The organism is Pseudomonas nitroreducens TX1, assembly GCF_000313755.1.
Taxonomy (GTDB): domain Bacteria; phylum Pseudomonadota; class Gammaproteobacteria; order Pseudomonadales; family Pseudomonadaceae; genus Pseudomonas; species Pseudomonas nitroreducens_A.
Genome location: NZ_AMZB01000138.1, coordinates 1 through 223,806 on the forward strand (window position 1 = coordinate 1; position 223,806 = coordinate 223,806).

Annotated in this window: 215 protein-coding genes, 1 tRNA gene, 1 pseudogene and 1 riboswitch (1 of these 218 only partly in view); of the genes and pseudogenes, 93 read left to right on the forward strand and 124 right to left on the reverse strand. The window is 64.1% G+C overall.

Annotated features, from left to right (window positions below):
* Window positions 1–46: 46 nt before the first annotated feature.
* The 6 genes from C167_RS34030 to C167_RS0130605 all read right to left on the reverse strand — a co-directional run bounded on the left by C167_RS34030 (window position 47) and on the right by C167_RS0130605 (window position 16,324).
* The gene (locus C167_RS34030; protein ID WP_081596746.1) at window positions 47–736 is read right to left on the reverse strand and encodes an REP-associated tyrosine transposase; all 690 of its coding nucleotides are present in this window, start codon (window positions 734–736) and stop codon (window positions 47–49) included.
* A gap of 1,167 nt (window positions 737–1,903) precedes the next feature.
* Window positions 1,904–2,326 (reverse strand): hypothetical protein, encoded by a 423-nt coding sequence (locus C167_RS34150; RefSeq protein ID WP_200860188.1) that lies wholly within the window; start codon window positions 2,324–2,326, stop codon window positions 1,904–1,906.
* Window positions 2,327–2,331: 5 nt separating this feature from the next.
* Window positions 2,332–13,686, reverse strand: a complete 11,355-nt coding sequence (locus tag C167_RS33145) for a hemagglutinin repeat-containing protein (RefSeq protein ID WP_017522118.1) — start codon at window positions 13,684–13,686, stop codon at window positions 2,332–2,334.
* A gap of 56 nt (window positions 13,687–13,742) precedes the next feature.
* The gene (locus C167_RS0130595; protein WP_017522119.1) at window positions 13,743–15,443 is read right to left on the reverse strand and encodes a ShlB/FhaC/HecB family hemolysin secretion/activation protein; all 1,701 of its coding nucleotides are present in this window, start codon (window positions 15,441–15,443) and stop codon (window positions 13,743–13,745) included.
* 245 nt (window positions 15,444–15,688) lie between these two features.
* Entirely contained in the window at window positions 15,689–15,895 is a 207-nt protein-coding gene (locus C167_RS0130600; RefSeq protein ID WP_017522120.1) for a SlyX family protein, read from the reverse strand.
* A 3-nt stretch (window positions 15,896–15,898) separates the two neighbouring features.
* Complete coding sequence (locus C167_RS0130605) at window positions 15,899–16,324, reverse strand: HIT family protein (protein ID WP_017522121.1); 426 nt, start codon at window positions 16,322–16,324, stop codon at window positions 15,899–15,901.
* A 716-nt stretch (window positions 16,325–17,040) separates the two neighbouring features.
* On the opposite strand from C167_RS0130605, the gene C167_RS0130610 reads away from it, so the two are divergent.
* A complete protein-coding gene (locus C167_RS0130610) occupies window positions 17,041–18,363 on the forward strand; it encodes an OprD family porin (protein ID WP_017522122.1) in 1,323 nt (440 codons plus the stop codon).
* Window positions 18,364–18,448: 85 nt separating this feature from the next.
* Here the strand turns inward: C167_RS0130610 and C167_RS0130615 are convergent, their stop codons facing one another.
* Window positions 18,449–18,856, reverse strand: a complete 408-nt coding sequence (locus C167_RS0130615; protein ID WP_026079381.1) for a PaaI family thioesterase — start codon at window positions 18,854–18,856, stop codon at window positions 18,449–18,451.
* Between the two features lie 111 nt (window positions 18,857–18,967).
* Between C167_RS0130615 and C167_RS0130620 the strand changes: the two genes are divergently transcribed.
* Both C167_RS0130620 and C167_RS0130625 read left to right on the forward strand, forming a co-directional pair.
* Window positions 18,968–20,683, forward strand: coding sequence for a proline--tRNA ligase (locus C167_RS0130620; RefSeq protein ID WP_017522124.1), 1,716 nt, complete (start codon window positions 18,968–18,970; stop codon window positions 20,681–20,683).
* 8 nt (window positions 20,684–20,691) lie between these two features.
* Window positions 20,692–21,648, forward strand: a complete 957-nt coding sequence (locus tag C167_RS0130625; protein WP_017522125.1) for a hypothetical protein — start codon at window positions 20,692–20,694, stop codon at window positions 21,646–21,648.
* 3 nt (window positions 21,649–21,651) lie between these two features.
* Here C167_RS0130625 and C167_RS0130630 read toward each other — a convergent pair whose 3' ends face one another.
* Both C167_RS0130630 and C167_RS0130635 read right to left on the reverse strand, forming a co-directional pair.
* Entirely contained in the window at window positions 21,652–21,927 is a 276-nt protein-coding gene (locus C167_RS0130630) for an acylphosphatase (protein WP_017522126.1), read from the reverse strand.
* On the reverse strand, window positions 21,927–22,397 hold the full coding sequence (locus C167_RS0130635) for a TlpA disulfide reductase family protein (RefSeq protein ID WP_026079382.1): 471 nt from the start codon (window positions 22,395–22,397) through the stop codon (window positions 21,927–21,929). Before C167_RS0130635 ends, C167_RS0130630 begins: the two co-directional genes overlap by 1 nt.
* A 30-nt stretch (window positions 22,398–22,427) precedes the next feature.
* On the opposite strand from C167_RS0130635, the gene C167_RS0130640 reads away from it, so the two are divergent.
* Together C167_RS0130640 and C167_RS0130645 are read left to right on the forward strand one after the other, a co-directional pair.
* Window positions 22,428–23,837: a PilZ domain-containing protein gene (locus C167_RS0130640; RefSeq protein ID WP_017522128.1), complete on the forward strand. Its 1,410-nt coding sequence runs from the start codon at window positions 22,428–22,430 to the stop codon at window positions 23,835–23,837.
* A gap of 184 nt (window positions 23,838–24,021) precedes the next feature.
* Window positions 24,022–24,417: a hypothetical protein gene (locus tag C167_RS0130645; protein ID WP_017522129.1), complete on the forward strand. Its 396-nt coding sequence runs from the start codon at window positions 24,022–24,024 to the stop codon at window positions 24,415–24,417.
* Window positions 24,418–24,421: 4 nt separating this feature from the next.
* Here C167_RS0130645 and C167_RS34040 read toward each other — a convergent pair whose 3' ends face one another.
* Both C167_RS34040 and C167_RS0130650 read right to left on the reverse strand, forming a co-directional pair.
* Entirely contained in the window at window positions 24,422–24,616 is a 195-nt protein-coding gene (locus C167_RS34040) for a hypothetical protein (RefSeq protein WP_017522130.1), read from the reverse strand.
* 167 nt (window positions 24,617–24,783) lie between these two features.
* Entirely contained in the window at window positions 24,784–26,013 is a 1,230-nt protein-coding gene (locus tag C167_RS0130650; RefSeq protein ID WP_017522131.1) for a YihY family inner membrane protein, read from the reverse strand.
* Window positions 26,014–26,138: 125 nt separating this feature from the next.
* On the opposite strand from C167_RS0130650, the gene arsC reads away from it, so the two are divergent.
* The 3 genes from arsC to C167_RS0130665 are packed head-to-tail and all read left to right on the forward strand — an operon-like array spanning window position 26,139 to window position 27,535.
* Window positions 26,139–26,492, forward strand: coding sequence for an arsenate reductase (glutaredoxin) (gene arsC, locus C167_RS0130655; protein WP_017522132.1), 354 nt, complete (start codon window positions 26,139–26,141; stop codon window positions 26,490–26,492).
* Window positions 26,489–27,085 (forward strand): NAD(P)H:quinone oxidoreductase, encoded by a 597-nt coding sequence (wrbA, locus tag C167_RS0130660; protein ID WP_017522133.1) that lies wholly within the window; start codon window positions 26,489–26,491, stop codon window positions 27,083–27,085. Before arsC ends, wrbA begins: the two co-directional genes overlap by 4 nt.
* A complete protein-coding gene (locus C167_RS0130665) occupies window positions 27,086–27,535 on the forward strand; it encodes a DUF2069 domain-containing protein (RefSeq protein ID WP_017522134.1) in 450 nt (149 codons plus the stop codon).
* A 32-nt stretch (window positions 27,536–27,567) separates the two neighbouring features.
* Here C167_RS0130665 and hda read toward each other — a convergent pair whose 3' ends face one another.
* Window positions 27,568–28,272 (reverse strand): DnaA regulatory inactivator Hda, encoded by a 705-nt coding sequence (gene hda, locus C167_RS0130670; protein WP_026079383.1) that lies wholly within the window; start codon window positions 28,270–28,272, stop codon window positions 27,568–27,570.
* A gap of 145 nt (window positions 28,273–28,417) precedes the next feature.
* Window positions 28,418–29,458, reverse strand: a complete 1,041-nt coding sequence (locus tag C167_RS0130675) for a DUF2066 domain-containing protein (protein ID WP_017522136.1) — start codon at window positions 29,456–29,458, stop codon at window positions 28,418–28,420.
* Between the two features lie 212 nt (window positions 29,459–29,670).
* Here C167_RS0130675 and purM point away from each other — a divergent pair, with 212 nt between their 5' ends.
* From purM to C167_RS0130690, 3 genes are read left to right on the forward strand one after another with little or no spacing between them, the layout of a single operon-like run.
* The gene (purM, locus tag C167_RS0130680; protein ID WP_017522137.1) at window positions 29,671–30,732 is read left to right on the forward strand and encodes a phosphoribosylformylglycinamidine cyclo-ligase; all 1,062 of its coding nucleotides are present in this window, start codon (window positions 29,671–29,673) and stop codon (window positions 30,730–30,732) included.
* Window positions 30,732–31,382 carry a phosphoribosylglycinamide formyltransferase gene (gene purN / locus C167_RS0130685; protein WP_017522138.1) on the forward strand — a complete coding sequence of 217 codons (651 nt, stop codon included), beginning with the start codon at window positions 30,732–30,734 and terminating at the stop codon, window positions 31,380–31,382. Before purM ends, purN begins: the two co-directional genes overlap by 1 nt.
* Window positions 31,383–31,392: 10 nt before the next feature.
* On the forward strand, window positions 31,393–32,109 hold the full coding sequence (locus C167_RS0130690; RefSeq protein ID WP_017522139.1) for a DUF3108 domain-containing protein: 717 nt from the start codon (window positions 31,393–31,395) through the stop codon (window positions 32,107–32,109).
* Between the two features lie 203 nt (window positions 32,110–32,312).
* Here C167_RS0130690 and C167_RS0130695 read toward each other — a convergent pair whose 3' ends face one another.
* The 5 genes from C167_RS0130695 to C167_RS0130715 form a co-directional block, all read right to left on the reverse strand.
* Window positions 32,313–33,248 carry a DUF2167 domain-containing protein gene (locus tag C167_RS0130695; protein ID WP_017522140.1) on the reverse strand — a complete coding sequence of 312 codons (936 nt, stop codon included), beginning with the start codon at window positions 33,246–33,248 and terminating at the stop codon, window positions 32,313–32,315.
* Between the two features lie 173 nt (window positions 33,249–33,421).
* The gene (locus C167_RS0130700; RefSeq protein ID WP_017522141.1) at window positions 33,422–33,973 is read right to left on the reverse strand and encodes a glutathione peroxidase; all 552 of its coding nucleotides are present in this window, start codon (window positions 33,971–33,973) and stop codon (window positions 33,422–33,424) included.
* 48 nt (window positions 33,974–34,021) lie between these two features.
* On the reverse strand, window positions 34,022–34,144 hold the full coding sequence (locus C167_RS35340) for a hypothetical protein (RefSeq protein WP_268744107.1): 123 nt from the start codon (window positions 34,142–34,144) through the stop codon (window positions 34,022–34,024).
* Entirely contained in the window at window positions 34,141–35,334 is a 1,194-nt protein-coding gene (locus tag C167_RS0130710; protein ID WP_026079384.1) for an MFS transporter, read from the reverse strand. Before C167_RS0130710 ends, C167_RS35340 begins: the two co-directional genes overlap by 4 nt.
* A 74-nt stretch (window positions 35,335–35,408) precedes the next feature.
* Window positions 35,409–35,825: a MarR family winged helix-turn-helix transcriptional regulator gene (locus C167_RS0130715; RefSeq protein ID WP_017522144.1), complete on the reverse strand. Its 417-nt coding sequence runs from the start codon at window positions 35,823–35,825 to the stop codon at window positions 35,409–35,411.
* A 174-nt stretch (window positions 35,826–35,999) separates the two neighbouring features.
* Between C167_RS0130715 and C167_RS0130720 the strand changes: the two genes are divergently transcribed.
* Window positions 36,000–37,820: an acyl-CoA dehydrogenase C-terminal domain-containing protein gene (locus C167_RS0130720; RefSeq protein ID WP_017522145.1), complete on the forward strand. Its 1,821-nt coding sequence runs from the start codon at window positions 36,000–36,002 to the stop codon at window positions 37,818–37,820.
* 485 nt (window positions 37,821–38,305) lie between these two features.
* On the opposite strand, the gene C167_RS0130725 is transcribed toward C167_RS0130720, so the two are convergent.
* The 10 genes from C167_RS0130725 to cobO all read right to left on the reverse strand — a co-directional run bounded on the left by C167_RS0130725 (window position 38,306) and on the right by cobO (window position 47,331).
* Window positions 38,306–39,028, reverse strand: coding sequence for an adenosylcobinamide-GDP ribazoletransferase (locus C167_RS0130725; protein ID WP_026079385.1), 723 nt, complete (start codon window positions 39,026–39,028; stop codon window positions 38,306–38,308).
* A gap of 86 nt (window positions 39,029–39,114) precedes the next feature.
* A complete protein-coding gene (gene cobC, locus C167_RS0130730; protein WP_017522147.1) occupies window positions 39,115–39,702 on the reverse strand; it encodes an alpha-ribazole phosphatase family protein in 588 nt (195 codons plus the stop codon).
* Window positions 39,699–40,754, reverse strand: coding sequence for a nicotinate-nucleotide--dimethylbenzimidazole phosphoribosyltransferase (gene cobT, locus C167_RS0130735; RefSeq protein ID WP_017522148.1), 1,056 nt, complete (start codon window positions 40,752–40,754; stop codon window positions 39,699–39,701). Before cobT ends, cobC begins: the two co-directional genes overlap by 4 nt.
* Window positions 40,751–41,272 carry a bifunctional adenosylcobinamide kinase/adenosylcobinamide-phosphate guanylyltransferase gene (gene cobU, locus C167_RS0130740; RefSeq protein ID WP_017522149.1) on the reverse strand — a complete coding sequence of 174 codons (522 nt, stop codon included), beginning with the start codon at window positions 41,270–41,272 and terminating at the stop codon, window positions 40,751–40,753. The genes cobT and cobU overlap by 4 nt, the downstream gene beginning before the upstream one ends.
* Before the next feature lie 57 nt (window positions 41,273–41,329).
* Entirely contained in the window at window positions 41,330–42,778 is a 1,449-nt protein-coding gene (locus C167_RS0130745; RefSeq protein ID WP_037006426.1) for a cobyric acid synthase, read from the reverse strand.
* Window positions 42,779–42,807: 29 nt separating this feature from the next.
* Window positions 42,808–43,809, reverse strand: a complete 1,002-nt coding sequence (cobD, locus tag C167_RS0130750; protein WP_017522151.1) for a threonine-phosphate decarboxylase CobD — start codon at window positions 43,807–43,809, stop codon at window positions 42,808–42,810.
* Window positions 43,809–44,738, reverse strand: a complete 930-nt coding sequence (gene cbiB, locus C167_RS0130755; protein ID WP_017522152.1) for an adenosylcobinamide-phosphate synthase CbiB — start codon at window positions 44,736–44,738, stop codon at window positions 43,809–43,811. The genes cobD and cbiB overlap by 1 nt, the downstream gene beginning before the upstream one ends.
* The gene (gene bluB / locus C167_RS0130760) at window positions 44,735–45,385 is read right to left on the reverse strand and encodes a 5,6-dimethylbenzimidazole synthase (protein ID WP_017522153.1); all 651 of its coding nucleotides are present in this window, start codon (window positions 45,383–45,385) and stop codon (window positions 44,735–44,737) included. Before bluB ends, cbiB begins: the two co-directional genes overlap by 4 nt.
* Window positions 45,386–45,398: 13 nt before the next feature.
* Entirely contained in the window at window positions 45,399–46,691 is a 1,293-nt protein-coding gene (locus C167_RS0130765) for a cobyrinate a,c-diamide synthase (RefSeq protein ID WP_017522154.1), read from the reverse strand.
* 28 nt (window positions 46,692–46,719) lie between these two features.
* The gene (gene cobO, locus C167_RS0130770) at window positions 46,720–47,331 is read right to left on the reverse strand and encodes a cob(I)yrinic acid a,c-diamide adenosyltransferase (RefSeq protein ID WP_017522155.1); all 612 of its coding nucleotides are present in this window, start codon (window positions 47,329–47,331) and stop codon (window positions 46,720–46,722) included.
* A gap of 266 nt (window positions 47,332–47,597) precedes the next feature.
* Window positions 47,598–47,822, reverse strand: a riboswitch (cobalamin riboswitch).
* Window positions 47,823–47,952: 130 nt separating this feature from the next.
* Between cobO and C167_RS0130775 the strand changes: the two genes are divergently transcribed.
* From C167_RS0130775 to C167_RS0130795, 5 genes are all read left to right on the forward strand, one after another.
* The gene (locus tag C167_RS0130775) at window positions 47,953–49,098 is read left to right on the forward strand and encodes an ABC transporter permease (RefSeq protein ID WP_017522156.1); all 1,146 of its coding nucleotides are present in this window, start codon (window positions 47,953–47,955) and stop codon (window positions 49,096–49,098) included.
* Window positions 49,095–49,880: an ABC transporter ATP-binding protein gene (locus tag C167_RS0130780; RefSeq protein ID WP_017522157.1), complete on the forward strand. Its 786-nt coding sequence runs from the start codon at window positions 49,095–49,097 to the stop codon at window positions 49,878–49,880. Before C167_RS0130775 ends, C167_RS0130780 begins: the two co-directional genes overlap by 4 nt.
* The gene (locus C167_RS0130785) at window positions 49,881–50,819 is read left to right on the forward strand and encodes an MlaD family protein (RefSeq protein ID WP_017522158.1); all 939 of its coding nucleotides are present in this window, start codon (window positions 49,881–49,883) and stop codon (window positions 50,817–50,819) included. It begins immediately after the preceding gene.
* Complete coding sequence (locus C167_RS0130790) at window positions 50,816–51,448, forward strand: ABC-type transport auxiliary lipoprotein family protein (RefSeq protein WP_017522159.1); 633 nt, start codon at window positions 50,816–50,818, stop codon at window positions 51,446–51,448. Before C167_RS0130785 ends, C167_RS0130790 begins: the two co-directional genes overlap by 4 nt.
* Window positions 51,449–51,546: 98 nt before the next feature.
* A complete protein-coding gene (locus C167_RS0130795) occupies window positions 51,547–53,193 on the forward strand; it encodes a hypothetical protein (RefSeq protein ID WP_017522160.1) in 1,647 nt (548 codons plus the stop codon).
* 45 nt (window positions 53,194–53,238) lie between these two features.
* Here C167_RS0130795 and C167_RS0130800 read toward each other — a convergent pair whose 3' ends face one another.
* From C167_RS0130800 to C167_RS0130810, 3 genes are all read right to left on the reverse strand, one after another.
* A complete protein-coding gene (locus tag C167_RS0130800; RefSeq protein ID WP_017522161.1) occupies window positions 53,239–53,490 on the reverse strand; it encodes a hypothetical protein in 252 nt (83 codons plus the stop codon).
* Between the two features lie 199 nt (window positions 53,491–53,689).
* Window positions 53,690–53,893, reverse strand: a complete 204-nt coding sequence (locus tag C167_RS0130805) for a hypothetical protein (protein WP_017522162.1) — start codon at window positions 53,891–53,893, stop codon at window positions 53,690–53,692.
* A gap of 97 nt (window positions 53,894–53,990) precedes the next feature.
* A complete protein-coding gene (locus C167_RS0130810) occupies window positions 53,991–54,425 on the reverse strand; it encodes a hypothetical protein (protein ID WP_100227328.1) in 435 nt (144 codons plus the stop codon).
* Window positions 54,426–54,679: 254 nt separating this feature from the next.
* On the opposite strand from C167_RS0130810, the gene C167_RS0130815 reads away from it, so the two are divergent.
* The 5 genes from C167_RS0130815 (at window position 54,680) to C167_RS0130835 (ending at window position 58,858) form a co-directional block, all read left to right on the forward strand.
* Complete coding sequence (locus C167_RS0130815) at window positions 54,680–55,690, forward strand: D-cysteine desulfhydrase (RefSeq protein ID WP_017522164.1); 1,011 nt, start codon at window positions 54,680–54,682, stop codon at window positions 55,688–55,690.
* Window positions 55,691–55,800: 110 nt separating this feature from the next.
* On the forward strand, window positions 55,801–56,601 hold the full coding sequence (gene tcyJ, locus C167_RS0130820) for a cystine ABC transporter substrate-binding protein (RefSeq protein ID WP_017522165.1): 801 nt from the start codon (window positions 55,801–55,803) through the stop codon (window positions 56,599–56,601).
* Complete coding sequence (gene tcyL / locus C167_RS0130825; RefSeq protein WP_026079388.1) at window positions 56,601–57,272, forward strand: cystine ABC transporter permease; 672 nt, start codon at window positions 56,601–56,603, stop codon at window positions 57,270–57,272. The genes tcyJ and tcyL overlap by 1 nt, the downstream gene beginning before the upstream one ends.
* Window positions 57,269–58,036 (forward strand): L-cystine ABC transporter ATP-binding protein TcyN, encoded by a 768-nt coding sequence (gene tcyN, locus C167_RS0130830; protein ID WP_017522167.1) that lies wholly within the window; start codon window positions 57,269–57,271, stop codon window positions 58,034–58,036. Before tcyL ends, tcyN begins: the two co-directional genes overlap by 4 nt.
* A 126-nt stretch (window positions 58,037–58,162) precedes the next feature.
* The gene (locus tag C167_RS0130835) at window positions 58,163–58,858 is read left to right on the forward strand and encodes a pirin family protein (RefSeq protein ID WP_017522168.1); all 696 of its coding nucleotides are present in this window, start codon (window positions 58,163–58,165) and stop codon (window positions 58,856–58,858) included.
* A gap of 64 nt (window positions 58,859–58,922) precedes the next feature.
* Here the strand turns inward: C167_RS0130835 and C167_RS0130840 are convergent, their stop codons facing one another.
* The 6 genes from C167_RS0130840 to ttcA form a co-directional block, all read right to left on the reverse strand.
* Window positions 58,923–59,585 carry an O-methyltransferase gene (locus C167_RS0130840; protein ID WP_017522169.1) on the reverse strand — a complete coding sequence of 221 codons (663 nt, stop codon included), beginning with the start codon at window positions 59,583–59,585 and terminating at the stop codon, window positions 58,923–58,925.
* 15 nt (window positions 59,586–59,600) lie between these two features.
* Complete coding sequence (locus C167_RS0130845; protein ID WP_017522170.1) at window positions 59,601–60,131, reverse strand: C40 family peptidase; 531 nt, start codon at window positions 60,129–60,131, stop codon at window positions 59,601–59,603.
* An 80-nt stretch (window positions 60,132–60,211) separates the two neighbouring features.
* Window positions 60,212–60,838, reverse strand: a complete 627-nt coding sequence (locus tag C167_RS0130850; RefSeq protein ID WP_416774577.1) for a C40 family peptidase — start codon at window positions 60,836–60,838, stop codon at window positions 60,212–60,214.
* A gap of 69 nt (window positions 60,839–60,907) precedes the next feature.
* On the reverse strand, window positions 60,908–61,672 hold the full coding sequence (locus C167_RS0130855; RefSeq protein WP_017522172.1) for an NAD-dependent protein deacylase: 765 nt from the start codon (window positions 61,670–61,672) through the stop codon (window positions 60,908–60,910).
* A gap of 29 nt (window positions 61,673–61,701) precedes the next feature.
* Entirely contained in the window at window positions 61,702–62,373 is a 672-nt protein-coding gene (locus tag C167_RS0130860) for a DNA-3-methyladenine glycosylase I (RefSeq protein WP_017522173.1), read from the reverse strand.
* Window positions 62,374–62,392: 19 nt separating this feature from the next.
* Complete coding sequence (gene ttcA, locus C167_RS0130865; RefSeq protein ID WP_017522174.1) at window positions 62,393–63,220, reverse strand: tRNA 2-thiocytidine(32) synthetase TtcA; 828 nt, start codon at window positions 63,218–63,220, stop codon at window positions 62,393–62,395.
* Window positions 63,221–63,321: 101 nt separating this feature from the next.
* Here ttcA and C167_RS0130870 point away from each other — a divergent pair, with 101 nt between their 5' ends.
* The 3 genes from C167_RS0130870 to C167_RS0130880 all read left to right on the forward strand — a co-directional run bounded on the left by C167_RS0130870 (window position 63,322) and on the right by C167_RS0130880 (window position 65,338).
* Window positions 63,322–63,918, forward strand: a complete 597-nt coding sequence (locus tag C167_RS0130870; protein ID WP_017522175.1) for a DNA-J related domain-containing protein — start codon at window positions 63,322–63,324, stop codon at window positions 63,916–63,918.
* A 160-nt stretch (window positions 63,919–64,078) separates the two neighbouring features.
* Window positions 64,079–64,675 (forward strand): Yip1 family protein, encoded by a 597-nt coding sequence (locus C167_RS0130875; RefSeq protein WP_017522176.1) that lies wholly within the window; start codon window positions 64,079–64,081, stop codon window positions 64,673–64,675.
* A 165-nt stretch (window positions 64,676–64,840) separates the two neighbouring features.
* Window positions 64,841–65,338 (forward strand): SprT family zinc-dependent metalloprotease, encoded by a 498-nt coding sequence (locus C167_RS0130880; RefSeq protein WP_017522177.1) that lies wholly within the window; start codon window positions 64,841–64,843, stop codon window positions 65,336–65,338.
* Between the two features lie 6 nt (window positions 65,339–65,344).
* On the opposite strand, the gene C167_RS0130885 is transcribed toward C167_RS0130880, so the two are convergent.
* Window positions 65,345–66,526: a CaiB/BaiF CoA transferase family protein gene (locus C167_RS0130885; protein ID WP_017522178.1), complete on the reverse strand. Its 1,182-nt coding sequence runs from the start codon at window positions 66,524–66,526 to the stop codon at window positions 65,345–65,347.
* 42 nt (window positions 66,527–66,568) lie between these two features.
* Window positions 66,569–67,708, reverse strand: a complete 1,140-nt coding sequence (locus C167_RS0130890) for an acyl-CoA dehydrogenase family protein (RefSeq protein WP_017522179.1) — start codon at window positions 67,706–67,708, stop codon at window positions 66,569–66,571.
* A gap of 145 nt (window positions 67,709–67,853) precedes the next feature.
* Between C167_RS0130890 and C167_RS0130895 the strand changes: the two genes are divergently transcribed.
* Window positions 67,854–68,318, forward strand: coding sequence for a GNAT family N-acetyltransferase (locus C167_RS0130895; protein WP_017522180.1), 465 nt, complete (start codon window positions 67,854–67,856; stop codon window positions 68,316–68,318).
* A 180-nt stretch (window positions 68,319–68,498) separates the two neighbouring features.
* Here C167_RS0130895 and C167_RS0130900 read toward each other — a convergent pair whose 3' ends face one another.
* Window positions 68,499–69,815 carry an OprO/OprP family phosphate-selective porin gene (locus C167_RS0130900; RefSeq protein ID WP_017522181.1) on the reverse strand — a complete coding sequence of 439 codons (1,317 nt, stop codon included), beginning with the start codon at window positions 69,813–69,815 and terminating at the stop codon, window positions 68,499–68,501.
* Window positions 69,816–70,113: 298 nt separating this feature from the next.
* Here C167_RS0130900 and C167_RS0130905 point away from each other — a divergent pair, with 298 nt between their 5' ends.
* A complete protein-coding gene (locus C167_RS0130905) occupies window positions 70,114–71,049 on the forward strand; it encodes a DedA family protein/thiosulfate sulfurtransferase GlpE (protein ID WP_017522182.1) in 936 nt (311 codons plus the stop codon).
* 278 nt (window positions 71,050–71,327) lie between these two features.
* Here the strand turns inward: C167_RS0130905 and C167_RS0130910 are convergent, their stop codons facing one another.
* The 3 genes from C167_RS0130910 to C167_RS0130920 are packed head-to-tail and all read right to left on the reverse strand — an operon-like array spanning window position 71,328 to window position 73,293.
* Entirely contained in the window at window positions 71,328–71,567 is a 240-nt protein-coding gene (locus tag C167_RS0130910; protein WP_017522183.1) for a zf-HC2 domain-containing protein, read from the reverse strand.
* On the reverse strand, window positions 71,561–72,172 hold the full coding sequence (locus C167_RS0130915; protein ID WP_026079389.1) for an RNA polymerase sigma factor: 612 nt from the start codon (window positions 72,170–72,172) through the stop codon (window positions 71,561–71,563). Before C167_RS0130915 ends, C167_RS0130910 begins: the two co-directional genes overlap by 7 nt.
* On the reverse strand, window positions 72,172–73,293 hold the full coding sequence (locus C167_RS0130920; protein ID WP_026079390.1) for a beta-ketoacyl-ACP synthase III: 1,122 nt from the start codon (window positions 73,291–73,293) through the stop codon (window positions 72,172–72,174). The genes C167_RS0130915 and C167_RS0130920 overlap by 1 nt, the downstream gene beginning before the upstream one ends.
* 424 nt (window positions 73,294–73,717) lie before the next feature.
* Between C167_RS0130920 and C167_RS0130925 the strand changes: the two genes are divergently transcribed.
* Entirely contained in the window at window positions 73,718–74,230 is a 513-nt protein-coding gene (locus C167_RS0130925) for an ankyrin repeat domain-containing protein (RefSeq protein WP_017522186.1), read from the forward strand.
* Between the two features lies 1 nt (window position 74,231).
* Here the strand turns inward: C167_RS0130925 and C167_RS0130930 are convergent, their stop codons facing one another.
* Window positions 74,232–75,134: a LysR family transcriptional regulator gene (locus tag C167_RS0130930; RefSeq protein ID WP_017522187.1), complete on the reverse strand. Its 903-nt coding sequence runs from the start codon at window positions 75,132–75,134 to the stop codon at window positions 74,232–74,234.
* A 104-nt stretch (window positions 75,135–75,238) separates the two neighbouring features.
* Here C167_RS0130930 and C167_RS0130935 point away from each other — a divergent pair, with 104 nt between their 5' ends.
* Both C167_RS0130935 and C167_RS0130940 read left to right on the forward strand, forming a co-directional pair.
* Window positions 75,239–76,423 carry an MFS transporter gene (locus tag C167_RS0130935; RefSeq protein ID WP_017522188.1) on the forward strand — a complete coding sequence of 395 codons (1,185 nt, stop codon included), beginning with the start codon at window positions 75,239–75,241 and terminating at the stop codon, window positions 76,421–76,423.
* Window positions 76,424–76,510: 87 nt separating this feature from the next.
* A complete protein-coding gene (locus C167_RS0130940; RefSeq protein WP_017522189.1) occupies window positions 76,511–77,554 on the forward strand; it encodes an acyltransferase family protein in 1,044 nt (347 codons plus the stop codon).
* Here C167_RS0130940 and C167_RS0130945 read toward each other — a convergent pair.
* A complete protein-coding gene (locus C167_RS0130945) occupies window positions 77,536–78,600 on the reverse strand; it encodes a GGDEF domain-containing protein (RefSeq protein ID WP_017522190.1) in 1,065 nt (354 codons plus the stop codon). The two genes, C167_RS0130940 and C167_RS0130945, sit on opposite strands and share 19 nt — an antisense overlap.
* Before the next feature lie 174 nt (window positions 78,601–78,774).
* On the opposite strand from C167_RS0130945, the gene C167_RS0130950 reads away from it, so the two are divergent.
* Window positions 78,775–79,194: a hypothetical protein gene (locus tag C167_RS0130950; RefSeq protein ID WP_017522191.1), complete on the forward strand. Its 420-nt coding sequence runs from the start codon at window positions 78,775–78,777 to the stop codon at window positions 79,192–79,194.
* A 19-nt stretch (window positions 79,195–79,213) separates the two neighbouring features.
* On the opposite strand, the gene C167_RS0130955 is transcribed toward C167_RS0130950, so the two are convergent.
* Complete coding sequence (locus C167_RS0130955; RefSeq protein WP_017522192.1) at window positions 79,214–79,651, reverse strand: HIT family protein; 438 nt, start codon at window positions 79,649–79,651, stop codon at window positions 79,214–79,216.
* A gap of 153 nt (window positions 79,652–79,804) precedes the next feature.
* Here C167_RS0130955 and C167_RS0130960 point away from each other — a divergent pair, with 153 nt between their 5' ends.
* Window positions 79,805–80,509, forward strand: coding sequence for a glutathione binding-like protein (locus C167_RS0130960; protein WP_017522193.1), 705 nt, complete (start codon window positions 79,805–79,807; stop codon window positions 80,507–80,509).
* 105 nt (window positions 80,510–80,614) lie between these two features.
* Here C167_RS0130960 and hrpA read toward each other — a convergent pair whose 3' ends face one another.
* From hrpA to fadD1, 4 genes and pseudogenes are all read right to left on the reverse strand, one after another.
* On the reverse strand, window positions 80,615–84,634 hold the full coding sequence (gene hrpA, locus C167_RS0130965; protein WP_026079392.1) for an ATP-dependent RNA helicase HrpA: 4,020 nt from the start codon (window positions 84,632–84,634) through the stop codon (window positions 80,615–80,617).
* Window positions 84,635–84,797: 163 nt separating this feature from the next.
* The gene (locus C167_RS35545; RefSeq protein ID WP_410477994.1) at window positions 84,798–85,553 is read right to left on the reverse strand and encodes a methyl-accepting chemotaxis protein; all 756 of its coding nucleotides are present in this window, start codon (window positions 85,551–85,553) and stop codon (window positions 84,798–84,800) included.
* Between the two features lie 102 nt (window positions 85,554–85,655).
* Window positions 85,656–86,528, reverse strand: a pseudogene (locus C167_RS35550) (cache domain-containing protein); the annotation flags it as partial.
* A gap of 39 nt (window positions 86,529–86,567) precedes the next feature.
* Window positions 86,568–88,253, reverse strand: a complete 1,686-nt coding sequence (gene fadD1 / locus C167_RS0130975; protein ID WP_017522196.1) for a long-chain-fatty-acid--CoA ligase FadD1 — start codon at window positions 88,251–88,253, stop codon at window positions 86,568–86,570.
* 445 nt (window positions 88,254–88,698) lie between these two features.
* On the opposite strand from fadD1, the gene C167_RS0130980 reads away from it, so the two are divergent.
* Window positions 88,699–88,935 (forward strand): YdcH family protein, encoded by a 237-nt coding sequence (locus C167_RS0130980; protein WP_017522197.1) that lies wholly within the window; start codon window positions 88,699–88,701, stop codon window positions 88,933–88,935.
* Between the two features lie 76 nt (window positions 88,936–89,011).
* Here C167_RS0130980 and fadD2 read toward each other — a convergent pair whose 3' ends face one another.
* Complete coding sequence (gene fadD2, locus C167_RS0130985; RefSeq protein WP_017522198.1) at window positions 89,012–90,700, reverse strand: long-chain-fatty-acid--CoA ligase FadD2; 1,689 nt, start codon at window positions 90,698–90,700, stop codon at window positions 89,012–89,014.
* Between the two features lie 306 nt (window positions 90,701–91,006).
* Here fadD2 and C167_RS0130990 point away from each other — a divergent pair, with 306 nt between their 5' ends.
* From C167_RS0130990 to C167_RS0131000, 3 genes are all read left to right on the forward strand, one after another.
* Window positions 91,007–91,960, forward strand: coding sequence for an alpha/beta hydrolase (locus C167_RS0130990; protein WP_017522199.1), 954 nt, complete (start codon window positions 91,007–91,009; stop codon window positions 91,958–91,960).
* On the forward strand, window positions 91,957–92,427 hold the full coding sequence (locus C167_RS0130995; RefSeq protein ID WP_017522200.1) for a MaoC family dehydratase: 471 nt from the start codon (window positions 91,957–91,959) through the stop codon (window positions 92,425–92,427). The genes C167_RS0130990 and C167_RS0130995 overlap by 4 nt, the downstream gene beginning before the upstream one ends.
* Before the next feature lie 142 nt (window positions 92,428–92,569).
* Complete coding sequence (locus C167_RS0131000) at window positions 92,570–93,745, forward strand: MFS transporter (RefSeq protein WP_017522201.1); 1,176 nt, start codon at window positions 92,570–92,572, stop codon at window positions 93,743–93,745.
* On the opposite strand, the gene C167_RS0131005 is transcribed toward C167_RS0131000, so the two are convergent.
* From C167_RS0131005 to C167_RS0131035, 7 genes are all read right to left on the reverse strand, one after another.
* Window positions 93,729–94,583, reverse strand: a complete 855-nt coding sequence (locus C167_RS0131005) for an HlyD family secretion protein (RefSeq protein ID WP_017522202.1) — start codon at window positions 94,581–94,583, stop codon at window positions 93,729–93,731. The genes C167_RS0131000 and C167_RS0131005 overlap by 17 nt on opposite strands.
* 13 nt (window positions 94,584–94,596) lie before the next feature.
* A complete protein-coding gene (locus C167_RS0131010) occupies window positions 94,597–94,806 on the reverse strand; it encodes a DUF1656 domain-containing protein (RefSeq protein ID WP_017522203.1) in 210 nt (69 codons plus the stop codon).
* Window positions 94,793–96,781 carry an FUSC family protein gene (locus tag C167_RS0131015; protein ID WP_017522204.1) on the reverse strand — a complete coding sequence of 663 codons (1,989 nt, stop codon included), beginning with the start codon at window positions 96,779–96,781 and terminating at the stop codon, window positions 94,793–94,795. The genes C167_RS0131010 and C167_RS0131015 overlap by 14 nt, the downstream gene beginning before the upstream one ends.
* A 183-nt stretch (window positions 96,782–96,964) precedes the next feature.
* Window positions 96,965–97,075, reverse strand: a complete 111-nt coding sequence (ccoM, locus tag C167_RS35395; RefSeq protein WP_017522205.1) for a cytochrome c oxidase subunit CcoM — start codon at window positions 97,073–97,075, stop codon at window positions 96,965–96,967.
* 202 nt (window positions 97,076–97,277) lie between these two features.
* A complete protein-coding gene (locus C167_RS34935) occupies window positions 97,278–97,439 on the reverse strand; it encodes a hypothetical protein (protein ID WP_017522206.1) in 162 nt (53 codons plus the stop codon).
* On the reverse strand, window positions 97,436–98,035 hold the full coding sequence (locus tag C167_RS0131030) for an alpha-ketoglutarate-dependent dioxygenase AlkB family protein (RefSeq protein ID WP_017522207.1): 600 nt from the start codon (window positions 98,033–98,035) through the stop codon (window positions 97,436–97,438). Before C167_RS0131030 ends, C167_RS34935 begins: the two co-directional genes overlap by 4 nt.
* A gap of 45 nt (window positions 98,036–98,080) precedes the next feature.
* Window positions 98,081–98,386 carry a hypothetical protein gene (locus C167_RS0131035; protein ID WP_017522208.1) on the reverse strand — a complete coding sequence of 102 codons (306 nt, stop codon included), beginning with the start codon at window positions 98,384–98,386 and terminating at the stop codon, window positions 98,081–98,083.
* A 219-nt stretch (window positions 98,387–98,605) separates the two neighbouring features.
* On the opposite strand from C167_RS0131035, the gene rapA reads away from it, so the two are divergent.
* Together rapA and C167_RS0131045 are read left to right on the forward strand one after the other, a co-directional pair.
* Window positions 98,606–101,458 (forward strand): RNA polymerase-associated protein RapA, encoded by a 2,853-nt coding sequence (rapA, locus tag C167_RS0131040; protein ID WP_200860189.1) that lies wholly within the window; start codon window positions 98,606–98,608, stop codon window positions 101,456–101,458.
* Between the two features lie 618 nt (window positions 101,459–102,076).
* Window positions 102,077–102,529: a universal stress protein gene (locus C167_RS0131045; protein WP_017522210.1), complete on the forward strand. Its 453-nt coding sequence runs from the start codon at window positions 102,077–102,079 to the stop codon at window positions 102,527–102,529.
* A 68-nt stretch (window positions 102,530–102,597) separates the two neighbouring features.
* On the opposite strand, the gene C167_RS0131050 is transcribed toward C167_RS0131045, so the two are convergent.
* Window positions 102,598–104,256 (reverse strand): phosphoethanolamine transferase, encoded by a 1,659-nt coding sequence (locus C167_RS0131050; protein ID WP_017522211.1) that lies wholly within the window; start codon window positions 104,254–104,256, stop codon window positions 102,598–102,600.
* A gap of 295 nt (window positions 104,257–104,551) precedes the next feature.
* On the opposite strand from C167_RS0131050, the gene C167_RS0131055 reads away from it, so the two are divergent.
* The gene (locus C167_RS0131055) at window positions 104,552–106,714 is read left to right on the forward strand and encodes a putative bifunctional diguanylate cyclase/phosphodiesterase (RefSeq protein ID WP_017522212.1); all 2,163 of its coding nucleotides are present in this window, start codon (window positions 104,552–104,554) and stop codon (window positions 106,712–106,714) included.
* Between the two features lie 16 nt (window positions 106,715–106,730).
* On the opposite strand, the gene C167_RS0131060 is transcribed toward C167_RS0131055, so the two are convergent.
* Window positions 106,731–107,522 (reverse strand): hydroxypyruvate isomerase family protein, encoded by a 792-nt coding sequence (locus tag C167_RS0131060; RefSeq protein WP_017522213.1) that lies wholly within the window; start codon window positions 107,520–107,522, stop codon window positions 106,731–106,733.
* Entirely contained in the window at window positions 107,519–108,418 is a 900-nt protein-coding gene (locus C167_RS0131065; RefSeq protein WP_026079394.1) for an NAD(P)-dependent oxidoreductase, read from the reverse strand. The genes C167_RS0131060 and C167_RS0131065 overlap by 4 nt, the downstream gene beginning before the upstream one ends.
* Window positions 108,419–108,584: 166 nt before the next feature.
* On the opposite strand from C167_RS0131065, the gene C167_RS0131070 reads away from it, so the two are divergent.
* From C167_RS0131070 to phnE, 4 genes are read left to right on the forward strand one after another with little or no spacing between them, the layout of a single operon-like run.
* Complete coding sequence (locus C167_RS0131070; protein WP_017522215.1) at window positions 108,585–109,442, forward strand: putative selenate ABC transporter substrate-binding protein; 858 nt, start codon at window positions 108,585–108,587, stop codon at window positions 109,440–109,442.
* On the forward strand, window positions 109,439–110,245 hold the full coding sequence (locus C167_RS0131075; RefSeq protein ID WP_017522216.1) for a phosphonate ABC transporter ATP-binding protein: 807 nt from the start codon (window positions 109,439–109,441) through the stop codon (window positions 110,243–110,245). The genes C167_RS0131070 and C167_RS0131075 overlap by 4 nt, the downstream gene beginning before the upstream one ends.
* Window positions 110,239–111,081 carry a PhnE/PtxC family ABC transporter permease gene (locus tag C167_RS0131080; RefSeq protein ID WP_017522217.1) on the forward strand — a complete coding sequence of 281 codons (843 nt, stop codon included), beginning with the start codon at window positions 110,239–110,241 and terminating at the stop codon, window positions 111,079–111,081. Before C167_RS0131075 ends, C167_RS0131080 begins: the two co-directional genes overlap by 7 nt.
* A complete protein-coding gene (gene phnE, locus C167_RS0131085) occupies window positions 111,078–111,848 on the forward strand; it encodes a phosphonate ABC transporter, permease protein PhnE (protein ID WP_017522218.1) in 771 nt (256 codons plus the stop codon). The genes C167_RS0131080 and phnE overlap by 4 nt, the downstream gene beginning before the upstream one ends.
* 89 nt (window positions 111,849–111,937) lie before the next feature.
* Here the strand turns inward: phnE and C167_RS0131090 are convergent, their stop codons facing one another.
* Together C167_RS0131090 and C167_RS0131095 are read right to left on the reverse strand one after the other, a co-directional pair.
* Window positions 111,938–112,303 (reverse strand): DUF5064 family protein, encoded by a 366-nt coding sequence (locus C167_RS0131090; RefSeq protein ID WP_017522219.1) that lies wholly within the window; start codon window positions 112,301–112,303, stop codon window positions 111,938–111,940.
* A 66-nt stretch (window positions 112,304–112,369) separates the two neighbouring features.
* Entirely contained in the window at window positions 112,370–112,687 is a 318-nt protein-coding gene (locus C167_RS0131095) for a DUF2288 domain-containing protein (protein WP_017522220.1), read from the reverse strand.
* A gap of 308 nt (window positions 112,688–112,995) precedes the next feature.
* Between C167_RS0131095 and C167_RS0131100 the strand changes: the two genes are divergently transcribed.
* The 5 genes from C167_RS0131100 (at window position 112,996) to C167_RS0131120 (ending at window position 117,879) form a co-directional block, all read left to right on the forward strand.
* Window positions 112,996–114,117, forward strand: a complete 1,122-nt coding sequence (locus C167_RS0131100) for a branched-chain amino acid ABC transporter substrate-binding protein (RefSeq protein ID WP_017522221.1) — start codon at window positions 112,996–112,998, stop codon at window positions 114,115–114,117.
* 116 nt (window positions 114,118–114,233) lie between these two features.
* Window positions 114,234–115,157 carry a high-affinity branched-chain amino acid ABC transporter permease LivH gene (gene livH, locus C167_RS0131105; protein WP_017522222.1) on the forward strand — a complete coding sequence of 308 codons (924 nt, stop codon included), beginning with the start codon at window positions 114,234–114,236 and terminating at the stop codon, window positions 115,155–115,157.
* Window positions 115,154–116,410, forward strand: coding sequence for a high-affinity branched-chain amino acid ABC transporter permease LivM (locus C167_RS0131110; protein ID WP_017522223.1), 1,257 nt, complete (start codon window positions 115,154–115,156; stop codon window positions 116,408–116,410). The genes livH and C167_RS0131110 overlap by 4 nt, the downstream gene beginning before the upstream one ends.
* Window positions 116,407–117,174, forward strand: coding sequence for a high-affinity branched-chain amino acid ABC transporter ATP-binding protein LivG (gene livG / locus C167_RS0131115; protein ID WP_017522224.1), 768 nt, complete (start codon window positions 116,407–116,409; stop codon window positions 117,172–117,174). The genes C167_RS0131110 and livG overlap by 4 nt, the downstream gene beginning before the upstream one ends.
* A 3-nt stretch (window positions 117,175–117,177) precedes the next feature.
* On the forward strand, window positions 117,178–117,879 hold the full coding sequence (locus C167_RS0131120; RefSeq protein ID WP_017522225.1) for an ABC transporter ATP-binding protein: 702 nt from the start codon (window positions 117,178–117,180) through the stop codon (window positions 117,877–117,879).
* 103 nt (window positions 117,880–117,982) lie between these two features.
* Here C167_RS0131120 and C167_RS0131125 read toward each other — a convergent pair whose 3' ends face one another.
* The 5 genes from C167_RS0131125 to xerD all read right to left on the reverse strand — a co-directional run bounded on the left by C167_RS0131125 (window position 117,983) and on the right by xerD (window position 123,246).
* The gene (locus C167_RS0131125; protein WP_017522226.1) at window positions 117,983–118,264 is read right to left on the reverse strand and encodes a DUF3509 domain-containing protein; all 282 of its coding nucleotides are present in this window, start codon (window positions 118,262–118,264) and stop codon (window positions 117,983–117,985) included.
* 168 nt (window positions 118,265–118,432) lie between these two features.
* Window positions 118,433–119,842, reverse strand: coding sequence for a threonine synthase (thrC, locus tag C167_RS0131130; RefSeq protein ID WP_017522227.1), 1,410 nt, complete (start codon window positions 119,840–119,842; stop codon window positions 118,433–118,435).
* A 51-nt stretch (window positions 119,843–119,893) separates the two neighbouring features.
* Window positions 119,894–121,198 (reverse strand): homoserine dehydrogenase, encoded by a 1,305-nt coding sequence (locus C167_RS0131135; RefSeq protein WP_026079395.1) that lies wholly within the window; start codon window positions 121,196–121,198, stop codon window positions 119,894–119,896.
* 173 nt (window positions 121,199–121,371) lie between these two features.
* Window positions 121,372–122,100 (reverse strand): thioredoxin fold domain-containing protein, encoded by a 729-nt coding sequence (locus C167_RS0131140; protein WP_017522229.1) that lies wholly within the window; start codon window positions 122,098–122,100, stop codon window positions 121,372–121,374.
* Between the two features lie 249 nt (window positions 122,101–122,349).
* Window positions 122,350–123,246: a site-specific tyrosine recombinase XerD gene (gene xerD / locus C167_RS0131145; protein WP_017522230.1), complete on the reverse strand. Its 897-nt coding sequence runs from the start codon at window positions 123,244–123,246 to the stop codon at window positions 122,350–122,352.
* A gap of 88 nt (window positions 123,247–123,334) precedes the next feature.
* Here xerD and C167_RS0131150 point away from each other — a divergent pair, with 88 nt between their 5' ends.
* A complete protein-coding gene (locus C167_RS0131150) occupies window positions 123,335–125,179 on the forward strand; it encodes a cation:proton antiporter (RefSeq protein ID WP_017522231.1) in 1,845 nt (614 codons plus the stop codon).
* A 98-nt stretch (window positions 125,180–125,277) separates the two neighbouring features.
* Window positions 125,278–125,955, forward strand: coding sequence for a hypothetical protein (locus C167_RS0131155; protein ID WP_017522232.1), 678 nt, complete (start codon window positions 125,278–125,280; stop codon window positions 125,953–125,955).
* A gap of 136 nt (window positions 125,956–126,091) precedes the next feature.
* Here the strand turns inward: C167_RS0131155 and C167_RS0131160 are convergent, their stop codons facing one another.
* The 6 genes from C167_RS0131160 to ffh form a co-directional block, all read right to left on the reverse strand.
* On the reverse strand, window positions 126,092–126,505 hold the full coding sequence (locus tag C167_RS0131160) for an acyl-CoA thioesterase (protein ID WP_026079396.1): 414 nt from the start codon (window positions 126,503–126,505) through the stop codon (window positions 126,092–126,094).
* Window positions 126,506–126,647: 142 nt separating this feature from the next.
* Window positions 126,648–126,998 carry a 50S ribosomal protein L19 gene (rplS, locus tag C167_RS0131165; protein ID WP_017522234.1) on the reverse strand — a complete coding sequence of 117 codons (351 nt, stop codon included), beginning with the start codon at window positions 126,996–126,998 and terminating at the stop codon, window positions 126,648–126,650.
* 43 nt (window positions 126,999–127,041) lie between these two features.
* Entirely contained in the window at window positions 127,042–127,785 is a 744-nt protein-coding gene (gene trmD, locus C167_RS0131170) for a tRNA (guanosine(37)-N1)-methyltransferase TrmD (protein ID WP_026079397.1), read from the reverse strand.
* A 3-nt stretch (window positions 127,786–127,788) separates the two neighbouring features.
* A complete protein-coding gene (gene rimM / locus C167_RS0131175) occupies window positions 127,789–128,325 on the reverse strand; it encodes a ribosome maturation factor RimM (RefSeq protein WP_026079398.1) in 537 nt (178 codons plus the stop codon).
* Between the two features lie 5 nt (window positions 128,326–128,330).
* On the reverse strand, window positions 128,331–128,579 hold the full coding sequence (gene rpsP, locus C167_RS0131180; protein ID WP_017522237.1) for a 30S ribosomal protein S16: 249 nt from the start codon (window positions 128,577–128,579) through the stop codon (window positions 128,331–128,333).
* A 144-nt stretch (window positions 128,580–128,723) separates the two neighbouring features.
* A complete protein-coding gene (ffh, locus tag C167_RS0131185; protein ID WP_017522238.1) occupies window positions 128,724–130,097 on the reverse strand; it encodes a signal recognition particle protein in 1,374 nt (457 codons plus the stop codon).
* A 221-nt stretch (window positions 130,098–130,318) separates the two neighbouring features.
* Between ffh and C167_RS0131190 the strand changes: the two genes are divergently transcribed.
* The 3 genes from C167_RS0131190 (at window position 130,319) to C167_RS0131200 (ending at window position 134,057) form a co-directional block, all read left to right on the forward strand.
* Window positions 130,319–131,119, forward strand: coding sequence for a cytochrome C assembly family protein (locus C167_RS0131190; RefSeq protein WP_017522239.1), 801 nt, complete (start codon window positions 130,319–130,321; stop codon window positions 131,117–131,119).
* A 42-nt stretch (window positions 131,120–131,161) separates the two neighbouring features.
* Entirely contained in the window at window positions 131,162–132,457 is a 1,296-nt protein-coding gene (locus tag C167_RS0131195; RefSeq protein WP_017522240.1) for an HlyC/CorC family transporter, read from the forward strand.
* A gap of 286 nt (window positions 132,458–132,743) precedes the next feature.
* Window positions 132,744–134,057: an MFS transporter gene (locus tag C167_RS0131200; RefSeq protein ID WP_017522241.1), complete on the forward strand. Its 1,314-nt coding sequence runs from the start codon at window positions 132,744–132,746 to the stop codon at window positions 134,055–134,057.
* Window positions 134,058–134,156: 99 nt separating this feature from the next.
* Here C167_RS0131200 and C167_RS0131205 read toward each other — a convergent pair whose 3' ends face one another.
* The 5 genes from C167_RS0131205 to C167_RS0131225 are packed head-to-tail and all read right to left on the reverse strand — an operon-like array spanning window position 134,157 to window position 137,455.
* Window positions 134,157–134,885, reverse strand: coding sequence for an SGNH/GDSL hydrolase family protein (locus C167_RS0131205; protein WP_026079399.1), 729 nt, complete (start codon window positions 134,883–134,885; stop codon window positions 134,157–134,159).
* On the reverse strand, window positions 134,882–136,063 hold the full coding sequence (purT, locus tag C167_RS0131210; RefSeq protein ID WP_017522243.1) for a formate-dependent phosphoribosylglycinamide formyltransferase: 1,182 nt from the start codon (window positions 136,061–136,063) through the stop codon (window positions 134,882–134,884). The genes C167_RS0131205 and purT overlap by 4 nt, the downstream gene beginning before the upstream one ends.
* 45 nt (window positions 136,064–136,108) lie before the next feature.
* Window positions 136,109–136,297, reverse strand: a complete 189-nt coding sequence (locus C167_RS0131215; protein WP_017522244.1) for a DUF1289 domain-containing protein — start codon at window positions 136,295–136,297, stop codon at window positions 136,109–136,111.
* Window positions 136,290–136,817 (reverse strand): gamma carbonic anhydrase family protein, encoded by a 528-nt coding sequence (locus tag C167_RS0131220; RefSeq protein WP_017522245.1) that lies wholly within the window; start codon window positions 136,815–136,817, stop codon window positions 136,290–136,292. The genes C167_RS0131215 and C167_RS0131220 overlap by 8 nt, the downstream gene beginning before the upstream one ends.
* A 41-nt stretch (window positions 136,818–136,858) precedes the next feature.
* Window positions 136,859–137,455, reverse strand: coding sequence for a CoA pyrophosphatase (locus tag C167_RS0131225; protein WP_017522246.1), 597 nt, complete (start codon window positions 137,453–137,455; stop codon window positions 136,859–136,861).
* 135 nt (window positions 137,456–137,590) lie between these two features.
* On the opposite strand from C167_RS0131225, the gene C167_RS0131230 reads away from it, so the two are divergent.
* The 7 genes from C167_RS0131230 (at window position 137,591) to nagE (ending at window position 146,144) form a co-directional block, all read left to right on the forward strand.
* On the forward strand, window positions 137,591–138,142 hold the full coding sequence (locus tag C167_RS0131230; protein WP_017522247.1) for an NUDIX hydrolase: 552 nt from the start codon (window positions 137,591–137,593) through the stop codon (window positions 138,140–138,142).
* Between the two features lie 53 nt (window positions 138,143–138,195).
* Entirely contained in the window at window positions 138,196–138,696 is a 501-nt protein-coding gene (locus tag C167_RS0131235) for a L,D-transpeptidase family protein (protein ID WP_017522248.1), read from the forward strand.
* A gap of 248 nt (window positions 138,697–138,944) precedes the next feature.
* The gene (locus tag C167_RS0131240) at window positions 138,945–139,706 is read left to right on the forward strand and encodes a GntR family transcriptional regulator (protein WP_017522249.1); all 762 of its coding nucleotides are present in this window, start codon (window positions 138,945–138,947) and stop codon (window positions 139,704–139,706) included.
* Window positions 139,707–139,722: 16 nt separating this feature from the next.
* Window positions 139,723–140,829 (forward strand): N-acetylglucosamine-6-phosphate deacetylase, encoded by a 1,107-nt coding sequence (gene nagA, locus C167_RS0131245; protein ID WP_017522250.1) that lies wholly within the window; start codon window positions 139,723–139,725, stop codon window positions 140,827–140,829.
* On the forward strand, window positions 140,810–141,832 hold the full coding sequence (locus tag C167_RS0131250) for an SIS domain-containing protein (protein WP_017522251.1): 1,023 nt from the start codon (window positions 140,810–140,812) through the stop codon (window positions 141,830–141,832). The genes nagA and C167_RS0131250 overlap by 20 nt, the downstream gene beginning before the upstream one ends.
* Before the next feature lie 11 nt (window positions 141,833–141,843).
* On the forward strand, window positions 141,844–144,357 hold the full coding sequence (gene ptsP / locus C167_RS0131255) for a phosphoenolpyruvate--protein phosphotransferase (protein ID WP_017522252.1): 2,514 nt from the start codon (window positions 141,844–141,846) through the stop codon (window positions 144,355–144,357).
* Between the two features lie 131 nt (window positions 144,358–144,488).
* Window positions 144,489–146,144 (forward strand): N-acetylglucosamine-specific PTS transporter subunit IIBC, encoded by a 1,656-nt coding sequence (nagE, locus tag C167_RS0131260; RefSeq protein ID WP_235154371.1) that lies wholly within the window; start codon window positions 144,489–144,491, stop codon window positions 146,142–146,144.
* A gap of 43 nt (window positions 146,145–146,187) precedes the next feature.
* Here nagE and C167_RS0131265 read toward each other — a convergent pair whose 3' ends face one another.
* From C167_RS0131265 to purL, 3 genes are all read right to left on the reverse strand, one after another.
* Window positions 146,188–146,505: a YqfO family protein gene (locus C167_RS0131265; protein WP_017522254.1), complete on the reverse strand. Its 318-nt coding sequence runs from the start codon at window positions 146,503–146,505 to the stop codon at window positions 146,188–146,190.
* 183 nt (window positions 146,506–146,688) lie between these two features.
* Window positions 146,689–147,090 (reverse strand): CDGSH iron-sulfur domain-containing protein, encoded by a 402-nt coding sequence (locus C167_RS35400; protein WP_327138564.1) that lies wholly within the window; start codon window positions 147,088–147,090, stop codon window positions 146,689–146,691.
* Entirely contained in the window at window positions 147,030–150,926 is a 3,897-nt protein-coding gene (purL, locus tag C167_RS0131270; protein WP_017522255.1) for a phosphoribosylformylglycinamidine synthase, read from the reverse strand. The genes C167_RS35400 and purL overlap by 61 nt, the downstream gene beginning before the upstream one ends.
* Window positions 150,927–151,216: 290 nt before the next feature.
* On the opposite strand from purL, the gene mltF reads away from it, so the two are divergent.
* Complete coding sequence (gene mltF, locus C167_RS0131275) at window positions 151,217–152,692, forward strand: membrane-bound lytic murein transglycosylase MltF (RefSeq protein ID WP_017522256.1); 1,476 nt, start codon at window positions 151,217–151,219, stop codon at window positions 152,690–152,692.
* Window positions 152,693–153,164: 472 nt separating this feature from the next.
* Here the strand turns inward: mltF and tadA are convergent, their stop codons facing one another.
* From tadA to guaB, 5 genes are all read right to left on the reverse strand, one after another.
* The gene (gene tadA, locus C167_RS0131280) at window positions 153,165–153,683 is read right to left on the reverse strand and encodes a tRNA adenosine(34) deaminase TadA (protein WP_017522257.1); all 519 of its coding nucleotides are present in this window, start codon (window positions 153,681–153,683) and stop codon (window positions 153,165–153,167) included.
* On the reverse strand, window positions 153,671–155,074 hold the full coding sequence (locus C167_RS0131285) for a multicopper oxidase family protein (RefSeq protein ID WP_017522258.1): 1,404 nt from the start codon (window positions 155,072–155,074) through the stop codon (window positions 153,671–153,673). The genes tadA and C167_RS0131285 overlap by 13 nt, the downstream gene beginning before the upstream one ends.
* Window positions 155,075–155,277: 203 nt before the next feature.
* On the reverse strand, window positions 155,278–155,928 hold the full coding sequence (locus C167_RS0131290; protein ID WP_017522259.1) for a sulfotransferase: 651 nt from the start codon (window positions 155,926–155,928) through the stop codon (window positions 155,278–155,280).
* Window positions 155,929–156,232: 304 nt separating this feature from the next.
* Window positions 156,233–157,810, reverse strand: a complete 1,578-nt coding sequence (gene guaA, locus C167_RS0131295) for a glutamine-hydrolyzing GMP synthase (protein WP_017522260.1) — start codon at window positions 157,808–157,810, stop codon at window positions 156,233–156,235.
* A 211-nt stretch (window positions 157,811–158,021) separates the two neighbouring features.
* Complete coding sequence (gene guaB / locus C167_RS0131300) at window positions 158,022–159,491, reverse strand: IMP dehydrogenase (protein ID WP_017522261.1); 1,470 nt, start codon at window positions 159,489–159,491, stop codon at window positions 158,022–158,024.
* Between the two features lie 148 nt (window positions 159,492–159,639).
* On the opposite strand from guaB, the gene xseA reads away from it, so the two are divergent.
* From xseA to C167_RS0131320, 4 genes are all read left to right on the forward strand, one after another.
* Window positions 159,640–161,019, forward strand: a complete 1,380-nt coding sequence (xseA, locus tag C167_RS0131305) for an exodeoxyribonuclease VII large subunit (protein ID WP_017522262.1) — start codon at window positions 159,640–159,642, stop codon at window positions 161,017–161,019.
* Between the two features lie 6 nt (window positions 161,020–161,025).
* On the forward strand, window positions 161,026–161,781 hold the full coding sequence (locus tag C167_RS0131310; RefSeq protein ID WP_017522263.1) for a M15 family metallopeptidase: 756 nt from the start codon (window positions 161,026–161,028) through the stop codon (window positions 161,779–161,781).
* Between the two features lie 348 nt (window positions 161,782–162,129).
* The gene (locus tag C167_RS0131315; RefSeq protein ID WP_017522264.1) at window positions 162,130–162,966 is read left to right on the forward strand and encodes a M23 family metallopeptidase; all 837 of its coding nucleotides are present in this window, start codon (window positions 162,130–162,132) and stop codon (window positions 162,964–162,966) included.
* A 53-nt stretch (window positions 162,967–163,019) separates the two neighbouring features.
* Window positions 163,020–163,355, forward strand: coding sequence for a DUF2809 domain-containing protein (locus tag C167_RS0131320; protein ID WP_235154368.1), 336 nt, complete (start codon window positions 163,020–163,022; stop codon window positions 163,353–163,355).
* Here C167_RS0131320 and C167_RS0131325 read toward each other — a convergent pair.
* The 5 genes from C167_RS0131325 to C167_RS0131345 form a co-directional block, all read right to left on the reverse strand.
* Complete coding sequence (locus tag C167_RS0131325) at window positions 163,336–163,878, reverse strand: GNAT family N-acetyltransferase (protein WP_017522266.1); 543 nt, start codon at window positions 163,876–163,878, stop codon at window positions 163,336–163,338. The genes C167_RS0131320 and C167_RS0131325 overlap by 20 nt on opposite strands.
* Window positions 163,878–164,366, reverse strand: coding sequence for a copper chaperone PCu(A)C (locus tag C167_RS0131330; protein ID WP_017522267.1), 489 nt, complete (start codon window positions 164,364–164,366; stop codon window positions 163,878–163,880). Before C167_RS0131330 ends, C167_RS0131325 begins: the two co-directional genes overlap by 1 nt.
* A 128-nt stretch (window positions 164,367–164,494) precedes the next feature.
* Window positions 164,495–165,865 carry a PepSY-associated TM helix domain-containing protein gene (locus C167_RS0131335; protein ID WP_017522268.1) on the reverse strand — a complete coding sequence of 457 codons (1,371 nt, stop codon included), beginning with the start codon at window positions 165,863–165,865 and terminating at the stop codon, window positions 164,495–164,497.
* 320 nt (window positions 165,866–166,185) lie between these two features.
* Entirely contained in the window at window positions 166,186–168,297 is a 2,112-nt protein-coding gene (locus tag C167_RS0131340; RefSeq protein ID WP_026079404.1) for a TonB-dependent copper receptor, read from the reverse strand.
* A gap of 106 nt (window positions 168,298–168,403) precedes the next feature.
* A complete protein-coding gene (locus C167_RS0131345) occupies window positions 168,404–168,874 on the reverse strand; it encodes a DUF2946 domain-containing protein (RefSeq protein ID WP_017522270.1) in 471 nt (156 codons plus the stop codon).
* A gap of 398 nt (window positions 168,875–169,272) precedes the next feature.
* Between C167_RS0131345 and leuA the strand changes: the two genes are divergently transcribed.
* The 4 genes from leuA (at window position 169,273) to C167_RS0131365 (ending at window position 174,450) form a co-directional block, all read left to right on the forward strand.
* Window positions 169,273–170,943, forward strand: a complete 1,671-nt coding sequence (gene leuA, locus C167_RS0131350; RefSeq protein WP_017522271.1) for a 2-isopropylmalate synthase — start codon at window positions 169,273–169,275, stop codon at window positions 170,941–170,943.
* Between the two features lie 71 nt (window positions 170,944–171,014).
* Window positions 171,015–171,488: a hypothetical protein gene (locus tag C167_RS33150; protein WP_017522272.1), complete on the forward strand. Its 474-nt coding sequence runs from the start codon at window positions 171,015–171,017 to the stop codon at window positions 171,486–171,488.
* A gap of 273 nt (window positions 171,489–171,761) precedes the next feature.
* Window positions 171,762–173,132: a spinster family MFS transporter gene (locus C167_RS0131360; RefSeq protein ID WP_017522273.1), complete on the forward strand. Its 1,371-nt coding sequence runs from the start codon at window positions 171,762–171,764 to the stop codon at window positions 173,130–173,132.
* A gap of 79 nt (window positions 173,133–173,211) precedes the next feature.
* Window positions 173,212–174,450 (forward strand): OprD family porin, encoded by a 1,239-nt coding sequence (locus C167_RS0131365; protein ID WP_017522274.1) that lies wholly within the window; start codon window positions 173,212–173,214, stop codon window positions 174,448–174,450.
* Between the two features lie 34 nt (window positions 174,451–174,484).
* Here C167_RS0131365 and C167_RS0131370 read toward each other — a convergent pair whose 3' ends face one another.
* Window positions 174,485–174,817: a DUF5629 family protein gene (locus tag C167_RS0131370; protein WP_026079405.1), complete on the reverse strand. Its 333-nt coding sequence runs from the start codon at window positions 174,815–174,817 to the stop codon at window positions 174,485–174,487.
* 132 nt (window positions 174,818–174,949) lie between these two features.
* Between C167_RS0131370 and C167_RS0131375 the strand changes: the two genes are divergently transcribed.
* The gene (locus C167_RS0131375) at window positions 174,950–175,903 is read left to right on the forward strand and encodes an aldo/keto reductase (protein ID WP_017522276.1); all 954 of its coding nucleotides are present in this window, start codon (window positions 174,950–174,952) and stop codon (window positions 175,901–175,903) included.
* 136 nt (window positions 175,904–176,039) lie between these two features.
* Here the strand turns inward: C167_RS0131375 and C167_RS0131380 are convergent, their stop codons facing one another.
* From C167_RS0131380 to trmJ, 21 genes are all read right to left on the reverse strand, one after another.
* Complete coding sequence (locus C167_RS0131380) at window positions 176,040–176,834, reverse strand: amidohydrolase (RefSeq protein ID WP_017522277.1); 795 nt, start codon at window positions 176,832–176,834, stop codon at window positions 176,040–176,042.
* Window positions 176,822–177,970 (reverse strand): pyridoxal phosphate-dependent aminotransferase, encoded by a 1,149-nt coding sequence (locus tag C167_RS0131385; RefSeq protein WP_017522278.1) that lies wholly within the window; start codon window positions 177,968–177,970, stop codon window positions 176,822–176,824. Before C167_RS0131385 ends, C167_RS0131380 begins: the two co-directional genes overlap by 13 nt.
* A gap of 81 nt (window positions 177,971–178,051) precedes the next feature.
* Complete coding sequence (gene der / locus C167_RS0131390) at window positions 178,052–179,539, reverse strand: ribosome biogenesis GTPase Der (RefSeq protein WP_017522279.1); 1,488 nt, start codon at window positions 179,537–179,539, stop codon at window positions 178,052–178,054.
* Between the two features lie 85 nt (window positions 179,540–179,624).
* Window positions 179,625–180,767 (reverse strand): outer membrane protein assembly factor BamB, encoded by a 1,143-nt coding sequence (gene bamB, locus C167_RS0131395; RefSeq protein WP_017522280.1) that lies wholly within the window; start codon window positions 180,765–180,767, stop codon window positions 179,625–179,627.
* Between the two features lies 1 nt (window position 180,768).
* Complete coding sequence (locus C167_RS0131400; protein WP_017522281.1) at window positions 180,769–181,413, reverse strand: YfgM family protein; 645 nt, start codon at window positions 181,411–181,413, stop codon at window positions 180,769–180,771.
* A 23-nt stretch (window positions 181,414–181,436) separates the two neighbouring features.
* Window positions 181,437–182,726: a histidine--tRNA ligase gene (gene hisS, locus C167_RS0131405; protein WP_017522282.1), complete on the reverse strand. Its 1,290-nt coding sequence runs from the start codon at window positions 182,724–182,726 to the stop codon at window positions 181,437–181,439.
* A gap of 18 nt (window positions 182,727–182,744) precedes the next feature.
* A complete protein-coding gene (gene ispG, locus C167_RS0131410; RefSeq protein WP_017522283.1) occupies window positions 182,745–183,857 on the reverse strand; it encodes a flavodoxin-dependent (E)-4-hydroxy-3-methylbut-2-enyl-diphosphate synthase in 1,113 nt (370 codons plus the stop codon).
* A 1-nt stretch (window position 183,858) separates the two neighbouring features.
* Window positions 183,859–184,890 carry a helix-turn-helix domain-containing protein gene (locus C167_RS0131415; RefSeq protein WP_026079406.1) on the reverse strand — a complete coding sequence of 344 codons (1,032 nt, stop codon included), beginning with the start codon at window positions 184,888–184,890 and terminating at the stop codon, window positions 183,859–183,861.
* Window positions 184,887–185,645 (reverse strand): type IV pilus biogenesis/stability protein PilW, encoded by a 759-nt coding sequence (pilW, locus tag C167_RS0131420; RefSeq protein WP_017522285.1) that lies wholly within the window; start codon window positions 185,643–185,645, stop codon window positions 184,887–184,889. The genes C167_RS0131415 and pilW overlap by 4 nt, the downstream gene beginning before the upstream one ends.
* Window positions 185,646–185,660: 15 nt before the next feature.
* Window positions 185,661–186,809 carry a 23S rRNA (adenine(2503)-C(2))-methyltransferase RlmN gene (gene rlmN / locus C167_RS0131425; protein ID WP_017522286.1) on the reverse strand — a complete coding sequence of 383 codons (1,149 nt, stop codon included), beginning with the start codon at window positions 186,807–186,809 and terminating at the stop codon, window positions 185,661–185,663.
* A 27-nt stretch (window positions 186,810–186,836) separates the two neighbouring features.
* Entirely contained in the window at window positions 186,837–187,268 is a 432-nt protein-coding gene (ndk, locus tag C167_RS0131430; RefSeq protein WP_017522287.1) for a nucleoside-diphosphate kinase, read from the reverse strand.
* Between the two features lie 250 nt (window positions 187,269–187,518).
* Window positions 187,519–187,719, reverse strand: a complete 201-nt coding sequence (gene iscX / locus C167_RS0131435) for a Fe-S cluster assembly protein IscX (RefSeq protein WP_017522288.1) — start codon at window positions 187,717–187,719, stop codon at window positions 187,519–187,521.
* Window positions 187,720–187,733: 14 nt separating this feature from the next.
* The gene (fdx, locus tag C167_RS0131440; protein ID WP_017522289.1) at window positions 187,734–188,072 is read right to left on the reverse strand and encodes an ISC system 2Fe-2S type ferredoxin; all 339 of its coding nucleotides are present in this window, start codon (window positions 188,070–188,072) and stop codon (window positions 187,734–187,736) included.
* Window positions 188,073–188,078: 6 nt separating this feature from the next.
* Window positions 188,079–189,938, reverse strand: a complete 1,860-nt coding sequence (gene hscA / locus C167_RS0131445; RefSeq protein WP_017522290.1) for a Fe-S protein assembly chaperone HscA — start codon at window positions 189,936–189,938, stop codon at window positions 188,079–188,081.
* 45 nt (window positions 189,939–189,983) lie between these two features.
* Complete coding sequence (gene hscB / locus C167_RS0131450; RefSeq protein ID WP_017522291.1) at window positions 189,984–190,505, reverse strand: co-chaperone HscB; 522 nt, start codon at window positions 190,503–190,505, stop codon at window positions 189,984–189,986.
* An 8-nt stretch (window positions 190,506–190,513) separates the two neighbouring features.
* Entirely contained in the window at window positions 190,514–190,837 is a 324-nt protein-coding gene (gene iscA / locus C167_RS0131455) for an iron-sulfur cluster assembly protein IscA (RefSeq protein WP_017522292.1), read from the reverse strand.
* 26 nt (window positions 190,838–190,863) lie between these two features.
* A complete protein-coding gene (iscU, locus tag C167_RS0131460) occupies window positions 190,864–191,250 on the reverse strand; it encodes a Fe-S cluster assembly scaffold IscU (protein WP_015478505.1) in 387 nt (128 codons plus the stop codon).
* A 27-nt stretch (window positions 191,251–191,277) separates the two neighbouring features.
* Window positions 191,278–192,492: an IscS subfamily cysteine desulfurase gene (locus tag C167_RS0131465; protein ID WP_017522293.1), complete on the reverse strand. Its 1,215-nt coding sequence runs from the start codon at window positions 192,490–192,492 to the stop codon at window positions 191,278–191,280.
* Window positions 192,493–192,520: 28 nt separating this feature from the next.
* Window positions 192,521–193,015, reverse strand: a complete 495-nt coding sequence (iscR, locus tag C167_RS0131470; RefSeq protein WP_017522294.1) for a Fe-S cluster assembly transcriptional regulator IscR — start codon at window positions 193,013–193,015, stop codon at window positions 192,521–192,523.
* 140 nt (window positions 193,016–193,155) lie between these two features.
* Window positions 193,156–193,935 (reverse strand): serine O-acetyltransferase, encoded by a 780-nt coding sequence (gene cysE, locus C167_RS0131475; RefSeq protein ID WP_017522295.1) that lies wholly within the window; start codon window positions 193,933–193,935, stop codon window positions 193,156–193,158.
* Entirely contained in the window at window positions 193,928–194,707 is a 780-nt protein-coding gene (gene trmJ, locus C167_RS0131480) for a tRNA (cytosine(32)/uridine(32)-2'-O)-methyltransferase TrmJ (protein WP_017522296.1), read from the reverse strand. The genes cysE and trmJ overlap by 8 nt, the downstream gene beginning before the upstream one ends.
* Before the next feature lie 146 nt (window positions 194,708–194,853).
* Between trmJ and suhB the strand changes: the two genes are divergently transcribed.
* Window positions 194,854–195,669: an inositol-phosphate phosphatase gene (gene suhB / locus C167_RS0131485; protein ID WP_017522297.1), complete on the forward strand. Its 816-nt coding sequence runs from the start codon at window positions 194,854–194,856 to the stop codon at window positions 195,667–195,669.
* 127 nt (window positions 195,670–195,796) lie between these two features.
* Here suhB and C167_RS0131490 read toward each other — a convergent pair whose 3' ends face one another.
* From C167_RS0131490 to queA, 6 genes are all read right to left on the reverse strand, one after another.
* Window positions 195,797–196,333: a glycine zipper 2TM domain-containing protein gene (locus C167_RS0131490; protein ID WP_017522298.1), complete on the reverse strand. Its 537-nt coding sequence runs from the start codon at window positions 196,331–196,333 to the stop codon at window positions 195,797–195,799.
* A 159-nt stretch (window positions 196,334–196,492) separates the two neighbouring features.
* A complete protein-coding gene (gene secF, locus C167_RS0131495; RefSeq protein ID WP_017522299.1) occupies window positions 196,493–197,410 on the reverse strand; it encodes a protein translocase subunit SecF in 918 nt (305 codons plus the stop codon).
* A gap of 10 nt (window positions 197,411–197,420) precedes the next feature.
* Entirely contained in the window at window positions 197,421–199,283 is a 1,863-nt protein-coding gene (secD, locus tag C167_RS0131500; RefSeq protein WP_017522300.1) for a protein translocase subunit SecD, read from the reverse strand.
* Between the two features lie 64 nt (window positions 199,284–199,347).
* Entirely contained in the window at window positions 199,348–199,689 is a 342-nt protein-coding gene (gene yajC, locus C167_RS0131505) for a preprotein translocase subunit YajC (RefSeq protein WP_017522301.1), read from the reverse strand.
* A gap of 39 nt (window positions 199,690–199,728) precedes the next feature.
* Entirely contained in the window at window positions 199,729–200,847 is a 1,119-nt protein-coding gene (tgt, locus tag C167_RS0131510) for a tRNA guanosine(34) transglycosylase Tgt (RefSeq protein WP_085988886.1), read from the reverse strand.
* A 12-nt stretch (window positions 200,848–200,859) separates the two neighbouring features.
* Window positions 200,860–201,903, reverse strand: a complete 1,044-nt coding sequence (gene queA, locus C167_RS0131515) for a tRNA preQ1(34) S-adenosylmethionine ribosyltransferase-isomerase QueA (RefSeq protein WP_017522303.1) — start codon at window positions 201,901–201,903, stop codon at window positions 200,860–200,862.
* 106 nt (window positions 201,904–202,009) lie between these two features.
* Here queA and C167_RS0131520 point away from each other — a divergent pair.
* From C167_RS0131520 to C167_RS0131580, 14 genes are all read left to right on the forward strand, one after another.
* Window positions 202,010–202,095, forward strand: a tRNA-Leu gene (locus C167_RS0131520).
* 163 nt (window positions 202,096–202,258) lie between these two features.
* Window positions 202,259–202,708: an Arm DNA-binding domain-containing protein gene (locus C167_RS0131525; protein ID WP_026079407.1), complete on the forward strand. Its 450-nt coding sequence runs from the start codon at window positions 202,259–202,261 to the stop codon at window positions 202,706–202,708.
* Window positions 202,695–203,897 (forward strand): tyrosine-type recombinase/integrase, encoded by a 1,203-nt coding sequence (locus C167_RS33155; protein ID WP_037006421.1) that lies wholly within the window; start codon window positions 202,695–202,697, stop codon window positions 203,895–203,897. Before C167_RS0131525 ends, C167_RS33155 begins: the two co-directional genes overlap by 14 nt.
* A complete protein-coding gene (locus C167_RS0131535; protein WP_017522306.1) occupies window positions 203,894–204,592 on the forward strand; it encodes a hypothetical protein in 699 nt (232 codons plus the stop codon). The genes C167_RS33155 and C167_RS0131535 overlap by 4 nt, the downstream gene beginning before the upstream one ends.
* A gap of 137 nt (window positions 204,593–204,729) precedes the next feature.
* Entirely contained in the window at window positions 204,730–204,966 is a 237-nt protein-coding gene (locus C167_RS0131540) for a helix-turn-helix transcriptional regulator (protein WP_017522307.1), read from the forward strand.
* Entirely contained in the window at window positions 204,967–205,230 is a 264-nt protein-coding gene (locus C167_RS33160; RefSeq protein ID WP_017522308.1) for a helix-turn-helix domain-containing protein, read from the forward strand.
* A complete protein-coding gene (locus tag C167_RS0131550) occupies window positions 205,227–205,967 on the forward strand; it encodes a KilA-N domain-containing protein (protein ID WP_017522309.1) in 741 nt (246 codons plus the stop codon). The genes C167_RS33160 and C167_RS0131550 overlap by 4 nt, the downstream gene beginning before the upstream one ends.
* A 287-nt stretch (window positions 205,968–206,254) precedes the next feature.
* Window positions 206,255–206,419: a hypothetical protein gene (locus tag C167_RS34940; RefSeq protein ID WP_200860190.1), complete on the forward strand. Its 165-nt coding sequence runs from the start codon at window positions 206,255–206,257 to the stop codon at window positions 206,417–206,419.
* Window positions 206,406–206,720 (forward strand): hypothetical protein, encoded by a 315-nt coding sequence (locus tag C167_RS33165; protein ID WP_017522310.1) that lies wholly within the window; start codon window positions 206,406–206,408, stop codon window positions 206,718–206,720. Before C167_RS34940 ends, C167_RS33165 begins: the two co-directional genes overlap by 14 nt.
* Window positions 206,717–207,028: a hypothetical protein gene (locus C167_RS0131560; protein ID WP_017522311.1), complete on the forward strand. Its 312-nt coding sequence runs from the start codon at window positions 206,717–206,719 to the stop codon at window positions 207,026–207,028. The genes C167_RS33165 and C167_RS0131560 overlap by 4 nt, the downstream gene beginning before the upstream one ends.
* A 4-nt stretch (window positions 207,029–207,032) precedes the next feature.
* On the forward strand, window positions 207,033–207,956 hold the full coding sequence (locus C167_RS0131565) for a toprim domain-containing protein (protein ID WP_017522312.1): 924 nt from the start codon (window positions 207,033–207,035) through the stop codon (window positions 207,954–207,956).
* Complete coding sequence (locus C167_RS0131570; RefSeq protein ID WP_017522313.1) at window positions 207,953–209,497, forward strand: DUF3631 domain-containing protein; 1,545 nt, start codon at window positions 207,953–207,955, stop codon at window positions 209,495–209,497. The genes C167_RS0131565 and C167_RS0131570 overlap by 4 nt, the downstream gene beginning before the upstream one ends.
* Window positions 209,497–209,790 carry a hypothetical protein gene (locus tag C167_RS0131575; protein WP_017522314.1) on the forward strand — a complete coding sequence of 98 codons (294 nt, stop codon included), beginning with the start codon at window positions 209,497–209,499 and terminating at the stop codon, window positions 209,788–209,790. Before C167_RS0131570 ends, C167_RS0131575 begins: the two co-directional genes overlap by 1 nt.
* On the forward strand, window positions 209,747–210,742 hold the full coding sequence (locus tag C167_RS0131580; protein WP_157791890.1) for a hypothetical protein: 996 nt from the start codon (window positions 209,747–209,749) through the stop codon (window positions 210,740–210,742). The genes C167_RS0131575 and C167_RS0131580 overlap by 44 nt, the downstream gene beginning before the upstream one ends.
* Before the next feature lie 54 nt (window positions 210,743–210,796).
* Here C167_RS0131580 and C167_RS0131585 read toward each other — a convergent pair whose 3' ends face one another.
* Complete coding sequence (locus tag C167_RS0131585) at window positions 210,797–211,312, reverse strand: hypothetical protein (RefSeq protein ID WP_017522316.1); 516 nt, start codon at window positions 211,310–211,312, stop codon at window positions 210,797–210,799.
* Between the two features lie 546 nt (window positions 211,313–211,858).
* Here C167_RS0131585 and C167_RS34735 point away from each other — a divergent pair.
* From C167_RS34735 to C167_RS34745, 4 genes are all read left to right on the forward strand, one after another.
* Complete coding sequence (locus C167_RS34735) at window positions 211,859–212,287, forward strand: hypothetical protein (protein ID WP_157791891.1); 429 nt, start codon at window positions 211,859–211,861, stop codon at window positions 212,285–212,287.
* A gap of 308 nt (window positions 212,288–212,595) precedes the next feature.
* Complete coding sequence (locus C167_RS34740) at window positions 212,596–213,366, forward strand: hypothetical protein (protein ID WP_157791892.1); 771 nt, start codon at window positions 212,596–212,598, stop codon at window positions 213,364–213,366.
* 46 nt (window positions 213,367–213,412) lie between these two features.
* Window positions 213,413–214,387: a lysozyme inhibitor LprI family protein gene (locus tag C167_RS0131595; protein WP_017522318.1), complete on the forward strand. Its 975-nt coding sequence runs from the start codon at window positions 213,413–213,415 to the stop codon at window positions 214,385–214,387.
* Between the two features lie 36 nt (window positions 214,388–214,423).
* The gene (locus C167_RS34745; protein ID WP_157791894.1) at window positions 214,424–214,915 is read left to right on the forward strand and encodes a hypothetical protein; all 492 of its coding nucleotides are present in this window, start codon (window positions 214,424–214,426) and stop codon (window positions 214,913–214,915) included.
* Window positions 214,916–215,832: 917 nt separating this feature from the next.
* On the opposite strand, the gene C167_RS0131600 is transcribed toward C167_RS34745, so the two are convergent.
* Window positions 215,833–216,753: a LysR family transcriptional regulator gene (locus tag C167_RS0131600; RefSeq protein ID WP_017522319.1), complete on the reverse strand. Its 921-nt coding sequence runs from the start codon at window positions 216,751–216,753 to the stop codon at window positions 215,833–215,835.
* A 117-nt stretch (window positions 216,754–216,870) separates the two neighbouring features.
* Here C167_RS0131600 and C167_RS0131605 point away from each other — a divergent pair, with 117 nt between their 5' ends.
* From C167_RS0131605 to C167_RS0131620, 4 genes are all read left to right on the forward strand, one after another.
* Complete coding sequence (locus tag C167_RS0131605) at window positions 216,871–217,785, forward strand: alpha/beta hydrolase (RefSeq protein ID WP_017522320.1); 915 nt, start codon at window positions 216,871–216,873, stop codon at window positions 217,783–217,785.
* A 27-nt stretch (window positions 217,786–217,812) separates the two neighbouring features.
* Window positions 217,813–218,742 carry an alpha/beta hydrolase gene (locus C167_RS0131610; protein WP_017522321.1) on the forward strand — a complete coding sequence of 310 codons (930 nt, stop codon included), beginning with the start codon at window positions 217,813–217,815 and terminating at the stop codon, window positions 218,740–218,742.
* Between the two features lie 30 nt (window positions 218,743–218,772).
* Complete coding sequence (locus C167_RS0131615; RefSeq protein WP_026079411.1) at window positions 218,773–219,411, forward strand: SDR family oxidoreductase; 639 nt, start codon at window positions 218,773–218,775, stop codon at window positions 219,409–219,411.
* 364 nt (window positions 219,412–219,775) lie between these two features.
* Complete coding sequence (locus C167_RS0131620; RefSeq protein WP_017522323.1) at window positions 219,776–220,492, forward strand: hypothetical protein; 717 nt, start codon at window positions 219,776–219,778, stop codon at window positions 220,490–220,492.
* 206 nt (window positions 220,493–220,698) lie between these two features.
* Here the strand turns inward: C167_RS0131620 and C167_RS0131625 are convergent, their stop codons facing one another.
* On the reverse strand, window positions 220,699–221,199 hold the full coding sequence (locus C167_RS0131625; protein ID WP_017522324.1) for a GspH/FimT family pseudopilin: 501 nt from the start codon (window positions 221,197–221,199) through the stop codon (window positions 220,699–220,701).
* 11 nt (window positions 221,200–221,210) lie between these two features.
* Window positions 221,211–223,806: the 3' portion of a pilus assembly protein gene (locus tag C167_RS0131630; RefSeq protein WP_017522325.1), read on the reverse strand. The gene runs 458 nt beyond the window's last position; the window shows 2,596 of its 3,054 coding nt (coding positions 459–3,054); the start codon falls outside the window, past its right edge; its stop codon occupies window positions 221,211–221,213.

Consider the following 223,806-nt stretch of genomic DNA (forward strand, 5'->3'; position numbering starts at 1 on the left):
GACACGGACCAAAAAGGGACCCAAAAAGGGGACAGATTTATTTTACCTACTCTAATTTGGATGGTCTCCCTTGACCACGCAGTTCGATCCGGACGCCGGAAATTCTCTCCACCTCATCAACAAAGCGAGAATTACCAGTCAACTGGCCCCTCTGCAGCGCATCGCGAATGAGTTGATTTTCTTCATCACTACCAAGCTGACCAAGAAAAGCACGATAGCGGTCATGGCGCTCATCTTCAGACTCGGCAAGCGCTTCATAGCATGGATCGCTATCGATCCACATGCAGGAGTCCCCAACGTGCTGGGTATAGCTGGACCATGGATACTCTGCAGCACGCCGAACCAACCTAGCGCGCACAGGGTTCAGTTCTATATAGCGACTGCATGCCAACAAATACGCGTCCGACTGAACCAGGCTGGACTTGAAGCGACTTTCCCATAACGTCCCACTACGGTGCTCTAAGCGATTTCTGTAACGCGTCATCCGTGCTGAGAGCGTTTTCATCAACTGACTCAAACCGGTAACTGACTCATCCGGTGCAAGAAGCAGATGCACATGGTCGGTCATCAGGCAGTACGCATAAACCTTAACGCCAAACGCATCCTTCAACTCACGGAGGTCAGCGAGATAGCGCTCGTAGTCCTCGCTCTCAACGAACACCACCTGTCGGTTATGGCCCCGTTGAACGACATGGTGTGGGTAGTTAGGCAATATGACACGACCAACCCTAGGCATCGCTCTCTCCATGAGTATTTGGTTTTGGAGAAAGGCTGCCACCTCTAAAGGTACCTAGTCACCTTCACGTCAGCCGAGATTAGAGTAGGAAAAATAAATCTGTCCCCTTTTCGCGCGTACACTTGGGACGGGACACAGACCGCAAACTAACCACGCCTCTCAAGATGCAATAAAAATGAAACACCTGTAGCTCCGACCACCCCCAACCAAGCCCCAACCTTAATTAAGTATAAAAAACTATTAAACGTATATTGAAAAACCAGCCCATCCTTATACTCAACCAAATTCACAAACTGAATCAAGAATATAATCAAACAAGATGCAGCAAAGAACACACAAAATAGACACATCCAAAGAGATATCCTTTTCACAGCTATTTACCTTTACTAATCTCTTGAAGAACAGCAGTATTTGAAGCCTCGGACGCTCCCGCCCCAATCATTCCACCAACCGCACCTGGAATGGAGCTCATAGGTGTTTCCTTTAGCAAATAGGAGCCTGGATAACTGAACAACTCAGAATACTTCAGAGCATTCACACTATTGCCAGAGAGACCGAACACACTATTAACATAGCTCTTTTCCATATTCCCCACCACGACAAGAGAAAAAGGGGACAGATTTATTTTCCGTACTCTAAAATTAACTCCGCGCCTAGTTTTAGAGTAGAAAAGTAAATCTGCCCACTTTTTCGCTGCTCTTTTCGGCCGCTTTTCGGCCTCAGTTCATGTGCAAGATCAAATTATCTCTTTCACATACGACTGAAATACACCACCCCCTTCATCCAAATGGAGACGATTACAGCTTGGACAGCGATAAACAGCAACAGCACCAGAACCTATTGCATCATAAAACTCTGCTTCACCTATACCGCCGACAGACAAGAGACCACCAAGATCATCTATAATCTTCTCCGAGACCAAACTAAACTCACAGTCGGATGTCCCAGCCGAGAGATTAATAACATACCCGCACACACAAGAGAATTTTGGCATATCACCATCCACTTAGGGGCGATCAAATCGAATCAAATCACAGGGAAAAGGGGACGGGAAAAGGGGACAGATTTATTTTCCGTACTCTAAACCTAAGCCCGCGCCTATTTTTAGAGTAGAAAAATAAATCTATCCCCTTTTCGCATTAAATAAATTTATCCCCCTTTCGTACTTTACACTAAATTATCAGGGGAAATAATATCTACAGGATCCAACTTGAAGCATGGAAGAACGCCAATTAAATCTTCAGAAACAAACTTCAATTCGACCGCCGGCACTGCAATTAACTTATAACCACCATCTTCACTAGCATCATAACTATACAGCCCACGCCGAGCCATTTCGACAAAGGGAGAAATATAGCGAACTCGACTACGATCATTAGCAAAATTCGGCAAATTATCTTCCACAACAGACCATTCCGAAGAATACTCTAGCGAACTAAAATATTCAAAAGCCAGCTCATAGTTCTCTACAGATTCCCGGATAACAGCAGGCAAGTACGCTTTGCCGGCAGTTGCAAAATGAGCAACCACTCCATTAGAGAGAACGCCAAACCAATCCAGATCAGTAGTTTCTACTAACTCTTCATCCATTCTCATCATTCATGACCAAATATATTTTCACAATTCTCACATCTAGGGACAACCTCCCCAGTGCGCGGCCTAATCGCGGGTGTAAACTTTATATCCTTAACTCGCAGCGTTGGGTTGCTCAGCAATAGCTCATTAGCAGCACGAAACTCCGCACATCGACCAAGCGTATTTCCGCATGAAGTTTTTACCCCTAGCCCGCCAAGAGAATCAGCATACTCTTTTAACTCGGGAGCAATATTTTCCGGCACTACACCACTAGATGAAGTCACCACTCTACCTGTCATTGGATCAACAGCTGCAACAACTGTAGCAGGTTTATACTTCCCACCAGAGAAAGAGTCTATATAGCTATCAAGCTGCTTAGTAGCGTTGGAAAGTAGATCTCCACCGCTCTCACTAATCATGACCCATGAATAATCGCTCACCTGAATGGGCGAAGTGGTGCTTGTCGGCCCCTGCTGGTGGATGCCACTTCCTCCAGTAGTGGCTGGCGTATCCACCTTCCCATCCGCCCCATACCCCCCACTCCCAGGCTTCCAGAGCGTTGGATCCTCAGCCGGCGTGGTCAACGGCAAGTTGTCCTGCTGCGCGATCGGTGTGCCGTACAACCCCGATGCCAGCTTCGGATCGATGATCGCGATCATTGCGGCCACGGCGGCCATGGTCACGGCATTCGGTGGCACTTGATTGCCCGAGCCGGAGGTCCACGTCGGCACACCCGTGGTGGGATCGAGACCGTCCCCGCCGGAGGCATCCCCGGATTGTTGTTTCCCCTGGCTGCCGAGGATTCCGGCGACGGTCAGAAGTACGCCCGTAACGCTCGGTCTACCCGTCGTTGAAGCATTCTGTACCAGCAAATCCAGCTTCTGCTGGGAGTCCAGAATCTGCAGGATTTTCTCGGCGCCCTTGGGATCACGCTTGGCGACTTCTGCCAGGGCGTCGGCGACAACCTGGCCCGCTTCAGAGTTGGCGTCATCCTTGAGTTGGTACTGGAAGAGCTTGCGTGCTGCGGCGCTGCGCTCCTCCGCCGAGCCATTGGCCAGGTCCCGGCGGGCCATGGCCTGCGGGATTCCCAGCGTTTCACCTACCTTGGTTACCGAGTTGGTGCTGACGTACAGCTCTTCACCCTTGTGCTCATCCTTGAGCACTTCCTGAGCCTTGTCCGTATCGCGGTTGAGGCCTGCAAGATCCTGCCCCGGATTGTCACGCACGACGATCTCGCCGGCCCCCACCGTGGCACGGTTGACCTGTTCGGCATTGCGGATGTCGTAGCTGCCGGCGATGAACTTGTTGGGCACCTGGGCCTGGTCGTTGGTGGTCTTGCCGTCCTTCTCGTTTTCCTTGCTGTTGTAGGCCATGCCCGAGGTAATATCGGTGCTCTTGTAGCGGTCCTTGTCATAAAGGTCGCTATGACCAAACGTGCCGGTGTTGAGCAGCAGGTCGCCGGTATTGCTGGCGACGACCGCACCGTCCAGCTGGGTGTGGCCTTCGGTGTAGATGTCGACGCTATCGCGGCCCTGGATTCGGGTCTGCTCGCCGACCCAATTGCGTTTTCCGTCGGTCTTGCTGACGGAGATCGCGCCGCTCCCGCCGCCAAAACCACCGGAGCCACTGTGGCTCTGGCCGTTGCCTTCGATACGGTCCTGGTCGCGTACGGAGGCGACGGTGAGATCGCGGCCGACGTCGATCTTCACGCCGCCACCCTCCACCGTGGCGCCGGCAATCAGGGTGTCGCGGCCACTGCGCAGATCGATATCACCACCGGCGTTGAGGTGGGCGTTGTTCTGCCGTGAGCCGTTCTGTTCCTGGTTGTTCCAGGCCACCGAGCCGGCGCCGTAGATGCCGCTGTTGGAGGTGTTGGTACCGGAGTTGTTCGAGCCGATATTGCTGGAGCCCTGCTGGCTGGCAACGTTGTAGTTGCCGATGCCGATGCCCACCGAGCCGCTGACGCTATCGCTGCGGTCCTTGCTGCGGTAGTTGCTCTGGCTGCTCTGGATGCTCAGGTCACGCCCTGCATCGAGCACGATATTGCGGCCGGCGTCGGCCTGGGTGCCTTGCAGGGTGATGTCGCGGCCGGCCTGGGCAATGATGTCGCGGCCGGCATTGAGGGTGGAGTTGCGCGCATCGTACTGCTGTGCCTCGCGATTGCTCTGCTCCTGGCTGGCGCCGATGTAGATGCTGGCGGAAGCGCCGGCATCGCTGGTGCCGTCGATGGTTTTCAGCACGCTGGAAACCTTTCCGAAGATGGTTTCGCCGTCCCCGAGATGGCCGAAGTTCTGGATGCCGGTACTGATGCTCTGGCTGCCCTGCACGCCGATGCTGGCGCGCTGGTGTCGCTTGACCCGCTCCTGTTCGCTGGTGTCCTGCCCGGCATCGGAGACGATGTCGCGGCCGGCGACGAGGCGGATGTCGCGACCGGCATCGAGATCGCTGCCCTGCTGGCGAATGTCTCGACCGGCACGGATATCAAGGTCTTCCCCGGCGCGGACCTGGCTGCCCGCCGCTGCGGTGTCGACCTGCTTGCCGTGCTCGGCGCTCCAGTCGATCCCCAGGTAGGCGACGCCAGTGTTTTCCTCGGCTTTCCAGCCCAGGCCAGTCTGGCGTTTCTTGTCCCAGTCCTTGGCACTGGAGGTGCTTTGGCCGGGCAGGATGTTGACGTCACGGTCGGCCTGCATGCCCACCGTACGCTCGGCGGCGATGTTGCTACCGACGACGTTGATGTCGCGCGCGGAGGTCATGCGCACATCCCGCCCGGCGGCGATTTCGCTCGGCGCGTTGACGGTCTGCTCGCTGGTGTTGCCAGCCTTGCTCGCGGTGTTGATGGACACCATGTTGCCGGAGTTGCTGAAACCCCACTTGCTGCGCTGCTTCTCGGCATAGGAAGAGCTGCTATCCGTACCGGCAACGATGTTGATGTCGCCTGTGGCATCGAGTTTGCCGGCATGCAGTTCCACGTCGCGGCCCGCACCGATGCGGCTGGCATTGACGTCGACATTGCGTCCCGCCACGAGGACGGTGTCGTTGCCACCCTGGAGGATCGAGCCGACCTGTTCGGTGGAGGCGCTATTGCGCACCTCTTTCATCTTGGAGACGCCGAAGGCGCTGGACTTGCTCTTGCCGCTGGCGCTGGCCTGGTCCTGCTCAGTGGCCAGAATGGAGATATCCCGCGTGGCGCCGAGCATCAGGTCGTTACCTGCCTGGAGCTGGCTACCGGCAACCACCACATCACGACCGCCGTTCAGGCGAATGCCACCGTCTTCGGACTTGCTGATGTTGACGGTGAGGTCCTTACCGGCCTGAACCACCGAGTCCACATTGGCCTCGGCATAGCCCTCGGAAGTCTTGGTCTTGCTCTTGCCGAACGACCCTTCCTTTTTCTTGTACAGGTAGGCGTACTGCTCGTTCTGCGCGGCGACGATGGCGACATCGCGCTCGGCATCCAGGGCCACGTTTCCGCCGCCCTTGACCTGGCTGCCGATGACGCCCAGGTCCTGCCCCGCATACAGGGAAACATCGCCGCCGGCGGTGAGGACGGTGGATTGCTGCTCGACCAGATCGTTCTTGCTCTTGGTCTTGCGCGTGTTGCTATAGCTGTGGCTCTCATCCGCCGCCGAGGCGAGGGTGACGTCGCGGCCGGCGCTCAGGGCTGCGTCGCGCGCGGCGTCGAGGCGGCTGGCGACGGCGTTGAGGTCGCGCCCGGCGCTGATGTCGAGGTCGCGCCCGGCGCTGGCTTCGGCGCCCAGCTGGGTGGTGGTTTCGCCGTAGTAGCGGCGGCCGTTGAGCTGGCCGTTGGTGACTTCCACCGAGGCGATGTTGACGTCGCGGTCGGCGCCGATGAACAGGTCGCCACGGCTCTGCAGCACGCCACCGAGGTTGCTGACGTCGCGGCCGGCGCTGATGTCGAGGCTGTTGGCGGCCTCGATGCGGGCGGCGCTGTCGGCGAAGCTGGTGGTCCAGGTGCGGTTGGCACTCTGGGCGCTGTCGATGCGGGTGACGCTGCGTTCGTTGATCACATCGCCGGTGAGCGCGGTGAGGCTGACGTCGCGCCCAGCGACGATGCCGCCGGCGGCGTTGCGGAGGCTGTCGTCGGCGAGCAGATCGAGGCGGTTGCCGGCCTGGATCAGGCCGCTGTTGCTCAGGTTGCCTGCACTGGCGCTGAGGTTGTTGCTGGCGCGCAGGGTGCCGGCGTTGTTGAGGTTGCCGCCGCTGATGAGGCTGACGTCCTGGCCCTGAATCAATGCGCCGGTGGGGCCGAGGCGGTTTTCCGCCTGGGCGAGGTAGAGCACCGGGACGAGGACCTTCTCGCCGTTCACTTCGGCTGCCTCAAGCCAGACGATGTCCTGGGTCAGGGCCGCGACCTGTTCAGCGGAGAGGCCGACGCCGACGGAGAGCTGCAGGCTGTCCTTGTAGGCGATGGCGTTGTCCATCAGGTAGCGGAACAGGGCTTCGTCGCTGGCCATGCCGTCGATGAAGCGCTGGCCGGTGCGGGCGGCCACGGCCTGCTGGATCAGGCGCTGCTCGTAGAGGCCGTCGCCGAGGCGCTTCTGCGATTTGTCCGGGTCGTAGCCGAGCTGGCCGAGCAGATAGTCGGAGCTGAGAAAGCTCTTCAGGCTGGTCAGCTCGGGGTTGGTTTCGATCAGGTACTTGTGGCTGTTGCTCGGCGTGGCGCTGCTGGGCAGGCCCTGCACACGCGGGATGTCGAAGCCGGACTGGGCGTTGGCGGCGGTCGCGCCACCGCTCACGGCCACATTGTCTGCACCGCTGGTACTGCCGCCCTGTGCCTGTTCGCGCTGGGCGGTCCCGAGGTTCTGGCCATTGAAGCCAAGCTCGCCGACGCCCTGCACACTGCCGGCAGAGCCCCCGCTACCTTCTTGGCCGCTCAGGCGGAACAGGCCGTTGCTGCCAGTGGGCAGGCTGAAGCCCGGCAGGGTGATGGGGTTGACCTGCTGCTGGGCGAGGTCGGGCGGCAGTTGCGAGTTGATCGGCACCACGGTGGCGACCGGGCTGGCGCCGATGGCGGTGTCGCCGGTCTTCTGGCCCGGATTGACGAAGGTGTAATTGTTGCGGATGACGCTGTTGTTGATCTCGTTGCTGGCGGTGATGCTGACGTTGCCGGCGGCCTGGATGATGCCGGCGTAGCTCTGGTCACCATTGTTCAGTTCGGTGACGGTACGGTACTGGGTGAGTTCCTGTTCGGTGCGGGCGATGAAATGGCTCATCGCGGCGGCGAGGCCAGCCGGGTCGTTGACGTAGTTGGGGCTGTCGATCCAGTACTGGTCGGTAAAGGCGTTGGCCTCGCTGGTCCAGCTGCCCATGCTGTTGGTGCGCTGGGATTTGAAGACGCGGAAAGTCTCGGTCTCACCGGTGACAACGCCTTCATTGCTCAGGCTGGCGACGTTGGCATAGAGGTTCTGCCCGGCGCTGATGACGCTGCTGGCGTTGTTGATCGAGTCGCCCAGCAGGTTGAGGTTGCCGCCGGCGCTGATGGAAGAAGCAGCGCTGGCCTGGAGTACTTCGAGCTTGTCGCGCTCGGTGATCTCCCAGACGCCGTTACGCTTGCCGGAACAGTCGGCGATGCTGTCGTTGAGGTACTTGTAGCAGTTCACCTCGACGATCTGCGCGGTGTACTTGCCGGCGTTATTGACCACCAGCACCACGCGCTCGTTGTTCAGCGCGCCGACGTTCAGGCGCATGTCGCCCTGGCTTTCGATAGTGGCGGAAAGGTTGTCCAGGCTGGCGGCGCGGCCACCGTTGTCATCACCGGCGAAGTCGAGGCTGCCGAGGCTGTAGATGTTGGCGTAGCGGTTGGTGAGGTTCTGCGCGTGCAGTTGCATATCGCCGCCGCTGAAGATCAGCGCGCCGTTCTGCTCGCCGTCATTGCGCAGGTTCCAGGCGCTGAGGTGCACGTCGCCGGCGCCGCCCAGGGTGCCGTAGTTGTCGAGGGTGCCGGCACTGGCGGTGAGGTTGTCGCCAGCGGTGATGCGGCCACGGTTGCTCAGGGTATTGGCGTTCAGGGTGACGCCCTGGCCGCCGGCAAGGCTGCCGCTCAGGTCGATGAGGTTGGCGCCAAGATTGAAGCTGCCGACGCTGCTGGTGCGGCCCGCCCCGCTGTAGGTCCCGCCGAGCTGGACGTCGAGGGCGCCATCGCTGGCGATCAGGCCGCTGTTGGTCCAGTTGCCGCCACGGCCGATGAGGCTCTGCGCGGCCAGCAGTTGGCCGTTGGCGCCCTGGTTGAGCTGGCCGATGTCCAGGTCCAGGCTGCGTGCCTGGATGATGGCGTTGTTGGTCCAGTTGTCGGCCTGGTAGGTCAGGCTGCCGTTGGAGGTGAAGTTGCCGCCGGCCTGGCCAGCCTGGGCGAGATCGACACCGAAAGTACCGGTGCCGACGTGCAGCACATTGCCGCCGCCGTTCTGCAGCGCGCCGGTCTGCAGGATCAGGTCCTGGGTAGCGCTTTCGATACGGCCGAGGTTGTTGTTGAGCAGGCCGCCGCTGGTGATCTTCATCTGCGTCGGGCTGGCCGCGAGCAGTAGGCTGCCGGGCGTCTGGCCGAGCGCACGGATGGCGCCCACCACGTTGTTGATGTTGGCCGCGCCGAGGGTCAGGTTGCCGCTGCTTTCGATCAGGCCGAACTGGTTGTTCAGTGCGCCAGTGAGGCTCGCGTCGAGGTTGCCGGCGCCGATCCTGCCGCCCTGGCCGAGGGCGGCGCCGTCGTTGAGCAACTGGTTGCCGCGCAGGTAGAGCAAGCCGCCGGCATACAGGCCGCCGCCCTGGTTGTTCAGGTCGGTGGTGTTGATGCGGTTGTCGCCGCTGACGGCCGAGAGGTGGCCGGCGCGGTTGTCGATGCCGCCACTAGCGGTGAGGTCGAGGCCGTTGGCCTGGGTGGTGCCGGCGTTGTTGCTGAAGGTACTGGTGACCAGCGTGAGGTCGCCGTTGGCGGCGTTGAGGACACCGCCGCTGCTGTTATCGAGGCTGGCGCTGCCCAGGTCGAGCAGGCCGTTCTGGCTGATGATATGGCCGCCCTGGTTGGCGAGGGCGCCGATGGCCTTGAGGGTGGTGTCGCCCTGGCCTTGCAGGGTGCCGGCGGTGTTGTCGATACGGCTGGCGCTGACGTTGAGCTGGCCGGTCTTGGCGAAGATGAGGCCGTCCTGGCTGTTGAGCAGTTCGCCGGTGAGGGTCAGGGTCAGGTCGGTCTGCGCGGCCACGGTGCCGCTGGCGCTGTTGTCGAAGCTGCCGGCGAGGACTTTGAGCAGGCCCTGGCTGGCGAGCTGGCCGCCGTGGTTCTGCAGGCTGCCGAGGGTCAGGTTGAGCGGGCCGCCGCTGGCGATCTTCGAGCCGGCGCCGTTGTTGAGCAGCGCGCCGAGCAGGCCGAGACGCAGGGCGCCCTGGCTGACCAGGCTGCCGCCGCTGTTGTCGAGGCTGCTGGCGTCATAGTCGATGCTGGCGGCGCTGATCTGCCCGCCACGGTTATCCACAGCCTTGGCGTTACCGGTCAGGCTGCCCTGGGTGCTGAGCAGGCCGGCGCCGCTGTTGTCCAGGTCGCCGCTGAGGGTCAGGCCGAGGTCGCCCTGGGTGGAGACGATGCCGCCGGCGTTATTCAGACTGCCGGCGCCAAGGCTGAGCTTGCCTTTGCTGACCAGCGCTCCCTCGTTGTGGTTGTCGAGGGCGCCGCTGAGCGTCAGGGTCAGCGCGCCGTCGCGGCTGGACAGTGTGCCGCCGCTGCTGTTGTCCAGGCTGGCGGCATTGACCACCAGGCCCTGCCAGCCGGAGAGCAGGCCCTGGTTGGCGTTGCGCAGGGTGCTGGCGTTCAGGTTGAGTTGGCCGGCGCTGATGATCCGCCCGCTGTCGCCGTTGTCGAGGGTGCCGCTGGCGGTCAGGGTGAAGCCCTGGCTGGCGGAGATTTCCCCGCCGCGGTTGTCGAGGCTGCCCAGGCCGTTGATTGCCAGGAGGCCACCTGCGCTGAGCAGGCCGCCACGGTTGTCGAAGTCGCCGCGCTGGGCGCCGTTGCCCAGATCGAGCGTGACCTTGCCTTCGCCGATCAGTGCCGCCTGCTGCTGGATGAGCTGGGCAACGATCAGGTGCAGGCCGCCCTTGGCGGAGATTTCCCCGCCGCCGGTGGATGCCAGCTTGCCGCCGCGCAAGGTCAGCGCGCCCTGGCTAGTGATCAGGCCACCGGGTTTGCCGGTAGCGCTGGCGCCGTTGAGGACGTCGCCAGCGCCTAGGTCGAGACCTTGCGCCCCGCTGATCACGCCGTCGCGGTTGTCGAGGTTGGCAGTGCTGCCGTCCAGGCGACCCTGGGCAAGCAGGCGGCCCTCGCGGTTGTCGGTAGTGCCGGTGGCCAGCAGCAGGTTGCCACCGGCGGAAAGCAGGCCGCTCTGGTTGTTCAGGCTGGCGCTGCCGACATCCAGTTTGCCGCCGGCGACCAGCGCGCCGTCGCCGTGGTTGTCCAGCGACCCTTGGCTGCGCACGAGCAGGTCGGCACGGCTGGCGAGAGTGCCGCCCTGGCTGTTGTCGAGGCTGGCGGTGTTGACGGTGAGGCCGTTGTTGCCGGACAGCACGCCAGCGCTGTTGTTGTTCAGCGCGGCGGTGGTGAGGGTCAGGCGATCAGAGGAGAGGATCTTGCCGCCCTGGTTGAGCAGCGTACCGGTGGTGAGTGCGAAGGCGCGGTCGCTGGAGATTTCCCCGCCCCGGTTGTCGAGGCTGGCGACGTTGCGCAGGACCAGTTGCCCCGGGCTGCCGAGCAGGCCGCCAGCGTTGTTCAGGGCCCCACCTTGCAAGTCGAGGTCAATGCCGCCCTGGCCGATCAACTGGCCTGCGCCGTGCTGATCGAGGCCACTGACACGACCGTCGATGACGCCGCGCGCGGACAGGCTGCCGCCTTGGCTGTTGTCCAGTTGGGCGGTGGCGAGATGGATCGCGGCATCGGTGACGATGCGGCCTTTCTGGCTGTTATCCAGCTTGGCGCCTTGCAGGCTGATGTCGCCCGCCGCGCTGATGACGCCGCCGGCGTTGTTCAGGTCGGCGCCGCCCAGATCGATGGCGGCGTCGCTGAGCAGCTTGCCGCCCTGGTTGTTCAGGGCCCCGGCTAGGCGCGAGAACAGTTGGCCGGTACTGGAGACGGTGCCGGCGCGGTTGTCGAGGCTGCCGGCGTTGAGGGTCAGGCTGCCCTGGCTGAGCAGCGCGCCATTGCCGCTGTTGTCGAGCGCGCCAGACAATTGCAGCCAGAGGTTCTTCTGGCTGCTGAGCAGGCCGCCCTGGCTGTTGTCCAGACTCTGCCCGCTGACGGTCAGGCTGTCGCGGCCGGCAAGAGTGCCGGCGCGGTTGGCGAGGCGCTGCACCTGCAGGTTGAGGCCGGCGTCGCCGATGATCTTGCCGGCCGCATTGTCGAGGCTCGCGGCCTGCACATCGACCTTGGCGCGGCTGGAGATTTCACCGCCCTGGTTGAGCAGGTCGCCGCCCTTGAGGGTCACGCCGTTGTTAGCGGCGATCAGGCCGCCACCACCGTTGTCGAGCTGGCCGGCGTCGAGATTCAGCGCGCCCTGGGCCAGCAGTTCGCCGCCCTGCTGGCTGAAACTGCCGACCTTGGCCTGCAAGTCGCCCTTGGCGCTCACGCTGCCTTGAGTGTTGTTCACCTGGCTGGCGCTCAGGCGCAGCGACGTGCCGCTGTCGAGGGTACCGCCCTGGCTGTTGTCCAACTGGCCGACGTCGAGCTTCAGCTCGCCCAGGCTGCTGATCACGCCCAGCGCGCTGTTGTTCAGGCTGGCACCGGTGAGGCTCACGGCGCTGTCGCCGACCACCAGCCCGCCACGGTTGTCGAGGTTGCCGGCCTGTACGCCGAGCGCGCCTTTGGCCGAGAGCAGGCCGTCTGCCTGGTTGTCGAGCGTCTGCTGAACGCGGGCCTGCAAGGTGCCGTTGCTGACCAGGGTACCCTTGCCGCTGTTGTCCAGGCTGTCGAGGGTGAAGTCCAGCGACTGCTCGGCGGAGAACAGGCCGAGGCGGTTGTCCAGCGCGCCGCCGCTGACCTGCAAGCGACTGGCGACGGCCTGGCCGTTGCGGTTGTCCAGGCGCGCAGCATTGAGGCTCAGCTGATCGCCCGCCAGCAGGCGACCCTGGCGGTTGTCCAGGGTGGCTGCGGTGATTCGGGTATCAGCGCCCTTGAGTGCGCCGCCCTGGTTGTCCAGAGTGCCGCTGGCGTTGACTTGCAGATTACGGCTGGCGACCACGCTGCCGCTGTTGCGCAGGGTCTGCGCGGTGATCGCCACGTCGCCTTGCGCGTTGCGGCTGTTATCCGGATTGACCCCGGCTTCGACGATGCCGCTGTTGCTGACTTGCGCGGCACTGAGCGTTACGCGTTGGCCGGCGCCCAGGCTCCGGCTGTTGCTCAGTTGGCCATTGGCGTTCAGTTCAGCGACGCCGGCCGCATAGGTCGGGCCGTTGAGCGCGATGTCGCTGGCCTTGGCGCGCAAGCTGCCAGCGGCGCTGGTCTGCGCCAGGGTCAACTGGCCATTGGCGTCGATCTGGATGTCACCGGCGCTGGCGGCCATGTTGCCCGCCAGCTTCACGCCCACACCCTGCTCGGTGCCCACCAGGCGGATGGCGCCGGCGTACATGCCGCCCAGCGCGGAACTGTCGATGGCCAGTTGCGGTTTGGCGCTGCCATCGTCGGCCTTGGCGGTGGCAGCGAGGGTTTCGGCGTCCACCTGGTTGCGCCCGGTTACCACCGCGAGTTGCCTGGCGTAAAGGTCGGCGTTGAGCTTGGCGCTGCGGGTGATCAGTTCGAACTGGTCGAGGTTGCTGGCGTTGAGGCCGGCGCCTTCGATGGCGATCTCGCCGCCGTCGACGTCATAGCCGCGCAGGCGCTCGCCGTCCATCAGCGGCTTGCCGGTGGTCAGCGTGGCGCGCGGAGTATTGATGAACCCGCAGCCATTGCAGGTGATGCCATGTGGATTACTGACAATCACATGGGCGGACTGGCCGGCGACTTCGGTGTAGCCGCGCAGCTGCGAGGCGTTGGCGCCGGTGACTTCGTTGAGGATCTTGCTGGCCGCGCCGCCCTTGAGGTTCGGGTTGCCGACGATGATTCCGCCCAACTGGGTGGACTGGGTCTTGCCCGTGGCGTTGTTGAGAATCAGGCCGTTCTGCCCGACGTTATAGTCGGTGAATCGATTGTGCGAGAGCCCCGCGCCATTGGGTGTGGCGATGTTCACCACCGGTACGCCGTTGCCCGCTGCGCCCAGGTGCGTGTTGCCGCCTGCCGCCGCATCTACTGCCAGCTCGGCCGCTGCCGCGACGATGGGGTTGAGGATCAGGAGGCCGGCGAGAACGCTGGCAATGGCCTGGTACAACGGGTGGCGTACATCCATGTGGGAATCTCCCAAGTGCCGGCAAGTGCCAGCTACTAGCTAAAGAGCAAAGCGGTTCAGAAGAAGAGGTCGACGCGGAAATAAACCGGGTGCTCGCGCCGCTCGATGATGTCGGGGCGCTCCAGCGAGCGCGCCAGGGTCACGGAAGCAGCGGCGAACTGCCCACGCGCGCTGAACTCCACGCCGTGGCCGCTCATGCGCCCGCTGACACCGGTGTTGTAGTGGTCGTGGCGAATGGCGCCGAAGTCATAGGCATACGCCACGCCATACTCCTGCACCCAGGGCAGCAGCGGCTCCCAGGTCACGGCGCGACGCCAGCGCAGCTGGTTGCGCCAGTAGTAGCCGGAATCGCCGGAGAGGGTCTGGTCCTTGAAGCCACGGATCGAGCTCAGGCCACCCAGGCTGATGCGCTGGGGGCTGTAGAGGGCGTCTTCGCTACGCTGGCCGGTGGCGAGGCTTTCGAAGCTGAAGGCCTCGTCCCACAGCTTGAACGGCTGCAGGTAGCTCAGGGTCAGGCTGTATTTGTTGTAGCGGGCGGTCGGGCTGCCGTGGGGAGCGTCGTGGTCATCGCTCTGCGCGCCAAAGGCGCCGATGCCGCGTTGCCAGCCGATATCGGCGTTGACGAAAGCGCTGCCGATGCGTCGACCATGGTTGAAGCCCAGGCTGAATTCGCTGAGATGCGTGCTGGAGACGTCGAGCAGGGTGTCGTCGATGTAGTTGCGGGTGCGCTGGTGGCTGAGACCGAAGTTCACGCCGGTCTTGCTCACATCATCACGAAGCAGCACGCGCTGGGCGCCCAGTTGGTGGGTCTCGTTGTCGCCGTCGTACTTGAAGGCAAAACCAGCGTCTTCGTTGCGGGTGCGGTAGTAGTTGCGGCTGTAGCCGTAGTTGAAGGTCCACCAGCCGTACGGAACGCTGTACCACAGGCTCTGGTTGTCGGAGTGCTTCCAGTGGTCGCTGACCACGTCCTCGCCGTAGCGCAGGCCGAACTGGTCGGCCAGGCCCAGCGGGCTGTCCCAGTCCAGGCCGACGCCGGCCTGCTGTTCGCCGGAGCTGGCGTCGCCGTTGTTGTCGCGGCTGGCGGAGACGCGCCAGGGCTTGCTGCGCTCGCCCTTGAGCTGTACGCGGCTGCCGCCGACTTCCTGGCCCGGCACCAGCTCCATCTGGGCCTGGCGCGAAGGCAGGCGGTTGAGTTGGTCGACCAGTTGCTCGACCTCGCGCAGGTTCAGGACGTCGCCGGTAACGCCGGGAAAGGTCATCGCCAGCTCGCGATCACTGGCCAGCTCCGACTGGTCGAAACCTTCGAAGCGACCTTCGACCACGATGACCTTCAGCTCGCCGCTGGACAGATCCTGCTGTGGCAGGTAGGCACGGGTGGTGACGAATCCGCGATTCAGATAGTGATCGGTGATGCCCTTGAGCAGCTCGTTGAGCTGATTCACTCCCAGGCATTTATCGCGATAGGGCGCCAGCAGCCTTTCGCGGGCACGCGCATCGAGATGCTCGGCGCCTTCCAGGACGATGCTGCGGATAGTGAAGCAACGGGTGTCCGGCGCCGTAGTCGGGCGCTCCTCGCTGGGCGCCTTGCCGGGGAGTTGCTGGAGCTCCTCCAGGCGCTTCTGCTGCTCGCGCAGGAGCTGTTCCTGGCGCTGGCGCTGGAGGTCGTTGTCACCCGGTGTGGGCAGTGGTGCGGCAAAGCTTGCCGAGGCAAAGCAGAATGCCAGGAGGGGCATCCAGCCACGGTTGAGCACATGCATCCTTACGATCCCTGTCATCTGGCCGAGCGGCCAGTCCATCCCAAAAGACGGATTGGATCATATTTGATACATGATGCCTCTAGGCCATTATCCCGACGAGATGTAGGCTATTTCCCAATCCATGAGAGACGCAGCGCACAAACGACGCTTACTTGTACGCCCGATTGCCCCCTCCAGATACCAACGCCAGCCGACGACTGGGAACCGAGTTGCGTCTGGAGAGCGGCGTGAAAGCAAGGCAAGACTCAGTAATGCGGCGGCGGAGTGTCATCTTCGGCGATGCCAACCTGCCCCTGCAGATCCTCCAGACGCTTGAGCAACGCCTGCATCTGCATGCGCAGGCGCTCGATCACGCGCTCCTGCTCGTAGACCACATCGCTGAGGGTCTGCAGCGCATCATCCTGGAAGGCCAATCGGCTTTCCAGATCGGTCACCCGGTTTTCCAGATCCATCGCTCACTCCTGGCTGAAGCGAAAACCATCGCCCAGCGCCATGCGCAGCTTTTCACGCACCCGCGCCAGCTCTTCCTCTTTATAAGGAACGGCGGGATGTTTGCCCCAGACCGGCCCCGGCCAGGCGATATCGTCCTTTTTGCGCACGATCACATGCACGTGCAACTGACTGACGACGTTGCCGAGATTGGCCACGTTCATCTTGTCCGCATCGAAAGTGTCCTTGAGCACTTCAGCCAGTTGAGTCGCTTCACGCCACAACTGCTGCTGATCGGTGGAATCCAGCTGGAAGATTTCGCTGACGTCTTCGCGACGCGGAACCAGGATGAACCACGGATACTGCGAGTCGTTCATCAATAGCAGACTGCTCAGCGGGAAATCACCCACCGCGACGGTGTCCTGCTGGAGGCGGGAATCCAGGGCGAACATAAGACCTCTCCTGTTCGACGAGCCTTGTTTAAGCCTAGCTCCTTGGAGGAGCCGAAGGGCGCGAAGAATACTAGAGAGCCCCTCCAGCGAACATGCCCGACCGACGCATCGTGCCGGTGCACACCCATTGCAACGCTGCACCGGCATCGCGCATGACGCGAATTGATATATCCCGACAACAGGCGCGTGCAGGAATCTGCACGGCAATCACGGCGATTGGCGGCGAAAAATCGTTTAAACAGCCACAACTACGGGATGCCAGAAAACGACATGGGTGCTCGCGGATGTTGCAAATCCCCAACGGAAGCCGTGAAATGCGTCAACACGTCGCAAGACGAACACTGTGAAGGCAGCTTCGAGCATTTGTGCACGTTTGTTGCTAGAGGCAAGGACAGCGCACCGACGGCCATCCCAATTGGAGAAATGGACGCGGAGGCGGGAGATCATAAGAAGTGGTCAATGGAATAGAGAACCACAAGGACTGAAGCATCACTGAAGCAATCAGGGGGCAATCTCTTTTTGCAACATGAGAACTGCTTGAATGCGACATGCGTCATGCAGCTTTGCGACAGTCCCGTAAAGAATTTGTGTGTTCATTTGGGCAACTATCGCCAACTGAACACGCGTGCTATAAGTTAGCGCCGACAAAAAAAGAAAGAGCCGTCACAGCGGCATGAGTGATGGCGAATAATTTCAAAACCAAAGGAGCAATCACAATGAAAGTGATGAAGTGGAGCGCCATCGCCCTGGCGGTATCTGCAGGCAGCACGCAACTGGCAATGGCCGAGCCCTTCGTAGGCAATCAGGCTGATGCAAAAGGCTTTGTCGAAGACAGCAGCCTGAACTTCCTGGTTCGCAACTACTACTTCAATCGCAACAAGAAAGACGGCGCCACCGATGCCCGTGACTGGACCCAAGGTTTCTGGGCCAATTACAACTCCGGCTTCACCCAGGGCACCGTGGGCTTCGGCGTTGACGCCTTCGGCTACCTGGGCCTGAAACTCGATGGCGGCAGCGGCTACGGCGGCACCGGCAACCTGCCGGTCCACGATGACGGCGACAAGGCTGACGACTTCGGCAAAGCCGGCGCAGCGGTCAAAATCCGTATCTCCAAGACCGAGCTGAAATTCGGCGACATGCAGCCCACCGCGCCGGTGTTCGCTGTAGGCGGCACCCGCCTGCTGCCGCAAACCGCCAGCGGCTTCAGCCTGATGAGCAGCGAAATCGACGGCCTGGATCTGGAAGGCGGTCACTTCTACTCCGGTACCGGTCAGGACACCACCAACCGCGACGGTGAGATCTGGTCCCAGTACGGTGGCGTTACCGCCAACAGTGCCGACTTCCTGGGTGGCAAGTACGCCATCAACGATCAGTTCTCCGCTTCGCTGTACGGCGCCAAGGTCGAAGACCTGTGGGACCAGTACTACGTGAACCTGAACTACACCCTGCCGATCGCTGACAATCAGTCCCTCGGCCTGGACTTCAACTACTACAACACCCGCGACGAAGGTTCCGCCAAACTCGGCGACATCAGCAACAACACCTTCTCGCTGGCCGCCGCTTACACCATCAGCGCGCATACCCTGACCCTGGCCTTCCAGAAAGTGAACGGCAACACTCCGTTCGACTACATCGGTATCGGCGACAACAACGCCGGCGGCGACTCGATCTTCCTCGCCAACTCCGTTCAGTATTCCGACTTCAACGGCCCGGGTGAAAAATCCCTGCAAGGCCGCTACGACCTGAACATGGCCGAGTACGGTGTTCCGGGCCTGACCTTCATGGGCCGCTACATCTACGGTAAGGACATCGACGGCGACAAGATCGATCCGAACAGCCCCTACGCCAACTACGGCTACGGTCCGGACGGCAAACACCGCGAGACCAACCTGGAAGCCAAATACGTCATCCAGAGCGGCCCGGCGAAAGACCTGTCCTTCCGTGCTCGTCAGGCCTGGCACCGCGCCAACGCCGACCAGGCTGAAGGCAACATCGATGAGTTCCGTCTGATCATCGACTACCCGCTGTCCGTTCTGTAATCCAGAGCGAACCGCAGGTAACGAAAAAGCCCGGCTTCCGCCGGGCTTTTTTATTGCAACTTACCTACAACTTCGAACGTATCTGTTACATCGGCAATACATAGGTGCCGGTTACATGGGCAACCAACTCCTGCGGATTGCTGACCGAATAGACAGCTACTTCGCAAACAACCTGCCGACGCCCCAGCTTCAATATCTTCGCTTCCGCCAACAGGTCTTCGGGCTTTGGCTTGCTGAGAAAGTTGATATTGAGATTGGAAGTAACGGCCATCTCGACGTTATCCAACTGCGCCAGGATCACCGCATACATCGCCGCATCCGCCAGGGCCATGATGGTCGGCCCGGACATCGTTCCACCGGGCCGCACCAGCTTTCCGTGAAAGGGAATGCGCGCAAAGGCGCTGCGCCCTTCCAGGGCATCGATGCGGAAGTCCATCTCGTCCGCCATCGGTAATCCCGTGCGGATGAACGCCTGTACCTGGGCTGCATTCAAACGACTCACGCCACTCCTCCGTCTCCGTCTGCCGCGCCCTGTACGCAGCCAGACCTGCACCGTACAATGCCCAGCCTATATCCCCCTTCGCAACCGACAAAACGGCCAAAGATGCGTACCAGTCAGTACCTGCTGTCCACCCTGAAAGAAACCCCTTCCGATGCGGTCGTCATCAGCCATCAGCTGATGCTGCGCGCCGGCATGATCCGCAAGCTGGCATCCGGTCTCTACACCTGGCTGCCAATGGGTCTGCGGGTACTGCGCAAGGTGGAGACCATCGTTCGCGAAGAAATGAATGCCGCCGGCGCGCTGGAAGTGCTGATGCCCGCCATCCAGCCCGCCGAACTGTGGCAGGAATCCGGCCGCTGGCAGCAGTACGGCCCAGAGTTGCTGCGCCTGAAGGATCGCCATGACCGCGACTTCTGCGTCGGCCCGACCCACGAGGAAGTGATCACCGACCTCGCGCGCAACGAGCTGAACAGCTACAAGCAGTTGCCGATCAACATGTACCAGATCCAGACCAAGTTCCGTGACGAGATTCGTCCGCGCTTCGGCCTGATGCGCGGGCGCGAATTCATCATGAAGGATGCCTATTCCTTCCATACCACCCAGGAATCCCTGCAGGCGACCTACGACGTCATGTACGGCGCGTACAGCAGGATCTTCACCCGCCTGGGCCTGGATTTCCGCGCCGTGCAGGCGGACAACGGCTCCATCGGCGGTAGCGGTTCCCACGAGTTCCACGTGCTGGCAGGCTCCGGCGAAGACGACATCGTCTTCGGCGAATCCACCGACTACGCCGCCAACATCGAGAAAGCCGAGGCCCTGCCCCGCGAGACCGCTCGCGGCGCCGCCACTGAAGAGCTGCGCCTGGTCGACACCCCCGAGACCAAGACCATCGCCGCCCTGGTGGAAAAATTCGGCCTGCCGATCGAGAAGACCATCAAGACCCTGGTGGTGCACGCTGCCGAAGAAGGCAAGCTGATCGCCCTGATCGTCCGCGGCGACCACGAACTCAACGAGATCAAGGCCGGCAACCACCCACTGGTGGCCAGCCCCCTGCAGATGGCCAGCGAAGCGGACATCAAGGCCGCCATCGGCGCCGCACCCGGCTCCCTCGGCCCGCTGAACCTGCCGCTGCCCTGCATCATCGACCGTTCCGTTGCGCTGATGAGCGACTTCGCCGCGGGCGCCAACGTCGACGACAAGCACTACTTCGGCGTGAACTGGGAACGCGACCTGCCGGTACCGGAAGTCGCCGACCTGCGCAACGTCGTCGAAGGCGACCCGAGCCCGGACGGCAAGGGCACCCTGGTCATACGTCGCGGCATCGAAGTCGGCCACATCTTCCAACTCGGCACCAAGTATAGCGAAGCCATGAAGCTTTCCGTACTGGGCGAGAGCGGCAAGCCGGTCACCCTGATCATGGGCTGCTACGGCATCGGCGTATCCCGCGTGGTTGCCGCCGCCATCGAGCAGAACTACGACGACCGCGGCATCCTCTGGCCGGACGCCCTGGCGCCCTTCCAGATCGCCATCGTGCCGATGAAGTACGAGAACGAAGCCGTGCGCGCCGCCACCGACAAGCTGTACGCGGACCTCAGCGCCGCCGGCTTCGAAGTGCTGCTGGACGACCGCGACAAGAAGACCAGCCCCGGCGTGAAATTCGCCGACATGGAGCTGATCGGCATCCCGCACCGCATCGTGGTCAGCGAGCGCGGCCTGGACGAAGGCACCCTGGAATACAAGGGCCGCCGTGACGCCGAGTCGCAACCGGTTGCCCTCTCCGACCTGCAAGCCTTCATCACGGCCAAGATCCGCAACTGAGCAGAGCGATGTCCACCCGAAGTACCACTAGCCTCGCGGCTGCCGCCCTGTGCGGCAGCCTTCTGCTGAGCGGCTGCGCCAACCAGCTGCCGCAACGCAGCGAGCATGAAGAGCGAGTCGAACGCAAACTGCTCGACCACAGCCTGCAGATCGACGTAGGCACGCCGGGCACCCTGGAACTGCCGCAGCGCCGGATCCGCGTGCAGGAACAGAAGACGTTCGAAGTCACCGAGTTCGAAGTCACTCGCCGCTACGACCGTTACACGCCGTACCAGGGCTGGCGCAAGGTGTACGAGATGCCGCTGGGCGTGGTCGCCTTCGTCGGGGGTATCGGCGCCAATGTGGTCAACGTGTTCGCCCTGGGCAACCTGCCCGAGAGCGTCACCCGCGGCTGGATCCGCTATGGCATAGACGGCATGAACCCGTTCATGAACGTCCAGTCCAACGGCCGCGCCGAGCAGAACCTGGCGGCAATCGACGAGAAGCAGCGCGACAAGCGCACCGAGTACTCCAGCCTGCCCTGGTCGGAGCGCCCGGTCACCGTCACCGCCGGCAAGAACTCCCAGGAACTGCTGACCGACCGCCACGGCGTATTGCGCCTGAACCTGCTGGAAGGTCCCTTCAGCGACGACGAGGTCAGCCGAATCGGCCGCTTGCAGTTCAGCGTTCAGGACCCTGCGGACGATACGCGCGCGGATGCCAGCCTGCTGGTCAGCCGCACGCTTCGCGGCAAGCTGCGGGAAGCCCACGCGCTGATCTACGACGACCTGGAAGGTGATGATGTGCACCACTGGGTACACCGGGTGAAACGCCTTTCCGACCTTGGTCTGGAGGAGGAAGCGAGCGAACTGGAGCAGAGCCTGATCGAGCTGACCCGCAACGATCCGGAACTGCAGAAGGAGTTCCTCCGCAGCCTGATGACCGACGCCGGTCGCCTGGCAGCAGATCCCGGCGCCAGTAACTGACGCCTAGCGGCGAACGATAAAGCCGGTGATACCCTGGGGTGTCATCGGCTGCAGCTCTACCGCCGCCACCTTGGCCTTCACCGGGCCGCGCGCCAGCCATTTCTCCAGCTCGCGCAGCGCCTCTTCCTCACCTTCGATCAACAACTCGACGCGCCCGTCAGCGACATTTCGCACCCAACCGTCGATATCCAGGCGCTCGGCCTGTTCCTGGGTGCTCTGGCGGAAACAGACGCCCTGCACCTTGCCGCTGATATAGCCGTGCAGACAGATCCTGGCCATCACTGCTTCTCCTCGCGCAACGCGCTCAGGCGCGCCTGCAGGCCGGCGGCGGTCTGCTCGCCGAGCAACTGCTCACGCATCTTGCCGTCAGGGTCAATGATATAGGTGACAGGCAGTGCTTCGCTGCGCGGCAGGCTGTAGCGCGGTGCAGGGTCGTCGGCCAGCACGGTGTACTGCACGCCCAGCGCCTGGGATGCCTTTGCCAGCTCGGCATCGCGCAGCCCATCGAAGTTCACACCCAGCACCCGGAAGCCCTTCGACCTGCCCTCCTCGGCCAGATGATTCAGTTCGGGAATTTCCTTGCGGCAAGGCGCGCACCACTCAGCCCAGTAATTAATGACTAGCCACTGGCCATCTACGCTTGCAGCGGGTACTTTCTGTCCATGCTGATCGGTGCCATAGTCCGCCGAGCAGCCGGCCAGGATCAGGCCGGCCATCAAGCCCATCACAATACGGAGCCGCATTCCCATGCCTTCAATCCTCGTGTATGCGGGGTGGTCATGATGCTCGATGCCCTGCGCCTGGAGGTGCCGGACATCCTCGAAGAAGATGCCGAGGCAATGAGCAATCTGGCGGTCAGGCTCCAGGAATCGCGGCAGCAGCCCCTGCAGGAAGGACTGCAGAAAGCGCTGGGCACGCTGTTCCGCCTCAACCGATGCGCGCTGACCTTACTGGAAAGACAACGCGCCCTGCAAAGCCTCAGCGAAGAATACCGGCATTACGAACGGCTGATACGCCAGGAGCGCACGCCGCCCGCCCTCTTCGTGCACTTCTGCGGCGAACTGGCCGCCGGCTTCAAGCGCCTGCTCCTGCAGATTCTGCATGGCCGCAAGCCGTCGCGGCCACACATGGCCTGGTGCCTGTACATGGCCCAGCATTTCCTCGCCCAGGCGCTGCTGCGCCACTATCAGCAGTACCAGCAGCCGCCCGGCAACCTCTGGCGCGACAGCCACTTGCTGTACTGGATCGGCGAGCATCAGGAGTGCCTGGACGAACCGGTCGCCGCCGCTTTCGATCCGGTGCCGGCCGGCACCTTGCGCGGGTTGTACCAGCAGATCCTGCTGCTGGCCCTGAGCAATCCGTTCCACCTCACCGATGGCGAGGCGCCTCAGCTATTCAGCGCCCTGGCGCCACTGGCCGCGCTGGGCCGGCTTCAGCCCTGGGACGATGAAGAACAGGAAGGCTTCGTGGTCGACCTGGGCTCCGACCAACCCTGTCTGGCCGCCGAGCAGGCCGTCGATGCGCCCGCCGAGCAATTACGTCGCCTGGAACTGGGCGCGCTGCTGATCGCCCTGCATGATCCCGCGCCGCTGCGCCGCCTGGAGCAAGGCGCGCTGCTGGAGCGCATCCGCCACCACTGGCTCGGGCACCAGGCGCGCCGCCACGAGCGCGCCGAGCAGACAGGCACCTGTCGAGTGGTTGTAGGCCTTCCGGCGATCCAGCAGCACCTGCTGGACAGCTCGGCCATCCCGTGCCGTGAAGCCGCCTTGATGGACGTCAGCGCCGGCGGCGCGCGAATCCTCTGTAGCGGCCAGCAGGCAGGGCAGCTCCCGGTCGGCCAACTGCTGCTGATACCCGGCAACGGCGGCACACCCACCCTGGCCGTGGTGCGTTGGCGCCATCTCAACAGCGAAGGACTGCACCTCGGCCTGCGCTACCTCAAAGGACTTCCCCGCCCGGTCTGGCTGCGCCGTACACCCGACGCGCAGCGCCATCCCGGCGTCCTGCAGAGCACGCCGGAGCCGGGCAACGGCTGGTATCACGGGCTCTGGGTGCCCCACGGCAACTTCGTCGAAGGCGAGAACCTCTGGCTGCAACTGGCCAGCTTCGACAACCAGACCATCCTGCCGCTGCCCGCCGCCAACCTCAGCACGCCACTGGTAGCCCGCCACCCACTGCGCCTGGCCTGATTGTCGATTTTGGGAGAAATGTCACAGGCAAGATCGGCAGTAAGCCCGGAATGCCCGGAAGCCTCATCCCTATAATTCGAACGTTCGTCCTGACTCCTGGACGACTCTCGCTCGCCGATCATTCAGCGGCCTTCAGAATGCGACTGGCGCCATGTACGCCAGCCTCCATCGACAGGACAGCCCGATGCAGCCTACAGACCAGCTTGTCAGCAAGGTTCCCAGCCATATTGTCGCCGGCGCACGGCCAGCCAATGCGGCCAGCGGGGGACGACTGGCCGACTTCAATGTCGCGGTCTGGCTACATCTGCCCGGCGTGGCGGAACTGCCGGTGACGCTGCTGCTCAGCTACCGAGATGGTGAGCGCAGCCGGGAAGTGGTGGTCGATCATGGCACGGTCAACAAGCAGAGCCGCATCCTGCTCTCGGGCGTGGCGCGCCTGGCGTTTACCCAGCGGATCGAGGATGCGCAGATCAAGCTGCGCGCAGCCATCCCGCTGTCGCGCGTCATCGCCGAAGAAGTCTTCATGCAGGCGGTGGAACAGCAGGCCGGCGCAACGCGCCCGGTGGCCACCAGCCTCTGACGATTCAGCCCAGCTGACGCACCGGTGCCTCGTCCGCCGGTTCAGCCGCAGCGGGTTCGGCGATGTCCTGTGGAACAGTAGGAAGGAGCGATTCAGGCCAGCTGCTGAATTGCAGACCAGTGATTCTATTCAACCGCTCCAGGGCGCTCGACAGATCGCGCTGATGCAGGTGCACTACGTTGTTCTGGTCTTTTTTCATGGATTCGCTGGCCTTGGAGGAACTTCTTCAGGACATCTGTGTCCGTCCGCTTCATAGCCAGACCATAGCCAGAACTGTGCCAATTCCGATACAGCGAGAAATGGCGCATTTCTGAGGCGGATTGCGGGGCCGAAAGAATCAGAATCGCCGCAAACTGACGTTTTGCGTCACTCGGAATGTGACGGCTTCAACCATTTCGCCAGGCTGTCACCGAAAAGCGCCTGCCGATCCGCCTGGTAGCGCGCCAGGGTTTCCCGCAGTTCCGGATACCAGGGCTCGTCCAGCTCCGCTGGCAAGGCCTCGAGGCATGGCAATGGCCAGGGGCTGCGATTGAGCAGATGGTGCAGGCTGTAGCTGCCGAGGTCGCGACAGAGCACCCAGGCGGCAGTGGTAGAACCGGCGCGGCAGACCAGTTGCTCCCCCTCGAGGAAATCCAGCACCTCTTCCCATTCATCCTCCGGCAGCAGCCAGCCGGCGCGGTGCAGATGCACCAGGCGCGTCGGCAGGCCGTGGCGCTGGCGGTCGAAGAACACCCGCAGCACGCCCAGGATCACCAACAGCCGCGGCAGGGCGCGACGCCGCCAGAGACGGGTCGAGGACAGGTTGCAGACCAACTCTGCGCCGAACAGCACGATCAGCCACGACAGCCAGATCCACAGCAGGAACAGCGGCACTGTGGCGAAAGCGCCGTAAATCAGTTTGTAGCCGGGGAAGAAACTCACGTAGAAGCCGAACAGCGACTTGGCCGCCTCGAACAGGATCGAGGTGAAGACACCGCCAGCCAGTGCATGCAGGAACGGCACCCGCGCGTTGGGCACCGCCGCATAGATCAAGGTGAAGGCCGCCACGCTGGCCAGCAATGGCATGAACTTGAGCAGCATCGCCGCCCCCGGCAGCGCATGGGGGCCGGAGAGCAGCGACAGCGAAGTGATGTAGGTGGACACGGCAAAACCGGTGCCCAGCAGCAGCGGCCCGAGGCTGAGAATCGCCCAGTACAGCAGGAAGCGGGTCACGCCCCGGCGCGGCTGGCGCACGCGCCAGATGGCATTGAAGGCTTTCTCGATGGTTACCAGCATGGTGAAGGCGGTGACCGCCAGGAAAGCCACGCCCAGCCAGGTCAGGTGGCGCGCCTGTACGGTGAAGTTACGCAGATAGGCCTCGACCGCCTCGCCAGTGGACGGCACGAAGTTGCGGAACACGAACAGCTGGATGCGCTCGCCCATGCCTTCGAACGCCGGCACGGCCGAGAGCATGGCGAAGGTCACGGTCATCATCGGGACGACCGCGAACAGGGTGGTGTAGGTCAGGGCCGCAGCGCTGTTGGGCGCTTTGTCGGCGAGGAAGCGCTGGACCAGATAGCGGCCGAATTCGACCAGGCCCTGCAAGCGTTCGTGCATGAAATATCCTTTGGCTGCACTGAAAAAACCGTACTCCTGGATCGCGGCGAACGACAGCGGTTCAGTCCAGTCCGAGGAGGCGGTTAGAATAGCCGCCACTTCATCGGCCTTGCGAGTCCCGGCACATGAGCCAGATTTCAATTTTTCACAATCCGCGCTGCTCCAAATCCCGCGGCGCCCTCGAACTGCTCGAAGCGCGCGGCATCCAGCCGGAAATCATTCGCTACCTGGAAACCCCGCCCAGCAGCGCCGAACTCAAGGCACTGCTCGTCAAGCTGGGCATCAGCGCGCGCCAGTTGCTGCGCACCGGCGAGGACGAATACAAGGAACTGAACCTGGCCAACCCGGCGCTGGGCGACGACCAACTGATCGAGGCAATGGCCAGCCATCCCAAGCTGATCGAGCGGCCGATCCTCATCGTCGGCGACAAGGCGGTCATCGGCCGCCCGCCGGAGAAAGTGCTGGAGATCCTGCCTTGAGCGCTCCCTACATACTGGTCCTGTACTACAGCCGCCACGGCGCCACCGCCGAAATGGCGCGGCAGATCGCCCGTGGCGTCGAGCAGGGCGGCCTGGAAGCTCGCGTGCGCACGGTGCCGGCGGTTTCCACCGAGTGCGAAGCCGTCGCACCGGACATCCCACCGGAGGGCGCGCTCTATGCCACCCTGGATGACCTGAAGGACTGCTCGGGCCTCGTCCTCGGCAGCCCGACCCGCTTCGGCAACATGGCCGCACCGCTCAAGTACTTCCTCGACGGCACCAGCAGCCTGTGGCTGACCGGCGGCCTGGTGGGCAAGCCGGCGGCGGTGTTCACCTCGACCGCCAGCCTGCACGGCGGCCAGGAGACCACCCAGCTGTCGATGATGCTGCCGCTGCTGCACCACGGCATGCTCATCACCGGCATCCCCTACAGTGAGCCCGCCCTGCTGGAGACCCGCGGTGGCGGCACGCCCTACGGCGCCAGCCACTTCGCCACGGCCGACGGCAAGCGCAGCCTGGACGAACACGAAATCACCCTGTGCCGCGCGCTGGGCAAGCGCCTGGCCGAAGTCGCCCGCAAACTGGAGAGCTGAATGGCCCGCAAGAACAAACCGCTGCCGCCCATGGAATGGCTAGAACCCCGGCTGGCGGCCAGCCGCGCGGTCGCCCTCGGCAGCTTCATCGGGCTGATCCTGCTCATCGCCATCTGGGATGTGCTGTTCGCCGACGCCCACGGTGGCGCGCGCTGGGTACCGTGGGTCTTTCTGGGCTTCAAGCTGCTGCCGCTGCTGGTGGTCGCGCCGGGTATCCTGATTGGCAGCGCGCGCGGCCATGCCTGGGCGTGCTACGTGATCAACCTGTACTTCATCCTCGGCGTGCTCAACGCCTTCGATCCCAACCACGCCATCTTCGGCTGGGCGGAGATCATCCTCAGCGTGTCGCTGTTCTGCTCGGCACTGATGTACACGCGCTGGCGTTTCCAGTACGACCGCAAGCGGGCTGGCGAAGGTCGGGACCCGCAGCAGGAAGCGACGAACGCCTGATTGGGAAACCAGGAATCAAGGGGACTGCGGGCCTACCAGCCCATGGTTTCCTTGAGGAACGGAATGGTCAGCTTGCGCTGTGCCTGCAGCGAGGCCTTGTCCAACTCGTCCAGCAGGTCGAAGAGGAACTGCATGCTACGCGCACCGCGGGTGAGGATGAAGCGCCCCACTTCGTCGGTCAGGTGCAGGCCACGGCGCGAAGCGCGCAGCTGAAGGGCGCGCAGCTTCTCGTCGTCGGTCAGCGGGTGGAGCTGGAAGATCAGCGAGAGGGTCAGGCGGGATTTCAGGTCCGGTAGCTTGACCGGCAGCTCGCGCGGTGACACCGAGGCCGACAGCAGCAGCTTGCGGCCGGAGTCGCGCAGGCGGTTGAACAGGTGGAACAGCGCCTCTTCCCACTCACGCTTGCCAGCCAGCGCATCGATCTCGTCCAGGCAGACCAGCTCGCGCTGCTCGAGGTTGTCGAAGATCTCCGGCCCATAGGCTACGAGGTCCGCCATCGGCAGATAGACGGACGGCTCACCCAGTTGCTCGGAACGAATGCAGGCCGCTTGCAGCAGGTGGCTGCGGCCTACGCCCTCGGCACCCCAGAGATAGATCAGGCTTTCCGTCCACCCGGCCTCGGGCTCGCACAGACGCTCGACGTAGCCGAGCGCCGCGGCGTTGGCACCGGGGTAGTAGTTGGCGAACGTTGCGTCATCACGCAGGCGTACGCTTAGGGGAAGCTGCATAGGAGTCATGCGGGGCCGGGCGTTTGGTCAATCGCTTGGGGTGGGCCTTGATGACTGAAAGTTTATCCAAATCAGAAGGATAACGCAGCTACCACGTGCGACTCAGAGCCGCCGGCGCCTGGAAGCGGGACGTTGCCCGCACCCGGGCTGTTTGTTACCAGTGGAAGCGCAGGGTGTTCTGTGCCGGCACGGCCGCGTTCGGCACCGCTTGACCATTGGCGTCGACCACGGGCTGCGGGGGCTCGGCCGGGGCCTCCTGCAGGCGCGCCAGGGCCAGTTGCGCGCGCAGTTGCTCGGCGCTGGCGGTCACGCGGTAGACGAGCGTGTTCCCCTGGACCTCCACCAGCTTGGCACCCATCGGCTCCAGCAGGCGGGAGACTTCGGCGTAGCGCGCCAGATCGGCGCCCTCGATCTGCAGGACCTGAGCCGACGCCGTGCCGGCCGCCCCGACGAAACGCTGCGACAGGCGCTGGGATACGCCCAGCATCACCGCATCGGCCAGCGCGTCCGGCGTATCACCCTGGGCCTGGCCCTGTTCACGGCTGTCCCCCATCCACACGCGCCAGGTGGCGGTCCACTTGCCATCGGCTTCCTTGGCATCCACCGCCAGCAGGGCATCTGCGCCGTAGCGCTCGGACGCGGATTTCAACGCGTCGGGCTGGGCGGCGTTGAGGTTCTCGGCGGTGCCGATCTGCTGCTCGCTCAGATCAGCCATCGGCAGGCGCAGCGGCAGGCCGCGACGCTGGGCGGCGCGATTCAGCGGGGCGGAGGCTTCCTGGCTGTCGCCCACCAGGCTGCTGCCGTTGGCACTTTCGTTCAACCACCAGGCCAGCACGCTCGGGCGGCTGGCGCCCCAGACCGGCAGGCCGGCCTGGCGCAGGGCGTTGTCCGTAGCGGTCGGATCGAAGTCCACCACCAGCGCCATGGGCGGGCCGTTCTCGAAGCCGTACTGGCTGATCAGCTGCTGCGGGTCCTTGAAGTAACCGGCCAGCGCCGGGCTCTGCGCGGCACTGGGGTTGCCGGTCAGGCGCAGCACCAGGGTCTGCAGGGCACGGGTCAGGCCGGCATTGCGCTCGTCCGGCTGCTGGGAGGCGACCGGTTCGTGCACCTGGTACAGGTTGCCCAGCGTTTCAGCGAAGGATGGCAGGCTGAACAGCGACAGGCAGAGGATCAACAGGCGGGCGGTCAGGCGCATGGCGGGCTCTCGCGGCGAAAACGAAGATGCCAGCGTGCTATGAGCTGGCAATGAAGGCCTATACCTTAAACAGCCGTCCGGCCAGCGGCAACAGCGCGAGATGGCCGCTGCCGGGCAAGCCTGATAAAATCCCGCGCCTCCCGCGCAGGCCGGTAAGCGCAAACGGCGCGCCCGGCGGCAAGACGAATCATCCCTTCTATAGGCCTGGATTTATGAGCAACAAGCAACCCTCGTTGAGCTACAAGGACGCCGGTGTGGACATCGACGCCGGCGAAGCCCTGGTCGAACGCATCAAAGGCGTGGCCAAGCGCACCGCGCGTCCGGAAGTCATGGGCGGCCTGGGTGGCTTTGGCGCTCTGTGCGAAATCCCGGCCGGCTACAAGCAACCCGTTCTGGTCTCCGGCACCGATGGCGTGGGCACCAAGCTGCGCCTGGCGCTGAACCTGAACAAGCACGACAGCATCGGCCAGGACCTGGTCGCGATGTGCGTGAACGACCTGGTCGTGTGCGGCGCCGAGCCGCTGTTCTTCCTGGACTACTACGCCACCGGCAAGCTCAACGTCGACGTGGCCGCCACCGTAGTCACCGGCATCGGCGCCGGTTGCGAGCTGGCGGGTTGTTCCCTGGTCGGTGGCGAGACCGCAGAGATGCCGGGCATGTACGAAGGCGAAGACTACGACCTGGCCGGCTTCTGCGTCGGCGTCGTGGAAAAATCGGACATCATCGACGGCTCGAAAGTGGTCGCCGGCGACGCCCTGATCGCCCTGCCCTCCTCCGGCCCGCACTCCAACGGTTACTCGTTGATCCGCAAGATCATCGAAGTCTCCGGCGCCGACATCGAGTCCACCCAGCTGGATGGCAAGCCCCTGGCCGATCTGCTGATGGCCCCGACCCGTATCTATGTCAAGCCGCTGCTGCAGCTGATCAAACAGACCGGCGCGGTCAAGGCCATGGCCCACATCACCGGCGGCGGTCTGCTGGACAACATCCCGCGCGTGCTGCCGGACAACGCCCAGGCCGTGGTTGACGTAGCCAGCTGGCAGCGTCCGGCGGTCTTCGACTGGCTGCAGGAAAAAGGCAACGTCGACGAGACCGAGATGCACCGCGTGCTGAACTGCGGCGTGGGCATGGTCATCTGCGTTGCCCAGGACCAGGTCGAGGCATCTCTCAAGGCCCTGCGTGACGCCGGCGAGCAGCCGTGGGTCATCGGCCGCATCGACGCTTGCGCCGCCGACGCCGAGCGCGTGGTCCTGAACAACCTGAAAGGCCACTGATGTCCACACCTTGCAATGTCGTGGTGCTGATTTCCGGCTCCGGCAGCAACCTGCAAGCCCTGATCGACAGTCTCGCCGGCGCTGACACGCCGGCAGTGATCCGCGCGGTGATCTCCAACCGCGCGGATGCCTACGGCCTTGAGCGTGCGCGCAAGGCCGGCATCGAGACGCGCTTCCTCGACCACAAGTCCTACGCCGACCGCGAAAGCTTCGATGCCGCACTGGTCCAGGCCATCGACGGCTTCGATGCCGACCTGGTGCTGCTCGCCGGCTTCATGCGCATCCTGAGCGCGGACTTCGTGCGTCACTACCAGGGTCGCCTGCTGAACATCCATCCGTCCCTGCTGCCCAAATACAAGGGCCTGCACACCCACCAGCGTGCGCTGGAGGCCGGCGACGCCGAGCATGGCTGTAGCGTGCACTTCGTCACCGAGGAACTTGACGGCGGTCCTCTGGTCGTACAGGCGGCAATCCCGGTAGAGTCTGGCGACACGCCGGAAACGCTGGCGCAGCGCGTTCACGTGCAGGAACATGTGATCTATCCGCTGGCCATGCGCTGGTTCGCCGAAGGCCGAGTAAGGCTGAGTGAACATGGCGCCACGCTGGATGGGCAGCTTCTGCCCGCCTCCGGCCATTTGTACCGAACCTAGGAGATTCGCGATGCGTAGAGCCCTGCTGTTCCTGATGGCTGTACTGGCCCTGCCGGCCCAGGCTTTCGAGCTGAAGCCATTCGAGGCCAGCTATACCGCCGACTGGAAACAGATGCCGATCAGCGGGACCGCCTCCCGCAGCCTCAAGCAAGGCGACGGCGGCCGCTGGGAACTGGATTTCAAGGCCTCCATGCTGCTCGCCAGCCTGACTGAAAGCAGCACCTTCAAGGTCGAGAACGACACCTACCTGCCGCTGACCTATCGTTGGGCCCGCGAAGGCCTGGGCAAGAACAAGCAGACCGAGCTCGATTTCGATTGGGCGGAAAAGCAGGTGCTGGGCAGCGACCGTGGCGACCAGGTGCGCCAGCCGCTGAACAAGGGCCAGCTGGACAAGTCCACCTACCAGCTTGCGCTGCAGCATGACGTGGCCGTCGGCAAGAAGGCGATGAGCTACCAGGTGATCGAGGGTACCGATACCGATACCTACGACTTCCGCGTGCTGGGCGAGGAGAAGGTCCGCACCCAGGCCGGCCTGATCACCGCGATCAAGGTGGAGCGCGTGCGCGACCCCACCAAGAGCAACCGCAAGACCATCCTCTGGTTTGCCAAGGATTGGGACTTCATCCTTGTGCGCCTGTACCAGCAGGAGTCCGACGGCAAGGAATACCAGATCATGCTCAAGGAAGGCACCGTGGGCGGCAAGACCGTCCAGGGCGAGAAAGGCTGATCCTTCAGCGAAAAGAAAAGCCGGGCAATTGCCCGGCTTTTTCATGCCCGCGCCCCTGGCCGTACCTCTGTAGAAGCGAGCTTGCTCGCGAACCGCCCGATACCGCAGCGCCAGGTGAGGGTCGCGAGCAAGCTCGCTCCTACCCAAAGCAAAAAGCCGGGCAACGCCCGGCTTTTCCTTGCCTGGAGAACAAGGGCGGCGGATCAGCCTTCGCTCGACGGCTTGCGCTTGAAGCGGCGGGCAATCCAGCCGATGGCCAGGGCCGGGACGATCCACAGCTTCTTCAGCAGCACCAGCAGGGTCGCGAACAGCCCGACCTTGGCGGCGACCTTGCCGGCGATCAGCGCGCCCAGGCCATAAGCGGCAACCTTGTCGACGCTGGGGTTGAAGTCGACATAACGGTTGCCCGGGTTGAACTCGGTCATCGCCAGCACCTTGCCGACGTTCTTCTCGATCTCCGGCAGCTGCTCCATGCCGGCAACGAAGTTCAGCACCAGCACACCTTTGCGGCCCAGCGCACGGATGTTGTAGTTCAGCGTGTGCTCCTTGGCGTCGCCGAACTGCAGTTCCTTCGCCCAGTACAGCTTCTTTTCCGCCGCGTCATAGCGCGGCGGCGCGGCCCAGCCGATCAGCTGGATCGACTCGAAGCCCTGCTGCTCACGCTGCGGATTGGCTTCCTTGAGGTCGTCCTGCATGTCCTTGAGCATTTCCGCGTAGTCGATCTTTGCCGCGTCCTCGTCCGAGACGTAGCCGCTCTCCTCATACTGCACGGTCACGGCCCAGGACTCGGCATCGAACGGCGAGACGCCGGCCGGCATCAGCATGCCCAGCGGCGGATCGGAGGGTGGATTGCCCCAGGCTTCCAATACGCGCTCGGCATCCTTGCCGTCGAGGAAGACGAAGTTCTCCGGCAGATCGAAGGTCGCGAGGTTATCGCCGACCACCACCTTGCCTTTCTGGAAGTGCAGGCTGGCGACGAAGGTCTCGGGCGACATCTCCTCGTCCGACTCGGCGGCGGGAGCGGGAGCAGCGGCGGCTGCGGGGCTTTCGCTCTGGTTGTCGGTAGCGGGTGCGGCGAACGCCGGGGCGGCGATGGCCTGTGCGAGCAAGGCAGCCAGGAAGAGGGCTTTGCCATCCATAGGGTGAATCTCCTGAATCGTATCCATGACATCAGCGGCCAATTGCCATGCCGCCGGGCGCGAATTGTCGCATTCCCTGGCTAAACCTGTAACAGGAAATTTCATCTGCGCCTGCGCTGGCGCACAAAAAAAAGCCGGGCACCGGCCCGGCTTCATCGTGATTCCCCCGAACCTCAGGGTTGGCTGGCGATGGCCTTTTCGATGGCGGCCTGCAGCTCGGGGTCGTCCGGCTTGGTCAAGCTGGAAAACTCCGCCACCACCTTGCCCTGCCGGTCCACCACGTATTTGAAGAAGTTCCAACGTGGCACTTGGTCGGCCTGTTGGGCGAGGTCCTTGAACAGCGGGATCGCCTCGTCGCCGCTGACGTGCTGCACCGAGGTCATGTTGAAGGTCACGCCGTAGTTGCCGTAGCAGATCTTCGCGGTTTCGGCGGAATCGGCATCCTCCTGCTTGAAGTCATCGGAGGGTACGCCGAGCACTTCCAGGCCCTGTCCCTTGTACTTCTGGTAGACAGCCTCGAGGCCCTTGAACTGCGGAGTGAAGCCGCAATGGCTGGCGGTATTCACCACCAGCAAGGGCTTGCCGGCATAGAGCTCGCAAAGATCAAGCACATCCTTGGAGCGCAACTTGGGCAATTCACCCTGGGTCTTGAGCAGCGCCGGGCAGTCGGCGGCCTGCGCGGCCAGGGGCAACAACAGAGACAGGACGAGCAGAGATAGGCGCATGGCAGTGATCCTCAAGCTATCCCGCCACGCTACCTCGCGCGCCATGCATCAGCAACTGCCCATGCCCAGCTGCATCAACGCAAGACCGCCGCGCTGCCAGCCCCACCACGCAATACCCGCCACCGCCAGGCCAAGTCCCAGCGCCAGAGCGATCACCATTGGGCGCTTCACGCCGCCCCCAGCGCGGTACGCTCGACCGGGCGCTCGCGCACCGGCCAGTTGAGCAGACCGGCCAGCAGGCTGAGGAGGATGGAAACCTGCCAGACCAGGTCGTAGTTGCCGGTGTGGTCATACACGTAGCCGCCCAGCCAGCCGCCGAGGAAGGCGCCGATCTGGTGAAACAGGAAGGTGATGCCCCCGAGCATCGACAGGTTGCGCACGCCGAACAGGGTCGCGACTGTGCCGTTGGTGAGCGGCACGGTGGATAGCCACAGCAGGCCCATGGCGATGCCGAAGGCGTAAGCCGTCCAGACGCTCAGCGGCGCCCAGATGAAGGCGACGATCACCACCGCGCGCAACAGGTACAGGCCGGTGAGCAGCCTGGGCTTGCTCATCCGCCCGCCCAGCCAGCCGGCAATGTAGGTGCCAAAGACATTGAACAGACCTACCAGCGCCAGCACCGTGGTGCCGACGGTGGCGGGCAGGTGGCGGTCCACCAGGTAGGCCGGCAGGTGCACACCGATGAATACGACCTGGAAGCCACAGACGAAAAAGCCCAGGGACAGCAGCCAGAAGCCGGAATGCCCGGCCGCCTCGCGCAGCGCCTCGCCCAAGGTTTGCTCGTGGCCCTGCATCGGCAGGGGCTTGTCCTTCATCAGCACCGCCAGCGGCACGATGAAGGCCACCAGCAGACCCAGCGCCAGCAGCGCAGCGGACCAGCCCAGCCAGCCGATCAGTCCCAGGGTGCCCGGCAGCATGGCGAACTGGCCGAAGGAACCCGCTGCCGCCGAGATGCCCATGGCCATGCTGCGGCGCTCCAGCGGTACCGCACGCCCCACCGCACCGAGAATCACCGAGAACGAGGTGCCCGAAAGGCCAATGCCGATCAGCAGGCCGGCGCTCATGGACAGGCTGAAGGCCGAGTCGGAATAGCCCATCAGCACCAGCCCGACGGCATAGAGAATGCCGCCCACCAGTACGGTGCGCATCGCGCCGAAGCGGTCGGCGACGGCCCCGGTGAACGGCTGGGCGACACCCCAGATCAGGTTCTGCAGGGCGATGGCGAAGGCGAAGGTCTCACGCCCCCAGCCGAATTCGGCGCTCATCGGCGCAAGGAACAGGCCGAAGCCATGGCGGATGCCCAGGGACAGGGCGAGTATCAGGGCGCCGGATACCAGTATCCAGAACCCCGTGCGCGACAGCTTCGACATCGATTGCTCCTAAACGGGTATATACCCGCTTTTGTTCGTTCTTCCAAATGGCATGCAGGCCGCCGCTAGCTCTCCAGCGCGGCCAGTTCATCCAGCAAGGCTTCCAGCTGACGGCGCTTTTCATCGCCCAGATGCGACGCCACACCCAACTGCGCCGCGTCCCAGGCATCACGACCCCGCACGATGCGCTCGAGCCCGGCCGGGGTCAGGACCACGATCCGGTTGCGCTGATCTTCACCCTCTTCCAGCTTCACCAGGCCATCGGCCTCCAGCGGCTTGAGATTGCGCCCCAGCGTGCTGCGGTCCAGGCCCATGGCCTCGGCCAGCTCGGAGATGCTCGGCTGCTCCAGCCGCGACAGGTGCCGCAGCAGGGAAAACTGCGCAGTGGTCAACCCGACGCCTTTCAGGGCATCGTCATAGACGCGGGTCACGGCGCGGGCCGAGCGGCGCAGTTTGGTGCAGAGGCATTGGGTGGTCAGCATGGATGCATGTATATACCCGCATCTGCGAAGCGGTCAATGGCCGACGCGCCCCATTGTCCCATCTGCCAATGCGTGGCGTTGGCGCAGCCAAGGGCACCGCGCGGAGCCAGCCGTATAACTGCGGCCATCCAGCCCCGCGCTTTCGACGGGGCGCATCACGGTCCGAGGTCCCCGATGCCCGTCTACAAAGCTCCGCTGCGCGACACCCGCTTCCTGCTCAATGAAGTCTTCGACTTCCCTACCCACTACCAGAATCTGGTGAATGGCGGCGAAGCCACGCCGGACATGGTCGACGCCATCCTCGGCGAATGCGCCAGGCTTTGTGAGGAAGTGATCGCCCCGCTCTACCACAGCGGCGACGAGGAAGGCTGTCACCTGGAGAATGGCGAAGTGCGCACGCCCAAGGGTTTCAAGCAAGCCTACGACGCCTATGTCGCCGGTGGCTGGCAGGGCCTGTCGCATCCTGTGGAATACGGCGGCCAGGGTCTGCCGATGAGCCTGGGCGCGCTCAAGCAGGAGATGATGGGCACCGCCAACTGGCCGTTCTCGATGTACCCGGGCCTGTCGCTGGGCGCGATGAACACCGTGATGCAGCACGGTACCGAGGAGCAGAAACGCACCTACCTCACCCCGCTCACCGAAGGCCGCTGGGGCGGCACCATGTGCCTGACCGAGCCGCAATGCGGCACCGACCTGGGCCAGGTGAAGACCCGCGCGGAAACGAACGCCGATGGCAGCTATGCGATCACCGGCACCAAGATCTTCATCTCCTCCGGCGAGCACGACCTCACCGAGAACATCGTGCACATCGTCCTCGCCCGCCTGCCGGATGCACCGAAAGGCACGCGCGGTATTTCGCTGTTCATCGTGCCGAAATTCCTTCCAAGTGAAGCCGGCGCACTCGGCCCGCGCAACGGCGTGACCTGTGGCGCGCTGGAAAAGAAGATGGGCATCAAGGCGTCGGCCACCTGCGTGATGAACTTCGACGGCGCCACCGGCTACCTCATCGGCGAGCCGAACAAGGGCCTGGAGTGCATGTTCACCTTCATGAACAGCGCGCGCATCGGCACCGCCATCCAGGGCGTGGCCACCGCCGAGCTGGCCTACCAGGGCGCGCTGGCCTACGCCCGCGAGCGCCGCTCCATGCGCGCCCTCTCCGGCACCAAGGAACCGGGCGAGATCGCCGACAGCCTGATGCACCATGGCGACGTGCGCCGCATGCTGCTGACCCAGAAGGCCGTGGCCGAAGGCGGCCGCGCGCTGATCTACCTGGCCACCCAGTATGCCGACAAGATGATCCAGGGCCTGCTGACCCACTCCAACGCCGAGTACGACCGCTGGGACGACAAGCTCGGCTTCCTCACTCCTATCCTCAAGGGCTGCCTGACCGAACTGGGCCTGGAGAGCGCCAACCTGGGCATGCAGGTATTCGGCGGCCACGGCTACATCAAGGAACACGGCATGGAGCAGATCGTCCGCGACGCGCGGATCGCCACGCTCTACGAAGGCACCACCGGCATCCAGGCGCTGGACCTGCTCGGCCGCAAGGTGCTGCTGATGACCCAGGGCAAGGCCGTGCGCGACTTCACCCGGCAGGTGGCGAAGTTCGCCGTCGACCTGCTCAAGCAGGAGCCGGCCATGCGCGGCCGCGCGCTCACGCTGCTCAAGCTCTGCGCGCAGTGGAACCTGCTGACGCTGCGCATCGCCCTCACCGCCCGCAAGCAACGCGACCTGGTGAGCACCGCCAGCCACGATTACCTGATGTTCTCCGGCTACGCCGCGCTGGCGTATTCCTGGGCGCTGCAGGAAGCCGCCGCGCGCAAGCGCCTGCGCCAGGGCGGCAGCGAGTCGAGCGACTTCTACAAGGCGAAGATCGCCACCAGCGACTTCTACTTCGCTCGCCTGCTGCCACGCGCCAAGGGGCATGCGGCGGCGATGGCGAAGCCCGTGCGGTCGATCATGGGGTTGAAGACGGAGCATTTCGCGTTTGATTAACCTAGGCGCCAAGCCCTCGCTCGCACCTGCCTGACCTCCGGCGCGAGCTCCAGCCCTCTCCCCCGCCCTCTCCCTGAAGGGAGAGGGAGCCGCCCGTGCCGGCTGAAACGGCGGCATCAACCGGCACCATGCCGTCCCCTTTTCCTGAAGGGAGAGGGAGCCGCCCGTGCCGGCTGAAACGGCGGCATCAACCGGCACCACACAGTCCCCTCTCCCTGAACGGAGAGGGAGCTGCCCGTGTCGGCTGAAACCGCGGCATCAACCGGCACCGTGCCGTTCCCTTTTCCTGAAGGGAGAGGGAGCCGCCCGTGCCGGCTGAAATCGCGGCCTCAACCGGCACCGTGCCGTCTCCTTTTCCTGAAGGGAGAGGGAGCCGCCCGTGCCGGCTGAAACGGCGGCATCATCCGGCACCATACAGTCCCCTCTCCCTTCAGGGAGAGGGTTAGGGAGAGGGGCTCCCCAACCAGGAATTTCCGAAGAGGAGTTCAGAGCGCCAACGCCACCAGCACCGCGCACTCGATCATCTCCAGCATCGCCCCGGCGGTATCCCCGGTGGTGCCGCCCAGGCGGGCGATGAAGCGGCTGCGCAGCCAGACGAACAATGCCAACGCGACTGCCAGCGCCAGCAGGCCGGAAAGGCCCACCAGCACCATCAGCGCCGCGTTGGCCGCCAGCACCCACGGCATTGCGCCACGCGGGAGATGGTCGGCCAGCGCCTGGCCCAGACCGCCCTTGCGCGCATAGTCGGTGGTGAAGAACAGCAGCGGCAGCGCGCAGCGCCCCAGCCAGGGCGCCAGCAGCAGACCCCAGTGCTGGTGATTGCCCAGGACGGCGGTGATCGCCGCGAATTTGAGGAGCAGCAGCAGTACCAGCGCGACCACCGCCGCCGGGCCGCAGCGCGGGTCCTTCATGATCGCCAGGGTACGTTCGCGATCCCCCAGGCCGCCGATCCAGGCGTCCGCGGTATCGGCCAGGCCATCGAGGTGCAGCGCGCCGGTGAAGGCGACCCACACCAGCAGGATCAGCGCCGCTTGCAACAACAGATGTACGCCACCGAGCAACCCGCCCATGGTGAACAGCACCGCACCGATCAGCAGGCCCACCAGCGGGTAGTACAAGGTGGCGCGGCCAAACTGCTCCGGCGTCGGCATGTGCCCCAGGCGCACCGGCAGGCGGGTGAGGAACTGCAGTGCCACCAACGGCAGCAGCCAGTCGCTGAGTTGGACGGCGTGCGCATCCGCTCCGCTCTGCTCGGCGGGCTCGGCTGCCTCTTGCTCGCGGTCCGGGTGTGTCATCAGTTGCTTGCCTTGTGGATGCGCCAGCCGTCGCCGTCGCGGGTCACGTCCAGCGCCATGCATTCGCCATGGGCCACCACCACTTCCAGCAGGCGCTTTGCCGGCAGGCCACTGGCCAGCGCGCCGAGCAGGCGCATCACGCCACCGTGGGTGACCACCAGCACGGACGATCCGGCATGGGCCTGGTAGAGACGTTCCAGCGCTGCGAAGACACGGGACTCAAAGTCGCCCATGGCCTCGCCACCGGGTGGCGCAAAGGCGTAAGGATCGTTCCAGAAGCGCTCCAGCGCCACGGCGTCCGTCTCCATCAGCTTAGCTGGCGAAAGGCCTTCCCACTGCCCGAAATCCAGCTCCTGCAGGCCCGGTTCGAAGCCCAGCGGCAAGCCATGGCGCGCCGCCAACTCCTCGGCGAACGCCGCGCAGCGCTGCAACGGCGAGCTGACCAGCGCCGACCAGCGGCATTCATTGCCCAGTGCATCACGCATCTGCGCCCAGCCGGTTTCGGTCAGCGCATCGTCCAGCCGCCCGCGAAAGCCACCACCGAGCTCGGTCTCGCCGTGACGCAGCAACTCCAGGCGCAATGTCATGCCGGGCGGTCCGACACCGCTGCCTCGGCGAAGGTCGCCATACCACTGTGCAACCGGCACGCCTGGCGCAGCAACGGCACGGCCAGCGCTGCGCCGCTGCCCTCGCCCAGGCGCAGCCCAAGGTCCAGCAAGGGCTCGGCGTTCAGCGCAGCCAGCACACGGATGTGCCCCGGCTCGGCGCCTGCGTGGGCGAACAGCAGCCAGTCACGGCAGCCGGGGTTCAGGTGCGTGGCGCACAGCGCGGCAGTGGTGCAGATGAAACCGTCCACCAGCACCGGGATGCCCTTCTGCGCGCAGGCGAGATAGGCGCCCACCAGCGCGGCGATCTCGAACCCCCCGAGACGGCACAGCGCCTCGAAGGGCTCGTCGCAATGGGCGCGGTGCAGCGCCAGCGCGCGATCGATGACCTCGACCTTGCGTGCGACGCCCTGCGCATCCAATCCAGTGCCGGGGCCGACCAGCGCCTGCGCCGGCTCATCCAGCAGCGCACAGGCCAGCGCCGCCGCCGAGCTGGTATTGCCGATTCCCATCTCGCCGCCGATGAACAGCTCCGCGCCGGCCTGCTGGGCGCGTCGCACGGCTTCACGGCCGGCTTCCAGTGCGATCAGGCACTGCGCGGCGGTCATCGCCGGCTCCTGGGTGAAGTTCGCGGTGCCGGCGCCGACCATCACATGCAGCACACCCGTCAGCGGCTCAAGCGGCGTGGCGGTGCCCAGGTCGATCACCTCCAGGCGCGCATCGAGGTCGCGGGCCAGCACGCTGATGGCCGCACCGCCGCGCACGAAGTTGCGCAGCATCTCCACGGTCACCGCCTGCGGATAGGCCGACACGCCCTCGGCGACCACCCCGTGGTCACCGGCGAACAGGGCGATCCAGATGTGCTCCAGAGCCGGCCGCTCGCGCCCCTGCAGGCCGGCGAGGCGGATGGTTTCCTCTTCCAGCCGGCCCAGCGCGCCGCGCGGCTTGGTCAGCTGGTCCTGGCGCGCGGCGGCCTTGTCCTGCGCCACGCGGTCGATCGGCTGGGTCGATTGCAGCCACCATTGCAGACTCATAACGCTTCCCCCTTCAACACCATGGGCAGGCCGGCGACGGTGAACACCACGCGCTCGCTGACCTCGGCCAGGGACTGGTGCAGCCAGCCGGCCTCGTCGACATATCGGCGGCTGAGCTCGCCCATCGGCACCACGCCCAGCCCGGTTTCGTTGCTGACCAGAATGATTCGTCCGGGCAGTTGCGGCAGCGTTTCCAGCAGTGCGTCGATCTCGCCGCGCAGGCGCCAGCCATCTTCGTGGATCAGCAGGTTGGTGACCCACAGGGTCAGGCAGTCCACCAGCACGCACTGCTCTGGCGCCGCCAGGCGTTCCAGCACGTCGGCCAGGGCCAGCGGTTCTTCCACCAGGCCCCAGTGTTCGGGGCGGCGCTCGCGGTGCTGGAGGATGCGCGTGGACATCTCGCCGTCGCCGGCCTGGGCCGTGGCGACGTAGGTGACCTGCAGGCCACTTTCCCGCGCCAGGCGCTCGGCCAGGCGGCTCTTGCCCGAACGGGCACCGCCGAGGATCAGTTCAAGCATGGTGTCTCCCTGAAAATCGGGTCCTACAAAAAAGCCAGGTGCAGCAGGATGGAGGGGTCATGCACCCTGCAGCCCGCACAATGCTCTCAGTTTTTCGATATCCAGATGCGCCTCGACCTGATCGGCCAGGCGCTCGATGTCACGTTCGCGCAGGGCGTGGTAGTCGATGCTCTGCACCTCACCCAGCCCGGCCCAGCGCAGCAGTGCCGAACTGGATGCGGCGGACTCGAACAGCCCGTGCAGGTAGGTGCCCATCACCTGCCCGTCGGCACTCAACGCGCCGTCGCTGCGACCATCGCTCAGGCGCACGGCGGGGTTCGCCAGCGCCGGGCCTGTAGTGACGCCGGCATGAATCTCGTAACCACTCACCGGGGCGCGTTCCAGCGCCAACTGGCCGCTGACATTGCGCAGCTGCTTCTCGGGTTCCAGCACGGTAGTCAGATCCAGCAGGCCCAGACCGTCGCTCTCCCCCGCCGCGCCTTCCAGGCCATGCGGATCGGCCAGAGTCCGGCCGAGCATCTGCAAGCCGCCGCAGATTCCCAGCAGCTTGCCGCCGTAGCGCAGGTGTCGGCGGACTGCTTCCTCCCAGCCCTGGGCGCGGAGGAAGGCCAGGTCCGGCCGCACGCTCTTGGAGCCGGGCAGGATGATCAGGTCCGCCGGCGGGATCGGCTGGCCAGGGCCGACGAAGGTCAGCTCCACCTGCGGGTGCAGGCGCAGAGGATCGAAGTCGGTGTGGTTGCTGATGCGCGGCAGCACCGGCACCACCACGCGCAGGCGCTCGCCGGTCTTTGCGGCCTGGCGGGTGTCGATGGCGTCCTCGGCTTCCAGGTGGAAATCCATCAGGTACGGCAGCACGCCGAGCACTGGAACGCCGGTGCGTTCTTCCAGCCAGTCGAGGCCGTTCTGCAGCAATGCGATGTCGCCGCGGAAACGGTTGATGACGAAGCCCTTCACCCGCGCCCGCTCGCTCTCGCTGAGCAACTCCAGGGTGCCGACCAGGTGAGCGAATACGCCACCGCGGTCGATGTCGGCGATCAGGATGACCGGGCAGTCCACCGCCTCTGCAAAACCCATGTTGGCGATGTCGTTGGCGCGCAGGTTGATCTCCGCCGGCGATCCTGCGCCTTCCACCATCACCACCGGGTACTGCGCGCTCAGGCGCTGATGGGAGTCGAGCACCGCCTGCATCGCCACGCGCTTGTAGTCGTGGTAGGCCACGGCGTTCATGCTGGTCACCGCGCGGCCATGGATGATTACCTGGGCGCCGGTATCGCTGTTGGGTTTGAGCAGCACCGGGTTCATGTCGGTGTGCGGCGCCAGGTGGCAGGCCTGCGCCTGCACTGCCTGGGCGCGGCCGATCTCGCCTCCGTCAGCCGTCACCGCACTGTTGAGCGCCATGTTCTGCGGCTTGAACGGCGCCACGGCCACGCCCTGCCGGCGCAGCCAGCGGCACAGTGCGGTTACCAGCGTGCTCTTGCCCGCGTCGGATGTGGTGCCTTGAACCATCAGGGTCGCGCCAGGCGCGCGGGGCGATGTCACCGCAGGTTCTCCATCTGGTTGAAGGTGCGCAGGCCATGCTCCAGGCGCTCCCAGCCCTTCTCATCCGGGGGCAGGCCGAAGCGCAGGCTGGCCGGCGTCTCGAACAGACGCACGAGGACGCCCTGGCGCGCCAGGTGATCGCGCAGCGCGTGGGAGCGCATCGACACCACCCACTGGAACAGCGGCGTGCCGCCCTGCGGGGCGAAGCCGTGTGCCCCGAGCAGCCCGGCCAGATGCCGGCTGGCCTCATGCAGATCGCGCCGCCGCTGGATGTGTTCCTGGAACTCGCCCAGCACCGCCTGCGCAACCCAGCGCGTCGGGCCGCTCACCGACCAGGGGCCGAGCAGTTTCGCCAGGCTCTCCAGCAGGCGCGGTTCGGCGAAGGCGAAGCCCAGGCGAGCACCGGCCAGGCCAAAGAACTTGCCGAAGGAGCGCAGCACGATCAGCCCAGGACGGCTGGCACAACTGGGCGCCAGGCTGTGCTCGGGCGTGCAGTCCATGAAGGCTTCGTCCACCACCAGCCAGCCGCCGCGTTCCTGCAGGCGCGCATGCCACTCCAGCAGCACGCCGGCCTCGATGCGCCGGCCGGTGGGGTTGTTCGGGTTGACCACCACCAGCACGTCGAAGCGTTCCAGGTGATGGGGGACTTCCTGGTCGCTGACCTCGCGCAGGATGTGCCCGGCGGCACGCCAGGACTCGGCGTGCTCGGCGTAACAGGGCGAGACGACGCCGACCTTGCCCGGCCGGCGCAGCCGCGGCAGCAACTGGATCGCCGCCTGGCTGCCGGGCAGCGGCAGCAGCTTTTCGGCGCTGTAGTAGCGACGAGCGGCGGCCTCCAGGCCGTCGCCCTCTTCGGGCAGGCGCATCCATGAAGCCGCCGGCACGCTGGGCAAAGCCCAGGGCCAGGGCGAAATACCGGTGGACAGGTCCAGCCATTCGGCGAGGGGAATGCCGTACTGCTGCGCCGCTTTGCGCAACCGGCCGCCATGTTCGAGCATCAGAGCACTCCCAGGATGAGGATGACCGCCAGCCAGAGCAGCACGCCCTGGCGCACCAGGGCCAGCGCGCGCCAGATGTCCGTGGCGGTCGGCGCCGGGCCCTGCCCCAGCTGGGGGCGTTCGTGGAGTTCGCCGTGGTAGCGGGCGGAGCCGCCGAGCGACACGCCCAGCGCTCCCGCGCCGGCCGCCATCACCGGGCCGGCGTTGGGGCTGTCCCACTGCGGCGCCTGTGTGCGCCAGCAGCGCAGGGCGAGACGGGTCTGGCCGAGCAGCGCATAGGTAAACGCCACCAGGCGCGCCGGAATGTAATTGAGCGCATCGTCGATCTTCGCCGCGGCCCAGCCAAAGCGTTCGAAGCGGGCGTTGCGGTAGCCCCACATGGCGTCGAGGGTGTTGCTCAGGCGATAGAGCACCACGCCCGGCGCGCCGGCCACGGCGAACCAGAACAGCGCGGCATACACCGCATCGCTGCCGTTCTCCAGCACCGACTCGGTGGCGGCGCGGGCTACGGCAGTGTCGTCCAGCTCAGCGGTATCGCGGCTGACCATGTAGCCCACGCGCAGGCGCGCTTCGTTGAGGTCGCCACTACGCAGCGCCAGCACCACCGGATCGGCGTGCTCGCCCAGGCTGCGCAGACCCAGGGCGGCGTACAGCGCGAGCGCCTGGACGATCCAGCCGACGTAAGGCAGCAGGCTTAGCAACAGCGCGATGAGGGTCAGCGGAATAACCGCGATGATCCATGCAGTGACGCCATGGCTGCGCCAGCCGAGGCCAGGGGTGTCGCTTCCGGCATCGGCGCGGGAGCGATTGAACCTTCGCTCCAGCCGGTCCGCCAACCGCCCGAACGCCACCAGCGGATGCCAGCGCTTCGGCTCGCCCAGCAGGGCATCCAGCGCCACGCCGAGGACGCTCAGCAAGGCCAGGCTCATGCCTTCTCTCCCCAGCGGTTTTCGAACACCAGCTCGTCCAGCGAGCGCGGCTGGCGCCAGCCTTCCAGGGCCAGCATCGGCGCGGGATAGAACTCGCTGACCGGCCCCAAGCAGATCACCGCCACGGCCTCGGCGCCAGCTGGCAATCCGAGCAGCTCGCCCAGCGCGGCCGGATCAAACAGCGAGACCCAGCCCATCCCCAGACCTTCCGCGCGGGAAGCCAGCCAGAGGTTCTGGATGGCACAGGAGAGCGAGGCCAGGTCCATGTTCGGCAGCGTGCGACGGCCGAAGACATGCGCCTCGCGGCCCTCCATCAGCGCGGCCACCAGCACTTCGGCGCAGTCGAGCACACCCTCGACCTTCAGCCGCATGAACTCGTCGGAACGCTCGCCCAGCGCCTGGGCGGTGCGCACACGCTCTTCCTCCACCAGCGCATGGATCGATTCACGCAGCTCCCGCGAAGTGACGCGGATAAACCGCCACGGCTGCATCAGGCCGACGCTGGGCGCCTGGTGGGCCGCTTCAAGCAAGCGTGCGAGCAGGTCGGGCACCACCGTGCCGCCGCTGAAGTGGCGCATGTCGCGGCGCTCGGCGATGGCACGGTAGAGCGCGGCGCGCTCCTCAAGGCTGTAGGCGTGCTCGGTCATGGTCTGACGCTCTTCATGGTCTGAGCAGGGCAACTGCGGCGGCCGGGTCGGACGGCAGGTAGAAGTGGATGTAGGAGGCGGTGAGCCGGCCGCGGCGGAACACCGCTTCGGCCACCGGCTTGTCGTTGGGGCAGACGCCACGGGCGAGCGGCTCCTCGCTGCTGTCCAGCAACGAGTGGTGGAAGGTGTGCCCTCGCAGCGTCCCCTCGGGCAGCGTCACGGCTTGCAGCGCCAATGCAGCGAGGCGTTTCTGCATGCGTGCCTCGCCCGGCAGAAGACCAAGCAGCGGCGCGCGTTCGCCGGCTACGTCGGTCAGCGCGTCGAGCAGATAGAGCATGCCGCCGCACTCGGCGAGGATCGGCTTGCCCATCTCGTGGTGCGCGTGGATGGCCTGGGCCATCGCGCGGTTCCCGGCCAGCGCCCGCAGGTGCAGCTCCGGGTAGCCGCCGGGCAGGTAGAGGCTGTCCACCTCCGGCAGCGCCTGGTCGCGCAGCGGCGAGAAGAACACCAGTTCGGCACCCAGTTCGCTCAGCAGGTCTAGGTTGGCCTGATAGAGGAAGGCGAAGGCATTGTCCCGCGCCACACCGATGCGCACCCCATCGAGGCCGGAGGGCTGGCTGCGTGACTCGGGCGCGGCAAAGCTCACCGGCGCCGGCAGCTCGGTACTCGCGCTGGCCGCCAGGGCATCGGCGGCGGCGTCCAGGCGGGTGTCGAGGTCGGCCAGTTCGTCGGCCTGCACCAGGCCAAGGTGGCGGCTGGGCAACTCCACGTCGGTATCGCGCGGCAGCGCGCCATACCAGCGAATCCATTCCGGCAGGCTGTCGCGCACCAGGTCGCGATGGCGCTGGCTGCCGATGCGGTTGGCGAGCACGCCGGAGAATGGCAGGTCGTTCTGGTAGGTCGCCATGCCGACCGCCATCGCACCGAAAGTCTGCGCCATGGACTGGCCGTTGATCACTGCCATCACCGGCACATCGAAGCGCCGCGCCAGGTCGGCCGCCGAGGGCGAGCCGTCGAACAGGCCCATCACACCCTCGATGAGGATCAGGTCGGCCTCGCCGGCCGCCTCCCAGAGCAGGCGGCGGCTCTCCCGCTCGCCGACCATCCACAGGTCCAGCTGGTAGACCGGCGCAGCACTGGCGCGAGCGAGGATCATCGGGTCGAGGAAATCCGGTCCGCACTTGAACACCCGCACCTTGCGCCCGAGGCGCGTGTGCAGGCGCGCCAGGGCGGCGGTCACGGTGGTCTTGCCCTGGCCCGAAGCGGGCGCGGCGATCAGCAATGCGGGGCATTGGCGCGAGGTCATCGGGCGCGCTCCGCCACAACGGGATGCATCAGTACTCCACCCCTTTCTGCGCCTTGATGCCGGCCTTGAAGGCATGCTTCACCAGGCCCATCTCGGTCACGGTATCTGCAGCCTCGACCATGGCCGGCTGCACCCCGCGGCCGGTCGCGACCACGTGCTGCATGGGCGGGCGCGCAGCAATATCAGCGAGCACGGTGTCCAGCTCCAGGTAGCCGTGCTTGAGGGCGATGTTCACTTCGTCCAGCACCACCAGGCCCACTTCCGGGTCGGCCAGCAACTGGCGCGCGACTTCCCACGCTGCCTGCGCCTTGGCGATATCGCGCTGGCGGTCCTGGGTTTCCCAGGTAAAACCTTCGCCCATCACGTGGAAGCTGACTTCCTCGGGAAAGCGGCGGAAGAACGCTTCCTCGCCGGTGGTGGCGGCGCCCTTGATGAACTGCACCACGCCCACCTTCATGCCGTGGCCCAATGCGCGGGCGGCCATGCCGAAGGCCGAGCTGCTCTTGCCCTTGCCGTTGCCGCTGTTGACCAGGAACACACCGCGCTCGCCCTGGGCCTGGGCGATCTTCTCGTCGATCACCTCTTTCTTGCGCTGCATGCGCGAGCGATGGCGCTCGTCCTTTTCCGGGGATTCAGTCATGAAAGGGAGCTCCAGATAGGCATTGCGCAGGCGTCAGGCCGCCGGCCGGGTAGCAGCGCACGAGAAATGGAATGGGCAGACGAGCCAGCAGCTCGCGCGGGCGCAGGCGGCAGAGGTCGCCCAGCACGAGGGCTGTCGACCTGGGGAACAGGGAATTCAACTGAAGGATTCTCCGCCGCTCTCACCCGCGCGGCACTGACCAGTCGGGGCAGGCGGAGGACGGCAACGCGCGGCGCAGGCGGCCGGCGTCGGCAGCGCCTCCCGCGATGCCATGCGATGCGACAGGCCGGTCTCCGGGCTTGCGAGTGGAAGCGCGTGGCGTTTCCGAAGAACCGCGCCTTCCCATGCTGGAGCACAGTGGCGGATTGCGGTTCGAAGCTCGCTTACCGTTGCGGGGGCAGCGCCGGAATGGTCGATTGCGCATCGATGCCACCGGCTTCCCTGTTTCACTCGCGGCTCGCACCGAGAGCACCTGAAGCAGGCGCGCAGCTTAGTGGCTGGCGGCCTGGGGCGTCAATTGAAGCGGATGTCTCCAGGCGGGTCACAGCTCCGGGCAGCCGCTCTAAAAGGCGACACACATGTCCAATCATGGCAGTGTGTAACTCCGCTAGAATGCGAACCATGACGATGACCGCCCAGCCCGGCCAGCTTCAACTCGACCCCTCCGCCAACCCACCACTGATGCACGTCAGCGGTGACTGGACGCTCGCGCATTTCTCCGCGCTGGAAGCCCAAATTGCCGCCCAGCGCCACGCAGAGTGCCCCGCCGAGCTGGATTTTGCCGGTCTCGGCGCGCTGGACACCGCTGGCGCCGCGCTGCTTGCCGAGATCATCGGCGGCGCGCGCATGAGCCAGCTGGAGCAGATCGCCCGCAACCTTCCCGCCGAACGCCAGGCATTGCTGCGCGCCGTCGGCAGCGCCATCACCCAGTGCCGCCTGGACGAAAAGGCGCCGGAGCCGGGCAACGCGCTGGTCGATGTGCTGGAACGCATCGGCATCGCCACCCTGACCTTCCGCGAACACCTGGTCGGCGTGCTCGGCTTCATCGGCCTGACCCTGCAGACGCTGCTCAGAAACCTGCTACGCCCGCGTCGCTGGCGCCTCACCTCGCTGGCCGCGCATATGGAGGAAACCGGGCTGGACGCCGTGCCCATCGTTGCCCTGCTGACCTTCATGGTCGGCGCGGTGGTGGCCTTCCTCGGCGCCACGGTGCTGCAGAAATTTGGCGCACAGATCTACACCGTCGACCTGGTGGGCTTCTCCTTCCTGCGCGAATTCGGCGTACTGCTCACTGCGATCCTGCTCGCCGGCCGCACGGCCAGCGCCTTCACCGCGCAGATCGGCTCGATGAAGGCCAACCAGGAGATCGACGCCATCCAGGCGCTGGGCCTGGACCCGGTGGAGCTGCTGGTGCTGCCACGGGTGCTGGCCCTGCTGCTGACCCTGCCGATGCTGACCTTCCTGGCGATGATCTCCGGCATCTTCGGCGGCGGCGTGGTCTGCGCCCTGAGCCTGGATATCTCACCGCGCATGTTCCTCTACATGCTGCAGAACGACATTGCCGTGCAGCATTTCCTGGTGGGCATCGTCAAAGCCCCGGTGTTTGCCTTCATCATTGCCGTGATCGGCTGCCTGGAAGGCTTCCGGGTCAGCGGCAGCGCGCAGTCGGTGGGCGAGCACACGACCTCCAGCGTGGTCCAGTCGATCTTCGTGGTGATCCTGCTGGATGCGGTCTTCGCGCTGTTCTTCATGGAGATGGGCTGGTGAGCGAACCGATCATCGTCGTCCGTGACCTGGCCAATCGCTTTGGCAGCCACGCCGTGCACGAGCACCTGGATCTCGACGTGATGAAGGGCGAGATCCTCGGCGTGGTCGGCGGCTCGGGCACCGGCAAGTCGGTGCTGCTGCGCAGCATCATCGGCCTGCGCCAACCCAGCGAAGGCAGCGTGCATGTGTTCGGGCAGAACCTGCCGGCGCTGCCGCCGCTGGAGCGCTCGAAGCTGGAACGGCGCTTCGGCGTGCTGTTCCAGAACGGCGCGCTGTTCTCCTCCCTGACCGTGAGCGAGAACATCTGCCTGCCACTGATCGAGCATGCCGGGCTGTCCCGCGCCGACGCGCAATTCATGGCCAAGGTGAAGATTTCCCTCGCCGGCCTGCCGCCGGATGCCGGCGGCAAATACCCGGCCGAGCTCTCCGGCGGCATGGTCAAGCGCGCCGCCCTGGCCCGCGCCCTGGCGCTGGACCCGGACATCCTGTTCCTCGACGAGCCCACCGCCGGCCTCGACCCGATAGGCGCGGCGGCTTTTGACCAACTCATCCTGACCCTGCGCGACGCCTTTGGCCTCACCGTGTTCCTGGTTACCCACGACCTGGACACCCTCTACACCATCTGCGACCGCGTCGCCGTACTCTCGCAGAAGCGTGTGCTGGTGGTGGGGCCGCTGGACCAGGTCGCCCAGACCGACGACGCCTGGGTGCAGGACTACTTCCACGGCCCCCGCGGCCGTGCCGCGCTGCAGGCCACCGAACACCTGCGGGAGGAAAGCTGAATGGAAACCCGTGCCCATCATGTGCTGATCGGTCTGTTCACCCTGGTCGTGTCGATCGGCGCGCTGCTCTTCGCCCTGTGGCTGGCACAGTCGAGCAACGACCAGAAGTACAAGATCTACGACGTGATCTTCAACGAGGCAGTGACCGGCCTGTCCGAAGGCGGCACCGTGCAGTACAGCGGCATCCGCGTGGGCGACGTGACGTCCCTGCGCCTGGACCCGAACGACCCGCGCAAGGTCCGCGCACGCATCCGCGTGTACGACAGCACGCCGATCCGCGAAGACACGCGCGCCAAGCTGGCCCTCACCGGCGTCACCGGCCAGGCCATCATCCAGCTTTCCAGCGCCGCCCAGGACAGCCCGCCGCTGGCCAGCAAGGACGGCGAAGTGCCGGTGATCAAGACCATCCCCTCGCCCTTCGCCAAGCTGCTGGCCAACGGCGAGGACATCGCGACCAATATCAACAACCTGATCAACAACGTGAACCGCATGTTCTCCCAGGAGAACGTCGACCGCATCAGCCGCACCCTGGACCACATCGACCAGGCCACCGGCGTAGTCGCCGAGCAGCGCGACGACATCCGCCAGACCTTCAAGGAGCTGGCCGCCGCCAGCGAGCAGGCGCGTATCACCCTGGCCAACGCCAGCCAGCTGCTCGAGCGTGCCAACCAGACGCTGGGCGGCAAGGGCCAGGACATCCTCGACGACACCCAGAAGACCCTCGCCTCGCTGCGTACCAGCAGCGAGCGGGTGGAGCAGTTGCTGGGCAGCAACTACGACTCGGTGAACGGCGGACTCGATGGCCTGGGCGAGATCGGCCCGGCGATCCGCGAACTGCGCTCCACCCTGGAAGACCTGCGCGGCGTCACCCGCCGCCTGCAGGAAAACCCCACCGGCTACCTGCTCGGCCGCGAACGCAACAAGGAGTTCCAGCCATGACCGCCCTCCCACGCCTGCTCGGTGTTGCCGCCCTGGTCAGCCTGTTGGGCGCCTGCTCGATCCTCCCGGAAGCGGAGAGCCCCGACTTCTACCTGCTGCCGGCCACCCAGCAGCCCGCGCGCAGCAATGCGCCGGTGAACTGGTCGCTGCGCGTCAGCGCGCCCAGCGCCAGCCTCGCGCTGGACAGCAACCGCATCGCCGTAGTCCCGCAGGGCAGCCAGATCAGCAGCTATCAGGGCGCGCGCTGGAGCAACCGCGCCCCAGGCCTGCTGCGTGACCGCCTGCTCGACGCCTTCACCGCCAACGGCAGCGTGCGCGCCCTGAGCAGCGACGAAGCCAGCCTGCAGGCCGACCTCGACCTGACCGGCGACCTGCGCGCCTTCCAGAGCGAGTACCAGAACGGCACTCCGGTGATTCATCTGCGCTACGACGCCCGCCTGGTGCGCACCCTCGGCCAGCGCATCGTCGCCTCGCACACCTTCGAGGTCCGCCAGCCGGTGGGCGGCAAACAGGTGCCCGAGGTGGTCAGCGCCTTCGGCAAGGCCGCCGACCAGCTTTCGGCTCAGGTGGTGGAGTGGACGTTGCAGCAGGGGCAACTCAATCGCCCCCAGGTTGGCAGCACCCAGTAGCCTGACGAGGGGCGCATCCCATCTGGACCGAGTCAGGTTGTGCACTGGTCGCGTGATGGCTCAAGCTTGCAGGTTTCCACCTACATGGAAGTACAGATATGGACATTAGCGCCTGGCTGCGCAGATTGCTCGGACGCCCCGCGGATTCGATCGACACCAATGCGATCGTTCTTCAGAAGCGCCCCCTGGAAGCCTGGCCCGGTGATCGCCAGAGTCTCTACCGCTTTCTCACCCGCTACGCGGATCAACCAGACGGCCTTCCCGACGACGCAACGACGCTGCCGGATGAAGTACCGGCCGCCGAGGGAGAAATGGGCTGGAGCGCTGGCGCCCTGGATGGCGTGTTCGGTCACCATGGCCACACCGGACAATCGGAGGAGGTCGAGCAACTGCTGGGCAAGCTGCGCGCAGCTTGCGACAGCCCAAACGCTCCCGCCATGATCACCTTGTACGAGCACCTTTGCCGCGCCTCGCCCTTGGAATACCTCGATGTGCTGATCGAGCGCCTGCCGGATTACCCCGGTATCCGCAGGGAAAAACTGGAGTCACTGGCGCTCTGGCTGGCAACGGAAGCCCCCGACCGCGCCCCGGTGAAATTCGCCATGGCAATGCTGGGGATTCTGGGAAACAGGAGTCATGCCGACATCCTGACCACGCTCGGCCTGCACGAAGAGTTCACGTTGTACGCCGCCGTGGCGCTGGGGAATCTGCTCCCCCCGACAGAAGCAGAGCACAGACAGTGGCAGCTTGCCCGCAAGGTACATGGCTGGGGACGCATCCATCTGGTCGAGCGTCTGGCGGCAACACACAACGTGCAGATCAGGGACTGGCTACTGCGAGAGGGTTATCGCAACGACGTGATGTACGAGTACCTCGCCTATAGCTGCGCGGTAGGCGGACAACTGGCCGCCGCGCTCTCGGTGCCCGCCGTCGGACTGGATGACGACCTGCTGAACTGTGCAGCGGAAATCCTCTCCGCACTGTTGTGCGGGGGGCCCGCCCGGGACATTCGTGACTATGCCGATGGCGCCTGGGCGTGTGACAGCTATCTTCTGCAGGTGACCAATCGCCGGAGCGACTCCCTGCAATCACTGGAAACCACCGGACAGATTCTGGACTTCCTGAAAGGCGACGAAGACTGGGACACGCTGGAGCAGTCCGGCTGGACTGAGCAGACCCGTGAACGCCTGGCTGCTCGCGCACAGGCCTTCGTCGACGATCCCAAATGGCCACAAACCGTGCTGGCGGCTTTGCAGCAGAGCGACCGGCAGCAAGTCTGGCAGGGTATATCAGCCGCACGACTGCTTGATCTGGACATCTGGGAGCCGCTCTTCCTGCGACAGGCCGAAAAGCGCGGCGAACACTGGTACCAACTGATGCAAACCCATGACAACGAGCGCGTGCGGCGAGTGCTGGACCTGGCGAGACAGCAACTGGATCTGGCCGCCATTGCCAGTGGTCCTGGTGAAACCCTCGGACTGGGTCCGGCGTATCACCTGCACAGCGACCTCGACTTCATTCTGCAAGACCTCGACCGATTCCCTGGCGAGGGCTGGGACCTGATCCGCACAGGCCTCCAAAGCCCGACAGTGCGCAACCGCAATATGGCGCTCAAGGCCATTTCGGCATGGCCACGGGAAATCTGGCCGGGCGACGCGCTGCGGATGCTCCGCAAGTGCCAGCAATCAGACCCTGTCGAAAGTGTCAGGCAGCGCTGCGAGGAACTGCTCAAAGAACAGCACTGACCGATGAAAGAAGGCGGCCCGAGCCTGGCGCCGCCATCACACACCTCAGCGGCAGTGGTAAGGGCTTTCGCCCTCCAGTTCCTGGTCCGTCTCCACGTCCCTGATGGTGACGATGGCCTTCGGGTAGACCGAGCAGAGCGAATTGCGCACGGTATAGATACCACTGCCATGGGCGAGGAACTTGCCGTTGCTCAGAGCCTTGCCGGACTCGTCATGGGCGCTGACTTCGTAGTTGCCGGTCATGGTGATGCAGCCGGCGAGCGCCAGCAGGGAAAGGATCGGAACGAGGACTTTCATGGATTCTCCTTGGACGCGAGGCGCTCCTTCTGCCTGGGCATAGGGCGGCGCGGGTGTCGATCCGTGACGGGTTCGCGAGAGCAGGAATGGCCAGCCAGCATGGCAAGGTCGATGTGGATACGACCCATGCCGGTCACCGCAGTTCAGGGAGCGCCCTCGCAAGAGCGCCGGCTGAAGGTGTTTCGGACGAGAGGTGGTATCAGCGCTTGCCCATCGAGCGACGCGAGCCGCGCGGATGCGGTGGGCGGTACTCGGCCTGGTCGTGAGGCTTGCGATGCTGGTAGGCGGTTCTCGCCTGCTGCTGCGCGGCAAGGGCGGCCTTGGCCAGCTGGGCCAGGGAGAGTTTGGGTTGTTCCTGCGCGTTGTCGGCGCTGTCTTCGCGGGGCGGCTGAGAGGGCGTCATGGGTAGACCGGTTCTGAAAGGTTCGAAACGGCACATAGGATAGCCGATCTCGGCCTGTTCCGGCTGCCCACCCGCACGAGCGGTGGGCGCAGGGTCATCAGCTCGGCGGGAACAGCGTATCGGGCCGGCGAACGTACTCCACCGCTTCGGCCTGGGTCAGGACCCAGATCTGGCTGATACGGCTGTCCAGGCCCATCTTGATGCCGACGAACTTGCCGGTGATTTTCGGCAACTGCCCGTAGACCATGAAACGATTGTCCTCGTCGCGGATGCGGATGGACACCGACAACGGGTAACTGATGGTTTTCTTGTACAGCCCGAGCGTCATCACCTGGCGCAGCAGGGTCGGCTTGGGTCGCTTCAGGGTGATCACCGGGAACACGGCGCTGTCGACGAAGCCCACCATCATTCCCGAAGGGATCACCCGATCAGCCAGCGCCGGGCTGCTCAGCCCCAACAACAAGGCAACGGCTCCGAGCAGCTGAAGCGTCCAGCGTTGCAGCGAAGCGCGTGAGGGTACTGCTGAAGTCATCGGATTTCCCGCCCTGGTTTTCCTGTTTTCGTTATCGCCCGGTCAGTGATCCCGGATCTGAGGGTGGAGCGTAGCGGTTCGCCGCGCCGCTGTCCGTACATTGATTCACAGCCTCCGGATATTGCCACGCAAAGCAGGATGATGATCGCGCGACATTGCCGTGCAAGTCGGCGTCACGCGTCGGCCAGCCACATTGCAGCGGGCCTTCGCGCGCTCTATCGTGACGCCTCCCACCGTCACACCGAGAATTCCCCATGAGCGCCCTGCGTGAAGCTCTCGCACGCTTTTCCCGCCTCGAACTGGCCGGCGGCCCGACGCCGCTCGACAAGCTGGAGCGGCTGTCCGCACACCTGGGCCGCGATCTGTATGTGAAGCGTGACGATACGACGCCCTTCGCCCTGGGCGGCAACAAGGTACGTAAACTGGAATTCCTCGCCGCCGATGCCCTGAAGGCCGGCGCCGACACTCTGGTCACCGCCGGAGCGATCCAGTCCAACCACGTGCGCCAGACTGCCGCCGTCGCTGCCAAGCTTGGCCTGCGCTGCGTGGCGCTGCTGGAAAACCCCATCGGCACCGATGACCGCAATTACCTGAGCAACGGCAACCGCCTGCTGCTGGACCTGTTCGGCACCGAAGTCGAACTCGTGCAAAACCTCGATACCGCGGACGAGCTTCTGGCACAGACCGGCGAGCGTCTGCGCCGCGAGGGCCGCAAGCCCTACCTCGTGCCCATTGGCGGCTCCAACGCACTGGGCGCCCTGGGCTACGTGCGCGCCGGACTGGAATTGGCGGAACAGATTCGCGCCAGCGGCCAGGAGTTTTCTGCCGTGGCGCTCGCCTCCGGCAGCGCGGGCACCCATGCGGGCCTGGCGATTGCGCTGGCCGATGCCCTGCCGGGGCTGGACGTCATTGGCGTGACCGTCTCGCGCACCGATGCGGCACAGCGGCCAAAGGTGGAAGGATTGATTGAACGCACGCTGGAGCTGCTCGGCCACAACGCCTCGGCAGCACCGAAAGTGCAACTGTGGGACGAGTATTTCGGCCCGCGCTACGGCGAAGCCAACGCCGGTACGCTGGAGGCGGTGCGCCTGCTGGCGAGCCAGGAAGGCCTGCTGCTGGACCCGGTCTACACCGGCAAGGCCATGGCCGGATTGCTCGATGGCATCCGCCGTAATCGCTTCTGCAAGCCAGGACCGATCCTGTTCCTCCACACAGGCGGCTCGCCGGCGCTGTTCGCTTATCATTCAGCGATCTCACCAATATAACAATTAGATCTCGACATGTAATTTTTTACTATTTTATTGCATAACAATTTTGCCCATATAGTCGCCACGCGTTGACTAACCTGCTTAAAACACCAAAAACGGGGACCACCATGACCTTCTCCGCACTGCGACGTCATTTCCTGCTTGCCAGCCTGACCCTCACCCTCGGCGCCAGCCTCTTCGGCCAGGCCCAGGCCGCGGACGACCTGCTCGCCCAGATCAAGTCCAAGGGCGAAGTCCGCGTCGGTCTCGAGGGCACCTACCCGCCCTTCAGTTTCCAGGACGAGAACGGCAAGCTGGCCGGTTTTGAAGTGGACTTTTCCAACCTGATCGCCAAGGAGCTGGGCGTCACCGCCAAGCTGCAACCGACCAAGTGGGACGGCATCCTCGCCGCGCTGGAATCCAAGCGCCTGGACCTGGTGATCAACCAGGTGACCATCTCCGAGGAGCGCAAGAAGAAGTATGACTTCTCCGACGCCTACACCGTCTCCGGCATCCAGGCGCTGGTGCGCAAGGGTGACGAAGGCAAATACGACACGCCGGAGAAACTGGCTGGCGTGAAGGTCGGGGTGGGCCTGGGCACCAACTATGAGCAATGGCTGCGCGAGCATGTGCCGCAAGCTGACGTGCGCACCTACGAAGACGACCCCACCAAATTCCAGGACCTGCGCAGCGGCCGCATCGACGTGATTCTGGTGGATCGCCTCGCCGCCTTCGACATGGTCAACAAGACCAAGGGCGCCATGGCGCTGACCGGCGCGCCCTTCGCTCGCCAGGAAGCCGGCATCGCCCTGCGCAAGGGCAACCCGGAACTGCTCGCGGCACTGAACAAGGCCATCGAGAAATTCAGGGCTGATGGCACGCTGAAAACACTGTCGGAGAAATGGTTCCAGGCTGACGTCACCCAATGATCGAGGAAAGCCTGCAGCTAGCGCTGGATTCCGCGCCCTTCCTGCTCAAGGGCGCGGTCTTTACGGTAGTCCTCAGCGTTGGCGGCATGTTCTTCGGACTGCTGCTCGGCTTCGTACTGGCGCTGATGCGCCTGTACGGCTTCCCCCCCGTGCGCTGGATCGCGCGCATCTACGTGTCGTTCTTCCGCGGCACGCCGTTGCTGGTCCAGCTCTTCATGATTTATTACGGCCTGCCTCAGGCCGGCATCGAGCTCGACCCGTTGCCGGCGGCGCTGATCGGCTTCTCGCTGAACATGGCCGCCTATGTCTGCGAAATCCTCCGCGCTGCCATCGGCTCCATCGACAAAGGCCAGTGGGAGGCCGCCGCCAGCATCGGCATGACCCGCGCCGAAACCCTGCGCCGGGTGATCCTGCCGCAGGCCGCGCGCACCGCCTTGCCGCCACTGGGCAACAGCTTCATCTCGCTGGTCAAGGACACCGCCCTGGCCGCTACCATCCAGGTCCCGGAACTGTTCCGCCAGGCCCAGCTGATTACCGCGCGCACCTTCGAGGTCTTCACCATGTACCTCGCAGCGGCACTCATCTACTGGATCCTCGCGAGCATCCTGTCGCACCTGCAGAACCGCCTGGAAGACCGGGTCAACCGTCATGACCAGGAGCACGACGCATGATCGAAGTACGCCAGCTGACCAAGCAGTTCCGAGGGCAGGAGGTGCTCAAGGGCATCGACCTGACCGTGGAGGCCGGCGAAGTGGTCGCGATCATCGGCCCCAGCGGCTCGGGCAAGACGACCCTGCTGCGCTGCCTCAACCTGCTGGAAGTGCCCAACGGCGGGACCATCCAGGTTGGCGACATCCGCATCGATGCCTCACGGCCGCTCAGCGGACAGCAGGGACTGATCCGCAAGCTGCGCCAGCACGTGGGCTTCGTCTTCCAGAACTTCAACCTGTTCCCTCACCGCACCGCGCTGGAGAACGTGGTGGAAGGCCCGATCATCGTGAAGAAGGAGCCTCGCGCCCAAGCCATCGAGCGTGCCCGCCAGTTACTGGCGAAGGTCGGGCTGGCCGGCAAGGAAGACTCCTACCCCAAGCGCCTTTCCGGTGGCCAGCAACAACGCGTTGCCATCGCACGCGCCCTGGCCATGCAGCCGGACGTGATCCTCTTCGATGAGCCCACCTCGGCGCTCGACCCGGAACTGGTCGGTGAAGTTCTGTCGACTATCCGCGGCCTGGCCCAGGAAAAACGCACCATGGTCATCGTCACCCACGAAATGAGCTTCGCCCGCGACGTCGCGAACCGGACGATCTTCATCGACAAGGGCGTGATTGTCGAACAGGGCGACGCCAAGGCACTGTTCGCCCACCCAAAGGAAGAACGCACCCGTCAGTTCCTCAGCAAATTCCTCGACCAGGGCGAGAAGCGCGTAGCGGAATAGAATCGAATTAATCGATCAATATACGCCGATATTTGCGCTTTTTTATCGATAGAGCGCGAGAGAACATAGTCCCATGAACCGCGCGGTCAGGCCCACCCGCCTGCCGCGCCCCAAGAGGACTAAGTCATGATCGAACGCAGACCCTTCCAGCAACTTGGCGGCGCCAACCACGGCTGGCTCAATGCCAAGCACCACTTCTCCTTTGCCGAATACTACGACGCCGAGCGTATGGACTGGGGCAACCTCCGCGTCTGGAACGATGACGAAATCGCTGCCGGCACCGGCTTCCCGCCGCACCCGCATCGCGAGATGGAAATTATCACCTACGTCCGCCAGGGTGCGATCACCCACCAGGACAGCCTGGGCAACAAAGGCCGTACCGAAGCGGGCGACGTACAGGTGATGAGCGCGGGCTCGGGCATCGTGCACTCCGAGTACAACCTGGAGAAGGATGTCACCAAGATCTTCCAGATCTGGATCATCCCGTCGGTACGCGGCGGCACGCCATCCTGGGGCGCCAAACCCTTCCCGAAGGGCGACCGCGCCGGGCGCTTCGTGACCCTCGCCAGTGGCTATGAGAACGACGCCGACGCCTTGCGCATCCGCGCCGAAGGCCGCCTGGTCGCCGCCACTCTTAAGGCCGGACAGACCGCCGAGTATGAACTCGACGGCCGCCGCGGCTACCTGGTGCCGGCAACCGGCAAGGTCGAGGTCAATGGCGTCGAACTGCTGGCCCGCGACGGCGCCGCAATTGCCGACGAGGCCGTGTTGAAGGTCACGGCGCTGGAAGACAGTGAGGTGATTCTGGTCGACGTCGCCTGATCCACACGATGGTGACAAAAAAAGGCACGCTGGTTGGCGTGCCTTTTTTATTTCACCGTAGAAATTAGCGCTTGCGGCAAAGACTCATGCCATCGCCAATCGGCACCAGCGAATAATCCACCCTCTCGTCCGTCTTCAACGCAAGGTTGAGCTGTTGGATCGCTCGGGTGTCCGCGCTTTCCGGGTTCGTCTCCAGCACCCGCCCGCTCCACAGTACATTGTCGAAAACCACCAGGCCGCCTTCGCGCAGCAGCGTCAGGGCGTGCTCGAGGTAAACGGGATAGTTGGCCTTGTCGGCATCGATGAAAATCAGATCGAAACTGCCTTTCTGGTCTCCAGCCATCAGCGTCTCCAGAGTGGCCTGCGCCGCGCCGAGGCGTAGCTCGATTCGAGAGTCGACGCCTGCGTCACGCCAGTAGCTCCGGGCGATGTCATTGTACTCACCAGGCAGGTCGCAGCAGAGAATATGCCCGCCTTCCGGCAAGGCCTCGGCCATGCACAGGGCGCTGTAGCCGGTGAAGGTGCCGATCTCGAGAATGCGTTTCGCGCCGGTGAGTCGGACCAGCAGGGCGAGGAACTGCCCCTGCTCCGGGGCAACCTGCCAACGGGACATCGGCAGGCTGGCAGTCTCGGCTCGCAGGCGAGCCTTGACGGGAGAATCGCGCAGGGATACGTCGAGAAGGTACTGGTATAGCGAGTCGTCCAGATTCAGCGTGCGGGTGGTCATGGGCCCTCCTGAGGATCAAGGATGGAGGGCGAGACTCTGGACGGCGAGGACGCGCTTGGCTTCCAGGAAGGCCTTCTGCCAATAGGCGCTGTCGAGGCTGTCCAGGCGTACGGTCCCGCCCGTTCTGGGCGCATGAACGAAGCGCCCCTCCCCGACATAGATACCCGCATGACTGACGCCCCGTCCACCGCTGGTGGCGAAGAACACCAGATCGCCGCTCTGCAGGGACTCGCGGCCGACGGTAGGCGCGCGCAGGGAAATCATCTCGCGAGTGGAGCGCGGCAGCATCAGGCCGGTTGCATCACGGTAGACGTAGCCGATCAGGCCGCTGCAATCGAATCCACCATCCGGCGTGTTGCCGCCCCAACGATAAGGCGTTCCGACCAAGCCAATGGCACGGATCAGGACATCGTCAGCGGCCTGGGTGTTGTAGACGGGAGCAGCGGGCGCGTTCACCACGGGAGGCGGCGACGGTGGCGTACGACTGGCGCAGGCGGCCAGCGAGGCGAGAACAACCAGAAGAATGATGCGCTGAGGAACGAACATGTGATGGCATCCCGTCAAGGAGTGCCATCACTTTCTACCAACAGAGACTTGAGCGCAATACTTAAAGTAAAACTTTAAGTTTAACGAGTCGCTGTTTTCGGCTCGTAGCCGGGCTCGAGCACGCGCTTGGCTTCCATGAAGCTCAGGCGCCAGTAGCTTTCGTCCAGGCGATCCACCCGTACACCACCGCCGCGGCGGCTGGCTGAATGGATGAATTGTCCATCGCCGATATAAATGCCGGCGTGACTGACCCGACCGCGACCACGATTGTTGAAGAAGATCAGGTCGCCCGGTTGCAGGTCTTCTTTGGAGACCAGCGGGACGTCCATGTTGATCATCTCACGCGTCGAACGCGGCAGGCTGATGCCCGCTTCTTCGCGGAACAGATAGCCCACGAAACCGCTGCAATCGAAGCCCGTCCGCTCCGATTTCCCACCAAAGCGGTACGGAGTACCGATCAGCGAGAACGCGCGGTCCAGAATGTCGGATACATGGGCAGTTGAACTGCCGTTATCGTTTTTGGCCCCCTCGTCCTGCGACTCATTCATCAGCGCTATGTTGTGCTGATTGACCTGGAGAGCGGCTCGAGTGACAGGCGCTGAAGCCACCTGATTCGGCTGCGATTCCGGCGAATGGCTGGCGCAAGCTGCCAGCAGCAGAACGAAACTCATGGGCACGAGGGGTGCGAAGCGTTTAAGCATGGGCACGACCGTGTCTCATTAGTTCCATTTAATAGCGGGCTAATTTGCCCGCTCAATGGGGGTAATGCAAGTTTTTTATCGCGGAATGTGACCCAGCAGGCGCGGCATAATGTCTAAGGCTCGACCCGCCATTCTCTCTTCGACCACTGAACTCAGGTCCGTCAGGCCTGGATTCACCTCGGCGGTGAAGCCCCCCGCGTCCCGAGTGCGCAGCACCGGCTCGATGATGTAGGGGAAGCTCGCAGTGGTTCCTACCAGCAGAACAGCGTCGAAGCCTTTGCGCAATTGCGCATACAGCGTGTCGATCGCCTCCTCGGGCAACATCTCCTCGAACAGCACCACTGGCGGACGCAACACGCCTGCGCAGCGCGCACATTTCGGTGGTAACGGCCCCTGCAGATGCCCTGCCAGCTCGGAGCTTTCCAGCCCGCACGACTGGCAGTACAACGGCGCCAGCTGGCCATGGATCTGGATCAGCCGCTCAGCAGGCGAGCCCGCGCGACGATGGAAGCCATCGATGTTCTGCGTCAGCACCCAGCATTCCGGCTTGAGCCGCTGCAGTTCGGCGATGGCCTCGTGGCCGGCATTTGGCTGCGCGTTCAGGCAAGCCTTGCCCAGTTCGGCCAGGTATTTCCAGCACAGGGCGGGATCTTTCTGCAGCATCGGACCGGAAATCGCCACCTCGATGGGTATGCCTTCCGCTGTCCGGCCGTTATATAGACCACCCAGCCCCCGATAGGTCGGCATCCCCGAGTCAGCGGAAAGTCCGGCGCCAGTAATCACCAGGATGCGCTCGGCGCGCGCCAATGCCGCGCCCGTGCGTTCGATGGCCGAATCCATGCACCCTCCTCCGCAGCCGGGCCGCGCCTTCAGTGATTGACCGTATATGACAGCATCATCGAGATATGGCACAGCGGCCGACCGCTTTGTTCCTGCCACTGGCTGAAAGCGCTCTGCACCAGCGCGAGGTCCTTCAGGCTGGTCGGCGTCCTGTCGACGATTTCCTGGGCCTTGAGCGCCGCGACCACATCATCGCTGAGAACGAAGGTGTCCTTGCCGGCCATGCGCAGGAATCGCGGTGCGGACATACCGCCCAACTGGTTGCCGCGCTTGGCCAGCAGCTTCCACAGGCCGACGATATCGCTGGAAGGCCAACCGGCCAGGAACCTGCCGAAACTGCCGTACTCGCGGGCGATGTCCAGGACGAACTGGGCATTGCGCGGCACGCTCTTGAGCTTGCCCAGATGACGGATCAGCCGGGTGTCCTGCATCAGGTTTTCCAGACGTTCGCCGCCCATCAGCACGACCTTCTCCGGGTCGAAGCCGAAGAAGACCTCCTCGAAGGCCGGCCACTTGGCGTCCACCAGGCTGTGCTTGAGCCCGGCACGGAAGATGCGCAGGCTGATCAGCGACAGGTAGCGATCATCGCCAACCGCCGCCAGATTGGCCGGCGACTTGGGCTGCGGCAGGCGGGCTTCCAGCGCTTCGACCGAGCCGAAGCGATTCAGGCAGTACTCGTATAGCCACGGGTAATCGCGCATCGGGCGTCCTTGCGAGTTCTTACAGGTTCATCACGTCCAGGAAGCGCGGGGTGGCGGTCTCGTCGATGCGCAGGCTGTTGAAGTCGAACAGGTTACGGTCGGCCAGTTGCGACGGCACCACGTTCTGTAGCGCGCGGAACATGATCTCGGTACGGCCCGGCGACTTGCGCTCCCAGTCCAGCAGCATTTCCTTGACCACCTGGCGCTGCAGGTTTTCCTGGGAACCACACAGGTTGCACGGGATGATCGGGAATTCCTTGAGCACCGAGTAGGCCTCGATGTCCTTCTCGTTGCAGTACGCCAGCGGACGGATCACCACGTTGCGGCCGTCGTCGGAAAGCAACTTGGGCGGCATGGCCTTGAGGGTGCCGCCGTAGAACATATTAAGGAAGAAGGTTTCCAGGATGTCGTCGCGGTGGTGACCCAGCGCCATCTTGGTCGCGCCGATTTCGTCGGCATAGGTGTAGAGGGTGCCACGGCGCAGGCGCGAGCACAGCGAGCAGGTGGTCTTGCCCTCCGGGATCTTCTCCTTCACCACCGAGTAGGTGTCCTTCTCGATGATGTGGTACTGCACGCCGATGGATTCCAGGTAGGCCGGCAGCACATGCTCGGGGAAGCCGGGCTGCTTCTGGTCCATGTTCACCGCGACGATCTCGAACTGGATCGGCGCCACCTTCTGCAGGTACAGCAGGATGTCCAGCAGGGTGTAGCTGTCCTTGCCACCGGACAGGCAGACCATCACCTTGTCGCCGTCCTCGATCATGTTGAAGTCGGTGACCGCTTCGCCAACCTGGCGGCGCAGGCGTTTCTGCAGTTTGTTCTGGTTGACCGAAAGGGTGCTGGCCATGGTGCTCGGGAATCCAAAGGGCAAGACGAAAAGCCGGTCATTTTACGCGCAAAGCGACGCATACCCCAGCCCCTCCATCGGGCTACTGCTAATCTGACAGCATGACGCCCGATCTCGCCCCTTCCCTCGACCTGACGGACCAGCTCCTGCAGTTGCTGCAGGAAGCGACTGAAGGAATCTCCGAATTCCAGCTGATCCAGCATTTGAAGGCTCGGCACTCGACCCACGTGCCCAACCTGCCGCTGACTGACAAGCTGGTGCTGTTCCGCACCCATTTCCTGGTGTTCAACGCGCTGTATCGCCTGCGCGACCGGCTGTGGGAGGAGAACGCCGCACACCTGGAGATCGGCCCATTGTCGATCCGTCTCTGTCCCTATATGAGCGGGGTGCAGGCACTCGGCGAGCAGGACGCCTTGCGCGCCTACTACCTCGACGAGAAGCATCTGAGGGAAACCACCGAACACGACGTGGAAAAGCTGCTGGAGAGCTTCTGGACGCGCATGCAGGGGAATGAGGAAAAGGCCGCCGCGCTGGCGCTCTTCGAGCTGGAAGACGGGCCGGTGGACTACGCACTGATCAAGCTGCGCTATCGCCAGTTGGTGAGCCAGCACCACCCCGACCGTGGTGGCAGTAACACGCGCCTTCAGTCGATCAATAAAGCCATGGAAATTCTGGAGCGCTATTACAGCCGCCCGTGAAACTTCCATTTGCTCTAACCCCACGGACGACGTGGTCTGCAGCCATTCCTATACTGCGACTTAAGGTCGCATAGGTCGGCCGGGCACCGGATGACGCTGGCTACGCGTATTCGGCGCCTCGCTGGGGGGCGACCTTCTATAAGAAGAGGAGAATGCTGACATGATCCATCATGTGTGGGGGCTCTTCACCCATCCCGATCAGGAATGGCAGGAAATCCGTGGCGAGGAAGAAACCATCAGCCACATGTACCTGACCCACGTCCTGATCCTCGCTGCCATTCCAGTCATTTCGGCCTATATCGGCACCACGCAGGTCGGTTGGGTGCTGGGCAGTGCGGGACCGGTCAAGCTGACAGCCGCCAGCGCCATCCAGTTGACCATCATGACCTACATCGCCATGCTCGCCGGCGTCGCCATCATGGGCGCTTTCATCCACTGGATGGCCCGCACCTATGACGCGTCGCCATCGCTGACCCAATGCATCGTATTCGCTGCGTACACCGCAACTCCGCTTTTCATCGGCGGCCTCGCGGCGCTTTACCCGCACCTGTGGCTGGGCATGATCATCGGCACAGCAGCGATCTGCTACACCGTATACCTGCTCTATGTCGGCATCCCGACCTTCATGAACATCCACAAGGATGAAGGTTTCCTGTTCTCAAGCTCGGTGCTGGCGGTAGGACTGGTGGTGCTGGTGGCGATGATGGCCCTGTCGGTCATCCTCTGGGGCAGCGGTGTGGGCCCGGAATACACCTGATCCGTCCTCTACAAAGGAAACCGGGCCCTTCGTGGCCCGGTTTCCTTTCGCTTGCCTAAACGCCCTACGGCTTGCCTGAACCTGCACCCCGGACGAGCGGCCGCGAGAAATCCTCCACCGGCGCTTCGACTGCGGCATAATCTGCCCCCGTCGGAGAACCACTGTATGCCTGAACAGCTCAACGCTCGCGTCGAAGCCTGCTACCAGCAGGCCGAAGCCTTCTTCCAGCGGCGCTTTCCCCGCCCGGAAGTGAGCTTCCGGCTACGCGGCCAGAAGGCCGGCGTCGCCCACCTGGATGAAAACCTGCTGCGCTTCAACCCGCAGCTGTACCGGGAAAACCACGAACACTTCCTAAAGCAGACCGTGGCCCATGAGGTGGCGCACCTGATCGCCCACCAGATGTTCGGCCCGCGCATCCGCCCCCATGGCGAGGAGTGGCAGCTGATCATGCGCGGCATCTACGGCCTGCCGCCCGATCGCTGCCACACCTACGAGATCAAGCGCCGCCGCTCTACCCGCTACCTGTATCGCTGCCACTGCGGCGAAGGCAATGAATTCCCCTTTTCGTCCCAGCGCCACAACCTGGTCGCACAGGGCCGGCGCTACTACTGCCGGCGCTGCCGCGCAACGCTGATCTTCACCGGCGAAATCCGCCGCGAATGATGCGAATCAGGCGATGACCTTCGCCGCTTTCAACGCCTCGACCTGCTCGGCCGAATAGCCCAGCTCCGCCATCACCTCAGCCGTGTGTGCGCCCAGAGCGGCGCCGATGTGACGCGGCTCCGGGAGACCGGCGGAGAAGCGAATCGGACAGGCCATCTGCCGCTGCTCACCGCCTTTGCCATTGGGCACCTGGGTAACCGCGCCGCGCTCCACAAATTGCGGGTGCTCCACCGCCTCGGCCATCGACAGCATCGGCTCGACGCAGGCATCCAGCGCGGCGAAGCGCTTCTGCCAATGGCTGAAGTCATGTTTCTCGAACTCGATGGAAATTTCTCGCTTGAGCGCCTGCTGGTCCTCCGGCTTGGGCGACAACCCACGCGCGGCCAGCTCCGGGCGTCCGATGGCGGCGCAGAATTGCTGCATGAACTGCGGCTCCAGGCTGCCCACCGAGAACCAGCGACCATCGCGAGTACGGTAGTAGTCGTAGAAGCTGCCGCCGTTGAGCGCGAGACCTTCCATCTCCGGCTCCACGCCCGCCGCGAGATAGCCCGCGCCGGCCATGCCGTGCAGGCTGAAGGCGCAGTCGGTCATGCTCACGTCGACCTGTTGCCCCTCCCCCGTCTGCTGCCGGTGGATGACCGCCGCCAGCAGGCCCATCACGCCATGCAGCGAACCGCCACCGATGTCCGCCAGTTGCACGCCCAGAGGCAACGGGCCGCTCTCGCGGCGGCCGGTGTAGCTGGCGACGCCGGCCAGCGCCAGGTAGTTGATGTCGTGTCCGGCGCGGTCACGGAACGGGCCGGTCTGGCCATAGCCGGTGATCGAGACGTAGATCAGCTTCGGGTTGATCGCCTTGAGCGCCTCGTAGCCCACGCCGAGCTTGTCCATCACGCCGGGGCGGAACTGCTCCAGCACGATGTCGTACTCCTGCACCAGTTGCTTCACCACCTCCACTGCCTCGGCCTGCTTCAGGTCCAGCGCGATGCAGCGCTTGTTGCGGTTGAGATAGGCGTGGCTGGCGGAGGTCCCGTCTACATGCGGCGGCAGCACGCGCACCAGGTCCATGCGCGTGGGCGATTCCACTCGCAGCACCTGGGCACCCATGTCGGCCAGCAGCAGCGAGGCGAAGGGTCCCGGCAGCAGGGTGGAGAAATCGAGGATTTTCAGGGAGGCGAGCGGGCCGTTCATGGGCACTCCTGTTTCGCTCAATCGATGCGTGGGCGCCGCGCCTCAGAGCTTCATGCCGCGGCTGATGATCTCTTTCATGATCTCCGAGGTGCCGGCGAAAATACGCTGGATGCGCGCGTTCGCGTACATCTTGCAGATCGGATACTCCCACATGTAACCCCAGCCGCCATGCAGTTGCACACCCTCGTCGACCACCTTGCACAGCAGTTCGGTGGTGAACAGCTTGGCCTCGGCGGCCACCTCGGGGGTGAGCTTCTTCTGGTTGTGGTCCATCACGCAGCGGTCGGTGAAGACCTGCGCTACGTCGATCTGCGTGCGCATCTCGGCGAGCTTGAAGCGGGTGTTCTGGAAATGCGCCACCGGGCGGTCGAAGGCCTTGCGCTCCTTCACGTAGTCGACAGTCGCGCTCAGCGCAGCCTCGGCGCCGGCCACCGCGCCGCAGGCGTTGGTCAGGCGCTCCTGCGCCAGCATGTTCACCAGGTAGAAGAAGCCACCCTTGGCGTCGCCGAGCAGATTTTCCTTAGGCACCTTCACGTTGTTGAAGAACAGCTCGGCGGTGTCCTGGCTCTTCATGCCCAGCTTCTTCAGGTTGCGCCCACGCTCGAAGCCTTCCATGCCGCGCTCCACCACGAACAGCCCCATGGCGTGCTTGTTCGCCGGGTCGGTCTTGGCCGCGACTATCACCAGGTCCGCCAGCAGGCCGTTGGAGATGAAGACCTTGGAACCGTTGAGGACGAAGTGATCGCCCTTGTCCACCGCCGTGGTGCGCATGCCGGCAAGGTCCGAGCCCGCCGAAGGCTCGGTCATGGCCACCGCCAGAATGCTCTCGCCACGGATGATCCCCGGCAGCCAGCGAGCCTTCTGCTCGGCGTTGCCGTATTCGGCGATGTAAGGACCGCACAGCGCCGAGTGCAGCGGGATCATGAAGCCCGGCTCGTTGATGGCGGCCAATTCCTCACACATGATCTGTTCGTAGCGGAAATCCTTCAGAGCGGTTCCGCCGTACTCTTCTTCCGCCCAGGGCAGCAGGAAGCCCATTTCCCCCGCCTTGCGCCAGACACTGCGGTCCACCACGCCGGCTTCCTCCCACTCCTCCTGATGAGGCACCACTTCCTTGTTGAGGAAGGTTCGGAACGCATCGCGGAACAGGTTGTGCTCGGTCTCGAAGTGATTGCGCAGCATGGTCGACTCCCGGTGGGTTGAGTGCCCGCAGGGTAGGTGCTGGCCGCGCGTGGCCTCAATGACGCGAGCGCTCAGGGTCGATTGACGCAATCGCCCAGCAGGTGCGAGTGTGAAACTTTCTAAAGCTGCACCGGAGAGCGCCCGCATGCAGATTCGCCCTTTCCAGCCGGAGGACATTCCACTGTACGAAAGCTGGTTCGACGACCCGCTGCTCGACGCGCAACTGGGCCCGATGGATCGGTACTGGCTGGAACAGGTGCTGAAGGATTCGGACAAGGCCCAGTACAGCATCCTGCGTGGCAGCCTGCTGGTCGCGGTGGTGGGGGTTTGCCTGCCCAGCCCGGAGCGTCCGTACTACTTCGTTACCGACCTCGCCGTGCGCCCGGCATTGCGCAGGTCGGGCATAGGGCGCGCGGTGATGACGCTGGTGATGAGCCGGCCGGAACTGCAGAGCAGCCCCTTGTGGCGGGCCAGCGTGAAGCCGGACAACCCGGCGGCGCTGGCTTTCCTTATCAAGCTGGGTTGGACGCGACTGGAAATGGGCAATCCATTCGATGAGTTGCTCGAGTTCGAATTCCGCCGACGGCCGGCGGGCCCCAGTTTTCGCTGAGGCAAACCATGTAGGAGCGAGCTTGCTCGCGAACGAAGTTTCCTGCGAATTCCCAGTGCAGCAGATTCGCGAGCAAGCTCGCTCCTACAAAGAACGTTCGCTTCTTTGCTGACGCGTATAAAAAAACCCCCGCCGAGGCAGGGGTTCACACAAAGGAGTCAAACGGTAGAGCGGTCGTTCTTAGAACACGTACTGCAGACGAGTCACGACACCGTTGCCGTCGTCGTCGCCGTTGGCGTTGCGAATGCCGTCGGTGCTGACGTGAACGTAGTCCAGGGACACTTTCACGGCTTCGTTGGCGTACCAGTTCACACCGATGGTGTTGGTGCTGGCCTTGGTGTCGCCCACGTCGCGGGTGGCGGTGGCCACGACCACGTTCGGGTCATCGACCTTGATGTGGTCGTAACGGTAGAAGACTTCCCAGGCACCGATTTCCTTGTTGGAAGGCTTGATGGTGTCGAACTTGGCGCCATCGAGCTTGTACACGCGGGATTCACCGGTGATGGTGTAGGCCAGTTGACCGTAGTAGCCGTCAGCCTTGATGTCTTCGTAAGCGTCGGCATCAGCCTTCAGCTTGCGCTTCAGGTATTCGGCCTGGGCCGAGAACGGGCCGATGGCGTAGGCAAATTCTGCGCCCCAGGTGGAATCGTCCTTGTAGGAACCGGCCGGGCTCAGGGTGGCGCCGCCGAAGGTCGCGCGGTTGCCGTTGTCGCCGGCGTCGTTACCGCCGTTGGTGGCGATGCCACGCATGCCCAGACGGGGACGGATGCGGGAGTCGAAGGCGGTGTCGTCCAGATCACGGTAGGCGTAGTCCACGCCAACGTGCAGCACGTTGCCGTCGGTGTTCATCGGAGCGAATACACCGCGGAAGTTGAACTGCTTGACGCTGTCGCCGTCGGTGTCATCGGCGTCCTTGGCGAATACGCCAGCGTCCAGGTAAGCCATGTTGGCGACGACGCCGCCGACCTGGGCGCCCATGCCATCCTGGTGGGTGTTGATCCAGTCAGCCAGTTCGTACGCGGAGGTACGCTCGGTGGCGGTCACCCACTTGGAGCTGGTGGCTTTTTCCAGGCCGAAGTCCGGGTCGAAGCGGCCGAACTTCAGGGTAACCGGGCTGAAACCGGTGTAGCTGAAAGAAGCTTCATCGAAGTAACCGTTGTCAGAGTTACCGGAGTTGTGGGACATGTCGTAGTTGATCTGGTATTTCCAGTCCTTGTAGACGACGCCGCCCAGCTCCAGGTACGCACGGCGGAAGTAGGCGCCGTCACCGTTGTTGCCGTTCTTGGTGTAGAAACCATCGAAGCGGCTGTAATCCGCTTGCAGACGGCCACCGAGCTTGAAGCTGAATTCTTTGTCGGTAGTGCCGACTTCAAGACCGCCCTTGGTCTTGATAACGATATCGGCGCCATCGGTGGTGACTGTGCCTGCGAAAGCCTGGGCGGAAACGGCCAGTGCCAGGGCAGTGGCGGCGTAACCGGCGAAGTGCTTACGGATCATCGAAGATTCCCCTTAATGGTATTTGCGTTGAACACGCCGAGTGCCTGGCTGCTGCGCGCCCCCCAAGGACTCGCACAGGCCGTTCTGGCGGCCCCCGTTTGTGTTGCTGGGAATCTTGGCGAGGGGTTATTTCAGATCAGTTGCTCGTAGATAAAACTTTTATTACAAAGGAACTTTTGATTTCTTTATGGCATAAAGGTCCTAAGCCGCTTCCCACTAGGCTTTCAGACACTTTCTGAAGTCCACTTTGCCGGTATGCTGACGCCCTCCTGAAAGACCTTCCCGCTCAGGCTTCGCCATGCACGAACTGCAACCCCTGATCCAGCAGCACGGCCTCACCCTGCTGTTCTTCAACGTCCTGCTCGAGCAGTTAGGCCTGCCGATTCCGGCCTACCCTGCGCTGATCGTCGCGGGTGCCCTGGCGCTGCAAGGCAGCGGCGTGCCGCTGGGACAGGCTCTGGCGGTGGCCGTGTGCGCGTGCCTGATTGCCGACCTGATCTGGTTCTGCGCCGGGCGGCACTATGGGGGCTTCATGCTGCGCAGCGTGTGCAAGGTTTCGCTGTCGCCGGACAGCTGCATTCGCCAGAGCCAGAGTCTTTACCTGCGCATCGGCCCGCGTGCCTTGCTGATTTCGCGCTTCCTCCCCGGCGCCAGCGCGCTCACCACCACCATGGCCGGCATGACCGGCACGCCGCTGTCGCGCTTCCTTGCCTACGACTTCGCCGGCGCGGCGCTGTGGGCTGGCTCCGCGCTGATGCTCGGAAGCATCTTCAGCAACGCGGTGGACCGCCTCCTCGGCTGGCTCACCGAGTACGCCAGCGTCGGCGTCGCGGCGTTGCTCGGTGCCTTCGCGCTGTTCATCGCCTGGAAGCTCTGGCAGCGCTACAGCCTGCTCAAGCGCACCGCGCGGATTCCACGCATCAGCGTGGGCGAGCTACGAGCGCGCCTGGATGCTGGCGAGCCGCCGCTGATCCTCGATGTGCGGGCACAGTTCGATGACGAGGCGATTCCCGGGTCCATCGCCTTCAGCCTGGACGGCGCGCTGGACGAGTTGCGCGGCAGCTTGGAGGACGACAAGGACGTGGTGATCTACTGCGCCTGCCCCCACGAGCTTTCCGCGGCGATGCTGGCCGAGCGGCTGCAGGCCTTCGGGCACCCGCGTACGTGGGCGCTGTCGGGTGGGTTGGATGCGTGGCGGGCGCAAGCACCTGCGCCGGTGGTGAATCCAACGTAGAAGCGGACTCCGTCCGCGGGTGTCTGCAGCGAAAAATCAGGATAAATCCGCTCTTGCCTCGATATCGCGCTGAGGGCATGCCCTCTCCCCCCGCCCTGGCTGCGCGCCCCGCTCCGAAGGGAGAGGGCGCTATCCGTGCCGGCTGAAGCCACTGTTTCAGCCGACGCCGAATCAGTCCCCTCTCCCTTCAGGGGGAGGGTTAGGGAGAGGGAAATCACCGGTACGGTGTTTCAGACAACTCTCCTTCACCAATCCCCAATACAGAAGCGATCTGCCCTTCAGCGCCGCGCGCTGTCCCGGCGAAGTTCGGCGAGATGGTCGGCCAGGCGCTCTGCATCAGGACGCGGCGGTTCTGGTAGCAGGCGCAAGGTCGCCTGGGCCAGGCGCATCTGCCGCAGGTAGCGCCGACAATGACGGCAAAGCAGCAGATGCCGGCGCAGCGCAAGCTTCTCGCGCCAGCCCAGTTGTTCGTCCAGCAGGTCGCTGGAGCGTGCCACCAGTTCCTTGCAGGTCAGCATTCCCCGGTCTCCTCGAAGTGTTCGACGCTGGCGAACACCTTCAGCCGCGCGCGATGCAGCAGCACCCTGACATTGGAGAGCGAAACCTCCAGCAGATTACAGATTTCCTCCAGCTCCAGCCCCTGTCGTTCACGCAGCAGCAACACGCTGCGCTGCAGTTCGGAAAGGCTGAGCAGGGTGTTTTCCAGGCATTGGCGCAGTTCGTCTTCGGCCAGCAGGGCTTCCGGCGAATCCTCGTGCCAGGCCAGCGGCGCCGGGCTCCAGTGGCCGTCGGCGGCGAAGCGGGAGTCATCGATGCTGCCGTGGGGCGCGGGCAGTTCGTCCAGCGAAACGTCGCGGCGAACCTTGCGCAGACGGGATTTGGCGGTATTGGCGGTGATGGTCAGCAGCCAGGTCTTGAGGCTGGAGCGCCCCTGGAAGCCATCCAGGTTGCGCACGGCGGCGAGCCAGGCATCCTGCACCACTTCATCGGCATGGGCTGCGCCGACGATGGCAATGGCCACGGCGCGCATCGCACCCTGGAAGGTGGCTACCAGGGTGCGGAAGGCCTGCTGGTCACCGGCCAGCAGGCGTGACAACAGCTCGCTGTCGTCGGCGGACACGATCAGCGCTTGCGCAGGATCACGCTGCCGATGGAGTAACCGGCGCCGAAGGAGCTCAGCACGCCGATGGAGCCGGCGGGCAGGTCGTCCTGGTACTTGTGCAGGGCAATGACCGAGCCGGCGGAGCTGGTGTTGGCGTAGGTATCGAGGATCACCGGCGCTTCGTGGGCCTCGGCATCGCGGCCGAGCAGCTTGCGGGTAATCAGCAGGTTCATGTTCAGGTTGGCCTGGTGCAGCCAGAAGCGTTTCACGTCGCTGACCGGGATATCGTTCTGCGCCAGGTGCTCGCCGATCAGCTCGGCCACCATCGGGCAGACGTCCTTGAACACCTTGCGGCCTTCCTGCACGAACAGCTTGTCGCGGCTGCCGATGCCCTCCTCCGCCGCGCGGTTGAGGAAGCCGAAGTTGTTGCGGATATTGTTGGAGAACTGGGTCAGCAGCTTGGTGCTCACCACCTCGAACTGGTGTTCGCTGGTGGCCTGATCGGCGCGCTCGATGACCACGGCGGTGGCGGCGTCACCAAAGATGAAGTGGCTGTCGCGGTCACGGAAGTTCAGGTGGCCGGTGCAGATTTCCGGGTTGACCATCAGGATCGCGCGGGCTTGGCCCAACTGCACACTGTTCACCGCGGCCTGGATGCCGAAGGTGGCCGAGGAGCAGGCGACGTTCATGTCGTAGCCGAAGCCCTGGATGCCAAGGGCGGCCTGCACTTCGATGGCCACCGCCGGATAGGCGCGCTGCAGGTTGGAGCAGGCGACGATCACCCCGTCGATGTCTTCGGGAGTACGGCCGGCGCGCTGCAGGGCCTGTTGCGCGGCGGCGGTCGCCATCTCGCAGAGGATGCCCCAGTCTTCGTTGGAACGCTCCGGAATGCGCGGCGCCATGCGCTGCGGATCGAGGATGCCTTCCTTGTTCACCACGAAGCGACTCTTGATGCCGGAGGCCTTCTCGATGAAGGCGGAGCTGGATTCGGACAGCGCCTCGATCTCGCCCTTGGCGATGGCTTCGGCATTCTGCTCATTGTGACTGCGGACGTAGCTGTTGAAGGATTCCACCAGTTCATCGTTGGAGATGCTGAACGGCGGGGTATACAGGCCGGTTCCGCTGATCACGACTTTATGCACGGTCAATCCTCTTCTCAATCTGCGCCGCCGGGCCGGGCGGCAAGGTTAGGCATCAAGGTGCCCGCCCATCGGCCGGCACTGGATATTCGTCGCTCCGCGTCCTGGCGCGAAGGCTTCGGGATGGCGATCCCCGCAACAGGGCAGTGTGCCACTCCCACCGGCGGTGGGCACCTTTGCCCGCCCGGCGGTTTGCGGTTTCACCCAGGGTGCAACCGCTGATCGCTGATTATGCTGCAATTTTCGCCGAAAAGTCGCAGTGCGGGGGCGGCATTTACGCAAGATCATGGACATAAATCACGCCACGCCTGTGCTGGAACAACGGATTGAAAATTTCCACCGACACCATAGACAGAGTGTTGGCGCGCCCCGGCGCGCTAGTCCTTATCCTTCAGTGCATTCCCGAATTTGCCAAGGAGACTTCAGGATGAGTGCAGAAAGCCGCCCGGAAATGGACGAACAGACCCTGGAATTCGCCAACCAGGTGATCGACCTTGCTCGCCAGGGGGATACCCCGCGTCTGAAGGAACTGTTGCAGCAGGGCCTGCCGGCCAATCTGCGCAACCACAAGGGTGACAGCCTGCTGATGCTGGCAAGCTACTACGGCCACCACGATACCGTGGGCGTACTGCTCGACCATGGCGCCGATCCGGATCTGCGCAACAACGCCGGGCAGACGCCCCTTGCCGGCGCCGCTTTCAAGGGTGATCTGGAGATGGTGCGACTGCTCCTCAGCCGTGGCGCCGAAGTAGAAGGCGCCTCCCCCGACGGCAAGACCGCGCTGATGATGGCGGCCATGTTCAATCGTCCGGACATCGTCCGCTGCCTGCTGGAGCATGGCGCCGACCGCGAGGCCCGCGACGCCAGCGGCCTGACGGCCATGGCCGCGGCGAAGATGATGGGCGCGGCCGATACCCTGTCGCTGCTCGAAACCGCCTGAATCAATCGATGCGCACATGCTCGGCGAGAAAATCGAGCACCGCGCGCACCCGAGCGGGCAGGTGCCCTGGTTTGCCGAGGTAGAGCGCATGCATCGGCTTGCGGTCGCCGGGGTTGAAGGCTTCCAGCACCGCGACCAGTCGCCCGGTGAGCAGGTCGTCGCGCACCTGGAATTCCGCCAGCCGCGCCAGCCCTAATCCCGCCAACGCCAGATGGCGCACGCTGTCGCCGTCGCTGGCCAATAGGTTGCCGCTGGGCTCCGGGGCGCCTGCCTGCGCGCCGAGGAAAGGCCAATCCGGTTCGATGCGCCGGTAACTGAAGCCCAGGCAATTGTGTTCGGCCAACTCGCGCGGATGCTGCGGCGCTCCGCGGCACGCGATGTAAGCCGGCGCGGCGACGATACGGTGTCCCGACTCGCCCAGCGAGCGCGCCACCAGTCGCGAGTCCCGCAACGGCCCGCTGCGGATGGCAACGTCGGCGCGCACTTCCAGCAGGTCCACCACCTCATCCGTCAGTTGCAGGTCGAGGTTCACGCCGGGGTAGCGCTCGAAGAACAGCGGCAGCGCGGGAATCAGGAACTGCCGCCCCACCGGCAGGTTGCAGCTGATCCGCACCCGCCCCTGCGGCTCGGCGCTGGCCGAGGCTTCGCGTTCGGCTTCATCGAGATCCGCGAGGATGCGCAGGCTGCGCTCATAGAAGCCGGCGCCCTCGGCCGTGAGCTGCTGGCGCCGCGTGGAGCGGTTGAACAGTCGCGCACCGAGGCGATCCTCCAGGCGCGCCACCAGTTTGCTCACCGCAGAGGGCGTCATGCCGCATTGCTGCGCGGCGGCTGTAAAACCGCCGGTTTCCACCACGCGGATGAACACTTCCATTTCGCCGAAGCGGTTGACGTCGGGTCGGGCCATCTTGAATTCAATTCACAGGTGATTTGCTCCGAGGCAGTCTATATCAGCAATTCGCGCGGGGATAAGGTGGCGCCCATTCTTCGAACCCTTTCGGGAGAGCCACCGTGCCCATTGCCTTGTACGCCTTGACCGCCGGTGCCTTTGGCATCGGCGTTACCGAATTCGTGATCATGGGATTGCTGCTGGAGGTCGGCCAGGATTTCGGCGTGTCCATCTCCGCCGCCGGCCTGCTGATCTCCGGCTACGCGCTGGGCGTGGTGCTCGGCGCCCCCTTGCTCACCGCCCTCACCGCGCGCTGGCCGCAACGCCGGACCCTGCTCGGATTGATGGTGATCTTCACCCTCGGCAACCTCGCCTGCGCCCTGGCGCCGGACTACACCACACTGATGGCGGCGCGCGTGCTGACCTCCTTCGCCCATGGCACCTTCTTCGGCGTCGGCTCGGTGGTCGCCACCAGCCTGGTCCCGGCGGAACGCCGCGCCTCGGCCATCGCCCTGATGTTCACCGGCCTAACCGTCGCCACCATCCTCGGCGTACCGCTGGGCACCTGGCTTGGCCAACTCTATGGCTGGCGCGCGGCCTTCTGGGTGGTGACCGGCATCGGCCTGCTGGCCCTGGCGATCCTGGCTGTGTATTTACCGCGCAACAGTGCTCCGCCCATCGCCGGTAATTTGCGCGACGACTTCCGCGTGCTCAAGCGCCCCGCCGTGCTGCTCGGCCTGCTGACCACCGTGCTCGGCTTCGGCGGTGTGTTCACCGTATTCAGCTATGTGTCGCCGCTGCTGACCCGCCTGGCCGGCTTCTCCGAAGGCGCGGTGTCGCCGGTGCTGCTGGTGTTCGGCGGCGGGCTGGTGCTGGGCAACCTGTTGGGCGGCAAGCTGGCGGACCGCCGGCTGGTGCCCGCGCTGCTCGGCAGTCTGGTGGCACTGGCGGTGGTCATGGGCCTGATGAGCTTCGCACTGGAGAATCAGGTTGCCGTTGTCATTTTCATCGCCCTGCTCGGCGCCGCCGGTTTCGCCACTGTGCCACCGCTGCAGATGTGGGTGCTGGAGAAGGCTCACGGCGCCGGCCAGAGTGTCGCGGCGAGCTTCAACATCGCCGCTTTCAACCTGGGCAACGCGCTGGGTGCCTGGCTCGGCGGCCTGACCATCGACCACGGCCCGGGCCTGGCGGCATTGCCCTGGGTGGGCGCGTTGCTGCCGATCGCGGCCATCGCCACCGCGCTGCTGTGCCTGCGCCTGGAGCGTGAACCGGCCATGGCCGCGGCGACCGTCCAGCAGGCCCGGTGAACGATCGGCGGAACCCTACTGTCGAGGAAAGGGGCGCGCCTTGTCGCGCCCCTTTCTTTTATCCACCGACGGAGGACTCGCCCACCCATGCTGGTTTCGCTTCAGGCACTGCGGGCACTGGCCGCCTGGCTGGTGGTGTTCCATCACTTCATGCAGGTGTTCTTCGATTTCCGCGCCGACAGCCTCGGCGGCAAGCTCCTCTCCACCCGCGGCCAGGTCGGGGTGGATATTTTCTTCGTCCTCAGCGGCTTCGTGATCCACCTCTCCAGCGCCGGCCGGCCGATGTCGCCGCTGGCTTTCCTGGTGCAGCGCCTGGCCCGTGTCGCTCCGGCCTACTGGCTGTACACGGCGATCACCGCGCTGATCATCCATGCCTTCGCCGACGTGATGCCGATCTACGGCGTCGGCGGCAAATCGCTGCTGCTCTCGCTGCTGTTCATCCCCAGCGAAAACCCCGGCGGCTTCGGCCTTTACCCGGTGCTGCCGGTGGGCTGGACGCTGAACTTCGAGATGCTCTTCTACGGCCTGTTCGCCCTCTCCTTCCTGGTCGCCGAGCGCTGGCGTCCCTGGCTGGTGACCGCGCTGGTGCTGCTGGTGGCGCAAGTGCTGGCGCGCGAGCCATGGATCAGCAACTTCTACCGCAACCCGATCATCTTCGAGTTCGTCCTCGGCCTTGGCCTGGCGGCACTGTACCGACGCGGCTGGTTGAACCTGCCCCGGCCGCTGGCCCTGCTGACGGTGGTGATGTCAGTGACGACCATCGCGCTGTTCCCCGCCGACCATCCCTGGCGCCTGCTGACCTGGGGCCTGCCCGCCGCCGCGCTGCTGGCCGCGTGCGTTGCGCTGGAGCCGCTGTTCGAGCGCAGCCGGGTGCTGCACGCGCTGGGCGACTGGTCCTATTCGGTGTACCTGCTGCACGTCATCGTGCTCTGGCTAGCAGCCTACTGGCTGCACGAACGATTGGGCCTGACGCCGTATCAGACACTGGGCCTCAGCGTCCCGGCGATCCTGCTGCTGTCCTGGCTGAGCTACGAATGGGTGGAACGGAAGATGGCACGTCAGCTGCGCGCTGCCTATGCGCGCATCGCCGAGCCGCTGGCGGCGAAGCGCGCTCAGGCGGGATCGCTGTAGACCAGGCGGTTACGCCCTTCGGCCTTGCCGCGATACAGACGGCGGTCGGTGCAGCGATAGAGTTCGTCGGCATCCAGGCCGTCCCCCGGCCATTCGGCGAGGCCGAAGGTGGCGGAAATCTCGATGCGCTCACCGTGGTACACCAGCGGCGCCTCGTCGATGTCCCGGCGCAGGGACTCCACCAGCGGCTTGGCATCGAAGCGGTCGGTGAAAGGCAGCAGCAGTCCGAACTCCTCGCCCCCCAGCCGGCCGATCAGATCAGTGGCGCGCAGACGGTAACGCAGGCGGTTGCACAGGTGTTGCAGCGCCTTGTCGCCGGCATCGTGGCCCCACTGGTCGTTGATGTTCTTGAAGTGGTCGACGTCCAGCACCACCAGCACCAGCCGCGTCTCATAGCGCGCCGCCTCCTGGATGCAGCGCCGCAACGTGCGCTGGAAGCTCTCGCGACTGGCCACGCCGGTCAACGCATCGGTCAGCGCCAGGTGCCGCAGCTGCTTGTAGGCGGCGGCGCGACGCTCTTCATAGACGTGCATGAAAGCAATCACCAGTACGCCGCAGAAGATGCCGTTGCCGATGTCGATCAGCCCCGGGGCATCCAGGCGCAGGCGGTTGGCGTGCAGGTACATGAGCGTGGCGGCCAGCATGAACGGCACGGCGAGCAGGAAGCCGCGCCACTTGCCCAGCAGCAGGTAGGCCATCACCGGCATCAGGTAGACCCAGACGAAGGCCGTGGCCGAGGCATTGGGCATGACGATGATGTAGAGGATGAAGCAGAAGGTCGGCAACAGGTAGGCAATGATCCAGGGCACCAGCCGGCTGACCCGCTTGAGCCGATGGGCTGCCCACAGCAGCAAGCCGCAGGTCGCAAGCTCCGCGCCGGACAGCCACAGGTTGCCGGCGAGATACTGCAGGATCGAGAACACCCCCAGGGTCACCCCGGTGCAGGCGAAGATCAGCCGCATCAACAGGCGATGGTCCGCCTCTTCCAGCCCGGTGGGTCCGGTGTTGGACTCGAACAGGTGGTCGGGATCGCTGTTGCGGTGCATCGGCCCTGCTCCTTGGCTCGACCGCCCGCGGGTCGGCCGAAATGGCGGCATCCGGGCGCTCCAGCCCGATTCACGTCATCAGAAGACTACTCCAATTTCCCACAACGCGTAGCCAAGCCGACGGAAACCGGGCGGATGGGCTAGCCTAGGCTGCATTGTCCATGGAGGAAGTCTATGCGTTCGATCCTTGCCGTCCTGTCCCTGCTTGCGCTTTCCGGCTGTGCTTCGTACCAGACCGATGAAGTCCACCCCGTCCCCACCGACCGCCTGCTGGCCTACCAGCAACCGGGCAAGGACAGCGTCAAGGTCGACGTCACCCGCGACGTAGGCTACATCGGCGGCGGCTGCTACGTCGCCCTCACCATCGACCACCAGGTGGCCGCGCGCATCGGCAAGGGCGAGTCGGCCAGCTTCCACGTACCGGTGGGCAAGCACGTGGTCGGCATCATCGGCGACAAGGACGGCGAAGGCCTCTGCAGCAAGGCCATGCTGCGCCGTGAACTGCTGGTACCGCTGGAGCCGGGCGGCAATAACGCCTTCCGCATCGTCAGCGACAACCGCACCGGTTTCGACATCAAGCCGGCGGTCGAGTAACCGCCGTCGCGGGCGCGCCTCAGCCGTTCAGACGGGCAACCAGGCGCGCCTGCAGCTTCTCCAGCTCCCCCGCATCGGCCTTGTTCGCCGCGTGGATGCCCAAGCCCTCGCCGGCATAGCGCGGGACGATGTGCACGTGGATGTGGAACACCGTCTGACCGGCCGGCGCACCGTTGAACTGGGCAATCTGCACGCCATCGGGGTTGAGCTCTTCGACGATCACGCCGGTCAGGCGCTGCACCACGCGCATCACCTTGGCCAGCGCATCGGGGTCGACCTCGAGGATGTTGCGCGCCGGGGAATTCTTCGGAATCACCAGGGCATGGCCGTAGGACTGCGGGAACAGGTCGAGGAAGGCGAGCACGTCGTCGTCCTCGTACAGCTTGTAGCAGGGAGCCTCGCCACGAATGATCTGGGCGAAGATGTTCTGTGGATCGTAGGTGCCTTGCAGGCTCATGCTGGGTTCCTTGTCTGTTGGCCGCATCGGGGCCGGTTGATTGTCTATGGGCCCGCACCATACCGGTTTGTCGCGCACGGGTCATGACCGGTGGCGCGCGGAGGTCTATCCTGAGGACCGACTCAAGATCCCGCTCACCTGACCGGAGTATGCATGTCAGACCTTTCCGCGTTCCCCATCACCCGCAAATGGCCCGCCGAACACCCCGACCGCCTGCAGCTGTACTCGCTGCCCACGCCCAACGGCGTGAAGGTGTCGATCATGCTGGAAGAGCTCGGCCTGCCCTACGAGCCGCACCTGGTCAGCTTCGAGCGCAACGACCAGATGTCCCCGGAGTTCCTCTCGCTGAACCCGAACAACAAGATCCCGGCAATCCTTGATCCCAACGGTCCGGACGGCAAGCCACTGGCGCTGTTCGAGTCCGGTGCGATCCTGGTCTATCTCGCCGACAAGACCGACTCGCTGATCGCCCCCGGTGCCAGCGGCCGCTATGAAACGCTGCAGTGGCTGATGTTCCAGATGGGTGGGATCGGCCCGATGTTCGGCCAGATCGGCTTCTTCAACAAATTCGCCGGCAAGGACTACGAGGACAAGCGCCCGCTGCAGCGCTACGTGGACGAGGCCAGGCGCCTGCTGGCCGTGCTCGACCGCCACCTGGAAGGACGCGACTGGATCATGGGCGAGCGCTACACCATCGCCGACATCGCCACCTTCCCGTGGATTCGCAACCTCATTGGTTTCTATGAGGCGGGTGAGTTGGTGGGGTTCGAGAAATTCACCAATGTGAAGCGCGTGCTGGAACGATTCCTGGAGCGGCCGGCGGTGCAGCGCGGGCTGAATATCCCGAAGCGGGATTGAGGATTCACACCCTGTAGGAGCGAGCTTGCTCGCGAACGGATTCCCCGACAGCCCAGGGGCTGGACGGGCTCGCGAGCAAGCTCGCTCCTACAAGGGAATCCAGCGTCAGGCTTCGACCTGGCTCCACTGCTTGGACAGACGCTTGTCCGACACCGGCAACTTGGTCCCCAGTTGCTGGGCAAACAGCGAGACGCGGTACTCCTCCAGCATCCAGCGGTACATCATCAGTTCCGGGTCGCGCTTGCCTTCCTGGGCATGCTTGGCCAGGCGCGCCGAGTACTGCTCCCAGTAGCCGGCCATCTCGCCGCTCCACACGCGGTCGCGCTGGACTTGGCCTGCGACCTTGTCCAGGCGCTGCTCGACCGCCTTCATGTAGCGCGGGTATTCCTTGAGCCATTCCAGCGGCGTGTCGCGCACGAAGCCGGGGTAAACCAGCTGGGCCAACTGCCCCTTCACGTCGTTGAGCGGCACCGTCATGGCCAGGTCGACCTTGCCCTTGAAGCGCTTCTGCAGGCCGTGCCAGAGCTTGAGGATTTCCAGGGTCAGGCGGGCAATGCGTTCGGCGTGCTCGGTCCAGGCGCCGCGCTTCTTCTCGGCCAGTGACGCAAGCCCGGCACCGTCGCGGGGCAGGTTGGCTTCGCCGTCCAGAATGGCGCTGTCCAGGCTGGCCAGCAGGATGTCTTCCACCAGCGACTCGACCCGGCCCAGTTCGCGGTAGAGCAGGCCCATGTCGGTCTGCCCCGGCAGCTTGCTGCGCAGGAACTTGGCCGGCTCGGCCAGCTGTTGCAGCAACAGCCGCTGCAGGGCGCGGCGGTGCTGGTAGTCGGCCTCGGCCTGGGTGGGGAAGCGGTTCTCCTTCACCACGCCGGCCTCTTCCACCAGCGCCGGGTAGACCGTCATCGACAGCCCGGCGACCTTCTGCTGGACCTTCTCCGCCACCTCGCCAAAGCCCTTGGCTTCCACCGGTTTTTGCGGCTTGTCCGCCTGCGGGATCGCCAGCGCGGCCTGGCTGGCCTCGGCAAAGCGCGCGGTGAGTTCGGCCAGGTCGCGGCCTTCGCCGAGGAACTTGCCCCGGGCGTCGACCACCTCGATGTTCATCCGCAGGTGGCTTTCCACCTGGGTCTGGGCCTCTGCCCAGGCCTCTTCCGGCACGCGGCTGCCGGTCATGCGCTGCAACTCACGGCCGAGGGATTCGGACAACGCCCCCTCGGCGAAGACCATCTTGCCCAACGCGGCACTGACGAAGTCCGGCACCGGCACGAAATTCTTGCGGATCGCCTTGGGCAGGCTGCGCACCAGCTCGATGCACTTGGCTTCCAACAGCCCCGGCACCAGCCACTCCAGGCGTTCGGCGGGCAGCTGCGGCAGCAAAGGCGCCGGGACGCGCACAGTCACGCCGTCACGCACGTGGCCCGGCTCGAAGTGATAGGTGAGCGGCAACTGCAAGTCGCCCAGGCGCAGGCGATCCGGGTACAGGCCGGCAGTCACTTCACTGGCGTCACGGGCGAGGACGTCCTCCTCGCGCATGATCAGCAGGTCCGGTTTTGCCTTGTGCTCGCGCTCGTACCACTTCTCGAAGCTGGCGGACTGGTAGATGTCCGCCGGCAAGCGTTCGTCGTAGTAGGCGAACAGGGTTTCCTCGTCGGCGAGGATGTCGCGCCGACGCGCCTTGGCTTCCAGCTCGTCGAGCCTCTCCAGCAACTGGCGATTGGCCGACAGGCACTTGGCGCGGCTGTTGATCTCGCCGCGCACCAGCGCCTCGCGGATGAACATCTCGCGGGACACCGGCGCATCGATGGGGCCGTAGTTAACCGGGCGGCGACCGATGATGATCAGGCCGTAGAGGGTGACCTGTTCATAGGCCACCACCTGGCCACGGCGTTTTTCCCAGTGCGGCTCCAGGTAATTCTTCTTCACCAGGTGCCCGGCCAACGGCTCCAGCCAGTCCGGCTCGATCTTCGCGACCATGCGGGCGAACAGCTTGGTGGTCTCCACCAGCTCGGCGGCCATGATCCACTGCGGCTTCTTGCGACCGATCACGCTGGAGGGGTGAATCCAGAAGCGCCGCTGGCGCGCGCCGAGGTAGTCACCCTCCTCTGCTTTCTGCCCGATCTGGCTCAGCAGGCCGGAGAGGATCGCCTTGTGCACGGCGGCGTAGTCGATGTCGCGGGCCTTCGGTTCATCCGCCTTGGCGAGCGGTTGGCGGCCACGATTGTCGTGCGGCTTGGCCTGCTCGCGGGCGGGCTCGTTCTTGCGCTGGGTACCCTCAGGCTTGGCGCCGAAGGGCAACTGCAATTCCTTGCAGATCAGCGTCAGCTGGCGGTGCGCGTCGCGCCACTCGCGCAGGCGCAGGTAATTCAGGAAATTCTTCCGGCACCAGGTGCGCAGCGGGTTGGAGCCCAGCGCCTGGCGCTGCTCCTCGAAGCCGCGCCAGAGATTGATCAGCGCGGCGAAGTCCGAGTCCGGGTCCTTCCACTGGGCGTGAGCCTGGTCGGCGGCCTGCTGGCGATCCATCGGCCGCTCCCGCGGGTCCTGCACGGACAGCGCGCTGGCCACCGTGAGCACTTCCGGCAGGCTGCCCAATTGCGCCGCCTCCAGCAGCATGCGGCCCAGGCGCGGGTCAATGGGCAGGCGCGCGAGCTGGCGCCCCAGCGGCGTCAGCTGGCCCTCGCGGTTCACTGCCGAAAGTTCCTGCAGCAGGGTGAAGCCGTCGTTGATCGCCTTGCCGTCCGGCGGCTCGATGAAGGGGAAGGCCTCGATGTCGCCCAGGCGCAGGTGCAGCATCTGCAGGATCACCGCCGCCAGGTTGGTGCGCAGGATCTCCGGATCGGTGAAGGCCGGGCGGCCGTTGAAGTCTTCCTCGCTGTAAAGGCGCACGCAGATGCCCGGTTCGACCCGGCCGCAACGGCCCTTGCGCTGGTTGGCGCTGGCTTGGGAGACGGCCTCGATGGGCAGCCGCTGGACCTTGGCGCGGTAGCTGTAGCGGCTGATGCGCGCGGTGCCGCTGTCGATCACGTAGCGGATGCCCGGCACCGTCAGCGAGGTCTCGGCGACGTTGGTGGCGAGCACGATCTTGCGCCCCGGCATGGGCGCGAAGATCTTCTGCTGTTCGGCCGGCGTCAGGCGCGCATACAGCGGCAACACTTCGGTGTGGCGCAGGTTGGCCTTGCGCAGCATGTCGGCGGCGTCGCGAATCTCGCGCTCGCCGGGGAGGAACACCAGCACGTCGCCGGGGCGCTTGCCCACCTCGCGCTCGTGGGCGGCAATCTCGTCCAGCGCGCGGAGAATGCCCTGGTCCACGGAGAGGTCGTCGAACAGCGCTTCGCCGTCCTCGTCCACTTCCGCCGCCAGCGGGCGGTACCAGGTTTCCACCGGATAGGTGCGGCCGGACACCTCGACGATGGGCGCATCGCCGAAATGTTTCGAAAACCGCTCCAGATCGATGGTGGCCGAGGTGATGATCAGTTTGAGGTCGGGCCGACGCGGCAGCAGCGTCTTGAGGAAGCCCAGCAGGAAGTCGATGTTCAGGCTGCGTTCGTGGGCTTCGTCGACGATGATCGTGTCGTAGCGTTCCAGATAACGGTCGTGCTGGGTTTCAGCCAGCAGGATGCCGTCGGTCATCAGCTTGATCAGCGTGCTTTCATCGCTCTGGTCCTCGAAGCGCACCTGGTAGCCGACCAGCGAACCCAGCGGTGTTCCGATTTCCTCGGCAACGCGGGTGGCCACGCTACGCGCAGCCAGCCGGCGCGGCTGGGTGTGGCCGATCATGCCGTGGGTACCGCGCCCCAGCTCCAGGCAGATCTTCGGCAGTTGGGTCGTCTTGCCCGAGCCGGTCTCGCCGGCGATCACCACCACCTGGCTCTTTTCCAGCGCGGCCTTGATCTCGTCGCGCTTGGCGGCAATCGGCAGGCTGTCGTCATAGCGGATCTTCGGAATGCTCCCGCGGCGCGCCTCGACCTTGGCGCAGGAGGCCTGGAGGCGCTCTGCCCACTGGGCGAGCTTGGCGTCGTCCGGGTGCTTGCGCAGCTCGTGGAGCTGCCGGCGCAGGCGATGGCGGTCGCGGATCATCGCGTGGTCCATGCGCTGCAGGAGCTGTTCGGGGGTCGGCGTACTGTCTGTGGTCATCGGCTTCGCGGGCATCAGGCGGGAGCGGCGCGAGCGGGTGCGGAGCCGGTCCCTGGAATGGGCTGTCATGGCGACAATCCGGGAATTGTCGCAAAAGACCGGCATGGGCCGCCATGCCGATTGCCTGGCGACCCGGATTGGCGGGGCATTGCGCCCCGCCGGATCAGATGCGGAACTGGCCTACCAGCTGGCGCAGGCGCTCGCCCAGCCCATTGAGTTCGGTCGCGGTACGCGCGCCCTTGGCCGCGTCGTCGGCCACGCTGTCCACGCCACCGGCGATCTGGTGCACGCTGCGGTTGATCTCCTCGGCCACGGCGGTCTGCTCCTCGGCGGCACTGGCGATCTGCGCGTTCATCGAGTTGATGGTGCCGATCAACTGGGCGATGGCATCCAGCGATTGACCGGCCTGGTTGGCCTGGCCGCGAGTGCGTTCGGCCATGTCGCTGGCGCGCTGCATGGCGCTCACCGAGCCTTCCGTGGTGCCGCGCAGGCGGTCGATCATCTGCTGGATTTCCCCGGTACTCTGCTGGGTGCGGCTGGCCAGGGCACGGACTTCGTCGGCGACCACGGCAAAGCCACGCCCGGCCTCGCCGGCGCGTGCGGCCTCGATGGCGGCGTTGAGCGCCAGCAGGTTGGTCTGTTCGGCGATGGAACGGATCACTTCAAGCACGCCGACGATGCCCTGCACGTCCTGGCGCAGGGTGTCGAGGGAGTCGCTGCTGCTGCGTACCTCACCCACCAGATCATTGATCTGCGAGACGCACAGGTCCACCTCGCGCTTGGCCGCCTGGCCCTCACGGTCGGTCTGTTGTGCGGCATCGGCGGCCTGTTGCGCGCTGCGTGCCACTTCCTGGGCGGCCGCGGTCATTTCGTTGATGGCAGTGGCGACCTGGTCGGTCTCGTGGCGCTGCCCATCCATTGCACGCTCGGAGCGCTGCGCCTGCTGGGCGACGTCGCCCACCAGCCCGGACAACTGGTTCGTGGTGCCGGCCACCTGCTGTACCAGCACGTGGATCTTCTCGACGAAGCGATTGAAGGAGCCGGCCAGTTCGCCCAGTTCGTCGTGGCGGCCGAGGTTCAGGCGATGGGTCAGGTTGCCGTCGCCGGCGGCCATGTCGTCGAGGTTGTCGCGCACCTGGACGATGGGCTGGACGATGGTGCGGCTGAACAATCCGGCAAGCAGACCGATCACGACCAGCAGCGCCAGCGCCGCGCCGCCCATGAGCAGCAGCAGGTTGTCGATCTTGGCGTCGAAGGCCGCTCCGGCTTCCTTCACCTCGCGCTCGACGTCGTCGAGGTTCAGCGAGGTGCCGAACACCAGGTTCCACTTGGGTAGGAAGTGGGCGTAGCCGATCTTCGGCACGATGGCGTTGCCGCCGGGCAGGGTGAAGCTGTAGCGCACGTAGTGCTGGCCGCTCTGCCCCGCCGCCACCAGTTCGCGGATGGCATAGACGCCATTGGGGTCGCGATACCCGCTGAAGTCCTCGCCCAGGCGCTCGTCGCTGGTGCCCTGGAAGACGCGTACGGAGCGGGTGTCGTAGCCCCAGAAGTAGCCGCCCTTGCCGTATTCGAGACGCTTGAGGATCGCGATGCCCTGCTCGCGCGCCTGGGCATCGCCCTGGGAGGCTGCCTGGTAGACCGGGCCGACGGCGGCCAGCGCGACGTCGACAAAGTTCTTCAGCTGGGCTTCGCGGTCCTGGGTGAGGTTCTCGCGGATCTGCGCTTCCTGCTGGGTCGCCAACTGTTTCAATGCAACAGTGGAAATGGCGCACAGCAGCAGGGTGAGGATCAGGATCGGGACGATGGCCAGGAGCAGGACCTTGGCGCGCAAACGGAGGGCAGTGTTCAAGGCGTTCACCTCAAGCGGATAAGGGACATGGCTTCCTTGCCCCATCAAAAAACCCGCCTTGCGGCGGGTTTCCTGTATATCGGCTTAAGCCCTGATCTTCTTGAGCTCTTCGTCGCGCAATTCGCGGCGCAGGATCTTGCCGACGTTGGTGGTCGGCAGGCTGTCGCGGAATTCCACGGACTTGGGACGCTTGTAGCCAGTGAGGTTGTCGTGCATGTGCTGCATGACCTGCTCCTTGGTCAGCGTTACACCCGGCTTGGACACCACGAAGACCTTGATCGCCTCGCCGGACTTCTCGTCCGGGATGCCGATGGCGGCGCATTGCAGCACGCCCGGCAGGGTGGCGAGCACGTCTTCCAGCTCGTTGGGGTACACGTTGAAGCCCGACACCAGGATCATGTCCTTCTTGCGGTCGACGATACGCATGTAGCCGTCTTCCTGGATGATCGCGATGTCGCCGGTACGCAGCCAGCCATCCTTGTCGAGGATCTCGTCGGTGGCTTCCTGGCGCTGCCAGTAGCCCTTCATCACCTGCGGGCCCTTGACGCACAGTTCGCCACGCTCGCCCAGCGGCAGGTCCTGGCCGTCATCGCTGATGACCTTGCACTGGGTCGACGGCACCGGAATGCCGATGGTGCCGATCTGGATGTTCTGGAACGGGTTCACCGACACCACCGGGCTGGTTTCGGTCATGCCGTAGCCTTCGCAGATGGCGCAGCCGGTGACGTCCTTCCAGCGCTCGGCAGCGGCCTGTTGCAGGGCCATGCCGCCGGAGAGGGTCAGCTTCAGCGCGGAGAAGTCCAGCTTGCGGAAGCCTTCGTTGTTGCACAGGCCGACGAACAGCGTGTTCAGGCCGACGAAGCCAGTGAACTTCCACTGCGACAGTTCCTTGACCATGCTGGCCAGGTCGCGCGGGTTGGTCACCAGGATATTGTGGTTGCCGGTGAGCATCATCGCCATGCAATGGAAGGTGAAGGCGTAGATGTGGTACAGCGGCAGCGGGGTGATGAGGATCTCGCAACCTTCGTTGAGGTTGGCGCCCATCAGTGCCTTGCACTGCAGCATGTTGGCGACCAGGTTGCGGTGGGTCAGCATCGCGCCCTTGGCCACGCCGGTGGTGCCGCCGGTGTACTGCAGCACGGCGACGTCGTCGTTGTGCGGCGAGACTTCCTTCACCGCCTTGCCACGGCCCTTGGCCAGGACGTCGGTGAGCTTCTGCGCATTGGGGATGTTGTAGGCCGGCACCATCTTCTTGATGTTGCGGACCACGAAGTTGACGATGAAGCGCTTGAGCGGCGGCAGCATGTCACCCACTTCGGTGACGATGACGTTGCGGATGCCGGTCTTGGGCAGCACTTCCTCGGCCAGGTGGGCCATGTTCGCCAGGCACACCAGCGCCTTGGCGCCGGAGTCGTTGAACTGGTGCTCCATTTCCCGCGCGGTATACAGCGGGTTGGTGTTGACCACGATGAGGCCAGCGCGCATGGCGCCGAAGACCACGATCGGATACTGGAGCACGTTGGGCAGTTGCACGGCGATGCGATCGCCGGGCTTGAGATCGGTGTTCTGTTGCAGGTAGGCGGCGAAGTCCCCGGAGAGCTTGTACATCTCGCCGTAGGTCAGGGTCTTGCCCAGGTTGCTGAAGGCAGGCTTGTCTGCAAAACGTTGGCAGGATTCTTTGAGTACCGCGAGGATGTTCGGGTACTGGTCAGCGTTGATCTCGGCAGCGATCCCCACTGGGTATTTGTCCTTCCAGAAATTGTCGGTCATGGAAGCCCACTCCTAAGCAACAGCTCATCTTTACCGCGTTCGCGGTTCTTTGTTGTGTTTATGTCGCTTTCCCCAGGCTCGGGGAGCGAAAAGCGGGCCGAGATTATCAGCTTTGAGAAACAGCGACCAGCACCAAACACAGGCTTGTCCGTAAGAAAAATGACCAGAGACAGGCTTTCCGGTCACCAACGCTCCGCTCGTCGGAAAAGCCCGTCCCAGAAGGCTCGCAGCCTTGTTGGATTGTCCGACAAAGTGGATTTCGGAGAAATGAAACCGGCAAAAAGAACGGGAAAGGGGCGTCAGGCCATTCCCCGTGGCAGGGTAGATCGTCAGGGTTCGATACGACGATTTCGTCCCTCTCCACCCGGCGCCTTCAATGATCTACCTCAACACTCTCCGGAACGGTATCTCGCAAAGTGCTCCTGCACTCTCCTGGAGAACCCTCATGTTTCCCGAATACCGCGAAAAGATTACCCGTCTGAAAGCCGAAGATCCGCATTTCGCCAAGCTCTTCCATAGCCACAACGATCTCGACCAGGAGATCAAGAACATGGAAGCCGGCATCACCCCCGCCTCCCACGACACCATCGAGGCGCTGAAGAAGCAGAAGCTGCAGCTCAAGGACGATCTCTACGAAATCCTGCGCAAGAAGGAAGGCTGCTGCGGCGGCTGTGGTGGTTGATCGGCCCTGGCCGACAATCCGCCAAAAATAAAAAGGGGCTGATCCAGGATCAGCCCCTTTTTCATTCACGCTGGCCTCAGGCGGTTTCGCGCAGCTCCCGGCGCAGGATCTTGCCCACCGGTGTCATCGGCAGGGCGTCCTTGAGCACGATGTGCTTGGGCACCTTGTAGCCGGTGAAGTTTTCCTTGCAGTAGGCCTTGAGCTCCTCGACGGTCACACCGCCCTCGCGGGCCACCACGAACAGCTTCACCGCCTCGCCGGACTTCTCGTCCGGCACGCCGACGGCCGCGCAGTTGGCGACTTTCGGGTGGGCCATGACCACGTCCTCGATCTCATTGGGGTAGACGTTGAAGCCCGAGACGATGATCAGGTCCTTCTTGCGGTCGACGATGCGGGTGAAGCCGTCCGGGTCGATCACCGCGATATCACCGGTGCGCAGCCAGCCTTCGGCGTCCAGCACCTCGGCGGTGGCGTCCGGGCGCTGCCAGTAGCCTTTCATGACCTGCGGGCCCTTCACGCACAACTCGCCACGCTCGCCCAGGCCGACCTCATTGCCGTCATCGTCGATGACCTTGAGCGCAGTGCCAGGTACCGGAATGCCGACCGTGCCCAGGCGCGCCTGGTCGCCGTAAGGGTTGGTGCTGACCACCGGGGACGTCTCGGTGAGCCCGTAGCCTTCCACCACGGTGCAGCCGGTCACGGCCTTCCAGCGCTCGGCAGTAGCGGTGACCAGCGCAGTGCCGCCGGAGTTGGTGACCTTCAGGTTGGAGAAGTCCAGTTCCTTGAACTCGGGGCGATCCATCAGGGCGACGAACAGGGTATTGAGGCCCAGCAGCGCGGAGAAACGCCACTTCTTCAGCTCCTTGATGAAGCCGGGGATGTCACGCGGGTTGCTGATCAGCACGTTATGGTTGCCGTTGACCATCATGCACATGCAGTTCGCGGTGAAGGCATAGATGTGATACAGCGGCAGCGGCGCGATCATCACCTCGTTGCCGACCTGCATCAGCGGCTTGCCGTCCGGGCCGTGCTGCTGCAGGCAAGCGTGCACCTGCTGCATGTTCGCCACGAGGTTGCCGTGGGTGAGCATGGCGCCCTTGGCCACGCCGGTGGTGCCACCGGTGTACTGCAGCACCGCGATGTCTTCCAGGCCGACCTTGACCGGCTGCAGACCATGGCCACGGCCCTGGCGCAGCGCAGCCTTGAAGGAGACGGCCTGGGGCAGGTTGTACTCCGGCACCATCTTCTTCACATGCTTGACCACGGTGTTGACCAGCAGGCCCTTGAGCGCGGGCTGCAGGTCGCCCATCTGAGCCTCGATCAGGTATTCGATGCCGGTATCGGGCAGCACTTCCTGCACCAGCTTGCCGAACAGGTTCACGTAGACCAGCGCACGCGCGCCGGAATCCTTGAACTGGTGGCGCATTTCGCGAGCGGTGTAGAGCGGGTTGGTGTTGACCACGATGAGTCCGGCGCGCAGGGCGCCGAACACGGCGATAGGGTATTGCAGGACGTTCGGCATCTGCACGGCGATACGGTCGCCGGGCTTGAGGTCGGTGTGCTTCTGCAGGTAGGCGCCGAAGGCGGCGGACAGGCGGTCCAGCTCGGCGTAGGTCAGGGTCACGCCCATGTTGCTGAACGCCGGACGGTCGGCGAATTTCTTGCAGGAGCGCTCGAAGACTTCGACCACCGATTTGTAGGCGGTCAGGTCAATGTCGCTGGGCACGCCGGCCGGGCGTTTGTCGTTCCAGAAATCAGGTTGCATTTATTCTTGTCCTCATACCTGAGCGAAACCGAACCGTCATTGCGGTCATTCAACGGAAGCTAGCAGTTCCTTTGGTCATCGCAAAGACTCCAGGCGGCGTCATAGACTGCGTGAATCTTGCGCCACCATCCCGGCATCGCGCGGGATAGAGCCGACCGCCGCCCAGGACAAGGCCCACAGAATGCCAGACAGACGCAGCGGGCAATCCATACAGAAAATGTCCCGGCGTGGCAGAATCGCCCCGTCCGGCCCGCTCCATGGCCCCATTCCAATAAGAATCGACGAACAAGAAACAGGATGGACCCCATGCCCTACGCCGCCTACTGGCTCCCCGCCAGCGACGAGACACCGCTCTACACCCGCCACTGGGCGCCCGAAGGCCCGTCCCGCGGCGCTCTGATGCTGTCCCACGGCATGGCCGAGCACGCTGGCCGCTACGAACGCCTGGGGCTGGCCCTGAACGCCGCCGGCTACCACCTCTATGCCATCGACCAGCGCGGACACGGGCGCACCGCCGAGAACGGCGAACTGGGCCACTACGCCGACCGAGGCGGCTGGGGCAAGGTGATCGGCGACCTGTACACGCTGAACCAGCATGTGCGCGAGGAGCACCCGGACCTGCCGATCATCCTGCTCGGCCACAGCATGGGCAGCTACATCGGCAGCGCCTACCTGATGCAGCACAGCACCAGCGTGAAGGCGGCGGTGCTGTCCGGCTCCAACTACCAGCCCGTGGCGCTGTACAAGAGCGCTCGCGTCATCGCCCGGTTCGAACGTTGGCGCCAGGGCCCGCTGGGGCGCAGCGCGCTGATCGACCTCCTGTCCTTCGGCTCGTTCAACAAGCCCTTCAAACCCAACCGCAGCGCCTTCGACTGGCTCAGCCGCGACCCGGTCGAAGTCGACAAATACGTCGCCGATCCGCTCTGCGGCTTCCGCTGCAGCAACCAGCTGTGGATCGACCTGCTCGGCGGCCTGGCCGACATCACCCCCGTGGAGCACCTGTCGAGCATCCGCGCCGACCTGCCGGTGATGGTCATCGGCGGCGAGCGCGACCCGGTCAGCCAGGGCAAACGCCTGCGCGACCTGGCTCAGGCGATGACCCGGGCCGGGGTTCGCGACGTCCAACTGAAGATTTATCCCGACGCTCGCCACGAGTTGTTCAACGAGAGCAACCGCGACGAGGTCACCCGCAACCTGATCGACTGGCTGGCGGCGCACTGCCCCGTTCCCCAGGTCGAGAAATCCGAGGAGCCCCTATGACTTCCGTGCAAAACGTCCCCTACGAAGAACTCGAAGTCGGCCAGAAGGCCAACTTCCAGCGCAGCGTCACCGAGCGCGACATCCAGCTGTTCGCCGAAGTCTCCGGCGACCGCAACCCGGTGCACCTGGACGCCGACTACGCCGCCACTACCCAGTTCAAGGAACGCATCGCCCACGGCATGCTCACCGGCGCGCTGATCAGCGCGGCGATCGCCACCACCCTGCCCGGCCCGGGCACCATCTACCTCGGCCAGAACCTGAGCTTTACCCGCCCGGTGAAGCTCGGTGACCAACTGACGGTGGAGCTGGAAGTGCTGGAGAAGCTGCCGAAGAACCGCGTGCGCATCGGCACCGTGGTGCTCAACCAGGACGGCAAGGCCGTGGTCAAGGGCGAGGCCGAAGTCATGGCGCCGACCGAGAAACTCGACGTCGAACTGCCCGCGCTGCCGCCGATCACGGTCGGCTGATCCACGTTCCGGGGTCGGCCAGCCGGCTCCGGAAACTTGTATACAGTTTCTCGCTCGACTACCCTGCCCTCGTCATTTCACATCTACCAGGGATAACCGAAGGCTGCGTGCCCGAAACCCCTCACCGGGAATCGGAGCCGCCATGGACCTTCGACTGCTGTTGCTGTCCCTTTGCACCTTCGCCGCAGGCGTTGCCGAAGCCATCCTCACCGGCATCCTGCCGTCCCTTGCCGATGACCTGCAGGTTTCCCTCAGCCTCGCCGGACAGCTCACCAGCCTGTTTTCCCTGAGCTTCGCCATCGCCGCGCCTTTGCTCGGCTGGCTTACCCGTGGCGCCGACTGTCGCCGGCTGCTGGTCATCACGCTGCTGGTATTCGCCGCGTTCAACGCCGGCGCCGCGCTGAGTCCCGGTTACGTTTCGCTGCTGCTGATGCGCATCGGCATGGCCGCCTGTTGCGGGCTGTTGATCATGCAGGCCAGTCTGCTGGCGGTGGAGCTGGCGCCGCCGGCCCAGCGCGGGCGCGCCATCGGCCTGATCTTCATGGGCATCAGCGGCTCGCTGGTGTTCGGCGTGCCGGCCGGTGTGCTGGTCAACGACTGGCTCGGCTGGCGCTGGATCTTCGCCGCCATCGCCCTTTACTCCCTGCCGCTGGCTGCCCTGCTGCGGATAGCCCTGCCCCGCCGCAAGCTGGACAGCCCAGCCAATGGCGCGGCTTACAGGCGCCAGCTGCGCAGCCCGTCGCTGAGCCTGGCACAGCTGGTGTCGATCCTGCTGCTGGGCGGCCATTTCACCTTGTTCGCCTACATCACGCCGTGGTTCCAGCAGGTCGCCGGGATCGCCGATAGCCAGGGCATTGCCCTCACGCTGCTGCTGATCGGCCTGGCGGCCATCGGTGGCGGATACCTGGGCGGCTGGCTGAGCGACCACATCGGCCATCGCCGAGCACTGCTGGTGGTGCCGGTGCTGTTCGGCCTGGCGATGCTGGCGATTCCGCTGAGCCTCGGCCACCCCTGGCTACTGCTCGGCGCGCTGATGGTCTGGAGCACCATCAGCTGGATGATTTCCCCAGCGGTGCAGAGCTACCTGCTGGCCAGCGACCCGGCCAGCGGCAGCGCCGGGGTGGCGCTGAACACCTCGGCGATGCACCTGGGCGTGGCCCTCGGCGCGGCACTGGGGGGCGCGGTGATCAGCCTGGCCGGCATCGGCTGGACACCCTGGGTGGGCGTCTCGCTGGTTGCCGCATCGATCTTCTGCGCGGCCTTGTCCTGCTGGCTTCAACGCGACCGTGCAGACGTTCCGCTCACTGTTTTACGGTAACGCTGGCAGTCATCCCGGCGCTCAGGTGCACGCCTTCAGGCACCTTGTTCAGACGGATGCGCACCGGGATGCGCTGCGCCAGGCGCACCCAGTTGAAGGTCGGCTCGACGTTGGCCAGCAACTGGCTGTCGGGGATGGCGTTGCGGTCGGTGATGCCGCTGCTGATGCTTTCCACGGTGCCATCGATGGCGATATCGCCGCTCATCAGGACCACCTGGGCCGGCTGGCCAACGCGGATGCCGGGCAGCTTGGTTTCCTCGAAATAGGCGGTGACGTAGAAGGACTTCTGGTCCACCAGTGCCATCATCGCCTGGCCGGCCTGGGCATAATTGCCCTGGGCCAGGCGCAGGTTGGTGACCTGGCCGTCGCGCGGGGCGCGCATCTCGCTGCGGGTCAGGTTGAGCTGGGCCAGGCGCACCTGGGCCTGCGCCTCGTCGTACTCGCTCTTGGCGATGGCGGCGTTGATCTGCGCGGTTTCCTTGTCCTCGGCGCTGATCGCGGCGATACCGAGCTTACTGCGCCGCGACGCCTCGCTCACACGCAACAGGTATTGCTGGTGCCGGGTCTCGGCCAGGGCCTTGGCTTGCTCCAGGTTCGCCGCGTAGCGCTCGTGGTCGATGCGCATGATCAGGTCGCCGGCCTTGACCTGCTGGTTGTCCTGCACGGCAAGGTCGGTGACCCAGCCGGAAACGTCCGGGGCGATCACCACCACATCGGCGCGCACCCGCGCATCGCGGGTCCAGGGCGACAGCATGTAGTAACGCCACAGCCAGGTGCCGGCCAGGACGGCGGCGATGACCAGGACGATGGTGACGGTTACGCGAAGGTATCCGCGCATACAGCTTCTCCTCTCAAGGCGCAGCGCTGAGCGCCCAGGTGATGGCGCTCAGGATCAGCACGAACAGGGCGCAGTCGAACAGCGCCTCGTGCCAGATCCAGCGCCCGAAGGGTGTGGCCTGCAGCAGCAGGCGCAGTACGACTGTCAAGCCGAGGGCGAGCACCGCATAGATGAACAGCGGGCTCAGGAATACACCGCCCCAGCCGAATTCATGCAGTCCCATGGGCGTCCTCCAGACGGCACCACTGGCGCCAGGTATGGCGCAATTGCGCCAGCGCGGCACGGGCCAGGCGGTTGGGTTCGTTGTCGCCCTGCACGTCGTGCGCCAGGGCTTGCTCCAGCGGCGGGCACAGGCTTTCCAGACGCTGCTCGCGTCCCACGCCGGGGCCCTTCTCCAGGACGCCGCCCAGGGCGCCGAGGAACTGGTCACGACGCTTGCCCAGTTGCCCCTGGGAACCGCTGAGGCAGGCGCGCAGGTGGATCAGCTCGTTGCCCAGATCGAGGGCAAACAGCCCGTCCTGCCAGCGCCGCTGTTCTTCCTTGGGCAACAAGGTGTAGTGGCGCGCCAGTCGGATCAGACGGTCGGCCATGCGCCCGCCGAACCAGCTTTCGGCTTCGGCCAGCGGGCGCCGGGTCAGGCGGCCGAGGTCTTCGCAGGTGGCCTGGATCAACCGGCGGTTAAGCCAGTTCGCCGGTAGCGTGAGCAGACGGAACACGAGCACGGCGAAGCCCACGCCAATCACGATGCCCTGGGCCGAATTGAGCAGGTTGGCAAGGTCGTACTTCATCACGTTGCTCGGCGCGACCAGGGTGATGAAGTGGATCGAGAAGGACGTCGCGGTGCCGGCCAGCGCCGGCGTGGCCATTCCCAGCAGGGCGAAGAACAACGGTACTCCCAGTGCCAGGCAGAGCAGCGGAAAGCCGTTCCACTGCGGTAGCAGCCACTGGGTTACCACTGCGGCGGCGGGCACCGCATAGAGAATGCCGCGCAGGAAGCCCAGGCCAATGGTCACGGCGTTGTCGCGATTGGCGAACAGGCTGCAGATCACCGCCGCCAGCAACATTCCGCCGGTAGCCGCAGGCCAGGCCGTGGCCATCCAGAAGGCCGACATGCCCAGCAGCGCCAGCGCACTGCGCAGGCCGTAGAACAACGCCATCAGCCAGTCACGGTGCCAGGACAGCGTGCCGGTGGCGACATCGTCCACCCGCCCGTCCGCCACGGCGCGCATGGTCTTCTCCGAGTCCAGCGCTTTGAGCAGCAGCAGGGCGCAGCGGGTCAGGCAATAGCGCAGGTCGTTGGAGTAGCGCTCATCCAGACCTGCAGCTTGCAGGCGCTCCTGCAGCGAACGCATGGCTTCGACCTGCGGGTCCTCCAGGGTGGCGCGCAGTTCCTCGAACCAGGGTTGCAGGCGCGCGCGGTCCTCGGCATCCAGCACGCTGCGTTGCCGGGCCACACCACGGGCGGTACGCAGCAGGCTGAGCAAGTCGCGGGAGAGAATCCGCAGCGCGCGCGAACGCATCCGCCCGCGGTACCCCTCGAACCAGGCGTGGTCGCGTTGCACGTCCACTTCGACGATCTTGCCCAGCGCCTGCAGCAGGCCCTTGATCTGCCGGGCGTCTGCATCGATCTCGCTACGCGCGGCCTGCATGCCGGTGAGCCAGGTGGCGTGGGCCTGCCTGCCCAGGTTGGCCTCGACACGGCGCGGCCAGAGGATGGCACTGATGGCCGACGCGCAGAGGATGCCCAGGCAGATTTCGGTACTGCGTGCGACGGCCTGGTCGAAGACGCCCAGCGGATGGCTGATCGCCGGCAGGCCGATGATCGCCACGGTATACCCGGACAGCACGAAGGCGTAGGAAACATGGTTACGCAGGGTCGTCGAGGCGGCCGTGCAGAGGCCGAGCCAGAGCGAGACAGCCAACAGGAACAACCAGGGCGTCTGGGCGAACAGCGCGATCATCACCACCGACATCACGGTGCCAACCACGGTGCCGATCAAGCGGAATATGCCCTTGGCCACCACCATGCCCGACAGCGGCTGGGACACGATGAACACCGTCATCAGCGCCCATTGCGGCTGTTCCAGGTCGAAACGGAAGGCGCACCAGAGCGCCAGGCCGCCGGCCAGGAGGGTCTTGATCGCAAATTTCAGCGCCAGCGTATCCGGCGCCAGGAATGCCTGTAGCGAAGGTCGCACGCGGTCTCTCGAAAGGAATACCGGTCTGTCGGGTTAAAGATAGCCGGCATGGGGAACAACTGAATCGTTGCTTGAAATATTATTAGCAAGCTAACAACTTGTCATCCTGACTTTCGTCGAGGCAAAAAAACGGGCGACCTAAGTCGCCCGAAGTGCCTTGCGTGCTCTGTGAATCTGTAAGGATCAGCTCTTCTTGTGGCTGTCCTTCCAGATGAAAATTCCGACCCCACCGAAGAACAGAACCATGAGACCAACGGTAAGGACGCCTGCGAGAACCACTTCGTCGATGAACATGATGCTGGCCTCCTGTTGCCTACATCGTCTGGGGATGTGTGCAGATTACCGGCGACCGGGCGGCGCAAATTGACCTGGGTCAATGGTCGACAAAGCGCTTTCCGGGGAGGGCCGCAGCACTGACGCAGGTCAAGTTTCCGGAGGGGTGCGGTGCGGCGGGAAGCCGCGCAGAGCGGGGCCTTGCGGCCCTGGGAGGGGGAAATCAGCGTTTCTTCGGCTTGCTTTTGCCCTTCTTGCTCGGCTTGCCCAGCGGCAGCGCCTGCTCGAAGGCCTTGCGCACGTCCTGCAGACGCTTTTCGTGCACGTCATGGATGCGCTTGTCGCGCTCGGCGGTGAAGTCGATCAGCTTGTCGTCGTTGCTCATGACAGGGCATGCACCAGGCGGAAAGTCAGGTTCAGGCGCGAAGCAACCGGACGGCGTGTCTTCGCGACCTGATGCTGCCAATAATGCTGTGTCGCGCCAGACATGACCAGCAGCGAACCGCCAGGCAGCTCGATGGAATGTTCGATTGTGTTTCGCCCCTTGCGCCGCAGGTCGAAGCGCCGCGTACCGCCCAGGTTCAGCGAGGCCACCACCGGGTTGCGCCCGAGTTCAGGCTCGTCGTCGCTGTGCCAGCCCATGGAGTCCTGGCCGTCGCGATAGTAGTTGAGCAGCACGCCGTTGAAGCGCTGGCCGGCGGCCTGCTCCACCGCCGAGCGGATTTCCGCCAGCAGCGGCGTCCAGGGCAGCGGCGCGTGGGTCTGGCCGGAATAGGTATAGAAAGCCGCGGGATCGCCATACCAGTTGACCAGGCGCGGCACCGGGTAATCGCGCCCATGCAGGTGCACGACGGTCTGCTCCCAGGGCGTCTCGGCAACCAGTTGCTGCAGCCAGCGCTCGGCGCGCTCGGGTGGGCACCAATCGGGAATCAGGCGCAGTTCGGCATCGGGCAGCAGGATGGGGGCGTCGTCGAACAGCATGGCAAGTTCGGGGAATCAGCAATGCGAAGAGTCTACCTCGACACTTCAGACCTCGACATCGATCCACAACCCCTTGCGGGGGGCCGGCTGCACTTCGTCGCCCAGTTCCTCCACTTCCTCCAGTTCTTCCAGCGCCTCGCCTTCGGGGGTGCCGTCGGCCAGTTGGCGACGCTTGCGTCGGCGCTGGTATTCCTCGCGCAGCGCCTCCTCATCCGGGCGACGCTCCAGTTCCACGCCGGCATTCCCCGCGCTGGGCGCAGGCGGAGTCACCGGAGCGACATCCGGTCGCGGCTTGGGCACGTCCTGCTGGGCAGTGACAGGCGCCAGACTATGGGGAATGGGCGGCAGCATGGTGCGGTCCTGGGCTGTGCGGCAAGCCCTGTGTGGAGGTCCTCTGGTCAGGCTATCGGCGTAGCGGCTACAGACTTGAGGGCGTCTCGCTACACTTTCCACGATGTGCGATGAGTGCGTATTCCGGACTGGTTCCCCCACAAATCAGTCGACCGGAGGCGCTGATGGCCATCGCTGAAAGCTGCGCGTTCCGGTACCATAGCCGGCTTTTTTTGGGAGGTGTCCATGGCGCAGTATCAACCCGGTCAACGCTGGATCAGCGACAGTGAAGCGGAACTCGGCCTGGGGACCATCCTGGCGCTGGACGGCCGCATGCTCACGGTGCTCTATCCCGCCACCGGTGATACCCGCCAGTACGCCGAGCGCAATGCGCCGCTGACCCGCGTGCGCTTCGCTCCCGGCGACGAGATCACCCATTTCGAAGGCTGGAAGATGACCGTCCGCGAAGTGGACGAGGTCGACGGCCTGCTGATCTACCACGGCCTCACCGCGCAGAACGACCAGCGCACCGTGCCGGAAACCCAGCTGTCGAACTTCATCCAGTTCCGCCTGGCCAGCGACCGCCTGTTCGCCGGGCAGATCGACCCGATGTCCTGGTTCGGTCTGCGCTACCACTCCCTGGAACACCGCACCCGCCTACTGCAGTCCTCGCTCTGGGGCCTGGGCGGCGCGCGCGCGCAACCCATCGCCCACCAGTTGCATATCGCCCGCGAAGTCGCCGACCGCATGGCACCGCGCGTCCTGCTGGCCGACGAGGTGGGTCTGGGCAAGACCATCGAAGCGGGCCTGGTGATCCATCGCCAAATTCTTTCCGGCCGCGCCAGCCGCGTGCTCATCCTGGTTCCGGAGAACCTGCAGCACCAGTGGCTGGTGGAAATGCGCCGGCGCTTCAACCTGGAAGTCGCCCTCTTCGACCGCGAGCGTTTCGTCGAGAGCGATGCCAGCAACCCCTTCGAAGACACCCAGCTGGCCCTGGTGGCGCTGGAGTGGCTGCGCGAGGACGAGAAGGCACAGGACGCGTTGTTTGCCGCCGAGTGGGACCTGCTGGTGGTCGACGAAGCCCACCACCTCGTGTGGCACCCGGAGCAGGCCAGCGCTGAGTACCAACTCGTGGAGCAACTTTCCCAGGTGATCCCCGGCGTGCTGCTGCTCACCGCAACCCCGGAACAGCTCGGCCTGGATAGCCACTTCGCCCGTCTGCGCCTGCTCGACCCGGACCGTTTCCATGATCTGGAAGCCTTCCGTGCCGAAAGCACCCAGTACCGCCCGGTTGCCGAAGCGGTGCAGGAACTGATCGACCAGGGCAGCCTCTCCCCCGCCGCGCGCCAGGCCATCCATGGCTTCCTCGGTAGCGAGGGCGACGAACTGCTGACCAGCGTCGAGGGCGGCAATGAAGAAGCCCGCGCCCGCCTGGTGCGCGAGTTGCTGGACCGCCACGGCACCGGCCGCGTGCTGTTCCGCAACACCCGCGCCGCCGTGCAGGGCTTCCCCGAGCGCCAACTGCACCCGTACGTGCTGCCCAACCCGATCGAGTACATGGAGCTGCCGCTGGGCGAGCACCCGGACCTCTATCCGGAAGTCAGCTTCCAGGCCCAGGCCGACGACGGTGACGAGAATAACCGCTGGTGGCGCTTCGACCCGCGTGTCGAGTGGCTGATCGACACCCTGAAGATGCTCAAGCAGTACAAGGTGCTGGTGATCTGCGCCCACGCCGAGACCGCGATGGACCTCGGCGACGCCCTGCGCTTGAAGTCCGGCATCCCGGCCACCGTGTTCCACGAAGGCATGAGCATTCTTGAGCGCGACCGCGCCGCCGCCTACTTCGCCGATGAAGAGTTCGGCGCCCAGGTGCTGATCTGCTCGGAAATCGGCAGCGAAGGCCGCAACTTCCAGTTCGCCCACCATCTGGTGCTGTTCGACCTGCCGGCCCACCCGGACCAACTGGAACAGCGCATCGGCCGTCTGGACCGGATCGGCCAGAAGCACACCATCCAGATCCACGTGCCACACCTGGAGAACAGCCCGCAGGAACGCCTGTTCCAGTGGTACCACCAGGCGCTGAACGCCTTCCTCAACACCTGCCCCACCGGCAACGCCCTGCAGCACCGCTTCGGCCCGCGCCTGGTGGAACTGCTGGACGGCGGCGACGACGACGCCTTCGAGGCGCTGCTGGCCGAAGGCACCGCCGCCCGCGAGGCGCTGGAAGCCGAGATGCACAACGGCCGCGACCGCCTGCTGGAGCTGAACTCCGGCGGTGCCGGCGAAGGCGAGGCGCTGGTGGCCGAGATCGAGGAACAGGACGACCAGTTCGCCCTGCCGATCTACATGGAGCGACTGTTCGACACCTACGGCATCGACAGCGAGGACCACTCCGAAAATGCGCTGATCCTGCGCCCGAGCGAGAAGATGCTCGACGCCAGCTTCCCGCTGGGCGACGACGAAGGCGTGACCGTCACCTACGACCGCGCCCAGGCCCTCGCCCGCGAGGACATGCAGTTCCTCACCTGGGAACACCCCATGGTGCAGGGTGGCATGGACCTGGTGCTGTCCGGCTCGCTGGGCAACACCTCGGTGGCGCTGATCAAGAACAAGGCGCTCAAGCCCGGCACCGTGCTGCTGGAGCTGCTGTTCGTCAGCGAAGCCGTGGCGCCGCGCAAGCTGCAGCTGGGCCGCTTCCTGCCTCCGGTGGCGCTGCGTTGCCTGATGGACGCCAACGGCAACGACCTGTCCTCGCGCGTATCCTTCGAGACCCTGAACGACCAGCTGGAAAGCGTGCCGCGCGCCAGCGCCAACAAGTTCGTGCAGGCGCAGCGTGACGCACTGGCCAAGCAGTTCGCCCAAGCCGAGACCAAGATCACCCCGCGCCATGCCGAGCGCGTCGAGGCTGCGCGCCAGCAGTTGAAGGCGACCCTGGACGAGGAGCTGGCGCGCCTGACCGCGCTCAAGGCCGTCAACCCCAGCGTGCGCGACAGCGAGCTGGATGCCCTGCGCAAGCAGCGCGACGACAGCCTGGCAATGCTGGACAAGGCCTCGCTGCGCCTGGAGGCGATCCGCGTGCTGGTCGCCGGCTGATTCAGTCAGGGGCTTCAAGCAAAGCCGCCAGCGGGCATCCGCTGGCGGCTTTTTTCATGGGCGCCGTTCCCACCGGCTGCGTAGGAGCGGACTCTGTCCGCGATGTCTAATCGGCGGCTCCCTGGGTGGATCTGGCGTGCGGATGAGTCCGCTCCTGCGTGAAACACCGTGCCGAGGCACGCCCTCTCCCCCCGCCCTGGCTGCGCGCCCCGCTCCGAAGGGAGAGGGAGCTATCTGAGCCGGCTGACACTGTGGTTTCAGCCGGCACCCAACCAGTCCCCTCTCCCTTCAGGGAGAGGGAGCCATCCGGTGCTCTCGGATAGTGCAGAACCAGGACCCGGAACGGGTTATCCGCCAATTGCCCCGCTACGGATAACGCTGACGCGTCATGCGCCCTACCATCTGTTCGCGAGCAAGCTCGCTCCTACAAGAGCGGCAGGTAATCCCTGTAGGAGCGAGCTTGCTCGCGAACCCGCACGGGCACCTGTCCGTCCACGGGGACACCGCTCTATTCCCGGCACATTCGGACATTCCGACTACCATTGACGCTGCGCAAGGGATTCTCGCCCGTGGGGGGATAGAGTTTTCCTACCAAGCCACTCATTGAGGGAACACATCATGTACGAGCGCATTCTGGTAGCGGTGGACGGCAGCCCGGTATCCGACCGTGCCCTGGTCGAAGCAGCCAAGCTGGCCCAACTGAGCGGTGGCGAGCTGCGTGTCATCACCATTGTCGACAGCCCGCTGCGCCATCTGCCCGACTACGCCGTGTACTACAACCCGGAGCCGCTGCGCGAAGCCGCGCTGAAGGCCGCCGACGACATCCTCGGCAAGGCGAAGGAAAAGATCGCCGAGTTCCCGGTGAAAACCAGCTTCGAGCGAGTCTGCCAGGAACGCGCCAGTGAAGAGATCGCCGAGCGCATCGAGATCGAGGCCGAAGCGTCCAAGTCCGACATCATTGTCATGGGCACCCACGGCCGCCGCGGCGTCCGCCGCCTGATGCTGGGCAGTGTGGCCGAAGGCCTGCTGCGCGTCAGCAACCGCCCCGTGCTGCTGGTTCGCGAGAAGTAATTAACCCGGAAAGACAAAAAGGCCCTGCGGCGTGAGCCGCAGGGCCTTTTTCATGGCCGCCGCCCAGGTCACTGCGCAGCGGTCATGTCGCGCCTGCAGGAGTGGAAGATATCCAGTTCCGGCTGGTACAGGCTGGTCTGTACGCCGTACAGGCCAAGCACCGAATGGAACAGGTTGTCGTGGCTCAACTCGTCGCTGGCCGCCTTTTTCTCCAGGCAAGCCCGGTCCACGCCCATGCCGCCGAGGGCACCGGCGCCGAACCACATCACCATGGGCACATGGGTCTGCGCTTTCGGTGCGATGGCATAGGGCGCGGCGTGCAGGTAGACGCCATTCTCGCCCAGCGATTCGCCGTGGTCGGAGACGTAGACCATCGAGGCGTCGAAGCGCTCCTGGTTCTGCTTGAGCAGCTCCACCACCTTGGACAGGAAGAAGTCGGTGTAGAGGATGGTGTTGTCGTAGACATTCACCAGCTCCTCACTGCTGCAACTGCCCAGCTGGTTGGTTCGGCACACCGGGGTGAAGCGCTCCAGCGACTTGGGATAGCGCTCGTAGTATTCCGGACCGTGGCTGCCGTCGGCGTGCAGGACGATGATCGCGTTGTCCTTCAGGCCGTCGATGTAGGCCTGCAGGTTCTGCAGCAGGGCTTCGTCCAGGCAGTTCCTGCCATCGCAGAACGGGCCGGGCTGGTCCTTGGGAATGTCGCGGTTGGGCACGCGCAGGCAGGTGCCCTTGCAGTCGCTGTTGTTGTCCAGCCAGAGCACCGACACGCCGACGCGCTGGAGGATATCCAGCAGGCCCTGATTGGTCTTGCCCTTCTTGTCGCTGTAGTCCTCGCGAGGGAACTTGGAGAACATGCAGGGCACCGACACCGCAGTGGACGTCCCGCAGGAGCTGACGTTGGCGAAGTTGACGATATCGAGCTTCTTCAGCTCCGGGTTGGTGTCGCGGGCGTAGCCGTTGAGGGAGAAGTGGTCCGCGCGTGCGGTTTCACCGACCACGAAGATCATCAACGACTTGCGGCCATCGGCGCTCACCTTGCGCGGCATCACCGCATCCTCGCCGATGGGCTGCACCACCAGGTTTTCCTTGATGCCCAGGCGCTGCTTGGTGAACTTGCTCACCGCATAGATGTAGTTGGTCGGGTTGATGAAGTGAGTCAGCTTCTCTTCCTGGCGGAACACCGGGGCGTAGGTGGAATAGAACGCCCCCACGCAGACGGCAACCACCACCAGGCAACCGAAGATCACCAATACCTTGGTCAGCAGGCCACGGAAGAACGGGCTGTAGCGCACCGGCGTCAGCCAGATGATCACCGCCGGCAGCACGCCGAGCACCAGCAGGTAGCCGAACATGCGCGCGCTGAACAGCGCTGTGGCTTCGCCGGGGTTGGTCTCGACGACGTTCTGCACCATCACGGTATCGATCACGACACCGTAGGAGTTCATGAAGTACGCCGCGGCCGCGGACACCAGCGCCACCAGGGTCAGCGCCGGCTTGAGCAGCGGGCGGAAGGACACCAGGGTCAGCAGCAGGGTGAAGGCCGCCCACAGGAACAAGCCGAAGGAGGCGAAGAAAGCCACGCCCCACAGGCCTTCCATGGGAACCAGGCTGTTCAGTGCCCGCCAGGTGGCGAAGTTGTAGAACAGCACCAGTGCCAGCGAGAACAGCAGGACCAGCCGCGCGGGGCTGACCTGAGGGAAGAGGCGGCGCTTGCCCTCGGACATCGAGCGCACTCCTTACATCGATAGTCGGATAGGAAATGAAATAGCCGACCCTGCCGGCCGGCGGCGCAACTCTAGCGGGCAGTTAGTCAAAAAAGTGTCAAGTTGGCTACACGCTTTCGGCCAGTGGTCGGAACAATGATCGAACCGGTACTTGGTACTACCGTACGTCGCGCGCTCCATGGCCTTGCAGCGAAATAGCAACCGTCCGCTTGCAGCGTGTTGGCGACTTTCTAGACTCAACACAAAAGTGATATCAATCTGCCTTCGCACCCTCGACATCCGGAGCATCCCGCCCATGGACTGGCACCAGGACGCCTTACCCGATGCTGTGCTGCTGGAGTGTTCCCATAACCCCTGGCTGGTTCTGCTGGCCATCTTCATCGCCTGCGTCGCCAGCTTCGTCGCCCTGAGCATCGCCGCGCGAATGGTCCGCGCGCCGCAACACGCCCACCGCTGGCAGTGGGTCGGCGGCATTTGCCTGGGCAGCGGCATCTGGTCGATGCACTTCGTTTCGATGCAGGCCTTCCACGCCTCGGTGCCGCTGCATTTCTCCGGCGGCCTGACATTGCTTTCGCTGCTCATCGCCATCGGCATCTGTGTGGTCGCCATGCGCCTGCTGGCCCATGCCGGGCTGAGCCCGCTGCAGTACCTGCTGGCCGCCTGCTGCATCGGCGCCAGCATCGCCGGCATGCATTACACCGGCATGGCCGCCATCCAGACGCCGCCCATGCAGCATTACGACCCGTTGCTGGTCACCCTGTCAGTGTTGCTCGCCGTTCTGGTCGCCTTCGTCGCCCTGGTCCTGGCCCCGGTGCTCAACCGCCAACCGGCGAATCTCCAGCGGATCTACCAGATCGCCGCCAGCCTGCTGCTGGGTGGTGCCATCTCCAGCATGCACTTCACCGGCATGGCCGCACTGACCCTGACCCTGCCCAGTTGGGTAGCGCCGGTGGCGGACCTGGGCCGCAACAACGCCATCCAGCTCGGACTGATGGTCGGCCTGCTGGCCCTCGCCGTGGTACTGGCCGGGCTCTGGGCGGCCTGGATCGAGGACAGCCTGGAAAGCAAGGAAAGCGAGCTGAGCCGGGTCAACGCCCTGCTCAGCCAGTTGGACAATGCCAACGCCTCGCTGCAGAAACTGGCGCGCTTCGATGGGCTCACCGGTCTGCATAATCGCAACGCCCTCAACGACGAGTTCGAGGCGCGCCTGCAACGCAACCGCCAGAAGGGCCAGGGCATGGCGGTGATCCTGCTGGACCTGGACCACTTCAAGCGGGTCAACGATTCCCTTGGCCACGCGGCCGGCGACGAGTTGCTGTGCATCGTTTCCGAGCGCATCCGCAGCGCGCTGCGCGGCACCGACCTGCTGGCACGCTTTGGCGGCGACGAGTTCTGCATCCTCGCCGACCTCGGTGAGGACCATGAAGCGCGCATCCTCGCCCAGCGCCTGATGCAGCGCATGAAGGAGCCGATCAGCATCGCCGGGCGCAGCCTGGTGATGACCCTGAGCGTTGGCATCAGCCTGTTCCCCAACGACAGCGAGGTGCCCGAGGAGTTGCTCAAGCACGCCGATCTCGCGCTGTACCAGTCCAAGGGCAACGGCCGCAATGCCACCCATTTCTTCAGCCCGCACCTGAAGACCAAGGCCACCCAGGAACTGCAACTGGAAGAAGAGTTGCGCAAGGCGCTGTGGGACGACGAACTGGTGCTCTACTACCAGCCGATCCTGCGCATCGACCATGGCGAAGTGGCGCAGCTCGAAGCGCTGGTGCGCTGGAAGCACCCCACCCACGGACTGCTGGCGCCGGACCGCTTCATCGGCCTGGCCACCGCCAATGGCCTGATCGGCGCGCTCGATGCCTGGGTGCTGCGCCGTGCCTGCCAGGACCTGCGCCGCCTGCACGAGCTGGGTTACGACAGCCTGCGTGTGGCGGTGAACTGCTGCGCCAGCAACCTGGGGCGTGAGAGCCTGGTCGACGAAGTCCAGCGAACCCTGGAAGAGACCGGTCTGGCGGCCCGCTACCTGGAAATGGAGGTCACCGAGAATGCCGTGATGTCCAACATCAACCAGACCATCCCGCTGCTCAACCGTCTGCGCGACCTGGGCGTCAGCCTGTCCATCGACGACTTCGGCACCGGCTACTCGTCGCTGTCCTACCTGCGCCAGTTGCCACTGGACGCGCTGAAGGTGGACCGCTCATTCATCCGTGACGTACCGCAATCACGCCGCGACAGCGAGATTGCCCAGGCGATCATCGCCATGGCGCAGAAGCTGCACCTGAAGGTGATCGCCGAGGGCGTGGAGCACGCACAGCAACTGGCCTTTCTGCGCGATAACCATTGCGAATTGGCCCAGGGCTACCTGTTCAGCCGGCCCCTGCCCTTGAGCGCGCTGGTGGAGTTTCTCGAGGCCTACCGCGAGGACAGCGATCCGGCGCTGCTGCGCAACCAGGCCTGAGGCCGGTGGTCCCGGCTCAGAAGTCGAACTTGCCGGCGCGCCAGCGCGGCAGCCAGCGCAGGGAATCGGCGGTAGTGCCGGTAGGACGGTACTCGGCCCCCAGCCAGCCATCGTAGCCCACGTCGTCGAGCACCTGCAGCGGCACTTCGAACTCCATCTCGCCCGAGCCGGGTTCGCCGCGCTCGGGGTAATCGGCGAACTGCACATGGCCGATCTGACCCATCAGCGCGTAGATGCAATCCACCAGCTCCAGGCCCATGCGCGCCATGTGGTAGAGGTCCAGCTGCGCGCGCAGGTTTTCCCGCGCCACGCGTTCGAGCATGTCCTGCAGGTGCTCGGGGGTATTGAGCAGGAAGTCCTTCATGTCGTGGCAATTGATGGCTTCCATCAGCACATCGGTGCCGCTGCCGGCAAAGGCATCACAGGTGGCGCGCAGGCGCTCGGCAAGGGTCTGCAGCGAGACCTCGCGCTCCTGCCCCTCGACCAGCCGCCCGGCCAGCACGTTGATGTGCTGCGGCTTGACGATGCGCGCATAGTCCAGCGCCTTGGCCAACGCGGCTTCGAATTCGGCAGCGCGCTCCGGAACGGCGGCGATGCCCGGGCCGCCCTGCATCAGGTCACCGGCTGGCAGGTTGATCAGCACCAGCGGCAAGCCGGCTTCGTCCAGCGCGGCTTTCAGGTCCTGCGCGGGGACGTCGTAGGGGAACTGGATCTCCACGCCCTCGAAACCGGCCTTGGCGGCGGCGTCGATACGCTGCAGCAGCGGAACTTCGGTGAACAGCAGGGACAGGTTGGCGCAGAGCTTCATGCGGGGAATTCCTTCGTTTGACGGTATTGCTCGACCAGGGTAGACGGGTCGCGTTCGAGATTGCCCTGGCTGCCATGCAGGCGCATCAGTTGCGCGGCGAGGCCGCTCATGGGCGTGGCCGAACCCTCCTCGCGGGAAAGCTTCACGGCGGTGTCCAGGTCCTTGAGCAGTGTGCGCACGTGCCACTTCACCGGTTCGAAGCGACTCTCGGCCATCTGCGGGGCCAGGATCTGCAGGGGTTTGGAATCGGCGAAACCGCCGGCCAGGGCCGGGGCGATCAGGCTCGCATCGACGCCCGCCTTCTCTGCCAGCGCCACCACCTCGGCGATCACCAGCGCGTTGCAGGCGACGATCATCTGGTTGCAGACCTTGGTCACCTGCCCCGCGCCGACATCCCCCATACGCGTCAGGCGCTGGCCGAGATGGGCGAGGATCGGCCGCACACGCTCGATGTCCTCGACACGGCCGCCGGCCATGATCGCCAGGGTGCCGGCTTCGGCGCCCGGTGTACCGCCGGAAACCGGCGCGTCGATCCAGCGCATGCCGGTACGCGCTTCCAGCTCGGCGGCCATCTCACGGGTCGCGGCCGGCTCAAGGCTGGAGAAGTCCACCAGCACCTGGCCGGCGCGGCCGCTCTCGACGATGCCGCCCGCGCCGAACACCACTTCGCGCACGGCGGCGGTATCGGCCAGGCAGAGCATCACCACCTCGGCGTCGGCGCACAGCTGTGCGGGCGTCTCCACAGCCTGGGCACCTTCAGCGGCCAGCAGCTCACGCTTACCGGCGGAGCGGTTCCATACGGACAGTGGGTAGCCGGCGGCAAGCAGGCGGCGCGTCATGGGTACCCCCATCAAACCGAGACCGGCAAAAGCGAGGGATGGCAAAGGGGACGACATGGGATGATCTCCAGTTCGACAGCAGGACGGGCACGGGGAGCGGGATTCTAGCAGGCGCGAAGTTGACCGGCCGGCATTGCTTTCGCTAGCGGGACGGCTGCCAAACAGACGCGCCGCCACTATAATCCCGGAGTTTTTTCCGCCATTGAACCGGAGAACTCTCCCCATGCTGAAACGCTCCCTGGCGCTCGCCGCCGGTTTTGCCCTGTCCCTGTCCGCCGTTTTCACCCACGCCGATACCCCGAAAGAACTGAAAGTCTCGGCCATTCCCGATGAAGCCCCTACCGAGCTGCTGCGCAAGTTCAAGCCGCTGGGCGCCTATCTGGAAGAACAGCTGGGCATGCCGGTGAAGTTCATCCCGGTGTCCGACTATGCCGGCGTGGTCGAGGCCCTGGCTTCGGATCGCCTGGACATGGCCTGGCTGGGCGGTTTCACCTTCGTCCAGGCGCGGCTGAAGACCGGAAATGCCATCCCGTTGGTACAGCGCGAGCAGGATCAGCAATTCACCAGCAAATTCATCACCGCCGACCCGAAGGTGAAATCGATCCAGGACCTCAAGGGCAAGACCTTCGCCTTCGGTTCCGTGTCGTCCACTTCCGGGAGCCTGATGCCGCGCTACTTCATGCAAAAGGACGGCGTGGTGCCCGAGCAGTTCTTCTCCCGCGTGGCCTACTCCGGCGCCCACGACGCCACCGTCGCCTGGGTCCAGGCCGGCAAGGTCGACGCTGGCGTGCTGAACGCCTCCGTCTGGCAGAAGCTGGTGGACAGCGGCAAGGTCGACACCAACAAGGTGAAGGTCTTCGCCACCACCCCGACCTACTACGACTACAACTGGACCGTGCGCGGCAACCTCGATCCGGCCCTGGCCGAGAAGATCAAGAAGGCCTTCCTCGCCCTCGACCCGAGCAAACCGCGCGACAAGGAAATCCTCGATCTGCAGGCGGCCAGCCGCTTCATCGAAACCCAGCCTGACAACTACAAGGGCATCGAGGAATCGGCGCGCGCCGCCGGCCTCTTGAAGTGACGCTGAAACTGACCGGCGTGGAACACATCCACGCCAACGGCCAGCGCTCGCTCGCCGGCATCGACCTCAGCGTCGCTGCCGGTGAACGGGTGGCGATCATCGGCCCGTCGGGCGCCGGCAAGACGACCTTGCTGCGCATCCTCGCCACCGCACTGAAACCCGCTTCCGGCAGCATCGACCTGCTCGGCGCCCAGCCCTGGGCGCTGAGCGGCTCCGCACGCCAGCGCCTGCGTTCGCGCATCGCCCTGGTGCACCAGGCTCCGCCGCTGCCACCGCGCCAGCGGGTGGTCACCGCCGTGCTCGCCGGCCGTCTCGGCCAGTGGCCGCTGTGGAAAAGCCTGGCCAGCCTGCTCTACCCCGTCGACAGCACCGGCGCGCGCAGCGAGCTGCAACGCCTGGACCTGGGCGACAAACTCTTCGAGCGCTGCGACCAGCTTTCCGGCGGCCAGTTGCAACGCGTCGGCATCGCCCGCGCGCTGTACCAGCAGGCCGAGGTGCTGCTGGCGGATGAACCGGTCTCGGCCATGGACCCGGTGCTCGCCGGCCACACCCTGGGCGTGCTCACCCGCGAAGCGCAGAACCGTGGCGTGACGCTGATCGCCAGCCTGCACGCAGTGGACCTGGCGCTGGAGCACTTCCCACGCATCGTCGGCGTGCGCGACGGCAGGATCGCCTTCGACAAGCCGGCGGAAAACGTCACGCCCGAGGACCTGCGCGCCCTCTACGCCAACGAGCAACTCGGCCAGCAGGAAGCCGCCTCGCCGGTGGGCAAACCCGTGGTGGTGCAGATTCCACGATGCTGAATCCCGCCCTCCCGCAAAGCCCGCCCCGCGATCCGGCGGCGCTGCCGCGCCTGCTGCTTACCCTGCTCGCCCTGGCCTTGCTGTGGCCGGGGCTGCGCCTGTCCGAGCTGGATATCGCCGGCCTGTTCAGCGGCGACAACGCGCGGACCATGGCCAACTTCCTCGGCGGTTTCTGGCCGCCGGCCCACGACCAGGCATTCATCGCCCTGCTCGGCCGCGCCACCCTGGAAACCCTGGCCATCGCCACGGCCGGCATGGCACTGGCCTGGCTGATCGCCTTCCCCGCCGCGCTGCTGGCCACCCGTGCGCTGTCGATCTCCGCCCTGCCCCGCGGCGGACTGCCAGCCTGGTGGGCACGCGCCCTGCGCTGGCCGGTGCGCGGCCTGCTGATCGTACTGCGCAGCGTGCCGGAAATCGTCTGGGCACTGCTGTTCGTCCGCGCCGTGGGCCTGGGCCCCACCGCCGGCGTGCTGGCCATCGCCATCACCTACGGCGGCATGCTCGGCAAGGTCTACGCGGAAATCTTCGAATCGGTGGACCCGCGACCGACCCGCGCCCTGCTGCTGGGCGGCAGTTCGCGGTTGCAGGCCTTCGCCTACGGCGTGCTGCCCTCGGCGGCGGCGGAACTGATTTCCTACACCGTCTACCGCTGGGAATGCGCGATTCGCGCCTCGGTGGTGATGGGCTTCGTCGGCGCCGGCGGCCTCGGCCAGCAGATCGACCTGTCGCTGCGCATGTTCGCCGGCGGCGAGGTGGCAAGCATTCTGCTGACGTTCCTGCTACTGGTGCTGGGCGCCGACCTGCTCAGCCGCGTCCTGCGCGGGAGGCTCGAATGACCGGCCTGTTGCGTACCCTGGGCTGGCTGCTGCTGGTCCTGCTCGCGATCGGCGCGTCATTCGCCTTCCTGGAAATGGACACCGGCGGGCTGTTCGACGCACGTGGCCTCGGCCAGATGCTCGATTACGGTCGCGACTTCCTTTCACCGGACCTGAGTGCCCCGCACGTCGCGGCAGTCGGTCGCGGCGCCCTGGAAACCCTGGCCATGTCCGCCATCGGCACCCTGCTGGCGGCGCTGCTGGGCCTGCTACTGGCGCTGCCGGCGGCGGGGCGCTTCGGGCGCATCGCGCAGAGCCTGTCCCGGCTGCTGCTCAATGCCCTGCGCGCGGTTCCGGAGCTGGTCTGGGGCGCGCTGATGGTACTGGCCGCCGGGCTCGGGCCGAATGCCGGCACGCTGGCCCTCGCTCTGCATACCGGCGGAGTGCTCGGCCGGCTGTTCGCCGAAGCGTTGGAGAACACCCCAACCACCCCGGCCGAAGCCGTACGCCTGGCCGGTGGCGGACGCGTCGCCGCCTTCGCCTACGGCACCCTGCCGGCGGTCTGGCCGCAGTTGGTGGCGTACGTGCTCTATCGCTGGGAGAACAATATCCGCATGGCCAGCGTGCTCGGCTTCGTCGGTGCCGGAGGGCTGGGGCAGATGCTGTATTTCAGCCTCAGCCTGTTCCAGCAGGCCCAGGCGGCCACGGTTATCCTTGCCATGCTGTTCCTGGTGCTGTGCGTCGACAGCCTGAGCGCCTGGGCACGGCAGCGCTGGGTGAGCCACTGACCGCCAGCGCGCTCCTACACAGAGTGGCGTTGGCGTCACAGGCAATAAAAAGCCCGGCACTTGACCGGGCTTTTTATTGGATTCGGATCTTACGAATCGCCGTGGATCACCTTGTCCAGGTCGATGGGGTCGCCAGGCTGGGTCCCGAGCTTCTGACGGATGTCCTCGAACATCGCGTCGTACTCTTTATGGTTGCGCACCATCGAGCCGAACCGCGGGTGCAGGCCATGCTTCTGCGCGATACGGGTGGCATCGCTGGCAAAGTTGAAAGCCTGCTCCTTGGGCATGTCCCATTCTTCGGTAAAGGAATTGCCGTCGATCTCGCCCTTCATGACGAAGTGGACAAGGGTGCCTTTTTCCACATCCTTGCGGACTTCATAGTTGATGTGAGCGTCGATCTCCTGCTGCCCCAGCCCCGGCAGAGACTGAAGATGCAGATGGCCCGGTTCGAACATGGCGAATCTCCTTCTATGGAATCCCGACAGTCTAGCCGGCCTTTGCGAATTGGAAATCGCCCCGGGTCAGTGCAGAGACTCTTTTCGAACTCTTTCTTGCACCAGCACCCAGGGTGCGACCACCACCGCCCAGAGTTCCGGATCACGGTCGTGGAAGTCCTGCGCCAGTTTCTCGTCAACCCTGTGCAGATCACCACCGGCCAGCCAGGCGGCGACCTTCGCCTTGTCGTCCTCGGCCACGCCCATAGCGACCTCCACCAGGTCAGCGGAACCCGCGACCTTGAGCAGGTTGCCGCGGGCGAAGAACGGCGCGAGCTCCTGCCAGGAAATCTTCGCGGTTTCGCCAAGCAACTTGGCATAGAGGGTGCTAGCTTCTTCAGTCATGGATCTCACCTGGTAAACGAACGGCGCAATGATAGCGCCGGGACCACGCCAGGCAAGGTTCGGACGACGTTTTCGCTGATGATGGAAAACCCACGGGGATAAGTCAGACAGCGCCGTTTTTCTGTACGTTTGTGTCAATCTTGCGACATGCCCACAATCGGCTGCCCGCCCCCTGCTTTTCAAGCGGTCCGGCGGCACTCTACACTGTACCGGTACAGTTGCCGGTGGGTCTGTCCGGGGCAATCCCGGTCCTGAAGCCTTCGGCAACCAGGACTACAAAAACGAAAACACAAGAAGAGTGGAGCACTATGAAAAAGGGTACTCAGCGTCTTTCCCAGCTGTTCACCGCCATGGCCCTGGCCGGCGTTGCCAGCTTCTCCATGGCCGCCGACACCATCAAGATCGCTCTGGCGGGCCCTGTGACCGGCGCGGTCGCCCAGTATGGGGAGATGCAGTTCATTGGCGCCAAGATGGCCATTGAGCAGATCAACAAGGCTGGCGGCGTCGATGGCAAGCAACTCGAAGGCGTGGTCTACGACGACGCTTGCGATCCGAAACAAGCCGTGGCCGTTGCCAACAAGATCGTCAACGATGGCGTGAAGTTCGTCGTTGGCCACCTGTGCTCCAGCTCCACTCAACCGGCTTCGGACATCTACGAAGACGAAGGCGTGCTGATGATCACCGCCGCCTCCACCAGCCCGGACATCACCTCCCGCGGCTACAAGCTGATCTTCCGCACCATCGGTCTGGACAGCCTGCAGGGCCCGACCGCCGGCAAGTTCATCGCCGAGCACGTCAAGCCCAAGACCGTGGCCGTGATCCACGACAAGCAGCAGTACGGCGAAGGCATCGCCACTGCCGTGAAGAAGACCCTGGAAGACGCTGGCGTCAAGGTCGCCCTGTTCGAAGGCATCAACGCCGGCGACAAGGACTTCTCCGCGATGATCGCCAAGCTCAAGCAGGCCAAGGTCGACTTCGTCTACTACGGCGGCTACCACCCGGAGCTGGGCCTGATCCTGCGCCAGGCTTCCGAGAAAGGCCTGAAAGTCGGCTTCATGGGCCCGGAAGGCGTGGGTAACAAAGAGATCTCCGCCATCGCCGGCCCGGCTTCCGAAGGCCTGTACGTGACCCTGCCGAAGTCCTTCGACCAGGATCCGAAGAACCAGGCCCTGGTTGACGCCTTCAAGGCCAAGAACGAAGACCCGAGCGGTCCGTTCGTGTTCCCGGCCTACGCGGCCGTCCAGGTCATCGCCGAAGGCATCAAGAAAGCCGGTGGCGAAGAGACCGACAAGGTGGCAGCAGCGCTGCGCTCCAACAACTTCGAGACTCCGACCGGTACCCTGGCCTTCGACGAGAAGGGCGACCTGAAGAACTTCAACTTCGTGGTCTACCAGTGGCACAAGGACGGCAGCAAGACCGAAGCCAAGTAAGCCACCCGCCGCCACACAAAGCCCACTGCAGCCGCAGTGGGCTTTGTTTATCCGAGTATTCCGGGGGTCCGTCGCGCCACAAGCGCCGCTTCACGCGACGCCCGAGGAGTTAGGTAATGCCTGAGCTCTATCACTACCTGCAACAGCTGATCAACGGCCTCACCGTCGGCAGCACCTATGCCCTGATCGCCATCGGCTACACCATGGTCTACGGCATCATCGGCATGATCAACTTCGCCCATGGCGAGGTGTACATGATTGGCTCGTACGTAGCCTTCATCGTGATCACGGGGCTGGCGATGATGGGAATCGTGAGTCTTCCTGTCGTCATCATCTGCACCTTCGCCGCGGCGATCATCGTCACCAGCGCCTACGGCTACAGCATCGAACGGATCGCCTATCGGCCCCTGCGTGGAAGCAACCGGCTGATTCCGCTGATCTCCGCGATCGGCATGTCGATCTTCCTGCAGAACGAGGTCCTGCTGGCCCAGGATTCGAAGGACAAGGCCATCCCCAACCTGCTGCCGGGCAACTTCATCATCGGCGCGGACGAGATGACCGGCGTGACCATTTCGTACATGCAGGTGCTGATCTTCATCATCACCCTGCTGACCATGTACGGGCTGTCCATGTTCATCTCCCGCTCCCGCCTGGGTCGCGCCTGCCGCGCCTGTGCAGAAGACCTGAAGATGGCCAACCTGTTGGGCATCAACACCAACAACATCATCGCCCTGACCTTCGTCATCGGTGCCACCCTGGCCGCCGTGGCCGCGGTGCTGCTGGGTCTGCAGTATGGCGTGATCAACCCGCATATCGGCTTCCTCGCCGGCATCAAGGCGTTCACCGCCGCGGTGCTGGGCGGCATCGGCAGCATTCCGGGCGCCATGCTCGGCGGCCTGGTGCTGGGCGTTGCCGAAGCCTTCGGCGCCGACGTGTTCGGTGACCAGTACAAGGACGTGGTGGCGTTCACGCTGCTGGTGCTCGTGCTGCTCTTCCGCCCCACTGGCCTTCTCGGTCGCCCGGAGGTGGAAAAGGTATGAGCCAGAAACTCAAGACCGCATTCTTCAGCGCCCTGCTGGTGATGGCCGTCGCCTATCCGGTGCTGGGCGTGAAGCTCAGCGTGATCGGCATCGGCCTGCAGTTGGAGAACGTCAGCCCCGCGCGCCTGTGGACCATTGCCGCCTGCGCCGTGCTGATGTTCGTCTGGCAACTGGTGCGTGACCGCTTCGCCTTCGGCGGCAGCGTGAAACAGGCGCTGTCGCACCCGCACACCAGGCTGGCCGAGCGCCTGACCCACGCCTCCGTGCAACGCAAGATCATCATGGTGCTGATCCTCATCGCCCTCGCCTGGCCGTTCTTCGGCTCGCGCGGCGCGGTGGACATCGCCACCCTGATCCTGATCTACGTGCTGCTGGGCCTGGGCCTGAACATCGTGGTGGGCCTGGCCGGCCTGCTCGATCTGGGCTACGTCGGCTTCTACGCCGTGGGCGCCTACAGCTACGCGCTGCTGTCGCATTACTACGGACTGGGCTTCTGGGTGTGCCTGCCGATTGCCGGCCTGATGGCCGCGTTCTTCGGCTTCATCCTCGGCTTCCCGGTGCTCCGATTGCGCGGTGACTACCTCGCCATCGTGACCCTGGGCTTCGGCGAGATCATCCGCATCCTGCTGCGCAACATGACCTGGCTCACCGGTGGCCCCAACGGCATCAGCAACATCGAGAAGCCGACCCTGTTCGGCCTCACCTTCGAGCGCCGCGCCCCCGAGGGGATGCAGACCTTCCACGAGTTCTTCGGCATCGCCTACAACTCGAACTACAAGGTCGTGTTCCTCTACCTGGTCGCGCTGCTGCTGGTGCTGCTGGTGCTGTTCGTGATCAACCGTCTGCTGCGCATGCCCCTGGGCCGCGCCTGGGAAGCCCTGCGCGAAGACGAGATCGCCTGCCGCGCGCTGGGTCTGAACCCGACGCTGATCAAGCTCTCCGCCTTCACACTCGGCGCCTGCTTCGCCGGTTTCGCCGGCAGCTTCTTCGCCGCGCGCCAGGGCCTGGTCACACCGGAGTCCTTCACCTTCATCGAATCGGCCATCATCCTCGCCATCGTGGTGCTGGGTGGCATGGGTTCCCAGCTCGGCGTCATCCTGGCCGCCGTGGTGATGATCCTGCTGCCCGAACTGATGCGTGAGTTCAGCGAGTACCGCATGCTGATGTTCGGCGCCCTGATGGTGCTGATGATGATCTGGCGTCCGCAGGGGCTCCTGCCCATGCAGCGCCCGCACCTGGAGTTGCGAAAATGAGCCGACCGATTCTTGAAGTAGCCGGCCTCACCATGCGCTTCGGCGGGTTGCTGGCCGTCAACAACGTGGCCCTGAAGGTCCAGGAAAAACAGGTGATCTCGATGATCGGCCCCAACGGCGCCGGCAAGACCACCGTGTTCAACTGCCTGACCGGCTTCTATGCGCCCACCGGCGGCGAAATCCTGCTGCGCGGCGAGCCCATCCAGGGCCTGCCGGGCCACAAGATCGCCCACAAGGGCGTGGTGCGGACCTTCCAGAACGTGCGCCTGTTCAAGGAGATGACCGCGGTGGAGAACCTGCTGGTGGCGCAACACCGGCACATCAACACCAACTTCCTTGCCGGCCTGCTCAAGACCCCGGCCTTCCGCCGCGCGGAAGCCGAGGCACTGGACTACGCCTCGCACTGGCTGGAAATCGTCAACCTCAAGGACATCGCCAACCGCCCGGCGGGCACCCTGGCCTACGGCCAGCAACGCCGCCTGGAGATTGCCCGCTGCATGATGACCCGTCCGCAGCTGCTGATGCTGGACGAGCCGGCGGCCGGCCTGAACCCGCGGGAAACCGAGGACCTCAAGGCGCTGATCGCCATGCTGCGCTCCGAGCACGGCGTGACCGTACTGCTCATCGAGCACGACATGAAGCTGGTGATGAGCATTTCCGACCATATCTACGTGATCAACCAGGGCACGCCCCTGGCCGACGGCACCCCGGAAGAGATCCGCGGCAACCCGGATGTGATCAAAGCCTATCTGGGGGAGGCCTGAGTCATGCTGAAGTTCGACAAGGTTTCCACCTTCTACGGCAAGATCCAGGCGCTGCACGACGTCAGCATGGAAGTCCAGCAGGGCGAGATCGTCACCCTGATCGGCGCCAACGGCGCCGGCAAGTCGACCCTGTTGATGACCCTGTGCGGTTCGCCGCGCGCCGCCTCGGGCAGCATCACCTACATGGGCGAAGAGTTGGTCGGCAAGGAATCCTCGGTGATCATGCGCAAGAGCATCGCCGTCGTGCCGGAAGGCCGTCGCGTGTTCGCCCGCCTGACCGTGGAGGAGAACCTGGCCATGGGCGGTTTCTTCACCAGCAAGGGTGATTACCAGGAGCAGATGGACAAGGTCCTGGCGCTCTTCCCGCGCCTGAAGGAGCGCTTCAACCAGCGCGGCGGCACCATGTCCGGCGGCGAACAGCAGATGCTCGCCATCGGCCGTGCGCTGATGAGCAAGCCCAAGCTGCTGCTGCTCGACGAGCCGTCACTGGGCCTGGCGCCGATCATCATCCAGCAGATCTTCGACATCGTCGAACAGCTGCGCCAGGAAGGCGTAACCGTGTTCCTCGTCGAGCAAAACGCCAACCAGGCGCTCAAGCTCGCCGACCGCGGCTATGTGCTGGAGAACGGCCGCATCGTCATGCAGGACACCGGCGCCAACCTGCTGGTGAACCCCAAGGTGCGCGACGCGTACCTCGGCGGCTGATCCGCAGCGCTGCAATAAAAAACGGCCCTTCGGGGCCGTTTTTCATTTCTGACGCACAAACAAGAACGCCGCCTGTTGGGCGGCGTTCTCACATCCGGGCGGATCAGGTCCCGTAGCTCAGCACCTGCGCACGCTGGCGCAACTGGGAGACGACATCGTCCTCCATACGGCCTTCGGAGATCAGCAGGTCGCGGCGGATGGTCTGCACCGCTTCCTCGCTCTGCCCATGGTCGGCCAGGTGCTGGCCTTCGATGACACGCCGCAGCACCACGTCTCCATCGTCGTTGGTGAGGGTCAGAATACGGCCGCCGTCGGGGCGTGCCGGGCCCAGGGAGGGAGCGTAGGGAGCGAAGGTCTCGGTCAGCAGGGCGCTCAGCCGGTCCATGCGTATCTCCTTGTTGCGAAATGAAAAACACGCAGAAGAAGACCGCACGTTCGGCGATAAAGTTCGCCATTCTCAGTACCGCTGGTCATGGCGCGATATTTCACGACCCGTTTCGCGGGCAAGAAAAAGCCCGCCATTGGGCGGGCTTTTCGATCGGCGATGCGCGCTTTAGAGCGGCTTGCCACGGTTGCCGTGGGCGCTGACGAAAGCCTGGACCTTGGCCAGTTCGTTCGGCAGCACCGTGCAACGCTCTTCACGCTGGAACAGGTCGGTCAAGTGCGCCGGCAGTGCCGGAACGGCCTCGATACCCGCCTTTTCCACGGCCTCCGGGAACTTGACCGGATGCGCGGTGCCCAGGGTGACCATGGGCACGGCCAGGCTGCGGCGGCATTCGCGGGCGGCGCGCACGCCGATGGCGGTGTGCGGGTCCAGCAGTTCGCCACATTCGGCGTAGACCTGGGCGATGGTCTCACAGGTCTTCTCGTCGCTGACCGCCAGCGAATCGAACAGGCGGCGGGCTTCGGTCCAGCGGTCGTCTTCGACGGCCAGCTTGCCGGTGGCCTTGAAGTTGTCCATCAGCTCGGCGACAGCCTTGCCGTTGCGGCCGTGCAGGTCGAACAGCAGGCGCTCGAAGTTGGACGAGACCATGATGTCCATGGACGGCGACAGCGACGCGTGCAGGGTGTCCTTGTCGTAGCGGTTGCCGGACATGAAGCGGTGCAGGATGTCGTTGCGGTTGGTCGCGACGATCAGCTGACTGACCGGCAGGCCCATGTTGCGCGCCAGGTAGCCGGCGAAGATGTCGCCGAAGTTACCGGTGGGCACCGAGAAGGCCACGGAACGGGCCGGGGCGCCGAGCTGGATGGCGGCGTGGAAGTAGTAGACGATCTGGGCCATGATCCGCGCCCAGTTGATCGAGTTCACCGCTACCAGGCGGGTGCCCTTCAGGAAGCCCTGGTCGGCGAAGCTGGCCTTGACCATTTCCTGGCAGTCGTCGAAGTTGCCTTCGATGGCGATATTGTGGATGTTCTCGCCGAGGATGGTGGTCATCTGACGGCGCTGCACCTCGGACACACGGTTGTGCGGGTGCATGATGAAGATGTCGACGTTCTCGCAGGCCTTGCAGCCTTCGATGGCGGCCGAACCGGTGTCGCCGGAGGTGGCGCCCATGATCACCACGCGCTCGCCACGCTTGCTCAGCACGTGGTCGAGCAGGCGACCGAGCAGCTGCAGGGCGAAGTCCTTGAAGGCCAGGGTCGGGCCGTGGAACAGCTCCAGCACCCACTCGTTGCCGTTCAACTGGCGCAGCGGCGCCACGGCGTTGTGGGCGAAGACACCGTAGGTCTCTTCGAGGATCTTCTTGAAGTCGGCGTCGGAGATACTGCCGGCAACGAACGGGCGCATCACGCGGAAGGCCAGCTCGTGGTAAGGCAGGCCGGCCCAGGAGGCGATCTCTTCGACGGTGAAGCGCGGCAGGTTTTCCGGCACGTAGAGGCCGCCGTCGCTGGCCAGGCCGGCGAGCAGCACGTCTTCGAAGTTCAACGCGGGCGCCTGGCCGCGGGTACTGATGTAACGCATGGTGTGAAACCTTCGGGTGGGCGACGGCGCGCAGGCGCCGCCGCGTTCGATTCAGTTCAGTTGTTCGACGCGGATGCGTACGACATTGCCGACGACGTCATCCAGCGCTTCCAGCGCGGCGATGGCTTCGATGATGCGGGACTCGAGCACGCGGTGGGTAACCAGGATCATCGGCACCAGACCGTCATGCTCTTCGACTTCCATCTGCATGATCGATTCGATGTTGATGCCGCGCTCGGAGAGGATGGTCGCCACCTGGGCCAGTACGCCCGGATGGTCCTTGGCCTGGATGCGCAGGTAGTAGGCGCTTTCGCAGGCGTCGATCGGCAGGATCGGGTGGTCGGAGAGCGAGTCCGGCTGGAAGGCCAGGTGCGGCACGCGGTTCTCCGGGTCGGCGGTCGTGGCGCGAACCACATCCACCAGGTCGGCGACCACCGAGGAAGCGGTGGGCTCCATACCGGCGCCCGCGCCATAGAACAGCGTGGAGCCGGCGGCATCGCCGTTGACCATGACGGCGTTCATCACGCCGTTGACGTTGGCGATCAGGCGGTCGGCCGGGATCAGGGTCGGGTGCACGCGCAGCTCGATACCTTTATCGGTGCGGCGAGCGACGCCCAGGTGCTTGATGCGATAACCCAGCGCCTCGGCGTAGTTCACGTCGGCAGTGGTCAGCTGGGTGATGCCTTCGGTGTAGGCCTTGTCGAACTGCAGCGGGATGCCGAAGGCGATGGACGCCAGGATGGTCAGCTTGTGCGCGGCGTCGATGCCTTCCACGTCGAAGGTCGGGTCGGCTTCGGCGTAGCCCAGCGCCTGCGCTTCCTTGAGCACGTCGGCAAAGGCGCGGCCCTTCTCGCGCATCTCGGTGAGGATGAAGTTGCCGGTGCCGTTGATGATGCCGGCCAGCCAGTTGATGCGGTTGGCGGCCAGGCCCTCGCGGATCGCCTTGATCACCGGGATGCCACCGGCCACGGCGGCTTCGAAGGCGACGATGACGCCCTTCTCGCGGGCCTTGGCGAAGATCTCGTTGCCGTGCACGGCGATCAGCGCCTTGTTCGCGGTGACGACGTGCTTGCCGTTCTCGATGGCCTTGAGCACCAACTCGTGGGCCAGGGTGTAGCCACCAATCAGCTCGATGACCACGTCGATTTCCGGGTTGTTCGCCACCTCGAAGATGTCGGCAGTAATGGGGGTACTGCCGGTATCACACTTCGGATTGGGGCGACGGGCGGCAATCTGCGCAACCTCGATGCCACGCCCGGCACGGCGGGCAATCTCCTCGGCGTTGCGTTTGAGTACATTGAAGGTACCGCCACCGACGGTCCCCAACCCACAGATTCCCACTTTCACCGGATTCACGCTGAAACTCCCCATGATTACAGCATCGGGGCGCCTGGCACACCGATGCCCGCAACGAGGCGGGCATCGGGGCGGCACCAAGTCAGAACAGGCGAGGCGCCTGCTCCCTAGTCAAAAGGAACCGAACATTACGAAGCGGTTCCGCATTAGTCAATCAGAGCGCAAGCCGCGGCTTACTTGGCCTCCAGGGCCAGCTTGGCGATCTGGCCGGCCGGCTGGTAGCCCGGCAGCATGGTGCCGTCGGCGAGGATCACTGCCGGGGTGCCCTGCACACCGACCATCTGGCCCAGGGCGAACTGCGCATCCACCGGGTTTTCGCACTTGGCAGCCTTCACTTCCTTTTCATGGAACATGTCGGTCATCGCCGCCTGGCGGTCCTTGGAGCACCACACGGCCTGGAGCTGCTGGTCGCCCGGCGAGTTCGGGCCCTGGCGCGGGAAGGCCAGGTAGCGCACTTCAATGCCGCGCTTCTGCAGCTCCGGCACCTCGGCGTGCATCTTCTGGCAATAAGGGCAGGTGGTGTCGGTGAAGACGGTGATGTGCGCCTTGGTCTCGCCCTTGGCCGGGAACACCACCATGTCCTTGGCGGGAATGGCGTTGATGGTCTTGGCCACACCGGCGCTCTCGGCCTTTTCGGTCAGGTTGGTCGGCTTGCCGTCCTTCACCTGGTAGATGTTGCCCTGGACGACGAACTGGCCGTCAGCGCTGGCATAGAGCACACGACCGCCCTTGAGCTGCACCTGGTAGATGCCTTCCAGGGGGCCCTTGGTGATGTTCTCGATGGGCAGGTCAGGCTGCAGGGACTGCAGGGTGGCGCGGATCGCCTGGTCCGGCTCGGCGGCCAGTGCAAGGGTGCTGACGAGGCCGAGGGCCGCGGCAGTCAGAAGTCGGGACAAACGCATGGAAAGCTCCTGATGTCAGTCGGCGAAGACTACCACACCGGGGCGGCAAGACCGAGCCAAAGGCTGTAGCCGGAAGCTTCCAGGTATTTTTCGGCTTCCGCGGCCGTTCTGCAGGAGCGAGCTTGCTCGCGAACCACTGGATACCGCTGCGTCCAGACGGGTTCGCGAGCAAGCTCGCTCCTACAAGATCACACCGAATATTGGCGTGAAGCCGCACAATTCGAAGGATGTCTAGCGGTGCAGCGAAGCTCACCCGCGGGGGTGATGCTGCGCATGCAGGTCCTGCAGCCGCGCACGGGCGATATGCGTGTAGATCTGCGTGGTAGAGAGATCGCTATGCCCCAGCAGCATCTGTACCACGCGCAGGTCGGCGCCGTGGTTGAGCAGATGAGTGGCGAAGGCGTGGCGCAGTGTGTGTGGCGACAGGCTCTTGCCAATGCCGGCCACTTTCGCATGGAGCTTGATGCGGTGCCAGAACGTCTGGCGGGTCATCTGCTCGCCGCGCAGGCTGGGAAACAGCACATCGCTCGGCCGCCCCGCCAGCAGGTCACCACGGGCCTCGCGCACGTAGCGCTCGATCCAGCGGATCGCCTCTTCGCCCAGCGGCACCAGGCGTTCCTTGCTGCCCTTGCCGAGCACGCGGACCACGCCCTGGCGCAGATTGACCTGCTCCAGGGTCAGCCCGACCAACTCGCTCACCCGCAACCCGCAAGCGTAGAGCACCTCGAGCATGGTGCGGTCGCGCAGGCCGAGCGGATCATCCGTTTCCGGCGCCGCCAACAGCGCTTCCACATCCGACTCGGATAGCGACTTGGGCAGCGGCTTACCCAATTGCGGCAACTCCACCAGCAAGGTCGGGTCCTCGGCGATCAGCCCTTCGCGCAGGCAGTAGCGGTAGAAGCCCCGCAATCCGGACAGGAATCGCGCCGTGGAGCGTGCCTTGTAGCCCTCCCCCAGACGCCAGGCCAGGTGATCGAGGATCACATCGCGGCCGGCGGACTCCAGCGCAACACTGCGCTCGTCGAGCCAGCCATTGAATAGCGCAAGGTCGCTGCCATAGGCACTGCGGGTGTTGTCGGAAAGGCCCTTCTCCAGCCAGAGGGCATCGAGAAAGCGATCGATCAGGAAATGCGGAACCGGGGTCATCTGTAGCCATGGCAAAGGACAATGTGTCGCCAGTAGTCTTTCATAGACACCATCCCCTCACCACTGCCGCACAACCCTCGGACAGTCCATGGACGAACACAACACCTACTACGCCTTCGCCGGCATCGGCATCGCCGCGCTCCTCAGCCAATGGCTGGCCTGGCGCCTGCGCCTGCCGGCGATTCTCTTCCTGCTGTTGAGCGGCATCCTGGTCGGCCCGGTCCTGCACGTACTGTCACCCGAAGCCCTGTTCGGGCCGCTGTTGTTTCCAGTGGTTTCCCTGGCGGTAGCGCTGGTGCTGTTCGAGGGCAGCCTGACACTGCACCTGGACGAGTGGAAGGAAATCGGCACCGTGGTGCGCCGCATGGTGACCATCGGTGCGCTGGTCACCTGGGGGGTGATCGCTCTGGCGACCCACTACCTGCTGGACTTCACCTGGGAAATGGCGCTGCTGTTCGGCACACTGACCCTGGTCACCGGCCCCACGGTAATCGTGCCGATGCTGCGCGTGGTGCGCCCCAACGCCACCATCGCCAATATCCTGCGCTGGGAAGGCATCGTCATCGATCCCATCGGCGCCATCCTCGCCGTGGTGGTCTACACCTTCATCGCCGCCAGCGACGCAGGCTCGGGCTGGACGGACAGCCTGCTGACCTTCATCAGCGTGATCGGCTGCGGCATCCTCTTCGGCCTGCTCGGCGGGCAGGCACTGGGGGTCGCGCTGCGCCGCCACTGGCTGCCGGACTACCTGCACAATCTGGCCTCCCTGTCGGTCGTTCTCGGCGTGTTCGTGCTGTCCAACACCGTGATGTCGGAGTCAGGCCTGCTCGCCGTCACCGTGATGGGCCTGCGCATGGCCAACATGCAGGGCGTCGATGTGCGGCACATCCTGCACTTCAAGGAGAACCTCAGCGTCCTGCTGATTTCCGGCCTGTTCGTGCTGCTTGCCGCACGCCTGGACTTGCCGGCCCTGCTCGGCCTGGGGCCGATCGCCCTGCTGGTGCTGGCGTTGATTCAGTTCGTCGCGCGGCCGCTGAACGTCGTGATCGCCACCGCCGGCTCCTCGCTGAGCTGGCGCGAGCGGGCGCTGCTGAGCTGGATCGCGCCACGGGGTATCGTTGCCGCGGCGGTCTCAGCGATCTTTGCCATCCGCCTGCAGGAGGCCGGCCACGCCCAGGCCGGCGTGCTCGTGCCGCTGACCTTCCTGGTGATCATCGGCACCGTGATCCTGCAGAGCGCCACGGCGCGGCCGCTGGCGCGCCTGCTGAAGGTGGCCGAGCCGGTGCCTACCGGATTCCTGATCATCGGCGCCAACCCGGTCGCCCGCGCCATCGGCACCGGCCTGCAGAACGCCGGAGTGGAGGTATTGCTCACCGATTCGAGCTGGGAGAACACCCGCGCCGCACGCATGGACAATCTGCCCACCTACTTCGGCAACCCAGCCTCGCAGCACGCCGAGGCGCACCTGGACCTGATCGGCCTGGGACACCTTCTGGCCCTGTCGCCCAACGCCGAACTGAACGCACTGATGTGCATGAGCTTCCGTCACGAGTTCAACCCGCGACAGCGCTTCATCCTGCCCAGCAGCCAGGACAGCCGCCGCAGCGAGAAGCATCGGGTCAGCGACCGTCATCGCGGCAGCCCGCTGGGCCAGTCGCCGGTCACTTATCCGCAGATGGCCGGGCTGATCGCACGTGGCGCGGAGATGCGCTCGACGCTGCTCAGCGAGAACTTCGGCTGGGAGGACTACCAGGCCCTGCACGAAGGCCGAGCGCTACTGCTGTTCGCCAAGGACCCCAATGGTCGCCTGCGCGTCGCTACCCCCGAACGCCCGCTGGCACCTGACACGGGCTGGACGGTGATTTCGCTCATCGAGGAAGCCCCGGCAAACGCGGCGAGTACCAACGAAACGGCGCAGGCCGCAACAACCTGACGACCGGGCATGTCTGCCTATCTTTAGGCTGGTGACAGGAAACTTCTGAAAGACGATGATTTCACCACGCCATCATAGCGCCCCACGAAGCCCACGCCATGCCCAGTCAACAGAACTCCCGCCTCGGCCAGATCCTTGTCAGCAAGGGCCTGATCACTTCCCACCAGTTGGATAAGGCCATCCAGCTCCAGCTCACCAACGGATTGCGCCTGGGCGAAACCCTGATCCAGCAGGGCTGGATCAGCGAGCGCCAACTCGGCCGCGCGCTGAAGAAGCAGAACAACCTGCGCCTCGCGGCGACACTGGTCGCCGCCCTGCTCAGCCCGTTCCAACTGGCCAGCGCCGACGTGCAGCGCCAGGCGCCGACGAGCATCACCCGCCACGAAGCGCCAAAGGGTCTGAAGCCGCTGAGCGACCGCGAGATGAGCGACGTCAGCGCCCAGGGTTTCGATGACACCCTGCAGGGCCTGCTGGTCAGCGCCGAGAGCGGCGATGGCGTTGGCGCCATCAAGCAACTGTCGCGGCTGGTGATGCCGGTGGTCGACAGCCTCGATGCCGAGACCTCGCTGCATGACGTGCAGTACGACACTGCGCACGCCTCCTCATCCCTGAATCCGGATGGCTCGATCAACGTCCGCCTGCCCAGCTCCATCGGCGAGGTGCGATTCGACAACATCCGTGTCGCCGGAGCGCCGAAGACCCAGAGCATGGGCAGTCTGAGCCTGCAGAACATCGACCTGTCCCAGGCCTCGCTGAAAATCAGCCTGCGCCACTGAAACCGATGGATGGATATCTGTAGGAGCGAGCTTGCTCGCGAACCGCCCAACACCGATGCGACCGGCAAAACTGTTCGCGAGCAAGCTCGCTCCTACAAATCAAATGAAAGAAGGCGCCCGTGCGCCTTCTTTCATTTCAGGCCTCGAAGCCGGGCAGGACCGGCACCGGGCGCTTCTCGTCATCGATGGCGACGAAGCTGAACAGCCCGTGGATGGCCTTCTCGCGGCCGTCGGCGGACATGCTCTCAACGAACACTTCCACCTCGACCTTGAGGCTGGTGTTGCCGACCTTCACCACCCGGCCGATCAGCTCGACGATGGAACCAGCGGGAATCGGGTGCTTGAAGTCGATGCGGTCGGTGGACACGGTCACCAGCGGCAGACGGCAGAAGCGCGTTGCGGCGATGAACGAAACTTCGTCCATCCAGGCCAGTGCGGTACCGCCGAACAGGGTGTTGTGATGATTGGTGGTTGGCGGAAAGATCGCCTTGGTCACTCGGGTTTCGGAAAGCTCCGTACGACGGAGGATTTCCTGTTCTCTGGGGCTCATGCCACTGCTACCTGATGCAATGAGGGTGGCTGCCGGCACTGCGGGTGTTGTGCTTCTAATGCGCTGACGAAGGCAGACGAGACAAATCACGGGCAAGAAAAAAGCAGCCCGTGGGCTGCTTTTTTCGGGAACAACCGGCGAATCAGGCCAGTTTTTCCTTGATACGAGCTGCCTTGCCGGACAGTTCGCGGAGGTAGTACAGCTTGGCCTTGCGCACGTCGCCGCGACGCTTGACGCTGATGCTGTCAACCAGCGGGCTGTAGGTCTGGAAGGTACGCTCTACGCCTACGCCGTTGGAGATCTTGCGAACGGTGAAAGCACTGTTCAGGCCGCGGTTACGCTTGCCGATGACAACGCCTTCGAAGGCCTGCAGACGCTGACGGTCGCCTTCCTTCACTTTAACCTGGACGATTACGGTGTCGCCGGGGGCGAACGCCGGAATCTCTTTGCTCATCTGTTCAGCTTCGATCTGCTGAATGATCTTGTTGGTCATTTCGTGCTCCTAAGACAAGCGCTCGGCGCTCGCCATCGATACGTTAACTATCGTTCCGCTGGCGGATGTATTCCTCCAGCAGCTTTTTCTCTTCTCCAGAAAGCGAGCGGCAATCCAGAAGATCGGCACGTCGTTCCCAGGTCCTGCCTAAGGACTGCTGCAAACGCCAACGCCGGATGTGTTCGTGGTTGCCGCTGAGCAGCACCTCAGGAACACGTTTGTCTGCGTACACCTCAGGTCGGGTGTAGTGCGGACAGTCGAGCAGGCCATCCGTGAAGGAGTCCTCCTCGGCGGAGTCCACGTGGCCCAGTGCACCGGGCAACAACCGCGTGACCGCGTCAATCAGCACCATGGCCGGAAGCTCACCCCCGGACAGGACGTAATCGCCAACTGACCATTCCTCATCGACATGCTCTTCAATGAAGCGCTCGTCGATGCCTTCGTAACGCCCGGCGATCAGGATCAGTCGTTCCTCGTTCGCCAGTTCCTTCACGGCCGCCTGCGTGAGCTTGCGACCTTGCGGCGAGAGGTAGATCACCTTCGCCTGTCCGCCAGCGGCTTGCCGGGCATCGCCCAGTGCGCCTTCGAGCGGTTTGATTTTCATCACCATGCCGGGACCACCGCCGAAAGGCCGGTCATCCACCGTCTGGTGACGGTCCTCGGTGTTGCTTCGCGGGTTGAAGCACTGAAGCTGAATCAGCTCCTGCTTGACCGCGCGACTCGTGATGCCATAGTCGCTGATGGCGCGAAACATCTCCGGAAAGATGCTAATGACTCCAATCCACATGAATTAGAAGTCCGCGTCCCAGTCCACCCTCATCTCGCCGGCTTCCAGGTCCACCGATTGCACGCACTGATCCGTATACGGGAGCAGGCGTTCACGGTCGTCCAGGCTGCCCGCGCAGGGCTTGACTACCATCACATCGTTGGCGCCGGTCTCCAGCATGTGGTCGAGGATCCCGAACAGTTGCCCGTTCTGGTCGATCACCTTGAGACCTTCCAACTGACTCCAGTAGAACTCGCCATCGTCCAGCACCGGCAGCTCGCTGCGCGGGACCAGGATTTCGAATTCAGCAAAGGTTCGGGCGATCTCGCGATCATCCAGTCCCTTCAGCTTCGCAACCAGGACATTGCCCTGTACGCGACCTTGAACCAGCTCAGCCTGTCGAACCTCGCTGCCACGCTTGAGCGTCCAGCGGCGATAATCCAGCAGGTTGTCCAACGGGTCGGTAAAGGAATACACCTTCACCTCACCACGAATACCGTGCACCGATACGATCTTGCCGAGAACAACCATCTCCTCGGCGGGAGCAGGATTCGTGTTCATCGATCTCAGGCAGCCTTGGCGGCGTCCTTGATCAGCTGAGCAACACGCTCAGACGGTTGAGCGCCTTGGCTCAGCCAGTAGTTCAGACGCTCCTGGTTGACCGAGAACTTGACTTCGGCGCCAGTGGCGACAGGGTTGAAGAAGCCGACGCGCTCGACGAAACGGCCGTCACGAGCGTTGCGGCTGTTGGTCACGGTCAGGTGATAGAACGGGCGCTTCTTGGAGCCGCCACGAGCCAGACGAATGGTTACCATGCGTACGTTGTTCCTATGGTTTGCTTGCAAAAAAGAAATGCAGCCCTCGGGCACATAGCCCGAAAGGCCGCATATTCTATGAGCTAAAGCCCCGCGCCGCAAGCCGCAGCGCGTCCGGCCCGCCGGGCGGCGAGCCGTCTGGCCTCACATCTTGGGCATGCCGCCGGGGAACATGCTCCCCATGCCGCGCATCATCTTGGCCATGCCGCCCTTGGCGGTGACCTTCTTCATCATCTTCTGCATCTGCTTATGCTGCTTGATGAGGCGACCAACGTCCTGCACCTGGGTACCCGAACCCATGGCGATGCGGCGCTTGCGCGAGCCGCTGATCACTTCCGGATCACGTCGCTCGCCGGGGGTCATGGAGTTGATGATCGCCTCCATCTGCTTGAACTGCTTCTCCGCCGCGTTCTGCGCGTTGCCCATCTGCGACAGGTTGACGCCGCCGAGCATCGGCAGCTTGTCCATGAGGCTGCCCAGGCCACCCATGTTCTTCATCTGCTGCAGTTGATCGCGGAAGTCTTCCAGGTCGAAGCCCTTGCCCTTCTTGATCTTCTTCGCGAGCTTCTCGGCCTTCTCGCGGTCCATGCTCTGCTCGGCCTGTTCGATCAGGCTGAGCACGTCACCCATGCCGAGGATACGCGAGGCCACGCGGTCGGGGTGGAACGGATCGAGCGCTTCGCTCTTCTCGCCCATGCCGAGGAACTTGATCGGCTTGCCGGTGATGGCGCGCACGGACAGCGCCGCACCGCCACGGGCATCGCCGTCCACCTTGGTCAGCACCACGCCGGTCAGCGGCAGCGCATCGTTGAAGGCCTTGGCGGTATTGGCGGCGTCCTGGCCGGTCATGGCGTCGACCACGAACAGAGTTTCCACCGGCTTGATCGCCGCATGGACCTGCTTGATCTCGTCCATCATGTCGGCGTCGATGTGCAGACGGCCGGCGGTGTCGACGATCACCACGTCGATGAATTTCAGCTTGGCTTCGCGGATCGCAGCTTCGGCGATGGCTACTGGCTTCTGGCTGGTATCGGACGGGAAGAAGGTCACGCCGATGTCGCTGGCCAGGGTTTCCAGCTGCTTGATCGCCGCCGGGCGGTAGACGTCGGCGGACACCACCAGCACGGACTTCTTCTTGCGTTCCTTGAGGAAGCGCGCCAGCTTGCCGGCGGTGGTGGTCTTGCCCGCGCCTTGCAGGCCGGCCATCAGGATGACGGCAGGGGGTGCGGCGTTGAGGTCGAGGTCCTCGTTGGCCGCGCCCATCAACTCGACCAGCTCGGCCTGGACGATCTTCACGAAGGCCTGACCGGGGGTCAGGCTCTTGGAAACCTCGGTGCCGACCGCGCGCTCCTTGATCTTGGCGACGAAGTCCTTGACCACCGGCAGGGCTACGTCGGCTTCCAGCAGGGCCATCCGCACTTCGCGGAGCGTGTCCTTGATGTTGTCCTCGGTCAGCTTGGCCTTGCCGGTGACGTGGCGCAGCGTTTGCGAGAGGCGATCTGTAAGGTTTTCGAACATGCGCGTTCCTAATCAGGCCCGGACGGGCCAGGGTTTGGCTTGTCAGCAAGCGGGCGATTATAACCAAGTGCGGCCAACGCCAACACCGCCGATGATCCCGATGTGACCGACTGCTGCGCAGGCCAGAAGCGAACTGTTCTCAGCCGCTTTCTAGGCGCGTGCGATCTGTGCCAAACTCACCACCTTTCGGGTCCCCCGTCGAAGGACTGTTCCAAGGACTTATGCAACCTCTGCTGCCCAGCCTGATCGCCGCCGTCCTTTATATCGGCACCACCGCCTACCAGGGCGCAAGCCTGGCCCGCCGCACCCCGCCGCAGAAACCGCTGCTCCTCCTGCTGGGCCTGCTCGCCCTGCTCTGCCAGGCCTACGCCCTGAGCCAGGAGCTGCTCACCCCCGCGGGGCTGACGCTGGACTTCTTCAATGCCGCCAGCCTGATTTCCGCCGCGGTCACCGCCCTGACTCTGCTGGCATGCCTGCGCATCCCGGTGCACAACCTGCTGATCTTCCTTTATCCGCTCGGTGCGCTGACCACCCTGCTGGCCGCGCTGATGCCCCACGGCACCCTCGAGCCAATCAACGAGCAGCCCGGCATCCTCGCCCACATCCTGCTGTCGATCCTGGCGTACGGGCTGCTGACCATCGCCGTGGTCCAGGCGCTGCTCCTGCTGGTGCAGGACCATCAGCTCAAGCACAAGCACCCGTCGGGCCTGATCCGCAACTTCCCGCCGCTGCAGACCATGGAAAGCCTGCTGTTCGGCTTCCTCTGGGGTGGCTGGTCGCTGCTGTCGCTGTCGCTGATCTCCGGCTGGCTGTTCGTCGACAACCTGTTCGCCCAGCACCTGGCGCACAAGACCATCCTCTCCTGCTTCGCCTGGGTGGTGTTCGGCGTGCTGTTGTGGGGCCGCCACCAGCTCGGCTGGCGCGGCCACAAGGCGATCCGCTGGACCCTCGCGGGTTTCTGCCTGCTGATGCTGGCCTACTTCGGCAGCAAGCTGGTCAAGGAATTCATCCTGCACATCTGACGCTAACGGCGGCGCCGGAGCGCCGCTGAAGGATATGCGCGCATGGAAGAGATCCACCCCGGCTACCTGATCGGCCTGCTGGTCTTCCTGATTCTCTGCTCGGCGTTCTTCTCCAGCGTCGAAACCGGCATGCTCAGCCTCGACCGCTATCGCTTGCGCCACCTGTCCAAGCAAGGCAACCGGGGCGCGCGGCGCACCAGTTGGCTGCTGCTGCGCACCGACCGGCTGCTGGGCACCATCCTGATCGGCAACAACTTCGTCAACGTCATCGCCTCGTCGCTCGCCACGCTTCTGGCCCTGCGCCTGTGGGGCGAGGCCGGCGTGGCGGTTGCCACCGTGGCGCTGACACTGGTCCTGCTGATCTTCGGCGAGATCACCCCCAAGACCTATGCCGCCCTGCGCCCCGAGCGCGTGGCTTTCCCCGCCAGCCTGCCGCTGATCTGGATGCAGAAGCTGTTCAGCCCGCTGCTCTGGCTGATGACCGGCATCAGCAACCTCCTGCTGCGCATGGGCGGCCTCGACCCGACCCAGCGCGGCAACAAGCCACTGAGCAACGACGAGCTGCGCAGCGTGGTCACCGACTCCAGCGAAAAGCTCACCCACAACCGCCAGGACATGCTGCTGAGCATCCTTGACCTTGAAAAGATCACGGTGAACGACCTGATGGTGCCGCGCAACGAAGTGCAAGGCATCGACCTGGACGACGAGCTGGAAACCATCATCGGCCAACTGCGCAACACCACCCACACGCGCCTGCCGGTGTTCCGCAATGACATCAACCAGGTGGAAGGCGTGGTGCACATGCGCCAGATCGCCCGCCTGCTGACGCATAACCAGTTGACCAAGGAGAGCCTCAAGGGCGCATGCCTGGAGCCCTACTTCGTGCCTGAGAGCACGCCGCTGTCGACTCAGCTGATCAACTTCCAGAAGCAGAAGCGCCGCATCGGCATCGTCGTCGACGAATACGGCGAGGTGATCGGTATCATCACCCTGGAAGACATCCTCGAAGAGATCGTCGGCGAGTTCAGCAACCAGAACACCCTGCGCAACCCGGACATCCACCCCCAGGCCGACGGCACCTACGTCATCGAGGGCTCGGCCAACCTGCGCGACGTCAACCGCGCCCTGGGCTGGCAACTGCCCAGCGATGGTCCCAAGACCCTCAACGGCCTGGTCACCGAAGCGCTGGAGCAGATACCCGACTGCGCGGTGTGCCTGAAGATCGGCCGCTACCGCCTGGAAATCCTCCAATCCGGCGAAAACCGGGTGAAAAGCGTGCGCGCCTGGCTGCCCGGCGCGCCGCCCAGGGAAGCACCCTACACCGACGAACTTGCCTGAGCCGCCCCACCCGCCCCTATAATCCGGACGGCTTACCCAGCCTCCCGCCTGTGCCCGTCGTTACCCTCGACGCCGCGCCGGCCAGTCAATCGCACGCCCCGCCGAGCCTCGACCCTGCGTCGTTGCCTTGCGAAGCAGCCGGCCTCGCCCTGACCCACCGCGAGCCGCGCCCACCCTGCCCCGATCCCGGGCTGCGCTCGCACTCACGCCATGGCGATGCCTCAAGAAACGCCGGACACGACCGCCAGAGTCGTCGCCGCGCCTGACTGCCAGGGATATCCCCCGTATGACCAGCGCTACCCTCGAAGCCGCACAACCGGCCGAACAAACCAACTCCACCACCCGCGTCGCGGTGGCCAGCTTCATCGGCACCGCCATCGAGTTCTACGACTTCTACGTCTACGCCACCGCCGCCGCGCTGGTGATCGGCCCGGTGTTCTTCCCGCAGACCTCCGGCACCGCCCAGGCGCTCAGCGCCTTCATCACCTTCGGCATCGCCTTCCTTGCCCGCCCGCTGGGCTCTGCGCTGTTCGGCCACTTCGGCGACCGCATCGGGCGCAAATCGACCCTGGTGGCCTCGCTGCTGCTGATGGGCATTTCCACCACCCTGATCGGCCTGCTGCCGGGCTATGACAGCATTGGCGCCTGGGCGCCGATCCTGCTCTGCGTGCTGCGCTTCGGCCAGGGCCTTGGGCTGGGTGGCGAATGGGGCGGCGCGGCGCTGCTGGCCACGGAGAACGCGCCCAAGGGCCGCCGCGCCTGGTTCGGCATGTTCCCGCAGATGGGCCCGTCGATCGGTTTCCTCGCTGCCAACGGTCTGTTCCTCTGCCTCGCCATGCTGCTCAGCGAAGAACAGTTCCGCGCCTGGGGCTGGCGCATCCCGTTCGTGCTCAGCGCGGTGCTGGTCATCGTCGGCCTGTACGTCCGCCTCAAACTGGTGGAAACCCCGGTGTTCGCCAAGGCCATGGAGCGCCACGAGCGTTCCAGCCTGCCGATCGCCGAGCTGTTCTCGAAACACTGGAGGCCGACTGTGCTGGGCGCCCTCGCGATGGTGGTGTGCTACGCCCTCTTCTATATCTCCACGGTGTTCTCCCTGAGCTATGGCGTCAGCACCCTGGGCTACAGCCGCGAGGATTTCCTCGGCCTGCTGTGCATCGCTGTGCTCTTCATGGCCGCTGCCACGCCGGTCTCCGCCTGGCTGAGCGACCGTTTCGGGCGCAAGCCGGTTCTGATCGTCGGTACCCTCGCCGCCATCGCCTCGGGTTTCGCCATGGAGCCGCTGCTGAGCCAGGGCTCGTCGGTGGAAGTGGCGGTGTTCCTGTCGCTGGAACTGTTCCTCATGGGCGTGACCTTCGCGCCCATGGGCGCCTTGCTGCCGGAACTCTTCCCCACCCACGTGCGCTACACCGGCGCTTCGGCGGCTTACAACCTGGGCGGCATCCTCGGCGCCTCGGTGGCACCGTACATCGCGCAAAAGCTGGTGGGCATGGGCGGCCTGAGCTGGGTAGGCGGCTATGTCTCGGTCGCAGCTGCGCTCAGCCTGCTGGCAGTGCTGTGCCTGCGCGAGACCCGCGAGGCAGATCTGAACGACATCCGCTGACGTCGAAACCAGCAGGAGCGAGCTTGCTCGCGAACCCGCCTCTCGCCGGGGCTGGCGGTGCAATGCGTTCGCGAGCAAGCTCGCTCCTACAAAAGAGGGTCAGCCCTGGCTGACCAGCCAGTCGGCCAGGTGCTCGCCCCAGACCTGATAGCCCAACGCCGATGGGTGATAGCCATCGATGGCGAGGAATTGCGGCTGCATTTCCAGGCTCACACCGCAATAGCCCGCGCCCAGCGCCAGCGCCAGAGCACCGAGCTGACGATCCAGCAGCGTCGCGCGCCAACCCAGCAACTGCCGCAATAACCAGGGCAAGGCCGTGAAGTGCTGCAACGGCGGCACCGCCGTGCACACCACCCGCGCGCCACGGCGGCGGAAGTGTTCGATCAGATACGCAAGGGAGGCCAGCCAGCGCTGGCTGGAACTGAAGTGCGTGGTGTCGTTGACGCCGAAGACCAGCGCCACAAGGTCGTAGTCCTGCTCGGCCACCAGCGGCAGCAGGCGTTGACAGGCTTGGCCGGCAGTGATGCCGTTCTCCCCTGCTGCACGCCAGACGACGGGCCGCTGGAGACGGCCGGAAAGCGCCGAAGCCAATCGGCCAGCCAACGCAAAATCCAGGCAGGACGCGCCCACGCCGGCAACGGTGGACTCACCCAGCAACAACACACGGAAGGGTTCGCCGGCACGCTCTGCGCCCGCGACGCCTTCGCTGACACCCGCAGCGGGTGCCAGGCGCAAGGCCGTGCGTCGTGTACGCAGGGCCATGGGCAGGGCAAGCGGCAGCAGCGGCACCGCCGCCGCCCACCACATCAGCCCCGCCCAGCGGCTCACAGCTCGACGTTGACCGCCTGGGCCGAACGGGTGGCCTTGGCGCGGGCTGCGTCGATCGACTCGTCGCGCGCCAGAGCCACGCCCATGCGGCGCTGGCCGTCCACTTCCGGCTTGCCGAACAGGCGCAGCGCGGTATCCGGCTCGCTCAGGGCGGCGCCGAGGTTGCTGAAGGACACCTGCTGCGACGTGCCTTCCACCAGGATCACCGCCGAGGCCGAGTCGCCCAGTTGGCGGATCACCGGGATCGGCAGGCCGAGGATGGCGCGGGCGTGCAGGGCGAACTCGGAGAGGTCCTGGGATATCAGGGTCACCAGGCCGGTGTCGTGGGGACGCGGCGAGACTTCGCTGAACCACACTTGATCGCCCTTCACGAACAGCTCCACGCCGAACAGGCCACGGCCGCCCAGCGCTTCGGTGACGGCCCTGGCCACGCGCTCGGACTCAGCCAGCGCCTTCGGGCTCATGGCCTGGGGCTGCCAGGATTCGTGGTAGTCGCCTTTCACCTGGCGGTGGCCGATGGGCGCGCAGAAGGTGGTGCCGCCGATATGTCGCACGGTGAGCAGGGTGATCTCGTAGTCGAAGTCGATGAAGCCTTCGACGATGACCCGGCCCTTGCCGGCGCGGCCGCCTTCCTGGGCGTAATCCCAGGCGGTCTTCAGGTCGGCGTCGGACTTGAGCACGCTCTGGCCCTTGCCCGAAGAGCTCATGATCGGCTTGACCACGCACGGGTAGCCTACGGCGGCGACGCCAGCGGCGTAGTCCTCATAGGTGTCGGCGAAGTGATAGGGCGAGGTCGGCAGGCCCAGCTCTTCGGCGGCCAGGCGACGGATGCCCTCGCGATTCATGGTCAGCTGGGCGGCACGGGCTGTGGGGATGACGGTGTAGCCTTCGTTCTCCAGCTCGACCAGGGTAGCGGTAGCGATGGCTTCGATCTCCGGCACGATGTAGTGCGGTTTCTCCTGCTCGATCACTGCGCGCAGAGCGACGCCATCGAGCATGCTGATCACGTGGCTGCGATGCGCAACCTGCATGGCCGGCGCGTTCGCGTAGCGGTCCACGGCGATGACTTCGCAGCCCAGGCGCTGCAGCTCGATCGCCACTTCCTTGCCCAGCTCGCCGGAGCCACAGAGCAGTACGCGGGTCGCGCTCGGCGACAGGGGAGTTCCAATACGGGGCATTGCGGGAAACCTCGGGAAGGGAGAGTTCGAAACGGGAAAGCGGGCTCAGGCCAGTACGCCTTGCTCGCGGGCGCGCTGCTCGCAACGCAGGAGCACCTCGCGGCGCTCGGCGTTGTCCATGAGGCCCCAACGAGTGATTTCGGCTGCGCTGCGCTGGCAGCCCAGGCAGATGTCGGCATCGTCGAGCGCACAGACATGCACGCAGGGCGAGGCGACGGGACGTTCTTCAGTCATCTTCCTGCTCGACCAGATCGCGGGCATAACGCTGGGCGTTATGCACATAGTGGGCGGCGCTGGCTTCGAGCATCTTCTTCTGCGGCTCGGTCAGCTCGCGCACCACCTTGCCAGGGGAACCCATGACCAGCGAACCATCGGGGATATCCTTGCCCTCGGGGATCAGTGCGTTGGCGCCGATGATGCAGTACTTGCCGATCTTCGCGCCGTTGAGGATCACCGCGTTGATGCCGACGAGGCTGTAGTCGCCCACCTGGCAGCCATGCAGCATGGCGTTGTGGCCGATGGTCACGCCCTTGCCCAGCGTCAGCGGGAAGCCCATATCGGTGTGCATCACGGTGCCGTCCTGCACGTTGCTGTGCTCGCCAATGTGGATCAGCTCGTTGTCGCCGCGCAGCACGGCGTTGAACCACACGCTGGCGCCGGCTTCGAGGCGCACCTTGCCGACCACCGTGGCGTTGGGGGCGATCCAGCTCTCCGGATGGGTTTCGACTCGGGACGAGCCCAGGCGGTACTTCATGGGTTTCTCCTCAGGCGGGGGCCACTCTTTATTATCGGGTCTCAGCTCAGCTTGATGAACTTCGACGGCGGCTGGTGCAGGTCGATGCGGGCGTCGTACAGCAGGTTCAGCAGCTCGACCAGCATGATCGCGGACAGGCCCCAGATCTTGTAGCCCTCGAACAGGTAGCTCGGGACGTACCAGCTGCGGCCGAAATAATCGATACGGTGGGTGGTTTCCCGCGGGTCGCCACGGAAGAATTCCAGCGGCACCTTGAACACGGCGTCGATCTCGCCGTCGTTGGGGCGGTACTCCACGAAATCGGGGACGAAGCCGACGAACGGCTTGACCAGTATGCCGTGCCGTGAAACCAGGGTGCTCAGCGGCCCGACGACTTCCACCAGGCCAGGCGGCAGGGCAATCTCCTCCTGGGCCTCGCGCAGGGCGGTATGGATCAGGTCAACGTCTTCCGGGTCGCGGCGCCCGCCGGGGAAGGCGACTTCGCCGCTATGGGTCGAGAGCCCGGTCGCGCGCAGGGTGAGCACGAGCTCTTCCTGGGGAGTGATGGGGAGCAGGACCGCCGCTTCCGGGAAGCTGTGGTCCGTTTCAAGGTCGCTTGGCGTATGCGTCTGTATGCGTTGGCGCAGCTGGTCCAGCATGCCGAACATCCTGCGGGGGCCGATTCTTCTAATTGAAGAATCATGGCACGAAAGACGCCCCTGCCCAACCCCCGCCCCTTGCTGGGCGCCTTGCGCAGCGCGCAAGATTGCTCCATTGAATAACAAGGAAGCGGCATGAAATTCTGCAGCCAGTGCGGCGCCGGCGTGAACCTGCGTATCCCCAGCGGCGACAACCGTCCGCGCTTCGTCTGCGACCAGTGCCAGACCGTGCATTACCAGAACCCGCGCATCGTGGCCGGCTGCCTGCCGGTCTGGGAGGGGAAAATACTCCTGTGCCGCCGTGCCATTCAGCCGCGCCAGGGTTTCTGGACGCTGCCAGCGGGCTTCATGGAAAACGGCGAGACCCTGGAACAGGCCGCCGCCCGCGAGACCCTCGAGGAAGCCAACGCCCGCGTCCATGGCCTGCAGCTCTATACGGTCTTTGATCTGCCGCATATCAGCCAGGTTTATATCTTCTTCCGCGCCGAACTGGCCGACCCGGACTTCTTCGCCGGCGATGAAAGCCTGGAGGTGCAACTCTTCGAAGAATCCGACATTCCGTGGGACGAGCTGGCTTTCCCCACCGTGGGCCGTACCTTAGAATATTTCCTGGCGGATCGGATGGTTCAGAACTTCCCGGTACGCAATGAAGGGATTCTCCCAATGCTTGCACAGAAAAAGAACTAATAAGCTCATATACCGCCTCTAAGGCATTAGGAACTACCGGGGAACACCACTCGATGCGCTGGCTGATTGCCGTACTTTGTCTGACCTTCGCAGCGTTCTCGCATGCCAACGCGACGCCCACGCTCGACGGCCACATCGACAAGATTCTCGTGCTCAAGTCCGAGCGCAAACTGCACCTCATGAGCAACGGCAAGGTGCTCAAGAGCTACCGCGTGTCCCTGGGCAAACGCCCGCAGGGGCCGAAGCTTGCCGAGGGCGACAACCGCACGCCGGAAGGCTTCTACTGGGTCGACTGGCGCAAGACCAGCGACAAGTACAACCTCTCCATGCACATCTCCTATCCCAACGCCCGCGACGTAGCCAAGGCACGGGAAAAGAGCCTTTCGCCCGGCGGCATGATCATGATCCACGGCACGCCGATGGATGATGAATACCCCGAGTGGTACTTCTCGACCCTGGACTGGACCAACGGCTGCATCGCCATGACCAACGCCGACATGCGCGAAGTCTGGAGCCTGGTCAAGGACGGCACGCTGATCGAAATCCGCCCCTGACCAGACCATGCTGATACCAGCATCCCGCTGAAACGCCGCCACGGCCCCGCCATGGCGGCGTTTTTCGTTGTACCGGAAAGCCGCTTCCTATCCGCTGCAAGCCTTTCTCCTAGATGACCTCCGAATCATCGCTCAGCTGTGAGCGCGACTACAGTTCGTCGGCCGACACTTGGGAACCGATCGAGTGGCGTTGACGTGGTATTTAAGTGGTATTAGCGTTAATTCCACACCTCGCCAATGAGCCGACCATGACCAGCCAGCCCTCCCTGATCAGTGCCGAGCAACGCCTGGAGGCCCTGCGCCCGGACGAGACACTCTCCACCCCGCTCTATCTGCAATTGGCCCGCAGCCTGGAGAGCGCGATCCACGCCGGCCACTGGCGTGCAGAGGAGGCTCTGCCCTCGGAGCGCTACCTCAGCGAACACCTCGGCCTGTCGCGGGTGACCGCCCGCAAGGCACTGGAGGTCCTGCTCGAGCAAGGTCTGGTGCATCGCATCCAGGGCTCCGGCACCTTCATCACGCCGCGCCTGGAGCAGCCGCTGTCGCGTCTCTCCAGCTTCAGCGAAATGCTCCGCCTAAAGGGCTTCACCCCCAGTTCTGCCTGGTTGGAACGCGAAATCAGCCTGCCGACCCATGAAGAGGTCATCCGCCTGGGCCTGTCACCCACCGAGAAAGTCGTGCGCATGAAGCGCCTGCGCAAGGCCGACGGCGTGGTCATGGCCATCGAGCAAAGCAGCCTGCCAGCGCGCCTGCTCGGCGACCCGTCGGCAGTCGGTGACTCGCTCTACGCCCACCTGGATGCCATCGGCCGTCCGGTGGTGCGCGCCCTGCAGCACGTGCAGGCGGTCAACGCCACTGCCGAAGAAGCCGCGCTGGTGGGCATCAAGCCCGGCACCGCGATGCTGCTGATGACCCGTATCGGTTACCTGGAAGACAACACCGCCATCGAGCTGACCGACACCTACTGCCGCAACGACTACTACGACTTCGTCGCCGAACTGCGGCGCTGATCCGGGAAGACACCCCATGCTCCAAGGCAACATCCTCACCCCCCAGGGCTGGATGGTGGGCCGCCTGCACCTGCAGGAAGGCCGCATCCAGCGCATCGAAGGCTCCCTCGGCGACCCATCGCACAACGACCTGCCCTATCTCCTGCCCGGCTTCATCGACCTGCACGTCCACGGCGGCGGCGGCCACGACATCATGGAAGGCGCCGGCGCCTTTGCTGTCATTGCGCGCACGCACCTGCGCTTTGGCACCACCTCGCTGCTGGCCACCACCATGACGGCGCCGCGAGAAGAGATCAGCGTCGTGCTCGGCGCATTGGGCGACTACTGCCGGGCGCCGCGCGGCCTGGCGGCGCGCGTGCTGGGCGTGCACCTGGAAGGCCCGTTCATCAACTCCGGCAAGCTCGGCGCGCAGCCCAATTTCGCCCACGCCGCGGTGCTCGACGAAGTGGACGAATTCCTGCGCCTGGCACCGATCCGGGTCATCACTATCGCCCCGGAAATCGCCGGCCACCTGCCGCTGATCAGCGCATTGGCCGAGCGCGGCGTGCGCCTGCAGATCGGCCACACACTGGGCAGCTACGAGGACGGTGTGGCGGCCATGGAAGCCGGCGCCACCAGCTTCACCCACCTGTACAACGCGATGAGCGGGCTGCACCACCGCGAACCCGGCATGGTCGGTGCCGCATTGGCCCACGCGCAGTTCGCCGAGCTGATCCCCGACCTGCTGCACGTGCACCCCGGCGCCATCAAGGTCGCCCTGCGCTCGATCCCGTGCCTGTACTGCGTGACCGACTCCACTGCCGCCGCCGGCATGCCCGACGGTGAATACAAGCTGGGTAGCCATACCGTCACCAAGTGCCTGGGCGGCGTGCGCCTGCCCGACGGCACATTGGCCGGCAGCACGCTGACCATGGACCAGGCGCTGCGCAACCTGGTGAAGATCGGCCTGCCTATCGCCGAGGCCTCGCAGCGTCTCTCGCAGTTCCCCGCCGATTACCTGGGGCTGGCCGAGCGTGGTCGCCTCACACCCGGAGCCTGGGCCGACATTGTGCGCCTGGACCGTTCCCTGACCCTTGAGACCGTCTGGGTCGAAGGAGACCAGTTTGACCTCGCTGATGCTTGAAGAAGCGTTGTCCGCCGCCGATGTGGTGGCGCGCCAGTTGACCGTTCTGGACACCCGCCTGCCAGCGCTTGGCGAACGCCTGCGCGACGTCGCGCCGCAATTGGCGATGACCGTCGCCCGCGGCAGCTCCGATCACGCCGCCAGCTATTTCGCCTACCTCACCATGCAGCACACCGGCCTGCCGGTGGCCTCGCTACCGATGTCGGTGGTAACCCTGCGCCAGGCGCCGATGCAGGTGCACGGCCAGGTCGCCTTCGCCTTCTCCCAGTCCGGCCAGAGCCCGGATCTGGTCGACACCCTCAACCGCCTGCGCGAGCGCGGCGCGCTGACTGTCGCCCTGGTGAACGCCGAGCATTCACCGCTGGAGACTGCCGCACAGTTCACCGTACCGCTTTGCGCCGGCCCCGAACGCAGTGTCGCCGCCACCAAGAGCTTCATCGCCACCCTCAGCGCCGCCACCCGCCTGCTGGCCCACTGGCAACGCGACCAGGCCCTGCTCGAGGCAGGCGCGCGCCTCGCCGCCGATCTCCAACACGCCGCGGCGCTCGACTGGACGCCCGCTATCCACGCCCTGCGCGACTGCGAGCGACTGATGGTGATCGGTCGTGGCACTGGCTTCGCCGTCGCCCAGGAAGCCGCACTCAAATTCAAGGAAACCTCGGCGATCCAGGCCGAGGCCTTCAGCAGCGCCGAAGTCCGCCACGGTCCGATGGCCCTGGTGGACGAGCACTACCCGCTGCTCATCATCGCCCCGCGCGGCCCGGAACAGGCCGGCCTGCTGGCCCTGGCCGAGGACATGCGCCAGCGTGGCGCCCGCGTGCTGCTGGCCGCTCCAAACGACATCACCGGCCGCGACCTGCCACTGGCCACCGCCGCCCACCCAGCGCTGGACCCGATCCTGGCGATCCAGAGTTTCTACGTCATGGCCGCCGGCTTGTCCGAAGCACGCGGTATGAACCCGGACCAGCCGCGGCACCTGAGCAAGGTCACCCGCACTCACTGAGCGCAGCCACCATGAACAACAACAATCTGGCCCTCAAAGCCCCCTTGAGCGGGCCCGTGATGCCGCTCAGCCGGGTCCCCGATCCGGTGTTCTCCAGCGGCGCCATGGGCGACGGCATTGCCATCGACCCGCTGAACGACTGCCTGCATGCGCCCTGCGCCGGCGTGGTCATTCACCTTGCGCGAACCCGCCATGCCCTGACGCTGAAGGCCGACAACGGCGCCGAACTGCTGCTGCACCTGGGCCTGGATACCGTCCAGTTGCAGGGCCAGGGCTTCGAAGCCCTGGTGCAGGAAGGCTCACGGGTCGACGAAGGCCAGCCGTTGCTGCGCTTCGACCTGGACAAGGTGGCGCGCGGCAGCAAGAGCCTGATCACAGTGCTGATCGTCACCAACGGCGAAGGCTTCCAACTGCGTCCGCTGACCACCACGTCGGTGGAGGTCGGCGCGCCGCTGTTGCAACTCAGTCGGACCGGCACGACGCCCGCGTCCGACGAACGACACAGCGGCAGCAGCGAAACCCGTGGCCGCGTCCGCGTGGCACTGCACGGCGGCCTCCACGCCCGACCGGCCGCCTTGTTGCGCAAGACCGCGCAGGAGTTCTCCAGCCGCACCGAGCTGCATTTCGGCGGGCGCAGCGCCAGCATCGACAGTCTGGTCGGCATCATGGGGCTAGGCATCGCCGAACAGGACGAAGTCGAAGTGATCTGCCGCGGCCAGGACAGCGAAGCGGCGCTCTACGCCCTCTTGAAGACACTGGGCACCGCCGACGGCGAACCCCACCCGATTCCTGAGCCCGCTGTCTCCATTGCAGCGCCGCGCGGTGCGGACGAGCCCGGCGTGCTGAACGGCGTCTGCGCCTCTCCCGGCGTGTCCAGCGGCCCACTGGTGCGCCTGGGCACCATCCAGCTTCCGCCGGACGCCGGCGATGCCCGGCCGGACGAGCAGCACCGCGCATTGGACCTGGCCCTGGAGCGGGTTCGCGATGACGTTAGCGCCACCCTGCAACAGGCCGGGAAACACGGTCACTCAGACGAGGAAGCGATCTTCTCGGCCCACCTCGCTTTGCTGGAAGACCCCGGCCTGCTGGATGCCGCCGATCTGCTGATCGACCAGCGCGTCAGTGCCGCCCACGCCTGGCACCGCGCCGTGCAAGCGCAATGCGGCATTCTGCAGGCGCTGGGCAACCCGCTGCTGGCCGAGCGCGCCAATGACTTGCGAGACCTGGAGAAGCGCGTGCTGCGCGTCCTGCTCGGCAACGAGGGCGAACAGCCGGTCCCGGCAGGCAGTCTGGTGGCCGCCCATGAAATCACCCCGTCCGACCTCGGCCCGCTGGTCCGCGCTGGCGTCGCCGGCCTGTGCATGGCCGAAGGCGGCGCCACCTCCCACGTGGCCATCCTCGCCCGCGCCAAGGGCCTGCCCTGCCTGGTGGCCCTCGGCCCGCAACTGCTGGAGCTGGAAGAAGGCCGAACGCTGGTACTGGATGCCGATCAGGGCCGACTGGAATACAACCCCAGCGCCGAACGGATCGCCCAGGTTGCCGCCCAGCGAGAACAACGCGGGCAGACCCGCGAACGCCAACGCAAGCAGGCCCAGCAACCGGCCCTGACCCGTGACGGCCGACCTGTCGAAATCGGCGCCAACGTCGCCAATCCGGAAGAAGCCGCTGAAGCCTTCGCCGCCGGCGCCGATGGAGTCGGCCTGCTGCGCACCGAGTTCCTCTTCCTTGACCGTCAGCAGGCACCGAGCGAGCGGGAACAGCAGCACGCCTACCAGGACGTGCTGGACGCCATGGGCGAGCGCCGCGTGATCATCCGCACCATCGACGTCGGTGGTGACAAGCACCTCGCCTACCTGCCGCTGCCCACCGAGGAAAACCCGGCGCTGGGCCTGCGCGGCATCCGCCTCGGCCAGGCGCTGCCGCATCTGCTCGACCAGCAGTTGCGCGCACTGCTGCAGGTATCGCCGTTGCACCGCTGCCGTGTGCTGCTGCCCATGGTCAGCGAGGTGGGCGAACTGATCGCCATCCGCCAGCGCCTGGATCAGTTGGCGCAGGAGCTGCGCATCGAGCAACGCCCCGAACTGGGCGTGATGATCGAAGTACCCTCCGCCGCCCTGCTGGCCGACCAGTTGGCCGAGCACGCCGACTTTCTCTCCATCGGCACCAACGACCTGTCGCAGTACACCCTGGCCATGGACCGTTGCCATGCCGGGCTTGCCGCGCGCATCGACGCACTGCACCCGGCGCTGCTGCGGCTGGTCGCCCAGACCTGCGTCGGCGCCGCCCGCCATGGCCGCTGGGTCGGCGTCTGCGGCGCCCTGGCTTGCGAAGCTCTGGCCACGCCGGTGCTGATCGGACTGGGCGTGCAGGAACTCTCGGTGAGCCCCGGCCTGGTCGGCGAGATCAAGGCGCGGGTGCGTGAACTCGACGCCGAGGACTGCCGCCAGCGCAGCCAGGAACTGCTGGCCCTTGGCAGCGCCCGCGCCGTGCGGGAAGCCTGCGCACGCCTGTGGCCGCAGACCTGACGCCCCAGAACAAGAATCGGACTCAAACCATGACCACTGACCTGACCCAGACCGCACAAGGCCCGCGCCAGCTGCTCGCGCAGTTGTACGGCGCTTTCATCGAAACCCTGCAGCGCCTCGGGCGCGCCCTGATGCTGCCGATCGCGATTCTGCCCATCGCCGGCCTGCTGCTGCGCCTGGGCGACAAGGACCTGCTGAACATCCTGCTGATCCATGATGCCGGCAACGCGATCTTCGCCAACCTGGCATTGATCTTCGCCATCGGTATCTCCGTCGGCTTCGCCCGCGACAACAACGGCACCGCCGGCCTGGCGGGCGCCGTGGGCTACCTGGTGATGATGTCGACGCTCAACGCCATCGACCCCCACATCAACATGGGCGTGCTCTCGGGGATCATCAGCGGGCTGGTGGCCGGCGCGCTGTACAACCGCTTCAAGGACATCGCCCTGCCGCAGTACCTGGCGTTCTTCGGCGGCCGGCGCTTCGTGCCCATCGTCACCGGCCTCGCCGCGCTGGGCCTGGGCGTGCTGTTCGGACTGATCTGGCCGCCCGTCCAGAACATCATCGACAACCTGGGCACCCTGCTGGTGGGCAGCGGCAGCCTCGGCGCGTTCGCCTTCGGCGTGCTCAACCGCCTGCTGATCGTCACCGGCCTGCATCACATCCTCAACAACCTGATGTGGTTCGTCTTCGGCGCCTTCACCGATCCGGAAACCGGCCGGCAGATCACGGGCGACCTCGCCCGCTACTTCGCCGGCGATCCCAAGGGCGGCCAGTTCATGGCCGGCATGTTCCCGGTGATGATGTTCGGTCTCCCCGCCGCATGCCTGGCGATGTACCGCAATGCCCGTCCGGAACGGCGCAAGCTGGTCGGCGGCCTGCTGCTGTCGATGGCGCTGACCGCCTTCCTCACCGGCGTGACCGAGCCCATCGAGTTCGCCTTCATGTTCCTCGCGCCGCTGCTGTACCTGCTGCACGCGCTGCTGACCGGCCTGTCGATGGCCATCACCGACCTGCTGAACATCCGCCTGGGCTTCACCTTCTCCGGCGGCGCCATCGACCTGGCGCTGGGCTGGGGCAAGTCCACCAATGGCTGGATGCTCTGGCCGCTGGGCCTGTGCTATGCCGCTGCCTACTACTTCGTGTTCGATTTCTGCATCCGCCGCTTCCAGCTGAAGACGCCCGGCCGCGAGGAAATCGACGAGAACATTGGGAGCGAGACGACCGCCAGCATATCCGAGCAACGCGCACCGGCCTTCATCAAAGCGCTGGGCGGCGCCGCCAACCTGGAGGTCGTGGACGCCTGCACCACCCGCCTGCGCCTGAAACTGGCGGACCGGGGCAAAGCCTCCGACGCGCAGCTCAAGGCGCTGGGCGCGCTGGCCGTAGTCCGCCCCGGCAAGGCCGGCAGCCTGCAGGTGGTGGTCGGCCCGGAAGCGGACAGCATCGCCGACGAGATCCGCCGAGCGCTGCCGGTGGGCATCCTGCAGGAGAGTGCAGCCCAACCCGTGGAGGACTCCGACCAGCAACCGGGGGAACGCGTCTCGTCCCAGGAAGCCGGCGAATGGCTGCAGGCATTGGGTGGCCAGGACAATCTGCAAAGCGTGGAGGCCGTCGCGCTGACGCGTCTGCGGATAACCGTGAAGAACGGCCAGCAGTTGCAGCAAGGCCGCCTCACCGAGCTGGGTTGCCAGGGCGTCTGCCAGCTATCGGAAGGTATCTATCACCTGCTGGTGGGACCGCGCGCGGACGCGCTGGGACAAGCCCTCGGCAATCTGCGCGACTGATACCCGAGCATGAAAAAAGGCGCCTGCGGGCGCCTTTTTTCGCTCAGAACACCATGTCCGACAGCCGCCAGACCTCGAAGGCCGGGGTTTCGTACGGGTGGGCCTGCTTGAGGGCTTTCACCGAGTCATGAATCAACTCGTCGGCCACGACCATCTCGACTTTCCATTCGGCGACCTGCTCGACGCTGCCAGCCTGGCCGATGAACGGATTGCTGCCCTGCAAAGGGCGGAACTGTCCTTGTCCGAGCGCCTGCCAGCAACAGCTGTCATAGGCACCGATGCGTCCTGCACCGGCGGCGAACACCGCTTTCTTGACCGGCTCCAGATGGCTTTCCGGAACGTAGAAACACAGTTTGTACATCGGAGACTCCGATCGAAACAGGGACACAGCCATGACAATGAGAGCCACGGGTGACAAATGCTGCCACAAATAGTGGCACTTTGCCTCTTATGACTTACGGGTCAGGGTGCAAGTTCGACCGCAGGGAATCTGGCTTGTTCGTCTGTGAGTGACTTTGTACGAAATCTGTGACGGACTTCGATCTCACTTTCCACTGAAGCGTCGCCAGCGTTCTTTCAGACTCGGCTTAGCTGGCGCATGGGAGCCGTCGCAGAACGGCAGTTTCATCGATAGCCCGCAACGGCAGAGCAACAGGTGGCGCTCGCGCCCGACCGTCACTTGCAGCGAATCGGCACAGCTCGCTGTGGCATCCGGCAGGCTGGCGCACTCCCCGCAACGACACAGGCGCAGGACCTGTCCCGTCTCGACCGGACGAACCTCCGGAAGCCTCTGCTCCTCAGCCAAGATGCTCTGCTCCAGGGACGGCACAAGAAAAAAGGGGAAAGCCGAAGCTTTCCCCTTTCGCGCATCGCATCGGACCGGACTCAACTGACCCAGACGCGGGCATTGCGGAACATGCGCATCCAGCCGCCGTCCTCTTCCCACTCGTCCGGACGCCAGGAGTTCTGCACGGCGCGGAAAACCCGCTCCGGGTGCGGCATCATGATGGTGACGCGGCCGTCGCGGCTGGTCAGGCCGGTGATGCCACGCGGCGAGCCGTTCGGGTTGGCCGGGTAGCTTTCGGTGACCTTGCCCAGGTTGTCGACGAAACGCAGGGCCACGGTGCCGGACAGGTCGGCTTCCAGCAGCGCCTCCTCGCTCTCGAACTCCGCATGGCCTTCGCCGTGGGCGATGGCGATCGGCAGGCGCGAACCGGCCATGCCCTGCAGGAAGATCGATTGCGATTCCTGCACCTGGACCATCGCCACGCGCGCTTCGAACTGCTCGGAGCGATTGCGCACGAAGTGCGGCCAGAACTCGGTGCCGGGGATCAGCTCGTGCAGGTTGGACATCATCTGGCAACCGTTGCACACGCCGAGGGCGAAGCTGTCCTTGCGTTCGAAGAAGGCCTGGAAGCCATCGCGGGCACGGGCGTTGAACAGGATCGACTTGGCCCAGCCTTCGCCGGCGCCCAGTACGTCGCCGTAGGAGAAGCCGCCGCAGGCCACCAGGCCCTTGAACTGCTCCAGGCTGATGCGGCCGGAGAGGATGTCGCTCATGTGCACGTCGACGGCGGCAAAGCCGGCGCGGTCGAAGGCCGCGGCCATTTCCACCTGGCCGTTGACGCCCTGCTCGCGCAGGATGGCGATTTGCGGGCGCACGCCTTTCTTGATGTAGGGCGCGGCGATGTTGTCGTTAACGTCGAAGGTCAGCTTCACCGACAGGCCGGGGTTGGCTTCGTCGAGCAGACCGTCGAATTCCTGGTCGGCGCAGTCGACGTTGTCGCGCAGGCGCTGGATACGGTAGCTGGTCTCGCTCCAGATGCGCTGCAGGTTGCGGCGCTGGGCGCTGTAGACGCGCTCGCCGTTGAAGGAGAGCTCGATGTCGGCGCTATTGGCCGGCTGGCCGATGACCGCGACGCAGTCTTCCAGGCCGGCGGCGCTGAACTGGGCCAGCACTTCCGGAGTGGCACCACTGCGAACCTGGATCACGGCACCCAGTTCTTCGTTGAAGAGCGCAGCAACCAGCTCGTCGCGGCTTTCGGCCAGCGCGTCGAGGTTCAGGTCGAGGCCGCAATGACCGGCGAAGGCCATTTCCACCACGGTGGCCATCAGGCCGCCGTCGGAACGGTCGTGGTAGGCCAGCAGGTGGCCGTCGGCGTTCAGGCCCTGGATCACGGCGAAGAAGGCTTTCAGGTCTTCGGCATCGTCGACGTCCGGCGCGGCGCGGCCGATCTGGCCGTTGACCTGGGCGAGGATGGAGCCGCCCATGCGGTTCTTGCCACGGCCCAGGTCGATGACGATCAGGTCGGTTTCGCCCTTGTCCAGGCGCAGCTGCGGGGTCAGGGTCTTGCGCACGTCGTTGACCGGGGCAAAGCCGGAGATGATCAGCGACATCGGCGAGGTGACGCTCTTCTCGGCGTCGCCATCCTGCCAGCGGGTCTTCATGGACATGGAGTCCTTGCCCACCGGGATGGTGATGCCCAGCGCCGGGCACAGCTCCATGCCGACGGCCTTGACGGTGTCGTACAGGCGCGCGTCCTCGCCCGGGTGGCCGGCAGCGGCCATCCAGTTGGCGGAGAGCTTGATCTCGGAAATCTTGTCGATGCTCGCGGCGGCCAGGTTGGTGATGGTCTCGCCGATCGCCATGCGGCCGGAGGCCGGGGCGTCGATCACGGCCAGCGGAGTGCGCTCGCCCATGGCCATGGCTTCACCGGTGTAGACGTCGAAGCTGGTGGCGGTAACGGCACAATCGGCCACCGGTACCTGCCACGGGCCCACCAGTTGGTCGCGGGCAACCAGGCCGGTGATGGTGCGGTCGCCGATGGTGATCAGGAAGTTCTTGCTGGCCACGGCCGGGTGACGCAGCACACGCTCGGTGGATTCAGCGAGGTCCAGGCCGGCCGCAGCGAAGTCATCGCCCAGCTCGACTTCGCGGGTGACCGAACGGTGCATGCGCGGCGGCTTGCCGAGCAGCACTTCGAGCGGCATGTCCACCGGCTTGTTGCCGAAATGGCTGTCGGCGACGGTGAGTTGCTTCTCTTCCGTGGCCTCGCCGACCACGGCAAACGGGCAGCGCTCGCGTTCGCAGATGGCCTTGAAGGTCTCGAAGTCGGCGGCATCGACCGACATCACGTAGCGTTCCTGCGACTCGTTGCACCAGATTTCCAGCGGGCTCATGCCCGGCTCGTCGTTGGGCACGTTGCGCAGTTCGAAGCGGCCACCACGGCCGCCGTCGTTGATCAGTTCCGGCAGGGCATTGGAGATGCCGCCCGCGCCCACGTCGTGGATGAACTTGATCGGGTTGTTCTCGCCCATCTGCCAGCAGCGGTCGATGACCTCCTGGCAGCGGCGTTCCATTTCCGGGTTCTCGCGTTGCACCGAGGCGAAGTCCAGGTCGGCGGCGGAAGCGCCGGTGGCCATGGAGGACGCGGCGCCGCCGCCCAGGCCGATCAGCATGGCGGGGCCGCCGAGCACGATGAGCTTGGCGCCGACCGAGATCTCGCCCTTCTGCACGTGATCTTCGCGGATGTTGCCCATGCCGCCGGCGATCATGATCGGCTTGTGGTAACCACGGACTTCTTCACCGCGCGGTGTGGCGATGGCCTGTTCGAAGGTACGGAAGTAACCGGCCAGGTTCGGACGGCCGAATTCGTTGTTGAACGCGGCGCCGCCCAGCGGGCCTTCGATCATGATGTCCAGCGGGGTGACGATGCGCTCGGGCTTGCCGTAGGGCACTTCCCAAGGCTGCTCGAAACCGGGGATGTTCAAGTTGGAGACGGTAAAGCCGACCAGGCCGGCTTTTGGCTTGGCGCCACGGCCGGTCGCGCCTTCGTCGCGGATCTCGCCGCCGGAGCCGGTGGAGGCGCCGGGGAAAGGAGCAATGGCGGTCGGGTGGTTGTGGGTCTCCACCTTCATCAGGATGTGCACCGGCTCTTCGCTGGCGCCGTACTGGCGAGTCTCGGCGTTCGGGTAGAAACGCCCGGCGACGAAGCCCTTCATCACCGCGGCGTTGTCCTTGTAAGCGGACAGGACGCCTTCGCGGTGCATTTCATAGGTGTTCTTGATCATGCCGAACAGGCTCTTGTCCTGAGCCTGGCCGTCGATGTCCCAACTGGCGTTGAAGATCTTGTGGCGGCAGTGTTCGGAGTTGGCCTGGGCGAACATCATCAGCTCGACGTCGTGCGGGTTGCGGCCCAGCTCGACGAAGCTTTTCACCAGGTAGTCGATCTCGTCTTCGGCCAGGGCCAGGCCCAGGTCGAGGTTGGCCTTCTCCAGCGCGGCGCGACCGCCGGCGAGGATGTCCACCACGGTCAGCGGCTTGGGCTGGGCGTGGCTGAACAGGGCGGAAGCTTCTTCGAGCTGGTTCAGGACCAGCTGGGTCATGCGGTCATGCAGGCGGGCGGAGACGGCTTGCGCCTCGGCCTCGCTCAGCTCGCCGCTGACGTAGTAGGCGATGCCGCGCTCGATGCGCTCGATCTTGGCCAGGCCGCAGTTGCGGGCAATGTCCGACGCCTTGCTCGACCAGGGCGAGATGGTGCCGAAGCGTGGCACTACCAGGAACAGGCGACCGGCGGGTTCCTGTACCGGCACGCTCGGACCGTATTTCAGCAGGCGGGCGAGGACCTGCTCTTCCTCGGCGTTGAGGGCTCCGGTGACCTCGGCGAAGTGCGCAAACTCGGCATACAGCCCGGTGACGGCGGGTACATGCTGGGTCAGCAGGTCGAGCAGTTTGCCGTGGCGGAAAGCGGAAAGGGCGGGAGCACCGCGCAGGATCAGCATTGTCGGAACAGCCTCTGGAGACGGGGAAGTATGTGGGGCCGGGCGGGCCGGCCCACAGAGGCCGTGCATTCTACCGTAAAGCGCGGGGCGGCGGCACCTTTCAAGCACCTTCCTTGCCGCTACTCCGGCGGAAATCGCCATTCATCTTCGAACGCCTTCGAGCCGCCTGGGGAAAATCCCGCGGCAGCGGGCTTCGCCACGAAAAATGCCGACGAACGGCGTCCCAGCTAGCAGAGAAGCTTCGAGCTGTCGAGATATGGCGCACAACGGCCTTTGCGTATACTGCCCTGATGCTTGCCCTGACTGTGTCCCGTGTGCGCTGCACCGCCTGGATCTTGGCGACCTGTATCTTTCTGCTGCTTTCTGGCTGTAGCGAGGCGAAAGCCCCGACGGCCCTTGAGCGCGTGCAGAAGGACGGCGTGCTGCGCGTGATCACCCGCAACAGTCCGGCCACCTACTTCCAGGACCGCAACGGCGATACCGGCTTCGAATACGAGCTGGCCAAACGTTTCGCCGACAGCCTGGGTGTGCAGCTGCAGATCGAAACCGCCGACAACATCGACGACCTCTACGACCGCATCGGCCGCGACGGCGGGCCGAACCTGGCGGCCGCCGGCCTGACGCCGGGCGGCGAGCGTGACGGCCAGGTGCGCTACTCGCACTCCTATCTCGACGTCACCCCGCAGGTCGTCTACCGCAACGGTGCGCAGCGCCCTACCCGCCCCGAAGACCTGGTGGGCAAGCGCATCGTCGTCTTGAAGGGCAGCAGCCATGCCGGGCAACTGGCCGAGCTGAAGAAGCAGTACCCCAAGCTGGAATACCGCGAATCCGACGCCGACGAAATGGTCGACCTGCTGCGCATGGTGGATGTGGGCGAGATCGACCTGACGCTGGTGGATTCCAACGAGCTGGCGATGAACCAGGTGTATTTCCCCAACGTCCGCGTCGCCTTCGACCTCGGCGATGCCAAGGGCCTGGCCTGGGCACTGCCGGCCGGCGATGACAACAGCCTGATCGAGAAGGTCAACGCCTTCCTCGACAAGGCCAAGCAGGACGGCCTGCTGCAACGTCTGAAGGATCGCTACTACGGCCACGTGGACGTCCTGGGCTACGTCGGCGCGTACACCTTCGCCCAGCACCTGCAGCAGCGTCTGCCCAAGTACGAGCAGCACTTCCGCCAGAGCGGCACCAAGCTCGAGGCAGACTGGCGCCTGCTGGCCGCCATCGGCTACCAGGAATCCATGTGGCAGCCCGACGCGACGTCCAAGACCGGCGTGCGTGGCCTGATGATGCTGACCAACCGCACCGCCCAGGCCATGGGCGTGGCCAACCGCCTGGACCCCAAGCAGAGCATCCAGGGCGGCAGCAAGTATTACGTGCAGATCAAGGACGAGTTGCCGGACAGCATCAAGGACCCGGACCGCATGTGGTTCGCCCTGGCCGCCTACAACATCGGCGGCGCCCACCTGGACGACGCCCGAAAGATGGCCGAGCAGGAAGGCCTGAACCCGAACAAGTGGCTCGACGTAAAGAAGATGCTGCCGCGCCTGGCGCAGAAGCAGTACTACCGCAAGACGCGCTACGGCTACGCACGCGGCGGCGAGACCGTGCACTTCGTGCAGAACGTGCGCCGCTACTACGACATCCTCACCTGGGTGACCCAGCCGCAAATGGAAGGCGGCCAGCTCGCCGAAAGCGGCCTGCACCTGCCGGGCGTGAACAAGACCAAGCCTGAAGATGACGAAGGGCGGGATCAGAAGCTCTGAGGCCTGGTCAGATCAATTCGCTGTCCGCGATAGGCTTGGCGTTGCGCCGTTCGCGAGCAAGCTCGCTCCTACGAAGAGCCAATGCCCCGCCCGCCCCTGGCTTTGGCTTTGGCTTTGGCTTTTAAAGACTTCCAGCAAAACATCCGCGCACGCCAAATGGCCCCGTTCAGGAGGCCTCGTTGAAGCGGAGTTTCAGGGGTTGAGCGGCATGGATGCCGCGAGAGCCGCGATGGGCCAGGGATGGCCCTTCGCGGCGTGCCCCTGAAACTTCGTTTCAACGAGGGAATTTTTCGCCTAAGCGAAAAACCGGATGTCCGGGGCAAGACCTTTGCTTACTTTGGGTCGTTTGCCAAAGTAAGTCGCCCGAGGGGGCGAAACACAATGCTTGCGCGCATACCTATGCGGCGCAGAAACACCCGATCAGAAGCAGCCACCCAGCCGCATCAAAACAAAATGCACCGCATAGCAAAGCTCAGCCCTTGCGCCGCGCCTTGAAGAACGCCGAGAGCATCGCGCTGCATTCCTCCCCCAACACCCCGCCCTCCACCAGCACCCGGTGATTGAGGAAGTCCTGCTCGAAGAAATTGCCACGGCTGACCACCACGCCGGATTTCGGCTCGGTGGCGCCGAACACCACGCGCTGGATGCGTGAGTGCACCAGCAGGCCAGCACACATGCTGCAGGGCTCGAGCGTCACATAAAGAGTGCTGCCCGGCAGGCGGTAATTCTGCGCGGCGGCGGCGGCTTCGCGAATGGCGACCATTTCGGCATGGGCGCTGGGATCGCATGAGGTGATCGGCCGGTTGAAACCGCGGCCGATGACCTGGCCGTCCAGCACCAGCACGGCGCCCACCGGCACTTCGCCCAGCGCCGCGCCCCGCTCGGCCAGCGCCATGGCTTCGCGCATGAAGGGGATATCCTGGCTGCGGTCGATGACCGGCACCAGTCCCTTCACCGTCGGGTGCCCCTTGCTGTTGGTCAGCCGCACCATGCCTCACCCACCGCGATGGTTCCCATCAAGCCGGTCTCCATGTGATCGATCACGTGGCAGTGGAACATCCACAGGCCGGGGTTATCCGCCACCAGCGCCACACGCGCCGTTTCATTCTTGCCCAGCAGGTAGGTGTCGGTGAAGTACGGGATGATGTCCCGGCGATCCGAATCCAGCACCTTGAAGGCCATGCCGTGCAGGTGGATCGGGTGCTGGTACTGGGTCATGTTGCGCAGCACGAAGATGTAGCTGTTGCCTTCCTTGAGCTTCGCCAGCGGCGGTGCGTTGTGCTTGTGCTCCTCTCCGCCCTGCCAGGCCACGCCGTTGATCTGCCACAGCGAAGGCACCGACTGGCCCTTGGAGTAGTCGGACATGGCGCCGACCCATTCGAACTTGAAGTTGATGGTCTCGGCGTTCTTCAGGTCCGGCTCGGCTACCGGGTTGTGCGGCAACGGAGCCGGCCACTGCGCGGTCGGCGCCTTGGTGTTGGCCACGCCACGGATGGTCGCCAGGCGCACCGGACCGTTGCGCAGCGACAGCTCGGCACCTTCCGCCGGGCCACGGATGCCCAGCTCCAGACGCATGCCCGGGCCGATCCAGTACTGGTCGTTAGGGCCCTTGCCGAAGTCGCGCGGCGCCACCGGATGGCCGTCGATGGCGTAGATCTTCGCCTCGGCACCCGGCAGGTTGAGGCGGTAGGTCACGGTGTTGTCGACGTTGAGGATCCGCACCCGGACAATCTCGCCGGCCGGCAATTCGATCACCGGCGTGCGTTCGCCGTTGATGGTCGACAGGCGCCCGCGAGTGCCTTCGCGTGCAGCCTCGCGCGGTACGCTGAAGGGCGTGAAATTCCCCTCCTCGTCCACATGCCAGGTCTTCAGGCAGAGGATCTTCTCGCGGGTGAACTCGCTCGGCTCGCGCTCGTCGATGATCAGCGGCCCGACCAGGCCGCGGCCCAGCTGCTCGCTGCTCATCAGGTGCGGGTGGTACCAGTAGCTGCCGGCATCCGGGGTCTTGAACTGGTAGACGAAGCTCTCCCCCGGCTGCACCGGCGGCTGCGAGATGTAGGGAACGCCGTCCATCTCGATGGGCAGGCGGATGCCGTGCCAATGGATGGTGGTCGGCTCGTCCAGCTTGTTGGTGAAGCGCACCCGCAGCCAGTCACCCTGGCGCGCGCGGATTTCGACGCCGGGAGCCTGGCCGCCATAGCCAAGGCCAGGGGTCTTGTGGCCGGGCACCAGCTCCAGGTCCAGCGGGGCGGCGATCAGTTCGTAATCGTGCTCGGCGGCGACTTCCGGGCGCGCCAGCCAAAGGCGCGCACCACCGGTGCCGAGGCCGAGCACGGCCAGGCCGGCGAGGCCGCCGAGTACTTGTCTACGGGTAAAAGCCATGGAGTCCCCCGGAAAACTGAGGATTTTAAATGCTAAATCTTCTCATTTCATTAAGAAATTGAACGAGGAGCCGAGTGCGTGCTTATGTCGCTGGCGTCGCCGGGAAATAGCATCAGCAGTGCTAAGAGCGAAGTCTCACCGCGGCGGCGCCAACCACGCCCTGCGCAGTGCCAATTATCTTGCCACGGTGCACTGCTCTACCATCAATGAGTGGAATAATCCGCCAGTTGATCAAGTAGGCTCATTTGCTCATTGATTCGACGGGCGTTCTCATGTTCCAACTCTGCGGGAATAGGTGTATCCCCCCTGTTTTCGTGGGGTAGCTGGTCGGCTGGGGAGGGATATCCGAGGAAACCACACAATTCATCCCATCCATCACCGGAGTCAAAACTTATTTCCAGCAAAAGATGCTCCGCACCCTGTTCGGCGAAGAACTCCCTTACTTCAATATTATGTTTCTCGTACAACTCAAGATGGTAATTCTCCATGCCGTGAGGGTAGTTGTACCCATAGGCCAATAACCGGCAATGTTTGTCTACGGGCGTCCTCAGGCTATGGCGCTTCAGACTGTTCAGCCACGACTGCGAAGAACGTCTCTTAGTGAGGATGTAACGAGCGGTATCTCCATAGCGAGCGAATAGCTCCTTGTACATCAGGGGCCAAGGCCAATCCTCGAAGGTCTGGTTGGCGTCAGACACCGCGAACACATCTTCGAGACGCCCCTCTCTGTACCGCGCCAGCAGATCACGCCTGACCGAAACATGATTCTGGAAGCCCAGCTTCTGAAGACATATGGCCAGCGTGGTAGTCCCCGTCTTGTTCAGCCCTATTCCAAATACCTTATATGTTTCCATGAACTTCTTCTGTGTCATCCACTAACAACCAAAACCCATGCATCAGCTTCGCAGCAAAAAACCGGCCGATCTTCGAGATGCCGCGCGCCGGCTTACCCAATAATTGCCCCAGAGCCCCTCGGGTAGCGGCAACAGTCGGCTGAACACATTCGCCAGACTGCCACCCTCCATCGCCCGCCGGAGTATCACTACCGCCCCGCAATACTGCGAAAAAGAAAACACCCGACAACAACATCAACGTTGGGGCCGGGCGTTTTTTCAAGATGGGAGGAGCCTTGAAACCGGCCCTATCTCCCGAGCCGCATCATTCCCACTCGATGGTCGCCGGCGGCTTGCTCGACACGTCGTAGGTCACGCGGGAGATACCTTCGATCTCGTTGATGATGCGGTTCGAGACCTTCTCCAGCAGCTCGTACGGCAGGTGCGCCCAGCGAGCGGTCATGAAGTCGATGGTTTCCACGGCGCGCAGGGCGACGACCCAGGCGTAGCGACGGCCATCGCCGACCACGCCGACGGATTTCACCGGCTGGAACACCACGAAGGCCTGGCTGGTCTTGTGGTACCAGTCGAAGTTGCGCAGCTCTTCGATGAAGATGTGGTCCGCGCGACGCAGCAGGTCGGCGTATTCCTTCTTCACCTCGCCGAGGATGCGCACGCCCAGGCCCGGGCCCGGGAACGGGTGGCGATAGACCATGTCGTAGGGCAGGCCCAGTTCCAGGCCGATCTTGCGGACTTCGTCCTTGAACAGCTCGCGCAGCGGCTCGACCAGTTCGAACTGCATGTCCTCCGGCAGGCCGCCGACGTTGTGGTGCGACTTGATCACGTGGGCCTTGCCGGTCTTGGCGCCGGCCGACTCGATCACGTCGGGGTAGATGGTGCCCTGGGCCAGGAACTTCACGTCCTGCAGCTTGGTGGCTTCCTGGTCGAAGACCTCGATGAAGGTCTTGCCGATGATCTTGCGCTTCTGCTCCGGGTCGCTGACACCAGCCAGGCGACCGAGGAACAGCTCTTCGGCGTTGGCGCGAATCACCTTGACGCCCATGTTCTCGGCGAACATGGCCATGACCTGGTCACCCTCGTGCAGGCGCAGCAGGCCGTTGTCGACGAAGACGCAGGTCAGCTGGTCGCCAATGGCCTTGTGCAGCAGCGCCGCGACTACCGAAGAGTCCACACCGCCGGACAGGCCGAGCAGCACCTTGGAGTTGCCGACCTGGGCACGCACGGTGGCGATGGCATCGTTGACGATGTTGGACGGGGTCCACAGGGCTTCGCAGCCGCAGATGTCCAGCACGAAGCGGGAGAGGATACGACCGCCCTGCTTGGTGTGGGTCACTTCCGGGTGGAATTGCACGCCGTAGTAACCGCGGGCATCGTCGGCCATGGCGGCGATCGGGCAGCTCGGAGTGCTGGCGAGGATGTGGAAGCCGGCCGGGATCTCGGTGACCTTGTCGCCGTGGCTCATCCACACGTCGAGGCCGAACACGCCGTCTTCGTCAACGTGATCTTCGATGCCGTCCAGCAGGCGGGCCTTGCCGACCACGTCGACGCGGGCGTAGCCGAACTCGCGCAGGTCAGAGCCCAGCACCTTGCCGCCCATCTGCTCAGCCATGGTCTGCATGCCGTAGCAGATGCCGAACAGCGGCACCTTCAGGTCGAACACGGCCTGCGGCGCGCGCGGGCTGTTGGCTTCGTGCACCGACTCCGGGCCACCGGCCAGGATGATGCCACGCGGGGCGAAGGCGCGAACCTCGTCGTCGCTCATGTCGAACGGATGGATCTCGCAGTACACGCCGATCTCGCGGACGCGGCGGGCGATCAGCTGGGTGTACTGGGAGCCGAAGTCGAGGATCAGGATCCGGTGAGCGTGAATGTCTTGGGCCATGGCCATCTCTCGTAGCGAAATTCTCAAACGACACGGGGCTGTATCAACCAGCCCCGTGTCCTGCAACTTTTAAAAATGGCTTTGCCGCGTCGCGAGCGCAGGACAGGCAAGGCGGGAAAACAGGAGAAAGCGGAGTTTGCTGAAGCAAATGAGCATTTCGACTGTTTTTCCAACGCAGCATGTTCAAGCGCAGCAGCGTCAAAGCCATTTTTTAACCTACGCGGTAATTCGGCGCTTCCTTGGTGATCTGCACATCGTGGACGTGGGACTCGGCCATGCCGGCGCCGGTGATGCGCACGAACTGCGGCTTGGTGCGCATGTCCTGGATATCGGCGCTGCCGGTGTAGCCCATGGCAGCGCGCAGGCCACCCATCAGTTGGTGGACGATGGCGGTCAGCTGGCCCTTGTACGGCACGCGGCCTTCGATGCCTTCGGGCACCAGCTTCTCGGCGCCGGCGGAGGCGTCCTGGAAGTAGCGGTCGGAGGAACCGGTGGAGCCGGCCATGGCGCCCAGGGAGCCCATGCCACGGTAGGACTTGTAGGAACGGCCCTGGAACAGCTCGATCTCGCCCGGAGCCTCTTCGGTACCGGCGAACATCGAACCCATCATCACGCAGTAGGCGCCAGCCACCATGGCCTTGGCCAGGTCGCCGGAGAAGCGGATGCCGCCGTCGGCGATCAGCGGAACGCCGGTGCCTTCCAGGGCTGCGGCGACGTTGGCGATGGCGGAGATCTGCGGCACGCCGACACCTGCGACGATGCGGGTGGTGCAGATGGAGCCCGGGCCGATGCCGACTTTCACGGCGTCGGCGCCGGCGTCAGCCAGCGCCTTGGCGGCTTCGCCGGTGGCGATGTTGCCGCCGATGACCTGCACCTGCGGGAAGGTTTCCTTCACCCAGCGCACGCGGTCGATCACGCCTTTGGAGTGGCCGTGGGCGGTGTCGACGACGACCACGTCAACGCCAGCGGCGACCAGGGCGGAAACACGCTCGCCGGTGTCGGCGCCGGTGCCGACGGCTGCGCCGACGCGCAGGCGACCCAGGTCGTCCTTGGAAGCCAGCGGGTAGGTCTTGGCCTTCTCGATGTCACGGAAGGTCACCAGGCCGGTGAGGCGGAACTTCTCGTCCACCACCAGCATCTTCTCGATGCGGTTCTCGTAGAGGGCCGCCTTGATTTCTTCCAGGGCAGTGCCTTCACGGGCGGTGACCAGCTTGTCCTTCGGGGTCATGATCGCGGAAACGCTGTCGCCGACGTTCGGCTTCACGCGCAGGTCGCGGCCGGTGACGATGCCGACCAGCTCACCCTCTTCCACCACCGGGAAGCCGGAGAAGCCGTACTCGCGGGCGATCTGCAGCAGCTCGATGATCTTGGTCGACGGGGTCACGGTGACCGGGTCGCGAACGATGGCAGTCTCGTGCTTCTTGACCTTGCGGACCTCGGCGGCCTGCTGCTCGATGCTCATGTTCTTGTGGATGATGCCGATGCCGCCTTCCTGCGCCATGGCGATGGCCAGGCGGGCTTCGGTCACGGTATCCATCGCGGCGGACACCAGCGGGATGTTCAGTTCGATGCCACGGGTCAGACGAGTCTTGAGACTCACGTCCTTGGGCAGGACTTCCGAATAACCTGGGATCAGGAGGACGTCGTCGAAAGTGAGGGCTTCTTGGCTGATGCGCAGCATGGCGGGGGCTCCCGATCGGGAAAAATGGAAGCGCGGCATTATATCTCAGTCAGGGGGTCCGGCTCAACGCAACCGGACGATCTGAATGAAGCATTCATGGACCTCGTGCGCTGGCCCCTGTCCGCGGGCGCGCTTATCATCCTTCGCCATGCAGAATGATCCCTTCCAACGGCTGGGCCTCGACCGCGAGGTTCTGACCGTCAGCCAGCTCAACCAGCGCGCCCGCCACTTGCTGGAGGACGTGTTCCCACAGGTGTGGGTCGAAGGCGAGATCTCCAACCTCGCCCGTCCCGCGTCCGGCCACCTGTACTTCACCTTGAAGGACAGCAACGCCCAGGTGCGCTGCGCGCTGTTCCGGCAGAACGCCCTGCGCGTACGCCAGGCCCTGCGCGACGGCCTGGCCGTGCGGGTGCGCGGCAAGGTCTCGCTGTTCGAGGGGCGCGGCGACTACCAGTTGATTGCCGATGCGGTCGAACCGGCCGGTGATGGCGCATTGCGCCTGGCCTTCGAGGCCTTGAAGGAAAAGCTCGCCGCCGAAGGTCTGTTCGCCGCCGAACGCAAGCAGCAACTGCCCGCCCATCCCCGGCGCATCGGCATCGTCAGCTCGCCCACTGGCGCGGTGATCCGCGACATCATCAGCGTGTTCCGCCGCCGTGCGCCGCAGGTCGAGCTCACCCTGATCCCTACTGCGGTGCAAGGTCGCGAGGCCATCGGACAGATCGTCCGCGCGCTGAAGCTGGCCGACGCACATGGCTTCGACGCGCTGATCCTGGCCCGTGGCGGCGGCTCGCTGGAGGACCTCTGGTGCTTCAACGAGGAGCCGGTAGCCCGCGCCATCGCCGCCTGCGTGACCCCCATCGTGAGCGCCGTGGGCCATGAGACCGACGTATCCATCAGCGATTTCGTCGCCGACGTGCGCGCGCCCACGCCCTCGGCGGCCGCCGAGCTGCTGGCGCCTCACAGCGGCGACCTGCAGCAGCGCCTGGACGGCCTGCGCCGCCGGCTGATCCTGCGCATCCAGGACCGCCTGACCCGCGAGCGCCTGCGCCTGGAAGGCTGCGCCCGGCGCCTGCGCCACCCCGGCGAACGCCTGCGCCAGCAGTCCCAGCGCCTGGACGACCTGGACATGCGCCTGCGCCGTGCCTTCGAGCGCCAGCTGCACATGCGCCAGGAACGCGTCGCACGGTTGGACACCCGCCTTGCCGCACAGCACCCCGGCCGCACTCTGGCGCTGCTGCGCCAGCGCCTGGAAAACCTCAGCGCCCGCCTGCCCCGCGCCACCAACGCGATCCTGCGTGAGCAGCGACAGCGCCTGGACGGCCTGATGCAGACGCTGCACATCGTCAGTCCGCTGGCGACGCTGGGGCGCGGCTACAGCATCCTCCTGGACGACAAGGGCCAGGCCATCCGCAGCGCCGCGCAGACGAAGAACGGCCAGCGCCTCAAGGCCAAGCTGGGCGACGGCGAACTGGAAGTCCGCGTGGAGGACAACCACCAGGCGCCCGTCACCCTTTCCCTGTTGGATTGATTGCCGATGACCGACCTGCTCGCGCCGATCCTGCCGCAACCCGATCCGGACTGGGCTGAAGCCTTCCGTGTGCCCATCGTCGAGTGCAACCAGCCGTTGCAGGCGCTGGGCATCGCCACCGCCTTCGCGGTGTGGCCGGCGTATCACCGCCTGGGCGTGCCGAACGCGCAGCCGGAGTGCTACGCGCGCACGGGAGTCTTCGATCGCCTGCTGCATGCCGCGAACCTGTTGCCGGACGGCATCCGCCTGGTGATCCTCGATGCCTGGCGGCCCTTCGCGGTGCAGCAACACCTGTACGACACGCTCTACGACATCCTTCATCAGCACGAACCGGACGCCGATCCCCGCGAGCTGACCCGGCGCACCCGCGAATTCGTCGCGCCTCCCAGCACCCGCGCCGAATCGCCCAGTCCGCACCTCACCGGCGGAGCCATCGACCTGACCCTGTGCGACGGCGAAGGCCGCTGGCTGGACATGGGCAGCCTGTTCGACGAGGCCACACCACGCTCCTACACCCGCCATTACGAAGAGATCGCCGCGCCGGACGAAGCCCAGCGGAAAATCCGCGACAACCGCCGAGTGCTGTTCAATGCCATGAGCGCAGCGGGCTTCAGCAACCTGTCCAGCGAGTGGTGGCATTACGATTACGGCGACCAGTTGTGGGCGGCGCATCTGGGCAAGCCGCACGCCATCTATGGGCCGGCGCAGGTCCAGTCACTGGAACAGCTGTGGCGCCAGCAGTTGGAAGGGCTGCGTCGGTAGCGCTGGACTTCCCTTCTCCCCCGCCCTCTCCCTGAAGGGAGAGGGCGCTATCCGTGCCGGCTGACACTGCGGTTTCAGTCGGCACCGAACCAGTCCCCTCTCCCTTCAGGGAGAGGGTTAGGGAGAGGGAAAATCAAGGCACTATCTATCAGAAGAAATCAGTTGCTCCTACGGTCAAGTTCGGCGCCACCTGGCGCTGGCCGTATGGCGACTCACTCCAGCGCGTCATAGGTCCCGCGAATTGCCCGCTGTGCCGAACCATCGCGCTTTCGACAAAATCGCCCCGCCCAGCCGAAAGGCCCGTGTAGACTGCCCGCTTCATCCGCCGTCATGTCCACGGATAGCGCCATGTTCCGATTCTGCTGCCTGCTACTCGCCTCCCTTGTCACCCTCCCCGCCCACGCAGAAGGCTTCATCAGCCGCACGCTGAACAAGCCGGTGCCCGGCGGTGTCGCCGTGGTGCAGCTGGGCCAGGATGCCGCCGTCCCCGCCGCCACCTTCCAGGGCAAACCGGTGCTGGTGGTAAAGGAGGAAGGCCGCGACTGGATCGCCATCGTCGGCATTCCGCTGGCCACCAAGGCCGGCGCCCAGCAGATCGTCGTCAAGCAGGCCGGCGCCAGCCGCAACCTCGGTTTCAGCGTGGGCAGCAAGCACTACAAGGAACAGCGCATCACCCTGAAGAACACCCGCCAGGTGAACCCGCTGCCCGAAGACCTCAAGCGCATCAATCGCGAGCTGGCGGAGCAGACGGCCGCCTACCGCAGCTTCAGCCCCGGCACGCCGAGCAACCTGGTGCTGGACAAGCCGGTCAACGGCCCGCTTTCCAGTCCCTTCGGCCTGCGCCGCTTCTTCAACGGCGAGGAGCGCAATCCGCACTCCGGGCTGGACTTCGCCGTGCCCGCCGGCACCCCGATCAAGTCGCCGGCCGCCGGCAAGGTCATCCTGATCGGCAACTACTTCTTCAACGGCAACACCGTGTTCGTCGACCATGGCCAGGGCTTCATCAGCATGTTCTGCCACATGTCGAAGATCGACGTGAAGCTGGGTGAGCAGGTCCCGCGCGGTGGCGTGGTCGGCCGTGTCGGCGCCACCGGTCGCGCCACCGGGCCGCACATGCACTGGAACGTCAGCCTGAACGACGCCCGCGTCGATCCGGCGATCTTCATCGGCGCCTTCAAGCCCTGATGCGGCTTCGTTTCGATGGGCGCAGTGCGCTCTTCACGCTGCTCGGGTTCGTCGTGCTCGTCTGGCTGGCCACGGCCGGGGCGAACCTCGGCTGGATGCGCGGTTTCGGCGGCGACGTGCTGGCGGTGATCTGGCTGTATTGCCTGCTGCGCGCCGCGCTGGATGCGCCGGCGCACTGGCTGGCAGGTGCGGCATTGGCCTGCGGCTTGATCATCGAGCTCGGCCAGTACCTCGCGGCGACCTTCCACTGGCAGATCGGCAGTCGCGCACTGCGCATCGTGCTCGGCGCCACGCCGGATTGGCTCGACGTACTGGCCTACTGCATCGGCTTCGCGCTGATACTTGCGGCGCGTCAGGCGCGCACGGCACTCAGGCCAGCGGGTAGCTGAAGAACAGCGCCATTTCCCCGGGCAGCACTTGCGCCGGGTCATAGAGGTCGGTGGACAGCCCACTCAGGGCGAAGCCACGGGAGCGGTAGAAGCCCACCGCCGGCAGGTTGAGGTTCTGGGTTTCCAACCACAGGTGGCGCGCCTCGGTGCCGCGCGCCCAGTCCAGGCAGCCTTCCAGTAGTTGCGCGCCGACGCCCTGGCCGCGCGCGTCGGCGAGGACGAACAGGTCGTCCAATACCGCGCGGCGATTCCAGATTTCATAGCGGGCGATGGCGAAGCCCAGGCGCTCGCCTTCCTCATCGACGACCACGGCGGTCCAGTCGGCCGCCGTGACATCATCCTTCAAGTCGGCAAAGGGGTAGCGCTTGGTCTGCGTCTCGGCCAGGCGCTCCTCGCGCAGGATGAAACCATCGGCAGCGCTCTCGATACGCAGGATCGAGTCGCTCGAGTAGCTGCCGTCGAAACCCAGCAGCCACTCGCCGTCTTGCGCCCACACCAGCGGGCGCAGGAGCCGATCGCTCATCACTCGTGGTTCATGCCGTGCATGTCGTGGCCCATGTCGGTGCCCTTCGGGGCTTCCTTCTGGACCGCGACCTCGACCTTCACGTCACCGGCCTTCTGGAAGTGCAGCGTCAGCAGAAAGCGCTCACCATCGGCGAGCGGCTTCTTCAGGCCGAACAGCATCAGGTGGTACTGGCCGGGCGCGAAGACGACCTTGCCGCCGGCGGGGATGTCCACGCCTTCGACCTTCTGCATTTTCATCATGCCGTCCTTCTCCACGTGCTGGTGAACCTCGGCGCTGGCGGCGCGCTCGGTGTCGGCGCCGAGCAGGCGGTCTGCCGACTGGCCGTGGTTCTGTACGATGAAGTAAGCGGCGCCGTTCACCGAGTTGGCCGGCAGCAGCAGCGACCAGGGGTGGTCGATGTGCAGGTTGCCGGCCTCGTATTCGTGGGCCATGGCGGCGCCGGAGAAGCCCAGCAGCACAGCGAAAGCGAGCAGGGTTTTACGCATGTTCGAGACTCCAGTTGGCTTGTGATCAGGTCCGCCACAGCGGCGGTCATTCATCGGGCCGCGGGCGCAACGATCGCGCCGCAGCATAGCCTGCCTCGCGGCAGGCGTCAGGTTGGAACCGCTATGCATCAGCCCAGCGCCGGGCTGCGCGGTTTGATCCGCGACAGCACCGCCCAGTCCAGCGCCCAGACCAGCAGCAGCGAGGCACCCACCAGCGGGAAGGCGACGCCGAGGAGGATCATGATCGCCACCCCGCCTTTCCATACCGGCAGCGCATGGGGCATCGGCGGCACGCCGAGGCGCCCCTGCGGGCGACGCTTCCACCAGATCCACAGGCCGCTGACCGCGCTGAGCAGGATCATCAGGCAGACGCCGAGCATGAGCAGCTGGTTGAACAGGCCGAACATCTTGCCTTCGTGCAGCATCACCCCGGATTCGACCCCCTTGGCTACCAGCCCGTAGTCCTTCCAGCGCACGTCGGCGAGTACCTTGCCGGTGTACTGGTCGATGTGCAGGGTGGCGTCATTGCGCGAGTCGTCGGCGAATACCGAGACAGTGAACACACCCTGCTCGCCCTTGGGCAGCGCAACGGCGTAGCCCGGCACCACGCCGGCCTGGTCGGCAGTGTCGACCACCTGCTGCAGGCTGATCTGCGGCATCGCCATGCCGCCGGAGCCATGGGCCATGTGCTCGGCGTGGGCGCCGCCGGACATCGGCATCGGCGTGTTTTCCATGGCCCAGGGAATGGTCTGGCGGTGCGCTTCGTTGAGCGTGCGCGCCTCCAGGTCCGACTTGGGCACCTCGTTCCACATGGGCGCGGGGAAGCGATTCCACACGTCCGCAAAGGACTTGCCCCAGAAGCCGGTCCAGGTCATGCCGGTGAGCAGCATGAACAGCATCAGCAGCGACCCCCAGAAGCCGACGACCACGTGCACCTCACGCCACAGCGCACGGCCACGACGCGACAGGTCCGGCCACAGCAGCACGCGCAGCGAGCGCTGGCGCGGCCACCACAGGTACAGGCCGGAGACCACCAGCACGATGCCCCAGCCGGCGGCCAGTTCGATCAGTCGGTCACCGACGGTGCCGATCATCAGCTCGCCGTGCAGCGCGCGAGCCATGGCCTGCAGGTTGGACTTGGCGTCCTGCACACCGAGCAGCTTGCCGCTGTACGGGTCAACGAAGGCGTTCACCTCTCGCCCATCCAGCTGGGCTACGAACTGCGCACTGCGGTCGGCAGCCGGCGCCGGCAGGTACTGGCTGACCTGCAACCGCGGGCTCTGGTGATGCAGGTGCATCAGTTGCTCGTCGGCGGACAGCCGCACCTCGCCTGGCCTCACCGTCAGCAGGTCGCTGTACATCAGCGGGTCGAGCTGAGGCTTGAACAGATAGATGATCCCGGTGAGCGACAGCAGGATCATGAAGGGCGCGACGAACAGCCCGGCATAGAAGTGCCAGCGCCAGGCCAGGTTGTAGAAATCGAATGTCTTCTTCTGCATTCGTTGATCTCCTCACGCAAGGAGGCCCCCGGCGGGCGGGGGCCGGTATCAGGGTCTGATGGTGCTTCGACGTGAGCCGCGTTGCCGCGTCAAATCACGCCAGGCTAGGCACGGGGCGCAGGAAATGGTCATTCCCTTTTCAAGTCCCGTAACGACGCATGGCGTGATTTGACGCGCAACCCGAAGGGACGAGCCGAGTTTTGCGCAGCGCTGCGTTACTCGTCGTTCATTTGGAATGACCAAACCACTCTCCTCGCGCCTTGCCCTGCGCAAAACTCGGCTCCGTCGCGGCCACGGCGAAGCACCATCAGACCCTGCGCTTAGAACGCGAAGTCCACTTTGGTCCAGAACGTACGGCCCGGCTCGTGGATCGATTCAGGGTCGTTGGCCGGATAGCCGAAGCCGGCGTTGCCCGCCAGGTTCAGGTGTTCGGCGTAGTCCTTGTCGAACAGGTTGTCGACGCCGGTGCTGACCTTGAGGTTCTTGCTCAGCTTGTACGCGCCGTTGAGCGAGAACACCGCGAAGCCGGGGCTTTCGTCGAAGTCGTAGCCGACCACGTTGCCCTGGTTCTCGGCGATCCGGCCCTGGTGCGCAACCACGCGCCAGAGTCCGCCGGCGCTCCAGTCACCTTCCTCGTAGGTCAGGCCGAAACGCGCCTCCAGCGGCGGCATCTGCGGCAGCGCAGTGTCGTCGGTGGTGTTCTTGCCCCAGGCGTAGGCCAGGGTGCCGTCGGCGGTCCAGTTGCTGGTCAGCGCATAGGCCGCACCCAGTTCGCCGCCCATGACGCGGGCATCGACGTTCCGCGCCTGGGACGTGCGGCCCATCATGCCGCCGGGCAGGTAATCGAACAGGATGTAGTCGCGGATCACGCCGACGTAGCCCGACGCCCAGGCCTTGAGCTTCTCGTCCTCGTACTGCGCGCCGAAGTCCAGCTGGGTGGTTTTCTCCGGCTTGATGCTGTCGAAGGCGTTGACCGAGCCGGTCGGACCCTTGTCCGGAGAGAACAGCTCCCAGTAATCGGGGAAGCGCTGCACGTGGCCGAGGCCGACGTAAAGGGTGGTCGGCGTTTCCGCCAGGTCGTGCTCGTAGCGGGCGAAGCCGCTGGGCAGGGTGTCGGCGCGGGTGTCGTCGGCAGTGGGGTTGGGCATCGCCATCATCCCCGAGCCGCTGCTCTGCCGGTAATCCTTGACCGAGGCGCGGTCCAGGCGCGCACCGGTGATCACGCGGTCGCGCTCGGCGGCGTACCAGGTCAGCTCACCAAAGGCCCCGTAGTTGTGGAACACGGCGTCCTTGTCCCACGGCTGCTCGTCATAGGTATTGATGCCCATGCCGCTGCGTTCGCGGTGCTCGTTGGTCTGTGCATCGACGCCGGTGATCAGCTTGAAGTCGTCCCAGCGCCAGGTGGTGGCCAGTCGTCCGCCGAGGGTGCGGCGGTCGACGTTGGAGGCCATGGGCCCGGCCATCATGCCCATGCCCGAGGGCGTGCGCAGGCTGTAGTTGTCCATCACGTGGTCGGCGTAGTTGTAGTAGACCTGCGCCTCCAGCTTGTCGAGCACCTCGCCGAGGTTGGACTTCTCGAAGCGCAGGCCCAGGCTTTCGCGCTTGAACTGCGAGCCGTCCATGCCGCGCCCGGCATAGCGCGCCTCGCCGTCGCCCTTGCCGGCAGTGAGCTCGACCAGGGTGTCGGCGTCCGGCGTCCAGCCCACCGCCACGTCGCCGTTCCACTTGTTCCAGCGCGAGGGCACGGTGTTGCCGCTGCCGTCTTGGTAGTCGTCGGACTGCGATTTGTTGCCGGTGACGCGCACGTAGCCCAGCGGCCCGCCAGCGGCGGCGTCCAGCACGCGGTCGAAGCGACCGTTGGAGCCGGCGGTGAGGCTGCCGTTGACGCGCATGCCCAGCTCGCCGAAGCGCTCCGGCTCGCGGTCGAAACGGATGGTCCCGGCCGAGGCACCGGGGCCCCAGATCACGGTCTCCGGGCCCTTGACCACGGTGAGCTTGTCGAAGGTTTCCGGCGAGATATAGGAAGTCGGCGCGTCCATCCGCGCCGGGCAGGCGCCGAGCATGGTGGTGCCGTTGGTGTGGATGTTCAGGCGAGAGCCGAACATCCCGCGCAGCACTGGATCGCCGTTGGTGCCGCCGTTACGGATGGCGGAGAAGCCGGGAATGGTCTTGAGGTAGTCGGCGCCGTCGCTGGCAGGGATCGGCTGGCGTGGCTGCCTGGGGTCGGTGACCACGGTCAGCGGCGAACTCTGCGCCACGGCGGTGATGACGCTGGGGGCCAGTTCGGCAACCGACGCGTTAGGAGCGTGCGCCGAGTGATCGTCTTCCTCGGCCAGCACCGGGACGGCAGTGAAACCGCCAAGGGCGGTCAGCGCGCACAGGGCGCGCAGGCCGGCGGCACTCTGCCGACGGCGCATAGGGATACGGGACATTCCATGAATTCCATGATCGGTGATGACGCCCCGCTCCGCGCGTACTCACACGGCGCGCAGGCCAATGCAGGCCTTAGCGCCGGGGTCGGGGAGTCGGGATTGCAGGTCAGCCGATCAGGATCGGAGGTGCGCGGGAGCGGGCGCCGGGGAAGACCGGCGAGGCGGGAATGCGGGATGCAACGAAAAGGGCGACAGGCGTGCCGAGGGCGGACAGGCCGTGATCGAGGACGACCGGCGGCGGTGTCAGCGGTGGACTGTGGATAAGCAGGCTGCAGTAGCCGCACTTCTCCATGAAGGCATCGGCGGTGAGCGGCTGCTCGCCGTGGGAAACAGGGGTCGCATGATGGCCCGCGGCGCGCTGGCCGTCGGAGCAGGCCATGTCGTCCATGCCGGCCATGTCGTGGGACATGGCCTTGCCGTGCCCCATGGCGGTGCCACGCTCCATCGGCATGACGTGATCCATGGGCATGGCGTGATCCATCGGCATCGACTGGGAAACCAGCGGGCCGACATAGATCATCAGCATGGCGAACAACGCCAGCCAGGTGCCTACGCCTTGTCGAGTACGACGGATCACGAAATGTCCTTGCGGATGGAAGGTCCCCGCCTGAAGCGGGTGCGCAATGATCGCATGGAGTGATAAAGCTCCGCTGCGGCACGAAGACGCAGAATCAGTTAAGCACAGCGATAAGCTTCAGGAAAAATTGCTGAAACACTCTTTTTTTGACAATAAATTTTCCAGAAACTCAACAGAACGACTATTTCTACCAATTTTCCCCAAATGCTTGCCATTGATCTCCCAGGCCTTTAGCTTGGCACTCATGAAAACCGCACACACCCTCATCCTGCTTCGCCAACACGCCTGCCTGCGCCTGGTCAGCCCGCGACTGCGTAGCTGAGCCCCCTTCCCCGGTTTCGCCTCATTCAGTTTTTTATGCGCAGGCCCGCAGGCCGCAGAGAACAAGGATTTCGCTCATGAGCATGTTGAAAGACCCGTCGAAGAAATACCGCGCCTTCACCCAGATCACCCTGCCCGACCGTACCTGGCCGGACAAGATCATCGACAAGGCGCCGATCTGGCTGTCCACCGACCTGCGCGACGGCAACCAGTCACTGATCGAGCCGATGGACGCCGAGAAGAAGATGCGCTTCTTCAAGTGCCTGGTTCAGGTCGGCCTGAAGGAAATCGAAGTGGGCTTCCCGTCCGCCTCGCAGACCGACTTCGACTTCGTTCGCGAGCTGATCGAGGGCGGCCACATTCCCGACGACGTCACCATCCAGGTACTGACCCAGGCCCGCGACGACCTCATCGAGCGAACCTTCGAGTCCCTCAAAGGCGCGAAGAAGGCCATCGTCCACTACTACAACGCCTGCGCCCCGAGCTTCCGCAAGATCGTCTTCAACCAGGACAAGGCTGGCGTGAAAGCCATCGCCGTGGCCGCCGGCCAGACCATCAAGCGCCTGGCTGCCGCCGCGCCGGAAACCCAGTGGGGCTTCGAGTACTCGCCCGAAGTGTTCAGCTCCACCGAGACCGACTTCGCCGTCGAGGTGTGCAACGCGGTGATCGACGTGTTCCAGCCGACCCCGGCGAACCGCCTGATCCTCAACCTGCCCGCCACCGTCGAGTGCGCCACCCCGAACAACTACGCCGACCAGATCGAGTGGTTCGGCCGCCAGATCAACAAGCGCGACAGCGTGCTGATCAGCCTGCACACCCACAACGACCGTGGCACCGGCGTCGCCGCGTCGGAACTGGCCCTGATGGCCGGCGCCGACCGCGTCGAAGGCTGCCTGTTCGGCAATGGCGAGCGCACCGGCAACCTGTGCCTGGTGACCATGGCGCTGAACATGTACACCCAGGGCATCGATCCTGAGCTGGACTTCTCCGACATCGACGCCGTGCGCAAGGTGGTGGAAGAGTGCAACCAGATTCCGGTGCACCCGCGTCACCCGTACGTCGGCGACCTGGTCCACACCGCATTCTCCGGCTCCCACCAGGACGCCATCCGCAAGGGCTTCGCCCAGCAGAAGGAAGACGCCGTGTGGGAAGTGCCGTACCTGCCGATCGACCCGGCGGACATCGGCCGCAGCTACGAGGCCGTGATCCGTGTGAACAGCCAGTCCGGCAAGGGCGGCATCACCTTCCTGCTCGAGCAGGAATACGGCATCAGCCTGCCGCGCCGCATGCAGATCGAGTTCAGCCAGGTGGTGCAGAACGAGACCGACCGCCTCGGCCTGGAGATGACCGCCGAGCAGATCTACACCCTGCTGCAGACCGAGTACCTGCAGGCCGTTTCCCCGTTCGGCCTGAAGAACTATCGCCTGCAGGAAGAGAACGGCGTCTGCGCCATCGACATCGACGTGACCCACAAGGGCGAGCAGCACCGCTGGCACGGCAAGGGCAAGGGCACCCTGGAAGCCCTGGTCGCCTCGCTGCCGGTAGACGTCGAGATCATGGACTACAACGAGCACGCCATCGGCGCCGGCACCAATGCCCGCGCGGCCGCCTATATCGAACTGCGTGTCGAGGGTGGTCGTTCGCTGCATGGCATCGGCATCGATGAAAACATCACCACCGCGAGCTTCCGTGCGCTGTTCAGTGCGCTGAACCGTGCGGTGACGCTGGGCCACGCGAAAGCCGCATAAGCCTGGTAACCTGAAGTCCCTTTGCCCCGGACGCCTCGTGCGTCCGGGGCCGTTTTCGAAGGAGCGAAAACATGACCGCACCGCAGGACAATCCCTTCCAGACGCCCGCTGCGCCACTGCAGGACAACTCCAGCGCCGCTCCCGGCGAGCCACTCTTTCGCCTGGCCGCTGCCGGCATCGCCACCTTCTTCGGCACGCCCATCGCCGGAAGCTGGGTGATCGCGCAGAACCTCAAGCGCCTGAACCGCCCTCAGGAAGTGCAAAAAGCCTGGTTGGTCGGCATCGGTATCACCGTGCTGATCTTCATCCTTTCCTGGTTCCTGCCGGACAATTTCCCCGCCGCGCCGATCAACATTGCCGCAGTCTTTGCCATGCACCAGTACGCCAAGCAGAACACCGCCGATGCGCTCGATCGGCACGCCGCGGCCGGGGGCAGCTACCTCTCCAACTGGCGCGCCTTCGGTGTCAGCCTGCTGTTCCTGATCGTCATCATGGCAGTGGTCTTCGGCGCTGCCTTCGTCCTGGCCCTGACCGGCAACGCCTGAAACCCTGGCGCGCCCTCCGCCTAAAGATTCCCCCTATTCCCCTAGGGGGAAGTCTCCGCAATGCTGGTACTCGCCCCGATTACCGCTGCCTCTTCCCTTCCCTAGTCTTGCCTGCACTGCCGTGAAAGCGGCAGCCAAACCAAAAACCGTGTCACGCAATCAGACACTTTCGGCCGCCCCTGCCTTGCGTACAGAGGCGCCCGGTTACCTACAACAACAACGAGCTCGACGTGCTTGGCCATCTGCCTTCACCCGCTTCAGGAGCCAGTAACCGTGAACCCGCAATCCCCACACCCGCAATCCGTCCGTAATTCGCGTTATTCCTGGTACGTCGTCGTGCTGTGCATGGTGGCCTACATCTTTTCCTTCGTAGACCGGCAGATCCTTTCGCTGATGATCGAGCCGATCAAGGCCGACCTGCAGATCACCGATACCCAGTTCAGCCTGCTCAGCGGGCTGGCGTTCTCGCTGTTCTACGCCTTCATGGGGCTGCCCATCGCCTATCTCGCCGACCGATCCTCGCGGGTGAAGATCATCGCCATCGGCGTGGCCTTCTGGAGCATCGCCACCGCCGCGTGCGGGCTGTCGAAGAACTTCCTGCAGATGTTCCTCGCGCGCATGAGCGTGGGCGTCGGCGAGGCCGCGCTGACGCCGGCAACCTACTCGATGCTCGCCGACCTGTTCCCCAAGGAGAAACTCGGCCGCGCGCTTGGGCTGTACTCCATGGGAGCCTTCCTCGGCGGCGGCCTGGCATTCCTGGTCGGTGGCTACGTGATCGAGGCCCTGCGCGACGTGCCGGCCATCGACCTGGGCTGGCTGGGTCAGTTGCGTTCCTGGCAGATCGCATTCTTCATCGTCGGCTTGCCCGGCGTGCTGGTGGCGCTGCTGATTGCGCTGACCATCCGTGATCCGGCGCGCAAGGTGGCGAACCCGGAGCACAAGGCGACCATCGGCGAGGGCCTGCGCTTCCTGCGCCGCCACCGTGCAACCTTCACCTGCCACTACCTGGGCTTCTCGTTCTTCGCCATGTGCCAGTACGCGCTGATGGGCTGGGCGCCGGCCATGTACATCCGCCAGTACGGCCTGACGCCGCTGGAGGTGGGTTACATCCTCGGCAGCATCCTGCTGGTGCTCAACACTGCCGGCGTGTTCTGCGCCGGCTGGCTGGTGGACGTGTTGCAGAAGCGCGGGCGCAGCGACGCGGCGATGATCAGCGGCATGCTCGGCGTCGCCTGCACCATTCCCTTCGTCATCGGTGCGGTGACCGCCGGCAGCCTGCAACTCTCCGTGCTGATGATGGGCCCGGCGATGTTCTTCTGCGCCTTCTGCATCTCCACCTCGGCGGCCGCGATGCAGGTGCTCACGCCCAACCGCCTGCGGGCGCAGGTGTCGGCGCTGTTCCTGCTGGTCTCCAACCTGATCGGCCTGGGCGTCGGCACCACGCTGGTGGCGCTGCTCACCGACCAGCACTTCAAGGACCCGAAGGCGGTCGGTTCCTCCATCGGCATCATCGTCACCCTCGCCGGGTTGCTCTGCCTGTGGCTGCTGGGAAGCGGGCGCAAGCACTTCCGCCGCAGCCTGGGCCAGGAGCAGACGACCCCGCCTGCCGCACCACCGCTGGATAGCGCCGCCGTCGCGAACTGATCGCGCCCGCCCGACAAGACGCAAGTCCGTTCGCCGACATTGAGCCCCGCGCCCGGCGAACAGTGCCCAGGAGATGACGATGTTCCGTAATCGCTTTGCCGGTGTGCTGCTGTGCAGCGCGCTGATGCCCCTCTGCGCCCAGGCCGACCTGATCGACGACAGCCGCCTGGACACCACCCTGCGCAACTTCTACATGCTGCGCGACTACCGCCAGGACAACGCCCCGCAATCCCAGGCCGGCAGTTGGTCCCAGGCGGTGCTCGCTCGGTTCAGCTCCGGCTTCACCGAAGGCACCATCGGTGTCGGTGTGGATTTCACCGGTTTCTACGCCCTGAAGCTCGACGGCGGCGCTGGCACCAGCAACGACAGCAACCTGCCCTATGACCGCTCGACCGGCGAGCCGGTGGACGACTTCAGCCGTGGTGGCGCCACGCTCAAGCTGCGCTATTCGAAGACCACGCTGAAGGTCGGTCTGCTGGAGCCGCGTCTGCCAGTGATCTTCCAGGACGATGTGCGCGTACTGCCGCAGACCTTTCAGGGCGTGATGCTGGAGTCGAAGGAGTCGGAGCGCTTCAAGTTCACTGCGGCCCAGTTGTGGAACACCAGCACCCGCGCCTCCAGCGATCGCGAGTCGTTCTACCTCGCCACTCGAACCGCCAGCCAGGACAGCAACAAGCTGAACCTGGGCGGCGTCGACGCGCAGTGGACGCCGGGGCTGTCCAGCAGCTACTACTTCGCCCAACTCGAGGACATCTATGACCAACACTATGTGGGAGCCAACTTCAAACAGCCGGTCGGGGAGAACACCGCGCTGCTCGGCACCCTGAGTTATTTCCACAACGAGGAATCCGGGCAGGCGTTGTCCGGTCGTATCGACAACCGCGCCTACGGGGCGCGGCTGGGCGTGAAGCACGGCGGCCACACGCTGTCGGCCACCTACCAGCGCATGCTGGGCGAGGACATGTTCCCCATGCTGCTGGGCAATACGCCGCAGCCCTACCTGGTCAACTGGGTCACCAACGGCGGGTTCTTCTGGGCACAGGAGCGCTCCTACCAGCTGCGCTACGACTACGACTTCGCCCGCCTCGGCCTGCCGGGCCTGACCCTGATGACGCGCTACACCAAGGGCACCGACATCGCGCGACCGGGCAAGAGCGATGGCCACGAGTACGAGCGCGATACGGATGTCGGCTACACCCTCCAGAGCGGGCCGCTGAAGGCGCTGTCGTTCCTCCTGCGGACCTCCACGGTGCGCAGCAGCTACGCCAGCGACTATGACGAGGTGCGCTTCATCACCTGCTATCCGCTGGCGTTCTGACCCATGAAAAAGGCCCTCGCGGGGCCTTTTGCAGTTACTCGTCGTCGCCGCTGGCGGCGACTGCACCCAGGCAGCAGAGTCGGTGCTGCTGGTCGCCAGACTGCAACAGCCAGGTCTCGTCTTCGGCCTGGTAGCTGGCCTCCATCACCTGGTTGTAGCTGAAGCGCCATTCGCGGCGATCACGGCCGTCGATGGACTCGATCTGCAGCACTACGTCTTCGCTGGCGAAAGGCTGGTCGGCGTGGGCGGCGGCGTCGGCCTGGTCCAGCAATGCCTCGTTGAGCTCGAACTGCCAGGCGTGCAGACCGTCGATCAAAAGCATGTCGGCGGTTTCCAGCTGGTCCAGCAGGTAGGGAGTCGTGGTCATGGCGGGCACTCGGCAATAGGGCTGGCCGCCATGATAGACCAGCTGGCGCGCCACTGCCGGTCATTCCGCCCGGCGACCGCAGGGACGGCGTCTACACTGAGCTTTTCCGCACAGCCCCAGGAGCCAAAGCAGATGCGTACTCGCGAACTCGGCCAGTCCGGCCTGAAGATTCCCGCGCTGGTATTCGGCGGCAACGTGTTCGGCTGGGCCGCCGACGAGGCGACCTCGTTCCGCCTGCTGGACGCACTGGTCGACGCCGGGCTCAACTGCATCGACACCGCCGACGTTTACTCACGCTGGGTCCCCGGCCATGAAGGCGGCGAATCAGAAATCCTCATCGGCAAATGGTTGAAGAAGACTGGCAAGCGCAACCAGGTGATCATCGCCACCAAGGTCGGCATGGACATGGGCAACGGCCACAAGGGGCTGTCGGCGGTGTATATCGAGCAAGCGCTGGCGCGCTCGCTCAAGCGTCTGCAAACCGACTGCATCGACCTCTACCAATCGCACTGCGACGACCCGCATACCTCCATGGAAGAGACCATGGGGGCCTTCGCCGAAGCCGTGGAAACCGGCAAGGTGCGGGTGATTGGCGCGTCGAACCTGGAGGCCAGGCGCCTGCGCGAAGCACGTGAAGTGTGCGAGCGCCTGAAACTGCCGAACTACCAGAGCCTGCAGCCCAACTACAACCTCTACGACCGCGCCAACTACGAGACCAATCTGGAGCCGACGGTGCAGCAACTGGGGCTGGGCGTCATCAGCTTCTATTCGCTGGCGGCAGGCTTCCTCACCGGCAAGTACCGCAGCGAGACGGACCTGGGCAAGAGCAGCGTGCGCGGCTACAAGGTGAAGAACTTCATGAACGAGCGCGGCTTCGCCATTATCGATGCGCTGGAGGAAGTGGCTGGCGATCTCAACGCGACGCCGACGCAGGTCGCCCTGGCCTGGCTGATGGCCCGCCCGAGCATCACCGCACCGATTGCCAGTGCGTCGAAGCTGGAGCAGTTGCCGGACCTGATCGCGGCGGTCGACCTGAAGCTCGGTGACGAGGCGATCCAGCGGTTGAATACCGCCAGCGCGTATTGAAGGACGGGGCGACCTGTAGGAGCGAGCTTGCTCGCGAACACTTCAACGCTTGAGATGGGTGGTTCGCGAGCAAGCTCGCTCCTACAAAAGCATCAGGCTTTCGAAGGAGCGGACTTCGTCCGCGATTGCCATCCGGTCAACGTCGGATCTCGAACTCGTCCGCATCGAGATAGGCCGGGAAACGTTCGCGGTAGGCCGCCAGCTCCGCCGCGCCCAGGGTGATCTGGAACACCCCGTCGGCATTGCCGGCCGCCAGCAGGCTGTCACCCTGGAAGTCGAGCACCTGGCTGTCGCCGGAATAGGCGTGGCCCTTGCCGTCTTCACCGACGCGGTTGACCGCCGCGACATAACAGAGGTTTTCGATGGCCCTTGCCGGCAGCAGGCGGTTCCAGTGCTGGCGGCGCGCGGCCGGCCAGTTGGCGGTGTAGAGCAACAGGTCGGTGCCCTGGGCATCGCGGCTCCACACCGGGAAGCGCAGGTCGTAACAGACCAGCGGGCGGATTCGCCAGCCTTTCCACTCGAGCAGCACCTGCTGCTCGCCCGCCGTGTAATGCTGGTGCTCGCCAGCCATGCGGAACAGATGGCGCTTGTCATAGTGCTGCACTTCGCCATCCGGGCGCGCCCAGAGCAGGCGGTTGCGATGGCTACCGTCGGCAGCGCGGATGATCACGCTGCCGCAGACCACGGCGTCGAGCCTCGACGCCTGCGCACGCAGCCAGGCATAGGTCGCGCCCTCCTCCGCTTCGGCCAGCGTCTCGGAGTCCATGGAGAAACCGGTGGTGAACATCTCCGGCAGGATCACCACGTCCGCGCCGCGGGCACTCTCCAGCAGCGCCTCGAAGCGTTCGCGGTTGGCCTTCGCGTCGTGCCAGACCAGGGTGGTCTGCACCAGCGCAAGCTTGAGGTCGGGAAGTTGGCTCAGATCGCGCATAGGCGTTCCGCTGCCTGGCGCAGCGTCTCCTCTTTCTTGGCAAAGCAGAAGCGCACCAGGCGCATGTCCGCCGGGGCCTGCTGGTAGAACACCGAGACCGGGATCGCGGCCACGCCGTGCTCGGTGGTCAGCCATTCGGACATGGCGACGTCATTGAGGTCAGGGCGGATCGCCGAGTAATCGACCACCTGGAAGTAGGTGCCGGCGGCACGCTGGAAGGTGAAGCGCGAGCCTTCCAGCAGGTCGCAGAACAGGTCGCGCTTGGCCTGGTAGAAGCCTGGCAACTCGCGCAGGTGCTCGGGGTGCGCGGCCATGAAGTCGGCCAGCGCCCACTGCAGCGGGGTCACGCCGCAGAAGTTCACGTACTGGTGAATCTTGCGCATCTCCGCCGACAACGCCGGCGGCGCCACCACGTAGCCGGTCTTCCAGCCGGTGACGTGGTAGGTCTTGCCGAAGGAACTGATGACGAAGGCGCGCGGATACAACTCGTCATGGGCCAGCACACTGGCGTGTTGTACGCCGTCGTAGATCAGGTGCTCGTAAACCTCGTCGCTGATCAGGTAGATTTCGCGATCGCGGATCAGTTCGGCCAGGCGATCCAGGTCGGCACGGTCGATCAGCGCACCGCTGGGGTTGTGCGGGCTATTGAGGAAGATCAGGCGCGTGCGCGGGGTGATGGCATCTGCCAGACGTTGCCAGTCGATGCGGAAGTCCGGCTGGCTCAGCGCAACGTGTACGCAACGGCCACCGGCCAGTTCCACCGAAGGCTCATAGCTGTCGTAGCAGGGGTCGAGAACGATGGCTTCGTCGCCAGTACGGATCAGCGCCTGCACCGCGCAGAAAATACCTTCGGTCGCCCCGGGAACGATGGTCACCTCGGCGTCGGCGCTGACCGTGCGGCCATAGAAGCTGGCGACCTTGGCCGCGACCTGTTCGCGCAGAGCCGGCAGACCGGTCATCGGGCTGTACTGGTTGTGCCCGGCCATGACGTGGCGGGCGACCGCTTCGAGCAGCGGCGCGGGAGCCGGAAAGTCCGGGAAGCCCTGGGAAAGATTCAGCGCGGCGCTTTGCGCGGCGAGCTGGGACATGCGGGTGAAGATGGTGGTGCCGACATTCGGCAGTTTGCTGGTAAGCATGGCGTGACTACAGGCTGCAGGCAATGAGAGGGAAGTCCCTACTCTATCGCCTGCGGCTTGCGGTCTAAAGCCTGACAGACGTTATTTACGTTTGTCCTTCTTCTTCTTCTCCGCCTTCTTGTGGTGCGACATCAGGCGGCGCTTCTTGTTGACCTGGCGATCGGTGAGCTGGGTCTTCTTGCCCTCGAATGGGTTGTCACCGCCCTTGTACTCGATGCGGATCGGCGTACCGACCAGCTTCAGCACGCGGCGGAAGGTCTTCTCCAGGTAACGGGTATAGGCCTTGGGCACCGCATCCACCTGGTTGCCGTGGATAACGATCAGCGGCGGGTTGGCGCCGCCCAGGTGCGCATAGCGCAGCTTGATGCGGCGGCCGTTGACCATCGGCGGCTGGTGGACCTGGATGGCGTCCTCGAGGATCTGCGTGAGCTTGCTGGTGGGCCAGCGCGTCACGGCGGAACGGAAGGAGTCCTGCACCGACTTGTACAGGTGGCCAACGCCAGTGCCGTGCAGCGCGGAGATGAAGTGGATATCGGCGAAGTCGGCGAACATCAGCCGGCGCTCGAGTTCGGTCTTCACGTACTCGCGCTCGGCCGACTCCATACCGTCCCACTTGTTCAGCGCGATGACCAGCGCACGGCCGGTCTCCAGCACGAAACCGAGCAGGTTGAGGTCGTGTTCGACCACGCCTTCGCGGGCGTCCATGACGAAGATGACCACGTTGGCGTCCTGGATCGCCTGCAGGGTCTTCACCACGGAGAACTTTTCCACCGCTTCGAAGATCTTGCCGCGACGGCGCACGCCGGCGGTGTCGATCAGGGTGTACTTCTCTTCGTTGCGCTCGAAGGGGATGTAGATGCTGTCGCGGGTGGTGCCGGCCTGGTCGTAGACGATCACGCGCTCTTCACCGAGCATGCGGTTGACCAGGGTGGACTTGCCGACGTTGGGGCGACCGATGATGGCGATCTTGATGCCATCCTTCTCGCTCGGGCCGGGGATGCGCTTGGCTTCCTCGCCCTCGGCGACTTCTTCCAGTTCGCCGGGCAGGTCGTTGTCCTCCGGTGCCTCGGGCTCCGGAGCGAACATCTCGCCCAGGGCTTCCTGCAGCATCTGGGTGATGCCACGGCCGTGGGCGGCGGCGATCGGGATCGCGTGGCCCAGGGCCAGGGGGCTGAACTCGGCGCGGGCGATATCCGGGTCGACGGTGTCGACCTTGTTCGCCACCAGGTAGGTGCGCTTGTTCTTCTTGCGAAGGTGGTCGGCGATCATCTCGTCGGCGGCGGTGAGGCCAGCGCGGGAATCGACCATGAACAGGACGGCATCGGCCTCTTCGATGGCCTGCAGCGACTGCTCGGCCATCTTGGCGTCGATACCCTCTTCGTCACCGGAGATACCACCGGTATCGATAACGATGAATTTCTTGCCCTGCCACTTGGCCTCGCCGTACTGGCGGTCGCGGGTCAGACCTGCGTACTCGGCGACGATGGCGTCACGGGTGCGGGTCAGGCGGTTGAACAGGGTGGACTTGCCGACGTTCGGGCGGCCCACCAGGGCTATTACGGGAACCATGCGGCTCTCCAGGAAATTTCAGATTTTCAGAAAACACGACGGCCGCTGCCGTTTTTCACGGCAGCGGCCGGCAGTAACACTCAGCTTAGCGAATCGTGTAGGCGACCAGCTTGCCGCTGTTGCCGAACACGTACATCCAGCTGCCAACTACCAGCGGGCGAACCCGCACGCCGTCACCGTCGACCTTCTCGCGGCCAACGAAACGACCGTCCACCTGGCTCAGCAGGTGCACGTAACCTTCCAGGTCACCGACAACCACGTTGCTCGACAGCACGGCCGGAGCAGACAGCTGGCGGCGAGCCAGGGCGTCGTTGCTCCACAGCGAGGACGAACCACGGGAATCGAGGCTTTCCACAGTGCCGCTGGACTGGCTGATGAACACGCTGCCAGTACCTTCGGCGACGCCGACGTAGCTGGAAGCTTCACGCTGCCAAAGCACACGACCAGTACTTACATCCAGCGCCGCAGCACGGCCCTGATAGCTGGCGACATAGAGAACGTTGTCGACCAGCAACAGGCCGCCATCGATATCGACGACGCGGTCGAGCTCGGAACGGCCTTGCGAAATCGCAACGCGCGCTTCCCAGACCGGCAGGCCACGCTCGACGTCCACGGCAACGACCTTGCCGCTGGCCAGGCCGGCCAGGGCCAGGCGGCCCGCGATCAGCGGAGCGCCAGTACCGCGCAGAGTCAGTACCGGTACGGTGCCTTCGTAGATCCAGCGCTGGTTGCCGGTGGAAGCATCGAAACCGATCAGCTTGTCGTCCTGGGTCTGCACCACCACCACGTCACCGTTGGTGGCCGGGGCGGCCAGTACTTCGCTGGTGACCTTGGCGCGCCACTTCTGTTCGCCGGAACCTGCGTCCAGGGCGATCACGTCGCCACGCAGGGTGCCCAACAGGACCATGCCGCTGCCCACGCCGACGGCGCCGGAGATCGGCAGGTCGAGGTCTTTCTTCCACAGCACTTCGCCGGTTTCGCGCTGCATGGCCATGACGCGGCCTTCGGCGGACGCGGCATAGATGGTCTGGCCATCCACGGCGGGCTCGAGCAGGTTGTACAGGTCGCCCTGGCCATCACCCACGGAACGGCTCCACTGTTTCTCCAGGCGGACCTCTTCCTTGAAATCGGTCAGCTCGGCTGGCGGCAGTTCTTTCTTGCTATTGCTGCTGCAACCCACAGCCATCAAAGTCAGTGCCAGCAGTGCAACGTGTTTCCAACGCAACATCTCAGGCGTCTCCCTTGGCCAGGTCGTCGAGTTTCATCTGCAGGGCGCCGACGGCGGCGTCTTCGGGCAGGGCAGCCTTGGCCTTTTCGTAGGCGACACGGGCGTCGTCATTACGCTTGAGCTGCAGCAGCAGGTCGCCACGCAGTTCTTCGCGGGTGGCGACGTAGGCCTTGTCGACATTGCCGTCGAGCAGCTTGAGGCCGTCTTCGGCCTTGCCCTGGGCAGCCAGGACACGGGCCAGACGCTGACGGGCCAGCTCGCCAAGCGTGGCGTCCACCGGCTTGTCGACGATGGCCTTGAGCTCCAGAGCGGCATCATCCAGCTTGCCGCTGTCCACCGCTACCTTGGCGACGAACAGGCGGCCGTACTGGGCGTACGGAGTGCCGGCGTAGTCGGTGGTCAGCTTGTTGGCCAGCTCGGCGACCTTGGCGGTGTCGGGCTTGCCGGTGGGGTTCAGCGCAGTTTCCAGCAGGTTCTGGTAAATGATGGAAGCGCCCTGGGACTGATTGGTCTGGTACTTCTTCCAGGCCTGCCAGCCGAACACCACGATCAGCGCCAGCGCGGCACCAGTCAGCAGGGGCATGCCGTTGCGCTGCCACCAGTCCTTGATGTCAGCCAGCTGTTCTTCTTCGGTACGGTTACTCACCCCAATACTCCTATCCGCTCGATTCAGGCCTGCTTGAGGCAGGCAGCCAGGTGCTCGGGCAGAGCATCCCAGGCGATATTCTGTTGTTCGCCCTCGCCACGCAGGGGCTTGAAACCTACCACGCGGTTGGCCAGTTCGTCGTCACCCAGAATCATTGCGAACTGTGCGCCGCTCTTGTCGGCCTTCTTGAACTGGCTCTTGAAGCTGCCGGCGCCGGCGTTGACCAGCAGACGCAGGTCGGGAATGGCCTCACGCAGCTTTTCAGCCAGGGTCAGCGCAGCCAGCTCAGCCGGCTCCCCGAAGGCGCAGACATAGAGGTCAGCCGGGCGATTGAGCTCGGCGGGCACCACGCCCAGGGTTTCCAGCAGCAGCACCAGACGCTCGACGCCCATGGCGAAGCCCACGCCCGGAGTCGGCTTGCCGCCGAACTGGCTGACCAGGCCGTCGTAGCGGCCCCCGCCGCAGACGGTGCCCTGGGCGCCGAGCTTGTCGGTGACCCATTCGAAAGCGGTGCGGCAGTAATAGTCCAGGCCGCGCACCAGCTTCTGGTTGATTTCATAGCGCAGGCCGACCGCATCCAGGCGGGCCTTGAGGCCCTCGAAGTGGGCGATCGATTCCTCGTCCAGGTAGTCGTGCAGGCTCGGCGCGCCGACCAGCAGGGCCTGGGTGCTCTCGACCTTGCTGTCGAGGATGCGCAGCGGATTGGTGGTCATGCGGCGCTGGCTGTCTTCGTCCAACTGCTCGAAGCGTTCCTGCAGGTAGGCCACCAAGTCATCGCGATAGCGTGCACGCGCTTCGCTGGAACCCAGGGTGTTCAGCTGCAGGGTCACGGCGTCGGCCATGCCCAGCTTCTGCCACAGGCGCCAGGTGAGGATGATCAGCTCGGCATCGATGTCCGGGCCGGGCAGGTTGAAGACTTCCACGCCGATCTGGTGGAACTGGCGATAGCGGCCCTTCTGCGGCTTTTCGTAGCGGAACATCGGGCCGGTGTACCACAGCTTCTGTACCTGGCCGCCGCCCGACAGGCCATGCTCCAGCACAGCGCGCACGCAGCCCGCGGTGCCTTCCGGACGCATGGTCAGGGATTCGCCGTTGCGGTCGAGGAAGGTGTACATCTCCTTGTCGACCACGTCGGTGCCTTCGCCGATGCCGCGGGCGAAGAGCTCGGTGAATTCGAGGATCGGCAGACGGATCTCGCTGTAGCCGTAGCTGTCCAGCAGGCCGGCGAAGGTGCGCTCCAGGTAGCGCCAGGCCGGGGTCTGGTCCGGCAGGATGTCGTTCATGCCACGGATGGCTTGCAGGGACTTGCTCACTTAGGATCCTTGTTGCGGTCAGCCGCGCACGATCAATGCGGCGTCGGCCTCGGCCTTCTCGGCCGCTTTTTCGCGGATCAGCCGTTCCAGCTCATCCACCAGGTTATCGTTCTGCAGCTTCTGCGCCGGCTTGCCGTCGATGTAGATCAGGTTGCTCGGCGTGCCGCCGGTGAGGCCGATGTGGGCCTCCTTGGCTTCGCCGGGGCCGTTGACCACGCAGCCGATCACGGCGACATCCAGCGGCACCAGCAGGTCCTCCAGGCGGCCTTCCAGCTCGTTCATGGTCTTCACCACATCGAAGTTCTGCCGCGAGCAGCTCGGGCAGGCGATGAAGTTGATGCCACGGGAGCGCAGGCGCAGCGACTTGAGGATGTCGAAGCCGACCTTGATCTCTTCCACCGGGTCAGCGGCGAGCGAGATGCGGATGGTGTCGCCAATCCCCTCGGCGAGCAGCATGCCCAGGCCGACCGCTGACTTCACGGTACCCGAACGCAGGCCACCGGCTTCGGTGATGCCCAGGTGCAGGGGTTGTTCGATTTGCTTGGCCAGCAGGCGGTAGGCAGCGACAGCCATGAACACGTCGGAGGCTTTCACGCTGACCTTGAAGTTCTGGAAGTCCAGGCGGTCGAGGTGATCGACGTGGCGCATGGCCGACTCCAGCAGTGCCTCAGGGGTTGGCTCGCCGTACTTCTTCTGCAGGTCCTTCTCCAGGGAACCGGCGTTGACGCCGATGCGGATCGGGATGTTGCGCTCGCGAGCGGCATCCACCACGGCCTTCACCCGGTCTTCGCGACCAATGTTGCCCGGGTTGATGCGCAGGCAGTCGACGCCCAGCTCGGCCACACGCAGGGCAATCTTGTAGTCGAAGTGGATATCGGCAACCAGCGGCACCTTGACCTGCTGCTTGATCTTGCCGAACGCCTCGGCGGCGTCCATGTCCGGCACGGAGACGCGGACGATGTCGGCGCCCGCGTCTTCCAGACGACGGATCTGCGCCACGGTGGCGGCCACATCGAGGGTATCGGTGTTGGTCATGCTCTGCACGGCGATGGGGGCATCCCCACCCACCGGCACGTTACCTACCCAGATCTTGCGGGACAGGCGACGTTTGATCGGAGACTCGCAATGCATCTTACTGTCCACCCAACTTCAGGCGAGCGGTGCCCCCGCGCGCCGGTGTGACTTCGACCGGCTGGCCGTTGTAGCTGACCTTGGCGCCCTGGGCGAAGCCCAGGCGCAGCTGAACCGGCGCCTTGGCAGCGACTTCCAGCGAATCACCCTTGCGCTTGAGGCCCTCGAGGATGACCTTGCCGTCGGCATCGGTCACCTGGGTCCAGCAATCGGCGGTGAACTGAACCTTGACCACGCCCTGGCCGGCGGCAGCGACCACCGGAGCGGCCGGTGCATCGGTCGCAGCGGCAGGGGCAGCCGGAGCGGCCGGGCTTGCGGGGGCAACGGGCGGCTGTGCTGCCGGTTGCTGGGCCGCGATAGCCGGTGCCGGAGCCGTAGCGGCAGAAGCAGGGGCGCCCGGAGCTGCAGGGACAGCGGCAACCGGCGGGGTGCCTTCTGCCGGAGCCTCGGCGCCACCGTTATCGCCAGCCGGCTCGTTCGGGATCGCCGGGGTATTGGCCTGGTCCTCGGCGACTGCCTGGTCTTCCGGCTCGTCGAGGGTGTGGATCTCGGTGGTGCCGTCGGCGCTCTCGACCTCGACGTGCTCCATGTTGAGGCTGCCGGTCTCGGCCGGGCGCGCGGAGCGCTCCTGCCACCAGAAGTAGCCGAAGCCGATCAGCACGGCCAGCAGGATCAGGCTGAACAGGCGCAGCAGGTTGCGCGACAGGCGCACCGGCTCGACCACGCGCCCCAGAGCCTGGACGTTGCTGCCGGTGGCGTCGGTACCGGTGTACTGGTCGAAGGCGGTGACCATCTGCGCCTGGTCCATGCCCAGCAGCTTGGCGTAGGCACGGATGTAGCCACGGGCAAAGGTGTGGCCCGGCAACTGTTCGAACGAACCCTGCTCCAGGGAGCGCAGGGCGTTCTCGGTCAGGTTCAGTTGGCCGGCGACCTGAGCGGTGCTCCAGCCCTTGTTTTCGCGCGCCTGGCGCAGTGTTTCGCCAGGGTTGGCGCGGGTCGTGCCGATGACATCGGGCTGCGACGTATTCATCATTTATCCGCCTGGTATGCCTGGTATTCAGGAGATGCGGGATACAGGCGCTTGAGTTGCAGCCCGTAGCTGGCAGCGGTATCCCGGTCGTCGAAAATCTTTGCCAGTCGAATCCCCAACAGCAGGCTGCGCGCGGTCTGCGGACCCTGCTTGAGGTATTCCTGATAGTAAGCGCGGGCGGGAACGTACTGACGATCCTGGTAATTCAGCTCAGCCAGTTCGATCAGCGCACTGGGCTGGTTGCGGTTCAGCCGGACGGCCTTCTCCAGGTATTCCTTGGCCTGGTCGCGTTGCTTGAGCTGAAGGCTGACCAGCCCGAGGTTCTCGAAAATACGCGAACGTTCGGGATACAGGCCATCCTCGGACGCCTTGAGGTAGACCTTGTAAGCCTCGTCATAGCGCTTCTGCTCGAACAGGAAGCCGCCATAGTTGTTCAGGATGCGCGCATCGTCGGAGCGGGCGGACAGCGCCTTGCGGTACTCCGTCTCGGCCAGCTTGGGCTCCATCTCTGCCTGGTAGACCACGGCCAGCGCAGCATGAGCGTCGGCGCTGGAGGGATCCATTTCCAGCGCCTGGCGCAGCGGTACCTTGGCCTGTTCGGCGTTGCCCGCGCGAAGGTAGCCGATACCGAGCTGGATATAGGCGTCGCGCGCCTCTTCCCGGCCCTTCTCGGTCTTCAGAGGATCCTGTTTACCAGTCGTCACGCAACCCGTCAGCACGGTTGCCAACAGTAAGCTCAGCGCGGCGCGCAGGGTCATCGGAATCCTCCCTAGTCAGTTTCGAGTGGCGTTGGTCGGGGCCTGTTCGGCGTCCGCAGCCAGTTGTCGTACAGCAATGTAGCGTTCGCTGCGGCGGGTGCGGTCCATCACCTGGCCTACCAGCTGACCACAGGCGGCGTCGATATCGTCGCCACGGGTGGTACGAACGGTCACGTTGAAGCCGCTCTTGTGCAGCATGTCCTGGAAACGGCGGATGGCATTGTTGCTCGGCCGCTCGTAACCGGAGTGCGGGAACGGATTAAACGGAATCAGGTTGATCTTGCAAGGGAAATCCTTGAGCAGTGCGATCAGTTGCTCAGCATGCTCGGGCTGGTCGTTGACGCCGGCCAGCAGGGTGTACTCGATCGTCAGCACGCGCTCCTTGCCCAGGCGCGTGATGTAGCGATAGCAGGAATCGAGCAGCATCTCGAGCGGGTACTTCTTGTTGATCGGTACCAGCTTGTTGCGCAGTTCGTCGCTGGGTGCGTGCAGCGACAGGGCGAGGGACACGTCGGTGACCTCGGCGAGCTTGTCGATCATCGGCACCACGCCCGAGGTGGACAGAGTCACCTTGCGCTTGGAAATACCGTAGCCGAGATCTTCCATCATGATGCTCATGGCGCTCACGACGTTGTCGAAGTTCAGCAGCGGCTCGCCCATGCCCATCATCACCACGTTGGTGATGGCACGGTCGATCTTGCCCGGGATGGTCCCGAATGACTGGTTGGCGATCCACACCTGGCCGATGATCTCGGCGGAGGTCAGGTCGCTGTTGAAGCCTTGCTTGCCGGTGGAGCAGAAGCTGCAGTCCAGCGCGCAACCGGCCTGCGACGACACGCACAGGGTACCGCGGCCGCCCTGCGGGATATACACGGTCTCGACGCAACTGCCCGAGGCCACGCGCACCACCCACTTGCGGGTACCGTCAGCGGAAATGTCCTGGCTGACGATCTCCGGAGGACGAATTTCGGCAACGGCCTCGAGCTTTTCGCGCAAGGCCTTGCCGACGTTCGTCATGGCGCTGAATTCCACAGCGCCAAAGTGGTGAATCCATTGCATCACCTGGCCGGCGCGGAAGCGCTTTTCACCGATGGACTCGAAGAATTCCTCGAGCTGGGGCTTGGTCATGCCCAGCAGGTTGGCCTTTACAGCGGTATCAGTCATGGATTCACCCTCGCTCATTCGCCGTTATCAGCGAATGCGCTCGCACACCTCGGTGCTGGAGAAGAAGTAAGCGATTTCGCGGGCAGCCGAAGCTTCCGAGTCGGAACCGTGTACGGCGTTCTCGTCGATGGAAACGGCGAAGTCGGCGCGGATGGTGCCGGCGTCGGCTTTCTTCGGATCGGTGGCGCCCATCAGTTCACGGTTGCGCAGGATGGCATCTTCGCCTTCCAGAACCTGAACAACGACCGGGCCGGAGGTCATGAAGGCAACCAGGTCCTTGAAGAAGGGGCGCTCTTTGTGCTCGGCGTAGAAACCGCCAGCTTCGCGCTCGGACAGCTGAACCATCTTGGAAGCGACGACGCGCAGGCCGGCTTTCTCGAAGCGGGTCAGGATTTCGCCGATGACGTTCTTGGAAACGGCGTCAGGCTTGATGATGGAGAAGGTACGTTGCAGGGCCATGGAAATAACTCCGAAAAGCAAGGTTGGTAATGCCAAGAAGCCCCTGGCGTGGCCAGGAGCTCCTGCGATTCTAGGGTTTGCCGCGCGCTGCGCCCGTGGGGCGGAAGCCGCGGAACCGGCCCGACTGCGACAGGGCCGGCGACTGGAAAATTCCCGCGGAGAAATTTTCGACAGCTCACCTAAAGATAAAACCCGCGAATTATACGCGGGTTCATGACAAATGGGTACGCGGCTCTGGTGAGCCGCCGCCTCAGTCGGCCTCTTCGATCCAGGCAGCCTGGATGGCTTCCAGAACCTTTTCCCCACCACGGGAAGGATCGTCGCTGAACTCCGGCAATGCCAGCACCCAGCGATGCAGATCGACGAAATTCACGTAGCGCGGATCCACGTCCGGCTTGGATTCGGCCAACTGGATGGCGATTTCGAGTACATCAACCCATTTCAGACTCATGCGAACACTCCGCCTCAGTGACCTTCAGACACCTGGTTGATGGTGTATTTCGGAATTTCCACCACCAGATCGGTCTCGCCGACCACCGCTTGGCAGGACAGCCGCGAATCCGGCTCCAGCCCCCAGGCCTTGTCCAGCATGTCGTCTTCCAGCTCGTCGGAGGCCTCCATGGAGTTGAAGCCTTCGCGGACGATCACGTGGCAGGTGGTGCAGGCACAGGACATCTCGCAGGCGTGTTCGATCTCGATGCCGTTGCGCAGCGCTGCCTTCATGATGGTTTCGCCCGGCTGGGCTTCGATCACCGCACCTTCAGGGCAGTGTTCGGCGTGGGGCAGAAAGACAATCTGCGGCATCTTCGCTTATTCCTCGATTTCATTGAGCCGGCGACCGGCCAGTGCGGCTTTGACGGTAGCGTCCATACGGCGCGCGGCAAAGGCGTCGGTCAGCTGGGACAGACGCTTGATCTGTAGTTCAATGGCAGCGGCATCGCTGCCGGTAGCCAGCTCGCGCAGCGAGTCCATGCCCGCATCGATGACCAGGCGCTCGTCGGCGTCGAGCAGGCGCTCGCCGTCAGCGTCCAGCGCAGACTGCACGGCCTCCAGCAGGCGCTGGGCCTCGACCTGCTGTTCACGCAGCGCGCGGGCAGCCATATCGTCACCGGCGTACTGGAAGGAATCCTGCAGCATGCGGGCGATTTCGCCGTCGGTCAGGCCGTAGGACGGCTTGACCTGGATGCTCGCCTCGACGCCGGAGGACAGCTCGCGGGCGGAAACACCCAGCAGGCCATCGGCGTCGACCTGGAAGCTGACGCGGATCTTCGCCGCGCCCGCCACCATTGGCGGAATGCCGCGCAACTCGAAGCGTGCCAGGGACCGGCAGTCCTTGACCAGCTCACGCTCGCCTTGCAGCACGTGAATCATCATGGCCGTCTGGCCATCCTTGTAGGTGGTGAATTCCTGGGCGCGGGCCACCGGAATGGTGGTGTTGCGCGGAATCACCTTCTCCATCAGCCCACCCATGGTTTCCAGGCCGAGCGACAGGGGAATGACATCCAGCAGCAGCAGCTCTTCACCGCGCTTGTTGCCGGCCAGGGCATCGGCCTGGATGGCGGCGCCGATGGCGACCACCTGGTCCGGGTCGATATCGGTCAGCGGCTCGCGACCGAACAGTTCGCCCACCAGTTCGCGCACACGCGGCACACGGGTGGAGCCGCCGACCATGACCACGGCACTGACCTCTTCGAGCTCAATGCCGGAATCACGCACGGCACGGCGGCAGGACTTGAGGCTGCGCTGGATCAGCGGGTCGATCAGGGAATCCATCTGCGCGCGGGTCAGCTCGCCAGACCAACTGCCGTAGGCGACGGCGACGCTGGCGCTATCGGTCAGGGCTTCCTTGGCGGCACAGGCAGTCTGCAGCAGGCGGCGCTGGGCGCCGGGATCGAGGTCGGCCGAGATACCGGCCTGCTCAATGACCCAGCCGGCGATGGCATGGTCGAAGTCGTCGCCGCCCAGGGCAGTGTCGCCACCGGTGGCCAGGACCTCGAAGACGCCACGGGTCAGGCGCAGGATGGAGATATCGAAGGTGCCGCCGCCCAGGTCGTAGATGGCAACCAGGCCTTCGGCGTTCTTGTCCAGGCCGTAGGCCACAGCAGCAGCGGTCGGCTCGTTGAGCAGGCGCAGCACATGCAGGCCAGCCAGACGCGCGGCGTCCTTGGTGGCCTGGCGCTGGGCGTCGTCGAAATAGGCCGGAACGGTGATCACCGCGCCGACGAGTTCGCCACCCAGCGTGGATTCGGCGCGTTGACGCAGGACACGGAGGATTTCGGCCGAGACCTCCACCGGGCTCTTGGCACCCTGGACGGTTTCGATGAAGGGCATGTGCGATTCGCCCTGGGTGAAGCGGTACGGCAATTGGCCGCCCAGTTGCTTCACGTCCTCCAGGCCGCGGCCCATGAAGCGCTTGACCGAGATAATGGAGTTCAGCGGGTCTTGCGAGGCGGTGGCACGGACGCTCTCACCCACCTCGATGCGATCGGCGTGGTAACGCACCGCCGAAGGCAGGATCACTTCGCCGCGATCGTCCGGCAACGGCGCCGCGACACCGCTGCGCACAGCAGCGACCAGGGAATTCGTGGTGCCCAGGTCGATCCCAACCGCCAGACGACGCTGGTGTGGCTGGGGACTTTGTCCGGGCTCGGCGATCTGCAGTAGGGCCATGCGGTTTCTAATCAGGCTATCGGGCGCGACTCGGGGCCACGCGGATTAATCGTCGAGTCGCTCTTCAAGCTGCCGCACTTCCTGCGCCAGCTTGTCGAGGAACTGCATGCGTCGCACCAGGCGTTCGGCCAGGTCGCGGCGGGCGGCATCATCCCAGCAGTCGGCAAAATCCGCTTCCAACTGTTGCTGGGCGGTTTTCAATTGACGCTTGAACTGCGCCACGCCTTCGAGATCGGCGCTGTCCTGCAGGTCTTCCAGGTCCTCGCGCAGCTGCATCTGCTGCAGAAGGAACTCCGGGTCCTGCACCGTGGCTTCCAGCGGCAACGCATCGCCGCGCAGGGCCAACAAGTACAGGGCACGACGCGGAGCACTCTTCAGCGTCTGGTAGGCATCGTTGAGTTCGGCGGCCTTGGCCTGCGCCAATCGCTGCTCGCGCTCGGAAGCATCGGCGAAACGGTCCGGATGGACGTTGCGCACCAGCTCCCGGTAGCGATTGCCGAGGACTTCCAGATCGATCAGGAAGCCGGGCTGCAGGTCGAACAGCGCGAAATGACAGGGACTACCCACGCCCGGCCTCAGACGTTGAAGCTTTCGCCGCAGCCACACTCACCGCGCACGTTCGGGTTGTTGAACTTGAAGCCCTCGTTGAGGCCTTCCTTGGTGAAGTCCAACTCGGTGCCGTCGAGGTAGACCAGGCTTTTCGGGTCGATGATGACCTTCACGCCGTGGCTCTCGAAGACCTGGTCCTCGGCTGCCAGCTCATCGACGAACTCCAGCACGTAGGCCAGACCGGAACACCCGGTGGTACGCACGCCAAGACGAATGCCCTCGCCCTTGCCGCGCCCTTCGAGGGAGCGGCGAACGTGGTTGGCGGCGGATTCGGTCATGCTGATGGCCATGGGAACTCCTTACTCAACGAATCGCTTCAGAGCAGACCTTTCTTCTGCTTGTAGTCGCGCACGGCCGCCTTGATGGCGTCCTCGGCGAGTACCGAGCAGTGGATCTTCACCGGCGGCAGGGCCAGTTCTTCGGCGATGGTGGTGTTCTTGATGGATTCGGCTTCGTCCAGGGTCTTGCCCTTCATCCACTCGGTGGCAAGGGAGCTGGAGGCGATGGCCGAACCGCAGCCGTAGGTCTTGAACTTGGCATCTTCGATGACGCCCTGCTCGTTGACCTTGATCTGCAGGCGCATCACGTCGCCGCAGGCCGGGGCACCGACCATGCCGGTGCCGACGTCCGGATCCTCGGCATTGAGCTTGCCGACGTTGCGCGGGTTTTCGTAGTGGTCGATGACCTTGTCACTGTAAGCCATGGCTAATCCTCACTTCTATGGGGCGGGTCAGTGGGCCTGCCATTCGACCTTGGACAGGTCGACACCCTCTTTGAACATATCCCACAGCGGCGAGAGCTCACGCAGCTTGGAAACGGCTTCCACCACCTTCTTGGCGGCGTAGTCGACCTCTTCTTCAGTGGTGAAGCGGCCGAAGCTGAAACGGATGGAACTGTGCGCCAGTTCGTCGTTGCGACCCAGGGCGCGGAGCACGTAGGACGGCTCCAGCGAGGCCGAGGTGCAGGCGGAACCGGACGAAACGGCCAGGTCCTTGAGCGACATCATCAGCGACTCGCCTTCGACATAGTTGAAGCTGACGTTGAGGATGTTCGGCGCGTAGGCAGTGGAGCTGCCATTGAGGTACAGCTCTTCCAGGCCCTGAACCTGATCGAAGAAGCGCTTGCGCAGGCCTTCGATGCGGGCCATTTCCTGGTGCATTTCTTCCTTGGCAATGCGGAAGGCTTCGCCCATGCCGACGATCTGGTGGGTCGCCAGGGTGCCCGAACGCATGCCGCGCTCGTGGCCGCCACCGTGCATCTGGGCTTCCAGGCGCACGCGCGGCTTGCGGCGCACGTACAGCGCACCCATGCCTTTGGGACCGTAGACCTTGTGGGCGGAGAAGGACATCAGGTCAACCTTGAGTTTCTCCAGGTCGATGTCCACCTTGCCGGCCGACTGAGCGGCATCGACATGCAGCAGGATGCCGCGCGAGCGGGTCAGCTCGCCGATGGCGGCGATGTCGTTGATGCTGCCGACTTCGTTGTTCACGTGCATGACCGAGACCAAAATGGTGTCGTCACGCAGCGCTGCCTCGACCATCGCCGGGGTGATGATGCCCTCGGGGGTCGGTTCCAGGTAGGTCACTTCGAAGCCTTCGCGCTCAAGCTGGCGGCAGGTGTCCAGGACCGCCTTGTGCTCGATCTTCGAGGTGACGATGTGCTTGCCCTTGGTCGCGTAGAAGTGCGCCACGCCCTTGATGGCGAGGTTGTCGGATTCGGTGGCACCGGAAGTCCAGACGATCTCGCGGGGGTCGGCATTGACCAGTTCGGCGACCTGGCGACGGGCATTCTCAGCCGCTTCCTCGGCCTTCCAGCCGAAGAGGTGGGAGCGCGAAGCCGGGTTGCCGAAGTTGCCGTCAACCAGCAGGCAGTCGGCCATTTTCTGAGCGACACGCGGATCCACCGGGGTGGTGGCGGAGTAGTCGAGGTAAATCGGCAATCTCATCAGGTAACTCCTACAGGCGGGCGTTCGCTCAATCGATGGCGGACGCTTCAATCTTGTCGAGGCGCAGCGGCTTGGTGCCCGAGCAGCGACGCTCGTCCTGGCGCTGGGCGACCTCTTGAACTTCGCGGCGCTCGACCAGGTCGGCCAGGCTGATGCCGCTGAGGAACTCGTGAATCTGCTGGCTGAGGTCGCACCACAGGTGGTGGGTCAGGCAGGTATCGCCGGAGTGGCAGTCGCCCTGACCCTGACAGCGGGTGGCATCGACCGACTCGTTGACCGCATCGATCACCTGGGCGACGTGGATACCGGTCATGTCGCGGGACAACTGGTAGCCGCCGCCCGGACCACGCACGCTGACCACCAGGTTGCCACGGCGCAACTTGGCGAACAGCTGTTCCAGGTAGGACAGGGAGATACCCTGGCGCTCGGAGATATCGGCGAGAGAAACCGGGCCACGCTGGGCGTGCAACGCCAGATCGAGCATGGCGGTGACGGCATAGCGGCCTTTGGTGGTCAATCGCATGGGGAAATCCGGAAGAATCGCTGGTATGGCGGGAGTATGCTCTTTTCCGACTATTTAAGTCAACTATAAGACCTATTACTTTAGTCGGAATTAGCCAGCGAACGGCGGCGTATTGTAGCAGCAATGCAAGGGCCGGCGCATCACTGCGCCGACTTGCTGCTCTCCTCGTCCTTGACTCCAGCGAAGTCCTCTTCCCGCAGAACCGGAAGATCTTTCGCACAGTAATCGCTACCCAGGGCTGTCAGAGCCTTGCACATACCCTCGAGACGACCATCGACCGCCTGCAAGTGGTCGAGCAATTGGCCAATGGCGCGGGCCACCGGGTCGGGCATGTCCTGACTGACGCCGTAGGCATCGAACCCGAGCTTCTCGGCCATGGCCTGGCGCTTGGCGGCCTGATCGGCATCGTCCTTGACAATGATCCGCCCGGGAATGCCCACGACGGTAGCGCCTGGCGGCACCTCCTTGGTCACCACGGCATTGGAGCCGACCTTGGCGCCGGCACCGACGGTGAACGGACCGAGCACCTTGGCGCCCGCTCCCACCACCACGCCATCGGCCAGGGACGGGTGGCGCTTGCCCTTGTTCCAGCTGGTGCCGCCCAGGGTCACGCCCTGGTAGATGGTTACGTCGTCGCCGATCTCGGCGGTCTCGCCGATGACGATGCCCAGGCCATGATCGATGAAGAAGCGGCGACCGATCTTCGCGCCCGGATGGATCTCGATGCCGGTCATCCAGCGACCGAAGTTCGACACCATGCGCGCCAGCCACTTCCAGCCGGACGTCCACAGACCATGGGCCAGGCGATGCAGCCAGACAGCGTGCAGCCCCGGGTAGCAGGTGAGCACCTCAAAAGCGTTGCGCGCCGCTGGATCACGATGGAATACGCTCTGGATATCTTCGCGTACACGCTCAAACATCTTCATCACTCCGCTTGGAAAGCTCCCCACGGGCAGCTTTCTGTGTCTCGGTGAGAATACCCCGCAGGATATTCATCTCCAGCTTGCTGACACCGGCGCGGCCATACAGGCGGCGCAGGCGCGACATCAGGTGGCGCGGCTTCTGCGGGTCAAGGAACTGGATGTCCACCAGGGTCGATTCCAGGTGCGCGTAGAAGCGCTCCAGTTCATCCGACGTCACCGGTACGCTGTTGAGCATCGCCGTGGACTCGACCTTCTCCTGCTTGGTCGGCTGCCCCTGAACGGCCAACCAGGCCATGCGCACCTCGTAGACCAGCACCTGCACTGCCGTCGCCAGGTTCAGCGAGCTGAACTCGGGATTGGCCGGGATATGCACGTGGAACTGACATCGCTGCAGCTCTTCGTTGGTCAGGCCGGCGTATTCGCGACCGAACACCAAAGCGACCTCGCCACCCTGCTGGACGTGCTCCAGGCTGGTGGTGGCGCATTCGCGAGGATCGAGCAGCGGCCAGGGGATGCGGCGATCGCGGGCGCTGGTGCCGAGCACCAGACTGCAGCCCGCCAGGGCATCCTCAAGGGTGGGAACGACCACGGCCGCGTCGAGAATGTCATCGGCACCGGAAGCACGCGCACGCGCCTCACCACTGGGGAAGTCCATCGGATCGACCAGCACCAGGCGCGACAAACCCATGTTCTTCATCGCACGGGCCGTACCGCCGATATTGCCGGGATGGCTGGTGTTGACCAGCACCACGCGAATTTTGTCGAGCAACGCGCGACTCCACACAAAAGCGAAAAAGGGAGGGAATCCTACCGCAGCAGTGGGTCTTGCGCCACGCAGGCGACAGGTCGCTCTATGAACGCTGGCGCTTTCTGCTAGAATGTCCGGCTTTCTTTAACGACCCAGGTGACCTCTCCATGCAGCCTATGCTGAATATCGCCCTGCGCGCCGCTCGCAGCGCCGGTGAACTGATCTTCCGCTCCATCGAACGCCTGGATACCCTGTCGGTCAACGAGAAAGAAGCCAACGACTACGTCACCGAAGTCGATCGCGCGGCCGAGCTCTCCATCGTCACCGCCCTGCGCAAGGCCTACCCGAACCACGGGATCATGGGCGAAGAGGGTGGCGTGCTGGAAGGCAGCGGCGAAGGCGCCGACTACCTGTGGATCATCGACCCGCTGGACGGCACCACCAACTTCATCCACGGCGTTCCGCACTACGCCGTCAGCATCGCCTGCAAGTACCGCGGCCGCCTCGAGCACGCCGTGGTCCTCGACCCGATCCGCCAGGAAGAATTCACCGCCAGCCGCGGCCGTGGCGCCGCGCTGAACGGACGCCGCCTGCGCGTCAGCAACCGCAAGAGCCTGGAAGGCGCCCTGCTCGGCACCGGCTTCCCGTTCCGCGACAGCCAAATGGACAACCTGGACGCCTACCTGGGCATGTTCCGCAGCCTGGTCGGCCAGACCGCCGGCATCCGCCGCGCCGGCGCCGCCAGCCTGGACCTGGCCTATGTCGCCGCCGGTCGTTACGACGCCTTCTGGGAATTCGGCCTGTCCGAGTGGGACATGGCAGCGGGTGCCCTGCTGATCCAGGAAGCAGGCGGCCTGGTGAGCGACTTCACCGGTGGTCACGAATTCCTCGAGAAGGGCCAGATCGTTGCCGGCAACACCAAGTGCTTCAAGGCCCTGCTGACCAGCATCCAGCCGCACCTGCCGGCCTCGCTCAAGCGCTGAGCCTGAGTGACGCAAGAAAAAAGCCCGGCAACGCCGGGTTTTTTGTGTCCGCGAGAAAGCACTTCCTGAAGGACCAAAGAAAAAGGCGCCCATCGGGCGCCCTTTTCGTTCCACACCTGGCGACTGCTTATTGCTGACCCAGGATCAGTCGGCCGCTCTTGTCGACCGGAATCTGCGAGCCCGGATCACGGTCCATGCGGACCTGGCCGGCCTTGCCATCGAGCAGGTATTTCACGTCGTAGCCGACGACCTTCTCACTGGTGTCGTTGACGGTGCTGCAGCGAGTTTCGGTGGTGGTGTAGGTGTCACGCTCCTGCATGCCTTCCTGCACCTTGTTGCCCGCGTAGCCGCCGCCGATGGCGCCCGCGACGGTAGCGATCTTCTTGCCGTTGCCGCCACCGATCTGGTTGCCCAGCAGGCCGCCAGCGATAGCGCCGATCGCCGTACCGGCGATCTGGTGGGTGTCCTTGACCGGACGCTGGTGGGTTACTGCCACGTCCTTGCAGACCTGGCGCGGATTCTTGATGGTTTCCTTGACCGGTTGAACGGCGAGCACCTCGGCGTATTGCGGCGCACGGTCCACCAGACTGTAGGTAGCCACGGCGCCACCGGCAGTCACGCCTACAGCGCCCAGCACGGTACCGATTAGCAACGACTTGTTCATAGGGTTCTCCTGGTCTTTCTTCTCATTCGGGCCTAGCCCTTTACCTTGCCTTGGAGCAGCTTTTTTGTCAGAAAGTTCCGGCCGCTTCGTGACACACCCCCTGCAAACGAAAACTCCCGCCGAGGCGGGAGTTTTCTCTGAAAGGCCGGAAACGCTCTATTACGGGCGCTCGTCGACTTCCTTGCTCGGCGGAGGAATCAGGTCCTCGCTGGACAGGTTCAGCCAGATCAGCACCACGTTGGCGATGTAGATCGACGAGTAGGTACCCGCCATCACGCCGACGAACAGGGCAATGGAGAAGCCGAACAGGTTGTCGCCGCCGAAGAACAGCAGAGCGGCGATGGCCAGCAGGGTCGACACCGAGGTGGCAATGGTCCGCAGCAGGGTCTGGCTGGTCGAGATGTTGATGTTCTCGATCAGGCTGGCCTTGCGCAGCACGCGGAAGTTCTCCCGCACCCGGTCGAAGATCACGATGGTGTCGTTCAGCGAATACCCCACAACCGCCAGCACCGCGGCGAGCACGGTCAGGTCGAAGGTGATCTGGAAGAACGACAGCACGCCCATCACGATGATCGCGTCGTGGATCAGCGAGAGGATGGCCCCCAGGGCGAACTTCCACTGGAAACGGAAGCCCACGTACAGCAGGATACCGCCCAGCGCCAGGAGCATGCCGAGGCCGCCCTGGTCGCGCAGCTCTTCACCCACCTGCGGGCCGACGTACTCGACGCCGTTCACCTTGGCCGGGTTGGATGCATCGGCCTGCTGCAGCGCCGTGGCGACCTTCTTGCCCAGCTCCGGATCTTCGCTGGGCATACGCACCAGCACGTCGCGGGTATCACCGAAGCTTTGAACCACAGCCTCGCTGTAACCGGCCGCGACCAGTTGCTCACGCACCTTGGAGAGGTCGGCAGGCTGCTCGTAGTTCAGCTTGATCGACGTACCGCCGGTAAAGTCCAGGCCGAAGTTGATGCCCTTGAAGACCCAACTGCCAAGGGCGATCAGGGTCAGGATCAGGGTCGCGGCGAACGCAATGTTGCGCACGCCCATGAAGTTGATAGTACCGATCTTGATATTCATGGCTGGCCCCTTAGATCCACAGCTTCTTAACGTCGCGGCCGCCGTAGATCAGGTTCACCATTGCACGGGTGACCAGAATGGCAGTGAACATCGAGGTGAGAATACCCAGGGACATGGTCACGGCGAAGCCCTTCACCGGGCCGGTGCCCATGGCGTAGAGGATGCCGCCGACCAGCAGCGAGGTCAGGTTGGCGTCGATGATCGCGGTGAAGGCACGATTGAAGCCCTCATGGATTGCCCGCTGCGTCGACATGCCCGCCGCCAGTTCCTCGCGTATCCGCGAGAAGATCAGCACGTTGGCGTCCACCGCCATACCCATGGTCAGCACGATACCCGCGATACCCGGCAGGGTCAGGGTCGCACCGAGGATCGACATCAGCGCTACCAGCATGACCATGTTGAAGCCCAGGGCCACGGTGGCGATCACGCCGAAGAAGCGGTAGATGACGATGATGAACAGGGAAACGAAGACCATGCCCCACAGGGAGGCGTCGATACCCTTGGCGATGTTGTCCGCACCCAGGCTCGGGCCGATGGTGCGCTCCTCGGCGAAGTACATCGGCGCAGCCAGGCCGCCAGCACGCAGCAGCAGGGCCAGTTCCGAGGACTCGCCCGGGGCGTCCAGGCCGGTGATACGGAACTGGTTGCCCAGCGGCGACTGGATGGTCGCCAGGCTGATGATCTGCTTCTCCTCCTTGAACGCAGGAACGGCGACTTCCTGCTCGACGCCGTCGACCACCTGCTTGGTGTAGCGGGTGATCGGCTTCTGCTCGATGAACACGACGGCCATGCTGCGGCCGACATTGTTGCGGGTTGCGCGGTTCATCAGCTCGCCGCCGTGGCCATCCAGGCGGATGTTCACCTGCGGACGGCCGTTTTCGTCGAAGCTGGCGCTGGCGTCGGTGACCTGGTCACCGGTGATGATCACGCCACGTTCCAGGGTCGCCGGCGGACGACGCGGCTCGCGGAACTCGAAAGTCTCGGTGGAGGACTTGATCGCGTCCGGCTCGGCGGCCAGGCGGAACTCCAGGTTGGCGGTCTTGCCGAGGATGCGCTTGGCTTCGGCGGTGTCCTGCACGCCCGGCAGTTCGACGACGATGCGGTTGGCGCCCTGACGCTGCACCAGCGGCTCGGACACGCCCAGCTCGTTCACCCGATTGCGGACGGTGGTCAGGTTCTGCTTGATCGAGTATTCACGGATTTCCGCCAGCTTGGTGGCGGTCATGGCCAGGCGCAGGACCTGCAGGCCATTGCGCTCGCTCTGGGTGGCTTCGAAATCGCGGAAATCCTTGGCGATGATCGACTTGGCCTTGTCCAGGTCGGCATCTTCGGTGAAGCCCAACTGGATACCACCGTCCTGCACGGGCAGGCTGCGGTAGCGCACGCGCTCTTTACGCAGGGCGCTCTTGATCTCGTTCTCGTAGACCTTCAGGCGAGCGTCAACAGCCTTGTCCATGTCCACTTCCAGCAGGAAGTGCACACCACCGGACAGGTCCAGGCCCAGCTTCATCGGGTGCGCGGCGATATTGCGCAGCCAGTTCGGAGTGGTCTGGGCCAGGTTCAGGGCGACGACGTAGTCGTCACCCAGCGCGCGGCGGACGATGTCCTTGGCCGGCAGCTGGTCTTCCTGCTTGGCCAGGCGGATCAGGCCGCTGTTCTTGCCCAGCGAGCCTGCCTTGACGGCGATGCCGGCATCGGCGAGCGCTTTGCTGGCCTTGTCGACGTCGGCCTGGGTGACCTGCAGCGCGGTGCTCGCGCCGCTGATCTGGACGGCCGGGTCGTCAGGATAGAGGTTGGGTGCGGAATAGATGAAACCGACGGCCAGGACCGCCAGGATCAGCAGATACTTCCACAGGGGATACTTGTTGAGCATGACACCGCCCGTTATGACGCGGGGCGCATCTTGCGCCCCGTCGGTTGGGTTTCTATGTGGAGAATCAGATCGCCTTCAGGGTGCCTTTCGGCAGGGTCGCGGCGATCGCGGCCTTCTGGAACTTCAGCTCGACGTTGTCGGAAACCTCGACGACGACGAAGTCCTCGGCGACCTTGGTCACCTTGCCGGCGATGCCGGCGGAAGTGACGACTTCATCGCCCTTCTGCAGGCCGGACAGCAGGTTCTTGTGCTCTTTCGAACGCTTGGCCTGGGGACGCCAGATCATCAGGTAGAAGATGACCAGGAAACCGACCAGGAAAATCCACTCGAAGCCGGTGCCGGCCGGGCCTGCAGCAGCGGCGGGAGCTGCGGCGTCAGCGTAGGCAGCGGGAATCAGAAAACTCATTGGAAACTCCTGTCTCAAAAGCTTTTTCGATAAGAAAGGTCAGTCCGCCAGCGGCGGCGTGGGAAGGCCGCGCTTGGCGTAGAAGGCGTCGACAAAGTTCGCCAATGTACCCTGTTGGATTGCCTCGCGCAAACCAGCCATAAGCCGCTGATAATGCCGCAAGTTATGGATGGTATTGAGCATGCTGCCGAGCATTTCGCCGCACTTGTCCAGGTGGTAGAGGTAGGCGCGGGAGAAGTGCTTGCAGGTGTAGCAATCGCAGGTCGGGTCCAGCGGCGATTCGTCATGTTTGTGAACCGCGTTACGGATCTTGATCACCCCGGTGTCAACGAAAAGGTGGCCATTGCGCGCATTGCGGGTGGGCATGACGCAGTCGAACATGTCGACGCCCCGGCGCACACCTTCCACGAGGTCCTCGGGTTTGCCCACACCCATCAGGTAACGAGGTTTGTCAGTGGGCATGTGCCGCGGCAGGAAGTCCAGCACGCGGATCATTTCTTCCTTGGGCTCGCCCACCGACAAGCCGCCGATGGCCAGGCCGTCGAAGCCGATCTCCTGCAGGCCTTCCAGCGAGCGCATGCGCAGCTCTTCATGCATGCCACCCTGGACGATACCGAACAGCGCGGACGGGCTATCACCGTGGGCGATCTTCGAGCGCTTGGCCCAGCGCAGCGACAGCTCCATGGAGCGTTTGGCCACGTCGAATTCGGCCGGGTACGGGGTGCACTCGTCGAAGATCATCACGATGTCAGAGCCCAGCGCACGCTGCACGGCCATGGACTCTTCCGGGCCCATGAAGACCTTGGCGCCATCTACCGGCGAGGCGAAGTACACGCCCTCCTCCTTGATCTTGCGCAGCGCGCCCAGGCTGAACACCTGGAAACCGCCCGAGTCGGTGAGGATCGGCCCCTTCCACTGCATGAAGTCATGCAGGTCGCCGTGCTTCTGGATCACCTCGGTGCCCGGGCGCTGCCACAGGTGGAAGGTATTGCCGAGGATGATCTGCGCGCCGATGCCCTCGATGTCGTGCGGAAGCATGCCCTTCACGGTGCCGTAGGTGCCCACCGGCATGAACGCCGGGGTTTCCACCACGCCGCGAGGGAAGGTCAGGCGACCGCGACGGGCCCTGCCCTCGGTGGCCAGCAGTTCGAATGTCATGAAACTCATGGATCAGTCCTCGGGGCCGCGCGGCGCGGGGTTGCGGGTAATGAACATCGCGTCGCCGTAGCTGAAGAAGCGATAGCCCTGCTCCACTGCCGCCGCATAGGCAGCCATGGTCTCCGGATAGCCGGCGAAGGCGGAGACCAGCATCAGCAGCGTGGACTCCGGCAGGTGGAAATTGGTGACCAGGGCATCGACCACGTGGAACGGCCGCCCGGGGAAAATGAAGATGTCGGTGTCGCCGCTGAACGGCTTGAGCACGCCGTCACGGGCGGCGCTTTCCAGCGAACGCACGCTGGTGGTGCCGACAGCGACCACACGCCCACCGCGCGCCCTGCAGGCGGCCACAGCGTCGACCACGTCCTGGCTGACCTCCAGCCACTCATTGTGCATGTGGTGGTCTTCGATGCGCTCCACGCGTACCGGCTGGAAGGTGCCGGCGCCGACGTGCAGGGTGACGAAGGCCGTTTCCACGCCCTTGGCGCGGATCGATTCCAGCAGCGCCTCGTCGAAATGCAGGCCGGCAGTCGGCGCGGCCACGGCGCCGGCGCGTTCTGCATAGACGGTCTGGTAACGCTCGCGGTCGGCGTCTTCGTCCGGACGGTCTATATAAGGCGGCAGCGGCATGTGGCCGACGCGTTCCAGCAGCGGCAGTACGTCCTCGCTGAAGCCCAGTTCGAACAGCGCGTCGTGGCGCTGCAGCATTTCCGCCTCGCCACCGCCGTCGATGAGGATCTTCGAACCCGGCTTGGGGGATTTGCTGGAGCGCACGTGGGCCAGCACGCGGTGGCTGTCCAGCACGCGCTCCACGAGGATTTCCAGCTTGCCGCCGGAGGCCTTCTGGCCGAACAGGCGGGCAGGGATCACCCGGGTGTTGTTGAACACCATCAGGTCACCCGGCTTGAGGAAGCCGAGGATGTCAGCGAATTGCCGATGGCTGAGCTCGCCGCTCGGACCGTCCAGCACCAGCAGACGGCTGGAGCGGCGCTCTGGAAGCGGATGGCGGGCGATCAGCGCCTCGGGCAGGTCGAAATGAAAGTCAGCGACACGCATGGCGAGAGCTATCTGGAAGGGGCGCACATCTTACTGGAATTGCCAATTTCTGACCAATCGAGCCGATTGACCGACGCCGAGCGCCTCCCTATACTGCCGCGCCATTGCCTCGGTGGCGGAATGGTAGACGCGGCGGATTCAAAATCCGTTTCTGGCGACAGAGTGAGAGTTCGAGTCTCTCCCGGGGCACCACCACATAGTTTCAGGACTTCCCAAGAAATCCCGAAACCCACGAAGAACCGGCCCTCTGGCCGGTTTTTTGTTGCCTGCGATTCCCAACCAAACCCTTGTAAGCCCATCGATTTGGGGGCATATATGGGGGAATCTGAGTTCGGTCACGGACGATTCCCCCAGAATGAGCGCAACCCTAGACGACTCGGGCCTCTCAGCCCTGCAGCCCAAAGACCGCCCCTACAAGATAAGTGCCGGCGCCGGCCTCTTCCTGGAGGTGGACCCCCACGGCTCGAAACTGTGGCGTCTCAAGTACCGGTTCGGCGGCAAGGAAAACAGGATCTCCCTGGGCGCCTTTCCGGCAGTCTCCTTGGAGCAGGCACGCCAGGCTCGCGATGAAGCTCGCACAATGCTGAAAGCCGGCACCGATCCGAGCGCAGTGCGGAAAGAGGCGAAGGCTGAGCAACAGAATCAGCGCGCAAGGGCGAAGGCCTTCCGCTTGGTGATGTCGCTGGATGGCGCACTCACCATCGAAACACCGGCGCAAATCCTCAATCTCAATCCAGCCCAGACGGCAGCCATCCGCGCCTTCCTTCACGCAGTCCCCACGGGAGGCTCCGATGCCTCTGACTGATAGCGCCATCAAGGCAGCCAAGCCGAAGGAAAAGCCGTACAAGCTCAGCGACGCTCAGGGCCTCTACCTGCTGATCAATCCCAACGGTTCGAAGCTGTGGCGGCTCAAGTACCGGGTGCGGGGAACTGAGAAAGGGCTGGCGCTCGGCACCTATCCAACGGTCACCCTGCTGCAGGCGCGCAAGAAGCGCGACGATGCACGTCAGCAACTAGCTGAGGGCAAAGACCCATCCCTAGAGCGAAAGGCGCAGAGAGAGGCCGAGATTATCGACAGCCTAACCTTTGAGGTAATAGCTCGCGAGTGGCATGAGTACCGTCGCCCGCGGTGGGCAAAATCCACAGCCGACAAAACCATGGCCTACCTTGAGTCGGATCTGATTCCGGCGCTCGGCAAGACACCATTCAAGGCAATCACCCGGCCGGACCTGGTGGCGCTGGTTCGAAGCATCGAGGCGCGCGGTGCATTCAACGTCGCCAAGAAGTCGCGTCAGTGGCTTAGCCAGATCTTCCGCTACGGGTTGGCCAAGGGAGTGATCGAGCTGAATCCCGCCACGGACCTGGACGTGGTCGCTGCTCATGCCCCTACGCTCAGGCATCACCCCCACGTTTCATTCCAGGAGCTTCCCCAGCTACTGCAGCGAATCGATGAGGCACGCATCAACTTGCTGACCAAGCACGCAATCCATTTGCTGGTGCTCACAGCAGTTCGACCTGGTGAACTCCGCATGGCGCCCTGGAGCGAGTTCGACCTGAAGAAGGCTACCTGGACGATCCCGAAGGAACGGATGAAGGCACGCCGCCCCCACATCGTCCCCCTCCCCCGCCAGGCTGTCGCCATCCTCAAGGAGCTCCACGAAGTCACCGGTGAATACGAGCTGGTCTTCGCCGGTAGGAACAACACCAAGCGCCCGATGAGCGAGAACACCATCAACAAGGCGCTGAGCGAAGCCGGGTACAAGGATCGGCAAACCGGCCACGGCTTCCGACACCTGCTCAGCACCGAGCTGAACAGCCGTGGCTACAACCGGGACTGGATCGAAAAGCAGCTGGCGCACGGTGACAAGGACGAGATGCGGGACACTTACAACCACGCAACCTACCTCGAGCAGCGACGCGAGATGATGCAGGCTTGGGCAGATTCATTGCACAGCACAGTTAGTGCGGACCGATCAGGAGACAGCGGAGCGTGAGTACATTTAACCGATCGATTTTGTTCTTACGCTTCGAGGAAGTCGTATGGCCCGGGGGAATTAGCAACATCCCGCCAGCGCTTGATGAGGCAGTAATTGAAGCGGTAGAGAGAGTGGCTCAGCGATTCGGCATTACGCTGGACGGTTCAGCAAAAAACTCAGAAGCCATTCAAGAAGCCGTGGAAGATAGCTTGATACCAATGCAGTACTTCTTGGATCGATCTACGTCGGCTCATCATTTTGCGAGAATCGCGGAAAAGGAAGGACGGTATTTCGCCGCAATTTCCGGAGAGATTTTCAGAGACCCAGAATTTGAAGAAGACGACCTCGCGGCGCTAGAAGCACTCGCTGTTTATCAACTGAGCGCCCTCGCGCATGCACATCAGAAGGGAAAACTGGATCTCGTCTTAGCGATATCAGCAGACCTCTTCGAAATAAATCTAAAAATCGGCCAAAAGCAGATATCGAAAGAGATCAGCAAGATGGCCTCTCAAAAAGCCAAGAAGCGCCATCAAGGGATGAACGCCCTCAAAGCAGAGATTCTCGCGGACTGGCAGGAGCACAAATTTGAGTACGAGAGCCGCTCGGACTACGCCAGGATCATGGGGGAGTTGAAAGGTATTAAGTACCGGACACTTTACGAATGGCTGGCCACCTATGAGCGCCAGCTTCAGGAAATGCACAATCAGCCGTGACATTTACAGTCTGCCAGCAGACTGTACAGCCAGCAGGCACGGTGTACAGTCTGCAAGCAGAGCGGTCTACCGTCACGCTATAGCTGCCGCCTATTTTGCCTCCGTCGTTACTCACAACGCTCTAGGAGGCACAATTAATGACCAGCACCTTCAACCCTTCCCGTAGCGGCTCTAAACCCACGAACCGCTTCATCAAACTGGCGTCCGTCAAATCCCTTACCACTCTCTCGACCTCTGAAATCTACCGTCGGATCGGCGCTGGAAAATTCCCCCAACAGATCATGCTCGGCCCCAAGTCCGCGGTGTGGATCGAGGGCGAAGTCATCCAGTGGTGCGAGGCACGCATCGCGGAAAGCCGCGGGGAGGCTGTCTAAATGCAGACCTCCGACAGCGCGACCGAAGCGCAACGCGCTCGCCTCTTGGCTCGGGTCCAGGAAAGCCCCATCGACACCTTGAGCGCGCGAACCGAACTCAACATCCTCCATCCCGCTGCGCGCATCCAGGAGCTCCGCGACCGCGGCTATCCGATCAAGACCCACCTGATCACCAAGACCGACGAGCACGGCCGCAAGCATCAGCGAGTAGCGCTGTACTACATCGGCATCCTGCCCCAGGACGAAGGGAGGGCGGTCGCATGATCGCTCGGATCATCCCCGCGGAATTTGAAGGCCAGGCCGTCAGCTTCACCTCGGATGGCTGGATCAACGCCACTACCGCGGCCTCGCTGTTTGGCCAAGAACCCAGAGACTGGCTACGCCTTCATGAGACTGAAGCGTATGCACGCGCACTCGCCAAGCGCCTGAGCATTCCTTTTGAGCCCCGGCTAATCAAGAGGCGATCCAGCTCGAAAGTCTCCGGCGGCAATTCGGGTTTCCGCCCCGAATTGAGCAACTGCGCGGGGTTGGTTATCACCAAACGGGGATCGACCAACAATGGTGGCGGGACGTGGCTCCACCCGAAACTGGCCGTCGCCTTCGCACGCTGGCTCTCGCCTGATTTCGCCGTCTGGTGCGACATGCAGATGGACGCTCTTCTGCGAAGCGACAACTCCAAATGGGAGCAGGTACGTCAGCAATCCGCCACAAGCTACCGCGGCATGTGCGCCGCTCTCGCAGTAACCCTGGAGGCAGCGGGCCGACAACCGAAGGCACACCACTTCATGAACGAGGCCAGACTGATCAACGAAGTTGTGGCCGGCGTGTTCTCGGGGCGTGATCGAGACCAACTGAGCGAAGGCGAGCTGGCGCTGATCACTCTGATGGAGGTGCGCAACGTCCTGCTCCTGGGCCAAGGCAAGACCTACCAGGAACGCAAGGACGGGCTGCTGTCCTATGTCGCGACGATTCGGGGCGCTCGCCTCGAAGGAGCGGCGTAATGGACGCCCTTGCACTCACCTCCCTCCGGGGGTATGGTTTGCCCGTCACGGTAAATCCCGTGTCCGGGCGTCGCGGCCCGAACTACCTAAGGCGCACAAGCGCCCATCACCTCATTGCTGGCGCTTTTTTTGTGCTCGCAATGTCGCTCTATGGTGGCGGCTGTGCGTGGGACACCTTCGGGTGTGCCGGCTTCCTTGGGTGCCGGTCCGCGAACCTGCGTACAGTTGCCACCTCCCTTCGCGTCGCGGCGAACGGTGGCAGCTCCATTACCCAAGGAGCTTCACCTATGCGCACCAGCAATCCGTTTGCACGTGCCGCAGCTCTCCGGGCAATTGCCCTGGCTGCACTCCGTGCTGATTCCTCCCTCTCTGTTCGTCTCGCTCGCTACAACGCCGCCATGGCCAAAGTCCGCGCGCTCGAAGCGCAGGGGGTGGACCATGCAGCAAGTTAACCGCCTCGGCTTCATCGAACTGGTAGGCGACGCTCGCCTCAGCGATATGGACATGGCCTACATGAACGCCGCTCGCGCGGAGTTCGAGCACTTGGCCAACCTGATCCGCCTAGTCGTCATCCCTGCTGTGGGTGGCTGGCAGTCTCCAATCAGCATGGAGCTCGGTGCCCACCTGGAAAACGTCCAGGTGCTGTCCTCCAACTTCTGCTGGCGCCATCGCCATGTGGGCGCTGCTCACGATGCACGCGACGTGCTCACCTCAGGCCCATCCAAGGTGCTGGCGCAGGGAGGTGCGGCATGAAGGCATTCGCCCCCAAGCGCAGCCAGGCCGTTGGTTACTTCTTCGTCCTCGATGAGCGGCGCCCCGTCCTGCCCTTCGGTGTGTGTGGTCCCTTCGCCAAGCGCCGTGAAGCGAAGAAGGCTGCGAGCAAGTTGCGGGGCGTCTGTCCCGAGAGCGTGCTGAGCGTGTACGGAGGAACGGTGTTTGGTGTCGCGCAGACCTGTGAGGCGATGACCCAGGCCCGACTGCGAGCACGCGATGAACTGAGCGCCATGCTGCAGGCGCCCACTCCCACTGCCCAGGCATTCAACAGCCTGACCAAGGAGTAAACCCATGACGACTTTTCAACAGCGCCGCGTAGCGCTGACGGGATCGGCTTGCCTGCAGAAAGTGGAGCACGCTTTCCGCGAAGCGCTGCAGGGTATCTTCGGGCAGTTGGATTGGCTGCCTGAGGGCGACGGCAGCATTCACCGCTTCCACGTGCCCGGGGATCGCGCCGGCAGCCGCAATGGCTGGTACGTGCTGTTCGTGGATGGGGTAGCGGCTGGCGCCTTCGGTACATGGAAGAGCAGCCAGGTGCATCACTGGAGCAGCGCTGGCGAACTGTCCGCCGCTGAGATTGAGGAGAGCCGGCAGCGCATCGAGCAAGCCCGCGCACAGCGTCAGGCCGAACAGCAACAACGCCAGCAGGCCGCGGCAGAGCTTTCCCACCGTTGGTGGGAAAGTGCCCGCCGCGCCGATCCTGCTCACCCCTACCTCACCAGCAAGCACATTCGCCCCTACGCGCTGCGACAACGGGCCGGTGAGCTGCTAGTGCCGCTCTACCACTCCGGCGAACTGGTCAACCTGCAGATGATCAGCGCCACCGGCCGCAAGCGTTTTCTCTTCGGCGGGCGAGTCACTGGCTGCTACTCGCCGCTCGGCCAGATCAGCACCGGCAAGCCGCTGTACATCTGCGAAGGCTGGGCCACTGGCGCAACCATCCACGAAAGCACCGGCATGGCCGTCGCCTGCGCGATGAACGCCGGCAACCTGATGCCCGTGGCGCTGGCGCTGAAGGCCCGCTACGGCGACCAGGTGCAGTTGGTGATTGCCGGTGACGACGACCGCAACACGCCCGGCAATCCGGGGCGTACTGCGGCCACCGCTGCAGCACTGGCTGCTGGCGCGCTGGTGACCTTCCCCGAGTGGCCGGACGACGCGCCGCCATCGCTCACCGACTTCAACGATCTGCACGTGTGGAGGGCTGGCGCATGAGTAGCCCCATCGCCTTGAAGGCCAAGAGCCCGATCCAGGAGGCCATCCACAACCTCTCCGAAGACGCTGGCGCCTTGTACGCGCCGGCCGTGCTCGAGGAGCTGCGTTCGATGCGCAGCAAAGACCCGGCAGCCTTCGCCCGCCTGCGCATACAGGTGAAGGAAACCAAGATGCTGAGCATGGCGGAGTTCGATCGCCTGACCGTCTCGGCTGAGTCGGAAGCGGGAGCTGCTGCAGGGCAAAGCATCTTTGCTGACGTGGAGCCTTGGTCGAAGCCGGTAGATGGCGCTGAGCTGCTGGATGACGTCACCCAGGCGCTCGCCCGACATGTCATCGCGGAGAAGGAGACGCTCCGCGCAGCCGCACTGTGGGCCACCTTCACCTGGTTGGTCGACGTGGTCCAGATCGCACCGATCGCCAACATCACGGCTCCGGAGAAACGCTGCGGTAAGTCTGTCCTGCTCACCGCCTTGGGCAAGCTGGTCAACCGCCCGCTACAGGTCTCGAACATCGGGCCGGCAGCGCTGTTCCGCTCCATCGAACTGTGGTCGCCAACGCTGCTGATCGATGAGGTGGACGCCTTCCTTGCTGCACACGAAGACGCCCGCGGCATCCTCAATGCCGGATTCACTCGGGATAGCGCAGTGGTCATCCGCTGCGTGGGCGACGACCACATACCCACCCCGTTCAGCGTGTGGGGCGCGAAGGCTCTCTGTGGCATCGGCCGCATCGCCGACACGCTGGCTGATCGGAGCGTGCCCCTGCGCCTGCGTCGACGCACTCCGGGCGAAAGCGTGGAGAACCTGCGTCACTCCGACCCGGCATTGTGGGAGCAACTGCGCTCGCGTCTGGCGCGCTTTGCACAGGACAACTCCGAGGCGATCGGCAAGGCACGCCCGAAGCCCATCGAAGGCCTGAACGATCGCGCCAACGACTCCTGGGAGCCGCTGTTGGCGATCGCCGACCAAGCTGGCGAACACTGGCCGAAGTCGGCCCGCACCGCCGCAATCGCATTGCATGGCCTGGAAGGCGAAGCGCCCAGTGTGGGTGTCGAGTTGCTGGGGGACGTGAAGGCTGCATTCGATGCCAAGAAGGCCACGAAGCTATTCAGCGCCGAGTTGCTCGAATACCTCATCGCGGATGAGGAAGCACCCTGGTCGACGTGGAACAGAGGCAAGGCAATGTCGCCCCGTCAGCTGTCCGCAAAGCTGGCCGATTTCGGCGTGAAATCGGGCACCGTCCGTGTCGGCGTCATGACGAAAAAGGGCTACTCCCTCGAGCAGTTCCGTGACGCTTTTGGTCGATACCTTTCCCCTAGTACCCCCGTCACAAGCGTCACATCGGCACAAACCAGTAACGGCGCGGCTTCCAGCCAATCTGGAAGCGTCACACAGCCCCCATCCGTGACGGATAAAAAATCGCCAGAAGCCACGGCTGGCGCGGGTTGTGACGATGTTACGGATAAAACACCCCCTCCAAGGAAAGGAGCAGGCAAGGCAAAGGCGACTTCCCACGATGAAACCGACCGGGAGGAGTTCTGATGTCTGCTCTCGACTTCCTCACCGAACGCGGTTTCGCCGCCCGTATCAGCGGCAACAAGGTCAGCATTTCACCTGGTAGCCGGCTCACCGAAGAGGTCCGCCAGTACGTGCGCCGGCACCGCCTCGAACTGCTCGCAGAGCTGGGCTCAATGGATGGCAAAACGCGTCGCATGCACTGGGCGATCACGCAGGGCGGCAAGCCGCTGTGCACGATGATCACGCCGCCACTGACATTCGAAGAGGCACTGATTGAAGCGCGCTGGCGCTGGCCCGGCGCCGAGATCACTGAGTAACACCAACCCTGCGCTGGCCGCAGGGCTGGCGCTTACTTTGACCTATGGAGGTCACATGAAAGCTGCAACGCAGAAACACCCGCTGTCCAACCGCACTGAACAACTGCTCCAACAGCGCGATGACTACCTGGAAGAGATCGAGCAACTGGAGGCACGAGCCCCCGGCCTGGAAACCAAGCTGGCGGAACTGCGAAAGAAGGTCGTGCGCACGACCTTGCATCACATCGACAACGGCAGCTACGAGGTGATGGAAGAGCTATCGAATACCAGGGCGCGCATCAACACTCTGCGCGGGCTAGTGCAGGAGACCGAGCGTAGCCTGGAGCTGGTCGAGAAAGCCGAGTCGGCGGGTGCCGCCATTGCCCAGGCGATGGAGCAGATCAAAACCGAACAGCGCCTGCAGGCCTCGCTGCAAGCTCGAATCGAACAGGCCGCAACGCGAAGCCAGGGCATCGAAGAGGAAATTGCCACAGCGCAGTCCGCGGCGGAATCGGCTGAGCAAGCTGCAGGCCAGGCGCTCGCGCAGGCAGAGGACGCCAAGGCCGAGAAAGCTGCACGTACGCAACTGGAGAAAGCTGTGGAGCTGGCGCTGGCGACCGAGGCCACCATCCGAGTGAAGCGCCGCACCATCGAGACCATGGAAGCCGAGGTGGCCAACATGAAGCAGCAGGCCGTCGACTCCAGGCAGCGCGAACAGGTGGCCAAGGCTGCGCTGTCGGAAGCGCTGTGGAGCAAGTACGCCGAGGAGTGGAACACTGCAGCCAAGATCTTGGCCGGCATCGGTGCTCACCTGGTTGCAGCGGATCGGATCAACGGTGGCTGGGGCGCGCACCTGACGAAGCTGCACATCCCCCTGTTCGGCACTCAGGACCGCGAGACTCTCACCCGCTCGGAGGTGGTGGAAGCTTCCGATGAGGTGACCCTAGGAGATTTGGTGAAAGGTACAGCTTAAAGGGGCGACGAGAGCCGCCCCTGCCTCTGAAGGGCAGGGGCGGCGCTAGGCATTTCAACCTTTCGAGCTTCCGAAGAATGTGTTGGTATTGGAGAAATACCCTGAACCGTCATCGACGGAGTAAAAGAGGGAGTGCCTTTTCAGCAGATCTATAAGATCCGGTAGCTCCCACACAGCCTCAGGCACCTTGATTACGATTGGAATGATGTTCAAGTCAGGCGGATAGATGCTTGCAACTCGGCCCCATTCGAAGCTTCCAAGCTGCTTCTGCAACGTGCCCCAAGGATCAGGGGGCTGCCTTTTGACCTTATTCAATACGCAATCCGCCCCCGTCACGAAGGCGAAGATGAACTTCCCCACTGGAATATCAGGGAGGTCTTTCTCCTTTTGCATCGGCTTCAGTGTGGGTCCCCCATGATCTAGGACCTGAGCGATCTCCACTGCCTGCTTGTATGCCAGATCTACGGACGCAACGGCTTTGTAGCCCGGTACTGCGGCGGAAACAACGGCTAGCGCGAGTACAGATGCGGCGAAGAATTTAGCCGGCCTAAGCATTGAATAGCTCCCCATTTCCCTATTTCGTGACTAGCAGCTATGGCGATCTCTGCTTGCCGCGAATTTGACCATGTCCTTCCTGTAGTCGCTAGGGACCCTGGCCTACCTCCCGGCCCCACGGGGGAGGCGTCGAGCCGCGCGGTAAGACAGAAGTTTTCGATTTTTAGGATGCTCCACCACAGGCAACGCAGAAAATGCCTGGAGGCTACGATCTATCTAGCTTTCAGCCTCCTGTGGAGACTGTGCAGGGTGAGCATTTTTTGAAAAACGATGTACAGGTCCCAGTCTCGCTGAAAAGCGCTCTAGCCCCTCTAGCACGCCGCATTCAGCGATTCAGGTAGGGGTTGTGAGCTGTACATGAGGCTGCGTTATTCCCGCTCAGAGACTCTCAAGCTACGAATGTGCGCTAGAACTCACCTAAAGTCGGAGTGGAGTCTTTCGAGGGGGGAGAGGCAGAATGCCACCTGCGACATCACCAAAGCACCGCGTTCGTCGGACCAAAGGACATTTACGTGAGGCTGCTTCAAAACTAAGCTCCGCAGCCAAAAAAGGAGGATATGGATGCCCTTCACTTACGAAATCGAAATCACTGCACTCAATAATGAGGGAATCACCTGCCCGCCACACAGTGCAGTCGCTAAAGGACTAACCGCTTGGCGCTTTGTCTGGAACCCGCTATGCCAGCTAAGCGCGTCGCCTGTCGCGGCGAAAAATCCGAATCGCTTTCGAAATGCAAATGCGGCAAAGAGATGCTCCGCTTGGGGGCTCTCAATGTACGAGACTGAAGCGAAGTGCCGGGCTGCTTTTAAATATCTTGATGAGTCATTCCCCAACTTCAGAAAGGATGCAGGCGACCATATCGCCAAAGTAGACATTTCAGACACAGATGGACTCTGCACAAAAGCCAACCCTAATACTGGACATTTCGACTTCCATCCATTTAAGCATGTAAACATGGTCTCGATAATGACTTTGCAGGGGCCACTTTAATGGGATTTACAAGAATAAACGGGACCCCAATCAAGTCTGGCAGCATACCCGGACATACTTGGAATGCCGACTTGGTAGATTTCAACGGCCCTCTGATCAGTCTGTATCGGAGCGAGCGCGGTGAGGACGTCCTATATGTTTGGATTGATCGCACCGAGAGACAGCACCGGTGGGCGATAGTGCCTATTTCACGAGATTCACTGCGTGACTACTTGCGGGAACACATAACTCTACGAGAAGTATTCTCTCGATCAAAAGAAATTATAGTATTTAATGTAGGCAGCACCTATAAGCGCTCAGCATTTCAGGTGACCAACTGGACACTTTTTCCCGAGGAGTACCGTCCCAAGGAAAATTCATTCCTTAATGACGCAATTGCCACCGACGCAGCTAGGCGCTTGGCGTCGGACAGCACTGAAGATTATATGCTCGGGCTCGATGGCGAAGATCTCTATATTGAGGATTTATCCGCAATACAGAAAAACTTTGTTCAGCTATATTCATTCCATTATGGCTTTGAATATCTTGATCGCGAAGCTGTTCAGCTAAAAATCTCTAGCCACGCAAATAACTGGACTGGAGGAATGTCCTCCGTTTGGATGTTTGACGGACTAAGTTCGGTTATTCCCTCGGTGCACCGCCCGCGTGTCGCCGAACTCAGATTCAACTCTCCAGGCCACATAAAGTTGAATCTCCTGCCCGAACTAGCTCTAGAAGTGCAGCTTTCGATTGACAGAATAACAAACCCAATAACATTTAAATTGACGGAAGAATTTTACAATCAAGTTTACAAATATTTTAAGTCAAGTGGGATTTCTGGCTTTGAATCGGAGCAGCGAAATATAAGGCAGAAGCTCACCCAGGAAGTGAAAGCGTCTCTGTCTGGGTTTGTTCAGAGATTTCTCCTGCTAATGGCATGGCCGAACGGGAGTAAAATGCTGGCGGAACTGGAAGAAAGCCCCCTGTCACAGCTGCGTCTCCTTCTCGCCTACTATCGCAGGCTACGCCGTCTTCGTGGATTCGTAGTTGACGGGCGCTTAGATGTAGGTAGTTCGAAGTTGGTTGCAAAGGAAAATTAAGCCCGGCATAGCCGGGTTTTTCTTTTAAGAAGCTTCCGGATAAAAAATGGCGAAACCCTCACAAAAGAATGTCGTCCAACACATTCTGGAAAAGCGATCTCGGCATCACCAGGAATTTAGTGATGGCATTGACTACGAAATTACAACCCGCTTGGAAACACTTAAAAAATCATTGCTCGGGCTTGGTTCCGAGGCGGCTGACAAGGAGCTTTTTCGACACTTTCCAGTCGCGACAATTGCGTGCTTAGAGACATACTTTAGAAGTTCAATTTCAAGCATTATAAACTCCGGAGGAGAATACCTTGAGAGAGGCTTGGAACTGGGATCAGAAAAAACAAGCGCCCTCAGTTTTCTCCCTCACCTAGAGAGCAAAACCGTCACACTCGGGGACTTGATATCAATAAACTTACCATTCAGCTCCATATCTCATCTAGAGACCCCGCTTTCGCACCTGCTTGGCCAAAAGCTAAAGCAACTTGCGAGAATTGCCGGCAACCCGTACTGGGAAAGGCAACAACTAGAGGATAAGCCGCCAATAATAGGCGACAGGATTGACGAGGTATGGCGCGGGGTAGAAAAAGGCTTCAAATTTCGGCACATAATTGCCCACGAATCCGCCTCCAAATTTGAGATTGGGTTTGACGCCGCACTAGAGATTCTTGACTCCACGTCGCTGATGGTTGAAGCGATTAACTCGATAATTTGGGCGACCGCTTGGAAAGATAGGCCGCTCACTCAGTATGAACTCAATATGGCAGCCTGGGATGACTATCTATCCAGCAAGAAACGAATGGCGAAGCTAATTCGGAAAATCCGAAGCATTCAGAGCCCAGATCGAAGAAGGACTTTCTCGAAGCTTCACTTAAAATGGAAATCGTTGACTCGCGAATGGTGCGAGTTCAATACCTCACCATTCATTGGCGGATCAATTAGGCCCATGCTGATTAATTCCTACTGGCATGAAGCAACTGTCTATCGGATCGGCGAAATAGAAGGGATGACGGATCTTTGGGGTGGTTAAGAAACTCACCTAAAGGCAAGGGACAACGATATTAAGATGAAGCAAGAAAATAGGTTCGTAGCGCAGCTTTTTCATTATCTGGCGCCATTTATTGATATGGGCAGGGATTTATTCATCTGCGTTGATGGCGGCGCGGCCAAACATCACGCGGGTCAAGTTGGGGCCGCTTTGATCGATCCGGACGTTCCCGACCTCTGGTTCTATCTCGTAGGGAAGGAAAGCCCTGTAGGGATCGAGGCAAAAGTGATCGAAGCCGGATCAATCAGCGTCCGTCAGGGGCAGTTACAGGCGTGGAAAACAGGCGGAATAGGTGCCTATCAACCCAGTTTCTGGGTGGCAGCTAATCGCACCTTGACTGAGTTCTACTGTTGGCATCACGCGGATATCCGCCGCCGTCTAGATGAATCTCGCAGTTGTGGTGAAAACGTCAAAATGTCTCTGCGGCATTACCCGCCAGGGCATCGTGGAAATTGCTTGGCAGAGCTAGCGCTTTACATACTCACCACAACGAGCAGCGGCCAACGTTAGAGAATCGGGCGCCTAACTTGGAGGCCCGGAGGCAATAACTGGGATGGGACCTCTATCGACGTCCAATCGCATGAGGATAATTCGAGCCTCACTAACTGATGGCGGGCCAAGTATGGGATTGAGAAGTTAGGTTTAGAAGGCCCAGAACTGGACCACCTTTCACTGGGGCAGCGCGGCGTAGGTATGAGCAGATCTGCTCGCATCTCTGGCCGCACCCCGCGGTCATCGTCGCTTCAGTCACGCGGCTACCGTGACACGGATGGAATAGGCACGCAGCATTCCAGGTCCCTGGCGTCAGACACTCCAGCCAACAGCTGTAGAGCGTCAGATATATGCGAGACAGACGTTTATCTAAATCCCCCCTCCACCCTTGCCGACTGTGGCTTTTAGAGCGGCTCGGGAATTTCTCTAGTAAAGGCTGAAGGCCGTTGCTCGCGCGCAGGCCGCCACAGTCTTTTAGCTGGGGGAAAGGCTTAGCGGGCACAACGACAAGGGGAGAAGGCATAGCTCAGGCGTTGTGGCGGTGGTGGGAAGGCCCGAAGGGCTCTCGGTCTGGCATGGATCAGATCTGAGCCATCGACTTCCTCAGCTTGAGGAAGTCGGCTCTGACACCAGGTTGCCACAATTTGTGGAGCTCCCCAGTCCGCCCAGGACGATGGGGATAACGTGCCTCAAACCACCGGGGGCCCCTAGGGAATCTGGAAACGCTGAGGGTAATTCGAGCCCCGGTTTCCCACCATGTACGAGGTTTTTCCCAGGTTGGTTGTTGTTTCGTCGTTCGCCTGAAACTCCATAACGACGAGGCCTCCAGGCGATCGATACACCAACCTAGGCCTTGAATTCCACAACTGCTTTCCTTGTCTCCTGCCCAGTGCCCGCAACCGGCCACTAGCGGACATTGAGCAGCCCTGCCCGATTCAGCCCAAGGCCCCACGCTTTTCTACGAGGAAGTCGATCAGCGCCCGCACCTTGGCCGGCATCTGGGCGCGCGTGGGGGCATACAGGTAGAAGCCGGGGAAGGACTGGCACCAGGGCTGCAGCACGCGCACCAGTTCTCCGGATGTCAGTTGCTCGCGGACGCAGACGTCCAGGTACTTGATCAGCCCTACCCCTTGAATCGCAGCCTTGAGCATGCTCTCGTCGTCGTTGAAGACGACGCTGCCCCTTGGCTCGAACACCTGAGTGATTGCCTCGTCCTCCGGCGAAGTGAAAGCCCAGCGATCCAGCGTCCCGCTGCTGGTGAAGCGGTAGGCGAGGCAATTGTGCTGCACAAGATCGGCCGGTGTCTGCGGGATGCCATGGCGCTTGAAGTACGCCGGTGATCCGACGATCGCCATCTCGATTCGCGGCGTGATCGGCACGGCCACCATGTGTTCGTCCAAGCTCTCGCCCAGCCGAATCCCTACATCGGCTCCGTCGGCAATGATGTTGGCGAAGCCGTCGTTGAGCACCAGTTCCAGCCGCAATCCGGGATAGCGGGAAAGGAATTCCCCCAGGTGGGGCTCCAGCAGTGTTCGTGCGGCGATGCGAGAGGAGTTGACTCGAATCAGACCCGTTGGCGCAGACGTCACTTCACTGAGCTCGGCAACGGCTGTGTCGATCATCTTCAACGCGGGCGCTACCGCCTCGAACAGGCGCCGGCCCTCCTCGGTCAGCGACATGTCCCGTGTCGTGCGATGCAACAACCGGACATTGAGCTGCTGCTCAAGGCCTTTGAGGTGCTGAGAGAGTGCCGCCCGGGAAATTTCCATCTCCGTCGCGGCCTTGGTGAAGCTGCGATGGCGGGCGATGTGGACGAACCAGGCCAGGCCGGGAAGCAGCGCAGGATTGATCGACATATTGTTCAGCCTTACTTACGAGTCATGTCGATTTTGGCACGTTTTTCCAAAACAAAACTGGGCCTAGCATGAATCCATCGAGCAACGCCCTGTTGCTCACTCCCAGGAGCCAGGCTCATGCAACACATCCGCATTCAAACCCTCGATGGTCATGGCATCACGCTCGCCGCTGATCTCCATCTGCCTGCCGGTTTCGACCAGAACAAACAGTACCCCACCATCGTCGTCGCCCACCCGGGCGGTGGCGTCAAGGAGCAGGCTTCCGGCCTGTACGCCCGCAAACTGGCCGAACAGGGCTTCCTGGCAGTCGCCTTCGATGCGTCCTTCCAGGGTGAAAGCACCGGCATGCCGCGCCAGCTGGAGAACCCCTACATCCGCACCGAAGACATCAGCGCCGTGATCGACCACCTGACGACCCTTACGTACGTTGACGTCAACCGAATCGGCGCAATGGGCATCTGCGCAGGCGCCGGCTACACCGCCAACGCCGCGATCAATGACCGCCGCATCAAGGCAGTCGGTACGGTCAGCGCCGTGAACATCGGCCAGATGTTCCGCAATGGCTGGGAGAACACCGTCAAGGATGCCGAGGCCCTGCCGTACATCGAGCATGGTTCCCAGGCCCGCACCCAGGATGCACAAGGCAAGGAGCTGGCCACCCTGCCCCTGGCACCGATGCGCGAAGAAGATGCCCCCAACGAAGAACTTCGCGAAGCCTGGGAGTACTACCACACCCCGCGCTGCGAACATCCCAATGCACCGGGCTTCATGACCACCCGCAGCCTGCCGCAGATCATCACCTACGACGCCTACCACAAGGCCGAAGCCTTCCTGACCCAACCGTTGCAGATCGTTGCGGGCACCCAGGCCGGCAGCAAATGGATGAGCGATGACCTGCTCGCCCGTGCGGCCTCCGGCGACAAGCACATGCACCTGATCGAGGGCGCCAACCACATGTCGCTCTATGACAAGCAACCCTATGTCGACGAAGCCGTGTCGGTGTTGGCCGGATTCTTCCAGAGCCGCCTGTAAGCCTTTCAGCTACTCGGAGCATGCAGCATGACCACCATCAAGCACGTCACCTACCGCAACCTGGGCTGGGACTCGGCCGCCGACCTGTACCTGCCGCCGAATTTCGATGAGAGCAAGAAATACCCCGCGATTGTCAGCACTCATCCCATTGGCAGTTGCAAGGAACAAACCTCAGGCAACGTCTACGGCCAGCAACTGGCCGAACAGGGCTTCGTCGTACTCGCCTTCGATGCCAGCTTCCAGGGCGCCAGTGGTGGCGAACCGCGCTTTATCGAAGACCCGGCCATCCGCGTTTCCGACATCCGCTTCGCTATCGACTTCCTGGTCGCCCAACCCTATGTGGATGTGCAACGCATTGGCGCCATCGGCATCTGCGGTGGCGGTGCCTACACCATCAACGCAGCGATCACTGACCATCGCATCAAAGCCCTCGTCTCGATTACCGGCGTCAACTTCGGACGGCTGATCCGCGAAGGTTTCAGCCAGTTCGATCCGCTCGGCACCCTGAAAGCAATGGCCGCCCAGCGCACCGCCGAAGTCCAGGGCGCGGCACGCCATGTGATCGACTACCTACCGGAGTCGGTGGAAGCAGGGAAACAGGCCGGCCTGACAGACATCGACGTGCTGGAGGCCACCGAGTACTACAAATCCGTACGCGGCCAGCAACCGCATGGTGCCACCAGTGGCCTGTTCTCCTTCAACAGTGCAGCGATGGCCTGGGATGCATTCGCCCATGCCGAAACGCTGCTGACCCAACCGCTGCTTGTTGTTATCGGTGACAAGCCCGGCGCCTTTGGCGCCTACCGCGACGGCTGGGAGATTTATGGTCGGGCGGCGTCTGCAGCCAAGCAGATTTTCGTCGCCGAAGGCTGGTCGCACTACGACCTGTACGACAAGCCAGAACCTGTGGCCCTGGCCATGGCTCAGGTCGCGCCCTTCTTCAAGGAATACCTGTAGTCCACACAAATCGCAGACGCGGAGCGCCTCATGAAAAATGTACTCATCCTCGGCGCCACTGGGCAGATCGCCTCGTGGGTCGTACGAGGGCTTGGGCAACTGAGCGAAGTGCAGCAGACCTTACTGCTGCGCGACCCTAGGAAGCTTTCCGGAGCGGAGGCTGATAATGCTCGAGTGGTTATCGGCAACGTGCTGGATCAGGAACTGCTACGCGAGGTCATGGCTGGCCAGGACATCGTCTATGCGAACCTCAGCGGCGACGATCTGGAGGAGCAGGCACGCAGCGTGATCGAGGCCATGCACATCAGTAACGTCAAGCGCCTGATCTTTGTCCTTTCACTGGGCATCTACGACGAAATCCCCGGCAGGTTTGGCCAGTGGAATCACGAAGTCATCGGCGAGCCGCTCAAGTACTACAGGCGCGCCGCTGATGCCATCGAAGCCTCAGGGCTGGATTTCACCATCCTGCGCCCAGCGTGGCTGACCGACGAGGACGAAGTGGACTACGAAACCACCGGCAAGGGTGAGCCGTTCAAGGGCACGGTGGTGTCGCGCAGGAGCGTGGGTGACCTGGTCATCGATCTGATCCGGAACCCCGGCCTGCATGTTGGCGCGAATCTGGGCGTGAATAAACCCGGGAGCGATGGCGACAAGCCTTACTTCATGTAGTCCCAGACGGGAGCGTCCCCGCCAGCCAAGTGGCGGGAACTACATTGAGGCCGGATGGCGTCCTACCTAAACGTCCGCTTTGGGTCGGTAGCTGTCACCAACAGAAGGCAGGGGCCCCTAGGAGATCTGAAAGCGCTGAGGGTAATTCGAGCCCCGACTTCGGACTACATACCAGCTTTTCCTGGGCAAGCCGTTTCCGGTTCCGGTTTGAAGCGAAACCCGCGCAATGACTGGGCGCGAGGCTCTAAGCCAACCGGAAACGGTCGCCAGCACAGGCCGTGTTCGTCCGGAGTTTATGAGCCCTGATGCGGTACGATGCGGCCCTAGAGAAGCAGCACCCTCAGGGAAGAAAGGGAGTCCGTGTATGGAAGCGTTACTTCAACAGGCGCAGAGTGTTTTAGGCAGCGGCTACAGCGTGCTGGTAATAGCCGCGTTGGTGTTCGCCAAAACCATCTCGACGCTTGGCTCTGCCTTCGACTTTCACGACAAGAATTTCGTACAGAAGCGCTTTAAGCGGCTCAATGAGCTGCGGGCCAGCGTTAAAAAAGATCACCGCCCACTCGCCCAGTACCTGGATGACGCCATCGAACTCGAAGCTTTCCGTGTCGCCTCGGGCGTTACGGCCGGCAAGCAGAAGATGGATTTTCTGATAGGAATTGCTTCGTTGGGGCTGTGGGATCGCACGCAGCTACGTTGGCTGGCGAAGCACATTGAGCAAGGTCCGCGAGACACCACACCTAGCATACGAATCACTCGGCTCGACTGGGTAGGTGCCGCGATCGGCCTCGTATCGCTCTCTTACTGCATTCTGGCCGGCATTTTCTTCTTCGCGTACCTCTCCTTCACTATGCCGATGCCATATGGAATGCCACTTGGGCTCCTGGCTTTCGTCGCCCTAATTTTCCTCGCGCGCCTCCTCGGCGAGGACTTCTACAGCGCCATGTGCGCGCGCAACATTCGCAAGCGCCTCGAGTCCAGGGCGGCGATAACTCCCCATGAACCATGCCTCTCAGAAGTCCGTCCTAACGATTTCCGAGAGGAGCGCGAAACTGAGCTTTCAACCGCTCCCGAACCTCAGTAGCCAGGGCACAATTCTCTTTGGGGGCACAATTGGGGGCACCAATCTGGTGACCGCTCAAAAAAAGCCATATACCACCTGCCTTTAAGCGATAAGTTCGAGTCCCTCCCGGGGCACCACCACATAGTTCCGGCAGTTCGAATGAATTGTCGAAACCCACGAAAAACCGGCCCTCGGGCCGGTTTTTTGTTGTCTGCGATCCGGCTGCGTCAGGTGCAGGTTCCGGTGGTGGTCTTGCTGACGTAGGCGCGGCCGGTGGCGCTGACGTTCACCACCCGCTCCTGGGCGCCGGCGCTCGGGGCCGAGCGGCAGACGGTGAGGCTGGCCTGGGTATTACCCACGCCGCTTGGCTGGAAGTCGATCCTGGTCACGCTCGAGGTGACCTTGAACCCGGTCGGCGCCGCCGGGTGCTTCTGGATCACGGTGGAGCCGGCAATCACGATCCACCCCTGATCCCAGCCGCCGGAACCGCAACTGCTGCCATTGCTGGACACGCACAGGCTGGTCACCGAATTGCGCTTGATCGCTTCGCTGCGCCCCATCGCCACGCCAGCCACCAGGTCATTCGCACTGGCACTGAGCTTACCGGCGAGCGTGGCATCGCTGAGCGACGGCACGGCGATACCGATCAGGATCGCCGCCACCGCCAGGGTCACCATCAGCTCCAGCAGGGTGAAGCCGGATGCTTCACGCCGGGGGATGTTTTTCATGCCCTGCCCTCCTACTTCTCGATATCCCAGAACACCCAGGATTTCGGCCGGGTACCTGAAGCAGGCGGTACCGCTTCGCAGCCTTGCAGCGACGAGTCGGTGGCACAGGTGCCGCCGCCAATGATGAAGGGTTTTTGCGTGCCGTCATCGAGCTGGACGATCCCCGCCACCGGCGAGGGCGGCAGCCCACCCCCCGCGATCACTTCAAAGCGGTCGCCGGTGGCCGATGCATTCAGGTAGTTGATGTTGTAATTGCGTGCCGTACCCAGGCCGACGCAGCTGGTGCTGTTTGCAACCTGTGGGGCATGGGTACTGAAGGTGATGGTGTCGAACAGCAGCAGGGCGGAAGTCACCACCTGCTCGGTAGACGCCAATCCCAGGTACCAGCCCTTGGGATGCGAGGCGAGGTCGGAATTGCTGGGCGTAGCGGTACCGGTAATTCCCAGCAGGGACGCGTTGCAGATGACGTTGGCGCCGCAGGTGGCATTCTCCGAGGTCAGCCAGGTCGAAGCGCTCGGGTTGTCCCGCAGGGCGTAGAAGCGGTTTGCGACGCTGGAGGCGGAGGTATAGCTGAGTAGCGGCTTTTCGCGATCCCCCGATCCCAGCAGGAGCAGATACTGCCCATTGGTGAAGGCCACCTCCGGCCCGTAGAGGAACTTGCGGTTGGCGGTACAGCTGGACGCGGTGTTGCAGCCCAGCGCGGCAATCCTGGTCATGGTCCAGTTGGTCGGCGCCGTAGTGCCGATGGCGCTGGCGGCGTCCACCCCGGATATCCGATAGACGTTGCCGCCCAGATCGGCAGCGTAGCCATAGACCGCCTGACCGGCACTATTGGTCACCATGGTCACATCGCCGACAACCCCGCGATCAGTGGTGAAGGTTTTCAGCACTGCTCCGGTATCGGCATCAATGATGTAGATCCGGTTGCCCTTGGACGAGCTGGTGCAGGTATTGGGATCGCCATCCTCGCAGTTGTCGTAGCCCCCCCCCATGGCCAGGATCGTGGAATTGCCGCCGCCATAACCGGCAGCCTTGAAGGCCGTCGGGGTGGCCCAGGTCTGGCCGATATCACTGAAGCCGGAAGTGCAACCGGTGTCGTTGGTCAGGTTGGGGCAACCGATCTTCCATTTCAGGGACGGGCTGGCCGGTGAGCTCACATTGAAGGCATACAGCGCACGGCCGCCACGGCGCATCGCCGCGTAGATCCAGGTGCTGGTGCCTTGACGCACGGTGGTGATCGATCCGTCCATGCCATAGGACTTGGGCTGCGGCGTTGGCGTACCGGTGGTATGGCCAGGGAATGCAATGGTGACGCTGTTGTCACGCAGCCGCTTGATGTTGGGGTAGAACTCCGGCGGCATGAACGACCAGAGTTCGCTACCGGCGGGGACTGAACCAATGGAGCTGGTGCGGTTGCCATTGATGGCCCGCAGCATCCCATCGTTACCGCCGTAATAGACCACGACCTGGGGTGACGCTGCAGTACCGTAATTGATGGCCGCCGGCCGCGAGTGCACCACATCGCCATGCACGGAGGGGCGTACCTCGGTCAGGTTGGAGTTGGTATTTTCGTCCTGGCTGTCGTCTCCACGAGCCCAGTTGATCAGGAGGTCGCGCTCCGTGGTGTTCGCGGTGCCCAACAGCCCGATGGCGGTTCCGTTGCTGGTATCGAAGTTGGTCAAGGCGGTGCAATCGGTGGCGCTGCAGGTCTTGACGGTTCGCGTGCCGCCCTGGCGCAGGCGGTAGGCCTGGGCGCCTTTCTCGACGATGTTGCCGTCCGGATAGTTCGAAGCGTCGGCTCCGGAGATGGTCAGGCAGCCACCCTGAGGTTTGAACTGCCAGTAGTTGTCAGTCGAGTTGGGTGTCCAGAAGCTGCGAGCGCATTCGGTGATGAACCCGGTGCTGCTGTTGATGGCGCTGCGGTCGTCGGCATCCACAGTCTTCAGCGCGCCTCCGACCATACCCAGCTTGTATTGCTTGAGGTTGCCAGCCCAACGGGGGAAGGAATCGGTGTCGGGCCGGAACATCCCGACGAACACCTGGTTCAGGTAGGTGCTCTGGGTATTGACGCTGACCGGCAGGGTGACCGAAGCGAACACACTGTTGGTGGCCTGGATCTCGGAGAAAATGGCGTTCAGCGCATCGGCGATCTCGCTGCCGTTGGAGCTCACGTCGAAGTACTTGCCGCTGCTGACGTTGGCCATGCTCTTGAGCAGGGCGGTCCAGCCGGGGCCCTGCCCGGTAGCCACCTTGTTGATATCCACGGTGTAGGTGGTAATCGCGAGCGAGCTCTTCTTCATGAAGCGCGACCACTCATCCGCCACGTTATCCTGGGAGCCGCTGGGTGAAATGGGTATGGCCGTCGTATTACCGCCCGCCGCGCTCAGCGCATCGGTGGCCTGGGTCAAGTCGTTGTTATTGTCCTGTGCCGCACCGTTGCTGATGTAGATAATGAAGTTCTTCGCACAGCCTGCAACAATGGGATTCGCATAAGGACTCCCCGCTTTCGAAGGTAGAGCGTTGCCGCTCAAGGCATAGATGGCATTGGAAGCCGTACCGCCAGCAGTGTTACCGGTGTAGTCGGTTTTCTCTTTCTGGTTGCCGGCA

Excerpts from the sequence above, each read along its gene's own strand:
- C167_RS34030 (WP_081596746.1), bottom strand. The coding sequence starts at position 736 with ATGCCTAGGGTTGGTCGTGTCATATTGCCTAACTACCCACACCATGTC.
- C167_RS34150 (WP_200860188.1), bottom strand. The coding sequence starts at position 2,326 with ATGGATGAAGAGTTAGTAGAAACTACTGATCTGGATTGGTTTGGCGTT.
- C167_RS33145 (WP_017522118.1), bottom strand. The coding sequence starts at position 13,686 with ATGGATGTACGCCACCCGTTGTACCAGGCCATTGCCAGCGTTCTCGCC.
- C167_RS0130595 (WP_017522119.1), bottom strand. The coding sequence starts at position 15,443 with ATGCATGTGCTCAACCGTGGCTGGATGCCCCTCCTGGCATTCTGCTTT.
- C167_RS0130600 (WP_017522120.1), bottom strand. The coding sequence starts at position 15,895 with ATGGATCTGGAAAACCGGGTGACCGATCTGGAAAGCCGATTGGCCTTC.
- C167_RS0130605 (WP_017522121.1), bottom strand. The coding sequence starts at position 16,324 with ATGTTCGCCCTGGATTCCCGCCTCCAGCAGGACACCGTCGCGGTGGGT.
- C167_RS0130610 (WP_017522122.1), top strand. The coding sequence starts at position 17,041 with ATGAAAGTGATGAAGTGGAGCGCCATCGCCCTGGCGGTATCTGCAGGC.
- C167_RS0130620 (WP_017522124.1), top strand. The coding sequence starts at position 18,968 with ATGCGTACCAGTCAGTACCTGCTGTCCACCCTGAAAGAAACCCCTTCC.
- C167_RS0130625 (WP_017522125.1), top strand. The coding sequence starts at position 20,692 with ATGTCCACCCGAAGTACCACTAGCCTCGCGGCTGCCGCCCTGTGCGGC.
- C167_RS0130630 (WP_017522126.1), bottom strand. The coding sequence starts at position 21,927 with ATGGCCAGGATCTGTCTGCACGGCTATATCAGCGGCAAGGTGCAGGGC.
- C167_RS0130635 (WP_026079382.1), bottom strand. The coding sequence starts at position 22,397 with ATGGGAATGCGGCTCCGTATTGTGATGGGCTTGATGGCCGGCCTGATC.
- C167_RS0130640 (WP_017522128.1), top strand. The coding sequence starts at position 22,428 with ATGATGCTCGATGCCCTGCGCCTGGAGGTGCCGGACATCCTCGAAGAA.
- C167_RS0130645 (WP_017522129.1), top strand. The coding sequence starts at position 24,022 with ATGCAGCCTACAGACCAGCTTGTCAGCAAGGTTCCCAGCCATATTGTC.
- C167_RS34040 (WP_017522130.1), bottom strand. The coding sequence starts at position 24,616 with ATGAAAAAAGACCAGAACAACGTAGTGCACCTGCATCAGCGCGATCTG.
- C167_RS0130650 (WP_017522131.1), bottom strand. The coding sequence starts at position 26,013 with ATGCACGAACGCTTGCAGGGCCTGGTCGAATTCGGCCGCTATCTGGTC.
- arsC (WP_017522132.1), top strand. The coding sequence starts at position 26,139 with ATGAGCCAGATTTCAATTTTTCACAATCCGCGCTGCTCCAAATCCCGC.
- C167_RS0130665 (WP_017522134.1), top strand. The coding sequence starts at position 27,086 with ATGGCCCGCAAGAACAAACCGCTGCCGCCCATGGAATGGCTAGAACCC.
- hda (WP_026079383.1), bottom strand. The coding sequence starts at position 28,272 with ATGACTCCTATGCAGCTTCCCCTAAGCGTACGCCTGCGTGATGACGCA.
- C167_RS0130675 (WP_017522136.1), bottom strand. The coding sequence starts at position 29,458 with ATGCGCCTGACCGCCCGCCTGTTGATCCTCTGCCTGTCGCTGTTCAGC.
- purM (WP_017522137.1), top strand. The coding sequence starts at position 29,671 with ATGAGCAACAAGCAACCCTCGTTGAGCTACAAGGACGCCGGTGTGGAC.
- purN (WP_017522138.1), top strand. The coding sequence starts at position 30,732 with ATGTCCACACCTTGCAATGTCGTGGTGCTGATTTCCGGCTCCGGCAGC.
- C167_RS0130690 (WP_017522139.1), top strand. The coding sequence starts at position 31,393 with ATGCGTAGAGCCCTGCTGTTCCTGATGGCTGTACTGGCCCTGCCGGCC.
- C167_RS0130695 (WP_017522140.1), bottom strand. The coding sequence starts at position 33,248 with ATGGATGGCAAAGCCCTCTTCCTGGCTGCCTTGCTCGCACAGGCCATC.
- C167_RS0130700 (WP_017522141.1), bottom strand. The coding sequence starts at position 33,973 with ATGCGCCTATCTCTGCTCGTCCTGTCTCTGTTGTTGCCCCTGGCCGCG.
- C167_RS0130715 (WP_017522144.1), bottom strand. The coding sequence starts at position 35,825 with ATGCTGACCACCCAATGCCTCTGCACCAAACTGCGCCGCTCGGCCCGC.
- C167_RS0130720 (WP_017522145.1), top strand. The coding sequence starts at position 36,000 with ATGCCCGTCTACAAAGCTCCGCTGCGCGACACCCGCTTCCTGCTCAAT.
- cobC (WP_017522147.1), bottom strand. The coding sequence starts at position 39,702 with ATGACATTGCGCCTGGAGTTGCTGCGTCACGGCGAGACCGAGCTCGGT.
- cobT (WP_017522148.1), bottom strand. The coding sequence starts at position 40,754 with ATGAGTCTGCAATGGTGGCTGCAATCGACCCAGCCGATCGACCGCGTG.
- cobU (WP_017522149.1), bottom strand. The coding sequence starts at position 41,272 with ATGCTTGAACTGATCCTCGGCGGTGCCCGTTCGGGCAAGAGCCGCCTG.
- C167_RS0130745 (WP_037006426.1), bottom strand. The coding sequence starts at position 42,778 with ATGGTTCAAGGCACCACATCCGACGCGGGCAAGAGCACGCTGGTAACC.
- cobD (WP_017522151.1), bottom strand. The coding sequence starts at position 43,809 with ATGCTCGAACATGGCGGCCGGTTGCGCAAAGCGGCGCAGCAGTACGGC.
- cbiB (WP_017522152.1), bottom strand. The coding sequence starts at position 44,738 with ATGAGCCTGGCCTTGCTGAGCGTCCTCGGCGTGGCGCTGGATGCCCTG.
- bluB (WP_017522153.1), bottom strand. The coding sequence starts at position 45,385 with ATGACCGAGCACGCCTACAGCCTTGAGGAGCGCGCCGCGCTCTACCGT.
- C167_RS0130765 (WP_017522154.1), bottom strand. The coding sequence starts at position 46,691 with ATGACCTCGCGCCAATGCCCCGCATTGCTGATCGCCGCGCCCGCTTCG.
- cobO (WP_017522155.1), bottom strand. The coding sequence starts at position 47,331 with ATGACTGAATCCCCGGAAAAGGACGAGCGCCATCGCTCGCGCATGCAG.
- C167_RS0130775 (WP_017522156.1), top strand. The coding sequence starts at position 47,953 with ATGACGATGACCGCCCAGCCCGGCCAGCTTCAACTCGACCCCTCCGCC.
- C167_RS0130785 (WP_017522158.1), top strand. The coding sequence starts at position 49,881 with ATGGAAACCCGTGCCCATCATGTGCTGATCGGTCTGTTCACCCTGGTC.
- C167_RS0130790 (WP_017522159.1), top strand. The coding sequence starts at position 50,816 with ATGACCGCCCTCCCACGCCTGCTCGGTGTTGCCGCCCTGGTCAGCCTG.
- C167_RS0130795 (WP_017522160.1), top strand. The coding sequence starts at position 51,547 with ATGGACATTAGCGCCTGGCTGCGCAGATTGCTCGGACGCCCCGCGGAT.
- C167_RS0130800 (WP_017522161.1), bottom strand. The coding sequence starts at position 53,490 with ATGAAAGTCCTCGTTCCGATCCTTTCCCTGCTGGCGCTCGCCGGCTGC.
- C167_RS0130805 (WP_017522162.1), bottom strand. The coding sequence starts at position 53,893 with ATGACGCCCTCTCAGCCGCCCCGCGAAGACAGCGCCGACAACGCGCAG.
- C167_RS0130810 (WP_100227328.1), bottom strand. The coding sequence starts at position 54,425 with ATGACTTCAGCAGTACCCTCACGCGCTTCGCTGCAACGCTGGACGCTT.
- C167_RS0130815 (WP_017522164.1), top strand. The coding sequence starts at position 54,680 with ATGAGCGCCCTGCGTGAAGCTCTCGCACGCTTTTCCCGCCTCGAACTG.
- tcyJ (WP_017522165.1), top strand. The coding sequence starts at position 55,801 with ATGACCTTCTCCGCACTGCGACGTCATTTCCTGCTTGCCAGCCTGACC.
- tcyN (WP_017522167.1), top strand. The coding sequence starts at position 57,269 with ATGATCGAAGTACGCCAGCTGACCAAGCAGTTCCGAGGGCAGGAGGTG.
- C167_RS0130835 (WP_017522168.1), top strand. The coding sequence starts at position 58,163 with ATGATCGAACGCAGACCCTTCCAGCAACTTGGCGGCGCCAACCACGGC.
- C167_RS0130840 (WP_017522169.1), bottom strand. The coding sequence starts at position 59,585 with ATGACCACCCGCACGCTGAATCTGGACGACTCGCTATACCAGTACCTT.
- C167_RS0130845 (WP_017522170.1), bottom strand. The coding sequence starts at position 60,131 with ATGTTCGTTCCTCAGCGCATCATTCTTCTGGTTGTTCTCGCCTCGCTG.
- C167_RS0130855 (WP_017522172.1), bottom strand. The coding sequence starts at position 61,672 with ATGGATTCGGCCATCGAACGCACGGGCGCGGCATTGGCGCGCGCCGAG.
- C167_RS0130860 (WP_017522173.1), bottom strand. The coding sequence starts at position 62,373 with ATGCGCGATTACCCGTGGCTATACGAGTACTGCCTGAATCGCTTCGGC.
- ttcA (WP_017522174.1), bottom strand. The coding sequence starts at position 63,220 with ATGGCCAGCACCCTTTCGGTCAACCAGAACAAACTGCAGAAACGCCTG.
- C167_RS0130870 (WP_017522175.1), top strand. The coding sequence starts at position 63,322 with ATGACGCCCGATCTCGCCCCTTCCCTCGACCTGACGGACCAGCTCCTG.
- C167_RS0130875 (WP_017522176.1), top strand. The coding sequence starts at position 64,079 with ATGATCCATCATGTGTGGGGGCTCTTCACCCATCCCGATCAGGAATGG.
- C167_RS0130880 (WP_017522177.1), top strand. The coding sequence starts at position 64,841 with ATGCCTGAACAGCTCAACGCTCGCGTCGAAGCCTGCTACCAGCAGGCC.
- C167_RS0130885 (WP_017522178.1), bottom strand. The coding sequence starts at position 66,526 with ATGAACGGCCCGCTCGCCTCCCTGAAAATCCTCGATTTCTCCACCCTG.
- C167_RS0130890 (WP_017522179.1), bottom strand. The coding sequence starts at position 67,708 with ATGCTGCGCAATCACTTCGAGACCGAGCACAACCTGTTCCGCGATGCG.
- C167_RS0130895 (WP_017522180.1), top strand. The coding sequence starts at position 67,854 with ATGCAGATTCGCCCTTTCCAGCCGGAGGACATTCCACTGTACGAAAGC.
- C167_RS0130900 (WP_017522181.1), bottom strand. The coding sequence starts at position 69,815 with ATGATCCGTAAGCACTTCGCCGGTTACGCCGCCACTGCCCTGGCACTG.
- C167_RS0130905 (WP_017522182.1), top strand. The coding sequence starts at position 70,114 with ATGCACGAACTGCAACCCCTGATCCAGCAGCACGGCCTCACCCTGCTG.
- C167_RS0130910 (WP_017522183.1), bottom strand. The coding sequence starts at position 71,567 with ATGCTGACCTGCAAGGAACTGGTGGCACGCTCCAGCGACCTGCTGGAC.
- C167_RS0130925 (WP_017522186.1), top strand. The coding sequence starts at position 73,718 with ATGAGTGCAGAAAGCCGCCCGGAAATGGACGAACAGACCCTGGAATTC.
- C167_RS0130930 (WP_017522187.1), bottom strand. The coding sequence starts at position 75,134 with ATGGCCCGACCCGACGTCAACCGCTTCGGCGAAATGGAAGTGTTCATC.
- C167_RS0130940 (WP_017522189.1), top strand. The coding sequence starts at position 76,511 with ATGCTGGTTTCGCTTCAGGCACTGCGGGCACTGGCCGCCTGGCTGGTG.
- C167_RS0130945 (WP_017522190.1), bottom strand. The coding sequence starts at position 78,600 with ATGCACCGCAACAGCGATCCCGACCACCTGTTCGAGTCCAACACCGGA.
- C167_RS0130950 (WP_017522191.1), top strand. The coding sequence starts at position 78,775 with ATGCGTTCGATCCTTGCCGTCCTGTCCCTGCTTGCGCTTTCCGGCTGT.
- C167_RS0130955 (WP_017522192.1), bottom strand. The coding sequence starts at position 79,651 with ATGAGCCTGCAAGGCACCTACGATCCACAGAACATCTTCGCCCAGATC.
- C167_RS0130960 (WP_017522193.1), top strand. The coding sequence starts at position 79,805 with ATGTCAGACCTTTCCGCGTTCCCCATCACCCGCAAATGGCCCGCCGAA.
- hrpA (WP_026079392.1), bottom strand. The coding sequence starts at position 84,634 with ATGACCACAGACAGTACGCCGACCCCCGAACAGCTCCTGCAGCGCATG.
- C167_RS35545 (WP_410477994.1), bottom strand. The coding sequence starts at position 85,553 with ATGGATGGGCAGCGCCACGAGACCGACCAGGTCGCCACTGCCATCAAC.
- fadD1 (WP_017522196.1), bottom strand. The coding sequence starts at position 88,253 with ATGACCGACAATTTCTGGAAGGACAAATACCCAGTGGGGATCGCTGCC.
- C167_RS0130980 (WP_017522197.1), top strand. The coding sequence starts at position 88,699 with ATGTTTCCCGAATACCGCGAAAAGATTACCCGTCTGAAAGCCGAAGAT.
- fadD2 (WP_017522198.1), bottom strand. The coding sequence starts at position 90,700 with ATGCAACCTGATTTCTGGAACGACAAACGCCCGGCCGGCGTGCCCAGC.
- C167_RS0130990 (WP_017522199.1), top strand. The coding sequence starts at position 91,007 with ATGCCCTACGCCGCCTACTGGCTCCCCGCCAGCGACGAGACACCGCTC.
- C167_RS0130995 (WP_017522200.1), top strand. The coding sequence starts at position 91,957 with ATGACTTCCGTGCAAAACGTCCCCTACGAAGAACTCGAAGTCGGCCAG.
- C167_RS0131000 (WP_017522201.1), top strand. The coding sequence starts at position 92,570 with ATGGACCTTCGACTGCTGTTGCTGTCCCTTTGCACCTTCGCCGCAGGC.
- C167_RS0131005 (WP_017522202.1), bottom strand. The coding sequence starts at position 94,583 with ATGCGCGGATACCTTCGCGTAACCGTCACCATCGTCCTGGTCATCGCC.
- C167_RS0131010 (WP_017522203.1), bottom strand. The coding sequence starts at position 94,806 with ATGGGACTGCATGAATTCGGCTGGGGCGGTGTATTCCTGAGCCCGCTG.
- ccoM (WP_017522205.1), bottom strand. The coding sequence starts at position 97,075 with ATGTTCATCGACGAAGTGGTTCTCGCAGGCGTCCTTACCGTTGGTCTC.
- C167_RS34935 (WP_017522206.1), bottom strand. The coding sequence starts at position 97,439 with ATGAGCAACGACGACAAGCTGATCGACTTCACCGCCGAGCGCGACAAG.
- C167_RS0131030 (WP_017522207.1), bottom strand. The coding sequence starts at position 98,035 with ATGCTGTTCGACGACGCCCCCATCCTGCTGCCCGATGCCGAACTGCGC.
- C167_RS0131035 (WP_017522208.1), bottom strand. The coding sequence starts at position 98,386 with ATGCTGCCGCCCATTCCCCATAGTCTGGCGCCTGTCACTGCCCAGCAG.
- C167_RS0131045 (WP_017522210.1), top strand. The coding sequence starts at position 102,077 with ATGTACGAGCGCATTCTGGTAGCGGTGGACGGCAGCCCGGTATCCGAC.
- C167_RS0131050 (WP_017522211.1), bottom strand. The coding sequence starts at position 104,256 with ATGTCCGAGGGCAAGCGCCGCCTCTTCCCTCAGGTCAGCCCCGCGCGG.
- C167_RS0131055 (WP_017522212.1), top strand. The coding sequence starts at position 104,552 with ATGGACTGGCACCAGGACGCCTTACCCGATGCTGTGCTGCTGGAGTGT.
- C167_RS0131060 (WP_017522213.1), bottom strand. The coding sequence starts at position 107,522 with ATGAAGCTCTGCGCCAACCTGTCCCTGCTGTTCACCGAAGTTCCGCTG.
- C167_RS0131065 (WP_026079394.1), bottom strand. The coding sequence starts at position 108,418 with ATGTCGTCCCCTTTGCCATCCCTCGCTTTTGCCGGTCTCGGTTTGATG.
- C167_RS0131070 (WP_017522215.1), top strand. The coding sequence starts at position 108,585 with ATGCTGAAACGCTCCCTGGCGCTCGCCGCCGGTTTTGCCCTGTCCCTG.
- C167_RS0131080 (WP_017522217.1), top strand. The coding sequence starts at position 110,239 with ATGCTGAATCCCGCCCTCCCGCAAAGCCCGCCCCGCGATCCGGCGGCG.
- phnE (WP_017522218.1), top strand. The coding sequence starts at position 111,078 with ATGACCGGCCTGTTGCGTACCCTGGGCTGGCTGCTGCTGGTCCTGCTC.
- C167_RS0131090 (WP_017522219.1), bottom strand. The coding sequence starts at position 112,303 with ATGTTCGAACCGGGCCATCTGCATCTTCAGTCTCTGCCGGGGCTGGGG.
- C167_RS0131095 (WP_017522220.1), bottom strand. The coding sequence starts at position 112,687 with ATGACTGAAGAAGCTAGCACCCTCTATGCCAAGTTGCTTGGCGAAACC.
- C167_RS0131100 (WP_017522221.1), top strand. The coding sequence starts at position 112,996 with ATGAAAAAGGGTACTCAGCGTCTTTCCCAGCTGTTCACCGCCATGGCC.
- livH (WP_017522222.1), top strand. The coding sequence starts at position 114,234 with ATGCCTGAGCTCTATCACTACCTGCAACAGCTGATCAACGGCCTCACC.
- C167_RS0131110 (WP_017522223.1), top strand. The coding sequence starts at position 115,154 with ATGAGCCAGAAACTCAAGACCGCATTCTTCAGCGCCCTGCTGGTGATG.
- livG (WP_017522224.1), top strand. The coding sequence starts at position 116,407 with ATGAGCCGACCGATTCTTGAAGTAGCCGGCCTCACCATGCGCTTCGGC.
- C167_RS0131120 (WP_017522225.1), top strand. The coding sequence starts at position 117,178 with ATGCTGAAGTTCGACAAGGTTTCCACCTTCTACGGCAAGATCCAGGCG.
- C167_RS0131125 (WP_017522226.1), bottom strand. The coding sequence starts at position 118,264 with ATGGACCGGCTGAGCGCCCTGCTGACCGAGACCTTCGCTCCCTACGCT.
- thrC (WP_017522227.1), bottom strand. The coding sequence starts at position 119,842 with ATGCGTTACATCAGTACCCGCGGCCAGGCGCCCGCGTTGAACTTCGAA.
- C167_RS0131140 (WP_017522229.1), bottom strand. The coding sequence starts at position 122,100 with ATGCGTTTGTCCCGACTTCTGACTGCCGCGGCCCTCGGCCTCGTCAGC.
- xerD (WP_017522230.1), bottom strand. The coding sequence starts at position 123,246 with ATGACCCCGGTTCCGCATTTCCTGATCGATCGCTTTCTCGATGCCCTC.
- C167_RS0131150 (WP_017522231.1), top strand. The coding sequence starts at position 123,335 with ATGGACGAACACAACACCTACTACGCCTTCGCCGGCATCGGCATCGCC.
- C167_RS0131155 (WP_017522232.1), top strand. The coding sequence starts at position 125,278 with ATGCCCAGTCAACAGAACTCCCGCCTCGGCCAGATCCTTGTCAGCAAG.
- C167_RS0131160 (WP_026079396.1), bottom strand. The coding sequence starts at position 126,505 with ATGAGCCCCAGAGAACAGGAAATCCTCCGTCGTACGGAGCTTTCCGAA.
- rplS (WP_017522234.1), bottom strand. The coding sequence starts at position 126,998 with ATGACCAACAAGATCATTCAGCAGATCGAAGCTGAACAGATGAGCAAA.
- trmD (WP_026079397.1), bottom strand. The coding sequence starts at position 127,785 with ATGTGGATTGGAGTCATTAGCATCTTTCCGGAGATGTTTCGCGCCATC.
- rimM (WP_026079398.1), bottom strand. The coding sequence starts at position 128,325 with ATGAACACGAATCCTGCTCCCGCCGAGGAGATGGTTGTTCTCGGCAAG.
- rpsP (WP_017522237.1), bottom strand. The coding sequence starts at position 128,579 with ATGGTAACCATTCGTCTGGCTCGTGGCGGCTCCAAGAAGCGCCCGTTC.
- ffh (WP_017522238.1), bottom strand. The coding sequence starts at position 130,097 with ATGTTCGAAAACCTTACAGATCGCCTCTCGCAAACGCTGCGCCACGTC.
- C167_RS0131190 (WP_017522239.1), top strand. The coding sequence starts at position 130,319 with ATGCAACCTCTGCTGCCCAGCCTGATCGCCGCCGTCCTTTATATCGGC.
- C167_RS0131195 (WP_017522240.1), top strand. The coding sequence starts at position 131,162 with ATGGAAGAGATCCACCCCGGCTACCTGATCGGCCTGCTGGTCTTCCTG.
- C167_RS0131200 (WP_017522241.1), top strand. The coding sequence starts at position 132,744 with ATGACCAGCGCTACCCTCGAAGCCGCACAACCGGCCGAACAAACCAAC.
- purT (WP_017522243.1), bottom strand. The coding sequence starts at position 136,063 with ATGCCCCGTATTGGAACTCCCCTGTCGCCGAGCGCGACCCGCGTACTG.
- C167_RS0131215 (WP_017522244.1), bottom strand. The coding sequence starts at position 136,297 with ATGACTGAAGAACGTCCCGTCGCCTCGCCCTGCGTGCATGTCTGTGCG.
- C167_RS0131220 (WP_017522245.1), bottom strand. The coding sequence starts at position 136,817 with ATGAAGTACCGCCTGGGCTCGTCCCGAGTCGAAACCCATCCGGAGAGC.
- C167_RS0131225 (WP_017522246.1), bottom strand. The coding sequence starts at position 137,455 with ATGCTGGACCAGCTGCGCCAACGCATACAGACGCATACGCCAAGCGAC.
- C167_RS0131230 (WP_017522247.1), top strand. The coding sequence starts at position 137,591 with ATGAAATTCTGCAGCCAGTGCGGCGCCGGCGTGAACCTGCGTATCCCC.
- C167_RS0131235 (WP_017522248.1), top strand. The coding sequence starts at position 138,196 with ATGCGCTGGCTGATTGCCGTACTTTGTCTGACCTTCGCAGCGTTCTCG.
- C167_RS0131240 (WP_017522249.1), top strand. The coding sequence starts at position 138,945 with ATGACCAGCCAGCCCTCCCTGATCAGTGCCGAGCAACGCCTGGAGGCC.
- nagA (WP_017522250.1), top strand. The coding sequence starts at position 139,723 with ATGCTCCAAGGCAACATCCTCACCCCCCAGGGCTGGATGGTGGGCCGC.
- ptsP (WP_017522252.1), top strand. The coding sequence starts at position 141,844 with ATGAACAACAACAATCTGGCCCTCAAAGCCCCCTTGAGCGGGCCCGTG.
- nagE (WP_235154371.1), top strand. The coding sequence starts at position 144,489 with ATGCTGCCGATCGCGATTCTGCCCATCGCCGGCCTGCTGCTGCGCCTG.
- C167_RS0131265 (WP_017522254.1), bottom strand. The coding sequence starts at position 146,505 with ATGTACAAACTGTGTTTCTACGTTCCGGAAAGCCATCTGGAGCCGGTC.
- purL (WP_017522255.1), bottom strand. The coding sequence starts at position 150,926 with ATGCTGATCCTGCGCGGTGCTCCCGCCCTTTCCGCTTTCCGCCACGGC.
- mltF (WP_017522256.1), top strand. The coding sequence starts at position 151,217 with ATGCTTGCCCTGACTGTGTCCCGTGTGCGCTGCACCGCCTGGATCTTG.
- tadA (WP_017522257.1), bottom strand. The coding sequence starts at position 153,683 with ATGGTGCGGCTGACCAACAGCAAGGGGCACCCGACGGTGAAGGGACTG.
- C167_RS0131285 (WP_017522258.1), bottom strand. The coding sequence starts at position 155,074 with ATGGCTTTTACCCGTAGACAAGTACTCGGCGGCCTCGCCGGCCTGGCC.
- C167_RS0131290 (WP_017522259.1), bottom strand. The coding sequence starts at position 155,928 with ATGGAAACATATAAGGTATTTGGAATAGGGCTGAACAAGACGGGGACT.
- guaA (WP_017522260.1), bottom strand. The coding sequence starts at position 157,810 with ATGGCCCAAGACATTCACGCTCACCGGATCCTGATCCTCGACTTCGGC.
- guaB (WP_017522261.1), bottom strand. The coding sequence starts at position 159,491 with ATGCTGCGCATCAGCCAAGAAGCCCTCACTTTCGACGACGTCCTCCTG.
- xseA (WP_017522262.1), top strand. The coding sequence starts at position 159,640 with ATGCAGAATGATCCCTTCCAACGGCTGGGCCTCGACCGCGAGGTTCTG.
- C167_RS0131310 (WP_017522263.1), top strand. The coding sequence starts at position 161,026 with ATGACCGACCTGCTCGCGCCGATCCTGCCGCAACCCGATCCGGACTGG.
- C167_RS0131315 (WP_017522264.1), top strand. The coding sequence starts at position 162,130 with ATGTTCCGATTCTGCTGCCTGCTACTCGCCTCCCTTGTCACCCTCCCC.
- C167_RS0131325 (WP_017522266.1), bottom strand. The coding sequence starts at position 163,878 with ATGAGCGATCGGCTCCTGCGCCCGCTGGTGTGGGCGCAAGACGGCGAG.
- C167_RS0131330 (WP_017522267.1), bottom strand. The coding sequence starts at position 164,366 with ATGCGTAAAACCCTGCTCGCTTTCGCTGTGCTGCTGGGCTTCTCCGGC.
- C167_RS0131335 (WP_017522268.1), bottom strand. The coding sequence starts at position 165,865 with ATGCAGAAGAAGACATTCGATTTCTACAACCTGGCCTGGCGCTGGCAC.
- C167_RS0131340 (WP_026079404.1), bottom strand. The coding sequence starts at position 168,297 with ATGTCCCGTATCCCTATGCGCCGTCGGCAGAGTGCCGCCGGCCTGCGC.
- leuA (WP_017522271.1), top strand. The coding sequence starts at position 169,273 with ATGAGCATGTTGAAAGACCCGTCGAAGAAATACCGCGCCTTCACCCAG.
- C167_RS33150 (WP_017522272.1), top strand. The coding sequence starts at position 171,015 with ATGACCGCACCGCAGGACAATCCCTTCCAGACGCCCGCTGCGCCACTG.
- C167_RS0131365 (WP_017522274.1), top strand. The coding sequence starts at position 173,212 with ATGTTCCGTAATCGCTTTGCCGGTGTGCTGCTGTGCAGCGCGCTGATG.
- C167_RS0131370 (WP_026079405.1), bottom strand. The coding sequence starts at position 174,817 with ATGACCACGACTCCCTACCTGCTGGACCAGCTGGAAACCGCCGACATG.
- C167_RS0131375 (WP_017522276.1), top strand. The coding sequence starts at position 174,950 with ATGCGTACTCGCGAACTCGGCCAGTCCGGCCTGAAGATTCCCGCGCTG.
- C167_RS0131380 (WP_017522277.1), bottom strand. The coding sequence starts at position 176,834 with ATGCGCGATCTGAGCCAACTTCCCGACCTCAAGCTTGCGCTGGTGCAG.
- C167_RS0131385 (WP_017522278.1), bottom strand. The coding sequence starts at position 177,970 with ATGCTTACCAGCAAACTGCCGAATGTCGGCACCACCATCTTCACCCGC.
- der (WP_017522279.1), bottom strand. The coding sequence starts at position 179,539 with ATGGTTCCCGTAATAGCCCTGGTGGGCCGCCCGAACGTCGGCAAGTCC.
- bamB (WP_017522280.1), bottom strand. The coding sequence starts at position 180,767 with ATGTTGCGTTGGAAACACGTTGCACTGCTGGCACTGACTTTGATGGCT.
- ispG (WP_017522283.1), bottom strand. The coding sequence starts at position 183,857 with ATGCATTGCGAGTCTCCGATCAAACGTCGCCTGTCCCGCAAGATCTGG.
- C167_RS0131415 (WP_026079406.1), bottom strand. The coding sequence starts at position 184,890 with ATGATGAATACGTCGCAGCCCGATGTCATCGGCACGACCCGCGCCAAC.
- pilW (WP_017522285.1), bottom strand. The coding sequence starts at position 185,645 with ATGACCCTGCGCGCCGCGCTGAGCTTACTGTTGGCAACCGTGCTGACG.
- rlmN (WP_017522286.1), bottom strand. The coding sequence starts at position 186,809 with ATGACTGATACCGCTGTAAAGGCCAACCTGCTGGGCATGACCAAGCCC.
- ndk (WP_017522287.1), bottom strand. The coding sequence starts at position 187,268 with ATGGCCCTGCAACGTACCTTCTCCATCATCAAGCCTGACGCCGTTTCC.
- iscX (WP_017522288.1), bottom strand. The coding sequence starts at position 187,719 with ATGAGTCTGAAATGGGTTGATGTACTCGAAATCGCCATCCAGTTGGCC.
- fdx (WP_017522289.1), bottom strand. The coding sequence starts at position 188,072 with ATGCCGCAGATTGTCTTTCTGCCCCACGCCGAACACTGCCCTGAAGGT.
- hscA (WP_017522290.1), bottom strand. The coding sequence starts at position 189,938 with ATGGCCCTACTGCAGATCGCCGAGCCCGGACAAAGTCCCCAGCCACAC.
- iscA (WP_017522292.1), bottom strand. The coding sequence starts at position 190,837 with ATGGCCATCAGCATGACCGAATCCGCCGCCAACCACGTTCGCCGCTCC.
- iscU (WP_015478505.1), bottom strand. The coding sequence starts at position 191,250 with ATGGCTTACAGTGACAAGGTCATCGACCACTACGAAAACCCGCGCAAC.
- C167_RS0131465 (WP_017522293.1), bottom strand. The coding sequence starts at position 192,492 with ATGAGATTGCCGATTTACCTCGACTACTCCGCCACCACCCCGGTGGAT.
- iscR (WP_017522294.1), bottom strand. The coding sequence starts at position 193,015 with ATGCGATTGACCACCAAAGGCCGCTATGCCGTCACCGCCATGCTCGAT.
- cysE (WP_017522295.1), bottom strand. The coding sequence starts at position 193,935 with ATGTTTGAGCGTGTACGCGAAGATATCCAGAGCGTATTCCATCGTGAT.
- suhB (WP_017522297.1), top strand. The coding sequence starts at position 194,854 with ATGCAGCCTATGCTGAATATCGCCCTGCGCGCCGCTCGCAGCGCCGGT.
- C167_RS0131490 (WP_017522298.1), bottom strand. The coding sequence starts at position 196,333 with ATGAACAAGTCGTTGCTAATCGGTACCGTGCTGGGCGCTGTAGGCGTG.
- secF (WP_017522299.1), bottom strand. The coding sequence starts at position 197,410 with ATGAATATCAAGATCGGTACTATCAACTTCATGGGCGTGCGCAACATT.
- secD (WP_017522300.1), bottom strand. The coding sequence starts at position 199,283 with ATGCTCAACAAGTATCCCCTGTGGAAGTATCTGCTGATCCTGGCGGTC.
- yajC (WP_017522301.1), bottom strand. The coding sequence starts at position 199,689 with ATGAGTTTTCTGATTCCCGCTGCCTACGCTGACGCCGCAGCTCCCGCC.
- tgt (WP_085988886.1), bottom strand. The coding sequence starts at position 200,847 with ATGACATTCGAACTGCTGGCCACCGAGGGCAGGGCCCGTCGCGGTCGC.
- queA (WP_017522303.1), bottom strand. The coding sequence starts at position 201,903 with ATGCGTGTCGCTGACTTTCATTTCGACCTGCCCGAGGCGCTGATCGCC.
- C167_RS0131525 (WP_026079407.1), top strand. The coding sequence starts at position 202,259 with ATGAGCGCAACCCTAGACGACTCGGGCCTCTCAGCCCTGCAGCCCAAA.
- C167_RS33155 (WP_037006421.1), top strand. The coding sequence starts at position 202,695 with ATGCCTCTGACTGATAGCGCCATCAAGGCAGCCAAGCCGAAGGAAAAG.
- C167_RS0131540 (WP_017522307.1), top strand. The coding sequence starts at position 204,730 with ATGACCAGCACCTTCAACCCTTCCCGTAGCGGCTCTAAACCCACGAAC.
- C167_RS33160 (WP_017522308.1), top strand. The coding sequence starts at position 204,967 with ATGCAGACCTCCGACAGCGCGACCGAAGCGCAACGCGCTCGCCTCTTG.
- C167_RS0131550 (WP_017522309.1), top strand. The coding sequence starts at position 205,227 with ATGATCGCTCGGATCATCCCCGCGGAATTTGAAGGCCAGGCCGTCAGC.
- C167_RS34940 (WP_200860190.1), top strand. The coding sequence starts at position 206,255 with ATGCGCACCAGCAATCCGTTTGCACGTGCCGCAGCTCTCCGGGCAATT.
- C167_RS33165 (WP_017522310.1), top strand. The coding sequence starts at position 206,406 with ATGCAGCAAGTTAACCGCCTCGGCTTCATCGAACTGGTAGGCGACGCT.
- C167_RS0131560 (WP_017522311.1), top strand. The coding sequence starts at position 206,717 with ATGAAGGCATTCGCCCCCAAGCGCAGCCAGGCCGTTGGTTACTTCTTC.
- C167_RS0131565 (WP_017522312.1), top strand. The coding sequence starts at position 207,033 with ATGACGACTTTTCAACAGCGCCGCGTAGCGCTGACGGGATCGGCTTGC.
- C167_RS0131570 (WP_017522313.1), top strand. The coding sequence starts at position 207,953 with ATGAGTAGCCCCATCGCCTTGAAGGCCAAGAGCCCGATCCAGGAGGCC.
- C167_RS0131575 (WP_017522314.1), top strand. The coding sequence starts at position 209,497 with ATGTCTGCTCTCGACTTCCTCACCGAACGCGGTTTCGCCGCCCGTATC.
- C167_RS0131585 (WP_017522316.1), bottom strand. The coding sequence starts at position 211,312 with ATGGGGAGCTATTCAATGCTTAGGCCGGCTAAATTCTTCGCCGCATCT.
- C167_RS34735 (WP_157791891.1), top strand. The coding sequence starts at position 211,859 with ATGCCCTTCACTTACGAAATCGAAATCACTGCACTCAATAATGAGGGA.
- C167_RS0131595 (WP_017522318.1), top strand. The coding sequence starts at position 213,413 with ATGGCGAAACCCTCACAAAAGAATGTCGTCCAACACATTCTGGAAAAG.
- C167_RS34745 (WP_157791894.1), top strand. The coding sequence starts at position 214,424 with ATGAAGCAAGAAAATAGGTTCGTAGCGCAGCTTTTTCATTATCTGGCG.
- C167_RS0131600 (WP_017522319.1), bottom strand. The coding sequence starts at position 216,753 with ATGTCGATCAATCCTGCGCTGCTTCCCGGCCTGGCCTGGTTCGTCCAC.
- C167_RS0131605 (WP_017522320.1), top strand. The coding sequence starts at position 216,871 with ATGCAACACATCCGCATTCAAACCCTCGATGGTCATGGCATCACGCTC.
- C167_RS0131610 (WP_017522321.1), top strand. The coding sequence starts at position 217,813 with ATGACCACCATCAAGCACGTCACCTACCGCAACCTGGGCTGGGACTCG.
- C167_RS0131615 (WP_026079411.1), top strand. The coding sequence starts at position 218,773 with ATGAAAAATGTACTCATCCTCGGCGCCACTGGGCAGATCGCCTCGTGG.
- C167_RS0131620 (WP_017522323.1), top strand. The coding sequence starts at position 219,776 with ATGGAAGCGTTACTTCAACAGGCGCAGAGTGTTTTAGGCAGCGGCTAC.
- C167_RS0131625 (WP_017522324.1), bottom strand. The coding sequence starts at position 221,199 with ATGAAAAACATCCCCCGGCGTGAAGCATCCGGCTTCACCCTGCTGGAG.